Genomic DNA, 230,686 nt, shown 5'->3' with positions numbered 1-230,686 from the left:
GAAGTTACAACAACTGCCTCCCAACCGTAAAACCCTGCAATTACAAATGCAAGCAAATAGGCCATAACGGAAGAAACAAAAAGGAATTTGGAATACTTCGAAGTGAACATGAATCTTTCAGAGTGATTTATCGAATCTTCCTCTTCGTCCGCTTTCCTGTCAATATTATAAACCGCATAGGTTACAAGGAACATAATTGCAAGGGGTTCCCAGGTGATTGCCAGACCCTGTAGCACACATGATATATACGCCATTGCAACTCCTGCAAAAGCCAGATATATCGAACTGAAGATCAAAAAATCAAAAATTTGTTTTACTACTGTACTTCCATTTCCTGAATACTGTTTATATTCTCCCATAATGTAATAATGAGTCAAAGGGATTAACGTTAGTTCCTATGAAGAAGATTAATCGGATCGATTAACATTACTCATAAGAATATATGTATAGTTTTCAAATTATAGTACATGAATGAGGACAATATAATCCTGAGAGTTGCGTGGTCCCTTGCAACTCTCAGAATCTTTTCAAAAACGCCGGATGCAGGTATTATGATTTCAGAAGACAAGCCTTTGATATTGGTCGTAGACGATGAACCAGATGTCGTGGAATTGCTTGAAATATTCCTGGAAGATGATTATTCCACAATCGGAGCTCTGAATGCTACAGAGGGGTTGAAAAAAGCAAAGGAAAACAACCCTGATCTAATAATTCTTGATGTCATGATGCCAGATCTAAATGGTTTGGAAGCCTGCAAACTTCTTAAAAATGATAATTTAACCAGAACTATTCCAATTATGATATTTTCCGCACTTACTGATACGTCTGACAAGCGAAATGGAATGAATGCCGGGGCTAATGCATATCTTACAAAACCTATTAATCCAAAGGAACTTCTCAACACTGTTGCAGATCTAATTTTAAAAAAAAGTAAACATTCCACCTGCATGTTAAACGGAAAAGTTATCTGCTAACTGGATTAATAACCTTTAAATTCTTCTGCTCTTGAGCGGTAGTATTCGAATAGTCTTTTACCCCACTGGATGGCAACATCATCAAAACTAAAAAGATCCATGGTCGAATCGTAGGTAATACCATCATCCTTATACAGACCTATAGATAAGCGTTTATCAGTTACTGTAAACCCAAGCTTTATTTGTTCCTGCACCACAAAAATCTTGAAGTTTTCATTTTGGAGCAAACTGTTTATCTGTTCAGCATAGACCTGCTGGCCAAGTTCACCCAACACATCAGCAGTTACAATTAACTCTACAGGTATACCATCAAGTATTCTGGCAGCAAGTGAATCTGCATGGCCACTACTCATGATTGCAGAAACACCATATATCTCCCCTGCTTCTTTCACCATTTTTAAATAATTGTTATAGACATTGAAAATCTCTACGTTCGTATCACTGACTACCTCTGAATTATAGAGAAGTCCGATGTCTTTGAGAAGTTCATCCGGTATTCCGGAAAGATGATGAGTATAAAAGAATTCTTTATGCTTAAGTACAGTACCCATCGTTTTTACAGAATCAGAGACTTTAGAAGCAATAATTCTTCCAAGTGGAGTCAACCTGTATTCATGTTCGATTGATTCAATTAATTTGTTTGCTTCAAGAACTCTGATTTTGGGAAGTAATGCCTGAGAAGTGCTGCCAGTGACATCCCTTAAATCGCTAAGTGATTGACCTTTTGCTGAAAGAGAAAGAAGTATCTGAACCTGTAATCTCGATCTATAGATAGCCTGTACATCCTTCTGTACATCATCGTATATTTTGAGAACATCCATGCAAGCACACCTATTAGTAAGTATGAGAATACGTATTTAAAAATTTCATAGACTATTCTTTTACCTTATAGGCATATTATTTTGATGATTATTTTATTTTAGGATGTGATATTTATTGTGGTCAGCTGCATATCACAACCGATAATTAAAGAGAGTATCAACTATACAAGCATTAAATAAAAGAATATTGCGAAATACTTGTTACCGTGGCTCCAGAGAAAGGAGATCGTAGACTTTTTCCATATCAAGGTGAGTACGCAGTATATCAGCCAGATCCTCATAAGGATCTGATTCCATATCTTCCTCTTCAAACTCAAGCCCTTTTTTGCTCAGGATATAGGATATGAATGCTTTTCTGACATTCCTGTTTGCAAACAAACCATGAAGATAAGTCCCAATAACAGTACCATCGCTACCTATACAGCCATCGTCACCAAATAGAGGAGAGCTGGAGCTTGATTCACCCATATGGATTTCATAACCGTGGACATCTTCACCACAAATTGAATCAAAGAGAGGACTGCCACAATTGACTTCTTTTGTTACCTGCACAGTTGTCTTACGATATTCACCAAAGACCGTCTCGATGTCAAGCAGACCTAATCCTTCATAGACAGCATCTTTATCGCCTTCAATACCAGCATCCTTGATATTATTACCAAGCATCTGGTAGCCTCCACAGATTCCAATTACTGGAGCTTTGCCATGAAGGGCTTTGATTTGTGCTGACATACCGCTTGACTGCAGATCCAAAAGATCGCTAATTGTGTTTTTGGTACCCGGTATAATTACTGCGTCCGGAGTTCCAAGCTTTTCATCAAGGTCTACATACCTGACGTTTGCAACCCTTTCCAGCGGTTCAAAATCAGTGAAATTGGAAATGCGAGGAAGTCTTATAATAGCAATGTCCACGTCATAGAGTTTTTCAGAACTTGCCGTTTTGTCATCGATGGAAACTGAATCCTCTGAAGGAATGCCAAGTTTGGAATATGGAAAAACACCTAATACAGGAATGCCGGTTATTTTTTCAAGTTCTTCAATTCCGGGTTGGAGTATTGCTTCGTCACCACGGAACTTGTTTATTATAAAGCCTTTAACCTGCTTTTTGACATCTTCAGGAAGCAATGCAACTGTACCGTACAAACTTGCAAAAACACCTCCTCTTTCAATGTCACCAACAAGAACTATAGGAGCATTTGTGAGGCGTGCTGAACCTATATTCACAATATCACGATCATAAAGGTTGATCTCTGCGGCCCCACCGGCACCTTCCATGATTACAAGCTCATATTTATCCCCAAGCCTGTCAAGTGATCCCTGCAGGATTTCATGCATCTCATCGATGGAATCATAATAAGCGCCAGCACTTTTATCGGCAAATGGTTCACCAAGCACAATGACCTGAGACACCCGGTCACCTTTTGGTTTAAGCAGAACAGGATTCATATCTGCAGTCGGTTCCACACGTGCTGCCATGGCCTGGATAGCCTGCGCAATACCTATCTCTTTACCATCCTTTGTGATCCAGGAATTCAGGCTCATGTTCTGGGCTTTAAAGGGAGCAACTGTGTATTTTTCAGAAAAGATCCGGCAAAGGCCTGTAACTATTGCACTTTTGCCAACATGGGATGCTGTCCCGAGAATTAATAAATGTTTAGGAAATGTATCAGCCATCATTTACAACAACCTTTTATGTAGCAACGTTATTATGTACCTGCTATATCTAATTAACTCCAATAAAGTTTACTTGGGAAAACGATGCCAGAACTATTACATATAAGCGGCGGCCCGACAAAGCCTGAGATCATTGCAGTCTCATTATCTAAACTTAACTTGAGAGACGGTTGCAATTTCTATGATGTTGGATGTGGGACCGGAGCTGTATCCATTGAAGCGTCAAAAATAGCAAGAAACTTACGCGTAACAGCTATTGATGCACGGGAAAAGGCAATTGAAGTTGCCAAACAGAATTTTGAAAACTTCAAGATTGAAGGAGCAAAACTGATTCACGGAGAATCATCTGCTGCCCTTAAAGGAATTCCCGAAGATGAAACAATAGACTATGCATTTGTTGGCGGAACAAAAAATATTGATTCAATACTCGAAGCTCTTGTTGAAAAGAAGGCAAAGGCTTTTGTTATTAATGCCGTAAGGATCGAGACTGTTGTTCATGCAATGGAAAAAATGAAAGAACTTGGTGTTTTTGAAGAGCTGGTAAACGTATCAATTTCACGCAGTTATCCCATTACAGGGGAAACTATGCTAAAACCTGAAAATCCTGTGTTTATACTTGTTGGAAGAAATCATATCGAGAACGGTGATGAGAAATGTTGATAGGTGTCGGACTTGGGCCCGGAGCCCCGGATCTTCTTACTTTAAGAGCAGTGGAATTACTCAAAAACAGCGACAAGGTATATGTTCCAGGCAAAATGGCCGAAGAACTTGTTAAACCTTATGTGGAAGCAGAAATACTGGATTTCCCCATGCTTACTGATTATGATGTATTAAATGAAGTATGGAAAAAGAATGCAGAGCTTCTCGCAGATGAAGCCCTTAAAGGAGACGTTGTTTTCGGCCTTATCGGGGATCCAAATTTCTTTTCCACTTTCACACATTTAAAGCGTGTTATGAAGAAGTACTATCCTGATGTTGAAACTGCAACAGTACCCGGAATCAGTTCCATTACATCCTTTGCTTCAAGAACAGGATCAGAAGTTGATTCCAGCTTTGAAGTCACAGACGGATCTGATAAAAAGACCGCAATCAGACTCAAGGCAAAATCCCCAAAGGAAATTGCAGAAAATTTCAGCAAGGAAGGATACACTGACTTCATATTTGCAGAGAGACTGTTCTCTGAAAAGGAAAATATCATTTATGGAATTGAGAATTTCCCCGAAAAAGGAAATTATTTCAGCATTGTATGTGCCAGCAAAGAATAATCGGGAAGGATATTCATGGATAAGACAATTACTTTTGTAGGAGCAGGACCCGGAAACCCTAAACTCATAACCCTTCTCGGGAAAGAAAAGCTTGAAGAAGCAGACCTTGTAGTTTATGCCGGTTCACTGGTAAACCCGGAAGTTCTCAACTATTCAAATGGAGAGAAAATCGACAGTTATGGACTTACCCTTGACGAGATTACAAAGATAATGGCCGATGCTATCAACGAGGGTAAAAAAGTCGTAAGGTTGCACAGTGGAGATCCTTCATTGTACGGTTCAGTTATCGAACAGATGGAAGAACTGAAAAAATACGATATCGGAGTAGAAAGAGTCCCCGGAGTATCTTCAGTCTTTGCAGTTGCTGCTGCACTCGATACTCAGTTGACTCTTAATGGAGTTTCCGACTCCCTCATAATCACCCGTCCAGCCGGCAAAACCCTTGATAAGGATTGGATAAAAGAGCTTTCAGCCCATGGACAGACAATGGCCATTTTCCTTGGAACCCAGAAAATCGAGACCATCATGGAAACAGTCCAATGTCCAAAAGATACACCTGTAGCTGTTGTCTTCCATGCTTCCTGGGAAGATGAAACTGTGATATACGGTACCGTGGCTGATATTGCACAGAAAGTCAAGGATGCCGGAATCCAGAGATCCGCTATGATCATTATCGGTGGTGTTGTCGACCCGAAGAATTACAGGAGGTCACACCTATACGGAGTTCCACAGGAACCGCTGTAATTACGTTTGAACGCAACCTTGAAAATGCTAAAAAGGTTGCTTCACACATAGATGCTGAGATCCTGATCTACAAGAAAGGTATTTTCGAAGAAGTGTTTGCCAAATATAGTGGCATTGTCGCTATGTTTGCAACAGGAATTGTAGTTCGGGACATAGCACCCCTTTTAAACAACAAGTGGGAAGATCCGGCTGTTGTAGTCGTTGATTCTGCACTTAATTTTGCAATCCCGCTTCTTGGCGGGCATCATGGTGCCAATGAGCTTGTCAGGAAAATTGCGGAAATCGGCCCCATACCAGTAGTGACGACTGCAACAGAAGTTCATGGACGCAATTCCGTGGAAGGAATCGCCAGGAAACTTGGTTGTGACATCGTCAACAAGGAATCTACACTTGACGTGAACTGCGCACTCCTTGATCAGGATGTGGAAGTTCTCAGGCTTAAAGGACCTAAAATTGTTATTGTAGACAATGATGTGTCTGTGCTAAAAGCAGAAGATGCAGAGCAAAGGGAAAAAAAATGATTGTCGGAGTTGGAGCACGTCGCGGCGTGGATGCAAGCGAAGTAATAGAAGCAATTGAAACAGCTCTCAAGGAAATCGGAGCTACTTTGACTGACGTAAATGCACTGGCTTCCGCAAATATAAAAAAGGATGAAAAAGGACTTATTGAAGCTTCTGAAATACTTGGAATTCCAATTCATTTCATATCCCATGATGAAGTAAACAGCTGTGACGTACCTTCAGCATCCCAGGCCAGCAGGTTTGGTCTCAAGGGCGTGGCAGAGCCTAGTGCAATCATACTATCGGATGATAAAGAACTTATAATGAAGAAAAAAGCATACGGAAGGGTTACAATTGCAATCGCAAAATAAAGGTAAATTATACATTATCGGAATTGGACCTGGTTCTGTAGAACAGATGACAGTAGCTGCAAGGGATGCAGTACTTAACTCAGATTATGTCGTCGGTAACGGAACCTACCTTGATCAGATCAAGAGCCTGCTTGACGGACAGGAAATCATCCGCAGCCACATGGGCAAGGAAGTTGACCGGGCAAAGAAAGCTGTGGAACTTGCCACAGAAAATGTTGTTGCAATGGTCAGCGGCGGAGATGCAAACGTTTACGGTATGGCAGGACTTGTGCTCGAAGTAGCTGAACATCAGGATCTCGATGTCGACATCGAAGTACTTCCGGGAGTTACAGCAATTACAGCAGGTGCAAGTGTTCTCGGCGCACCTATTGTAAACGACTTTGCAGTCATCAGCCTCAGTGACCTTCTTACCCCGTGGGAACTCATTGAGAAAAGGCTCAAAGCAGCCTCTGAAGCTGACTTTATTATTGCACTATACAACCCAAAGAGCCGCCAGAGAAATTCAAACTTCAGAAGAGCTATTGAGATAATCAGTCAGCACAGGGATGGATCTGCTCCAGTAGGACTTGTCAAGAATGCACTCCGTGGTGACTCACAGGAATTCAAGGTCACAAGACTTGGAGAGGTTCTGGACTATGATGACTGGGTAGACATGAGGACTATGATCCTTGTTTCAACCAAAAACTCCAGAATTTGGGAGCAGGACGGCATCGAAAGAATTATCACTCCAAGGGGGTATCAAAATAAGTATGACTACTGATGCAAAAAAGCAACCTGATCTTGAAGACCTCATTGAATTTACGACTGAGATCAAGCCGGAACTTATTGATGCCTGCAAGGATTCAGGTGCCCGAACTGATGAGGCAAAGGCAATCTACATGACCAGCCGCAGGATTGCTGAGGAAGTTGTTGGTGATACTTCCCCAGAAGGCCGCATAAGAATGCGCTGTATGATTTCCACAGGCGATCCAGAAGTTGCCGACATCATGAGATTCAACAACAACCCTGTTGATGCAGGAGTTGAAGCAATTCGCAATGGAGCCCCGATTTTTGTCGATATCAACATGGTGAAAGCCGGAATTACAAAGAAGGGACACAACTGCCCCATTATCTGTGTACTCGATGAAGACAAGGATGCAGAAGTTGCACACAAGTATGGAATTACCCGTACTGCTGCAGGATTCCTGATGGCAAGAGATCGCCTTGAAGGAAGCATTGTAGCTATTGGAAATGCTCCATCTGCAGCTTTGGCAGTCTGCAGGATGATTGAACACGGCATCCGCCCGGCTCTTATTGTTGGAACTCCCGTAGGATTTGTAAACGCTGCAGAATCAAAGGAAGAAATCCGCAAACTTGACGTTCCATCAGTAACCTGCGAGGGAACACGCGGAGGAACCCCGATGGCAGTTGCTTCAGTTAATGAAATTATTGCAATTGCAAACGAAAAAGATCTTTGCGATTAAATTAAAAGCAGGGGACCATCAAGCAGCATCCATGCACCTGCTGCAATAAGTACCCCTCCTGATATTTTTCTTATTGGTGCATGATATTTTCCTATTTTTTTCATTCCAAGTGCAAAATGTGTTGAGTAGGCAATTGCCAACATTGGGATCGCAAATCCCAGATAATAAATCAGAAGCATTTGAATTCCGTAGAGGGCATCTGCTTCAAGAGCAACCGTGGCAAGAACTGCTCCCAGAATTGGTCCTATACAGGGAATCCAGAGTATTCCAAGAGACATACCTAAAAGGAATCCTCCAATAATTCCTTTTTCTCTGGTGGGAAGATAAGAAGAAAGACGGGATGCAACGGCAAATAGTTCGAAATTTGTAATCATTAAAACTCCAAGAGCCATGATCAAAAGTCCTGCAACTATTTTCAAGAATGGAATATAGGTTTGCAAAACCGATCCAAAAGCAGAAGTAATCAAGCCCATTGCAATGAATGTCACTCCAAGACCAGCCACAAGCGCAAGTGGTCGAAACTTTCCCGACTCCGCAGAATTTGCCAGAATTACTGGCAAGAGAGGTAACACACAAGGTGATACTATACTCACAATTCCTGCGAAAAAAACTGCAAAAGGAGTTACATCCACCATCAGATTACCCCTTAAGGATTTTCCAGACTAATAGAAGTGTTATTCCTGTAATCCACAGACATATCAAGAACACGGGAAAGAGTGTCAACACCTGATGGACCGAATCTGCTAGAAGCACTTCTCTCAGAGCTTACATTGCCGTAGTAATCCATATAGACATATTGACCATTTTCTTCCGCTACTATCACGCTAGTATCGGGAATTGCATATACTCCAAAAGTGCCTGCAAGGCGAGGATGGTCATCAACATCAATGTGTACGAAATAGACAGAGCCATCATACATTTTCTCAAGGTACTCTAGCACAGTATCCTGTTGCTGGCATGCCCCACATGATTCAGAACCAAATGTAATCAGAACAGGCTTTTCCTGCAATTTTGAGCTGATATCTTCCAGAATCACAGCTGAAGAGGAGTCATTTCCGTATTGTGGAAAAACACTCTGAGGAAAAACGTTGCAACCTGAAAAGGCAACTACCAGCACTGTAAGGAATAAGGGAATTAACCATGTTTTGCGTTCCACTTCAAACTACTCCAAAGAGAAATGAGAAGTATATCAATATAAATGTTATGGGGGTTTTGCACAAAACCGCACAAATTTACCCCCTCTTTTTGTTATCTCATCTAAACACATCATGAAAATCAAAATTACCGCTGCCTCGGATGTAACGACAAAAACAAGGCAGCAGGACATTTTATGATTATAGTGTACCGTTCGAAACTGACAGGAAGTTGCCTGCAGGATCCCTGAACCAGGCAATGTCCGGCATTTCTTTGGAACCGCTGCGAGCAATTCCTTTTTCATCTGTCTGCATCTCGCCCTCATACTGCTCAAATACGACGCCACGAGTTTTCAGTTCATCTACCGCTTTATCTATATCTTCAACTGAGAAGTTTAAAACAGTAAATGTTGCAGGCTGATGATCCTCTTTAGGATAGACATAAATTTTCATACCTCCTGCAAGGTTAATTGTCAGTCCCATGTATGGGTTTTCAGCAACTTCAAGACCAAGTGTTTCACCATAGAATGCTTTCGCTTTTTCCAGATCGTCAACTGAAAAACTACTGAATGCAGGTGCATCTTTGAACACGCCCATCTCCCCCTTCTTTACTCATTCCAGAGTAATCGCTTCAACCGGACATATCTCAACACAGTCTCCACAGTCTACACATGTATCAGGATCAACTTCTGCGAGATTATCTTTCATTGAAATAGCTTCAACCGGACAGGAATCAACACATGATTCACACCCAGTACAAATGTCTTTATCGACTATTGCTGGCATTTATACTCACTCCCTGAATCTCTTTTAGAGATTACATAGTGAAGTTTGCGAATCTGGGATAAATAGTTGTTGAGGATCAACGATACTTCAGAAAAAGAGATCAGTTGAATTTCCACTTCAGAAGAATTCCATCCCCAATAGTTTCCGAATCGAACAATTCAAGTTTTGGAAGCTGTGTATCGGAAAAACCATCTCCGTCGATAAGTGATGGTGCATTGGAGCCACCAATGAGAATATTGCCAATAAATGTATAGATTTCATCCACCAAATTATTGCTAACCAGACCCCAGTTAAGGATGGCACCACCCTCAACCATTAACCTGTTGATCCCCATTTCCTGCAGGACAGACATGAGGGAAACCAGATTTACTTTGCTTTCCCCGACCATTATAACAGTAGCTTTCTGGCGCAAAAGTTGTACTTTTTCAAATGGAGCAGCGTTGGAAACTGCAATTATCCGTAATCCTTCACCTTTGCGGAAAATATCTGCATCAAGCGGGATCCGGGCCTTGCTGTCAACCACAATCCGTGCAGGGTTTTCATCCAAACCCTTTGCTTTTCGGGATTTTCGGCGCTCTTCCGACTTCACAGTCAGGCTCGGATCATCCGTAAGAACAGTACCTATTCCAACCATCACACCATCGGAAGATGCCCGCAACTCGTCAACCCGATCAAAATCCACGTCACCGGATATCCGGACTTGTTTTCTCTCACGGGTTGAAAGTTTGCCGTCAGCGGAAATTGCAGCATTTATAAAAGTGAAAGGGCGATCCATTAAGAACCCTTCCTGAAATCAATTTTCGAGTAATGCCTTCAACAGATAGCGATCCCGAAGTAAACCAATGAATACACCATTTGCATTCAATACGGGAACCTGATCAACGTTATTTCTTTTCATCTTAAGGGCACATTCACTGACACTCATATTATTAGATGCTTCAATGATATCCTTGACCATGACTTCACTAACAGGTATTTCAGGTACTTTTATTTTTGAGACATTATAATAAATGCTAAGTGTGTCACGCATTGATTCCCAGGTCCATTCATCATCGTCAGAACCAGCGGAAAGATCAGAAACTTCCAATGTATCTTCGATGACACTGGCACTGATAATATCACGATCTGATATAATACCTACAAGATCAAGCGCTGAATCAATAACAGGTACTGCTTTTACATTTGCAAGTTCCATGTGACGAGCGACAACATGCAAGGGGGTGTCAGACCAAACAGGTCCCGTTCCACGCCTTTCAAGATAGTTGCTAATAGGCTCATCTATGTTTAATGAGGCCATGCTTCGTACAATATCAGCTACTGTGATCATACCGACCAGACGGCCATCATCAACAACTGGCAAACGCCTGAAACCAGCATCAAGAAGAATGCGGGCTGCTACCTTGATATTCTCATCAGGACTTACAACCTGCGGGTCACGTGTCATTAAAAGAGCAAGCTGTTCTTCTTCAGGATTACTAAGCAAATTACTCCTGCTGACAATACCAACAAGCTTGTTATCCTTAAGCACCGGAACACCGGATACCTGCTTTTCTTTAAGCATCGCAAGTACTTCATCACGTGAACCGGGCAGGGTAACAGAAGCTACATCTGTAACCATGATGTCTTTTATAAGTGTGTTTTCAGGCATAAAGAACCTCTTGAACCGTTATTTATTAGTCTTCAACAGGTGAATCACGTACAACTAAGACAGGTACTTTGGAAGTTCTGGTAACTTTCTCAGCTACACTTCCAAGAAGGAAGCGATCAAATCCGCTCTTGCCATGAGTACCCAGTACAATTAAATCAATGTCATTGTTTTCTGCAAATTCAATTATCTCGTGGCTTGGATGTCCTTCAAGCACTCGGGCTTCAACCTCGACATTACTTTCCTTTACCATGTCAGAAACAGTTCCAGTGATTTCACTGCCTTCTTTTTCAAGGAGTTCATACATCATTTCCCAGCCTCCATCCATTGGGATAGATTCAAAGGAAGCAGTATCAACCACATATGCCACGTATACTTTTGCTTCGCTAAGCCTTGCAAGCTCAATACCATAATTAATTGCTTTCCGGCTCTTCTCAGAACCATCTGTTGCAATCAGGATTTTCTTGTAGATTTCACTGCTCATCACTGACAACTCGCATGTAAATGATATTTAATTGATTACTGAAAGAATATCATCCGGGCGTGCCCTTCTGACAACACCTCCAATAATATCCCGTATCCCCTGAAGATTATTGGATGACCCGTTAAGCACAACAATATTAGTGCCAAATCCTTCTTTTATAGGGCCTATATCAGTAAACCCCAGGTTTGAAGCACCATTAAGTGTACACATCTTAAATACTTGTCTATCGTCTAACTTAAAAACTTTAGAGAGAAATTCCATTTCTGAGAACATGTTGACAGAATTTAGCATAACATTATCCGTACCAACTGAAACACTGATTCCTTCAGAAAGCATATCCTGTATTGGAGCCATTCCAACACCGGTAATGAAATTTGATCTCGGGCATACAGCAACAGGAATTGAAGCTGAAGACACTGCTTTAAGATCTGTTTTATCCGCCTGTGTCAAATGAATAAGCAAACCAGGATCAAGTGAAAGCGCATTTTCCAGATCAATTCTTGATTTCTCAGCTGCGTGTATTGCAAATATTTTGTGTTTTTTCCTGGCCAGCGAGGATGCCTGTTCAAGAATAGCCATATCCATGTCGTTAGCCCCACTCATCCCGAGTCCGTCAGCCTCACTTAACAAAATGGCAATTTCAGATTCCAGTGCATCGGGAGATGTATTGCAGCCAGATGGCCTGCCTAAAATGCGACTCCGGATATTAACATCCGCAAGTGCTTCTTTTATGGCAGCAACACCATTGACACCGCTTTCCCGGAAGTCTGCAAAAGCAGTTGTACCGGTAGCAAGCATATCCAGGATAGATAAACGCATAGAGGAAACGAGATGTTCAAAAGAAGTCTCGGACAAAATGCGATGTTTGAGGCCATCCGGTGGCTTGACAAGAGTATCAAGATCAGGTTTAACAACGAAATTTTCACATTGCCCAAGACATGGATCCTTGCAGACTGAATCACCTATATGAGTATGTGAATTAACAAATCCGGGAATCAGGATATTTTCAGAGTTGGTTTGCTCTTCTACCACTTCATGGATCACACCATCTTTTACACAGACATAACCCTGAAGAAGCGATAATTCCTCTCCATACAGAATCTTCCCATATATTACCTGCTCACAGGATTTAGAAGGCATACTGACAATTATATTTACTTCTAACTTTTAAATAGGTAATGATCAAGTGAGTCAAACTTTGCGTTTGAATACCTTTTAACCAACAATGCATAATTTGTTCTGAAGGAGGAACAAGATATCAGGATAGAAACAATAAAATATAGTTGGCTTATAGTTCCACCCTGTATTATTCACTAATAAAAGCCCCCTATTCAGGTGCACAACAATGAAAATAAGTAAACCAAGAGGCACAAGGGATTTCCTTCCGGAAGAAACCGCTCACAGAAGGCATGTTGAAAGTATAATGAGAAATGTGGTTACTCATTGGGGTTACCATGAAATAATTACTCCTACTTTTGAGCATCTTGATCTTTTCACTCTTAAATCCGGTGAAGGAATAATAGGGGAAATCTATAATTTTACAGACAAGGGAGACAGGGATTTATCACTCCGCCCCGAATTGACTGCGCCTGCCATGAGGATGTACGTCAACGGCATGCAGTCAAGGCCATTGCCACTAAAATTATTCTATTTTGAAAACTGTTTCCGATATGAGAGACCCCAAAAAGGAAGATTCAGGGAATTCTGGCAATTCGGAGTGGAAGTTATCGGAAGCAAAAGTCCTCATGCTGATGCAGAGGTTATTGCCCTGGCAGAAAAAATGGTAGAATCTGCAGGTATAAAAGGAGACATCCATGTTGGGCATCTTGGTGTAATACGCCATATCCTTCAAGAGCTGGACGGGGAAGAACAAACCAGGATTATGAGATTTGTGGATAAGAAGGATGACAAGGGACTCGATGACTACCTTGAATCAATAAATGCCACAGCCGAGCTTCGCGAACAACTTTTCGAGCTGGTGAGTATTTCGGGTGAAAATGCAATAGAAAAAGCGAGGGAAATTGTCGGAAGCCTGCCTGAACTTGATCGTTTCGAACTATTGCTTGATTTACTTGAGGGATATGGAGTAGATTTTTCAGTTGACTTTGGAATCGCACGGGGACTTGATTATTACACAGGAATGGTTTTTGAGATATATGCCGAAGGCCTGGGAGCCCAGAATCAGGTTTGTGGTGGAGGTTCCTACCAGCTCATTCAGTTGTTTGGCGGAGGTGACGTTCCATCCACCGGATTTGGAATAGGTTTTGACAGGATTATGGAAGTTTGCACCCTTGAACCAAAACCCATTCCCGGTGTTGTGGTTGTAGCAACAGATGACACAAGGATAGAAGCCATTGATATTGCAACCAAACTGAGAGAGTACGTACCAGTTTATCTTGACATTATGGAAAGGAATTTCCGCAACCAGTTATCCCATGCAAATAACGTAGAAGCGGATTATGTTGTGATTGTAGGTAAAAAGGAAGTTGAAGCAGGGAAGGTAACACTCAAGGAAATGGCTTCCGGTGAGCAGGGTTTAACTACTCTGGACGAAGCTCTTGAGCTCATTTTACGATAAAATAGCAAGATGGGAAAAGGGCACAAAGTATATATTCGATGTTGGGATAACTAGCTCCACTTCGCCATTGGGACAGCTATTCATGTTCCATCAAATAGCATTAATATCATTATCTAAGGAGTAAATTGTATGGCAAAAATGCACACCCGCAGCAAGGGTAACTCAGGGTCTACAAGGCCTGGACGCACAGAAGCTCCAGCTTGGTCCATGTACGACGCCGATGAAATTACAAATATCATTCTTGACTTATGGAAGCAGGGAAATTCCACAAGTGTAATTGGAATGATCCTCAGGGACAACTATGGCGTGCCAGATGTCAAAGTTGCCACCGGCAAGAAAATTACAGCTATTTTGGCTGAAAATGACACTGCCCCAAGGGTACCTGAAGACCTTTACAACCTCATTGTCAAAGCAATCAGGATGAGGAAACACATTTCAAAGAATCACAAGGACGTCCATAATGGTCGTGCACTGCACCTTACAGAAGCTAAGATCCGCAGACTTGTAAAATACTATCAGGCAAACAAGGTACTGCCTGCAGACTGGAAGTACAAACCAGAAACTGCAGAAATGCTTATTACAAGGTAATACGGCTATCAGCCGTATTTATCTTTCTTTTTTTATTTTGTCCATCAATTTATCCAGCGGTAGCTTCCCCAGATATTATACTGCAAATTCATAGCAACCTACAAAATTGGAATATCGCTTTACCTTCATGGAAAATGAATTTGTATTTAGCAACATATAAATTATTAGAAAGACCTGTATATCTCATGAAAGCTATTGTGCTGGCCGCAGGAGAGGGGCAAAGATGCAGACCGTTGACAGCTACCAGGTCAAAGGTTATGCTGCCAGTGGTAAATAGACCAATTCTTGAATATGTAATAGAAGCACTTGTAAAAAATGATATTAAAGACATTATTCTAATCGTAGGTTATGAAAAAGAAAGAATAATGGACTATTTTGAAGACGGTGTTGACTTCGGCGCCTCTATAAAGTACATTGAACAGGAGGTGCAGCTTGGAACTTCCCATGCAATTGAACAAGCACGCCCATACATTGAAAAAGGTATGAATTTCCTTGTACTCAACGGCGATAATATAATAGAATCCTCAACCATCAAGGATTTGCTTAATTCGTTTAAAGGGGAAGCAACCATTCTGACATCACAAAGAGACGATATCTCTGAATATGGTGTAGTTTTAACAAAGGGATCAAAAGTAACCAAAATAATTGAAAAACCAAAATCCCTTGTAAGTCACCTGGTCAATACTGGAATGTATGTATTTAATGAAAATATCTTCCCGGAAATCGAAAAAACAACCATATCCCAGCGTGGAGAATATGAAATTACTGACGCACTACAAAACATGATAGAAAAAGGGGAAGATGTACACACCGTCACAACAAAGCATTTGTGGATGGATTCAAGATATCCATGGGATCTTCTAAAATCTAATTCCAGCATGTTAAACCGTAAAGAAGAGCCCGTGAACCATGGGAAAGTGGAGGAAGGGGCTACGATAGTAGGAGAAGTCAGCGTCGGTGAAAACACAATTATTCGTGCCGGTTCATACATAGTAGGACCTGTAGCATTAGGACGAAATTGTGACATAGGACCTAATGCAGTTGTTTTACCAAGCACCAGCATTGGAAAAAATGTTTCAATTGAGCCTTTCACCACAATAAAAAACAGCATTATAATGGATAATGTCAGAATTGGACCCCATTCACACATATCTCATTCGGTAATTGCAAACAATACTTCACTTGGGCCATACTTTGCAACGGAAGCAAAAGATAACACAGGCATAAAACTCGGAAATGAGCTTGTTGATGCCGGTAAAATCGGCGCCATTGTAGGTGAAGACTGCGAAGCGGGGTTACGAGTGCTCACAAAAGCGGGGGCCATTATTTCGAAGGGATGTAGTATTGGCTCAGACACAACTATCAGGGAGCTATTACCTGAAAATTCAGTTGTTCTCTAATATTAGGGGGATAATATGTGCGGAATAGTTGGATACGTCGGAAAAAACCAGGCAATGGAAACACTGGTTAATTCCCTGAAAAAGCTTGAATACCGCGGATATGATTCCGCAGGCGTAAGTGTTCTTAACGGCAACATTACCACATACAAAACCGAAGGTTCTATTGATAAACTATCCGCAATCCTGCCATCGGAAATGGATGGAAAAATAGGAATTGCACATACCAGATGGGCAACCCACGGGGCACCAAGCACTACTAATGCTCACCCTCATGAATCCGGAGATTTTTCTGTTGTTCATAATGGCATTATTGAAAACTATCTGGAAATACGCGAAAAACTTGAACAAAATGGATATGAGTTTAAATCAGAAACTGATACCGAAGTCATTGTCCACTTAATTAATTTCAACTATAGCAATAATTCAGATAGCAGTTTTTATGATGCCGTCAGGGAAAGTTTGCAGGAACTTGAAGGCTCATATGCAGTTGCAATATTGTGCAAAGAATATCCGGACACCCTGATAGCTGCAAGAAAAGATAGCCCTCTTGTTCTGGGACTGGGAGACAGCGAGGTTTTTGTTTCATCTGACGTGACGGCCTTTCTGGATCACACTAAAAATGTGGTTTTTGTCGAAGATGGAGAAATTGTCAGTATCGACTCTTCCGGAGTGAACTATACAAATTTTGATGGTCAAAATATCCAGAAAGAAATTACCACAATTGACTGGGACGTTGAAGCTGCTGAAAAAGCCGGGTATGAGCATTTCATGCTTAAGGAAATTCACGAGCAGGTTTCTGCAATTCAGGATACATTCTCAGGGAAAATTTTTGAACTGGAAGGTAAAATCAAGCTCGATGAACTTAATCTGGATCCAAAGGATATAACAGAAATCGAAAGGATAGAAATCATTGCCTGTGGTACATCATGGAATGCCGGACTGCTTGCAAAATACCTTTTTGAAAAAATTGCCGGAGTTCATACCGATGTCAGTACTTCATCCGAATTCCGCTATGGAGATCCGGTTATGCGGAATGATGTTCTCACTATAGCAATCACCCAGTCCGGAGAAACTGCAGATACACTGGCAGCCATACGAAGTACAAACCAATACGGATGTAATTCAATTGCAATAACAAATGTCGTCGGAAGCACCATTACCCGTGAGACCGAGAACGTATTATACACAAGGGCAGGCCCTGAAATCGGAGTTGCGGCCACCAAAACATTTACTTCACAATTATTGACCTTATACCTGCTTGCCATTTATTTTGGAAGAATCAGATATCAGATAAGTGCGGAAGACAGCCGGGAACTTCTGGAAGCAATTAAAAGATTACCGGGTCAGATCCAGAAAGTCCTGGAACAACGCAATCAAATCAAGGAATGCGCAGTGGAGTACTCCGATGTAGCGGACTTTTTCTTCATTGGGAGATATCTCAATTATCCCATTGCCCTGGAAGGAGCTCTCAAACTCAAGGAAATTTCATACATCCATGCAGAAGGATATGCTGCCGGTGAGTTAAAACACGGCCCAATTGCTTTACTGACAAAAGATACACCCGTAGTCGCAATTGCTACCCATGGGAACACCTATGAGAAAATCCTGAGCAACATAAAGGAAGTAAAAGCGCGAAGTGCAAAGGTAATTGCCGTAGCTGATGAAGATGACAGGGAAATCAGGAAGTACGTGGACACTGTACTAAAAATCCCTAAAACCCACGAGCTGCTGTCACCCATACTTTCAGCAGTTGTGCTCCAGTTGCTCGCATATTATGTTGCCCTTGAAAGGGGTTGTGCTATTGACAAGCCGAGAAACCTTGCAAAAAGCGTAACAGTGGAATAACAGGTTGTTTTTATGAAATTATTTGGTTCATCAGGTATTCGCGGTCTTGCAAACCGGGAAGTAGGAGTTGATCTTGCCCTCAGAATTGGTGAGATTGTAGGAGCTGCCAATTCAAATGTAGTTATCGGCAGAGATCCCCGTATTTCAGCACTTATGATTGAAAAAGCTCTTGCTGCAGCATTATCATCTGCTGGCTGCAATGTGACACTTGCCGGTCTTGTAACTACCCCAACGCTTGCATTTGCATCCAGGGACTACGATTGCGGAATAATGGTCACTGCTTCCCACAACCCTTCAGAATATGTAGGGATAAAGTTGTGGAATCCCGACGGGATGGCGTTTGATTCAGCCCAGCAAACTGAAATCGAGAACAAATTCCCTGAACCCATGAATGAACGTGTAAAATGGAATGAGATAGGCGCCATTGAAGAAAAAAGTGGTTTTGTTGAACAACATTGCAGACAAATCCTGAAAAACACAAATTCCTCAAAGCTTCGAGTTGTATTGGATTGTGGATGCGGAGCAGGAAGTACCATTACGCCTTATTTATTACGCCGCATGGGATGCGAAGTTATTACTTTAAATTCCCAGCCAGACGGATATTTCCCCGCAAGAAACCCCGAACCTAATGAAAAAAACCTGTGGATGCTTCAAAAGGCGGTCAGGGAATTTGATGCTGATCTGGGAATTGCGCATGATGGGGACGCCGACAGGATGATGGCTGTCGATGATGAGGGAACATTTGTAACCGGTGATGAAATGCTCACTCTTTTTGCATTGCAGGAATGCGAGAAAAATGATACAATTGCAGTTCCCGTTGATACATCCATGATGCTGGATGATGCCTTACCTGAAGCAACTATTGTGAGGACACGCGTGGGAGATGTTTATGTTGCCGAGAGCATCAAGAAACACAACGCAAGCTTTGGCGGGGAACCGTCAGGAAGCTGGATATTCCCTGCAATTTCATATTGTCCCGACGGCATATATGCAGCCGGCAGGCTTGTGAACATGGCAGATGAAAACAGGCTTTCTGATTTAAGGAAATCACTTCCGCAATATCCAACTGTACGGGGAACCATTGCATGTGAAGATTCCAAAAAGGAAAATGTGATGATGAAACTGATTTCCAGCCTGAAAAGTATGGGTGAAGTTTCTGATATTGACGGGATACGTGTGGAACTGGAAGACGGATGGGTACTTGTCAGGCCCTCGGGAACCGAACCGAAAATCCGTATAACTGCCGAAGCGAGAAGCGGTGCTGAAACGATGTACAAAGAGATTGAACATATGGTCCAGGAGGCACTGCATTGAAAGCAGTCATCCTTGCAGCAGGACAGGGGACCCGTATGAGACCCCTGACTGATGACACTCCCAAAGTCATGTTGACTATTGCCAACCAACCCATTCTGGAACACATCATAATTGCTGCCTCCGAAGCAGGTATCAAAGATTTCCTTATTGTTACAGGGTATCGCGAGGATTTGATCAAAAGTCATTTTGGAAACGGGAGTGATCTGGGAGTAAACATTGATTACACTCACCAAAATGAACAAAGAGGAACAGCACACGCGATCGGATGTGCAGAAGGATATGTTGACGGTCGTTTTATTGTTTTGAACGGTGACATGCTGGTCAGTTCCTCACATATGCGCAAGCTTGTTGGAAGAAAGAATGAGGAAGCAGTTCTCACAGTGAAGAAAGTCGAAAATCCAAAAGATTTTGGTGTCATAAGCACTTCCGGGGATAAAGTAACAAGAATACTGGAAAAACCCGAAGAGCCACCGACCGATTTAGCAAACGCTGGGATTTATATTTTCAACTCGGATATCTTCAGCTACATTAAGCAAACAAAAGAATCTGTCCGGGGGGAACTGGAAATAACGGATACTCTCCAGAAACTCATTGACGAAGGTAAGGATGTAGGTTACGAATTGCTGGAAGATGAATGGCTTGACATTGGAAGACCCTGGGATTTACTTGATGCAAATGCATTTTTGCTATCCGGTTTGAAAGGTAGCATTGAAGGCACGGTTGAATCCTTTGCTACATTACAAGGCGAAGTTGTCGTAGGAGAAGGAACTACTGTAAGGAATGGAGCTTACATTATCGGGCCTGTGGTTATAGGAAAAAATTGTGATATCGGACCGAATTGTTTTATTCGTCCGGGTACTGCAATCGGTGACGATGTCCACGTCGGAAATGCCGTTGAAGTAAAAAACAGCATCATTATGGATGGCACTAAAATCGGTCATCTGACATATATTGGAGACAGTGTTATCGGCAGAAATTGCAATTTTGGAGCAGGGACAAAGGTTGCAAACCTGCGCCATGATGGCAAAAACATAAAATTGATGATAAAAGGTAAGCTGGTAGATTCGGGCAGGAGGAAACTCGGGGTCATTATGGGAGATGAAGTCCATACGGGAATCAACACCAGCATTAACGTGGGCTGTGTCATGAAAAAAGGAACCGGTACAAAACCCGGTGAATCAATACATTAATTCTTGAGGAATTTGGAGTGAGACACTCAACTGACCTGTTATTAATAAAAATCGCTTCAATTGCTGTGTTGATAGCTACTGTCGGAGATTTTTTAGTCACATTTGTTTTGGGTTTTTTCTACCCGAATTACAACCACCTCACATTAGTCATGAGTGAGCTTGGCACAGTACAAAGCCCGGTTGCAACCTGGATTAACCTTTGGTGGATTGTCTTCGGTGTTTTGATTATAGTGTTTGCATTTGGGTATAGAAAGGCTTTTCCTTCTGGAAAAAAATCAGTTCGAATTGTAACACTGCTTATATTATTATTTGGAATTGGCGCAGGGATTGGGGCGGGCCTATTCCCAATGGAACCCGGGGGCACAGAAACTACCCTCACAGGTAAATTACATGGTATTTGTGCTGGGACAGGATTTATTGCAATTATGTTTGTACCACTAGTCTCTTTAGGCATATTCCATCGAAGAAGTGCAACCAAAATGTACTGGTCGTCAATTGGCGCATTTCTATTTGGTTTGATATTCTTTTTCTTATTTGTAGTTTCAGAGAATAGTTCCTCCATTGATGGCATTTTAGGGTACACGGGACTTTGGCAAAGGTTATTTCTATTAAGTCAGTATGTTTATTTAGGCTTAATTTCAGCAATAATGATCCGTTATTCCATACATGCTAAAAAGGGCATCTGACATACATTGGAAACAATGATATCAGTTAAGAATTGTAAGTTTGGAGCATGACAATGTTGCAAACCTGTGTCATGATACTAAAAACATAAAAGTTATAACAAAGGGAAAGCTGGTTGATTCAGGCAAGAGAAAACCCGGAGAATCAATACTCCAATTTTGCGAGGAATTTTAAGTGGAAGGTATGGAACAAGTAGAAGAAATGGCAGCAAGGGTAGCAGAGGCGATAAAAAACAGTCAAAAGGTCCGGCTAATTTCCCACAATGATGCAGACGGCATCACCTCTGTCGCTATTATCTGCAGTGCATTGCTCCGGGAAGGAAAAATATTCCATACAACTATACTCGGCAGGCTGGATCAGGAAAGTATTGACGGGATTAAGCCGGATCTGTCAGACGATGAAATTGTAGTATTTTGTGATATGGGAAGTGGCCAGCCGGAAATCATTGGTTCCATTGACAACGATGTTGTGGTTATTGATCATCACATACCTGTAGGGGATTCACCTGCAAAAGCAGCAATTAACCCACATTACGCAGGCATTGATGGAGCAACACACATGTGTGCCGCGACTACTGCTTATATGGTTGCAAGAGCGCTGAATCCTGAAAATATTGATCTCGGGGGAATCGCAATCACAGGAGCTGTCGGTGACAAACAGCTTTTTGATGGTGCCAACGGGAAAATACTGGAAGAAATCATCGAAAATGGAGTTATTTCCATACGCAAAGGGCTCAAAATTGGGGATGGCGATATTGCTGAAGTCCTCATGAATTCCCCTGAACCTTACCTTGACATAACCGGCGATAGCGAGAAAATTGAGAATTTCATGGAAATTCTTGGGATTACCGGTAATCTCGAGAAACTGGATGAAGAGAGAACAAAAAAACTGACATCTGCAATTGCCATGAAGCTAACAAAACGCGCAAGTCCGGAAGCTATAGATGCAGCTATCGGGGATGTGTATCTTCTGAACAAAGAAATCGTGGAAAACGTATATGATCTGGTGGACATTGCAAACTGCTGCGGAAAAATGGATAAACCCGCGCTTGCACTTTCTGTTTGTATGGGAGATGAGAAGGCACTTCCTGAAGCTCTTCAGATAACAAAAGAGTACAAAAGCAGGCTCGTACACGTAATCAGGAATGCTGAATCCACCGTGCAGGAGAAATCAAGCATTCGCTACATCATAGGCAATGACATGGAAGCAACCGGGATAATTGCCGGTACACTGATACGCTACGCATATCCTGACAGGCCCTTTGTCACATTAAACAGGGTTGAAGAAATTGTCAAAGTTTCGGGAAGAGGAACAAGAGCACTGGTTAATCAGGGTCTTGATCTCGCAGTCTCCTTAAGAGAAGCGTCTGCAGCTGTAGGTGGAAACGGCGGCGGTCATAATATTGCATCCGGTGCTGCAATCCCCCGGGGAAAAGAAGAGGAATTCCTGAACATTGTAGATGAAATCACAACAAAGCAGCTTGGGGGAATGAATAACTGAAGATTTCAACTACCTTTGAGATTATTGATGAAAACAACAATGAGAAAATGGAAGCATTGTCTTTGGCATTACAACCGGACAATCTCCCAAACATGTCTACTGAAATAACTGAAGGGAAAATGAAAATCCAGATTGAGTCCGAAAAAATTACTTCATTGATAGCCGTTATGGACGATCTTCTTATGAATGCAAGGATTGCAGAGGAATTACTGGATAGTAACTCCAATGAGGAAAATAAAACATGAATTGCGTTTCACTGGAAGAGCTGGAAAAGCAAATCCCGACTTGCACAAGTTGTCCACTTCATGAAACAGCAACCCAAAAGGTTATTCGAAAGGGATCGGAAAATCCCAAAATCCTTTTTATTGGAGAAGCCCCTGGCAAAAATGAAGATGAAACTGGTGTTCCTTTTTGTGGCCGAGCCGGTAAAGTGCTTGATCAGATAATTGACTATATGAGACTTGATGAACAGGAATGGGCTGTAATCAATACCATAAAATGCCGCCCTCCAAACAATCGGAACCCCAATAAAAAAGAACTTCAAGCTTGCAGATCTTTCCTTGAAAATCAGATTGAGTTGCTTGACCCAAAAGTTATCATTTTACTGGGAAACACTGCAGAAACCGCATTCGTTGGGAAGGGAACACTTGGATGGGGAGAATGCAGGGAAATTGATGGAAGCAAAGTGCTTAAACTGTATCATCCTGCTGCGTTGATATATACCAGAAGCAGGATCCCGGAGCAGCATCAATTCATTGATGCCAATCGTAAGCTTTGGGAATAAAAAAATATTTCCAGATTTCCTGAAAACTCGTTTTTTTCACAATTCCGCAGAGCGTGTAATAATTGCGGATTTACTATAGGAAGTAATTTTCTCGTATATTTCCACCAGTGCAATTATTGAGATAAGAGTAAACACCCACAGGAAAATGCCTAGTGCTGCATAAGTTAAGAATTGAACCTGCAAAGCAGCTCCTGTCAGATCCACATTAATACCCACAAGTGGCAACAGGTGAATCATTTCAACTCCAGTGTACGTGAATACATGCCAAAGGAAATAGAAAGCTATAGTTAACAGAAATACAGTTGCCAGCTGATAACACACAGCAGGACTCTTGAAGTTAGATCTTTTTTGAATATTGTTACTGGAGTTCATGATATCAGTGAAACTTGTTTTGTACTATATAGATAGATGATTTGAATATATAAATATAATTTGAGATATTAATTATGAACAATATTAACCATGAACAATATTAATCGTGTAGATTTGCATATATTCATGAAAAATACTGATAAATACTTACCACACAATAAACGGCATGCTGAGACTTATTTTAAAAATTATGATTAAGCAAAGTAAAGAAATATTAAAATGGGAGAGGAAATCAGCACAATTACTCCCTTCACATTTGTTAATTGGTCATAGCCACTTAACTTTTCACATAATGGAGCATTGCAATTCCATTCACAACTGCAGTCTTTAGCATTTTTAACTTAATCTCAGGATTGTTGTCTTTGAAAAGAGGAATCCCTTCACCCAGGACACAGGGTATAATTGAAATGAAATATTCATCTATTAGGTCTTTCTTTACGAATTCATCAATGACCCCAGTCCCACCTATTAGCCAGATATCCTTACCATCCTTGTTTTTTAGTTCCCTTACGAGATCTTCAGCATTTTCAATTGTAAATTCAACGTATTCATTGTTGGATCTGCTTTCTGAAGTATAGACATATCCCTTGGTTCCTTTGTAGGGATATTCCCCAAAAGTAAGTATCTGGTCGTATGTCTTCCGCCCCATGATCACCGCATCAACAGATTCATAAAATTCATCATAACCAATATCAGCATTTGGTTCAGAACCATCACCATCAAGCCAATCAACATCCCCGTTTTTTCGGGCAATATACCCATCTAAGCTCATTGCGATGTATAAAATAATATTTCTACTCATCTTTGTTCACCCTCCATTTTGTTAAATCATATATTTTCGATTGACGTTCCACTACTCAAATCTGAGTTTCCTCTTCGAGACCCGCTGAGATTCGCGTCCATAAGTTAGAAAATAGTCTAAAGTCTTCGTCGCCCAATATTTCCTCGATTTTCCTAAAGAATTGTTGATCTGCGGAATCGAGAACATCAAGAACTTCGTATCCCATGGACGTAGTGCACAAATGGCAGGAACGCCTGTCCTTCATTGATTCCTGAACATCTACAAGCCCCATTTCCTGAAGCTTTTTGACCGCATTGCTTACAGCAGGTTTTGATACCCTTACACTAGCAGCCAATTCCGACATGGTAGGATTATCTAATATCCTGATCTGATTGAGATACAGGTACAGTCGTGCACTCAAATCCTTGTTATTATCAAATTTACCGTCGTTGACTATCTTATTGTAGTATATGCTAACGTTTTCGAAGGACAGTTGATCTGGCATAATAGTTAATTAACTTAATTAATTAAATAATTGTTGATACACTATTTGATTTGTGAATCCCAAAAAAGTATACGCATAGTATTCTATCCAAAAATACAAGCTACTTTGTGTTAATAAATCTGCTTCACCATAAGCAACACCCTTCTTTTTTCCCTTCCCACCTCGTATGTCTCTTCACCACAGAACTTGTATCCCCAATGCAAATAGATTTTTTGGGCAGCAATGTTACCATCCCATACACGCAACCACAGGGCAGTAAATCCATGTTCCTGACATATTGATTCACCACAGCCGGATAGAAGACTTCCAACACCTGCCCCTTTGTATTTATCCATAACATAAAGCCTTTTCAACTCTATCGCATTGTCAGATGACACACATTCAGGAATTTTGGAACAGATGAATTTTACATACCCACATAGTCCATCCTTTTTATGATCACAAAGAAAGTAAAATGCATTGGACTTCTCAATTTCATGTTCGATTTGTTCTCTTGAGAAAGCAATGTCAACATAGTCCTCAAGTTCCTCTTCCGGAAGAGTGATTTTGTATGCATCCACGAATGATTTTTTCCCGAATGTGGAAAGAAAGCTCACATGAGAGTCATTTGCCGGTATTAAATTGAACTGACTTATCATAATAACCACATGAAAAACCATCTTATGCCATGATTGCGACAATAGCAGACAGTATGCGCACATTGCCAGACTTATTGGAATTAAGATTCGTGAAAATAGGTCATTATCCCTGTTTTTGAGGCAAATTTTGCCATATATCTTTTGGAAAAAGGATACCAAGCAATTCAGTTGATTACAAAATTTTTCAAGTCTGGTTTGTTCTGTTCGATAAATGTACCAGAATCGTTAATATAAGCCGTTTCAAACCCTAAATTGTACAGTATTAGCAATAATTGGAGGCTTGAATTATGAAACAAAATTTAAAAATCACTGCAATCCTGCTTTTTGCAGGAATAATTGCAGTATTCGCTTCGGGGTGTGTGGACAACGGAGCTGTAGAAGAAATAATAACTAAAATAGAAAAAACAATCCGAAAAATCACATGCTCGGTTTAAAAAAAGATAGAAAGGGAAGATTTTCAGCATCTAAACCCATTCTTAATTCAGGTAATTATTGATTGTCTTGAAGAATTCATCAATATCTATTGGTTTTGAAATGCAGGCATCACAATCAATGGTGATATACTCTTCGTTATCCTGCCATTTCCATGATGGAAGAACAGACTTCCCTTTCATTGGATGAGCTGTTACTGCAATAACCGGTACATTTTGGGAGGTTTCGGATTTTTTTAGTTTTTCGAGGACTTCGAAACCATCCATTTCAGGCATCTGGATGTCCAGAAGTATTAAATCAAATTTTACTTCATTCGCCAGTTCCAGAGCCTGTAATCCGTTTTCAACCAATGAAAAGTTATGTCCTTCTTTTTCCAGCATAGCTGCAATAAGCTCCCTATTCAGGGGACTGTCATCAACAACTAAAATATTTGCCATTTTCGATTGCTCCTATACTACCCATATTAATTTTCTCCATAATATAATATGAACTTATTGGTATTTACTTTTCCAAAAAACAACTGCAGTATACATACATACAAAATAGATCAGAGTTGATCGTTTTCCTAGAAGCATCCCTTTGGCAATTAGGGGATTTCAGGATTCCTGTTACTATATAAATTAAATCAGAAATCATCTAGCAACTAAGGTGTGCAAGCAATCGAAATTAGAGAGATTTTCCTGAATCCCCCATTGAAAAATAAAAAGGTGGAAACTTTCAGACAACCTTTGTTTCGGAAACAAGGTCTACATAGTCGTCAAACCAAAGTGCTTTCGGATTTTTCCTGAAGACCATTAATTTCCCAATATCTTCACTGTTTGCTGCCTGATGGAACTTGAGATAGGTATGATCGTCATCTACCCCCATGACCGCGATTTTCCCAAGCATATGCGACATTGCAAAGGTGGCCTTTTTTGCCAGTCCGGAGCACTGCGCCTTTGCACGCTCAAATATCCGATATGATTCTTCAACCGGAACAACAAAATGACGGTTTCCAAGTGTTGGACGACATTGGAATACATAGTATGGCATGACACCATTAAATGAGAGTTTCTTGAAAAGTTTGGCAAGTGTATCCGGGTTATCATTGACACCACGAAGTATCGGGGTCTGGTTGACAATGGTGGCTCCTGATTCCTGCAGGATATTTATTGATTTCAGGACAACATCGCTCAACTCCCGGGGATGGTTGAACTGAGTTGCAATGTAAATGCGCTTATCTTTTGTGCTGTATTTGCTGATCATCTCAGGAAGAGATGGATCATTGAGAACTCGATGAGGATTGAATGTTAGCATTTTGGATCCAATTCTCACTATTTGGACATGATCAATTTCCCGAAGACTCTTCACAATGTCTTCAAGTTGTTTTGTCGGTAGTAGCAAAGGATCCCCGCCACTGAGGAGAACATTCGTAATTTCGGTATGGTTTGAAATATAGGATAAGGCGTCGGAAATATCACGATTTACTTCCCTGTTTTCATCCATAAAAAGCCGTTTTCTAAAACAATAGCGACAAAAGCCTCCACATATATCACTTACCAGCAGGAGGGCAGTAGGTTTGTATTTATGCTCCAGTCCGCGTACGACGGTATATTTGTTTTCTGCAGAAGCGTTTAGTTTCCCCCACCCTTCGAGTTCAGCCGGATCGGGAATAATTATACGACGAATTGGATCATTTGGATCATCCCAGTCGATTAGGGACATGTAATAGTCATTCGAACGAAAGGCAAACTTTGCCTCAACTTTTTTCAGCTCATTTCTTTCATTTTCATCAATTTCATCCAGATCATTAATTGTTGTAACATATTGGGGGGACGACATAATCAATCTGAGTATCCTATTAGTATAGACCCTATATATGTCTTGTTTGCGAAATTGCGGAAGTTTTGGATTTATAAATTCAAAAATATTTGGAATACGGCTGTTTTTGAAAGATGATTGTAGCATCGATTTGATGTGAGATCTAGAGTAAAAATATTCTTTTTGAGATTCCTCTTAATTGCAATTTTTATTTCGAGAGTTCTATCGGAGAAGTTTTTTGGATTAAATGAAAATAATAAGAAATTTTATCAACAATATCGGCTTGTGTTAATTTATGTCTGATCCAGCTTGGTTGCCTTCTGCAATAATGCAAACTGTAGGTGCATTATATGGAATCTTCATCGCCGTATTTGTATTAGCACTTCCAAGCTTGCATAAACACATTCTTGAAAACAAAGAAGGCTTAGAGGGAGACGATGAAACAAAGTTCGACAACACAATTTCTTTTTTTAAAATATTATTTATCATATTAGGCGTTCTTGTGATTTTTGTTGAACTCTACAATGGTATGATTCTTTATTTTATTTCAGATGATATTTTTGGTCACTTTCAGTACTTGTTACTGTTTTCGTACTTTACTTTGGCTGCAACTATTTTATACATAGTTGGCTTTTCCTACGCTGTAGTTGTTTTTTTGATCTCTCTAATAGAAAAAAAGCCAATATACCATTCTGGTGCTTTTTTAGATCGATTCTTCAAGTATAATTTTGTGGATATAGCAATTGCTTTAACTGTATTTTTTATACTACTGACTGTTTTTGTATACTCACACTATAAATTAAATAACCATATTGTGGCATCAATTATTATAGTGTTATTACTAGTTTCTGTTTCTTATTATGCACATAAAAAAGCAGAAAAAAGTAGCGATTGCGAAAAACAAAAGCATGGTGACTGATTATTTATGTCACAAACTAGTGTGCGAGGGGTTAAAAATCCACCTTCCTTCAAAAATCCGCAAATATAAATACAATCTTCACTTTTTCCACCTGAACCAAAACAAGCAATTTTGGCACATAATGCCAAAAACAAGATATATTATACTCCTGTAGTAACATTGACCCACCAAATGGAGTCTTTACATTCACATAACATCATTTCGAGGAATACATAATGGATTTGGAATTCAGGCTGAAAGCCGCATTCAAAACAAGCGCAGACCCTGCTCCCGGAAGGGAAGCCATTGAGAATTTTATCAATAATGATGCTGTCACCCTGCTTTCAAAAGGCGCCCCTGAAGGCGAGGAAGCAAAAATTGAGAATTTGGAAATCGGTAGTGACAGGATTGGAGTGACAATCACCTCCGGCAGGTATGTTCGTGCACACGATGCAATGATTCGCCTGCGCCGTCCTTTGGCTGCAAAACTCGGCAAGGAGTTCCATATCGGAATTCGCGGAATCGAAGTTGAGGATTTCAAAATTACAATGGAGTCCGAAAAAGACATCGGTAACCTGAAGATTCCCCACGTCAGCAGCATGGAATACAACGACGGGAAACTAATCCTCCATCTGGATGTAGGGGAAGCAGAGATGGAAAACCGTGTTCCTGACAGGATTCTTACCCTCATGGAAGACAAAATCCGTGAGAAAAGCTACGGTGCCAAGGGAGAACACTGGGACTTGCTCTGGCAGAGTGAGAAGAAAGAAATAATCTTCGCCGAAGATCCAACACAGGAAATGATGAAGCAGGGGTGGCTCAAGCGCGGAGCAAGCCGTGGACAGTGGATTCACGGACCTCAGTCAACCAAACTCTTCAGGACCTTCGAGAAAATTGTTCTTGAAGAATTACTCGAACCCCTCGACTACAGGGAAATGATCTTCCCGAAACTCATCCCCTGGGAAGTATGGAAACGCTCTGGCCATGCAAAAGGAGTCTATCCTGAAATTTACTATGTCTGCCCACCCAAAACAAGAGATCCCGAATACTGGGAAGAAGTAGCAGACCATTACAAAGTCACTCACGAAGTTCCAACCGAACTCATCAAGGAGAAGATCGGCGATCCTATCGGCGGCCTTTGCTATGCACAGTGCCCGCCCTTCTGGATGTTCATGCAGGGAGAAACCATCCCCACTGACGAATTCCCCATAAAGGTATTCGACAGGTCAGGAACATCCCACAGGTATGAAAGCGGCGGAATCCATGGTATGGAAAGGGTTGACGAATTCCACAGGATAGAAATCGTCTGGCTCGGAAACAAACAGCAGGCTATTGATACCGCAAAAGAGCTTCATGAAAGATACATGCACATCTTCAACGAAATACTGGATCTTGAATGGAGAAAGGCATGGGTTACTCCTTGGTTCATGGCACAGGAAGGCCTTGATGGAGTATCCGAGGAACGCGAAGCAGGAACCACTGATTATGAAGCACCTCTGCCCTACCGCGGCGAAGATGGGGAATGGCTGGAATTCCAGAACGTAAGTGTTAACGGAAACAAATACCCATCCGGCTTCAATGTCAAATCCCAGTCAGGAGAAGAACTCTGGTCAGGTTGTTCCGGTGTCGGTCTGGAACGCTGGACATCAGCATTTTTGGCACAGAAAGGACTCAATCCTGAGAACTGGCCTGAAGAGTTCAGGAAACGCTTTGGGGAAATGCCGGAAGGATTCAGTTTCCTCTGAAGAGGTAACCGATTCGTTTATATATGGACATGTACACTATAGGCAGGCCATTAACAACTTATACTTGATTACAGCTTGATTTACGAACTATCACACTCACACCGGAGGAAATTACTTGGCAAGGAAAGTACAGAGAAAACTGGACAAATGGAAAAACAAAGAATGGTTTACTATTGAAACACCTGAATTTATTGGAAGAAACGTCATCGGCGTAACCCCTGCAGATGATTCTGCAAAACTTGTGGGACGCGTAATTGAGACAACTGTCGGTGACATCACTAATGACTTTTCAAAACATAACATTAAACTGCGTCTTGCTGTGGACAATGTAAACGGCAACGTGGCAAACACAAGATTTATCGGCCACGAAATCACAACCGACTACCTGCGCTCTATTGTCAAGAGGCAGACCTCAAGGATTGACGCAAACCTTGAAGTAAAAAGCAAGGACGGACGCAAGCTTCGCATCAAGCCAATTGCATTCACGGTAAAGCGCGCCAGGACCAGCCAGATAAAAGGTATTCGTCAGGTCATGGAAGAAGCTGTTGAGAAGCGTGCTTCAGAACTTAACTTTGAGCAGCTTGTGGAAGAAATTGTCACCGGAAGGCTGGCAGCAAACATCTACAGGGCAGCAAAACTTATTTATCCGCTCAGAAGGGTGGAAATCAGGAAGACAGAAGTTATTCAGGTCCGCAACAAATCATATTCTGCGTCTCCAGCAGAAGAAGCTGAAGTGGCAGAAGCCTGAGTACTTTTCTTTTTTTATTTTCTGGAAAAATGTTGTAGCTGCTCACTTATGAGCAAAATAAGCTACAACATTCTTGCCTTTTACTGATTCAATTCTACAAAATCCGAATCGTTCAAACTGAACCATTTTTTCAGTCTGGGTAGAAATATCGGGTTCTCCATAACCATTTATGATTCCATCAGGTGAACGGACTTCCACATCAAGATGAGATTCTCCAACCCACTGGATTATGGGAAGACGGGACTTTTTAATTTCCTCAACCGAGTCGCCAATGTGCTTTGCAACAAGAGGATTAGTGGAGATCACTTCAACATTGAACAGATCCTTCAGACGAACCCTATCACCTTCCTTTAAACCAGCAGCATCATTGTCGCTTACATACACCTTTGATCCAACTTCAATTGTGCGGAAACCGCGGTCTTCAATGGGATGAAGCTGGGGTTTTGCAACACAGGTTTCGCAATCCTCGATTTGCATTTCCACGGGTTCCGGTACAAAGAAATACCTGTTGGCAATCGGATCAATCAGTTTTCTGTTCTCGGCATACAGGGAATCCATGCTGATACTGACATCGGTTTCACCTACACCCATTTCCACCATGAACTTGCGAACAGCTTCCGGCAGGATTCCACGCCTGCGAAGTGCCCGTAAGGTTGGAAGACGGGGATCATCCCATCCGGAATATTCGCCATCCTCGATTGCTTTCCTGAGTGAACTGGTACTGAACTTGCCGAATTCATGCATTTTTACACGGCCCCAGTGAGTGGTTTTGGGGTAAGTCCATCCAAAATAATCGTAGATATATGTCTGGCGTTTTTCACTGTCCATTAAGTCCTTACCACGAATAATGTGAGTCATACCAAGTTCATGATCTTCGATTGCACCTTCAAAATCAAGAAGTGGCCAGACCACATACTTATCCCCCACTTCTTTCCGGGGGTGAGGAGCCTTTACAATACGGAATGCTCCAAAATCACGAAGCGCCGGATCCTTGTGATGAATGTCAGTTTTTATCCTGAGGACAGCAGATTTCTCCTCATACTCACCTTCAAGCATTTTATGCCAGTGCTTTAGGTGTTCCTCTGGAGGTAATTCCCTGTGAGGACACGGGGTTGAAGCATCCTTGAATCTCTTGAATTCTTCGCCACTGCAGAAGCAAACATATGCTTTCCCCATATCGATGAGTTTTTTCGCATATTCATAGTAAAGCGGGATCCTATCAGAAGCGATAACCACCCTATCAGGTTCTGCTCCCAGCCACTCGCAATCGTCAAGATACCAGTCGTACGCTTCAAGCATGGGTCTTTTTGTTTGTGGATCAGTATCATCAAATCGTATAATGAATGTTCCACCATACATTTTCACATATTCTGAATTGATTACCATACCTCTGGCACTGCCAAGAGTTGCCGGCCCATTCGGATTTGGGGCAAATCTCATCACAACTTTCTGCCCTTCTTCAACGTCAAGAGGTTTGAGTCCCTTATCCGGCTCCTTCTTTGTGTTCAACTCCTCAATTAGTTCAGGAGCCAGTTCCTCAAGGCGAGCCTGCCACACTTCCGGAGTCCCTGCAGCTACTTCCTCCACAACCTTCTGGACAGCTGCTGTGACATCCTTTGCATGCTGCCTTAGATGGGCGCAAGTTCCCATCACTTTTCCCATCACGGCACCTGCCTGTGGTGGCTGCCCGTATTTTACGGCATTCTGGAAAGCAAACTTTTCTATTGTTTTTACATCATCTTCAGTAAGCGTCATTTGTATCTGCCTCAAATTCAGGAAATAAATTAAAGTTCAGCACCCAAATCTTGTATTTGAGATGCTTTGTCGATAATATCTGTTATCTGGCTTTCAAAGGAAACAAGGAAGTCATCTGCACCATCACCTACTACCGCACCATGGGTAGAGGGTTTGATTAAGCCTTCCTGCTCCAGCACTCTAAGCGAATATCTAACTTTGTGGGTTGGCATTTTTGTTTCTTCAGACAGTTTCAAGATGCCGATTGGACCGTCTTCTATGACCTTTTTTAGCACTACGAGATGTCTTTGCGTTAATTCCAGTTCCCGGTTTATCTGATCAAAAAGCATCACAACACCTCATTTCCAAGTATACCCACACCTTCAATTTCAACTTCTACCTTATCCCCTTTCTCAAGAGGTCCGACTCCAGGCGGCGTGCCTGTGGCAATCACATCCCCTTTTTCAAGTGTCATAACAGAGGAAATAAATTCAATTAGGAAAGGAATGTCAAATATGATGTTCGAAGTCCTTGAATCCTGTTTGATTGAGCCATTTACCCTGCAGGAAATTCCCACATCAGAAGGCTCAAAATCAGAGTTTTCCGCGATGAATGGACCCAGTGGAGCAAATGTATCAAAACTTTTAGCTCTTGTCCATTGCCCGTCTTTTTGCTGGAGATCGCGGGCAGTCACATCATTAAAACATGTGTATCCTGAAATGAATTCCTCAGCATTTTCAGCATGTACATTACGGCATTTTTCACCAATAACAACAGCCAATTCCGCTTCATAATCAACCCTCTGGCTGATAGAAGGATACACTATACCCTCTCCGTGCCCTATTACTGCAGAACTGGGTTTCATGAAAAGAAGTGGTTCATCGGGAATATCCATGTGAAGCTCTTTTGCATGATCCCTGTAATTCAGTCCGATACACACAATTTTTGAGGGGATAATCGGAGGAAGAACACTCAACGTGCTGATGTCGTAGGATTTTCCGTTTCCCACTATAGTGTTGCCTTCTACGGAAGCAGAAAATTGAGATTCTCCATCGCTAAATCTGCCGATCATGATATCACTTCCAGAAATGACTTAAAGCGCGCAATAGAAAGAGAGAAAATAACTATAAAGCATTTTGCTTCCTGCGTATCATGTGATTTATGCCTGGAATATGCATAAAAAATATGGGAAACATATTTGTGTTCAGAAACCAAATTATGTATGGGGTTAAGTGCATGGAATGTTTCAGTGAACCTGATGCAATGAGCTATGCTCTTTGCCGGGTCAAACAACTTCCTATATCTGAAAAGTACCGAAGAGAGATTATTCGGTGGATTGATACGTATCTCAATCCGGAACAGATTAAAGCTAAACTAACGGAATTTGGAGACTCACCTGAAGAATATTCAATAAAAGAGTACGCTGAAAAAGATCTGGAAGTGTCAATTCTTTTTGCATCCAGAGAAGACAGGCAAGATTCCGGGATGATTCTCTTTGAAAGCCAGTTGCTATTGCTTTTCAACCTGTTACTTCGCGATATTGAAGAAAAAATAGCATCATAAATTACTCAGTAATTGTGTTTGCCACCTGTAGGACCTCTGCCATATTTGCCGAACTCGGAATCTTCCAGAAGTTTCCCGTTAAGCACGGGACCGTCCCGACACACGCGAAGACCGGATTTATCCATGCAGCAGGCACCACATACACCAATGGCACACTTGAAATAGCGATGCATGCTGAATTCTGCCTTTGGGAGGAGATCCTTGTCCTGCAATATCTGGAAAACACGATACATCATAATTTCAGGTCCGCAGATGTGTATCCTGTCGTATTCCTCAAGATCAGTATCTAAAAGTAAATCAGTTACAAAGCCACATCTTCCTTCGGAACCATCATCTGTGGCTACAAGCAGATTTCCTGCGTCCATGAAACGTTTCTGGAAAAGAAGTTCATCACAATTGCGTGAACCAAGGAAAATATCAACATCTGCACCGACACGTTTAGCATCTTCTGCTAAAGGCGCCAGTGGAGCGGATCCGACTCCTCCTGCAATAATGAGTATTTTTTCATCCGGTGAAGGTAATGTAAAACCATTTCCGAAGGGACCCCGAAGTCCCATGAAATCACCTTCATAAAGCTCGAACATGCGGGAAGTGGCAGCTCCCACTTTCTGGACAGTCACACCGTTTTTATAGGAAATTCCCATGGGAACCTCATCAACACCATGCACCCAGACCATAGCGAACTGACCTGGAAGGGCTTCACTGAATTTGGTATCAAACAGGAAAGTACGTGTCGAAGGAGTTTCTTCGATTACTTCAATGATTTTTGAGTAAATAGGAATCATTAGATCCTCCGATGGGCAAGGCCCACAATTTCTTCCACTGAAGAATAGCTGGCTTCATCCAGGAAAGTATCAATACCACAGGCTATGTTTCCTAACACTTCAACTGAATTATAAACTGCTGAACCAACTTCCACAGCTGATGCACCTGCCATCATCATCTCAACAGCATTTTTCCAGTTCGAAACACCGCCCACTCCTATTATAGGAACATCGAGTGCTGCATAAAGATCATAAACACATTTAACTGCAACCGGCCTGATGGCATCACCCGAAAGTCCTCCAAAGCGGTTTCCAAGAACCGGATAGCCTGAATAAATATCGATTGCCATACCACGCACGGTATTTATTGCCACAATGGCTGCTGCACCACTGTCCACTGCTGCCTTGCCAACTGAAACAATATCAGTAACATTCGGCGTCAGCTTTACCCATACCGGAACATCAACCACATCGCAAACAGCTGCAGTGATTTCTCCGACTAAGCAGGAATCAACACCAATTGAAGCACCATAACCTTCTGCGTGAGGACAGCTCACATTGAGTTCAAAGGCTGCAGGTAATTCACCCATCAAACCTTCGGCAACCTCTACAAATTCCTCTGCATTGCCACCAAAAATGCTGGCGATAACAGGGACACCACTGTTTTCAACTGCTATACTGAGTTCTTCTGAAAATTCAGTATAAGATGGATTCGGGAGCCCCATAGCATTCAGGTATCCACAGTCAAGTTTTACCATTGAAGGATTCTTATGCCCTTCTTTGGCAACAGGGCCGATTGATTTGGTAACAACTCCACCTGCCCCGGATTGTGCTATCCGGTTCAAGGATGCTCCGGTTGTTCCCATAATGCCTGAAGCAAGAATTACAGGATTCTTCAGATTAACTCCGGCAATTTCCATTTTGCTCATCCCACTTTGGAAATACCCAGACGTTCCACAGCTTCATACACAAGATCCCTGCCACCAAGATCGGCAAGGTTTTTCCCGAGTTCAAGTGCATGTTCCCTGTAACCGTCAACCGGTATTTTCTCATCAATACGAATTGCACGATCCCCATCTAACGAGAGGACTTCCGCGCGAATGTGGATCTTTTTGCCGTTTTTAATAACTTTAGCAAAAGAACCAATTGGAACAATACAGCCACCCTCTACATCCCGAATGATAAGACGTTCTACTTCAGTAGCCAATCTGGACTCCGCATGATCTATTTTGCTACAAAGTTCTTCGGCTTCCTCTCCCACTCTGGTCACCACAGCAATGGTTCCCTGATTGGCTGAAGGACAAAAGTCTTCCGGGTCCAGAGGTTGGGCATTCATATCCCAGCCCATACGTTCCAGACCTGCTTTTGCAAGCAAGATGCCGTCATATTGGCCTTCATTGAGTTTCCTGATTCTTGTGTGAATGTTGCCCCTGAGATCCTTGATCTCCAGATCAGGACGATAGCGTAGCAATTGTGCCCTGCGGCGCATGGAAGTGGTTCCTATTACAGAGGCCTCTGGAAGCTCATCTATTTTCAATCCGTCCTTTGTAAGAAGCACATCATAAGGAGAATCACGTTTAAGCACTGCTGCCAATGCCAGTCCTTCCGGACGCTGGGTAGGGAGATCTTTCATGGAATGTACTGCGATATCGACTTCACCTGCAAACATACGGTCATCAAGTTCACGGACAAAAACACCTACACCGCCTACTTCGTGAAGAGGCCGGTCAGTAAATGTATCGCCTGTGCTTTTGATAATTTCTCTCTGGATATTCGTAGTAAATTCCTTGAGCAATGCTTCAACTCTGTCCGCCTGCGCGAGAGCAAGCCCGCTTCCCCTTGTTCCAAGAATCAAATTAATTCACCGTCTTATTGGAGGCACTGTTCATAAGCTTCAAATGTGTTTTCCAGATCTTCTTCAGTATGTGCGGTTGACAGGAAGTTTGTTTCAAACTGTGATGGAGGAAGGAATACGCCTGCATCCAGCATCTTGTGGAAGAACTGGAAATAGCCTTCCTTATCGCACTTCAAAACATCCTGATAGTTTAATGGTTTGTCACCGAAGAATATCTTGAACATTGAAGAAACACCTGAAACAGTATAATCGAGTTTTTTATCAGCTACAATCTCTGACAGGCGTGACCTCACCATATCACCAGTAGCATTGAGTTTTGAATGCACGTTTTCTTCCTTCATTAGATCAAGTGTTGCATGACCAGCAGCAACTGAAAGAGGATGACCGCTGAAGGTTCCAGCCTGATAAACGGAGCCTGAGGGTGAAATCATTTCGATGATTTCCCGCTTTCCTCCGAATACTCCGATAGGTAGACCGCCGCCGATGATCTTTCCAAGTGTGGTTAGATCAGGAGTCACACCATAGTACTCCTGCGCGCCACCCATTGCAAGCCTGAAACCTGTTATCACTTCATCGAAAATAAGTAAAACATCATTCTCTTCTGTAAGCTTGCGTACTTCCTGCAAATATCCTTCTTCTGGAAGCACAGGGCCTATATTACCCATTACAGGTTCAAGAATAACAGCAGCAATGTCATCACTGGAGGTGATTAAATCTGCCATTGCCTCAATGTCATTGAAAGGAGTCTGGAGAGTGTGCTTGGTGAAATCTTCCGGGATTCCAAGGGAATCTGGTTTTCCATGGGTTGACGCACCTGAACCGGCCTTTACAAGAACAGCATCATGAGCGCCATGGAATCCACCTTCAATCTTGATAAACTTGTTTTTCCCGGTAAAACCACGGGCAGCACGAATAGCACTCATTGTTGCTTCGGTTCCTGTGGAAACCAGACGCAACATATCAATACTCGGATAGATTGATGCAATTCTCTCCGCAAGACTGAACTCAATCTCTGTCGGTGTCCCGTAAATCCACCCCTTATCAAGCTGTTTTTCGATGGCTTCCCTTAATACCGGGTTTGCATGCCCGAGCATTGCGGGCCCGTATGCGAGACAGTAATCAATGTAGCTGTTCCCGTCAACATCCGTGATGTGACTGCCAGAAGCTTCTTTTGTGTAAAACGGATAAGGTTTGATAGCACGCACAGGACTGCTCACACCCCCGGGAAGGTACTTCCTAGCGGTTTCAAACATTTCTTTTGATTTTGAAAGATCAACCATAATTAAATCACCATTATTTCTGTAACATAGTTGCAAGTTCTTTTGCAAAATAAGTGAGAATCATATCTGCACCTGCACGCTTAATTGAAAGCAGGGATTCGTACATTGCCCTGTCCCCATCCAGCCATCCGTTGGCTGCAGCTGCTTTTATCATGGCATACTCACCACTGACATTGTAGGCAGCTGTAGGCATTCCGAATTCATCCTTTATCCTGCGGATAATATCAAGATAGGGCAGTGCCGGCTTGACCATAACAATGTCAGCACCTTCCATTATATCCAGTTCAACTTCACGAAGTGCTTCATCGGAGTTAGCTGGATCCATCTGGTAAGTAGAGCGATCCCCGAAGCTGTAACATGAGTCCGCTGCATCCCTGAAAGGACCGTAGAAGGATGAGCTATATTTTGCTGCGTAGGACATTATCGGAACATTTTCAAAATTTTCCTCGTCAAGGGAATTGCGAATTGCACCAATCATTCCGTCCATCATCCCTGAAGGAGCAACCATATCCGCACCAGCCCTTACATGACTCACTGCAATCTGGCCCAGTATAGGCAATGTTTCATCATTAATTACATCCTTGGATTTAGGATCAATTATTCCGCAGTGGCCGTGGGATGTGTATTCACACATGCAAACATCGGTAATCACCAGCAAGTCATCGCCCAAATCTTCCTTGATTTCCCGGGTTGCCTGCTGCACAATATCCTCATCACCATAGGCACAGCTTCCTATTTCATCTTTCTCGGAAGGAATACCAAAGATAATCACCCCGTTTATCCCGAGATCTGCAATTCTTTTCGCCTCATCCGCCACTTCTGAAAGCGGGAGACGCATAACACCTTCCATGGAAGGAACTTCCATAGCGGAATCGGTTGTTTCGTCCACGAAAATTGGATAAATAAGATCATCAACTGACAGGTTTGTTTCACGCACAAGATTGCGGATTTTACCGGATCTTAATCTTCTCATTCGAATATTGGGAAACATGCATCATCACTCCTATTACTGGCATTTATCCTTTTCATCATTTCCCTGATATGGTCTGATATCAAACAACTGTGACACTGAATCAAGGAATTCCTCATCATCAAATTCAGCTGCATGGCGGAGGGATTTGGTGGGCCCAGCAAGCAGTTTATTTGCAATGGCTCGTGTGAGATCGTCAAGTACGCTGAGCTCAATCTCACCCAGTGTATGATAAGCACCAAGACGGTTTATTGCCTTGTCAAGCTCTTTCTTTCTCAGGTCATAAACCTGGCTGTAAAGATCTGAAATCAGGGCATCTGCTTTCTGTTGTTTGTATTTTGAAAGCAAAAGTCCATATTCTTCATCAATAATAACTTCAACTTTCTTGGCTTCCTCAAGTCGCATCTGGAGATTGCGTTCATTGATTACACGCAGGCTGTCAATATTACGAAGAATGGCACCTGTCACGTTTTCCACATCAGGATCTATATCCCTTGGACTGGCAATATCGATGAGAAGCAGATCTTCCGAACGCTCCTCCATTGCCTCCTCAACAATACCCTTCTTTAATACATAGTGTGGAGCAGAAGTTGCACTGATAATTACATCAGACTGTCGTACATAATCGTGAAGTTGCTCAAAATGGACGGCTTCCCCACCCATTTCACCGGCAAGATCTGTTGCCTTTTCATAGGTTCGGTTTGCAAGGTAAACCACATTCATATCCTTGTGGGCAAGGGCACGGGTTACAAGTGTACCCATCTCACCTGTACCAATTACAAGAATATTGCGACCTTCGAGGCCATTGAGGATCTCTTCGGCAAGATCCACGGCAGCAGAAGCAATTGAAACTGCACCCCTATTGATCTTTGTCTCTGTGCGGGCGCGTTTGCCTACCTGAATTGCTTTGCTGAAAGCCGTCTCAAGCACTTTACCGATTGTTCCGGCATCCTTTGTAGCTACAAACATATCCTTGAGCTGACCGAGGATTTGGTCCTCTCCTATTATCATGGATTCGAGACCACAGGCGAGTCTCAACAAATGCCTGAGAGATTCATCATGATCGTAGAAGTCAACTATTTTCGAGGAAACACCCATCTCCTTTGCGAAATGGAAAAGGACACTGCTACCCTTTGGAGACACTACATATATCTCCACACGATTGCAGGTTTTGAGCACAGCGCACTCATGGACAAGGTCATGGGCATACAATTTAGTGAGCAGCTCTTCCAGCTCTCCTTCCCATGCATCTTCCATTTCTTCAACAGTTGCTTTTGAGTGGCTTATGACCAGACTTGAGATTTCTGTCAAGGGTTTCCTCCTTTGAGGTGAAAGGCACTTTAGTTGTCTTCAAAGTGCTCCAACATTATATTATATGCTATATTATACGCTTTTTCATAGGAAACAGCAAATGCATCCCATATTTCCCTGTTTTCAAGGATTTCCCAGAGAATAGTTTTTCGCCCTGATTCCTCGCTGATTCTTTCTTTGAGAATATCACGGCATTCATCCTGCAGTTTTGCCATTTGACCGTAGGCGGGTGTAATTACCTTTTCAAGTTCAAGACGAATGAATTTTGACAGAGCAGGGCTATTGCCCATAGTGGAGATTCCCAATAAAACCGGATCCTGCCTGATTACGGAAGGAATAATCAGATCCCCTGCAAGGTTAACAGAATTTACCAGCGCACCTGAGCGTTCTGCTATTTCTCCGATTTTTTCATTGAGCTCAGGATTGTTTGTTGCAGTGATAACAATAAATGAATCTTTGACAAAGTCCTCTATCTGGCTTATTGTGAGATCCGAAATGTCTGATTCAATTAGATCAATCTCATCAGAACACTTGTTCAGGTTTTCTGTAAAAGATGCACTAATAACAGTAACAGGAGCAAAATCCTTGAACAAAAGAGCTTTTCTTTCCCCGACCTTGCCTCCGCCAAAGATTAACACTTTTTTCGAAGACATATCTATGAAAAGTGGAAGATAGTTCCTTTCAGGCATCCATATCACCAGACTTATAGCCTTACACCAGTCTTCTTGAACTCACGTTCGCTGAAAAGCAGGGAATAATCATCAATACCAACAGCTTCAGAGATTTTTGTCGCTACTTCAATACATTCATCCCTGCTATATGAATGTACCATTGTAAACATATTATATGGCCAGTTGGGATATCTGGGCCTTTCATAGCAATGTGTGACTTCAGGGAAAGAAGCCATGATTTCACCCACCTTTTCAACACTTTCATCGGGAACATTCCAGACACACATGGCATTGGCATTAATTCCTATCTGCCGGTGTGCAATGGATGCACCAAAGCGACGGATAAAACCCTCCTTTTGCATTAATTCCAGCCTATCCACGACTTCCTGCTCGGAAATCCCAAGCTCTTCTGCTATGTCTGCAAAGGGAGAGGAAGAAAACGGAATTCCTTCCTGGGTTAGCTTGAGGATCATATATGAAAGCTCATCAATATTATCTGACATTGAATTTCACCCCGATTTTAAAAAGACGTTTTGTGGGCAAATCGAGCATTGGAAGATTTGTTTTGCTGTGAATATCTGCAAGAATACCGGCCAGGGTTTCCTTATCCTTAGCAGAAACAGTAAACCAGAGATTGTACTCTGCCGGCCTCAGGTAATTGTGAGAAACTTCAGGATAGCTGTTAACAATAGAAGCGACTTCATCAACACGTTCTTCGGGTACATTCATAGCAACCAGAGTGCTGGAGCCTCCAACTTTGCGTGTATTGATAACCGGACCAATGCGCCTGACGGCGCCTTCTTCATTAAGCCTCTTAAGCCTGTCAAGCAACTCGGATTCAGAAATAGAAAGCCTTTGGCTCAATATCCTGTATGGATGAACATCAAGAGGGAAACCCATCTGGATTTCATTGAGTATTTTTTTGTCCGTCTCGTCAAGTTCAATCATGATAAATGCCTACTGCTATCACTATACAAGGAAAGACAGACTTAGTGATGCAGTTATGAATTAAAAAGGTATGGTTTAGAAAAGTATACTGTAAACCTGATGAAAACGCTTAAAATGTTAAAGAGAACGCCATGAGATAATAGAAAAGTCCCTGGATATGAATTAAAATGATACCGATTTCAATGGGGTATATAGATACAATAGGGTTCCTCGGCAAGGTAATCACCCGTAGCAGCATAAGCACGGGCACGGCAACCACCGCAAACATTCCGATAGCTGCATTTTCCACACTTGCCTTTTAGTAGCTCGTAATCCCTCAGGGAATTAAACAGCTCGGATTCTTCCCATATTTTCCGGAAACCTTCCTCACGGATGTTTCCTGCAAGTGTCGGGAGATATCCGCAAGGTTGCACATCCCCGGTGCTGGAAACAAAACAGAAGCTAATTCCACCAAGGCATCCCCGGCTTAGTGCTTCATAACCGAAATTTTCGACATTTACTTCAAGACCTTCCTGTGAAGCACGCTGCCTCATAATACGGAAATAGTGTGGAGCACACGTCGCCTTTAGTTCCAGCCCGGCAGTTTTGCGCTGGTCATAGAACCAGCGGAGAACTTTTTCATACTCAACCGGAGGAATCTCCTCATCCACAAGGGATTCACCCCTACCTGTTGGTACAAGCAGGAATATGTGCAGGGCTTCTGCACCGATTTTCTGTGCAAGTTCCAGAATACCAGGAATCTGAGTGAGATTACGTTTTGTGATTGTGGTATTTATCTGAAATCCCAGCCCTTCTGCCTTAAGAGCCTCAATACCTCCCATTGCTTTATCAAATGCTCCGGGAACTCCGCGGAAGCCGTCATGAGTCTCAGCGGTTGAACCATCAATGCTAATACTGACTCTCTTAATTCCGGAATCTTTCATCTTTCTTGCTACTTCCCTGTCAACCAGGGTCCCATTGGTGGCAAGTACCACCCTCAACCCCTTTTCAGTTCCATATTTTGCAAGATCGTAGACATCGGCCCTGACAAGCGGTTCACCACCACTAAGTATCAAAATCGGAGAACCCATTGATGCTACTTCATCAATGAAGTTCAGGGCTTCTTCAGTGGATAATTCATTCTCTGCAGCACATTCTGTTGAAGAGCCTCTGCAATGCAAGCAGGAAAGATTGCACCCTGAAGTCAGTTCCCATGCAATGAGTCTTGGAGGTTTTACAGATGATGTCATGACGCTTGATGCCTCTTTTGGATTTGAGAGTATTGTTTCTGATGGAACACTATTAAGCATCAGATATAAATATGTCCGTAGTCACTTGTTCTAGGAAAGATCTAAAGGTACGTACGAATGGATGCACTATACATAGCTTTTTTAATTGTTTGGGCGACAATACTTTCTTATATTATCTCCCTAGTTCGGAAGCGTTCACAATTACGTAATGAAATGGAAAGGCTGACACTAAAATGAATCTCACAAAACGACAGCAAAAGACCGCAATTGCTCTTTTGGCAGTCGCCGTTTTTGCCGTAATCGGACTATGGGGAATAGATGCCGGGCAGCAGTATTATACGGTTACCCAGATCCTCGAGGAACAAGAAGAATACACCGGGAAAAATATCAATACAATGGGAACTATCAGCAACAATAGTTTGGTACTTGAACCCGGAAAAATCTCATTCCAGCTACAGGATACAGAAAATTCTTCGCAAATTATCAATGTTGAATATACCGGAGACCTACCTCCAAATCTTGAAGAGGGGAAAAGTATCAGCCTCAGTGGCAGACTGGATGAAGACGGAACAATTTATGCAAATCAGGTTGTAATGGGTTGTCCCTCCAAATACTCAGAATCATAATAAAATCGAGAGGTCAGGATGGATATTGAATCATGGGAGGAGTTCCGCCAGATAAACCAGGCAATTACCCGGTTTACTGATGGAATTGAAGATGGGATACACCTTAAGGGTGCAGTATCCCACATCTGTAATTCCGGCGGGAAAAAAATACGCCCTATAATGCTGATGCTCTCAACCGAAGTTTGTGGTGCAAAAATTGAAGAGAGCCTTGACGCAGCACTTGCTATAGAACTCATCCATTCCGCATCCCTTATACATGACGATCTCCTGGACATGGGAACAATTCGGAGAGGTGTGGAAACTGCCCATGAGAAATATGGCAATGGAGTCGCAATGCTGGCCGGGGACTATCTCATATCCAAATCAATCGAGCTTCTTGCACCTTATAAAAAAGAGGTTGTCGCCGAATTCGGGAAAGCGGGTATGCGGATGGCTGACGGAGAGGTCATTGACATCAAGGGTTTTTCAGAAAAAGAGTGCCATGAAGAGAAATATTTCAGATGCATCCGGAATAAGACAGCATCCCTTTTTGCAGCCAGTACTGCCATGGGAGCATACGTTGCCGGAGCTGATGAAGAAAAAGTAGATTACCTGCGAGAATACGGAGAACGCGTTGGCGTGGCCTACCAGATACTTGATGATCTGCTGGAATACAGGAAAATACCCACAGATAAGCATTCTGTCCAGCATTCAACCGGTCTTGTGGAAATTTACAACCAGAGCATGAACCCCGAGGATGCAACAAAGAAAGTTGAAGACCGGGTTCATGAAGAGGTTAATATAGCAAACGATTTACTGGAGAAATTCCCGGATTCTCCTGCAAGAGAAAAACTATTCCAGATTACCGAATATGCAACATTTTGCATGCTTCCCTAAGGAGATTTGAAGAGATGCGAGTCTATGAAAAACCTATGATCAAGGTTAATGCAGAACTTGAAAACGGTAAAGTAGTGCTTGACACAGAAGGTGCGCTTTCAACACTGGCAAAACCCATTATTTCAAGGATTAACCGTATTTTCAAAGAAGAAAAACCAATATACTTCGATGATGAGACACTCATTTTCTCTACCTGGGTTCCACCCATACCAGGCGAAGCTTTTAATCGCATGATTAGCGCGGAAATTGCAGCGATCATGAAAAAGCGTGTTCCAGACCAGTTTTCCATTGCAATTACTGATCGATGCCCAAATCGTTGCATACACTGTGGTGCAGATGGCTTTGTCACCGGCAAAGAACTTACTGCAGACCAGATTGTTGACACAATCGAGCAAGCTATTGATCTTGGATCATACCTGATCTCTTTTGATGGCGGGGAAACAATGGTCCGAAAGGACATTGTTGAGATGGTACAACGGGTTAACAGCCAAAAAACCATCAACACTTGTTTTACTTCAGGTTTCGGATTAACTCCTGAAAGGGCACAGGGTCTCAAGAATGCCGGAATGTATGCAATGAGAATCAGCATTGATAACCCCGAGGAAGCAGAACACGATCGCATACGCGGAAGAACGGGGGCATTTAAGGATGCAATTGCAGGAATTAAAAATTCACTTGATGCAGGCATGCTTACAGACATGTTTGTTGTTGTTTCACCTGACAATATTGATCAGCTTGAGGATTTTTACGGATTGGCAGAAAGCATGGGCATGCACGAAATGTCCATCTATGAAATTGTTGCAGTTGGCAAATGGCTCGAGCATGAAGACGAGGTTATTACCAGGCAAGATGTCAAACGTCTTGAGAAGTTCCAGAAAGACAAGAATCACCTTAAAAGCGGACCAAGGGTAACTGCCTTCCCTTATTTCATGGGACCGGACATGTTTGGTTGTTTTGCCGGCAGAAGATGGCTACACGTAACCCCTGCAGGAGAAGTTATTCCATGCGCATATACACCTCTTTCATTTGGGAATGTGAAGGAAGAAAGCCTGCAAGATATCTGGAAGCGTATGGGAAAACACACCGCATACAAATCAAATGCTGAATATTGCATGATGAGAGATCCTGCATTCCGGGAGCGCTATATACACACAATTCCCGAAGATGCAATTCTGCCACTCAGAGTTCAATAATTTCTTCTTTTTTTTGCAGTTTTGAGCATGACAAATAGTGAACATTTCAACAGCAAAAGAGCACTTACCGAATAGTTTATATGTGAGCTTGCTATAGGGGATGTGAAATCGTCCACTTATTGCAAATTACAAATTTAATGAGGATTCACATGGCCAAAGATAAAATCTTATCCGAAATAAAAGAAGCAGAGCAGAAAGCTGCCAAAATGGTAGAGGAAGGCCTGAAAAGCAAGGAGGAAAAGATTGCTGCGGCACGGTCTGAAGCAAAAGAGATTCTCAAACAGGCAGAAACAGATGCTGAAGAATCTGCTGCCAATTCAATTAAATCTGCACATGAAAGTCAGATTAAAGAGAACAAGCAGATTCTTGAGAATGGGAAAAATGATGCAGAAGATCTAAGCAAAAAAGCTGAGGCAAATATAGACAAAGCTGTAGGGAACCTTGTCGAGGAATTTGAGAGGGCAATCTATGCTTAAAGCAAAGCAAATGACACGCACCGTTGTCGTAGGCCATAAGGATGTCCTCGACAAAACGGTAGAGGTTTTGCACGACTCCAATATTTTCCACATTGAAGATTTCAATGAAACTGATTCCAGTTTCAAAATCGGAAAACCTTTTGAGAATGCAGGTGATGTTTCCAAGAAACTTGTTAAACTCAGGGCAATTTCAAACTTCCTTGGTATCAAATCAAAGGATATTCCAAAGCGCAATCCTGAAGACCTTTGGAGAGACCTTGACAACAAGCTTACAAATCTTGAAAACGAGCTCAATGCGAAAACAGAAGAAAAAGCAAAACTGGAAGCTAAATTGAAAGAACTGGAATCATTGCAGAAAGAGCTTGAACCTCTGGCAGCAATTCCGGTAAATCTTGAAAATTATAAGGGCTATGAAAACATCGCAGTATTTACAGGGTACGTTCGTGAAGACGTCAGATCTGCAATTTCTGCAAAAACAACTGATTTTGAACTTGAATATGATGCACAGAATAGCATCATAGCACTTTTCGTGAGGAAAGATAAGGAAAGTGCAGTTGCTGAAATACTCGCTGATTATGCTTTCAGGGAAATCCGCGTACCTGCCAGTGAAGGTAAGCCTTCAGAAGTTATCAGTGCTTCAGAAAAGGAAAAGGATAGCATCAACAAGGAAATAAGTTCCCTTGAAAAGGCTATCTCCAGTGTGAAAGAAAAATATGCAGATTTCATACTTGCCAGCGATGAACTCCTTTCAATTGAATCACAAAAATCAGAAGCACCGCTTCGAATGGCAACTTCTGAACACACATTCGTAATTGACGGGTGGGTTCCTGAGGAAGAATATTCCAAACTGGAAAACATTGTCAATGCGGCAACCAATGGCCGCGTATTCGTTTCTAAGCAGGAAGCCGAAAAGAAAGATGAAGACAAAACACCTGTTGAATACGAAAATCCAAAATTGACAAAACCATTTGAACTTATCATGGACCTTTATGCAAGGCCCAAATACAAAGAAATCGACCCAACCTTACTTATCTTCTTTACATTCCCATTATTCTACGGAATGATTCTCGGAGACATCGGGTATGCGTTGGTTCTTTTAGGAGTCGCATTTGCCGTCAAGAAATTTGTCAGGTTTGAAGCAATCAAGACTCTTATGAACATTCTTATTATCTGTCAGATATCAACGTTGTTCTTTGGCATACTTTATGCCGAGTTCTTTGGATTCGCGCTTGCAAGTCTGCATACGGATCATGGAACAGTACCCGGCTTGATAGCCGGTTTTGAAACAATCAATCTCTTTGCATCCCCAATCGGGAATGAGATGATTACATATCCACTTCATCGCACACACCTTGCAATGACATTGATTGCATTTACAACGCTGATTGGTGTTGCTCATATCAACTTCGGTTACATCCTTGGGTTAATCAACATTAACCGTGCCCACGGGTTCAAACATGCTATGCTTGAAAAAGGAAGCTGGCTTGTAATCGAGCTTGGTATCCTGGCAGTTGTCCTCGGATTCCTTGGATACTTCCCAGTAATTATTGGAGCACTTATTTTCCTGATTGGCTTCATTATGCTGGTCAAAGGAGAAGGAATCAAAGGACCTATCGAATTACCAAGTCTCTTGAGTAATTCACTGTCCTACACCCGTCTTATCGCTGTAGGACTTTCATCAATCTACATTGCATTTACTGTGAACCTCATTGCCTGGCAGATGATCTGGCCAAAGGGAGGCATCGCAGCAATTTTAGCAATAATAGTATTCATATTCGGCCACGCAGTAAACACAGTCCTGAGTATAATCGCCCCCGGATTACATGCTCTCAGGCTGCAGTATGTCGAATTCTTTACTAAATTCTATGAAGGCGGGGGAAGAAAATACGATCCATTCGGATATATAAGAAAATACACGGAGGAATAAGAGTATGGTAGGAGAAGAATTAACAATGATGGACCCAGCAGGACTGAAAGCAATTGGTGCAGGAATTGCTGTAGGATTGGCAGGAATCGGATCCGGAATTGCCGAAAAGGACATTGGTGCAGCAGCAGTTGGCGCAATGACCGAAAAAGAAGAGATGTTCGGTAAAGGATTGATCATGACTGTAATTCCTGAAACAATCGTAATTTTCGGGCTTGTAATTGCAGTATTGATTTGGTTCGTATAAGTCCAATTTAAGAGCATTGATTGCTCTTAAATTAATTTTTAGATGTGAGAGCATGGGACTCGAAACGGTAATAAAAGATATCATTGATGTCGCAGAGGCAAAGGTCTCCGAGACTAATGCAGGAGCTGAAGCTGAAGCATCCGAAATTATGGAAGCTGCACGCCAGTCTGCAAAAAAGATCATGGGTGACCGAATGGCCCAGGCAGAAAGTGATATCCAGCGTATGAAGAAGCAGGAAGTTTCCAGCGCAAACCTTGAAGTTAAAAGGACAATGCTCAATGCACGCAAAGATGTGCTTGAAAGAGTCTACGAGCAGGCGGTTGAAATAATATCTTCCATGCCTGAATCAAAGCAAGAAGACCTTCTTAAAGCAATTTTAGAAGCAAATGAATCCAGTGGTACCCGCATCTACTCCAACAAGGAGTCAGAAGAACTGGTAAAGAGGCTTTCATCACTTGAATATGCCGGCAACATTGACTGCGTTGGCGGAGTAATAATCGAGAACGAAGAAGCAACTGTAAGATTGGATTTCACATACGATATAATTCTTAAGCGTGTTTACGAGCAGAACTTAAGGCAAACCTCTGACATCCTGTTCGGGTGATATCACAATGAGGCTTTTTCAAAAATTCAGAAGAAAGACTGCCTCTACAAAAAGTAGTGGTAGCTCTAACTACGCTTATGTAACTGCGCGTGTACGTGCAATGAAAAGCAATCTCCTTCCAAAGGAGACATATCCAAGACTCCTTAACATGGATCTCAATGAAATTACCCGTTTTATTGAAGAAACCCAGTACAAACAGGATGTCGATGAACTTGCAAGAAGATTTGATGGCAATGATCTTATTGAGCATGCCCTTAATAGGAACCTTGCAGTCACATTTTCAAAATTGATAGATATTTCCGAAGGTGACCTTAATAACCTCATTTCCGAATATCTGAAAAATTATGATATTGGAAGCATTAAGACCATCCTTCGTGGAAAGTTCTACAACGCATCTATCGATGAAATAAAGGACAATATTGTCTCTGGCGGCCAATTCAAATATAAGTTCCTCTCTGAACTTGCTGAAAAAGAGTCTCATGAAGAAATCATTGAAGCACTCAGCAACAGTGAGTATTATCCAATTCTTAAGAATTATGATGGAACAAATCTTCCGGAAATTGAAAATCAGCTTGATAAGCTGTATTACCAGACATTGTTCCATTCAATTGGTGTCCCAAAATCCAGTGACCGTAAATTGTTCTCTAAATTTGTCAGGACTGAAATCGACATCAAGAACATAAAGACAATGTTCAGGATGAAGAAAGAGGGTATTGACGAAGAAGAGATTGAAAGTGTGCTTCTTGACGGTGGACTTTTGATCAGTGTTGATGAAATCAAAAAGATGGTTCCACTTCCATTTGAGGAACTAATCAATGCCATCGAAGGTTACCCATACTGGGATGCAATTTCTGATATTGTGTCACCGGAGATGAAATCGCTTACTGACGTGGAAACTAACCTTACAAAATACAGTGTCAAATCCACTTCCAGTTTTTCACATGAGTATCCACTATCCATTGTCCCCATTATGGATTATATGCTCAACAAGAGAATTGAAGTCAGTAACCTCCGGATGATCGTCAGAGGAAAAGCCGCCAACCTGAGTGAAGAAGTCATAAGGAATCAGTTGGTGATCTAAATGGAACTTGCAGTTGTAGGAGAAGACCAATTTGTCACCGGATTCAGGCTGGCAGGTATCAAGAAAGTTTATGAAATCAAGGATGATTCCGAACTTGAAGGAAAAGTCAATGAAATCATTGATGATTCCGATGTGGGCATCCTTGTAATGAATAGCGATGATTTTAATAAACTACCGGAAACCCTAAGAGAAAATCTTAGTGAGTCTGTAGAACCAACTTTGGTTACTCTTGGCGGAACAAGCCAGAGTTCGAACATAAGGGATAAGATAAAGCAAGCGGTAGGTGTAGATTTGTGGAAGTAAATGGTGAAATTTATCGTGTGGCAGGTCCTGTTGTCACCGTTACCGGAATCAAACCAAAGATGTATGATGTGGTTAAGGTCGGTCACGAAGGGCTGATGGGCGAAGTTATCAGGATTGAAGGAGACAAGGCAATTGTTCAGGTATATGAAGACACAGCCGGAATCAGACCCGGTGAACCTGTCGAAAATACCGGAATGTCCCTCTCCGTTGAACTTGGACCCGGATTGTTAGAAAGTATTTATGATGGTATCCAGAGACCTCTGCAGGTATTGCAGGAAAAGATGGGAGACTTCATTGAAAGAGGTGTCTCAGCAAACGGTCTTTCCAGGGATAAACAGTGGGATTTCAAGCCTACTGTGAAATCTGGAGATCAGGTGAAAGGAGGCGACATAATTGGTGTTGTTCAGGAAACAACCAACATCGAACACAAAATTATGGTCCCACCAAAAGTATCCGGCACTGTCGATGAAATCAAGGAAGGCAAGTTTACAGTTGACGAAACTATTTGTGTACTCTCCGACGGTACAGAGCTGTCCATGATGCAGAAATGGCCTGTAAGGGAACCAAGACCCGTCGGTAAAAAGATGACTCCAAGCAAGCCACTCATTACCGGTCAGAGGATCCTCGATGGAATGTTCCCTGTGGCAAAGGGGGGTACCGCTGCAATCCCGGGTCCATTCGGATCAGGAAAGACAGTTACCCAGCAGCAACTTGCCAAGTGGAGTGACACTGACATTGTAGTTTATATCGGATGCGGCGAACGTGGAAACGAGATGGCTGATGTTCTTAACGAGTTCCCTGAACTCGAAGATCCAAAGACCGGAAGACCACTCATGGAACGTACAGTTCTGATAGCCAACACATCCAACATGCCAGTAGCAGCTCGTGAAGCATCTGTATACACTGGTATCACTATTGCAGAATACTACCGTGATATGGGATACGATGTATCACTCATGGCAGACTCAACTTCCAGATGGGCAGAAGCAATGAGGGAAATCTCCTCAAGGCTTGAAGAAATGCCTGGTGAAGAAGGTTATCCTGCATACCTTTCCGCAAGGCTTGCAGAGTTCTATGAACGTGCAGGAGCAGTAAATTCCCTTGCAGGACTTGAAGGTTCAATCACTGTTATCGGTGCAGTATCACCTCCTGGTGGTGACTTCTCCGAACCTGTTACGCAGAACACACTTCGTATTGTGAAAGTGTTCTGGGCACTGGATGCAAAACTCTCCCAGAGGAGACACTTCCCGGCTATTAACTGGCTTAACAGTTACACCCTGTACAACCAGACTCTTGCAGACTGGTTCACAGAAAACGTAGGTGCAGACTGGAATGACCTCAGGGAAAACGCAATGGATGTTCTTCAGCAGGAAGCTGAACTTCAGGAAATCGTGCAGTTGGTCGGTTCCGACGCACTCCCAGAAGACCAGCAGCTTACCCTTGAAATCGCAAGAATGCTCAGGGAATACTTCCTTCAGCAGAACGCATTCCACCCTGTTGACACATTCTGTCCATTCGAGAAACAATACCAGCTTCTTAAGGCTGTTTCAAAGTTCGCAGACGTTGCAACCGAGAAACTCGAACAGGGCATCCAGATGAAGAAAATAATGGAAATGGAATCCAAGGACGAACTTGCTAAAGTCAAGTTCGAAGAAGACTTTGATGCAGCCCTCGAGGCAGTCATGACAAAGATGGATGACGAATTTGCACAGCTTGGAGGCAACTGAATATGACCAAAGAGTACAAAACCATTGTAGATATTGCAGGACCTCTTGTTTTCCTTGAGAAAACAGAAGCTGTAGGTTACAACGAACTGGTACAGATCAACCTCCCTGATGGAAGCACAAAACGTGGTCAGGTTCTTGACACATCTGCAGACATGGTAGTCGTGCAGGTATTCGAAGGAACCGGTGGACTGAACTCCGAATCCGGTGTTGTTTTCAGCGGAGAAACAATTAAACTGCCTGTATCCAAGGACATGCTTGGACGTATCCTTTCAGGATCCGGTGAACCACTAGATGGTGGCCCACGTGTTGTGCCTGAGAAGCGTGTGGATGTAAATGGTGCATCAATGAACCCATACTCAAGGATGCCACCAGAGGATTTCATCCAGACAGGTATTTCCACTATTGACGGTACAAACACCCTTGTGAGGGGTCAGAAACTTCCGATCTTCTCAGGATCAGGTTTGCCACACAACGAAATTGCATTGCAGATTGCAAGGCAGGCAAAAGTTCCAGGTTCCGATGAAGATTTCGCAGTAGTATTCGCTGCAATGGGTATCACCAACGAAGAAGCCCAGTACTTTATGGAAGACTTTGAGAAAACCGGCGCTCTTGAAAGGGCTGTTGTTTTCCTGAACCTTGCAGACGACCCTGCTGTCGAACGTATTATCACTCCAAGGATGGCTCTTACAGCTGCAGAGTACCTTGCATACGAACACGATATGCACGTACTCGTAATTCTGACAGATATCACAAACTACTGTGAAGCACTCCGTCAGATGGGTGCAGCCCGTGAAGAAGTGCCCGGTAGACGTGGTTACCCGGGTTATATGTACACTGACCTTGCATCCCTCTATGAGAGGGCAGGTGTTATCAAAGGAAAGAAGGGGTCCGTTACTCAGTTCTCAATCCTAACCATGCCTGGTGACGATATCACTCACCCAATTCCTGACCTTTCCGGTTACATTACCGAAGGACAGATTGTGGTTTCCCGTGAACTCCACAGGAAGGGTGTCTATCCACCAATCAATGTATTGCCATCACTTTCCCGTCTTATGAACTCCGGTATAGGAGACGGTAAGACAAGGGACGATCACAAAGCAGTGTCTGACCAGCTTTATGCAGGATATGCGGAAGGTCGTGACCTCCGTGGTCTTGTTGCTATTGTCGGTAAGGAATCACTTTCCGAAAAAGACCAGAAGATTCTGGAATTCGCAGACCTGTTCGAAGACCGCTTTGTCCGTCAGGGCAGGGATGAAGACAGGACTATCGAAGATACCCTTGAAGTATCATGGGAAATTCTTTCCGAGATGCCTGAATCATACCTTACCAGGATTGACAACAAGTACATTGACAAATATCACCCTGCACACAAGACTGAAGCAGAGTGAACAGGTGATTTACCATGGGCGCACAAGACGTTAAACCAACCCGATCCGAACTCATTGCCCTTAAGAAGAAGATCAAGCTCTCAGAAGGTGGCCACAAGCTCCTCAAGATGAAGAGAGACGGTCTGATTCTTGAGTTCTTTGACATACTCAGTCAGGCAAAGGACGTAAGGAACGAGCTGGACGCTGCCTATGATAATGCCACCGAGAAAATTGGCCTCGCTGAAGCCGTTGAAGGACGTGTGACAGTAAAATCAACTGCTTTCGCACTCAAAAATGAACCTGAAATCAGTCTGCGCAGCCACAACATCATGGGTGTTGTGGTACCAAAGATTGAATCATCAAAGGTTCATAAACCCCTCAACCAGCGTGGATACGGTATTCTCGGAACCAGCTCTTACATCGATGAAGCAGTCGAATCATACGAAATCCTTGTTGACAAGATTATTCTTGCAGCAGAAATTGAAACAACCATGAAGAAGCTGCTTGATGATATCGAAAAGACAAAAAGGCGTGTAAACGCTCTTGAGTTCAAGGTCATCCCTGAACTTTCAGAAGCTGTGGCATTCATCAGCCTGAGACTTGAGGAGATGGAAAGGGAAAACACTTTCCGTCTTAAGAGAATAAAGGCATAAGACCATGGGCAACGAAGAAACTGATCAACCATATAATCTGGTTGAAAAGTTCTTCCTGAAATTACTGGAACCCCAGAACAAAGCCAGGATACTCAGATGGGCCTGGCTAATATCCCTTGGGATGCTTGTACTGGGGTACCTTATTGTCTTTTATAAGGCATCCCCTTACATCAATTTTTAATCTTTTTCCAATCCGGATCTATACAAACTAAGGAGCTGGCAGCTTTTATCGCTGAGTAACTCTTAAATAAACAACTCCCCTATAATGAGTATATTATTAAACTTATTAAAAGGGTCAGCGATGGATGAACAAAACAGTGGAGTAAAGACTGAATCAGCTGATTTTGCTGATGCTCCGCCTTTTCCATGGGATGATACACCTCAAAAGGAAAAACCTACTCCTGAAAAAGAAATAGTCCAGCAACCTGTTGAAAAAACTGTTCCAGAACAACCTTTGCAGGAACCAGTCGTACAAATCTCTGAATCCAGTAAACAACAAGCAGGTCTTATGAGTGGCCTGAAAAGCTTTTTTGGAAAATTAACAAAGAAAAGGGATTTACTTCAGGAAATAGAAGGCATTGAAAATCCGAATGCTTCCATCAAAAATATTGAAGCTCAGGATATTGACCCAAATCCCGTACCTATAACTGAAAACACCAGTTTTCAAAATATCGTACACGTCCCTGAACCTACTCCGAACAACGAGTTACTGGAGTTGACATCACGCCTTGGTTCGATGGAGGAAGAACTCAACGATCTCAGGAATCGGACTGAAATCGAGGTCAAAGAGGAAGATAAAGACGAACAGGAAAGCGAACTCATTAAGGCTAAAATCAACGAAACATCGGATGCTGTTTCAGCGCTTCAGGAACAGATCAACCTTATTGAGGACAACGTAAAAAGCTTCGATGAAAACCGCATGGATATTTCTGAAAGTTTTGAAGGCGTCAAAAACCAAATTCAGGAGATCATGCAGCTGCAGGCAAATCAGGGCCAGGAAATCAAAAGTACAATTGAAGAAACGATTTCCCGTCATGAAAGTGCACTTGAGAATAATTCCCGGTTAATGGAAACTGAGATTAATGGCATAAAGGAATCACAGAAAGAAATCAAAACCGAAGTATCAGGTCTTTCCAGCACTATCGCCGGACTTATGGAAGACGTCGCCCATGTTAGCCAGCAGGGGAAGGCAAATTCTGACAAGATACAGAAACATGAAGATAACTTCAAAACTGAAATTGAAGCCCTGAAAGAACTTCTGGATGAGGAAGTGAAGAAAACCGGATCACAGGGTTTGGCCGGGGAAAGCGTACAACTCACAAAAATCGTGAAAAATTCCACAAACACCAAGCTGTGTATGGAATGGCTGGAATTCCTGATGGAACTTGTGGGAAGAAACAATCTTCCTGAAATCCTTGCATATTATGAAGAACTTGAGTGGATTAATGATGAAGTCAGGCTTGAACTTATGCGATATGCAGAAGGAATCGATTATTATGTTGAAAAACCTGACTGGAAACTTGCGCCTGATGATCACGTAAAATCCATATGGTTTATCGAGAAACTTGCCGGACTTAAAGTCGATAAAAACCAGCTTTCTGTAATAGAAAGAGACATAAAGAAAGTCAAAGGCGGCAATGAGATTTATGGAATATAATAACACATATATATTATGAACATTAAACAATTACTCACATGCCCTTCGACAATGACAGAGCCCAGATAGCAATCGATTATCTGGTTGGAATAACAATATTTTTACTTGCGGTTTTTTTTGTATTCCAGTACACATCAGGTCTGTTCACACCTTTTGAATCTGATTCCGATGAAATAACACTGGTTGCGGACCGTGCAGCAACTGCCATCGTCGAAAATGAGATGAGTGCTCAATCCATAACAACTCCCAACTTAGTGGATAAAAACAATGTTGATACATTCATAGCATTGCTAAATGTTGACTACAATGATACTGTGCATACACTTGGTTTAAGTGGCGGATTCTATTCTTATAATCTTAATGTTACCATTGAGAACAGCACTTCTACAATGTATGTCGCAGGCGAAAAACTTCCCTTTTATGGGAACATTGGCCAGACGAAGAGAATAGTTCTCCTGGAAGATACAAGCGCGGGAACAATCGAAGCAGCAATTGTATCGGTAAGAGTGTGGTGATTTCGATGGCATTCAAATTTAGAACTTTCTGGAAAAGCAAAGAGGCACAAATCAATACACTTGAAGGCATTATAGCAGCTACAATTATGATTGGGGTGCTTGTATTTGCCGTTCAGGCAACGTCTCTTACCCCACTTACATCATCTACTGCAAATGCCCATGTTGAAGCCCAGTTAAATTCAATTGGCCAGGACATTATGACTTCACTTGATCACTCAGCTTACAAACAGGATTCAAACTTAAAAAAGGCAGTTATAGGATGGAATGGTGATCAGTACGTCTGGAACTCCACGCACTATGTATCTACAGACGATGAAAATCTAACTTTAAGCGGATCGGTTCAGGAAATCCTTGAATTTACAGTGACAGAAAACGGAATTGCACACAACCTGCAATACACTTTCACCACTCTCGATGGGGATATCCGTACTGAATCCTATATTTATAATGGGGATCCATCTGACAACGCGGTTATCATCTCAAGAAAGGTACTGATATCCAATACGGATCTCACTAACGCTACAGCTTTTAGTTCTGATACCGGGATTCCTGATGTGGACGCTGCGACTGATTTTTACAACATAATTGATGTCAAGCTTACAATGTGGCGCATGTAAATTAAATGAGAGGGGGAATATGAAGAAGTTTGATGATTCAGGACAAATGTTGTTGCTTGCAGCATTCGCAATAGCATTCATGGTAGTTGTATCAACGATTATGTTGAATAACCTGATTTTTGCCAGCAATGTCGCATCTGAATCAGGTGATGAACTCAGTTCTTTCGAGATATCTAATATTGTGCAGCTTACAGATGAAGCAACAAAAGCCGCTTATTACAATGCTACAAATGGAGGACCATTTGATGATGCTTCATTTTCAAATTATATGAACACTTACCAGCAGGAAATGGCTACAGCGTATGCTTATCAGGGAATTTTATTCCACTTTGATAACAGCACTCTTAATGATGCATATTTCACGAAAAACGGATTGGAATCTGGAACTGAAGATTGGATATTAATTAACAATGTTGAAGAAGTAGCAAACTTCACGATAGAAATACCAGATCCAGGCAACCTCGGGAATACTTCAAATCAATTCGAGATACATGCTATCAACCAATCGGGATCATCTATCTGGTACATGAAAATACACAATGATACTACCAATGTCAACGTGACAACAATAGACTATGATGTATCATATCCTCTTGCTTACACTACAATTGACATTATTGGCAATCCAAACTTCAAGTTTGCAACCCGTACATTTAACCAAACCTATCGCATAGAATACATCAACGGAAGCAGCATTGTAGGACTATACTCAATAACCGGGAACTTAACCGGAAACGAAACGTTTGAATCGGAAAGGTACAAGGTCATTAACACAACAATAAGTATCGCATCCGGAAAAAACAAGATTAACGTATCTGTACCTGTAACTATACCATGAGAGGAGTGAATATGAAGAAGTTTTATCAGGATGATAGTGCGGTATCCATTGCTGTGGGATTCATTCTCACCTTTACCATTACAATCCTCACTTTTACAGCGATTATGAACTCATCCTACCTCATGATGGAGCAAACAGAAGAAAATGTCATGAGAGAAGAATTTGAGATCCATGGAAACAACATTGCACTCCAGCTTACGGAAATGGACGCCATGATACTCATTGCAGACAGTACAGGAGGTAGTGTTGAAGAGATGCAATCCGAATTACTCCTTCCGCTAACAATTGCCAGTGAATACTATACTGTGGAATTTTCAAACAGCACATCGATAATAATATTTGAATCAAAGGGCAGGGATCAAACCAGAAGTGAAGTGCCTTATAATCTTGAGAGTTCCAACATCGAATCAAAAACTATAACCAGTGCATCAGGCGATCATTACCTTCTTTATAACAGCACCAGTAACCTGATTGAAGTATATTGAGTGATGAGGATTATGAAGCAGATATCCAAAAATATAGAGGAAATACTCAACTCCGAGAAAGGAGTTTCCGAAGTAGTTGACTTCATGATCATACTAGGAATAATGCTTATTGCAATTTCCATAATCACTCTTTTCGGCCTACCTACACTCACCGATATTCAGGACAATGGTCACACTGAGAATATCAAACAAAGTCATATTGTCCTATCCGACAACATAAACAAGATTGTTTTCAGTAATGCACCGTCACAATCAGTGGAATTGAAAATGTATGGAGGCGGCGTTTGGGTCATGGGCGACAGTTCAATGAATGTGACCGTTCAGACATGGAACTCATCCAATAACAGTCTTGAGAATGAAAGCTTCACCAGGCAACTTCGTGAAATACGAAGTGAATTCGAAACAACTGTTATCTCTTACGAGAATACCGGAGCCTGGGCAAGATATGACAACCGTGGAACTGTGATGATCAAGGAACCAATGTTTACATTCTCAAATAATGTCATGTTTATACCTGCAGTTACATTTCCCGGCGGAACAAAGGGACTTTCTGGAGAAGGACTCATAAGAGTTGTTGCAGACGGAGGAACACCTTCCCTGTTTAGTTACTCAAATGTTTCCGCCGTTGATATCAAAATTGTCAGTAACTATTACGAAGGGTGGGAAAAATACCTGAACGAATCTTTTGATATGTATCTGGTAAGCAAGGATGATACAAACACAACAATCCTTATGCGAAATGACAATTTTTCGGAAAATATAGATGTCCATATCAAATACTCACCAATAACCGCAACTGTTGAGTAAGGAGAAAAAAAACATGGGAAAACTACGAAATTTTTTATCCTCCAAAAAGGCAGTTTCCTCTGTAATAGGAATTCTGCTCATGTTTTCACTCACTATTGTTTCAATGAGCGTTATTCTTCTTTTTGGAGTGCCTGCAATTAATGACATGCGGGATAATGCTCAGGCACAAAAAGTGGAAGAAGGATTTACAATTCTTGACTCCAGAACAAGTAAAGTTGCACTTGGTGAATCTCCACTACAGACCATAGGTGTCACCCTGATAGGCGGAGGGGTTTATGTTTCAGATGCCGATGATCCAGATAGCAGCAGTATAACTGTTCAGGTTATCAATACTACAAATCCCAGTATGACAGAAGAATTTAATGCCTCTCTTGGGAACCTCGAATATATAAAAGATGACAGGTACATCGCTTATGAAGGTGGAGGGGTCTGGTCAAAATACGAGAGAAACGGTGGCTCTGTGATGATTTCCCCACCTGAATTCCATTATAACGGAGAGACATTGACACTTCCGATTATGAAAATCAATGGAAATTCATCATCTTCCGGTTCTGGGGATGTCCGTATTGCAGTATCATCCGACAACAAGCCGGATCTTTTGTACCCAAACACTTCAGCTTCATCCTTACGGACTAACCCAATTACATCAGATAAAGTCGTAATCAAAATCAAAAGTGACTACTATGACGCATGGGCAAATTACGCTGCAACTCTGACCCAGACTACTGTTACGATTGACGATGATAACAAAACGGCTGTCGTGGAATTATACACAATTCCGCCAATGGGAACATTTGGACTTACCAGTGAAATAAAAATTGCTCCCCTAAACCCGGCAAATCCAGCTCCAATTAACGATTTCACATTCTATTTTGAAGCTGAAGACTCAAATGCCAATGGATTAAACCCGGATAATTATGATATAGCTGCAACTTCTGGAAGCCGGACGCTGACATATAATTTACAAAAGAAAGGAGGCGCCGACCAGTTAATTCTTACTGTCACTTATGAAGATACGGATATAAGCTCTGATGCAGAGGAATGGGTAAGTGTAGCAGAATATGAAGTATATGATAAGAAAAAAGATCAGTACTCTCACGTGGATTTTACAAATACCACATTTATGATGGAATACCAGGATCCAGATCCAGACTTTTCATGGCCAAGTGATACTATAACACCTGGTAATACATCTTTTTCCATAGATGACCTCACTCAGCATTATTTACAGCTCATGACAGAAGATGGATCAATAACTTTTAATCTCGATGGTGGAAAACAGGATCCCGTCGATTACTCAACATCTCTTGTCACGCTAGATTATGATAATGCACCTGGAATCATTACTTACCTGCATATTACAAAGAACGAACTTGACATCGCTATGGTAAATTGAAAATACAGCTTTCAAACGTTTTTTCTGTTTGGGGGGAGCATATTCACATCGACAATATTATTAAATGCTAATTGATATATATTATTGATATTATGGTTGCCGGGAGTATGCAAAAATTGAAAAACATGAAAACATCCTGTAAGGCAGTATCATCTGTTATCGGAGTGTTGCTCATGTTCTCACTCGGAGTTGTTGCCATGGGAATAACTTTGCTTTACGGAGTGCCCATAATCAACGATATGCAGGACAATGCACAGGTGCAAAAAATAGAGGAAGGTTTTACTATTCTGGATTCCCGAAGCAGCAAGGTCGCGCTTGGAGAGTCTCCCACCCAGACCATATCAACCACCCTTATCGGAGGAGGCATCACAGTTAAGGATGCCGCAGATCCGAATAGTAGCACTATTACTGTCCAGATTAGCAATAGCTCAAATAATTACTCCGAAGAGTTTTCCACGTCACTTGGAACTCTTGAATACATCAAAAATGACAGATATGTTGCATATGAAGGAGGCGGAGTCTGGTCAAAATATGAAAACAGCGGTGGCGCGGTGATGATTTCCCCACCTGAATTCCATTACAACGGAGAAACCCTGACACTGCCTATTATGAACATCAATGGAAATACATCCTCTGCTGGCTACGGTGATGTCCGCATTGCAGTCATTTCAGACAATAAACCTGAGATATTGTATCCCAATACTGTCGTTTCACCCAACAGGACAAATCCGATATCAGCAGAAGAAATAACAATGTATATCAAGAGTGATTATTACGACGGATGGGCCGATTACGCAGAATCCCTCACCTATACAAGTGCAACAGTCGACCACACAAATAAAACAGCAATCCTGAAATTCACTACAATCCCCCCAATGGGAACATTGCCCCTTACAAACCAAATAAAAATTCCCCCGCTAAATCAGGCAAATCAGGAACCTATTCAGGAATTTAGTTTCTATTTTGAAGCTTTAAACGATGAGGGACTTAGCCCAAAAAACTATCAATTGGAAACAATTTCCGGCAGCAGGACATTAACATACAAATTGCAGAAAACCAGCGATTTGCAACTTGATGTAATTTACAAGGATACGGATATAAGCTCCAAGGCGGAAGAATGGACAAGTAAAATAAATTATCCTATAAATGGCTCTCAGGAAGATGAGAATTCTACAGTGGATTTCACAAATGAAACTTTTGTGATGAGATACACTGCCAATGATCCGGATTTTTCATGGCCTGATGATACCATAACAAAATTTAATGAATCATTTTCCATCAATAATCTTACGCAGCATTATTTGAAACTGATGACAGAAAACGGGGCTATCACTTTTGATGTTGGCAGCGCCACACCTAAGGATCCCGTTGATTATTCAACATCAACTTACACATTGATCTATGATACCGGACCCGGAGCAATTACTTATCTGCATATCACAAAGAATGAACTCTTTGTTGATGTAAGTTAAAGAGAGAAAAAGTGCTTCAAATTTACCTCTTTTTCGTTCCTCAAGAGCACAGAAATTAGAAACTAAGCTAGCTTCCCTATTCTTTTACATAAGACATATATTAGATCAGTATTATATAATTGGTAATGAGATGTTCTGATGAAGAGGGACAAATTGCAATTGACTTCCTTTTTGGAATGTCATTCTTTGTAATAGCCTTGCTTTTTACCGTACAATTTGTTCCAACCCTATTCCTATCTGCTTCAGAAAGCCAGGAGGATTTAGGAATTGTTTCCCACAGGACGGCAAGTATTCTTGCAGAGGATCCTGGATGGTGGTCAAATAGCACCCATAAAGGAACTGATTGGGAAGCAAATATCAATTCCACCCAAAGAGTAGGATTAGCTGAAGACAGCAATCCGTTATCCCGGCAGACAGATACGCCAAATCTGCTGAACACGACAAAAGTCTTAAAAATGACAGAACTTGACGAGGGTAGCTTAACTACAATGCTTGGGTTGTATGAAAATCTCAATGGTGCCAGAATTAATTACAGTTACAATATCACAATCGCAAGATCCGGTACACCACTTGTTATAGATGCACAGGAAATTGCAATCGGGGAACCGATTCCTGAAAAAACTGCTGTACTTCGAACAAAGAGGATAGTCATGGTAAGTTCCCTTACTGCAGCAACCTTCGATTTCGATGAGTTACCCGCTCCAACAGCTCCCAATGAAAAAGTAATCATCAATGTAACCGGACCCATAGAAAGCAATGCAGTAATCCAGATAACAAATTTCAATATTTCAGGACCAAATCCCAAATTCGTAGGAATAACGGAAATTGCCCCTACAAACGCCCCACTCAACGAAGGCACTGACTTCACAATATACAAAAACGTGCAGGGAAGTCCGGATTATATAGCCACCTCTTCAAGTTCCCTTACACTTAACGCTACAGATACTCTGCGTCTGGATATCAGAAAGGATTACTTCACAAACAATACATATACGTTGGAAATTAACTTTAACCAGATGGATGTCACGTATGGAACTATTCCCCCAAGTTATAATGATCGCGCATCTCAGGTTTTCAAGCCAGCTGATCTGGAGGTGAGCATATGGAAATGAATGATGAGGGGCAATTGCATACTCTTGAAGGGTTAGCTGCTGCTATTCTCATTACGACAACTCTGTTGATGATAATCAATTTGTCCGTAATAGCCAATCCACAGTCCGAGATGCAGATTGATGTGCAGATGGAACGAAATGCAGTGGATGTACTGGCAGTTCTTGATATCCCCACTCCCGGGGTACTCTCACAAAACCTAACTGAATATGTAGCAGCATATAATTCCAGCATCCCGGTTAACATGAGTCATTCGGCTCTCCCTCAACTGGAAACTTACCTTTCAAATTCATTAACAAATACGATATACAATGTGGATATCGCATACGTTAATAATGAAAGCCTGATAGTTGCCCCGGTTATCATAAAAGGTGCACCCGGAGAAAACTCCATTGTAACACGTAGAATTGTTGTGCTTGATAACTCAACTGTTGTTGCCGCCGGGGGAACATGGAATCTCAGTGAAAACGAAATCAAAGTAGTAGAAGTGAGGCTGACAACATGGAAAGTCTGAAAAAGGATACAAGTGGACAATGGATCTTGCTTTCAGGACTTGTAATAGCCATCATGCTTGTAGTAGTTGCGACCCTCTTCAATCAGGTCAACATCACTGGATACTATGCATCCAATGCAGCCCTTGAGTTCCCAAAGGAAGATATTCGGGAACTATCAACACAGACACGACTCACGACAAGTCAGGCTTATGACAAGGCGGTAATAATAAACCAATCGTCAAACCAGACAATAGAGCAAATAACGACGTCATTAATCCAGAGCTATAATTCCCAGCTTTCCACAATTTATGCGTCCCATGGAAAAGCTGTAGATGTGGAAGTTGCGAATTTCACATATGGTCCTAATAATTCAACTGAAATCGTTAGTATATGGGTAGACATTACATATGACGACGGGACGACTTTCTATTCAGCAGAACCTGAAATTGTAGAGGTGAACCAATGAGAAAATTCATTGAAGATAAAAGTGGTGCCTCCGTAACCATGGGCTACATAATGCTGAGCACTATTTTCATATCCTTTTTTATAATAACTCACATGACTGCAGACGATATGCTGCTTGAAAGGCCAGCTGAAATAGTCATGGATAACAAATTCAGTGATGTAGGAAATATGATCGGCACGATGGTGACTGACGTATACCTCATTGCGCCTGAAAACGGAAGAATCGAAACGGAATACCTTACCCCGAACAAAATAGCAGGTGAAAACTATCTCATTTCGGCTGAAACTGCCAACGCAGATCAGGTAATAGGAGTTACTTCATCTTCTTCAGATAAGACCGTGAATGTCACATTAAGTGGCATTACAAACACCATCGGGATTAACGGTATAACGACCAGTAACAGCGATACACACAGGATCAGCTATGATTCGAGAAAATAAGATCACAGAAGATGAAAATGCAGTATCAGAAGTCGTAGGCTTCATTCTCATTTTCGGAATGGTTATCCTGGCTATAGGAATAATATATGCATTTGGATACCCAATGCTACAATCCAATATGGAAACCAGTGTCTTTGAGAGCTCAGAGCAAAGCTTCATTGTCATACAGAGTAACATGAAAGCCGTAGCCTTTGAGCAATCACCTGTGAAAACAACAAAAATGAAAATCCAGACTGCAACACTGGCATACTCAAATGAATCCTTCATTCAGATTGATTATAATGGAACCACCATTAAAAAAGCACTTGGAAGGATTGAATTAATTCAGGATGAAAAGAAAATTGTCTACGAATCAGGAGGCGTTTTCAAAAGATATGATAGGGATAGTCAGGTATTGGTGTCCAATCCCCACATATTTTCAACGGTTGCCGCCAGCGGTGAAAATGTAGTTTCTGTAGGAATCATATCCTTGTATGGAAACGCAGCTTCCAGCGGAGGAGGAGGCATTATCAGTCTTTCAATGGAGCATAATACTAGCCAGCTCACACAGATGAATGACAATGCGACATTGACCCTTACAGTAAACAGTTCACTTGCACCCCGCTGGGCTACACATCTGGAAGAAGAAGGTTTTACAATTACATCTTCATCAGATACAGAAGTAACAGCTCAAATGACTAACACAAATGTGATTATCGGGGAACATGTTGTTGATGTTGAAATAACCTGATACAGGTTATTTTTTCTTTTGCATTATGCAGAAAGCTTTAGGTTGCACATAATCTGAGATTTAACTCATCTCCAAATGTGAGTTTCTTCTTTTCGCAAAGCACCCATAGGCCGGAGAAGCATGGAATGTCTCATATTGGCATGTTCCATTGGAACATTGCTAGAACTTCAACTCAATGACCCACACAAGGTTCCACAAAGTAGCAAAAAAGTGTGTTTGGGCAGAAGTTTAACTTATTGTTATCTGCCCCAAAGGCCTCACAAAGATGGAAGAGTTATCTATCACAGTATTGTTTCCATTGTTTGCATATGCTCTCAAATGTGCCCAACCAGAATTGGTACTTGAAAAGGTAACGACTTCCGATCCACTGATTGTCATATTAGTAAATACAGGATCTCCATTCAAAACACCCAGATCGGTGTATATGTAAGCATCTGCAATTGCAGGATTTCCATCAACATATTCTACGCTTACCAGAATCGTGGTTTCATTATCAATTACAGTGACATCTGAAGCGGGCTTAATTGTAACTCCACCAAGACTCACATAGTCCACAGATGCCCCAAATCCAGAGGTACTAATGCCTCCACTGTGAGAAACAGTAACATTTATTGTGGTACCATTTATATCAGTGTAGCTCAAAACGGAAGTAGGCAGTATAAGAGGAGTGGAACCAGCACCCTTTACCTTAAGCTGGTACCATACACCCCATTTATCCCCGGCCCCCATTGTTGGAAGATCCCAATCAAGCATTGTTTTATTTCCACTTCCATTGATTGTTGGCTCAGCATTGCCCGTAGGGGGATAAGTTGGCAAATATGAAGATTGATTCACCGAAGCATTCCATGTGGTGGCATTGCTGCTGTTTGCCTGATATGTGGCTTTTGCAACAGAAAGACCTGTAATGTAGTTGTTTGGAACATGGATTGAAAGCTGGGGACCGTCAGCAGTGAAATTTGTTAATTTGCCGGCTATTCCCGTGAATATTGTTTCCAACACGGTGGAATTCGGAGCAAAGTAATACTCTCCACCTGTAATATTTGCAACCTGCTGCAACACAGGATCAACTTCTGATTCATTATCAGCAAATCCAACGGTATAGATTACAGTATTCTGCTGCCTGGCACGCTGTGCCTGTTCAAGTAAGGAGTGGGCACCAGCATTGTCAATTCCATCAGTCATCAGTATCATAGTGGTATTTCCACCAATACCTTCAAGCTCATTGTTGGCTTCATAGATACCCTCGTCTATCGCAGTCAGACCCTCACATGTCATAGTGTTAACAGCATTTTCAAGGTGGGAAATAGAATCATTCTGAAGCTCTGATGCAACCCATGCAGACCAGAGGTTCCACGTAAGTTGAGGGGTTGTAGCCTCAGAATTTGCATTGCTAAATATAAGATCAAAATTCTCATAGTCAGATCTGGAAGAAGTCTCAACTTCAACCGGAACATCCCATGAAGAACCATCCCATTCCTGGACATTTATGTCAGGTGCTGAGAAACCACCGTCATCTGAAGTCACAAGGAAAATCGAATTTGAAACTGGATCTGATTCAAGTTTTACCCATCTGACATCATTGGTAACGTTGGATGCCGCCAATTCAGAACTCCACGAAGAACCATTCCACGTTTTATATCTGGGAACTGCTGTGTCATTACTCCAGACAACCATACCATTTCCACTGTTATTTTCGAATGCCACATCAAATGAACGTATAGCATAAGTTGGGGAAGAACTTTCAATTTCCTGTGTTGATGACCAGGAACTACCATCCCATGTGGCCACCCTCACATCATTATCCAGATCACTCATAGCAACCAGGATGTCATCTGAATTGGGATCAGCAGCCATTTTTATCCAGTAGACCCTGTGGGAATCATCAAAGGAATACAGACTTGTGGCAGAACTCCATGAAGAGCCATCCCATATCTTATAATAAACAGCATTCCCATTCATGTTAGACCAGACTACAACAGCATTGCCGCTTTGCTGTTCATAAACTACATCATAACACTGGTAGGAAGTTGCGCGAGCATCATTGGTAATAAATTCAGAATCCACCCATGAGGAACCATCCCACACCTGTGCACGAATATCCCTTGAACTGTCAAGAGTTACCATGACAATTTCATCCGAATCCGGTGCAGATTCAAGGGAAAGCCAGTACAAACTTCCGGATCCCAGAGTACTGCTTGAAATATATTCCTCACTCGACCAGCTTCCATCCCATGTACTGTAACGAACCGAAGAATAAGCGTCATAAACTGCCAATGCTTCTCCTGAATTTCGCTCATAGGCGATATCGAATCCTCTTCTTTCATAGCTGTTAAGGTATCTGGAATGTTCTGTGACTGAACCCCAACCGTCTTCATACACCTGGAAATTCCCATCCAGGTTTTCATCGAGAGAACCCAGAATAAATTCACCGGATGAAGGAGATGCTTCCAGAACAAGGTGGGTTATATCTCCTCCGACATATTCTGCAGACTGCTCGGAAGACCAGCTACTCCCATCCCACGAACGATATCTTGGAACACTGTCACTGTTAGTGTCTGTATAAACAAGCATTGCTTTGTCCGAGAATAGTGGAATTGAGCTTACATTAATACTGAATGCCGAGTCATTTATGTCCCCTGATGTTTTCTCAATAACTAACCTGTAATCAGTGTTTGAGTCAAGTACTGAGGAAATGCTTAAAGGTGACAATGATCCTGAAGTAGAATTCAGCACATTGATTCCCTCATAGAGTTTTAGATCCATTCCTGAACCGTCATTCCATGTGAGATCGAATGCATAGTTAGCCCGGCTATCAACGGTAAAATAGCCAACCCATTGGCTTTCGTTGCGCAAGTATGCGGATTGATTAATAGTCGAATTCAAAGAGTCTTCACTATAAAGAACAAGACCTGCATCGTCACCTTTTGTTTCATCAAAGCTTGTAAGGAAAGCAGAAGAAGCAATTCTTGTTGCGCTTTTTTTGTCAATATATGAAGTTATGTTGAAAGAATCTGAAGACTCCGGAGATGAGACACGTATAGTCCAGTTACCTGTTTCAACAACCTCAGTATCATCATCAGGATAAACATAGGACAGGGGCATCAACCAGATATATTCAGAAATATCATCGTTTGAAGAATTTGGATAATAGCCAGTTGTGTCCGCACCTATTCCATAAGTTTCCCCATCAGGACTTATAAGCGAGAGAGCGAGGTCTTGTGATGCATTAGTCCAATCCAGCTGAATTTTAAGGTCGTTAAGGCTGTTATTTATAAAGAGCTCTTCTTCATAATAGTAGTAAGAAGTGTCAAAGTTAACTGTGTATGGAGTTGCGGATGTCGGAGACACTTCGTCAGGATATGATGCAATGAGTGCGCCGTTGCCTGTTATCCTTACGTTTCTTATAGAATTTGGGTAATTTGAAGGGTCATAGAATACTACAGTATTTGAACCACTGCTAACCCAGGATGTTATGTTATGCTTAAACGTCCTCCAACGATAATCCCCGGAAAAACCAATATTTACAGCAGAATTGCCATTAACCCGGAAATTGCATTCTCCAATATTGTCCATATCCCATGCATCAAAAACAAGCCAGTATGGACCGTTTGACTCATTTGTAGCTAAAGCAGAACCCTGTGCATCGTAACCATAAGGGGTAAATCCTTCTTCCCCATATTCAGTCGCAGTTACATCGTAATCTGAAATTTCCTGTGCAATTGAATTATAGACGTCTTCAAGCTCGGAACTTGTAGGCGCATTATAGTAAGTTCCTCCTGTTTCACTTGCAATGCGCTGCAGTGTGGGTTCATCAAGATAGTCCGGATCTCCCAGACCAATGGCATATATCGTAATATCATTTGCATTTGCAACGTCAACCGCATTACTTCCATCTGTGTCCGAACCTGCAGTTGCAACACCGTCAGTAAGAAGAACAACGACTTTGTTCGCAGAAGAACGGCTCTCATCAATCAGAATGTCATTTGCATCCGCAAGGGCGTCGCCAAGTGCCGTACCTCCGTCTGCCTCATTATCATCGATCACATATTTTATGAGATCCCTGTTATCTGAAGAATTCAGCAGAGTCAGATCAAGAGCCTTTGTGCTGCTGCTTGAAAAAGTAACAACACCAACCTGACTGTTTGATACCAGATTATCCAGAAATGTCTTTGCGGCAGTTAAGGCATCAGCAAGTGGTTGCTCCGGGGAAGAACCAAGATCATTCATGCTACCCGAACGATCAATCACAAGTACAACATCCAAGGGAGTACCGGCATAAGAGTCAGGATCCATACTTCCGGATCTGTCCAATACAAGCATTGCAGTTGCTGAGTCCCTTACTGTGGGAAGTTCACCTTCTACGGAAATCACTGTTGTTACATTTACAATATCCCCGGAGGTGATGCTGGTAGGGTTTGCAGTGACCCATGCAGTGATAAAGGGGCCATGATCTGTTGTCACATTGGCAGTTGTGTTAATGGAGCTGTTAAATACTGTGATGTTGCAGATACCCTCTTCTGTTTTACTCTCAAAAGTTGCAGAGATCCTTCCAGATGAATCAGTTGTCGCATTTAGTATACTACCGGACTGGTTGCCTACATAAAGGGTTCCAAGTGAAGTGTTTGTATTGTTCAATGTAAGGACAATATCCGGAAGCATATGACCCCACTCATCAAGTGCTGCTGCTACAATTGTTGCATTGTGATTTCCAGTATTGTTTTGTGTCAGCACTTTAGAAGGATAAATGTACATCTGCAAAGATGAAACACCACCTGAAATAAAGGATAGTTCCTTTGAACTGTTGATGCCGGTGAGACCGGTTTCATTCTTATAAGTAGCTGTTACTGAAACGTTTTCAATATAAGGAGTCGGACCCACCTTGGTGGTTGCTGTACCAAATTGGTTCAACGGAATTATTGTTGAACCTGAACCAAGACCCGTGAAATAAATTTGTTCATCTATTGGGCCTGAATCTGGCAATATGGGGTTTAAGAACTGATCAGCAGGCTGTGCTGTAAGCCTGTAATAATCTTCATTGTTTGCATAGCAACTGGAAGGAGTGTATGACATCAAGACTGATTGTGGGTGATCCGCCAGACCGTTGACTTCAAAACTTGATTTTAGACCTGTTCCGAAAACCGAAACATTGACAGTGTTGTCACCTGCTCTTTTATCTGTCCGGAAGACAGTATATGCCTGACCAATCACATTTGTAGCATTTGAAGCGGGGATTACATCAGCAGAATTGTAGGTATTGGGGCTGTTATAGGATGTATTTTCCGGAGAAGTTGCCTCGAAGTTTACAGTCGAACCTTCTACTGGATTGCCATAGATGTCATAAACTGTTGCCCAGATTGTTGAAGTCGTATTAACGGTATGTTCATCGTCGTAGGTCACACTGAGGCTATGTGGGTTTCCCGGAGAGTACTCGATGACTGTAGAATTTAAAACTACGTCAGAAGACACATTGAGAATAATACTGCAAGAGTAATTTGAATAAATATCCAGTGTTGCAAAACTATCTCCTGTAACCTGCGTTGTGTTTGAAACAACATCCTTACTGATATTGACTGTTAGTTGGTTGCCTGGAGATGTAGAGAAAATTGTGCTTGTTTCCCTGAGATTACCTTCTACGTCAAAGATTGTCATGTTCACAGAGAAATCAGCGGTAGTATTCACATTGTTGAATATATCATAAGCAGTGATGTTAACGATTGAACTGTTACCTACTACTAAAGAAGACGCGGAAACGTCCAGATTAATTGAAGAGAGAGTAGCCGGTAAGTATGTTACTGTGGTGTTATTTATCGTGCCATTGTGGTCTGCAGAAACATTGAAAAGACCTGATTGCGTGGAGTTCAGCCATACAAAAGCAACACCTGAAGAATTAGTTATGTTGCTTGGAGAAGAGAGAATACCCATGTCAGCAGAAAAATTAATGATTGAGTTGTTTATGGGAGTCAGGTTATCTTCCAGAAGAGTTGCTAAGACAAGAACATCCTCTCCTGCTGTTTGTTGAACAGGATCCACTGAAAGCTGCAGAGAAACTGCATAGGCTGAACCACATAGTGATAAGAATATAAGTACTACTAAGGCAATCGTTGCAAACTTCATAGCTACATCTCTCATACAAATTTTACATGGACATCTATGTAAAGGTTGTGCTCATAAGAGCAAATATATAAAAATAAAAAGGGAATCAGATGGCCTGTTCCCTTTCGGTGCCATCATCATCCTGTGAATGTGCTTCTTCAGGTTCGTTGATTTGTTTGGATTCTTCAACTTCCTCGAATTCAGCATCTTCTGTGATGTCGGTATATTCATCAGGGCGGGCTTCGAGCATACGCATGGTTGCAATTGTTTCTGCTATGGCCACAATTGGAAGCGTAATCAGGAAACCTACTACCACATAACCGCCAATGGCACTGATAATCCAGATTACAATTGCAAGGATCAGGGTATCTACAAAATTCGCCCTACCTATCTCAATACTTTCTTTAATGGCATCTACTCCACCATAGTCCCGGATTACCAGAAGTGGAAGTGCATAGATCAGGAGTACCATAAGCACGAGTCCAGGAATAAAGAGAAGCATAAATCCAATAGCCAGCAGAATAACGGCTACTATAGCAAATACCCAGCTCTTGACAAAGTAATTGAAACCTTCAAAAACATCTTTTATTTCAATCTCTTCTCCCCGAATACCCTTCAGAACCATATAGTATATACCGTAGAATAAAGGTGGAGCAGTTATAACCAGTATTGAACCTACCGATACTATCAAAGTTGCAATGATATAAGTGACAAAATCCTTTCTAAACACATTCCATGTGTCTGAAAATATCTGTTCATGATCCATAATAATACCTCTTGAAACATCCCCCTTTTCAGGAGGTCATATAGGATTATGGCATCGCCTATATAAAAAGATGTAAGAGTGAGTAGAAAAAGAATTAGATGAAAAAAGATTCCTGAAAACTGAGTTTACAGGAATTTTGTGGATTTTTCAGGCCTGGGCATTTTCACGACCAGGAAACGTAAAGGAGCTTTACCGGCATTTCTCACCAAATGCGGAATTCCTTTGGGAAATTCAATAAGAGTATCTTTTCCCACTTGTTCTTCTTCGTCCCCGACCTCAACTACTGCTTCACCTTCAAGGATATAAACGGCAGCGTCCACTGGAGTCACATGTTTTAACAGCTTCTGATCAGGATTAAGAGTTATATGGACCATCTGCCCGTGTTCCGAATTATATAAACTACGGACATCTACGCCATGAGGATTTGATTTGGCGTCTGCATTTTTGACTTCTGTTATTATCATTGTTTGAACTCTAACTTCCGGTTTTATTCAAACTCGGTGTTATTTTAATGTTTTTCGAAAAAACAAAAAAGAAAGGCTGCTTAAAGCAACCTTTCAAGATCTGCTTCGACTGTGGTGTTTGCACTGATGTTGAAGTTCTCAACAAGGACATTGAGGACATTCGGTGAAACAAACGCCGGGAGTTCCGGACCGAGTACGATGTTCTTGACACCGAGGCTGAGCAGTGCAAGAAGTACTGTACAAGCCTTCTGTTCATACCATGCAATGTTGTATGAAACCGGAAGTTCATTGACATCGTCCAGCCCGAAGGCTTCGGCGAGTTTCAGAGCGACAACAACCAGTGAGTATGAATCGTTACACTGGCCGGCATCCAGTACACGTGGGATACCACCTATGTCACCAAGATCCAGCTTGTTGTAGCGGTACTTGGCACAACCTGCAGTGAGGATCACCGCATCATCAGGGAGACTGTTTGCAAAGTCTGAGTAGTAGTCCCTTGATGAATGCCTGCCGTCACAACCTGCCATCACTATGAAGCGGGATATCTTACCTGCTTTGACTGCTTCAATTACCTTGTCTGCAACAGACAGCACTGCACTGTGAGCAAAGCCGCCCATTACTGCACCGGTTTCGAGTTCATCTGGCGCACTACACTGTTTTGCCTGTTTGATGATTGCAGAGAAGTCCTTGCTGCCATCAGCATTCTCTTCGATATGCTTTACGCCCTCAAAGCCAACCATTGAAGTTGTGTAAAGCCTGTCTTTGTATGATGCTTTAGGTGGCACCAGACAGTTGGTAGTCATGAGGATTGGGCCGTTAAAGCTCTCGAATTCATCCTTCTGTGCCCACCAGGAGCCACCGTAGTTGCCTACAAGGTGCTCGTATTTCTTGAGTTCAGGATATGCATGTGCAGGAAGCATTTCACCATGGGTGTAAACATCTATACCGGTGCCCTCAGTCTGCTCAAGAAGTTGTTTGATATCCTTGAGGTCGTGTCCACTGACAAGGATACCCGGGTTTTCCCCAACTCCAATGTTGATTGATGTTGGTTCAGGTGTGCCGTATGTGGATGTGTTTGCCTCATCAAGGAGAGCCATTGTAGTCACTGCAACTGAACCACATTCAAGGACAAGATCGACAAGTTCAGGAACACCTATGTCATCCCTTGTGGTTGCTACAAGTCCTTTCTCAATGAACTTGAAGATCTCTTCATCCTGGAATCCAAGTACGTAGGCATGATGAGCGTAGGCTGCCATACCTTTGATACCGTAAACCAGCAATTCCTTAAGGGAACGAATATCCTCATCTTCAATCCGGAGTATTCCGAAATTGTCACCGGCCATCAGTGGTTCTCTTGATACAGTTGCTTCTCCCGGAGCATTCTCAACAGTTACCTTACCTGAAAGCTTTGACAGGAGTTTCTTAATTCCTTTTTCAGACAATTCGTCCCGCAGCCCATCCCTTACTGCAACTGCTTCAGCGATTTTATTCTCGAAGTAGTCGGCCTCAAAGTTTACGTTAGTAACTGTAGCAAACAAACCTTCAAGAAGCAATTTGTCTGTTTCTGGTTTGGCGAATCCTTCTTCCCTTGCTTTCGAATTGTAGAAGGCAACACCTTTCAGGGCATAGATCAGCTTGTCCTGCAAATCTGCGACTTCCCCGGACTTTCCACAGGCACCACCGGTTGTACAACCTGTGCCTTTAGCAGCTTCTTCACATTGATAACAAAACATATTTTTCCTCCTAAGATGGTATCTTATTGATATTTGGTATTATTAGGATACTAGCTTATATACCATGAGGTTTCTAATAAGATACTATGAAGAATTGCACAATATACAATACAATGGATATTATCGGGAAAAGATGGACACTTTGTATCCTCCTTGAACTCTACAAGGGAGATAACAACGAAAAGCAATTCAATGAGCTTAAAGGAATGCTTGAGGGAATTACCCCAAAAATGCTTTCTACAAGGCTTAAGGAACTGGAAGAGCAGGGAATAGTAAACAAAAGCGTTGACAGTACCACCTTGCCGGCCAGATCATTTTACTCCCTTACTGAAAGCGGCATGGATTTTATTCGCATCATCCAGGATATAAAGCAATGGGCATTGGCATGGCAAATTGACAACCCCGAATGTGGAATGACCGAATGCAAGTATTGTGGCATTATTTCTAAATAAGTAAATAAAATATAATGTACAAGATCAGTTTATTAGAACCGCACACATCTGATTAATTAATCTCTTTTGGAGCGCATCATGGTAGAGTGATTGTTTACAGTGTTTTCGGAGGGAGTAAATTCCACTAAAATAATTGCTTTTAGCCCAAAATCATACGATATCAAATTCAGAAGGTTCAATAGATTTTACCGCACTAAAACCGGTTGTCTTCTTGAATGTCATTCTATGAACAAAATTGTTCATAGAATCCGATGGATCAAGCATTTCAAAATTTAGTCGTTCCAATGTTTTTCGTGGAATTGCGACACTAGAAATGGTTTTTTCTTCCACATGGCCACTTTGACTGTTCAAAAGATTTCCCAGACAATTTACTATGACCATTTCGAGGGGGAGTAAAGCAAAAATCTCTCTTGCAACACGCAATGTGCAGCTGCAAATGTAGTCTTGATATAACCCATAAAATTTTCCTTTCGGCATCTTCTTTACTGAAAGTTTTCCACTTTTTAATTGGCTTTTAACTTCCGAAGGTACTACATCTTCATCGTTCACATGTAAAGTTACTTCAAGTAAGGAATCGCTTATAACTTTAAATTCGAGTGATGAGCCAAGTTCACTAATATCACTAAAAGGATCTGTCTGCTTGATAGCATCCAAATAGGCTTCTTTGTCACCTAAAAGTATTCTATTAGAAAGTTCATGAATTGCAATCCAGTCTGCATAATTTTTTTCATATACTTGCAAACTCTCTTGATATTCCAACTCATCTGTTCGCCTTGCTTCTTCAATATTCTGCTCTAGTGTACCACGCTTAGACTCTAAGCGTTTAGACCCTACACTCTTCAACATCTTGTCAAAAAATCCAGGCTTAAACCCGTCCAATTCCGATTTAGCTAATTCTTCGTTTGTATGAGACTTTTCAGGGCTAGAAGGCGGTTGAGAAGATTGGATCGCACTCCAATCCCAAACATCACTGCATTCTTTATGAACAGAAAGTAATAGATCAATATAATTCTCGTATACGTTGACTTCATAGGCTACCCGTTCTATTTCCTGCATTTTCTCAAACTGTTTCCGCTGCCTATCTAGCTCACGTTGTCGCCTCTGAGCTTCACGCTCATAACTCCTATGTGCTGCATTTATTGAACGTACAGTCCCTTTCCACCCCATTTTATACCCTCCAACTGATCTTTTTTCGTTACCAGATTATTCTGCTTTTCTAACCCCAATCGCATGACTTCAGAAAATACTTATATACACATGATTTTCCTTTTAATAGATGTTGCCATTAATTTGACTTAAGAATTGTCGTCGAGATTTCAGGGTTTTGAAGATAGTTAAGAAATAATTAGCCCTTTTGCATAACAACTGCCCTACTATAGAAGATGCGAGGGTACTCTATTGGAGTAAAACCGGATTTAGTAGCATTACCTACAGTATTCTGAAAGGTTTTCTTCGTCACATGGATTTTGTATAGCGACGAAACCAATTATCCAGACTACCGGATTTTTCTACCGGGCAAACCCTGTTACCATCAGTCATCAAAATCACCTTAAGAAAGAATTGAGTCTAGATTTATTACCATTTGTAGGGTTATCTCAAGAATTATTTCCTCTCAAAAGATGACCCTGAGCAGGGATTCAAATTTGTATCACTAAACCGGAAAAGACTTCTGACTACTCAAAATAAAAATGAAAAAGGATTGGTTCATCAATCCTTTCTTCTCAAAAGCAGAGTCAATAGAAGCATTACTCCGGAAGTAAGCAAAATGCTGAATCCGGGAGTGGCCTCTGTAGGTGTAGCCTCTGCTTCAGGAACATCAGCCGGGTCTTCTGTTGTTGATGAAGCTGGACGCTGATCCCCAACTATCATCGGATCTCCGCTATAGCCAAGAGTTACAAAGTCCATTCCTCCTTCAAGGTGACAATCATCACATTGAAGTGCCTGTGAAGCGGGAGCAACTTCATGGTTTATGCTCTCATAAAGAGCAGTTTCAACAAATTCATATTCTCCGCTGTAGGGCATCCCTACATAATCCATGCCTGCTTCTGCAGCTTTGTTCCAGTCATAGGTTGCCCAGTAGGACTTCTCGCCTCCAAACAGATCTGGGATTATCAGGTAGTTGTACTGCGCATCACTGATCTGCTTAGCAACATGGATCTTGAAAGGATATATTTTTGAATCTGAATCTTCCCTGCTCCCAAGTGGTTCTTTGATTACGTCAACTTCATCAGGATCAAGTTCATCCCCAAGCCTATAGAGATCGAAACTTCCATTGAACCAGGCATAATCAGGCCTTACATCCATTGCCCAGACAAACTCACCTTTCTTTTTATCATATGTTGCTTTGCCGTATTCGTCAACTGGGATAGAATCTATGTCCTGACCAGCTTTTGACCAGTCCCAGAACATTTTTGTAGGGATCTCCCGTGCATAGGTTGGAATATGGCACGTCTGGCATGCAATTGAGTCAGAATGCGCATCAAGACGTTCTTTGTATTCACCAGCATGTGGTGTTTCAGTGTGGCAATCAGAGCATTCCACACGACATTCTGAACCCGGAGTACCTGCAAATCTTCCTGCAACGTTATGAGCAGTGGTTTCATGGCAGTTCTGGCAGCTAAAATCCAGACCACCCATATGTACATCCAGATCTGCAGAGGGTTCCAGAAGAGCCGAAGACATATCACCGTGCTTCACATTATCGCCACCGCCGCCAAAGAAGTGGCAGTTCCCACCGCACGTTTCCCTGCTGGGACTTCCGACACTCTGTGCAACAGCAACAAGATCCACGGACGGATCAACTGCTCCCGCACCTGTGGGAATCTTCGTGTAAGTCCCCGTAGTCTCATGGCATACAAGACAATCAAGGTTGGAAGCATTGGTAAAATCAAAGGTGTCATCCTCCCAACCATATCCTGCATGGCAGGATGTGCAACGTGGCTCATTGGAAGCAACAGCCACACAGAAGTTGTTAATTACAGTTCGTTTCCCGAGATCATAGAGATGTTCTTCCTCACATCCACATGCTGCACAGCTTGTCCACAGCCAGTGAGTGGAATTTAAGAGATCATTCGCTTGATTCACATGACACTCGATACATTCTTCAGTCACTTCCGGACCACTGTCATAAGGCCCCTCAAGAAAACTGTGAGTCATCGTTGCCGATGAAGCGGGAAAAACAGCCACTATGAGTAAAATCAAAAAGATTCCAGTAGCTAAGCATATTTTCATACAAGTCACCTGTTCCCAAACATTCGTTAATAAAAGTGGAAGATAATAGTATACAAGGAGTTTGTAGTACGGCAGGGAAAAATCCGTAACGGCGTTAACCGCAATCGAAAAACGACAAAATATAAAAAAAGAAGGAAGATAGAATTTGACATTTTCTTTTTGAAAAAAGAATTGAATACAAACGGGATAAAGGGAATTTCAGTGTCATCCACACAAAATTAAATCCGTAATAAGATTAAAAAGAAGAAGTAAAGGGGTTTTACCCCCTGATTTTAAGCCCTGGGTGGGATTCGAACCCACGACCTCGTCCTTACCAAGGACGCGCGATACCTCTATGCCACCAGGGCGTATGGTGGTTATTGCGACCCCAAAATAGGGAATATCAGATAATAAGTTTTCGGTCGTATTACAGGTTCCAGCGGCTGTCTACAGGGAAGCTTTCCTTTATCCACATAAGAGTCGCATTCTGGTACACAATCCGATAAGTACGCGAAAGAACCTTGTCACAGCCGAACAGTTCCTGACCATCCTCGAGCTGTATGGTCTCAAAATCCCTACGAGTCTCCATGCCATAGTTCCTCAGGATTTTACCAATGGGGATATCAGCACGCATCAGATCCTGCTTTACTTTTTCAGGCATCCTATCCAACGGAGACAGAGACAACGCATGTACATAAGGAGTACCACCGGCTACAAGCGTGACTGTACGATGGTTTACAGACACACCTTCATCTTCACCCAACAATTTAGCCATTTCAGCATCTGCTTCCACAAGATGCTGATCTTCAGTAACCACTGAAACCTCACTGCGGGCCATGATTTCAAGCAGGAATGTAACAGAGCCATCGGTACCGGCACAAACCCTCAAACATGTAGGAATCTCAAAGCCCTTAAGAGCTTCAAGAAAATCACGGTTCACAAATGTCAAAATTGATCAATACTTATTTTGAGACTGCTTTCTTTGCCTGCTTAAGACGCTCTTTAGCAGTGTAACCGGTTGCCTTGAACAGGAAATCCCTGAAGTGCTTGTTGGTATCAAGGATTGCGTCATCATCAAGTCCTTCAGTGTTAGAAACTGTATCCACAACAAGGAGCTTGCCATTCATCCAGACAGATAATTCGGACATCGCACCATAAGAAGTTGTCAATTTATCTCCATCACGAACAATCTCGGAAGGGAAGCTAGCCTGAAGTTCTTCATAAATCCTCTCAATATCAGGGGAATTGCCACGTTTTAATTTATACTCCTGCATGATTACCGATCTTACATGATATTTTGAATCAATAAATGTTCCGGTTAGCATAAATGTATGTAAAATGAGTTTTCTTACATGTAGCTGCACAGGAGAACTTTTTTTGGACATTTATGCAAAGTATATGTTCACATAACCCCTTTTTGACGACAAGGTATAAATAGCGAAAATACAATATAATTATTTAGTGAGCAAGGATTAAAAGCAGCTTTCATACCACCACCACCACGATTCTACTTTTACAAACTTGCTCATTCTTCTTTTCATGTCAATTATCGCACTGAATCGATTTTTTGCCCTTTTCACCGATAACAATAATTTTTGGTGCTGCCTGACATGCAATCTTAGCCAACTCCTCCATCTCATCCCACGAAGGAACCGGACCTGAAAAATCCTTAAAAGATAGATCAAAATCAGGATTACTCAAGAACTGGTACAGAAGAACTTCAGAGGAGCCCTCCAATACAGGCAGGATTTTGTCAAAATTGTCCCCTGTAACATAACCGGGAATTACACGAATCCAGATCCGAAGCCACTTTCTCTTTGCCAGTTCAAGAGACTTGGAAAGATTTGCAACATATTTTTCCACCCGTTCCTCTGACATTCCAGTCAACTCCATTAACGAAGCAATGTTATCCATCGGCGCCTTCAATTCCAGAACAAAGCCCTTCACATACGGCATTGCACGCTCCAGAACATCTGGCTTCATCCCATCCGATTTCAACACGATTTCAACGCCGAGGGTGCTCAGTTCTTCTATTAGAGAAAGTAGGTCTTTCTGGATGGTGGGTTCTGCACCTCCAAGGAAAACCTTTTGGGCACCGGACTCCCGGACATAGTCCAGAATATCATCAATCGAGTACTCTTCAAAGGGCTGGGTTATGTGTACACAGTATGGACATTTAAGGTTGCAACCAAAAAACTCCAGCTTGACTTCACCATTATTTTCAGATAATCCGATTAAACGCATTGTTTTACCCCTTGTTAAAAAAGATCAAAACCAATTAGACTAAACAAAACATTGTGCTGAACACAGATATAACCAGAGGATAAGCTATAAAAGCAGAAAAGGCAAATGTAGGGCAATCACGTCAACAATGGTGTAATCGCAATGTTAAAAAAGCTTACTCTGGAAGACCTCAAAAAAAGTAAAGATAAACAACAGGCAACCGAAGAAGGAGATAGCCTGGAAGGACTTTACGATCTCATAATCCCACCGGGAACACCATCATACATCATTTATGACATAGTCGAGGAATTCGATCTCGAACCCCTTGAACGCACAATTAATGTGAACATTGTGGAATGTGATGAAAGAGAAGTACTTGTACTCAGAGGAGAACTTGAAGCCGTTCAGGAAGCGGAAAAATACTTACATCAGGAACTTGGTGCATACGTGAATTCCGATTAATGTGATTTAATACCTGTAATAATATCCTTCTCAAAATCGAATACGCAGGCTTTTTTTCCCTCGTGTTCGATTTCAAGCTGTCGGGATGACGTGATTACTCCGACTTCGGCAGCGGTAATTCCCACATCTTCGAAGGCTTTGATGCATTCATCTTTTTTATCCTGTTTTACTGTCACTACATAACCCGTAGCAGGATATACTTTCAGCCATTGTGTCAGTGGCAGGGACTCAGGACAGGGGATTTTACTTATGTCAACCGTTGCGCCGACACCGCTGGTTTCACACAACATCCCGAGAGTACCAAGGGTTCCGGGGTTACTGATATCTTTTCCTGAAGTCACAAGTCCTGCTTCCCCGATATCCTTCATTATAAGGAAACGTGCCTTTACGGTTTCCGAATCCTTAAAGGAAGTCGTATCCCAGCTGTAAGGAGAGTTTTCCCCTACCTTGCCGTCAAGATCATAAGCTACAATAACCACATCTCCAGCTGATGCAGAATCACTTCGAATAAGGGAATCCTTGCGGGCAATTCCAATTATTGCAACTGCTAACGAATTGTATGGAGTATCCGGGTGCATGTGCCCCCCAACCATGGGAACACCAAATTTACGAATTCCTGCACGCATACCTTCAAGCATACCTTTTGAAACTCCTTCGTCACTTGAAGACATGACATTTACCATCGCAAGAGGTCTACCCCCCATTGCTGAAATATCATTTACATTAACAACAACAGAAGTATAGCCCGTCCACCAGGGACTTGCATCAACTATCCGTCCCCATATACCATCTGCTGCAAAAAGAATAACCTCGTCACCACCAATGTCGATTACCGCAGCGTCATCGCCCATATCCACGATCGTATCGGAATATTCAGACAGGACGTCCTCAAACATCCGGGCAATATCTGAAATAGGTTTCTTACGGACAACACCTTCAAAATTGCAAAGTTCATTGGCCAGTTTTTCAAGGTCCAAAGACAGCACCCACCAGCTTATTTTTCAGAGTCATTTTCCTCATGTTTGAGACTTTCAACTTTGATGAGGTTCCGCCTTTCCTCACTCATCTGGGACAAATCCTTGCCAATAAGGCCATAAGCATCGGAGCGACATTGCCTGCAATGGCGCATCTGCTGAACATAGGGTTCACAGGCATTCTGAACTGCTTTCCTTTCCTTCTCCGTAGGAGCAGTCAGGTCTGCAAATTTAGCCTGTGTAATGAGAGGCATGACATTCATGATGTATACACCCATCTCATTGAGTTTTTTAGCCACATCCACGATATGATCATCGTTAATGCCCGGAATCATAACAGTATTGATTTTAACAACAAGACCTGCATCCACGGCTTTTTTGATTCCCTCAAGCTGGTTTTTAAGAAGAATAGAAGCCGCTTCAATTCCCCTGTACACCTTGCCCTGATAGCTAACATGACCAATAATATGTGCACCTATTTCGGGATCGATTGTATTCATGGTGACTGTCAGTGTTTCTACACCAACTCTAAGAATATCCTCCATCCTTTCCGGAAGTGCAAGACCATTTGTGCTGAGACATAGTGTGATATCAGGGAACTCGTTTTTGATTAATTCAAGAGTCTCAAAGGTTTCATCGTTTGCAAGAGGATCTCCCGGACCTGCCACTGCGACTACTTTAATAAACGGATAATCCTTAAGAACCTGCCTTGTTTTTTCAAGAGCCTGTTGTGGGGAGAGTACCTCACTGGTTACCCCAGGCCTGCTTTCGTTCACGCAGTCAAATTTGCGTTCACAGTAGTTACACTGGATATTACATTTTGGAGCCACAGGCAAGTGAATCCTGCCGTATTTGTGCTGGGCACTTTTATCATAACATGGATGTTGAGAAATTTTCCGATGAATGTCATCAGCAAATTTATCCTCTTCACATTCTTCCAGCCCTTTAGCGCTTTCTTCAGGCAAAATAATCCTCCGAGTATTGGGACTTGAATTATTGGGACAGTTATAGATATAGGTTTTGGAGTGCTTCAGTCAAAGTCACTAATCTGACACCACTTGCCTTCCCCTTCCCACACCTTCACAGAAACCGGATATCCCAATGCTTCTGACAAACGGGCATGGATGGCCTCACACATATTTTCAGCGCTCGGGAATTCAAGAATATCATTTAGCAATCGGTGATCGAATTCCTTCAGGACTTCACGCACAGTTGTTTTAATTTCATAGAAATCCATGACCATACCGGTTTCCTTCTTTTCACCTTCAATCACAATTTCAGTCTTGTACGTGTGCCCATGCACTATCCCACAAGTCTCATGTCCCGGGAGATAGTGTGCACTGTCAATGTATTCAACGATTCCGAGTTTCATCTTAGTATTTGCATTTGTCATCATAAGCACCCCCACATCTTGTGAGTCTGGGGAATTATACGAGTATCAACCATATCCAGCAAGCTATGCTGGCAATCCAGCAAAAAGGATGGACTGGCGGCCATTTGCTCCTGAGTTACAGGTTGGAGTATTACGCAGCTAACAAAGCCATGAATTTCTTCAATAATTGAAATCAAGTCATCTACAGACGTTTTTGAAGTAACAACAACTTTGCAGAAGCAATCCCGAGAATCCGTATTTCGAAGATTGCGGAAGCATTCAATTGTGTTCTTTAAATGTGAATCAAATTCATCCCCGGGGAGGCCGGGATCAAGTTTTACATCACCGGAAACATAGCGAACTCTATCTTTTACTTTTCTAGCCATATCCGGCAGCGTCATATTACTTTCAAGGTAAAGCGGAACTTCAGTTGAAAGAGAGGAGATGAAATCAGCATGAAGGAGAGGTTCTCCACCTGTAAGGGATACTGAATGGATTTTATCATAAGATTCTATTAGTTGATCTACACGTGCAGGATCCATTGGATTATTTACATCCGAGAATGAAGCCACCTGACCGGGAGTTTCGTACTTGCAAACGGCAGGAGGTGTGACTGGAGTATCACAATAGTTGCAATTAAGATTGCAGCCTGAAAACCTCACAAACGCCTGCCGAACCCCTACATAGGGACCTTCACCCTGCACGGCACAGAAAACTTCAATCAGGGATGCTTCCTGAATCAAAATACCCCCAATTGCCTGGATTTTCTTAAGTCAGCTTCAATATCTTCCATTTCAAAAGCATACTTTTCAGAAACAATATCCAACAGGTTTATGGCCCGTTCTTCACTCATGCCAGCTTCTTTTAGATTGCCGTAGAAATCATGAGTTACATTTACACCGAAATGAATTTTCTGGGAAATAGCAGACGTACTTGCTATTGAAATCGACAGTTTTTTCCCGTTTACGAAAAGATCATCGCCATCCCGCCCTACTTCAATGCCTTCGTCCGCTAGCACTGAAGCAAAAATAGTGGTAAACAGGCGCTGTCTGGCATAAACGAGCTTGAGATCAGTGGAATCAAAGTGTTCCACGATGAAATGAAGCATATCAGGAGATTCAATTGATTCATTCTGCCTTAGATCTTCCAGATCAATCATATGATCAGGAACAACATCACATGCACCCCTGAAAGCAACTATGGAATCGGATTGGATTCCAAAGGCGGAATAAGCCCAGAGTGATGAAATCTGGCTACCGTCATAATCGATTTTCTCATCCATTATATAAGCTTCTATCATTTTGTACCCTCCGTTTCAACAAATAATGGATCGGTTACACCGATTTTTTCAAAAGCAAGAGAACGTCTTTTACAGCTTTCACAAACTCCGCAGGGAACAGGACCCGAATCGTAGCAACTCCAGCTCCACCTGAGAGGAGTATCGTTTTCAATAGATAATTTCACGATAGATTCTTTGTCCAGCCCCAACAAAGGAGCATAAACATTCACATCCTTAAGAGTTGAGTAAGTGAAAAAAGTGTTGGCAGCATCCACAAATTCCGGCGAGTTATCCGGGAAAGTTGCTGCCTCCTCGCCGTTAAAACCTGTGATTATAAATTCACAATCCATGCTTTCCGCAAAGCACGCAGCGATATTGAGCACCAAACCATTGCGATTCGGAACCCATACTGCTGACGCAGTATTTGTCGCAACCTCAGAGAAAAGATCCTCATCACTGGGTTTTGGTAATGATTCATCCATGTTCACAAGAGACGTATTAGTTATATCTGCCAGCCAATCAAGTTTAATGATTTTATGAGGGATACCGTAATAATCACATATTTTTTTGGAAAAAGAAGTTTCAATCACAGCAGACCGCTGGCCGTAGTCAAAGGTAAGTGCAATATCAATATCCATTTTTTTCTTTGACAATACAAGAGCGGCGACTGAATCCAGACCACTGCTCAAAAGACATATCCCTGACAAAATGAATCCTCCGATATTCCCCCAGTATTCTTCAGAGGTTATTTATAAGTATCGCAGCACAAAGCAACAAATAGGAAAATTAAGATAGGTAATATGAGGGACATGGCACAAATTTCAAATAAGGAAGCACTCGCATTCAGACTTCAGAAAATGTACTGGATGGAAGCGGAAATGGAGCAACTTGGACTATGGGAAGCACGAATTGAGTTGATGGGAGAGGATGCGGAAGCAATTGAACTCCTTTCAGCCGATTCAGAGAGACATCACGTGATTCTTGAAAAATGGCTTCAGAAAGCAAATATTGAAATTCCTACAAGCAAACCTGCAGGTCTGCCAAGCAAAAATTTTGATTTTGATGGAATGGACAGCCCTGAGATGTTCCGGAACATCATGAAATATGAAATTCTGGCAAGAGACACTTATATTGAAGTCAGAAAATCAAGGGAAGCGATCAAAGATCTCTTTATTGAAGAGAGTGTTCAGTCAGAATTTATTGAAGACATGGGAACACTGGCTAAAGAAGAAGAGCAGCATCGCAGGATATGTGAAGAAAGAATTGGCGGATTTAGGAAAATAACGGGAAGGAGCCTTTGATTCCCGTTATTTTGTCATCATTTTAAATTTCTTCTGCTGATGAAGAACAACATTCCCACAATCATTATTGGAATGGCAATTGTCGGGAATTCCGGAATTTCTTCATCCGGCGTCACATATATTGTGCCAATGTAGCTGTGACTTCCATTGGCATTGCTTGCAATCAGGTTTACTTCATGTGGCCCGAACGCATTGAATGTCCATACAGGGGAACTGGAATTAGAGTCTTCAACATTGTCGCCATCAAAGTCCCATGAAATGATGGTAGCATTGCTGGAATTATCCCAGAACTGAACGGAAAGGGGAGCAAGACCGCCGGTTACATTGGAAGTGAAGTGAGCCATCGGAAGAATCGGATCTTCCTCCTCAGGCCCTTCGACTTCAGTAACGTTGATGTAAGCAGCATAAACATCGGTGCCATTTCCATTGCTGGCAGTGAGGTTTACACTATGATTGCCGACCCCAAAGACCCAGAACGGAGAAGAGGTATTGGAATCTTCAACGTGATCACCATCAAAATCCCAGGAAATACTGGAAGCATTGCTGGAATTATCCCAGAACTGTACTGCAAGAGGAGCAAATCCACTGCTAACATTTGACTTGAAGTAAGCTACCGGAAGAATTGGATTCTCCTTCTCAGGTTCTTCAGCTTCTGTAACGTTGATGTAAGCAGCATAAACATCAGTGCCATTTCCATTGCTTGCAGTGAGGTTTACACTATGGTTGCCGACCCCAAATACCCAGAACGGAGAAGAGGTATTGGAATCTTCAACGTTGTCACCATCAAAATCCCAGGAAATGCCGGTAGTGTTGCTTGAATTATCCCAGAACTGAACGGAAAGGGGAGCAAGACCGCCGGTTGTATTGGAAGTGAAGTGAGCTATCGGAAGAATCGGATCTTCTTCGACAATCAATATCTTTCCACCGCCACCATCACCCGGACTTACACGAATTTTAAAACCATCGTCAAAGGTAGACGTATTCCATTCCTGAGGACCCTCCACCTGAGCTGGTTTAAACGCATCATTGCCGGAACTTGTGCCAACCGGCGCAGGATCATCTCCAAATGAAACTAATCCTGCAAAAAGAAATCCGAACAGCATAAACATTAGCATGAGAAATATAGCAGCTTTCATATCGCACCACCAAGCACGTCACATCTGATTTAAGCAGCTTTCATACCGTACCACCACAGTACGCCACACCTAGATTTATGCAGCATTCATATCGTACCACCACAGCACACGCCACATCTAGATTTAAGCAGCTTTCATATCGTGCCACCAAGCACGTTATGTACAAATTAAAATATAGCGTATTAGTATATAACTATTTCTATAGAACTATATAGTATTATAATCATTATGATGACTTTAATTTGACTGGAAAAATAAAAAAATATGAATTTAAGCCATCTATTCCAACCATAACGTAAAAATCGAAATATATCCAAAGCATACCACAAAGGCAAACTTGTGGCATGAATTGGATATTAATATCAGATCAGTCTTGCCTTCTCCTGAAAACAAAGAGAAGCGAAATTACTACCAGCATTGGGATTGCAACGGTCGGGAATTCGGGAATCTCTTCATTTACTCCCGTATAATGGCTTAGATCTTCATCTGAAACAACAGTATCCTCATAGCTGGCCGTCACATTTCCAAGATTCTCATAGGGGCCTGCAATCGCAAGTCCAGATGCTTCATAAACCCAGGATTCTCCGGGTTCAAGAACATTGTCACCATCATCTCCGGCAACTGGATTACTGTTAACAGACACCTTGTTATCAGTCACAACAACATTTGTGAGATTCACATTGCCGGCATTTGTTACAACATACTTCCATGTGACCTGTGTTCCAATCATGATACTGGGCCCGGGAGCCGCATCTGCATCATTGTTGTTAGTGAATTTTTCCAGATCTACCAATGGTCTTGGATCGTTGCCGTCAATACCGTAATAATAGCTGGAGTCACTATCGGAAATCGGTTGACTATCGTGAGAAGTCTCAGCAGTGACAGTGTTAGAATACAGGCCTTTTACAGAAATATTCTGGGCTGAAAGGCTGCTGTTGGATTTGCCGATACCAAGTTCTTCAATCGTGCCAATGTATCCCTCTTTATCATCTGTTACAATGACATCATAGAGGACAGCACCTCCAGTGTTAGTGACGGTATAGTTCCAGATAACAGTAGAACCTACCAGAATATCAGGCGCAAATGCAGGATTGACAACTTTCAGGCCATTTGTGCGCTTCTCAATATCAAGTGAAGCATCCTTAGTGTGGCCGAAGTAGTAACTTGAATCGGTATCAACAACCGGTTGGCTGTTATGTGTAGTCCTGGCAGTTGCAACATTTGAATACAGACCTAGAACGGAAACGTTACGGGCAAAGAGACTGCTGTTGGTTTCACCTATGCCAAGTTCAGCAATCGTACCAATATAGCCTTCTTGGCTGTCATTTACTACGATGTTGTAAAGGACAGCATTACCCGTGTTGGTAACTGTATAATTCCAGGTCACATTATTGCCCACCGGAACCAGTGGAGCAAAAGCAGGATCATTGACATCCTGCCCGTTAGTAAGTACTTCGAGATCAATTGATGCACTTGCAGCGTAACCGAGGTAGTGACTCAGATCATAATCAGTAACATTTGGACCGAATTCAGGTTCTGCAGTTACAGTTGCGTTGTTCTCATACTCACCAAGAACAGAAACGTTACGGGCAAAGAGACTGGTGTTGGATTCCCCGAGACCAAGTTCAGCAATGGTACCGATGTAACCTTCCTTGTCATCAACAACCTCAATGTTGTAAAGGACGGTATTACCGGTGTTACGAACAGTATAATTCCAGTAAACATCGTCACCAACCGGTATGAATGGAACCATAGTTGGATCACCACTATAGTCTGCATCATAGCCATTGGTGTATTTCTCAATGTCAACTGAAGCACGTTCATAGTAACCGAAATAGTGACTCAGATCATAATCAGTAACATTTGGACCGAATTCAGGTTCGGCAGTTACAGTTGCGTTGTTCTCATACTCACCAAGAACAGAAACGTTACGGGCAAAGAGACTGGTGTTGGATTCTCCGAGACCAAGTTCAGCAATGGTACCGATGTAACCTTCCTTGTCATCTACAACCTCAATGTTGTAAAGGACGGTATTACCGGTGTTACGAACGGTATAATTCCAGTAAACATCGTCACCAACCGGTATGAATGGAACCATAGTTGGATCACCACTATAGTCTGCATCATAGCCATTGGTGTATTTCTCAATGTCAACTGAAGCACGTTCATAATAGCCAAAGTAATGACTCAGATCGTAATCGGTGACATTTGGACCGAATTCAGGTTCGGCAGTGACAGTTGCATTGTTCTCATATTCACCAAGAACAGAAACGTTACGGGCAAAGAGACTGGTGTTGGATTCTCCGAGACCAAGTTCAGCAATGGTACCGATGTAACCTTCCTTGTCATCTACAACCTCAATGTTGTAAAGGACGGTATTACCAGTGTTACGAACGGTATAATTCCAGTAAACATCGTCACCAACCGGTATGAATGGAACCATGGTTGGATCACCACTATAGTCTGCGTCATAGCCATTGGTGTATTTCTCAATGTCAACTGAAGCACGTTCATAGTAACCGAAATAGTGACTTGGATCGGTATCATTCACAGGTTGACCGTCATAAGTAGTATTGGCTGTAGCAAGGTTGGAATACCAACCCTTTACTGAAACATTCTGAGCGGAGAGACTGTTATTGGATTCACCAACACCAAGTTCAGCAATGGTACCGATGTAACCTTCCTTGTCATCAGTTACAATAATGTCAGTCAATGGGATATTACCCTCGTTATAAACAGTATAATTCCACGTGACCGCATTGCCTACCGGTATGCTGGGAGCAAACGTGATGTCGTCCAGATCAGCATCATAACCATTGGTATATTTCTCCAAACGCAATGAGGCGTATTCAGCAACACCCAAATAGTGGCTTGAATCGCTATCTTTCAGAGTAGCAGATCCGTACATGGCACTTACATTTCCAAGGTTTGAATACTGGCCTTCCACTGAAACATTGGTTTCATTAAAGATGTAAGACTGTCCGGCATGCAGGAATGGAATAGACCCTATATAGCCTTCCTTGTCATCGGTTACCTGAATATTAATTAAAGCCACGTTTCCCGTATTTGTTACATTGTATTTCCAGACAACCGGGAAACCTACAGGAATACTTGGACCTGTACCTGTATCCGCATCAATATCGTTAGTTGTTTTCTCAATCTTGATAGCCGGATTTGGAACAGGATTGGTGCTGCCCAGGTAGTGACTTGGATCGTTATCAAGCACCCTCAATGGCCCAAGAATTGAACTGGAATCATAAATTCCACTGACATAGCCCGTATTTGAATACTGACCTTCTTCCGAAGTACCTGATTTATCCACTGTTTGTGACTGACCCGGGTGAAGGAAAGGAATAGTATCAACATAACCTTCTTGATCGTCGCCAACTTCCACGGCAAACAATGTCACATTACCTGTGTTCGTGACATTGTACTCCCAGACAACCAGAGAGCCCACTGGAACTACCGGACCGGCTCCTGTATCTGCATCAAATCCATTGGTAGTCTTTTCAATTCTAATCGATGGATCCATGTCGGGATTCGGACCGCCGAAGTAGTGACTTGGATCATTATCAAGTACCCTCAGAGGCCCAAGAATTGGACTGGAATCATAAATTCCACTGACATAACCCGTATTGGAATATTGACCTGCTTCTGAAACACTCCTTTTCTGGAGTGTTTTTGATTGTCCCGGATGAAGATACCGAATGGTTCCGATATATCCTTCTTCATTATCTCCAACTTCTACAGCAAAGAGTGTTACGTTTCCTGTATTCTTGACCTTATATTCCCAAACAACATTTGAACCCACGGAGATTGTTGGTCCAGGAGCCACATCTGCATCCTGGCCATTGGTATATTTCTCAATCACTATGGAAGGATCAGCATTTGGTTCCTCAGTACCGTAGTAGTGGCTTGGGTCTGTATCACCTACATATCCACGATAGTAACGGGCATAAGCACGACCAACATTGGAATACTGGCCTTCTTCGGCTTCACCAATCTTATCCAGTGTACGGGATTGACCTGGATACAAATACCGAATGGTTCCGATATACCTCTCCCTGCTGTCATAAACCCTGATGTAACGAAGCATCACATCACCGGTATTGGTGACTTTGTATTCCCAGACAACATCACTGCCAACCTGGATTTTCGGACCTGTACCTGTATCAGCATCATAACCATTAGTGGTCTTCTCAATATGGATAGATGGGTTGGCATCCCTTTCAACGCCGAGATAGTGGCTTGGGTCTGTATCACCTACGTATCCACGATAGTAACGGGCATAAGCGCGACCAACATTGGAATACTGGCCTTCTTCAGCTTCACCAATCTTATCCAGTGTACGGGATTGACCTGGATACAGATACCGAATGGTTCCGATATATCTCTCCCTGCTGTCATAAACCCTGATATAGCGAAGCATCACATCACCGGTATTGGTGACTTTGTATTCCCAGACAACATCACTACCAACCTGGATTTTCGGACCTGTACCTGTATCAGCATCATAACCATTAGTGGTCTTCTCAATATGGATAGACGGATTGGCATCCCTTTCAACGCCGAGATAGTGGCTTGGGTCTGTATCACCTACGTATCCACGATAGTAACGGGCATACGCTCGACCAACGTTGGAATACTGACCTTCTTCGGCCTCACCAATCTTATCCAGTGTACGGGATTGCCCCGGATGCAAGTAGCTGATATAGCCAATATAGCCTTCGTCACTATCACGAACTCTGATTCCGCGAAGGGTTACGTCACCGGTATTGGTGACTGTGTATTCCCAGACAACATCGCTCCCAACCTGGATTTTCGGACCTGTGCCCCTGTCGGCATCATAACCATTAGTGGTCTTCTCAAGATGGAGAGATGGGTTGGAGTCGACTTCTGTACCGTAATAGTGACTTGGGTCTGTATCACCCACGTATCCACGATAGTAACGGGCATACGCTCGACCAACATTGGAATACTGACCTTCTTCGGCCTCACCAATCTTATCCAGTGTACGGGATTGCCCCGGATGCAAGTAGCTGATATAGCCAATATAGCCTTCGTCACTATCACGAACTCTGATTCCGCGAAGAGTTACATCACCGGTATTGGTGACTGTGTATTCCCAGACAACATCACTACCAACCTGAATTTTCGGACCTGTGCCCCTGTCGGCATCATAACCGTTGGTAGTCTTCTCAATATGAAGCGCAGGATCAGCATCAAGATCAACACCAATGTAGTGACTCTGATCACTGTCACTTACACGACTGCCACGATAATATGTGTAGGCAGTTCCTTCATTGGAGTACCGACCTTCTTCAGCCTCACCAATCTTATCAAGAGTTCGGGACTGACCAGGATAAAGGTGCCTTATAGTGCCTATATAGCCCTCCTCGTCGTCAGATACCCGGATGTTAAACAAAGTCACATCACCGGTATTGGTGACTGTGTATTCCCAGACAACGTCACTGCCAATCTGGATTCTCGGACCTGTGCCCCTGTCAGCATCATAGCCATTGGTAGTTTTTTCAATACTGACAGAAGGATCTACATCCGGCCTGGGCCCTCCAAGATAATGGCTTGGATCACTGTCATTAACAATTGCAGACCCATACCTTGCACTTACATTACCAAGATTAGAGTACTGTCCTTCTTTGGAAACAATATCGTATTCATAAAGGGTCTTTGACTGGCCCGGAGCAAGGAATGGAAGATTGCCGACAAAACCTTCCTTGTCATCATTTACCTGTACATCAAAGAGAACTACATTACCGGTGTTTGTGATTGTATACTCCCAGACAACCCAACTGCCAACAGGAATAGTGGGGCCACTGCCTGCATCAGCATCATAGCCATTGGTGTGTTTTTCAATATTAACGGAAGGATCGGCATCCGGATCTGTTTCACCAAGATAATGTCCGGGATCTTCATCACTTACGATTGTATTGCCATACTCCGCAGTGACATTACCAATATTCGAATACTGGCCGGCCTCTGATACGCCAGTGGTATTCAGGGTAACAAAATCATCAACCCCAAGATATGGAATAACCCCGATAAAACCTTCTTTGTCATCGGTTACATTGACGTTGAACAGGGGAACATTACCGGTGTTTGTAACATTGTATTCCCAGGTAACGGTTGTACCTACCGGGATACTGGGCCCTGGTGCATTGTCTGCATCTATTCCAACAGTCAGTTTTGTAATATTAACGGAAGGATCGGCATCCGGATCTGTTTCACCATAATAATTACTTGGATCTTCATCAGACACTGTTTCATCAGCATAGCGGGCCGTAACATTCCCAAGATTTGAATACTGCCCTTCAATTGCATTTCCTGATGCATTAAATGTATGGGATTCACCCACGGAAAGATAGGAAATAGTACCGATGAAACCCTCTTTGTCATCAGTTACATTTACATTGAACAGCGGAACATTACCGATGTTTGTCACGGTATATTCCCAGATAAACGGCGAGCCAACAGGAATAGCTGGACCGGGAACCACATCTGCATCCTGACCAACTGTTGTTTTCTCAATGTCAATTGCCGGCTCGGCCTCATCCTCCACATCTCCGAAGTAGTTGCTAGGATCGCTATCGCTTACAAGCACTTCATCGTAGGTTGTATTTGCAGTAGCCAGGTTTGAATACTGGCCTTCAACTGCAATCCCGGATGCATTTAATGTGTGGGATGAACCGGGACTCAGATATGAAATTGTACCAATAGTACCCTCAAGATCGTCAACCACATTTATGTCTGCGAGAGGAACGTTGCCAGTGTTGGTTACAACGTATTCCCAAACAACAGGAGAGCCAACAGGGATTATCGGGCCGGGAGCATTATCTGCATCCTGTCCGATTGTTAACTTTTCAATTTCAATTGAAGGATAGGTTTCGGGCTCATAGCCACCATAGTAGTGACTTGGATCCTCGTCACTTACAATATCATCTTTATAGGTAGCAGTAACGGTGGCAAGATTTGCATACTGGCCATACATGGCATAGTCTGTAGCATTGTAAACCCATGTTTCCCCGGGTTCCAGAATACCATCATTGTCGTCGCCGCTTATAGGTCCGGGATTAATAGTAGTACGGTTATCAGTTACTGAAATGTTGGTCAGGTCGAAATCACCGGTATTGGTCACGTAGTATGTCCAATTAATAATTGTGACTTCGGGTTCAACAAAAATATAGGGACCAGGAGCAACATCTGCGTCATGAGAGTTTGTGTGTTTTTCGATATCTATTGAAGCAACTTCTACAGTTTTCTTTTTGTCGCCTTCGCTCACGCGAATTGTAAACCTGTCATTCGTAGAAGTGTTCCATTCCTGAGGCCCGAATATCTGACCCGGATCAAAGGAATCGTTTCCTGAAATTGTACCAATGTCTGCAGGGTCGTCACTCACCGAAACAAGCCCCGCAAATAGAAGGGCAATTAAAGCTAATATGCCTATATAAATAACAACAGTTCTCATACCGTACCACCGGATGATTTATATCAATCAATATATAGATTGTAAAGATATATAAATCCATCCACATCATTAGATCGGGGATGGATTGATAACATTGGGTATAAACAGCCTACTATTAAAACATTCTGAGAGATTGACCAAATCCTCTTTTTAAGGCTTCCTTATATACCAGATTGCCTGCTGCAACATCCTGTATGGCAAGTCCTGTGGAATCAAAAATAGTGATGCCACTATCCGAAATTCTTCCCTCCTTCAAACCAACAACAACTTCACCGATCTCACAACAAATCATCTTTTCGGAAATTATTCCTGAACTAAGAGGAACGTTTACTTCACCGGAATGGAACGCCTGTGTCTTATCATCAACTATAACCCTGCCATTTTTCAAAATCATCGGATCAAGTTCCTCTTTTCCCTGTGCATCCGCCCCGATGGCATTAATGTGTGTACCTTCAGAAATCCATTCTTCTTTGACAATCGGTTCCCTCGAAGGAGTTGTTGTCACCACTATATCGGCATTACACGCATCCTGAATTGTTGCTGAAATAATAACGTCGCATGACAAAAGTTCTCCCGCAAAAGAAGCAAAAGCACTTGCTGAAGCAATGCTTCTAGTATAAACTTTCACGCACTCAAGATCAAAGTTTTCGGACAAGGCCAGCAACTGGGCTTTTGCCTGATTACCACCCCCGACAAAACCGGCAATTTTTGAATCCTTTCGTGCAAGGTATTTTGCAGCAACTCCACCTGCCGCACCTGTACGCATATCAGTAAGATGAGTGGCATCCATGATTGCAAGCGGTGCACCAGTTTCTGTTGAATTAAGAACAAATACAGCCATTACAGTTGGCAAACCTTTTTCCCGGTTTTCAGGGTGCACATTTACAATTTTAACCCCTGCAATGTCGTCTTCTTCCAGAAACGCGGGCATTGTGCGCAAATCACCATTATGTTTGGGGAAATAAAGATAGGGTTTTGGAGGCATCTGGACTTTCTTTTTTCCATGTGCAAAAAATGCATTTTCCACTGCAGCCATCGCAGAAGGCATGTCAAGAGCCGCCTTCACATCATCCTGATTTAGCCAGAGAATTTCCAGTTGAACACCTCATAATGATATTGTACGACAGATATAAAAGATGTATTTAAGAAAATACAATGTGGTAACATGAGTGGACCGAAAGAAGAGCTGGAGATTCTTGCAATCGCAGCCAATGACTTTCGCTACCTTTTGAACAAAGGATATCCCAGAGCCGGAGCATTGAAGTTTGTGAGCGACCACTATCGGCTTTATTCAAAACAAAGGCATATCCTGAACAGGACAGTTATTATTCCCGACATTGTGGAAACCAGAAAAGCAAAGAAAATAGAGTGTGACCAAATATCCGGGAAACATCTTGCCATTGATGGATATAATGTACTTATTGCTATTGAAACTGCCATTGAGGGATACAAGCTATGGATTTCTGATGACGGATATGTAAGAGATACCAGAGGCAAATTTAACAATTTCAAAATGACAGACTCAACAATCCTTGCAATTGATGAACTCATAGGAATAATTAGTCATCATATGCCATCTAAAACAACTATCCTTCTTGACAGGCCCATGAGCAACAGCGGAAATCTTGCTGCCCTCCTCAGGGAAAAAATGGAAAAACATGAGATTAGCGGGGAAGCACTAACTTCCGAACATGTGGATTATGATCTCAAAAACATGCAGGCTGATATTATTGCAACTTCTGACGGAATCATTATAGACAACGTCCGGAAAGTAGTAGATATTCCTGCATGTTTTACAAAATCCCGGAATGTACACTTGAACAAAATACCTGCAACGTCAGGTTGATGTACGTTGAACACGGAGTGAAAACGTGAAAAAAATAGCTATTGCATGTGGAAACGAATTGGACTGGACTGCGAAAGCTTTCCTTGAATCATGCAAAAAAGCAAGTGTTGAAGGAGTTCACCTGAACCTCCTGAAGCTTAACATCGATCTGGGGGACATTGACAACCCTTTTTTCAAAAATATTGACGCAATGATAGTCAGGGATGTTGTTGCATCGGGTAATGACGGGCTATCATTCCGGTTTGACTGGATTAAGGAATTTGAGAAAGAAGGAATACCAGTCATCAATTCCACAGATTCAATTCAGAATGCTGCAAGTAAATTTCACACAACATTTCTTCTCAGGAAAAAACAAATCCCCATTCCTTCCACCCACATAATACAGGACATGGATGAAGCAATTGGCATTCTAAATGGAAAAAAGGAGATTGTAATCAAACCCCTCCATGGTTTTAAGGGACATGGAATTTTCAGGATTATGAAAAACGAAGTTATTTCAAATACCGGAGAGCGAGTCCCTGCAGAACCCATAAAATTTATCGGGAAATTAATAGAGGAAAGAGGATGCCTCTATATTCAGGAATTCGTTGAAAACCCCGGAAGAGATATCCGGGCATTTGTTGTCGGAGATGAAGTCATTGCTTCCATTTACCGCAGTGCTGCAAACGGGTGGATCAATAACCTCAGCCAGGGGGGCATTGCAAGTCGCTGCACTTTGAGCGAAGAGCAAAAAGAGTTATGTGTGAGAGCATCTGAAGCTGTTGGAACCACTTATGCAGGAGTGGATTTGATAGAAGGAAAAGACACTGATATGGTGCTGGAAGTCAATGCAACACCCTCAGGAGCAGGTATTTATAGAACATGGGATTTTTATCCAACTGATAGGATAATAAGACATGTCATTGAAAAGATGGTTTAAGCTTTTTTCAGGAGAACGTCAATGGACACATTTCAATATAAGCAGTGCATTGTTATAAGGGAGGATTTGAAGCTTTCCCGGGGGAAACTTGCGGTTCAGGTAGCACATGCTGCGGTATCATCTATGAGGGGTGCCACTGACAATGACGTGAAGAAGTGGATGCGTGAAGGACAAAAAAAAGTTGTCCTGAAAGCCCCCACTGAAAAAGATTTGTTCAGACTTAAAACCGAAGCGGAAATGCAGGGATTATCTGCTTCACTTATACGGGATGCAGGACTTACGGAAATCCCGCCTAACACAGTTACAGCCCTTGGTATCGGACCTGCAAAAGCCGATGACATAGACCGGGTAACAGGGGATCTCAAACTACTGTAAACGGACGAGGAATATGATCAGGAAAGCACTTCTGGTAATTATCATTCTGGCAACAGTGAGTTTAGCAGCTGTTACTCTTATTTTAACACCCACATTGGGAAATTATTTTGCTTTGATCATTGGAGATGATGGAGTCAATTATTCACCTGACCCCGGAGATCTGACTCCTCCGATAATCTCCGGCCACGAAAAAGCCTTTGAGAAGAAACCAGTTGCAAGAAGTACGATCCCGTCTGGCTATGAAATTGAAAGTAAGTATTTCTATGGAAAGTTCTACCAGAACAGTGATGAAGTAATCGAAATGCAAATTTCGAATCTCGGAGACAATGCGATTTTTGTATATGGATTTGGGCTTAAAGGTCCTAATGGAATTTCAAAATATGATAACGGGTATTTAATTGAAGCAGGCGATTCCGAGAAAATTGGCCTGGTAGCTTTTGAAGTCCCGGGGAAAGATCAGTTTTCTCTAACACCATACATTTACCTGATGGCACAAACCGAATCCAACAACTGGTATGATTACGGGTTGCAGGAGTTTAAAACACTTGAATTTGAAGCTGAAAGAGCTCCGGCAGAAGTCCAGAACCCTTACTATTCAAACCCCCCACATTATTTTAAGATGGTGAATGACAGAGTAAACGGTACCGATCCTCTTGTTCGGACAACTGCCGAATCAGCATCCAGCAAGTATTCCGGAGAATACAACATATACCAGCTATGCTCACTTTTTGATTATTTAGCCACAAATGTGGAATATGTAAGCGATCCAAATGAATCGGATTACTGGGCCACACCAGAGGAAACAATCTATGCAGGTACCGGCGACTGCGAGGATTACGCATTCCTTATGGCTTCAATGGTGGAATCAGTTGGTGGAAGCTCGAGGATTTATCTTACGGATGACCATGCATTTGCGGCGGCATATCTCGGGAAAACAAATGAAACCGATGAGTCCATCGAAGCGATTAGCGAATATTACAATTCTGCTCCTGTGTACTATTTTACGGACAGCTATGGATCATGGATTATACTTGATGCATCCTCGGGAATGTACGCCGGAGACCTGCCTGCTGGCGCCGCCCCGATTTCCACTGGATGGACTTTCCTTAACCAGACAAATGTTACGGTGATTGATGTATATCAGTAACAGTTTGCTGGAAAACGGGATAATAAGGATAGGTCACATGTATTTTGTGATGAGAAAAAGGTAAATTATAAATTTATTGAATGTGTTTTTTTTAATAAGGCTAATCTGCTTCGACGTCTCTAAACATAGAAACTAGCATAATTGGTGGATGCACTGCTATTACTGCTATTTTGCCAGTAGCAGTAAAGAGTAAAATGATAAGCAGAATTAACATTTCTATAACTCGAGAAGAGAGCTACTCTCTAAAAATGGACTTGGAAGATAGAGATGGGGAAAAAAATTACAGACATATTGTTTGCTTCCGACAAAAGGAAAAATACGCTTTTGATGCTGCAGGATGGTCCAAAGGAAATGGACACAATTCTGAAATCTCTTAACACCACAAGAGCTGCCCTACTCCCGCAGATGAAAGTGCTGAAAGATCGCAATCTCATATCAAAAAATGGCGATACATATAGCCTTACCACTATAGGAAAGCTGCTTGTTGAGGAAATGGACAAGTTCCTGAATACCGCAGAGATTTTTGCCGGAGAGAATACTTATCTTAATACGCATTGCATCGATTTTTTACCTGAATGCTTGTTAAAAAAGATACCAGAGCTGGGCGATTATAAAATAGTTGATATTCCTGCTGACAAGCTATTTGATTCTGACTGGGGCCTTGTTGCAAGCCCTAAAAAAACAGATTACTGGTTTGAGATTACTTCGACGTTACATCCTACATTTCATGATTGTTACATAAAAATAGCAGAGGGCATAACAGACGTATCCATTATCTTCAGCAGTGAAGTCTATGAGAGAGCTAAACTGGAATACTATGACGAACTAAAAGAACTGATAGAACTTGACTTCATATCACTATACGTTTGTTCCCAACATATGGATTTTGTCTCATTAACCATGAGCGGGGATTCAATTAAGTTTAATCTGCTGACAAATAAAGGCTATTTCGACAATAAGAGAATGATCTTTTCGGGGCCAGATGTTGTTGATTGGGGCAGAGAGCTGTTCAATTATTACATGAATTTTTCAAAACCAATCGTTGAAATTGTGTGAAACTCCCGATTAAAAGATCTATTCAAATGAGAAGGAGACACCGGCAATAAATCCGGTGTCTATAAAGTACCACTCCCCAACCCGTCTTAACAAACGATTACAATCATAGACCCCCCATGACTCACTCATTTGCTGTTATAAACAGATTGGGCACCACTTCTACTACATTTAAACCTACGGGTTTTTCGAATATAAACTAACTTACAATGAAATTCAGCTCCTGTCACAAATTTCAATGTCATTGAAATTTATAATATAGCTACAAGACAGAAAAACTAAAAAAGCAGGCAGGAATTAAATTTTATCTCATTCGGCAAGAGTCCGATTCCACACCACACCTCTTTTATACAAATTTACGCATCATTAAGTGGTATTTCAATATTTGGCTTAATTTAAGTTCTACTTTGGAAAACGAAAAAGTTTCGAAAAATAGATAATCGAAATCCATGCCAGCGGTGATAGATATTGTCAGTGATTGAAAACACACAGGAAAGCGAGGTTCCTGAACTTGAGAAGAAGACCGGAATCGATATTTATGCAACTCCTGCAAAAGGAATTGGAGGAAGACTGCGTCAGGTTCCCGAAGATTTCATTGTGAAAGAAATCACTGAAGAGTTTAAGGAAAATAAGGAAGGGAAGTACCTCATTCTTGAAATGACAAAAACAAACTGGGAAACCCACCACCTCATCAGGGATCTGTCCCGTGCACTTGGCATCAGCAGCAAGCGGATTGGAATTGGCGGAACTAAAGACAAAAGAGCTGTTACAACACAGAGAATAAGTATCTTCAACCTTTCAGAAAATGAAATTGACAATCTCAATATGAAGGATGTGGATTTTAGGATACTTGGCCGTTCCAACAAGGATGTGGGGTTGGGAGATCTTGTAGGGAACGAATTCAACATAACAATAAGGGATATTGATGTTGAAAAAGAAGAACTTGAATCCCGTATGAAGCTAATTACGGATACAATTCTGAAAATGAGAGGAGTTCCAAATTTCTACGGAATCCAGAGATTCGGTGCACGCAGGCCAATTACACATCTTGTTGGAGAATCAATTGTCCGGGGAAATCTCGAAAAGGCTGCGATGGATTATATTGCGAAAGCTTTTCCCGACGAACCGGAGGATACACAGGCAGTCAGGAAACAGGTTGAAGATACCCGTAACTTCGTAGAAGGGCTCAACAATTACCCGCTGCAACTGCGATACGAGAGAACCATGATGCATCACCTGCATGTAAATCCTGACGATTATGCCGGTGCATTTGAGACTCTTTCAATGAAGATGAGGAAATTGTTTGTTCACGCTTACCAGTCATATCTTTTCAATCGAATAATTTGCCTTCGCCTGAAGGAAGGACTTGAGCTGAATCAGGCCTATGTGGGAGATATTGTTTGCTTTAAAAATAAGCAGGGTTTGCCTGACAGCAGCAAACACGAATACGTAAATGACAATAATCTTGCAGGCATGAACAGGCTTCTGAAACACGGCAGGGCATTTGTCACTGCTTCACTTCCGGGGTTCAGGAGCGATTTCGCATCCGGCAAACCGGGAGAAATTGAAAGTTCTGTTTTGGAAGAGGAGAATGTACCTCTTGAAGGATTCAAAGTCCCTGACATGAAAAAGGTGGGTTCAACCGGCCAGAGACGGGAAATACTCCTGAAAGTAAAACCTGAATATTCCATCGATGCCGACGAACTAAATCCCGGAAAACTCAAGGCAAACTTACGTTTTTCCCTCCCGAAGGGCAGTTATGCAACCGTTGTCCTCAGGGAATACATGAAAACAGACCCGATTAAAATGGGATGAAGGAAATTATTCCTTCCCTTCCCGCATGGAATCCATAAATGCCTTAAAGGGTGGTGAAGGATTTCCCGGCCTAGATCTGAATTCCGGATGGAACTGTGATGCAAAGAAGAAACGGTGTTCCGGAATCTCTATGATTTCCATCCTGTTCTTGTTCTTGCCTGAAAAAATCATTCCCTTATTTTCAATCCTTTCTACGAAATTAGGATTGACTTCATACCTGTGCCTGTGCCTTTCAACAATGCTCAAGGAACCGTAAATCTTCTCTGCCAGAGAACCTTCACGCAGGACTGCTTCATAATCACCAAGGCGCATGGTAGCACCCATATCCACGACATCTTCCTGCTCTGGAAGGATGTCAATTACAGGATAAGGCGTATTTTCATCAAACTCCGTGCTGTTTGCACCATCCAGTCCCACAACATCTCTTGCAAATTCCACTACTGAAAGCTGCATCCCGAGGCATAAGCCAAGGAAAGGAATGTTGTTTTCCCTTGCATAACGAATTGCAAGGATTTTTCCCTCAACTCCCCTTTCGCCAAAGCCTCCGGGTATTAGAAGACCATCGTAGTCATCCAGCATTTTCACAGCATTGGGATCTTCATCAAATTTCTCGGAATTGACCCAATCCGCTTTCAAACAACAACCGCATTCAATTGCTGCATGCTTGAGGGATTCACTTATGCTAATATAAGAATCTTCAAGATGCGTGTACTTTCCAACCACTGCCACCTTGATTTCAGTTTTTGCAGTGTGCATTCTATCAACCATTTTTTCCCAGGAATCATCCATTGAAGTGGTTGAAAGGTTGAGTTTTGACATCAGGTACTCGGTAAGACCCTGATTTTCCATTAAGAGAGGCACTTCATAAATATCATCAGAATCATGAGCACTGATTACAGCTTCCACAGGAACATCACAGAAAAGGGAGATCTTTGAACGTGTGTCATCCAGCAAAGGCTCCTTGCATCTTGCCACAATCACATCCGGATATAGACCAAGCTCTCTCAACTCCTTAACCGAATGTTGTGTTGGCTTGGTTTTCTGATCCTTCTGGGCATCAAGGGTTACAAGAGTTACATGGATGAATGCAATGTCCTCTTCTGCCTCTTCACGATGCATTTGCCTTACTGCCTCGAGGAATGGCATGCTTTCGATGTCACCAACAGTACCGCCCACTTCGATTAAACAGATATCAGCACCGCTTTTGGCGGAAACTTTCCTGATACGATCCTTGATTTCGTTGGTAATATGAGGAATTATCTGCACAGTCTTTCCAAGATATTCACCACGCCTTTCCTTGGAAATTACAGACTGGTAGATTTTTCCGGTTGTGAGGTTATGGTCCCTTGTAAGTTCGGTATCAAGAAAACGCTCGTAATTGCCAAGATCAAGATCAACTTCCCCACCGTCTTTCAGGACATAGACCTCTCCATGCTGGAAGGGACTCATTGTGCCTGCATCAATGTTGATGTAGGGGTCAATCTTAATAGCGGTTACATTGTGACCGCGGTTTTTGAGGTTTCTTCCCACGGATGCCGTGGTAATGCCTTTTCCTAAACCACTCATCACACCGCCAGTAACTATAATGTATTTCATTCCATAACCTCATTTTTCATCTTCTAATAAATGGCAAACGGACAAACAAATAAACTGCAGCAACGGTAAAAATTATAGCTAAGAATACAGACGGATAAAATCCAAAGGATATACCATTTTCCCCTAAAATGGAAGGTATTGAACTTACAAAGAGATAGGCTGCAATTAAAGCGACAATTGCGGCCATTACAACAGTGAGTTTTCGCATGTCAATGGCCTGAAATGATTTCCCCATTAGTTCTGAAATTGGCTGACCTGTATTCGATCTGGATGCTACATAAGATGGTGGCTCAGAAACTGGTTCATCAAACTCTGCCCTGCTCACACCCATTTTGGGGTTTTCATTGCCGATGTTAATGGTAAAACTGTCTTTTTTCGAACCGTAGCCTACCATGACAAAAACATTGCCAGAGTTGAACATCTTACCATCATAGGGGATACGAACTACTACCGGCACATATTCTTCATGGGTTACATAGGGGTTGTCATCGAGAAAAGTCACATATTCTTCCAGATCAGGGTCCACTGAAAGGTTAACATGGGTTGGTGAGCCGTAGTTGATAATTACCAGCTCAAAACTATGCTCTCCACCCGGGGAGAGGGGAACATCAAGAACAGGGGTTTCAAACTCTATGGAATTGACACCAAGACGATTAATGTGTATCTGCTGCAAGTTTTGCACTCCTTAATCTCTTATGTCAGGAGGAAGCAAATTGGGGATGCCTCCGTTTATCGGATAGTATTCATCACACTTTCCGCAGTAGAGTGTACCTTCCACGACCTCATTATTTTCTTCTTTTTGTATGTTGAGGACAAGATCCCCTTTACATACAGGACATGCAAGGATATCTACCAATTCCTTTTTCATTTAGTCACCAGAGACAAATGTGTTGCTACTCATATCAAACTTTTGGTTTTTTCGATATTCAATGCTCAAATTTGATAAATAAATTAATCTATAAGTGTTAACCTCTATTGGATCATGCTGGACCTGCTGATAAGGGTGCTGGATTTTGCACTCCCTATTCTGTTCATGATATTCTTAGGCCTATTCGGAACCGGATTACTCATAGAGTTAGGGCTGATGCAAAAACTTACAGGGCTGACAAAACCCCTTATCAATCACACAAACCTTCCGGAAGAGTGCGGTTCTGCATTTGTCGTGTCCCTTGGGTCAACTTTTGCTGCAAACAGTATGGTTGTGAAGGTTAGGGACAACAACTGCATCAGCGACAAACAGGCCATGCTTTGTGCAATCCTCAACAGTACCCCGGCGTACATCCGAGAAATCCTGACATACCAGATCCCGATCATTCTTCCGGCACTGGGGTTTATCGTAGGCGGGTTCTACGTGGGCGTATTCATTCTCACAGCCATCATCAAGATTTCAGTTGTAATCATATTGAGCAAGATCTGGTTTGAGGATGGAAAGTGCACCCCTACAGAAGAAGCTGCTATTGAAAAACCACCATTAAGAAAAGCCCTGCATAACACCTTCCACAGGGAAAAAAAGCTGTTTACTAAAATTGCAACTATCTACCTTACAATGACAACCCTGGTTTTCTACCTCCGGGAACAGGGAGCATTCGAAGTATTCAGTGTCCTGCCACTTGCAGAGATATTCGGTATCCCACCAGAGAGCATCGTGCCCCTTACAACATACGTGGCAAGCCCTATTCTTGGCGTATCCCTGCTGGGACCCATGATTGGAGAAGGAAGCATCACTTACCTTCAAGCCATGATAGTGCTGATGCTGGGAAGTATGTTCATGCTCCCGTTATTTGCATTCCGTACAATACTTCCCCGCTATGTCGCTCTTTTCGGACCTAAGCTTGGTTCAAAAATCGTTGCCCTCTCAACCGGGATGAGCATGGTTGTTCGGTTTTCCATTCTTGTGGCGTTGCTTATGATTGCACGCTGAAATATGCAAAACCCTGAGAGAATAATGTCCGGGATTTAGAAAAAAGTAAACGCGTAAAATCCAAAAATCAACGATCTTTGTTTCTTGTCTGTGGAGTTTCGCGTGCCATTCCATCTTCAGGAATATTAGATTCATCCCAACCGACACCCGTTGTGTCTTCTCCATTCCAATTGTAGTTTTCATCTCCTGTAGCATCGGCAACAGTGCATCCAATTGACATTGTAATCACGAAAAGGGCGATCAATATAGATAGAATTGAAATTTTCATGCTATCACCTCTAAGTCTGATAGAGATCAGTTAAAGCTAACTATATATAAACAACACTGTGATTTTACAAATAAATTGGTGACCATCTTAAAAAATTGAAACATAATTGAAAGTAGAACGTGAGAGGAAACGCCAAAAATATAAAAAAAGAGAAAACGTGGGGGAAAAATTCCCCCGAAAAAGAATTAGTGGTGTTCTCCGAAGCACTCGTGCTTTTTAGCATGTGCTTCGTTGGAACCTTCAAGGCATTTCCTGCAGAGACGCTTTGTTTCTTTTTCATAGACCTTTGTAAAGGAAGGAATCTCGACATCTACCCCGTACAACTGGGCAGCGCTGCCGCAAAGGTCACAGGTTCCGAAAGAGTCTCCAGGCAACATGCAAACGGTTTCCTCGGATTCCTGTGCATGTTTATCATATACAGCTTTTGAGGAATCCAGACAGCGTTCACAAAGTCCTTTCCATTTGCCTACAGGGTAAGAGTGTTCGAATTTTGGTTCGAACACCTTTACAGGACATACGGTTGGAATGGATACTCCACATAGGTCACAATCTGCCATATCTTATACCTCCTTAGAGTGGCAGCAGGACCTCCGCTGCCTGCATAGCCATGTTTACGAATGGTTCCGGCCAGAAGCCAATTGCGAGTACTCCTGCAAGAGCAACAATGATTGCTAGCACGTATGGAGCAGGTTCAGGGAACCTTTCTCCGCTTTCAGCTGGCATGAAGTACATGTACTTGACAACCCTGGCGTAGTAGTACAATGAAATTGCACTGTTGAGAATTGCAATTACTGCGAGCCAGACGAGTCCTGCTTCAATTGTGGAAGAGAAGAGGACAAACTTGCTCATGAAACCTGCTGTTGGTGGTATACCTGCAAGAGCGAGCAGGAATATCATCAGACAGAATGCAGTAATCGGCATTGTCTTTCCAAGACCCTTGAAGCTGTCAAGGTGATCCGGAACTTCGGAATCCTTGTTCTTTGTCATAACCATGTACACAACAGCAGCCACAGCAATGAAAGCACCTCCTTTCATGAAACCGTGTGCAAGGGTGTAAAGGATACCACCTGTAAGAGCCATTGGGGTCAGGACCACAAGTGCCATGGAAATGTATCCCGCCTGTGCAAGTGAAGAGTATGCAAGCATACGTTTGACACTTGTCTGGGACAGGGCTACAATGTTACCATAGGTCATTGTAATTACTGCAAGGGCTGCAAAAGCCATTCTCCAGTCAGCCTGAAGTGCTATCAAAGCTACAATGAAAACCTTGAATGCAGCGATGATACCCATCTTCTTGGAACCGGCTGCCAGAAGTGCTGATACAACTGATGGTGCACCCTGGTATGTGTCAGGTGCCCACATGTGGAATGGAACAAGAGCAATCTTGAAACCAAATCCTGCAATCAGCAGTACGATGGCAAGAATTCCAATGCCGCTGTTGAGTAATACATCAATGTTTTCGGCAATTCCGGGGATTGATGTTGTAGCGGTTGCTCCGTAAACGAAGGAGATACCAAGCAACAGCAGAGCAGATGAGAGAGCACCCATAAGGATGTACTTCATTGCGCCTTCCACGGATCTTGCGTTCTTCTTTTCAAATCCTGCCAGTGCATAGGTAGATAGACTGGCAAGTTCGAATGAGACATATAGTGTAAGGAGATCGTTTGCAGATGCTACGAACATCATACCAAGCGTACCGAAGAGTACGAGGGTAAAGAAGACTTCTGCGTTGTCATTGCCTTCTGTGTATTTTACAGATGCAATACAGACAATCAGGGCAACTGCAAGGAATACCAACTTGAAGAACTGGGACAGTGCATCAACAACCAGAGCCTCTGCAAGCAGGGAACCTGTTGCTCCAAAGCTTACAAGGGTCAGGACAAGAGCCCCTAAACAACCTGCCACCGCAAGGTAGCCAAGAACATTCTTGGAAGTAGGACCCATGAAGAGACCGGCTATGAGCAAAACAAGGCCGGTAATTCCTATGATCATTTCAGGTGCAATTAACATCAAATCTGACATCTATTACACCCCCAGAACAGCCATAAGGCTGGCAATTTGATTCGAGTTCGTTAACATCATCTCAAACACCGGATTGGGGTTCAATCCGAAGTAAAGGACAAGTAGAGCAATGATTGCCATTGGAACCAGCTGGTACATGGCAATATCATTTACCTCTCCAAGTTTCTCGTTATAGACACCAAACATTGCCCTCTGCATTGCCCACAGGTGGTAGGCTGCAGTGATTACTATGGCAACAAGTGCGACAATAACGTATGTCGGGACACTTGCATAACTGAAAGCCAGTACGTTGACTTCAGCAACGAATCCTGTAAGACCCGGCAATCCAAGTGATGCCATGAATGTAAGCATCATGATTACGGTCAGTTTAGGCATCTTGCTTGCAAGTCCTCCGAGCTCATTGATAATCCTTGTACCGGTTGCAGTCTTGATTACTCCTACTGACATGAACATGAGAGCCATGATAAGTCCGTGGGAGAACTGCTGGAACATTGCACCGGAGATGGAATATGCAACAAATCCTGCACAACCAAGGGAAACAAATCCCATGTGGCTGATACTGGAATAGGCAATCATCCTCTTGAGATCCTGCTGTGAAAGTGCTACCAGCGCACCGTAAAGGATACTGACTGCACCGAGGAAACCAAGAATGGTAATCATCAGAGTCGGGTTGGATGTGTCCGGAAGGATTGGAAGGATCACACGGAACATTCCGTAACCTGCAATCTTCAACAGGATGAAGAGTACACTTCCTGCAATTGGTGCTTCAACATAAGCATCCGGCAACCAGGAGTGGAATGGAACTGAAGGCATCTTGACGATGAAACCAAACAGCAATGCAAGGAAAATTCCATCCTTGACCATTCCGCCCTCAATCATTGGGAACTGGTTGAGCAGATAAAGCATATCCATGTTTGGAACGCCATTCTGGAACCATGCACCAAAGTAGAGGCCGAATATACCGAGCAGCATCACAAGGGATGCAACGTGAGTGTAGATGAAGAATTTCATCGAAGCACTTGCTTTGTTGGGACCTCCCCATATGTTTACCATGAAGAAGAGAGGCACGAGTGTAAGCTCCCAGAATATGTAGAAGAGGAAGAAATCCAGGGATACGAACACACCAATGACAGCACCCTGCATAGCAAGGATAAGTCCGTAGAACCTGTTAGGTGCGGATCTTACGTCATCCCATGTGAAGATCAGAAGTAATGGAATGACAATTGCGTTGAGCAATATGAGAGGCATGGCAATACCATCCACACCAACATGGTAGCTGATACCAAGGGATGGAATCCAGTTGCTCATTTCCTCAAACTGCATTGCAGCTGTGCTGCTGTCAAATACGAAGTACGTGTAGAGAGTCAGGATCAGTGTAATCAGTGAGCCTGCAAGGGCTATTACACGGGCCTGTTCCCTGTTCTTTGTGAAGAAAGTGATTCCTGAGAATATCAGGGGAATCAAAATCAATAGTGAAAGTAACGGCAACATTAGATTACCTCCATGACGAGCTTAACAAGCACAACCAGGAGACTTACTCCCAGCACTACGGCTGTGGCGTAGTGACGTATATTTCCAGTTTGTACCTGCCTGAACGCCTCACCTGCTTCAAAGACTATGTCACTGAGCAGTTTGACTATCCAGTCGAATCCACGGTCCAGATAGTAGGTTGCCATTGAAATGCTCTCATAAACTATCTTTACTGCGAAGAATTCGGTGAGAATTTCGTTCTGGTAGTACCTGTTGTAAAGCAATTTGTACAACGGGTTTTCACGTGTTACGAATCTGCTCACGTCAATTGCTCTCTGGTAGTATATGAGATAAGCAAGTACCAGACCAATGGTTGCGACAATGATAGGCATCCATATAATCAGAAGTGGTTCATGACCGTGCTCTGCGGCAATGTGGTAGTTACCCAGTTCCGCCAGCGCGTGAATATCCACGTGTACGAAATTGTTGTGGAATGTTTCACTTACAAAGTGGGTAAAGGTTTTTGCTGAGATTGCTCCGAAGAAGAGAGCAAAGATACCCAGGATTGCCAGTGGCACTGTCATTGTTGCTGGTGATTCATGTCCACCGTAATCAGTACGTGGTTCACCTGCAAATGTCATGAATATCAGCCTGAAGATATAGAAAGATGTCAACAGGGCAGCGATGATTGCAAAGATGTATGGTAACCAGCTTCCGCCTTCTGCTCCGAAGAGGTAAGCAAATTCAATTATCGGGTCCTTACTGAAGAAACCGGTTGTACCGACAATTGTCTTTGGAATACCGAATCCTGCCAGAGCAAGGGATGCTGCAACCATTGTTGCTGCTGTAATAGGCATTACCTTAGCGACACCACCGAGCTGTCTCATGTCATGTGTACCGACTGCGTGAATTACACTGCCTGCACAAAGGAACAAGAGTGCCTTGAAGAAAGCGTGGCTGACAAGGTGGAAGATTGAAACACCAACTGCTTCTGCACCTATGACTGCACCCACACCAAGACCAAGCATCATGTAACCAAGCTGACTGACTGTGGAATAAGCGAGCACACGCTTGATGTCGTTCATCACAACACCCATTGTAGCTGCAAAGATTGCTGTGAAAGCACCAAGATAAGCTACTACTATAAGGGAGTCAGGAGCTGCGATAAACATTGGGAAGGTACGTGCTACAAGGTATACACCGGCAGTAACCATGGTTGCTGCGTGAATAAGTGCTGAAACTGTTGTAGGACCCTCCATTGCATCCGGAAGCCACACATGAAGCGGGAACTGACCGGATTTACCCACAGCACCACCGAAGAACAACAATGTGATGAGTGTAAGGTGACTTACCTCAAATCCAAGAATTGTTGAACTCATAGCGTTCAGTTCAGGGATGTAGTGGAACATTGTATCGAAGCGAAGCATGTAAAGCTGCTCAGGAATGGTGCCGTTGACAATTTTGAAAAGGTCAGTTGTCAGCAGGACAATACCTGCAAGGAACATCACGTCACCAATTCTTGTAGTCAGGAATGCCTTCTTTGCTGCTGATGCTGCGCTTGGCTTCTGGTACCAGAAACCGATTAGCAGGAATGAACACAGACCCACAAGTTCCCAGCTTATGAACAGCTGGAGAATGTTGTCAGAGAGTATAAGACTCAACATTGAGGCTGTGAACAGTGCAGTTTCTGCAAAGTACCTGGACTTTGCAGGTTCGTGGGACATGTAACCAACTGAATAGATATGAATCAGCAGACTGACAAATGTCACCATTGTAAGCATGACCGCTGCAAGCGGATCTATCAAAATACCCAGATTGAAAGCAGAGAACCACTGGTAGGATTGTGTCACTACCTCTTCGGGGTTCTGTAGCAGGTTTATTGTTATAATCAGGGAGATTACAAATGAAGCTGCTATTGCTGCGATGGGGATAATTGCACCGCCCTGTGGCAACTTCTTCCCAAGGAAGAAAGTCAATACGAAGGCGAGTGCTGGTAATACGGGGATCAGAAATGCAAAATCTCCAATAGGCATCGTTACCACCTCAACACGTTAAGATCGTCAAGATTGATTGAATCCCGCATCTTGTAAATGGACATCATTATTGCAAACCCAATGGCTGCTTCTGCTGCTGCCAGTGCAATCGCAAAGAGAGCGAAGACCTGTCCGGTCATATCATCGTTGTAACTTGAGAATGCCACAAGGTTGATATTTGCAGAGTTGAGCATGAGTTCCACGCACATAAGAATGCGGATACCGTTTTTCTGCGTCATGAAACCATAGAGACCTATGGAGAAAACAATCGCAGACAATGCAAGATAAAAGTTCAGAGGAATCATTGGTTATCCTCTCCTTTTGCCATGTAAATTGCGCCCATTAGTGAAGCCAGTAGCACAAAGGACATTATTTCAAATGGTGCTACGAAATCAGTGAACACAAGGGTACCAATGGCTTTGATATTACTTGGGTCGTCCACGTTCTGAGGTAGCTGATCTACTGTTACCCATGAAGTACCGTAAAGTGATACTAAAACGACTGCAAGGAACAATAAAGCGATACTTGCTCTTGCGAATGCCTTTACAATAACCTTCCAGGAAGGAACTTCCATGTGAGCTATTTGTATAAGGTATCTCCTGGGGCTAAACTGGTGTTTAAATGATTCCCAGATAGTAACTTTGTTATCTGCCATTATTCACCACCCCTGAGGGTTTTCTTTGTGAGCATCACTGCAAAGAGCAACAGAACACCGACTGCACCCACATAAACCAGAACCTGTACTACACCCAGGAACTGTGCGTTCAGGGTCACAAATATGCCGGCTACTGTGAACATTGCAAATACAAGTGCAAGTGCAGCCCTGACAATATCCCTTGCCAGAACTGTTGCAAGGGAGAAAAATATGATTACGACTGATATTATTGCAAAGACCAGTCCTTCACCTATTCCAATCATTATTCATCCTCCTCTCCAACTGGAACTTCCCTGGCCAGCATCTCCGGTGTGTACAGGAGCTCTTCGTGAGTCCAGCGTATTACACCTGTTGTGAAGACACCTGTGCTTGAAAGCGCATCCTGTGGACACTGGTCAATGCACAACCCACAGAAAAGGCAGTGGCCTATGTCTATTTCAGGGAACCATCTTGTCTTCTCGCTGTTCGGGCTTACTCTTGCCCTTACAATACGGATAGTATTGTTCGGACAGGTATTAGCGCAAATTCCACATCCTATGCACTTGCTTTTATCCAGTTTCTGCAATCCCCTGAATCTTTCAGGCATAACAGGGCGCTCTTCTGGATACATTCTGGTTACACGAGGTTTCCGGATGTTCTTTAATGCCTGTTTAATGTTTTGTAGAACCATCTTTTCACGCTCCCAGGTAAATTCCAAGTGCCATTGCCCATCCAAGGTTTAACAGGGATAGTGGCAGGAGTCTCTTCCAGCTCAATTCAACAACCTGGTCAATCCTGAACCTTGGAAGAGCCCATCTAAGCAGTACAATAAACATCAGGATTATTGTTGCTTTGGCTACAAGGAACATTGTTGGAAGGATTAAACCAAGCACAATGTTGTTGGTTACGAATCCAGGCAAGTTCCAGCCTCCAAGGAAAAGCAATGCAATCAGGAAGGAACCAAGAATCATGTGGAAATACTCAGAGAAGAAAGCAAGACCGAATCTCATTCCACTGTACTCTGTAAATACACCGGCCTGAAGTTCTTCTTCTGCTTCATTCTGATCGAATGGAAGACGTCCCATATCAGCCAGCATTGCGATGAAGAAAATCACAAAACCAAGTGGCTGGAGCACAGCAAACCAGATTGGGTTCTGAGCATTCACAATCTCTACAATATCGAGAGAGTTTGCCATTATGGCAACACTTACTATTGTGATACCAAGTGGAAGTTCGTATCCAATCATTCTTGCGAAGTTACGGAAAGTACCCATCATTGCGTACTTGTTGTTTTGTCCGTAACCTAATACGAAGATACCAATTACAGAAATTGCGGATACAGCTTCAATGTAAAGAACACTAATATCCATCTCAGTAACTACAAGGGCGTATTCGACGCCGTTTATGTAGATAGCACCTATCGGAATTGCCACGAGCATCAGGAAAATTGAACCCATGATGATAATAGGGGCACATACATAGAGTAGCTTGTCTACGTTTTTGGGAATGATATCTTCTTTGGTAAACAGTTTGATAGCGTCTGCAATCAACTGGAAAATACCCATCGGACCGACCCTGTTAGGACCGTATCTTTCCTGGATATCACCGGCGAGCTTACGCTCGATCCAGATAGCAGCCATACCTGCTCCGAAGAGCCCGCCAATCAATGCAAGACCGACAATTCCTCTAAGCCATGGAATAAGAGTTGCGTCTACCATTATTTCACCTGTCCGCCTCGCTTGTACATGCGTCCATACTTCCTGCAATACCCACAACATCAGCAAGCTGGGTGCCCTTGATAAGTGGTGGCAATGCCTGCATTGTTGGGTACACAGGACCTCTTATTTTCACACGGTATGGTTTATCAGATCCATCAGAAACCATATAGAATCCCATTTCTCCCCTAGGATCTTCAACCCTGTAGAAGACATCTCCAGGAGGGATTCTCATAATTGGGGTTCTCTTGCCATAAGGCAAGTCTTCATTGAATAATGGTCCTGCTGGCATCTGGTCGAGGGCCTGTTCTATAATATACATACTTTCACGGACTTCAGCAAAACGTACCTGAATACGTGCGAATATGTCACCAGCGGTTTCAGTGCATACCTTGAAATCAAGATCCTTGTATGCAAGGTATGGTTCGTCCTTCCTGATATCGAAAGGAACTCCGGTTGCACGTAAAGGCGGACCGGATACACCAAGATCTTTTGCAACGTCAGCGGTCAGTACACCGATTCCCACAGTACGCTTCTTGTAAATGATATCGGTTTCCATCTGGGCTTCCCATTCCTGGAGACCTTTTTCAACGTCTGCAAAGACCTTTTTGGCTTTTTCCCTGAAACCTTCAGGAAGGTCGTCACGTACACCACCAAATCTCAGGAAAGTGTGTGTTACACGGGCACCGGTTGTCATTTCAAGTAAGTCAAGTACACCTTCCCTTACACCGATTGGGTACATGAACATTGAAACAAAACCGAGGAAAGAACCGTATTCCGCATATCCGAGAAGGTGGCTCTGAATCCTTGAAAGTTCTTCAACAATAATCCTGATATACTGGGACCTTTCGGTTGGCTCAATTCCTGCAAGCCTTTCAACACAACCGACAAATGCTTCTTCGTTGGAAAGAGCAGCAAGGTAGCAAATCCTGTCAACAATTGGAATGCCCTGAAGATAGGTCTTGCTTTCCAGTATTTTTTCAATTCCTTTGTGGATGAAACCCAGTTCAACCTCGGAGTCCATCACAGTCTCACCTTTAAGCTTTACGTTAAGCCTGAAAGGTCCGGGCTGTGCGACATGCTGAGGTCCCATGTGGATAATCATCTCATCTGGACCGACATTAGTATCCATAATTATCACTCACACCAGGTTTTTAGCAGTCGTGTTCGGGAAACCTTCGTAATCCTTGCGAAGTGGCCAGTCTCCCAGTAATTCATCTGGGAGGACAAGGTTTCTCAGATCCGGGTGGTTCTTGTATTGCACACCGAACAGCTCATAAGTCTCTCTTTCATACCAGTTGGCATTCCAGTAAACAGGAATAATTGACTCAATTTCCGGATTATCCCTTGGTAATTTTGCCTTAAGGGTTAATACAACCGGATGATCGTAGGAACCGATGAGATATACTATCTCAATCTCGTTATCCTGAATCCTGTCAATAGCAGTTTCTGCACAGAGGTGACCAAACTGGAGTTCGTCCTTGAGGTACTGACAGACTTCTACAACATGCTCTGCCTCAGAATATGCGGAAACACGAATACCAGATTCGACTTTTGCTTCTGAAATGGCTTCCGGGAATTTTGTAGTCAGTGATTCGATTATCTTTTCAGCATCCATTGAAATCACCTTTTGTACTCCGTACCCCTGTCTTCCTTAGCTGCAATCTTTTTCTGGAGTTCAACGAAGCCCTGAATCAATGCTTCCGGCCTTGGGGGACAGCCCGGGATGTACACATCGATTGGGAAAATCTCGTCAATATTCTGTGCTGTGCTGTAGGATTCATAGAATGGACCGCCGCTTATTGAGCAGTCACCCATGCAGATAACCCATTTTGGAGAAGGCATCTGATCCCACAGTTTTTTGAGGGCAGGCAGGTATTTTTTGGTAACATAACCACTAATAATCATGACGTCTGCATGCCTTGGGGAGTTCCTTGGAATAATACCGAAACGGTCAGTATCCATTGGGGCCATACCTGTTACAATGATTTCCACACCACAGCAACCCATAGCCTGAGCCATAAACCAGAGAGAGTTTTTACGTCCCCAGTTAATGACATCCTGGATTTTGGTTGTTTTAAGGAACTCTGTGATTTCCCGGGAAGTTGTAGTAACTACACCTGGGATTTCTTCGGGGGTCACGTTTTCCATATTCACATCTTCCTCAGCAACTTGCTGCTCTTCCACGACGTTCTCCTGTGAATTTTCGTTTACTGGATCCATTTAAGGGCCCCCTTCTTCCACAGAAATACATAGCCGAATAGCAGAACAAAGATGAAAATCAGTATCTCAATAACTGCTAATGTTGTACTCACGCCGGTATCACCCTGATAAACCATTGCCCATGGATAGAGGAAAAGAATCTCAATATCAAAAAGGACAAAGGCAATAGCATACAGATAATATTCCACATTGAACTGGATCCGGGCAGGTCCCGTAGGGGTTGAACCGGATTCATAGGTAGAATACTTCTCAGCTCCCCTGCTTCTCGGACTGAGAAGTTTGACGATTAACATCGTCATCGGGGGCATCAGAAGTGATACAATGAGGAATACAGCAACCGGGATATAACTGTTGATAATATTGGTCTCAATAATTCCTGACACGCCAATCACCTGATAATAAATCCATGAATTACATGGACAGTAGCTACATTCCAGATTTGTTTAGCCAGTTTATATAATACCGGCTAGATCTGAATCTGAATCTTCTATAGGATCATTACATAAAAACATATTGTTTTCCTGCTCAATTACAAGTACAAATCGATAGCTACTTTAACCGAACAACATGCCGGAAATACAGTTTTAATTAATAAGAAAACAAGAAAAATGGAATTATAATTGACTGTGATCTGGAGATGAATTCCTGAATATGAATAATTCAACAAAACAAATTAGAAAAGAAGGGGAAATTGCCCCTTTCAAAATAACTAACTAAAATCAAACGATTTTCGGGGAATAATACTTCTTGATATCTGTCCCACATTTTGAACAGGAAATCAGAAGCCAATCTCCGAGTTCTTCTTTTGAGTATTCTTCGAAAATGGAAGATCCACAAGTTGGGCATACATAGTAGTCCTTGAAGTAGTAGTGGTAGAATGCATGATTCTCTTCAAGCCAGTCGAGAATAAGTTGCATTCGCTCAAAATAGCGCTTTTTTGCAGGAGCGTCCGCCTGTTCAAGCTCATTTGTTGCCCTCTCTGAAATTTCTTTCACAAGCTTCTTTGAACCACTTGTGATTTTCTTGTAGTCAGAGATGTATTTGGAAGTGTTTGACAAATACTTGAAATATTCCTCATGAGCCTGCGGCTTTGATGCATCAGCAACTGTACGAAGGAAGTATTCGCCCATAATATCCTCCATCACATCTGCACAAGAAGTACAGATGTTGTGGCCTTTATAGAGCTGGTAATCCTGCGGTTCCCCACAGATAACACATGTCTCCAATCAACATCCCTCCTTACTTGATAAGGACTGGTTTCATAGCTTCCCTGGTGAACATAATCGGGAAGATATTGAGTACACCCAGCAGATCGCCTTCACGGACTTTCCCTGTTTCCTGCCCAAGAATGTGAGCAAACCTGATATGCCGCTCCTTCTCAACAAGACAATTGCCTTCTTTTGAACCGACCTTTAGAACGGAGGCAACAGCATGGTATGTAAAGGCACAGGGAATGGCAAGAGTATCCGGGTCAAGAGTGACCTCCTTTACTTTGATCTTGCGGTACTCACCTGCTCGGATCTCAACGTCCTCATCAGAAACCATCATCTCCCATTTGGCACGGGTTGCGATAGTGAATTCGTAAGGAGCTGCTCTTACTTTCTTCGAAACAACCTCGCCATTCTGGCGGGAGACTACGTGTATATCTTTTGTAGACACAAAATCACCATATCAAATGTTAGCAGTTGTCATATAAAAATATTGTCACGATTTTTCATTAACAATGATCTGCTCAAATGTGTTACAACTCGAAGGTAGATATAAATATTAATAGGTAAGGTAAATGTTCAATATCCATAATAAGCTCCATCAAGAGCAGTGTCTTTTAACTCCACAGCGGCGAGGGAAACCAGGTGAAAATTACGGCAAGATGTGTAGGGTGCGGACAATGTACAACAGTATGTAACCAGGATGCAATTGAAATGGCAGGAGGTAAAGCCCTGATTACAGATGCTTGTACCAACTGTAAGATTTGCATGCTTTACTGCCCAATGAAAGCTATTGAGGACAAACAATGAAAGTTGCAATCATAGGAGCAGGATTGGGAGGACTGTTAACCGGTGCTTCTCTGGCAAAAGACGGTCATGAAGTAGACATTTTTGAGCGGCTACCGGTTTACGGCGGGAGGTTTACAAACATTGACTGCAAAGGTTTCCAGCTGTCCACAGGCGCACTTCACATGGTCCCACATGGTCCCGGAGGCCCTCTGGCAAGCCTGCTTAGGGACGTAGGGGCAGATGCAGAAATAGTACGCTGCAATCCAATGGCAGTAATCCGCGTACCTAAAAACCGCAAAGAAAAAGACTACAATGGCGGATTCAAGGACATCCCGTTCAACCAATTCGGAACACAATTTTCACTATGGCACAGGATTAAACTGTTTTTCCTTCTTGCATCCACAAAAAAGAATCCACCTACCGGAGTTTCATTTGAAGAATGGATTAATCATAATCTCAATGAAAACAATGCCCGCAAAATTGCAGACTCTTTCTGTGGCTGGGCACTCAGCCTGAGGAGCAAGGATGTTCCTGTGGAAGAAGCATTTTCTATTGTCAGGAATTTGTACAAATACGGAGGCACAGGCGTTCCAATCGGCGGATGCAAAGGCATATCAGATGCATTGGCAGATGTCATCAACCAAAACGGAGGACACATCCACCTCAAATCCGAAGTCGAGGAAATCCTTGTTGAAGACGGCGCTGCATCCGGCGTTATCGTGGGAGGAAAAGAATATCCTGCAGACCTAGTTATAAGCGACATTGGACATCCTCAGACTGCAAGCCTTTGCAAAAACAGTGATATTGATGCAGAATATACCAGAAATGTGGAGGACATCAAAGCCTCTGCAGGTGTCAAAATCTGTCTTGGGGCAAACGAGCCTCTTATCGGGCACAGTGGAGTTCTCCTTACACCACTCTGCCGCCGCATAAATGGGATTAACGAAGTCACAAATATAGATCCTGAACTTGCACCTCCCGGCAAACACCTTGTTATGGCACACCAAGCCGTAACATGGGATCGTATCGGGAACCTCGAAGAGGAAATTGAGATGGGATTAAAGGATCTGGAAGAATTGTTTGCAGGAAAGGATTACGAAGTCCTGCTCGTCCAGTCCTACCACAATGGCTGGCCTGTGAACAGGGCTGCATCTGGATCTGATCCCGGAAACAAGACCCCTGTTGAGAACCTTTATGTCGTGGGTGACGGTGCGAAGGGAGAAGGCGGCATTGAGATAGAAGGGATTGCCCTTGGCGTTATGAACACCTTGAGTCTAATCCAATAATGTCTCATCGTTTTTAAATATCAATAATAACCTCTCTTTATGGGGAGATATAATGAAATCCTTAAAATTCGCCATACTTATTGCTGCATTCTTCCTTCTAATCGGAACCGCAGGGGCAGTTACCACCTTTTCAGCCGACGGCAATGTAGACATAATTGACAACACGACTGATGACCTGTATCTTGCAGGCGGAGAAGTCAATGTCATAGGCGATGTCTACGGAGATGTCGTAGCTGCCGGTGGGGAAGTAACTATTGATGGCGATGTTTACGGAGACGTTATCCTTGCCGGAGGAAACGTTATTATTAACGGTGATGTCGAAGATGATGTCAGAGTCGCTGCGGGAAATGTTTTGATCGCCGGGAATATCGGCGATGATGTCGTTGCAGCTACAGGAAACTTTTTCCTTGCAACCCCTGCAACAATTGGAGGGGATCTACACCTTACCAGCGGAAAGGCATTCTTTTACGGAGACATTGAGGGAGATGTTTCCGGAGGTGTGGAAGAATTACTTCTCGGCGGAACAATAAACGGCACACTTGATCTGGACGTCAGATCTTACGAGATGTTGCCAGAGGCGACAATTGCAGGCGAGACCGATGCAGAGGTCGAGGAGATCACGTCACAAGACAGTGATGAAAGAGGATTCGGCACCCTGAACGCAGGACTCTGGATATTCCGTCTTGTAATGCTTCTGTTAACAGGACTATTCCTCGTGGGAGTGCTTCCCGAAAGAATGCATAGAATGGCAGACGAACTTCCTGAAAGAACACTTCAGAAAGCAGGAATCGGCCTTCTTGTTTTGATTGCCACAATTTTCGGAACTGTTTTCCTGCTAATTACAGTTATTGGAATTCCACTCGCATCAGTAGTCCTGCTATTGCTTGCTTTTGTACTCTATTCAGCCCGCACAATAGTTGCTCTATGGCTAGGAGAATTCATTCTTGCAAAAGTTCGCCCGGAAAGCGGGGCATACGCTTCAATGACTGTGGGAATAATTGTCCTGTTTGTACTCAGCAGCCTTCCGTTCATCGGATGGTGGGTTTTCTGGATTGCCACATTCATATCCATGGGAGCGATTTACTACCTAACACGGGACAAGTGGATTAAGCGAAAACAGGATGTTAGTCCAGAGGATGCGGAGCAAGAACAGTAATTCCGATTTGTTTCAGCATTCTTGAAAGGCTGAATAAAGGCAACCCGACCACATTGAAATAGTCGCCTTCAATGCGTTCTACGATAGCGGCTCCTTTACCCTGTATGGCAAATGCACCGGCTTTTCCAAGAGGTTCTCCCGATGCTACATAGCTGGCAATCTCGTCGTTAGACAATTTCCTAATGGAAACGACAGTTGAAACCGTATCCCGGAATTCTTTTCCAGCAGTTACATCAATCAAAAAAAGACCTGTAATAACGTGCACTTCCTGTCCACTAATTGATTCCAGAATTTGATATGCCTGCAAATCTGAATACGGTTTTCCGATAAGTTTACCCTTACACAAAACCATAGTATCTGCGGAAATTACAACACCATCGTCCAATTTCCCTGCAACATCGTACCCTTTCCGGACAGCATGATGCAATACAACGGATTCATGATCCGTATCCTCAATTTCAGGCTCCTCGTATGAAGACACAATTACCTCAAAGGAATCACCGATTAGCTGGGAAAGTAATTCCTTCCGACGAGGGGAACCTGAAGCGAGAATTATATGTTTCATGTGAATACGATAGTGCGGTAGGAATATAGGAATAATGGATGTCGTATGATTGTTAGGTACTAAATTGAAGCTAACTTAGGATTCCATTTCCCGATACTTGAACCGACGTTTTGCGTAACCCTTGTGTCCACAAACAATGTCTATGCAATCAACTTTTACGTAATCATCGCATTCCTTACATTCGGAATACAAGATATCAGCTCCTTTTTTAGGACATTTTTCTATCCACGCCTCAAGCACCATATGAAAACCTCACCTATTATAATGTGTATATCTGGAATGATAAAATTTCTCCCGGGGAATTTGCATTAAGCTTATGTACAAAAGCTGTTAATTCACATTTAATCCATGCCAGAGTATGTCACATTCGCACGAAACGTTTTCATCCCTGTGACAAATGTTTGCAGGAACAAATGTGGCTATTGCACATTCCGCAGGGAGCCGGATAGTCCGGAAGCACGTCTTATGACTGAGGAAGAAGTAAGGCCAATACTCCAAAGCGGCGTAGATGCCGGATGTACCGAAGCACTTTTTGTTTTTGGAGAATATGCTGAAGAGGTTCCCGAGTATCGGAAGATGCTTGCGGAACTTGGCTATGATTCCACGTTGGATTATGTTTACCGCCTGTGTGAAATGGCAATTGAAATCGGCATCATGCCACATACAAATGCAGGCATTCTCTCCTATCAGGAACTTGAAAAACTAAAGCCTGTAAACGCCAGCATGGGACTTATGCTTGAAACGCTGGCAAGCCTGAAGGCTCATGAAAATTCGCCAGGAAAAAAACCTGACATCCGAATACGCATGATTGAAGATGCGGGAAAATTGCAAATCCCATTTACTACAGGAATTCTTGTGGGAATTGGTGAAACAAAGGAAGACAGGATCGAATCCCTGCAAAAGATTGCAGAAATTCATGAGAAATACAGCCACATACAGGAAGTTATTATCCAGAATTTCATGCCAAAACCCGGTACTGAAATGGAAGGCAATCAGCCTCCCACAAAGGAAGAAATGATGGAAACAGTCCGTCTTGCAAGGGAAATCCTTCCTGAAGATGTGGAGGTTCAGGTTGCTCCTAACCTCATTGATCCTTACAGTCTTGTCAAATGCGGAGCAGGCGACCTGGGAGGAATATCCCCCACGACCATAGACTGGATTAATCCGGAAGCTGAGTGGCCGGACGTGGAAAAACTGCGGAAAATGCTAAAAAACATACCATTAAGGGAAAGATTGCCGATATACCCAAAATTCATAAAGAAAGAATGGCATGGAAAAACACTGGATAAACTCATAAGTTCTCTTGCAGATGATGAGGGCTACAGAGCTTAAAAGGAAGGAAAGTAATGGAAAAAACTATCCCCCAGGATATAATTGAGAGGGCAAAATTCGGCACTGCAACCAAAGAAGATGCCCTGAAACTGCTCGAAGTACCCCCCTTTGAGTTGTTCATTTTTGCCGACGAACTAAGAAAAAATGCTGTCGGTGATAATGTTACTTACGTTGTAAACCGCAATATCAATTTTACAGATAAATGCGTGGGAGACTGCGGCTTCTGCGCTTTCAAGCATCAGGAAAATTACTTCCTTGAAGTTGAGGATATCCTGAACAAAACAAGGGAAGCAAAAGAAACCGGTGCAACGGAAGTTTGTATCCAGGGAGGCTTACTCGAGAATCCGAACATTAGTTTTTACCAGAAAATTCTCAGTTCAATCAAGGCGAATTACCCGGAAATGCATATCCACGCATACTCCCCCATGGAAGTATACCATCTTTCAAGGGCAAGCGGGCTTTCCGTTGAGAACACATTGAAGCGTCTCAAAAACAGCGGGCTTGACACAATGCCGGGAACAGCTGCGGAAATCCTTTCGGACAGGGTACGGGGAATTATCTGCCCTTCCAAACTACCAACCCAGAAATGGGTTGAAGTTGTTACCACTGCCCACAATATTGGGATTCCCACTACTGCGACAATGATGTACGGACACGTGGAAACATGGGAAGAGCGTATTGAACATATTCTTACAATCAGGGATATTCAGCAAACAACAGGTGGATTTACCGAGTTTGTGCCCCTGCCTTTTATGCCCTATAATAACCCCATCGGGGAGAAAATGATAGCAAAGGGGCAATATGCAACCGGCGGTATTGCGGATCTTCAGATCTATGCGCTTTCAAGAATTCTCCTGAATACACAAATTCCTAACATACAGGCAAGCTGGGTAAAGCTCGGCAAGAAGCTGGCACAGGTTGCCCTTAACTGTGGAGCCAACGATCTTGGCGGAACATTGATGGAGGAAAAAATATCCAAATCCGCAGGAGCCACTAACGGGGAAAGTATGCCTGTCGAGGAGCTTGAATGGATTATCACCACTGCCGGCAGAAAGGCAGTCCAGAGAAACACATTCTATGAAATCCTGAGTGAAGACAAATGAGAGCGGTTATTCCTTACAAGAAGGAGAACGCCAAATCCCGGCTTTCAAATGTTATGACAAAGTCCCAGAGGGAAACGTTTGTTGAGCTCATGCTAAAGGATGTAATTGGAAGCCTGAGTGAAGCAGGAATAACAAAAATTGATATCCTTACTCCGCACCCCGAAGATGTTGATGAGGGACTTGAAGTATCCATAATAAAGGATGAAGCAGATCTTAACGAAGCTCTCAACCGGTATCTTAACAACCAGGATGAACCGGTTTTAATCATAATGGCGGATCTTCCTCTTGTACAACCTAAGCACATCCGTGAAATCATTTCAAGTGAGGAGGAGATTGTCATTGTTCCCGGCAAGGGAGGGGGTACCAATATCCTTTACATACAGAGACCCGATGTTTTCAGGGTCAAGTATTATAATTCCAGTTTCGAGAATCATTGTGATATCGCCTGCCAGCATGAGCTTACCCTTGCCAGATATGATTCCTTCATGGCAAGCACCGACATTGACGAACCTCATGATATCGTGGAACTGATATTACACGGGGAAGGGCTTGCAAAAGAATACGCAGAGACTAATTTTGGGAAAAAGAGAGGTGGGAAAGGACGGGTCAAAGCTCATCCCCTGCAACCTTCACTGAAGTTCCAATCCAATTGATATAGTTCTATTCCCCTTTTATCTCCCAATAAACAATTGCAGGTAAGTCATAGCTGTGGAGGCTTTTTACCGTATCCTTTATTTCTCCGAACTTGTCTTCGGTTGTCTTGATAAACATCACAACTTCAGACTCATGAGAAGTTTCACCCTCCCAGACAAATACAGATTGAATTGGATACATGTTAACACATGCTGCTAATTTCCTATCCACGAGTGCCGTTGCAATTGCCTCTCCTTCAGCAGAATCAGGAACTGTAACATAAACGATTATTGGTTTCATAGTATCCGGAAAAGATTTGGGGCAATATTTTATAAATCCTTAATGCATAAGAGGGCCAAGGAAGTTGACCTTCTGGTGTATGCAGATGCATTGCCAAAAAAATATATATAAATCCGAAATAGATTAGGATTTAGTTACACCTCACTTTTGGAGATTGGACCTGGTGATTAGATGAGCATTAGCGTGAATAGGTATAAATGCGGCTATTGTGGTGCATGTGTTGGGGTATGCCCTTCAGGATCACTTGAACTTGTAGAGACGTGGATAGAAGTTGATAATTGTTGCACCAGTTGTGGAATCTGTGCAAAGATCTGTCCGGTTGGAGCTATTGAGGTGAAACGTTGAAAGATTATTATGACATGGTTGTTGTCGGCGCCGGCCCTGGCGGATCAATGACCGCTAAATATGCAGCCGAACAAGGGCTGGGTGTTCTCCTCATTGAAAAGAGACAGGAAATCGGAGATCCGATTCGCTGTGCTGAAGGTGTGGCAAAAGTTACACTGAAAAAGCATATCGAACCTGATCCCAAATGGATCTGTGCAGATGTTACCGGATCCCGTATATTTTCACCGGATATGACAATGGTGGAAATGAATGAAGAGATGTCCGGCGGGGAAGTTGGATATGTGCTTGAAAGAAAAGTCTTTGATCGGGCACTTGCAGATGCAAGCGCAATAGCTGGCGCGGATGTCATGGTCAAGACAAGGGCTACCGGCTTAATTATCGAAAACGATACTGTTTGTGGCGTAAAAGTAATGCATCTTGGAGAAGAGAAAAACATCAGATGCAAGATCGTTATTGGTGCAGATGGAATGGAATCCAAAGTTGGTCGATGGGCCGGGATTAACACTGCATGTAAACCGTCAGACATCGAAACCTGCGCACAATTTCTTATCACAAATGCTGATATTGATCAGAATTTCTGCTATTTCTACCTCGGCAAGGAAGTTGCACCCGGAGGATATGTGTGGGCATTCCCGAAAGGCAATGGTACTGCAAACCTCGGAATAGGAATTCTTGGAAGCCGCTCCGGCAAGAAGAAAGCCATCGATTATCTTAATGAATTCAAGGAAAAGCATTTCCCCGAAAGCAGAATAATTGAAATGGTTTATGGCGGAGTACCTGTCAGCGGACCTATTGAAAGAACAATTGCAAACGGTCTCATGCTTGTGGGTGATGCGGCAAGACAGTCCGATCCGATAACCGGAGGCGGGATCATTAATGCAATGGATGCGGGCAAGATTGCTGCGGAAGTTGCAGTTGAAGCAATTAATAAAGGCGATTGCTCCATGGCCACCCTTCAGGAATATGAAAACAGATGGCGTGCAACCATCGGGGAAGATATCAGCTACACCCTGAAAGTGAAGGACACGTTTGTTAACTTCAGTGATGATGATCTTAATTCCCTTGCTCATTCTGTAGAAGGAATTGCAATCCACAAGATGACAGTCAAGGATCTCCTTAATGCCCTTTTCAAAGCAAACAAGAGATTACTCTGGAATCTTCGCGGACTTATCAAGGAAGCAAAGAAGAAGAATAGTAAATAATTATTCTTCTAATTCTCTTTTTATTTACTCCAGAAAGCCGGTGTGAAGAGCACAAGCACTGTGAAAACCTCGAGTCTTCCTATCCACATATCGGCAATCAGGATTAGTTTTCCAAACGCCGGGATAATGTCAAAATTTTGCATAGGACCAATGAGGGCAAACCCCGGCCCAATATTCCCCAATGTTGCGATGGAAGCACTCATTGAAGTTACAAAATCCAGTCCCATGAGGGATAGGAGAATTGAGCTTATGAAGAATATGAAGAAAAAGAATACCATGAAAGATATCGTTGCCTGCATTACATCATCTGGCACTACTTTATTATTAAATCGAACTGGTTTTACGGCCTTGGGGTGAATTACCCTGAAAAGCTCTTTTTGTGCGTATTTGAACAAAAGAAGGAATCTGACAGCTTTCACACCACCTGCTGTTGAACCCGCGCATCCCCCAATAAACATCAGGGAAAAAAGCACAATTTTTGCCGAGTCTGACCACTGATTAAAATCAACAGTCGCATAGCCGGTAGTTGTCATTATTGAAACTACATGGAATATACCATACCTTAGGGAATCAGATATTGAATATACTCCATTTGAAAACAACATGTATGCCAGAATTAGTGATGCTGATACAATTAAGAAGAAATAAAATTTGAATTCCTGATCTTTCAGGAGACTCTTTCGATCATTGTAGAGGGATTTATAATGAAGGGCAAAATTCGCACCTGCAAAGAACATGAAAAGTACAATGATACCTTCAACAACAGGACTCCCGAATGCACCCACACTTCCCCCGTAAGGAGAGAAACCACCGCATGCCATAGTGGTAAAAGTATGAGTAATAGCATCGTATGGTTCCAGTCCTGCAATTGCTAAAAAAGCAATTTCCAGAAGAGACATTACAACATAAACCATCCACAGGATTTTTGCCGTTTCCCTGATTCTTGGTTTTAACTGGTCTTCTTTAGGACCAGGGGCCTCAGCGCGGAAAAGTTGTCTTCCCGCTATTCCAAGTTTGGGAAGAATAGCAATGAAAAGCATAATAATTCCCATTCCACCCAGCCATTGGGTCATACTTCTCCAGAATAACAGACCCCGGCTGTGGCTTTCAATATCAGTAAAAACCGTAGCTCCGGTTGTTGTGAATCCGGACATGGATTCAAACAGAGCATTTAATGGCGAAAGACCTTCAAACACATAAGGAAGAGCGCCAAACACTGCTGCAAAGAGCCAGCCTAAAGCAACAATCAGGAAACCTTCACGTAAATCCCATTCATCATCTTCCCGCTCCAGAAAGAGAGTTAAACCCGATGCGGTTAATATTGTTATGGTAAGAGGAATTGCAAAAGTACTCAGTGACTCATGATAGTAAAATGATACAATCAGCGGGAGCGACATAAATGCTCCCAGAATCCACAGGATAGAACCCAATACACCAAGAACTACCTTAAACCTCAAATCAATCACTTCATTTGAAGAGTTTTTCGACATCATGCAAAGCAGATGGAAGAGAGAAAATCAGTACATGATCACCGGCATGTATAACATAGTCACCCCTGGGAACGTGTGTTTCATCCCCTTTCACAACCATGCTTACAATAGCTCCACGCGGGAATTGGACATTTTTTAGAGGTTCTCCCACAATCTTTGAATTTGAAGAGGCTGTGTACTCTATGATTTCAACCTTTTCACCTTCAAGTGTAGTGAGTGCTTCGATACCTGTACCCATAGTGAGCTTAAGAACTTCGTTCACAGTAGCTTCCCTTGGACTCGCAGCCCTGTCAACACCTACCATTTCAAAAAGGGGCACATAATCGTAATGATCAGCCCGTACAATTACTTTCTTTGCACCCAGTTGTTTTGCAAGGAGAGCGCAAAGCAGGTTTTTCTCATCACTGTCGGTAACGGAAATTACAACATCCATATCCCCAATACCTTCTTCCCTGAGAAGGTTGAGGTCGGTTCCATCCCCCCTCAATACAAGAATGGACGGAAGTTCTTCTGCAATGAATTCAGAGCGTTCTTTTTCCCTTTCTATGAGTTTAATTTTCAGACGTGTATGCTCGAGAAGCTTGGCCAGATAGAAGCCAACCACACCACCGCCAATAATCATAATACGGCTTTGTTTTCTTCCAATTTCACCAAAGAGTGCTGGAATTTCCACCATGGATTTAGATCTGCCCATGATGACCATGTGATCTCCTGCCCGGACCACATCATCGCCACGGGGAATTATTAAATCTGATTCACGAAACAGGGCACTTACAATACAACCACCCGGTAAATCGAGTTGATGGACCTTTTTGCCGACAATTTCGTTGTCTTTTTTAACAACAAATTCCATCATCATAACTTTGCCGTCAGCAAACAATTCCGTATCAATTGCCTCCGGAATAGAAAGAATATCAGCAACTTCTGATGCGAGAGATAACTCCGGACAAACCATCACATCAATACCCAGTTGGGTTCTTTTTGCTACAGGGCTGTCGATATAATCAGGATTACTTACCCTTGCCATTGTCTTGAAATTTGAAGCAGACTGCATTATCAACTTGGAAGCCATGCATGATACGATGTTGACCTCATCTAACCCTGTAACTGCTACAAGGAGATCAGTGTTCGGAAGAATTTTTCCGAGAATTGCGGCGTTTGCACCATTTCCGCGTATCACCTGCACATCCAGTTCATCTATTCTCAGGCAGGCATCTTCATCTTCATCAATGACAATAATATCGTTATTCTGGTACAGCGACTTGGCAATATGATAGCCAACTTCACCGGCACCAATGATAATGATTTTCATAAAAATTCCTCAATCCAGTCTTTGGACTCACGAGGATAATACAAACACTATTGTTAAAGTTTACCGTAGGAAAGCAGGCAGATAACGATTATTCATGATATTTGGGGATATTGCCACACAAAGAAAATCCAGAAGAAAAAAGACTAGATGGAACAAAGCCTAAAAATTCTAAGGGGAAGAACGACTCTTACCCCACATCAAATAGAAACGGCAGATTATTCAGTATGAGGATTGGATTTCGGACTTTCATCATCAGCTAGCAAAGAATCAAAGGCATCTTTTACTTTGTCAAAAACGCCTCCCCCTTTGTTGTTACCGGCATTACCGCCACTTAACTTATCGAATTCCATAAGGGCTTTTTTCTGCTCTTTTGTAAGTTTGGCAGGAGTTTCCACAATGACTTTCACAAGCTGGTCGCCCTGCCCGTGACCATGAAGATGTGGCATACCTTTTCCTTTCAGCCTGAGGACGGAATGCGTCTGAGTTCCTTCCTTAATATTCATTTTCACTTCGCCATGAAGTGTTGGAACCTTCACGCTTCCACCAAGAGCGGCCTGACCAAAGCTAATGGATTGTTCAAGGATAATGTCATCTCCGACCCTGTCAAACATCTCATGGGGTCTCACATGCAATACAACATAAAGATCCCCTGAAGGGGCACCGGGATCGCCATCTTCACCCTCACCGGTAACTTTCAGCCTCAGGCCGGTATCAGCGCCTTTGGGGATTTTAACTGCAATCTTCTTGGTTTTCCTTACTTTCCCTGAACCATGGCACTCCGGACATGGGGATTCAATAACCTTTCCCGTCCCATGACACTGATCACAGGTAGTGGTAGTCATAAAACGGCCAAATGGCGTATTTCTGGCATGGGTCATCTGACCGCTTCCACCACATTTGGAACAGGTAACTGCAGATGTTCCAGCTTTTGCACCGGTTCCTTCACATGACTCACAGTTTTTAGCACGTGGAACCTGAATAGGAACACTGTCGCCGAAAGCCGCCTGTTCAAGGGTAATCTCAAGATCGTAACGAAGATCCGAACCCCTCATGGGCCCGCGACGTGAACTTCTTTGGCTTCCAAATCCTCCGAAACCACCGAATCCGCCAAATCCTCCGCCAAAGATGTGCTCAAGGATATCCTCAAATCCACCGAAATCAGCATTCCTGAAAATGTCCTCAGTAGAATAGCGGCTGTCAATACCAGCATGACCAAACTGATCATACTGCGCCCTCTTTTCCTTATCTGAAAGTACAGCATACGCTTCAGAGATTTCCTTGAATTTCTCCTCAGCGTCGGGTTCTTTACTCTTATCAGGATGGTGAGTCATCGCAAGCTTACGGTAAGCTTTCTTGATCTCTGATTCCGAAGCGTCTTTTTGAACACCAAGGATTTCATAGTAGTCCCTTTGCGTAGACATAGCGGTTTACCTCAAACAGGGATAAAAATAAGGAATTACAGGGATAAAAAGTTCCCTGTAAAATTACTTCTCATCGTCTACTTCTTCAAAGTCTGCATCAACTACAGTTTCATCTGTGTCGGCAGCTCCTTCCGCAGATTCGGATTGACCGGACTCGGATGCCTGTGCTGCTTCAGCTTCCTGTTGTGCTTTCTGGTACATAGCCGCTGAAACTGCATACAATGCTTCCTGAAGAGCTTCGGTTTTGGTTTTTATGTCTTCCAGATCAGAGCCTTCAAGAGCAGTCTTGAGTTCTGCGGAAGTAGATTCAACCTTGGATTTCTGCTCCTCGGTTGCAACGTCGCCTGCTTCCTTGAGAACTTTCTCGGAAGAGCTTACAAGAGATTCAGCGTTGTTGCGTATATCAACTTCCTCTTTCTTAGCCTTGTCTTCTTCTGCGTGAGCTTCCGCATCTTTGACCATCTGGTCAATCTCTTCATCGGAGAGACCGCCTGGTTTCTGGATTGTAATGGATTGCTCCTTACCGGTTCCAAGGTCCTTTGCATTTACATTGAGGATACCATTGGAATCGATATCAAATGTAACTTCGATCTGTGGCATTCCGCGTGGTGCAGGTGGTATACCATCGAGGATAAAGCGACCCAAAGTCTTGTTTGCAGTCGCAATACCACGCTCACCCTGAAGAATATGGATTTCCACGGAAGTCTGGCTGTCAGCCGCAGTTGAGAAAATCTGGCTTTTCTTCGTTGGAATTGTAGTGTTACGCTCAATAAGCGGGGTTGCAACACCTCCAAGCGTCTCAATACCAAGAGTCAATGGAGTTACATCCAGAAGCAATACATCATGGACTTCGCCTCCAAGGACACCACCCTGAATAGCAGCACCGACAGCGACTGCTTCATCCGGATTGATATTCTTGTATGGGTCTTTCCCGATAACTTCTTTCACAGTCTTAAGGACAATTGGCATCCTTGTGGAACCGCCAATAAGTAGAACTTTCTCAATGTCAGCAGGACTCAACTTTGCATCGTTAAGTGCCTGTTTCATAGATGCAATTGTCTTGTCAATGAGATCAGAAGTCATATTTTCAAACTGGGCTCTAGTGATATCGAGATCAATGTGTTTAGGCTGACCGTTTGCATCAGCGGTAACGAATGGAAGGTTCACATTAGTGGTACCTACACCGGAAAGCTCAATCTTGGCTTTCTCTGCGGCATCTTTCAGACGCTGCAATGAAGCTTTGTCTTTTGAAAGATCAATGCCTTCCTCTTTCTTGAATTCGCTCACGATATGTTCGACAAGTCTGTTGTCAAAGTCATCTCCTCCAAGGTGTGTGTCACCGCTTGTTGAAAGAACTTCAAATACACCATCTCCAAGCTCAAGTATGGATACATCAAAGGTTCCGCCACCCAGATCATAAACAAGTATTTTATGTTCCCCATGCTCCTTATCAAGACCATATGCAAGGGATGCTGCAGTCGGTTCGTTGATAATACGAAGGACTTCAAGACCTGCAATCTTACCTGCGTCCTTGGTAGCCTGCCTCTGGGAGTCGTTAAAGTATGCAGGAACAGTGATGACAGCCTGAGTGATTGTCTCACCCAGATAGCTTTCGGCATCGTCCTTCAGTTTCCTGAGGATCATTGCGGAGACTTCCTGAGGAGTGTAATCCTTCTCATGCATTTTTACTTTGTAATCACCCTCACCAATATGACGTTTGATGGAGCTTACTGTGTTGTCCGGATTAGCGATCAGCTGCCTCTTTGCTAGCTGACCAACCAGCTTTTCCCCTTTCTTGGAAAAACCTACAACGGAAGGAGTAGTTCTGCCCCCTTCAGCATTTGGAATAACAGTAGGTTCCCCACCTTCAATTACTGCCATACATGAATTTGTAGTTCCCAAATCAATTCCAAGTATTTTACCCATATTAATTACCTCTCTGAAAAATGTTAATTTGATTATTGATATTTGTTATCTGTTATGTCTTTCGTCTCATTCCCGGAAGGAATTATTCCTTAAGATTTATCCTGTTCAGAAGGATTCCTGACAACAGTCACCATGGCTGGCCGAATCACCTTGGAGTTAAACTCATATCCGGTGCGGCAGACCTCTACAACCATATTGTCAGGATGTTGGTCACTTTCCACATGATGTGTTGCTTCATGTAAATGAGGATCGAAATCTTTCCCTTCACACTCAATTCTCTTCAAACCTTCCTTCTCAAGAATGGAAATGAGCTGTTTGTATACCATTTCCACGCCATTAACAACGGACTTGACATCTTCAGCATCCCTGAAAGAGAATAGCGCCCTTTCAAAGTTATCGCAGACTTCCAGAAGATCAAACATTATGTTTTCAACAGCAAACTTCCTGAAATCTTCCATTTCTTTTCTGCTTCGCTTTCTGAAATTGTCAAATTCAGCTTTCTGGCGCAGGACTTGCTCCTTTAATTCTAAAACCTCAGCGTCTTTCTCTTCAAGAAGAGCTTTGGTATCTTCAAGTTCATCCTTCACAGATGAGTCTGAAGACTTTTTTGAATCACTGGTTTGTTTCTTTCCTTTGGATTTGCCTGCCATTTACGAATATCTCCGCAAGCTCAGATAAGTAGTAACACAGGCTTTTTGATTGAAAGTACTTCTATAAAAAGCTTTCGCTTTTTTAGAGTTTACTGATAGCTAGAATCAGCCTGATAAGACAGGAATTTGACAATCAGCATACTGGCAATCATACAAACCGCAAGGGCAGACACAAGCTTTTCCCAACCCAGTGAAAGAAAAGCATCAGTAAAGGCAAAACTTATACCGCCAAAAAAGGAAAGCAATGCAAAGGTTGCTATCATAGATATAAATCCACCTCCTGCAAGAGAGCCAATCTGATCAGCACCCCTTCTCTCAAAGAACACTGATCCGATAATGAAAATTACTGCAAAAATGAGCAGTATCACAGCTATTGGAATCGGACTGGCTTTTGTAGAAGCCATTTGCATAATTCCCATTGCCATTCCGATCATAAAAATGGCCAGAGCAAAGGATACACCTAATGCCTGAAAAAATGGGTTATCTGATACTTCCATATCCATCCCTCTCGAGATAGAGTTTGTACTGATAGTATATATTATATTCCTTATCAAAAGCGAATAACCCATATATCTGATGACGGAATCTAATCATACATGAAAATTCTCATTTCAGAATATGCAACCAGCGTCGGTATGGGTGGAACCTACCTCATAGAAGGGAAATCCATGCTCAAATGCCTTGCATCTTCTTTTGAAAATGAGGGCCATGAAGTAATTTACACATCTGCAGATATCCCGATTGGCTGTGGAAAAATGAGTTCCTGTGAGCAAGGAAAGCTTGAGGAATCACTGGATAAATTATCAAGCCAGTGTGATGCTGCACTTGTCATTGCCCCGGATGACATTCTGGCCGACCTTACCGGAATTGTAGAAAAGAATACGGTCAACCTTGGATCAATCCCTGATTCCATAAGAAAATGCGCTGACAAGCTTGAATGCAGCCGGATACTTGAGAAAAACGGCATTCCTTCACCAAAAACTGTTTCCAGGCAAAGTGAGATGGATGCGAAAGCCAGATACGTTGTAAAACCAAGGTACGGGTGTGCTTCCGAAGACACTGTGATTGCCAGTGGTAGGGAATATCTCAAAGAAGGGCATATTGCAACTGAATACATAGATGGGGAGCACCTCAGCGTGAGTCTTGTTTGCTCTGACTCAATTCTTCCAATAACAATAAACAAACAGATCATTGAAACAGGGAATCAAAAAGACAACATAACTATTGATTACAGGGGAAGTGTTACCCCATACGAAACAAAACGTTCCGGCGAAGTCATCAATGCGGCCATTGAAGCCGCCAGGACACTGGGCTGCCGCGGATATACCGGAATAGACATTGTGCTTGCGGAAAAACCCTATGTTATTGATATCAATCCCCGACCTACAACCTCCCTGGTCGGAATTACCCAAATTTTAAAAACTGAAATTGCAGAACTCCTGCTACTTGCAGCGGATAATAATTTGCCGGAGACAGTAGCAGTGGAGGGAACTGTAGCTTTCACAAAAGAGGATCTGAAATGAAAATAATTGGAATTGACATTGGGGGAGCAAATACAAAAGTAGCATCTTCCGATGGAAAATTTGTTGATTTGCATTATGTGCCCCTCTGGAAAGAAACATCATTACCGGAAGTCCTGCGGACAATAGCAGAAACCCAAAAACCCGACAGGATTGCTGTTGTTATGACAGGGGAACTCGCAGATTGTTACGAAGACAAGGAAGCCGGAGTTAAAGGAATCGTAGATGCAGTGGAAAATAACTTTGACGGAGACATACAATACATGGGAGTTTCCGGAAATTTCAGCCGGGAAGTACCAAACCCACGTGACCTTGCAGCTGCTAACTGGGTCGCATCTGCAAAACTAATCGGCAAGGAAGTCGGCGATGCAATTTTCGTGGACATGGGAAGCACAACCTGCGATATTATTCCTATTAAGAAAGGAAAACCTGTTGCCCACACAACAGATACTGAAAGACTGGCTAATGGCGAACTGCTATACGAGGGCATCCTGCGAACTAATGCTGCAGCGGTTCTTGACAGGGTAGATATTAGCATAGGCAGTTGTCGTGTTTCCTCGGAACTGTTTGCAACTACTGCGGATGCCTACCTTGTACTTGGGAATATTGAAGAAAAAACCTACACAGCAGAAACCGCTGATGGTGAAGGAAAAAGCATTGAAGAAGCTTCACGCCGCTTGGCAAGGGTGGTATGTGCAGACCTAAAAGATATTTCATCAGAAGATGTTGAACAAATAGCTCTTGCAATTAAGGAGAAGCAGATCCAGGAAATCCAAAACGGAATCCGGGAGGTTGCAAGGCATCACCATCTTGACACAGTGGTCTGTGCAGGACTTGGAGAATTCCTGATAGCTGAGGCATGCGAGCTCATGGAAAGAGAATGTTTCTCCATAGCCCAGCGCTGGGGAAAAGAGATTTCAAAAGTATTCCCCGCTTATGCGGTCGCAAAACTGCTTGAGATGGAGCTGGAAGCTGAATGAGCAAAAAGGCCGTAATCAAAATCGGCGGAAGCCTCATTAAAGAAGCTGCACAGCTCATCGAACATATCGCTGACAATCGGAATTCATTTGGGAAACAAATAGTGTTTATTCCGGGAGGGGGAATTTTTGCCAACTTCATCCGGGAAGCGGATAACAGATTTAACCTGGATTTGGATTCGAGTCATTGGATGGCAATTCTCGCAATGGAACAATATGGATATTACCTTGCCGGAAAAACAGGAATCCCGACAATAACAGCTCTTGAAGACAATAAACATCAAATTGCCATTTTCCTCCCATACTCATTACTTGTTGAAAATGATCCTCTGCCACATTCATGGGACATAACGTCTGATACCATTGCAGCTTTTTTTGCAGAAATGGAAAAGGCGGAATTCATTAAAGTAACTGATGTTGACGGCGTATTGGTTCATCAACAAATTGTTGAGGAGATAGATACAACCAGACTTGCCAGCATGGGTGAGACATGTGCGGATCTGGCATTCCCCGGATTCCTGGAAAAACATAAGCTCGATTGCTTTGTCTTAAACGGAAAAATTCCAGACCGGCTGCTTGAGTACATTCAAGAAAAAAAGACTATTGGAACCCTCATCAAGGGGAATATTTAAATGCAATATTGATTATGTACTCAAACCATCGTACTTACCAGTTTGTTAACATCATTGTTAAAAGTTAAAAAGGAGACAGAGGATGAATAAAGTAGAAAGTTGTACCTCTTGTGGCATCAACCTTAAAGAGGAAGGATTTGCAAGGTTCCCCTGCCCAACATGCGGATCCGAACTTGGAAGATGCGTTAAGTGCAGAAAACAGAGTAACCCTTACACTTGCCCTAAATGTGGATTTGTTGGACCCTGAGGTATGAATTATGGGAGAAGTTGCAGCAACAATGAAGATTATGCCTGAAAGTGTTGATACCGATCTCGACGCAATAAAGGCCAAGATTGTAGAAGTATTACCAGAAGGCTCTGAACTCTATGGATCAGAAATTGAACCAGTTGCCTTTGGACTCAAAGCACTCAAAGTAGTAATTCTGGTTGGTGACCTTGAAGGTGGTACCGAACCAGTCGAGGAAGCTATCAACAACATTGATGGTGTTGAGAGCTTACAGGTCGTTGAACTCGGAAGGCCAGTCTAAGGCCTTCAAAAATCTTTTTTTCCTTTATTTTTGCAGGGCTTGTAGATCAGGGGAAGATCGTTACGTTCGCAACGTAAAGGCCGCGGGTTCAAATCCCGCCAAGTCCACTGAGGATTTAGTTATCTACCAGCCTGTGTATTTTTGTACCTGCCATTGATTCAGCTACTATTGAATCAATATCGAGTTTTTCATCTTCTTCTGCACCGATTGTGTAACGTGCACGAACTTCAGGATGCACAGGAACAGCACCACAACTTGCTGCTTTTCTTATGGAAATCTCATATGTTCCGATTTTCTTCGCCAGATCCATGATTTCAGTTTTGTCCAGACCAATAAGCGGGTGGTATATCGGGAAACCGAGACCATAGATTTCAGCGTACATGTTGTACGTAGTCTGGGAAGCCACCTGTCCCAGCGAAGAGCCGGTAATAATTCCCGAAGCTTTCTCTTTATTCATTACTTCAAACCCAAGCCTGTACATCATGCGCTTGCACATGATACATGTATTCTTGACATTGCATTTTTCACGAACTGCTTCAAGATATGGACCATTTGGAACCTCATAGAACTTCATTAGATGACCAGGTGCCCATTTTTGCAATGCACGAACACAATCCATTGTTCTCTCTTTACCTGCATCATTGGCAAAAGGTGCATTGTTTGCGTAAACCGGGATAATCTCAACGCCCCTGCGCATCATCATCCAGGCAGCTACCGGGGAATCAATTCCTCCGGAAATTAAAACAACCATTTTTCCCTGTGTTCCGAGAGGCAAACCTCCTACACCGTCTACGATTTCAGTGAAAACATAAGCTTTGGACTGGCGCATCTCAACGAAAATTTCCTTATCTGGGTCTGTAAGGTTTACGGATATGGATTTGCCCTGTGAATCAAGTTTTTCATAAACCGCATCGCCACAACTTATGCCAATATCCGATGAACGGAAATCGTGGTTTCCCGAGCGACGGGGACGAATGGCAAAAGATTCTCCATCCTGCACCATGTTTTCAGCAACTTTTGCGCATGTGGTTGCTGAGGCCTCAAGAGTTGCATCAACTGTGATTGCAGGAGAAGTGGAGACTATGCCAAATACATTCGCAACAACCTTAGCAGCATTCGAGTCAGATGATTCTACAAAAATACGACCCCATTCCCGACGGACCTCGGAATATTCAATTTTTTCCTGATCCAGCATTGCTTCAATATTGGAAACCAAAGTCTGTTCAAACCTTTTCCGAACGCCTGGACTCTTGAGAGCAAGCTCCCCGTATCTCACAATCACAGTGTTAAACATGGTATTGACTCATAGGCGGGATAAATAAAAACACTTTGGTATTGACAATAAAATAATATTTGAGACAATGCCAATTTTTGAAGTCTAATTGAGTAAACCGATTTTTCGCATTCCTATCCTTGACATTCAAATATAATGTAATACAATTAATGATATATTGAAATTTATCGAGGAGTTGGTTAACTGGCATCTCTGGGATTCTACAGGAAAATTCGAAGGTATCTGGAAATCTTTCGCGTATTCATAAAATACAACCTTTTTAGTCTCCTGTACAAAGAGATCCAGAGAAACTACGTTTCAAACAAAAATGTAACCTGCTACATTGATGTGGAAAACCAGAAGAATGCAATAAAGCTACGCCGGGCTTTCGAAGATTTGGGACCTACTTTTGTCAAGCTTGGACAAATAATGAGCAAACGACCTGACTTGCTCCCTCAGAGTTATATTCAGGAACTCTCCCGGCTTCAGGACAAGGTTAGGCCATCTGAATTTAGTGAAATGATTCGATCTTTTGAAGGATTCCAGTGTACAATCGGGGGCTCAGGTGCAAATCGTAATCAAACTACTGCAGTCGATGAGTCTTACATCAACAATTTCTTTGATAACTTCAACACAAAACCGATTGCCAGTGCGTCTGTAGCACAGGTTTACGAGGCAGTCCTCGATGGCCAGAAAGTTGCGGTAAAAGTAGCACGTCCGGGGTTGATCGACAAAATTAATGTTGACCTGTCAATAATAAATGATCTCAAACCCATCATAGTCAGGGTCGGAGGTTTCGGGAAGAACATAAATTTTGATGAATTTCTTGATGAATTCCGGGAACTACTAAACAAGGAACTTGATTTCAGGAATGAAGCCCGTAACCTTAAACGCTTTCATGAAGCATTCGCAGACTTCGATGAAGTACGTATCCCGGCAGTTCATGAAGACTATTGTACCGAAAGTGTCCTTGTGATGGAATACATGGAAGGGAAACTTGTAAAAGACCTACCTACCATGGACCGGGAAAAAAGATCACACTATGCCCATCTTATCAGTTCAAGTTACCTGAAGCAGGTTTACCTCGACGGCGTATATCATGCAGATCCACATGCTGGAAACATCCTTATTCAGGAAGACGGAGGAATTGCATACATAGATTTTGGCGCTGTCGGAATAATTGACGATGAATTAAGGCGCAATATGCTGAATCTTTTCTATGGGATATACAAGAAAAATGTTGATATCGCCTTTGAAGCATTCCTTAAAGTTGCGAATATAAACAAAAATGATATCAATACACGGAAGTTCAAACTTGATCTTGACGATCTGATTGCCAAGCAAAATTATTCCCTTGGGGAAAGGCAAAATGACAGTTACGCAAACCTTGCGTTGAAATATGATTTATCCCTGCCAAGCGATTTCTCCACACTTGAAAGGGCACTTGTCCTGATTGAGGGAGTGTGCCTTGAGCTTGATCCCAAATTCAGCATTATTGATGACGCAAGACCAATTATAACCAGGGTAATGATCCAGAGATATTCACCATTCAGGGCTGCAGAATATTTCCAGCTTGAAGGCGATAAGTATCTTGAAATCTTTAAGAATCTGCCACAGGGAATCAACGATGTTATTGAAACCATCAGGGGATACCGCATAGAGAAACTGGAAGAGAAAAGCCGGCAAATAAGGCGTGATAGGATTATGGATTCGGCGGCAAAATATGTTTTTGTTTCAATAATCCTGATAGCATCTGCGTATCTCGCAACACAGCCCGAAACTGGAATTGCAAATCTTGGGATTGCAGGCTTTATAGTAGCCCTTCTTCTCTTTGCACTACTGTTCCTTAAAAATCAATAATTCCTAAATTATTTATTTCCAAACCAACATAATATAATGTGCATGGGGATTAAAAAGGGGAATCACTTCGGTACCTTGTACGGTGGACCAAGGTATGATTTTTTTGCAGACATGCTCGGATTTGATCATAGATTCTATGAGAAAGCTGCAGCAGAATTACCACTTCAAAGAGGAATGAAACTACTTGATTTGGGATGTGGAACTGCATCCCTGACACTTGCAATTGCCCGGAAACTTGGGCATGAAGGAGAGTTTCATGGCCTGGATCTGTCCCCGAAACAATTGTCTTATGCACTTACAAAAACAAAAAAACGGCCTGAGTTTAGCTTTTATCGTGCAACTATGGACATCCTCCCATTCAAGGACAACACTTTTGATATGATTACTACAAGCGTGGCATTTTGCGAAACCTCGGCAGACGTTCGCAGGGGTGCCATCCATGAAGCCTCAAGGGTACTGAAGAAGAACGGGCTGTTTGTCCTGATTGATTGCGGAAAACCACGAATGGGGATGAGCAGCTTTATCCTCCTTCCCTTTTTTATGCTCAAGGAAAACCATGACAGCTGGAACAACACCTATGTGCAACTTTGCAGGGATTGCAACCTTGAATTTGTAAGCGATGCATACCTGAAATCTTACATTCAGTGCCAGATTTTCAGAAAAACTGAATGAAATTATAACTACGTTAAATATATATAATTTCCACCATTATTATATGTGAGGCAGCAGGATTAACCAGTATGGGTGATTGCTGCTTCGGGGAATATTCGAAATATTTTGGGGAGTATTTTATGAAAAGACTTAAACAATGTCCGAACTGCCATTCTGAGATGGTAGTCGATAAAAACGGTATTGAACACTGCAAATTCTGTAATTACTGGACATTTGAAGGTACCGCACGCCTTGAGCCACTAACTATATTTTCATAACAAGGTGACAGGATGCACGACCATAAATGTACAACTTGCAACGAAAAACTAAAAGTCATGAAAATCAGCACTAATATTCTCTACTATTGCAACAAGTGTAAAAACATGACTTCAAAAGAAGCATTTCAGTGAGAATAGTCTTTGTTCACACATCTTCTCATTTTTTTCATGTAAGAATAAAGACTCTCAACATCTTTTATTTCTTTTTTAACCATGGAAGACAGCCGGATTCGGAAATCCGTATCAACATCCAGGCCAAGATACCGTAAATCAGAAGATACTTTAGAACCCAATAGATCGCCCCTTCGATCCCAATCGGTCAAAATAATAACTTCCCTGCCCTCTCCAGCAAGCCTATCAGATAATTCAAGCACAGGAATAGTGGTAGAGGTCTCTATCTGACCCTGGATACCCAATTTTCTCAGGGAAATAACATCCCTTTTACCCTCCACAACAATTATTGAACCTTCCAACGAACGTGAAGACAAATCTTCAAGCAGTTCTTCAAGTTTTTCAAGGCGTCTTCTTACAGACGAAATGGAAGTAGTAGGAGTACAATGGTGTTTCCCATCAGAAAAGTAACGCATCTGTACCAGTTACTTCAGGGATAGTAAAAATAGCTTCTCCCATTATTTACACTCGCAAAGGATAAATAAGGAAAATTCAAGACTGTATTACATAAGGGTATATGGAGGGTTTTTTTGAAGTGCATGTTCTGCGGAGAAGAATGCATGGAGTATGAAATAGAAGGTGGAGTGGAAGAAAGCGTAAAGGAAGGCATAATTATTGGTAATTCCCACGTATGCGTCGACTGTCTTGAAGAGCTAAGGGATGCCCTTAAAATTACGAAACTGGAGCATTCTATTAGCGATGTCGAGTATGAAATATATGAGGAAACAATGAGCCAGTAATTTAACCTATCTGAGCAATGACACCTAACTATTACAATCCCGGGATTGAAACAATCAGTCGGGATGAGCTTGATGCTACTATTGAAGATAAGATCAGCTATACGATAAAGTATGCAGCTGAAAACTCGCCTTTTTACAGGAAGTGGTTTGAGCGCCACAATCTTTCACCTTCAAGTATAAAGAGCCATGAAGACCTGCTTGAGCTACCTATTGTATCAGGAGAGCTGATTAAAAATAACCAACCTCCAAAAACAAATAACTTCAATTTCCTTAGTTCCGAGTGGAACGATATATTCACTATTCATGAAACAAGTGGGACAAGCGGAACACCAAAATCATTTTTCTTTACCTGGCAGGACTGGATGCGTTATGCTGAGAAATATGCGAGGAGTTTTACATCGCAGGGAATTGGAAAAGGTGACCGGATGATAATGTGTGCTTCATATGGCATGAATATAGGCGCCAATACCATGACTCTTGCAGCACGTGATCTTTCTATGACAATAATTCCGGAAGGCAAATGCACCTTCCCCACCCGCATTATTGAAAACTATAAACCTACCGGAATTGTAGCCAGTGTTTTCAAACTCTTAAGGCTTGCCAGAAGACTTGAGCAGGAAGGAATTGATCCAAAAGAAACGAGCATCGAAAAACTCGTAGTTGGTGGCGAAGGTTTCGCTGACGAATCAAGGAAATACCTTGAGGAAATCTGGGATTGTCCGGTTTACAACACTTATGGAAGCACCGAGGGTACTATGTGTGGAGAGTGTGAGGCCAAGAACGGCTTGCACGTCCCCGAAGATCTTGTCCATTTAGATATTTATGATCCTGAAAAACAAGAGTATACCAAAGATGGAGAATGCGGGAGGATGATCCTTACAACGCTTCTCAGTCCGGGAGAAAAATGTGGTACTTTGCTAATAAACTACGATACCGAAGACGCTACAACAGTTCTCACCAGGAAAAAATGCGATTGTGGAAGGACACATATGCGCATCATGAATCCAGAACGTGAGGCTGAAACATTCTGGATAGCAAACAACCCGTTCAGCCGCGTTGACGTTGAAAGGGGAGTATTCCAGAGAGAAAACATGGAGTATCTTACAGGAGAATATGAGTCATTCCTTTATGGAAAAGGGAAAGATGTCACTTCCCTGAAAGTAGTTCTGGAGTGTCTTGACAAAGGAAACTGTGACAGGGAACTTGTTGGAGAAAATTTCCTCAAAGGCGCTTTTGAATACAAGCCCTCACTCCAAAAAATGTACGATAAAGGGAAACTAACTGTTGATCTGGATTTTGTCAAGTCCGGTGAAATACAGACTCGGAAAGCAAAAGGTCGTCCCATCAGAATTGCGGATTACCGCTAATTACCTGCGAATAGAAAATCCCGAAAACTCACCGGTTCCTTCAGACCATGAAATGTCCATATCTGTAACATTGGACATTGTTGGACCTGTTTTTAATTCATCAATGAAGAAAACAATTGTATCTCGATTACCTTCTACAACTGAAAAAACCCGTCCATCAGCCAAATTCATCACATATCCGGAAAGCCCGTGTTTTAAAGCCACTTCCTGAGTAAAAGCCCTGAAGTAAACACCCTGAACCCTGCCGGATACGTAGATTTCCGCCCGCTCCATATTATCCATATTTCTCCCTTCAGGATTTAATCACAAGAACTTAGGCCTTCTGGAAAGCAGTTGATCGAGTGGTAGTCTCTGGAAAGGCATGTCTGCGATTTCACTCCAGATTTTCTGGTTTAGCTCATCCACCGACATCTCAACTTTCATCGGTTTCTTGGGCTCGGATTCTGCCCTTACTGTAACGTTAAGATTGCCGCTTTCCATCTCATTGTCACCAACAACTACAACATATGGAATCCATTCCATTCCTGCATTCCTGATCTTCTTGCCGACAGATTCATCCCTGTCATCAATATCAGCACGGCAATCAAGCCTTGAAGCAACATCTTTCGCAAACTCAAGATGCTGGGTGCCAATTGGAATAATTCTGACCTGAGTAGGAGACAACCATGTCGGAAGTATTGGAACCTTGCCCTCGTCTGCATCCATAGCAGCCTTCTCAAGAAGTGAATAAATACAGCGCTCGATTGCACCGCTTGGTGAGCAATGAAGGATAATCGGTCTTGTGGCTTCACCGTTTGTATCAATGTAGTTGATGTCATAGCGTTCTGCATTTTCAACATCTATCTGGACGGTAGAAAGGGCACTTGCCTTGTTAATGGCGTCCACAAAATTGAATTCGAATTTCAGGACGAAGTAGAAGAAACGGGTGTCCCACATTTCAACCAGCACAGGTTTGTTTACCTTACGTGCAAGCTCAGTGATGAAATCACGGTTTTGCTCATAGAAATCACGGGTTAACCTGATGGCAACTTCGAAATCATCCACGCGGATACCAATGCGATTGAGAATATCAATGCACATGGAGTACTGTTCACCGAATTGTTCTACTGCAGCATCCATATCGGCACAAAGGGTGTGCATATCAGGCATTGTGAAAGCGCGGAGACGTCTCAGACCAACAAGTTCTCCTCTTTGCTCCTTCCTGAAGCTGTAGCGTGTTAGTTCAACCATTTTTAACGGTAAATTGCGATGGGAGATTGTCATGTCATGGTTCATCAAGAACTGCCCGAAACATGCTGCAAATCTTAAAAACATCTGGCGCTTATCAGACTCAATGGAATACTGCCGTGCAGGGAACCTGTCCAGATACTTTTTCAGGGTTGGATGGTTCATGTCATACATTAGCGGAGTCTCGACTTCCATGGCACCTGCCAGGGATGATTCATCAAGTACAAAACGCTCAAGCAGGGATTTCATGAGCCTTCCCTTTGGATAGTAGCGCATATTCCCAGAATCTGAGCCGGGTTCGTAATCGGCAAGCTCAAGCCTGCGCATCAATTCAACATGTGGAGGGGCTTTTTCAACCGTGCGGCTCTTGGACATCTCGTAGTCCACAAATTTGCCCAAGTTTGCGTGATCAGAAAGATCAAATTCTTTCATGTCATGCAGCTCACCATCAGGAGTCAGGACATGCCAGTAGGACTTGGCAGTACTTTCAGCTTTGAGTGCTTCGGAAACAATCTCCTGGACTTCTCCACACTCCGGGATCGGCTCTCCTTTTCCACCTTCTTCCGGATGAACGGTTCTGGAAAGCTCAGAAAGAGGATGGCCTTTGCAGCTGATACTGAAAGCCTTATACCATCCAAACGGCGCCCTTTTAACGTTAAAATCCACAGAAAGGCGTTTCTCTATTTCTTTCAGGACAGAAACAGCCACTTTGGGAGATGATAAGTCGGAACTAAGATGAGCATAAGGATAAACCATGATATTTTCTGCTTTTACCTGTGAAGCAGCCTCAGCTATTGAAGAAACGGCCTTTTCCACAACTGATGAAGGGGATTCTTCATCCCGGGATTCTACAGCAATAAATGCTGTAAGTGCCTCATCAAGCCTGCCGGTTTTGAATGACTCCTCAATCTCTTCAGCAACAGGCGTGCTTTTTTTCACTTCGTATTCGATATAATCAGAATGGATAAGCAAAAGCTTCATGAACTCACCTTATGAATTTGGTGAGTAGAATGAAATAATCCTTATTAACCTTTTTCAACGTCACAAAGGATTTATGCAGCCAACTCTTCTGTGAAAGCACCGTCATTATCTTCTTTCTCTTCTGATGCTATTGCTTCAGAAGTAGTATTCGTGTAAACACGGTAGGCTGCGATTAGTGCACCAAGAATTATGGGAGCCGCAAAGAACCCGGCAACTCCACCTACAAAACCACCGCCCAGGAATACAACCAAAAGGATGACTGGATGAATCTGGGATTTCAGGCTAACGAGATAAGGTCTCAGGAATAGTTCAGGTGGTGCATAGATAATGATACTTGAAACCATGAAGAACACAATTGCAGACTGCAAACCAAATTCAAAGTACCTGATAATTGAGAGCGCAACAAGAATCATGTATCCTGCAAAGAAAGGAATTACGGATGCAATAAAAACCAATGTCGCAAGAGCAAGTATATGAGACAATCCAAATGCATAAAAGACAACTATTGAAATGGTACTTACTGTCAGTGCAGCATAGGCATTTCCTATGAAGATGCCACCCAGAATTGTGTCCAATTCCTTGAGATATTGTATCATCAACTTCTTTAGTTCATCAGGAACAATTTTCATGAAGGACTGGTAAACCTCTTCACCATCCTGCAGAAGGAAATAGCAGACAAAAACTGCCACTATGAGATTTATCATGAACATTGCCAGCCCCTTGGCATAGGAAATAAATCCAAGTTGACCTATGAGCGACAAAATTGAGATGGAGGAACTCCAGATAGCTTCATTTACTCTTGCCGAATAGGCTTCAGGTACAATCTGCCTTACAATGTCAAACAAAATGCTGATAACTTCAGTCTGGTTTTCAATAACCCAGACCAATTGACGGAAAATCTCCACGACTCCTATTCCAATAATGATAACAAGTGGGGTCACAATGAACATTGTTGCAATAAATGCACCTATGTGATTCCATTTTTTGAGTTTGACATAAATTGGGCGGCATATATATGCAAATACAAGTCCGAGGACAATACCATCCCCGAGAGGAAGTAAAATCAATGCAAGTGCCAAAAATAAAATCAATAAAAGCAGGGCTATTATTATGTTCCATTTATTTGAAGCAAGTATGGCCAAACCATCTGGTTTTCGAAAGAGCATTGTAAACCCTGATACCCATTCTGTCGCATACTAATAAGCAGCAACATTATTAATATTTCACTATTCACCCGGACAATTCTGGATTCTACCAAAAATAACCATCATAAATCATTTGAAAACCATGCAACCGAGTTTTTTGATTCCCAGCCTATTAATCACTTGAAGGAGAAGCCCCATGCTTACTAAGCCCAATATTTGACCTTTGCACAAGAGAGTCAGTGATTGTGGTTTCAACGTTGTCACCATAGTGGAAATTGTAAACTATTGTACTATCGATAAGCTCTTTCACGTGTATTCTTTTCTCTATTTCATCAAGCATACCGTGATAGAAACCTGTAAGAGCTTCCTCTTTTTCGGCCCATGCTTTGAGAATCAAACGAGATTTTTGTTCTCCGCCAACAACTTCAATCTGTGCTGCATATTTCAGGTTTTTGACTCCCTCACCATAAAATCTTGTTACAGCACGATATAGATTTGGAGATTCAGTGATCTTCGGTTCAAGCATGTAGAGGTTCATGTCCTGAAAGATGTCGGAAGTAACTTCAAATAAGGCAAAAGCGGCCATATCAATCTCCCTTGTGCCTTCCTCTGTTTTTGTGAAATTAAGGAGAGTGGAACGCCATTCATTTTCACTGATTGGTTCGGGGTGCAGCATTGGACAGATGATACAAATGGATTTTTTCTCAATATTGATTTCGCACCTTTCTTTTGCCAAATAATCATAATAATTCAGTTTTCCTGATACATTACAATCCCCACATTCCCCTGTGGGCCTGATTTCAAACGTAACAGTCTTACTTTCTCCCGGCTCAAGCATTGATATCGATTTCTGCTTATCTTCAATAAGGAAAACATTTGGAACAAAAAGACTGACCTGAAGATCCCCTATTGGTTCGGTGGTTGGGTTTTCAACCCTTACCTTGTAAACGATTGTTGCACCCTTATAACTGAAAGCCGATTTTGTAATAATACCACCCTTATGGCTTTCTGATGCAGTAGTTGGAAGAGTAGGTGACGAACCATCCGGAAAGAAACCATGAATCCCGCCATCTGAATTCGGATTTTGATCCTGTTTTCTCTTTTGGTAAAAATAAAGGAAAGAGAGAATGCCTAAAAGCGCCAATATAGCTAGCGGAAGAACAAATGAAGAAGATTTCAGGGAATTTGAAGAGAGAGGATATTCTTCTACCGACCAGCCATCAAATGGTTCCACTAATATCAAATTGTATTCACCGAAATCCAATTTTACATATTCTTCTGAAATAGAAATTATTTTGATTTCAATGGGATCATAGCCAGTACGCCTCAGGGTAATTGTATCCGATTTAGCGAGAATTCTGTCAAACTCAGATTCATAGACCACCTGATTATCCCCATGCGTGGTGAAACTAAACATTTCGACATGAGCTTTTGGGACATTATTGTCCCAATTAATATCCGAAACAGTCGCAACATAGTATTTTCCCTGAATCAGTCCGAGGTAGGTTGAAGAACCTTCCTTAACAGTGAGATAGTTGCCTGCAGTACCCGGAGCCGCGGATAAACCTGTTAGCAAAATCAGCATCAAAAGAAGAGCAGCTGGCATTTTCCACATAGAAACTCCCCACATTGTTGGTAACTACTTCCAATGATTTAATAGTATAAAAATAGTTGTATTTATATTGCTCTATTCATCCTGCAGTCCGACACCAGACATGAAAACAACATTGGTTTCCAATGCTATACTTCCTACCTTTAATAGAATTACAATAAAATTATACCTAAAAAATCAGAGGGTGTAATATGGGAATAAGGAAGTCCGCCCAGGTAGCGATAATTGCAGTTTTTCTCTTACTGTTATTTCCGCTTGCGGCATCCGCCGATGATGGTGAACGATGCCAGAATTGCCACTCCGCAATCGGAGACTTTCCTGCCGTTGTAGATGATTGGGAACAAAGCAAACATGCAGAATCCGGCATAAGTTGCAGTGATTGTCATACTGCAGAACCAACCGATCCGGATGCTACAGAACATAACGGATTCTATATTTCTCCCGTAGTTTCACCCAACGACTGCGCAACCTGTCACGAAAAAGAAGTTGCAGAGAATGCGCAAAGTCTCCATGCCCTTGGAGCAAAATACTATGAAGTCGATTTCTATAACCAGAAATTGCCCTATCTTGAGAGTGAAATCACCCTTGACGGATACTCAACTGCAAGCCACAATGCAACTGTTAACGGTTGCCAGGGATGCCATGGCACCAATATGACAGGAAAAAGCACAGATGACCCTGCAGTCTGGCCAAACAATGGTATTGGAAGAATTAACCCCGATGGCAGTCTTGGATCATGTGCTTCCTGCCACACACGCCATAAATTCTCAGTTGAGGAAGCAAGAAAACCCGAATCCTGTGAACAATGTCACCTCGGGCCGGATCATCCCCAGACTGAAATTTACCTTGAGTCAAAGCATGGAGCAATCTACAACACCGAAGGCGATGAATGGAACTGGGATGCTGACGACTGGAAACCTGGAGAGGATTACAGAACACCAACCTGTGCTGCATGTCACATGTCAGGAACTGACGAACTCGATACAACTCACGATGTCGGAGCACGCCTTTCATGGGAACTTGAAACTCCTGTATCCAGAAAAACCGACAATGTGGCAAACATTCTCGGAACGCCTATCGGCGACGGCTCTACCTGGGAAGAGAAACGTGAGAGCATGCAATCAGTATGTCTTGAGTGTCACTCAGAAGACTGGGTTTTGAACTACTATGAAAACGGTGATGCTGCCGTAGAACTCTATAACAAGAAGTATGCGGATTCAAAGGCAATCGTTGATGAGCTCTATGAAGAAGGACTTCTAACCGAGCAGGCTTTCGATGAGCCAATCGAATTCAAGATCTACGAAGTATGGCACCATGAAGGCAGGCGTGCAAGAATGGGAGCATTCATGTTCGGACCTGACTTTGTCCAGTGGCACGGCTTCTATGAGCTACTAAAAGACAAAGCTGAGCTTGTAGAAATGGCTGAGCAGATTAGGTTAAATGCCGAGCTTCAGGAACAGCTGGGACTTGAAGACACAGGCACACAACCAAACGAAGAAACTGCTGCAACACCCGGATTCGGGATAACTCTTGCAATTGCAGGAATACTGGCTGGCTTGTTTATCTTCCTGAAATCGAAGAAATGAGAATAGCTATCAGGCGGGAGTCAAGACCTGCCTGAAACAATCTTTTTTATTAAATGTTCCCGGGATCTGGAAAACTCTCTCTTGAATAACGGATTACAACACATGAATCCGTACATTTACCGCAATGAGTACACGAGTCTCCCAATTCGATCTTCCCATCCTTTCCGACTGCAATCGCATCTACAGGACAGGCATGAATACAAACACCACAACCTGTGCATTTTGCAATTCTCAAAAGTTGTTTTGTTGCCCTATAGTATAGCTTTTCAACATCTTTTTTTGAGCGTCCGGTGATTTTTACATTTCCCGAACGGAAGAATTTGAGAGTAGCATCTTTTGTCTTGAGAAGACCAATCCCCAATTCCCCGGCAAATACAACATCACCAAGAACTTTCAAAACAGATGCCGCTTCATGCAGCGACACGCCGGAAACCGCAAGTTCCATGGAATAGCTGCCATCCTTGCACGGAGAATAACCAGAAGCAATGTCAATACTGAATTCATTCCCCACTTCGTCTGCTGACGTGGACATAGTCATTTTTTCAGCAAGCAACTGCATCTTCGCAGGAAGCTCTTTCCATCTCCAGAAACCGTAGTCAATATAGGAGTCGGACAGACCTTTTGATTTCGCCCATTCAAGCAGATGGTTGTACCACCGGGAGTAGAGGTCAGGATGAAGTTCCTTCAGACGCTTGAATTCACTTGCAAGGGAAGATGGACAGAGATAACATCCAACCCTCTCAAAACCCATATCGTAAAGAGGATTATACGGAAGTTTTTTCCAGTAAATGTATAACCAGACTTCAAAAGCCCTCCAGTTGCGCAACGGGAAAATATTAAGCTGACCCTGAACAAAGGGATTCATCTCGGTTGCCTTCGTTTTTGAACGGGAAAATGATTCGTATTTCCGTTTCCCGTCTATTGTCAGGCATAATTCGTTTTTCTGCCCGCATTTTTTCATCACAGCATTTGCAGGGCCCAGCTTACAGACCTTGCAGCACCATCTGAAATCCTTACCTGGCGGGCCAAACTTATCGACATTTTCCCAGAAAGCACCCTCTGCTTTTTCCTCTGTAAGGGATATTCCATATTGGTTGCAGAAATCATGTACGAATTTTTCAGTTTCCGGAAATTCAAGACCCGTGTTAACAAAAAAGGCTTCCAGTCTCTTTGTGGATAATGCATCCATAGCAAGGGAAAGTGCAACCAGACTATCTTTACCACCGCTAAAAGAGACGGTTACCGGAAGTTTACGGTATTTTTCTTTTCCTGCAACATCCCGGATGTCTCTGATAGCTTCGCTTTCAATTTTTTCAAGGTCGGGGAAATTGGCCTGAATAACTTTTTCCATTGAAGGAATTTTACGGTTTAATTCAAGTTTGCCCTTTACAAAACCTTTCACTTTCAGTACATGTGATGTTGAAGTTTCAAATTTTTCAGGGTCTTCAAGCGCGATTCCCACACCCACTTTTGAACCCATGAACAAAAGAACAGGAGAATTCTTGCGGAAATCATCGGAATAGGAGTCGATTGCCTCCAATCGGAGTTTCTTTCCGCCAACCCTCTTTTTTGTTGGATGTAGTTCAACATACCTTTTGGTGGTGAAATTTGAGATAATAGAAGCCCCTTCGGGAGTCGGTTCGAAAAAATAATCATTTTCGAGCAAGTCAAAATAGAGAAAACCAACGCGATAGCCATCCACTATTACCTCATCGTTACGATCATCACCCGGAACTTTGTTAAGCAGAATGACACGTTTCCAAAATGGGCTGCAGTTATAGTCACGCAACAACAAATCGCTGAGAACATCGCGTTCATAAGGGGAGCAAAAGCGCACATCTCCTGGCTGACCAAGTGGGACTTCGTCTCCAAAACCCTCGCATATATGACATTTTTTCCCGATCAGAGGAACATTGCAGGTCTTACACCAATAGATTACGTTCCCTGATTTCTCACCGGATTTCCTGGAGTGAGATGATTTTTTCTGCATCTTTCTCCCGTGAGAAGACCCGGAAGGCTTCGAAGATGCTGAAACAAGGGAGAATGAACTCCTCTTTGGTTGTTTGGCCATTATAAAAAAGAAAGTAAAGAAGGGATTTAATCCTTTGTGGATTTCCCTTCAACAAGATACTTGTTAATCGTTGCTGCAGCCTGTTTGCCGGCACCCATTGCGCTGATGACGGTAGCAGCACCGGTTACAGCGTCACCACCTGCACAGACACCTTCGACAGATGTCATCATGGTTTCCTCATTAACTATGATAGTACCCCAAGAGGAGGTTTCAAGACCTTCGGAACCTGCGAAAATGACAGGATTCGGGGAAGTGCCTATGGCCATTACCACGATATCTGCGTCAACAACATATTCACTGCCTTCAACTGCAACAGGACGCCTTCGGCCTGAATCATCAGGTTCTCCTAGCTCCATCTTGATGCACTCAACACCTACAACTTCATTGTTGTCTCCACCAAGAATACGGGTTGGGTTTGTTAAAAGCCTGAAAACAATGCCTTCTTCCTTTGCATGCTCGATTTCCTCACGGCGGGCAGGCATTTCATCGTCACTTCTGCGGTAGACAATTGAAACCTCGTCTGCGCCAAGCCTGAGAGCACTACGGGCAGCATCCATAGCGACATTACCGCCACCTACTACCACAACATGGTGTCCCTGCTTGATAGGCGTATCATAATCAGGGAACTTGTAGGCTTTCATGAGGTTGACCCTTGTGAGGAACTCGTTTGCTGAGTAAACACCATTGAGATTCTCACCTTCAATTCCCATGAATTTTGGAAGACCTGCACCTGTTCCGATAAAGACCGCATCAAATTCTTCTTTCAGGTCATCAAGGGTCTTTATCCTTCCAATTACGTAATCAACTTTAACATCGACGCCAAGATGCTTGATGTACTCAACTTCTTCCTTCACGATTGCCTTTGGGAGACGGAATTCCGGAATACCATAAACAAGCACTCCGCCGGTTTCATGGAGGGCCTCGAATATCGTCACTGCATGACCTGCTTTTGCAAGGTCGGCAGCTGCAGTTAAACCTGCTGGACCGGAACCTACAACCGCAACTTTTTTCCCGGTGGGGTCGGGTTTTTCAGGAATAGCAACTTCCTTTTCCCTTTCATAATCTGCGCAGTAGCGCTCAAGACGACCAATAGCTACAGGTTCACCTTTCTTGCCAAGTATGCAAAGCATCTCACACTGCTCTTCCTGTGGGCAGACACGACCGCAAACTGCGGGGAGAGCATTGGAATCTTTGAGAACCCTTACGGCTTCATCAAGCTTACCAAGTTTTATTTGTGATATGAATCCGGGAATGTCAATATTTACCGGACAGCCCTCTACACATTTTGGTTTCCTGCATTCGAGGCATCTGCCAGCTTCAAGAGCTGCTTCTTGAGCTGTGTATCCGAGAGCTACCTCATCAAAGTTCTTTATACGCTCTTCTGGTTTTTGCTCAGCCATTTTCTGTTTTACTGACATTTGCACTCCTCCTCACTGCATCTGCGTTCATAGTCTTCTGAGCATTCCTGTTCATCAGAGCGATAAAGGGATAAGCGACTCATTAAAAGATCAAAATCAACCTTTGAAGCATCAAATTCAGGACCGTCAACACATGCAAATTTGGTTTCCCCACCAACGGAAACACGACATCCGCCACACATTCCGGTTCCATCAATCATTATCGGGTTCAGGCTGACAAGGGTCTCAACACCATAGGGCTTGATAACACCTGCTGCAACCTTCATCATGATAGGAGGGCCAATAACAACAATCCTTGCAATATCCCTGCCACTGTCAAGAATTTCTTTTACAATATCGGTTACAAAGCCGTGATGGCCTTTACTTCCATCGTCAGTCGCAATGTACAGTTCATCGCTGTCAGCAGCCATCTCATCCTCGAGAATCAAAAGATCTGCACTGCGAGCACCTATAATTGAAATTACGTGATTCCCTGCTTCCCTGTAAGCCCTGGCCTGCGGATAGACAGGAGCAATACCTACACCACCCCCAACAAGGATAATGGTGCCCAGTTTTTCGACTTCAGATGGAGTTCCGAGAGGACCCACAAAGTCTTCAATTGATTCGCCTTCGGACATCTTTGAAAGCTGTTTTGTTGTTTTTCCCATTGTCTGGAAAATAATGGTTACATGTCCTTCATCCGGATCATAGTCCGCAATTGTAAGAGGAATGCGTTCCCCGCTTTCATCTATGCGAAGAATAATAAATTGCCCGGCCTTTGCAGCCTTTGCTACGTCCTGGGCCTCAATTTTCATGAGATATGTATTTGGAACAAGTTCACGCTTCTCGAGTATCCTGTAAGGCATTTGATCACATCTACCGATTTTGGAATAAAAGAATTACTAAGATTAATTACAGTCTGTTCGCTAATCTCAACCAATTCATGGTATTTGTAGCTTACCGTGAGAAGGAAAGCTAATTCCCAGAAGTTAGATAATAAGTTTACTTTCAATTTTTTAGCAGAGTATGGGCAAGAAAAAAACACGATTTTAAATGGAAGAAACACCTTTATTCAAGTAGCAGTAGAATATGCAACAACATTTATAATATACTACTAATAAATAATACAGGCACCACATAACTTTATGAGAGACATTCCCATGGACTCCGAAACTTTGTATGGCAAAGGCCTCGAACTGATGGAGAAAGAAAAATACAAAGAGGCTTCAGACAATTTTGACAAAGCTATAGAAATTGATCCAAAAAACACAGCTATATGGCTTAGCAAAGGGACTGTGCTTGGAATATTGAGAGAATATGAAGACTCATTAAGGGCATTCAGCAAAGCCATAGAGCTTGAGCCTGAAAATGCCAATGCATGGGGAAACAAAGGAATTGCATTGAGCAACCTTGGCCGATACGAAGAAGCACTACAGGCGTTTAACAGACTTATAGCCCTGAAGCCAGAAAATGCCAATGCATGGGGAAATAAGGGTTTTGCGCTGGAACATCTTGGAAGAGCCGAGGAAGCATTGCAGGCTTTCAATAAGGTCATTGCAATAGAGCCCAGAAATGCAGATGCATGGTTTAATAAAGGACTCACTCTGGCAAATCTCGAACGGTATGAAGAAGCCCTGAAAGCCCTGGATCAGGTAACTGGACTGCAACCCGGAAATGTCGATGCATGGGGAAACAAGGGAATTCTGCTGGAAAACATTGGGAAACATGAGGAAGCCCTGCAGGTTTTTAATAGAATTATCAGGATTGAACCCCAGAATGTGGCTGCATGGTTCAATAAAGGATTTACCCTTCTGAATCTGGAAAGGTACGAGCAGGCACTAACAGCTTACAACAAGGTCATTGAATTCGAGCCTGAAAACATAGCAGCATGGGGAAACAAAGGAGTTGTCCTGAGCAATCTGGAAAGATATGAAGATGAGTTGGAAGCCTATAACAGAGTAATCAGGATTGACCCGGAAAATTATGACGCTCTTGGCAATAAAGGGCTGGCACTCCAGAATTTGCAAAGGTACGATGAAGCCCTTGAAACATTCAACAAACTGGTAGAACTGCAACCTGAAAATGTTGAAAATTTGTTCAACAAAGGAGTTGTGCTTGAGAATCTGGAACGTTTTGAAGAAGAACTGGACGTCTTCGAAACAATTATTGAAATCGATTCGGAAAATGTACCGGCGTGGTTTAACAAGGGAATCGTGCTGAAAAACCTCGAAAGATATGATGAAGAAGTACGGGCTTTTGCGAGAGTTACTGAACTTGACCCTAAAAATGCAGATGCATGGGGAAATAAAGGTGTTGCACTAAGGACTCTCGGAAGACATGTTGAAGCTCTTGACGCTTTTAGTCGCGTTACTGAACTCCAGCCGAAAAACGGGACTGCTTGGTATAATAAAGGACTTACCCTGCTGCACCTCGGAAAATATGAAGAGGCTCTGCAGGCTTTCAACAGGCAAATTGAAATTGATCCAAAGAATGCGGATGCATGGGGAAATAAAGGCTATGTCCTGAAAAACCTGAAGAGGAATGAAGAGGCCTTAAAAGCATTTGACAAACTTACAGAAATGCAGCCGGGAAATGCAGATGCATGGGAAAATAAGGCATATGTTCTCGAAGATCTTGGGAGACATGAAGAAGCGGTCCTTGCTTTCGACAGGTTGATTGAAATACAACCGGAAAATGCGGATGCATGGGAAAATAAAGGACTGGCACTGGAAAACCTTGGAAGATACGAAGATGCACTAGAGGCTTTTGACAGGCTGATTCGATTACAACCGGAAAATGCGGATGCATGGGAAAGGAAAGGTTTGACGCTGGAAAACCTGGGAAAATATGCAGAAGCAGTGCAGGCATTTGACAGACTTCTTGAAATACAACCCGGGAATGACTGTGCATGGTTCAACAAAGGGGTTTCACTTGGAAGCCTTGGAGAACATGAAAAAGCATTGGAATCATTTGATAAGCTGCTGGAAATCTACCCTGATGATGTGCGGGCATGGGGAAATAAAGGAATTGCCCTGGGGAACCTTGAAAGGTATGATGATGCCCTTGTCGCATTTGAAAGGCTGACAGAGCTTGAGCCTAAAAACGAGAGAGCGTGGTTCAATAAAGGAATTGTCCTGAAAAACCTTGAACGCTACGATGACCAGCTGGAAGCTTTTGATCGAGTGATCCGGATTAACCCCTCAAATGAGGATGCATGGGAAAACAAAGCCATCGCTCTGAAAAAACTGGGAAGGGAAAAGGAAGAGCTGGAATCATTTGACAGATTATTGCAGATAAACCCCAACAACGAAAAAGCATGGGAGAACAAGGTCACACTCCTTGGTAATCAAGGTGATTACGAAGAGCAGCTAAAGGCAGTGAATAAGGTAATCCAGATTAACCCTGAGAATGAGAAGGCATGGGAAAACAAAGCCGAAGTACTGGGAACCCTGGGCAATCGTGAAGAAGCCCTGGTCACATACGAAAAGCTGCTGGAAATTAATCCTGTAAATGACGACGCATTGGAGAACAAAGTCACCCTGCTTGAAGATCTTGGCGACCATGAAAAAGCACTGGAGACAGCCGGAAAACTAATTGAGATTAAGCCTGAAAGCGAGAAGGCGTGGGAAAACAAAGCCTCTGCGCTCGGTGGGCTGGGCAAATACGAGGAATCGCTGGAAGCATTTGACAAATTGCTGGAGATTAATCCGAAAAATGCGAATGGATGGAGCAACAAGGCAAATGTTTTGCTAAACCTTGGAAAACAGGATGAAGCGTTGCTTGCATATGACAGGCAAATCGAAATCAAACCAGAAGATGAACAGGCCTGGGAAAATAAAGCTGCAACATTGGGAGATCTCAAGAGATACGATGAGGCATTGCAGGCATATGAGAGTGTTTTGCAGATAAATCCGGAAAACCAGCATGGGTGGGAGAGCAAAGCAGTTATCCTGAATAATCTTGAGAAATACCGGGATGCATTGCAAGCATATGAAAAAGTATTGCAGCTAAATTCCGGTAATGAAACCGCATGGAAGGAGAAGGCTTATCTCCTGAAAAGGCTGGGTGAGCAGGAACAAGCCCTGCAGGCATTTGAAAAACTTCTTGAATTCCAGCCGAATAACAGGAAGTTCTGGGAAGAGAAAGCAAGTGCATTGCAAGATCTCGGAAAGTATGAAAGATCACTGGAAGCATTTGATAAAATAATTGAAATCGAGCCTGAAAATGAAAACGCATGGGAAAACAAGGCCGCGATTTTGAAAAATCTGGATAAGGATGAGGAAGCGCTGGAGGCTTTTGACAAGGTTATTGAATTCCACCCTGAAAGCGAGAACTTGTGGGTAGATAAAGCCAGTCTTCTGGAAAAGTTGCAGAGGAATGAAGAAGCTCTTACTGCATATAACGAGCTTTTACAAATTAATCCGAATAATCAGAATGCATGGGAGAACAAGGCTTACCTGCTGAAAAAGCTTGAAAAATATGAAGATGCGCTGGAAGCTTATGAAAAGATCCTCGTGGAGAATGCGGAAAAGGGTAACCTCTGGGAAGATAAAGCATTCATATTAGGAAAACTGGAAAGATATGAAGATGCACTGCAGGCATATGATAAACTGCTGAAAATTGACCCTAATAACCAGAATGCATGGGAAAGTAAAGCTTCCATATTGAAAAACCTTGATCGTGATGAAGAATCTATAGAAGTGCTTGAGAAACTTATTGGATTCCATCCCGAGAAGGAAAGTCTGTGGAATGAAAAAGCTTCTGTGCTGGAAAAACTGGGCAGGCATGAAGAAGAACTGCAGGCATACAATTCACTTATAGGCATTAATCCGGAAAATCAGGAAGCATGGTCCAATAAGGCATTCCTGTTGAATGATCTTGAAAAGCACGAAGATGCATTAGCAGCTTTTAGCAAGCTCATTGAATTCCAGCCAGAAAATATAGAGGCCTGGGAAAATAAGGCAAACATACTGAAAAATCTGGAAAAACATGAGGAAGCACTGGAAGCATTTGAAAAGATTCTCAGTGCCAAACCCAAAGACAAGAACCTGTGGGAAGATAAGGCAAACATACTGGAGAAGCTTGAAAGGCACGAAGATGCACTGCAGGCTTATGACAAGCTGTTGAACCTTGATCCTGATAATGAAGGCACATGGGAAAATAAAGCTTCCATATTGAAAAACCTGGGCAAGCATAAGGAATCACTTGTTGCCCTTGGAAAGCTAATTGAATTCCACCCGAAAAAGGAAAGTCTCTGGGAGGACAAGGCATCAGCTTTGGAAGAGCTAAAACAGTTTGAAGAAGCTGTCAAAGCATATGATGAAGTTGTCCAGATAAATAATAAAAACCATCATGCATGGGAAAACAAGGCAACGCTATTACTCAATCTTAAAAAGCATGAAGAAGCCCTGCAAGCGTTTGACGTATTTTTGAAGTTGCAGCCAAAGAATGCAAAAGCCTGGGAAAACAAAGCCATTATCCTGCAACTTTTAGGAAAAGACAGTGAATCACTTGAAGCCTTTGACGAACTCAGCCGCCTCCAGCCAGATAACAGGCTCGCATGGGAAAATAAGTTTACGTTGCTGAGAAACCTTGGCAAAAATGAAGAAGCACTCGTAGCAATTAACAAACTCATTGAGCTAAATCCTGAAAACGAAAGTTCATGGGTTAGCAAGGCTACAATTTTAAACGAGCTGAAAAAATACAAGGAAGCAGTCACAGCTTACGATAAGATTCTGGAGATAAATCCGAAAAATGAATTTGCATGGTTTGATAAGGGAATTGTCCAGAGGAAACTGAATCAAAATAAGGAAGCATTGGAAGCATTTGAGAAAGTTACCGCACTAGCCCCTGAGAACGAAGAAGCATGGTTTAACAGCGCACTGGTTTTGCAGGATCTTAAGAAATCCAAAGAAGCTCTGGAAACATACGATAAAGTGCTGGAAATTAATCCGAAGAGGACTGAGGCCTGGTTTAACAAGGGTGTGCTGTACGAAGGGCTTAAAAACTTCGAAAATGCAATTCTCGCATACGATAAAGTCACAGATGACATACCTGATAATGAAATAGCCTGGATTAACAAGGCCAATTCACTAAACTCCCTTGGCAAACCGGAAAAAGCTATTCATGCTTATGACAGGGTGACGGAAATTAACCCTGAGAACGAAAAGGCATGGTATAATAAAGGAATTCTTTCAAGGGGCCTGGAAAAGTATGAGGAAGAATTACAGGCATTTACAAGAGTTCTCCAGATAAACCCAAAGAACAGCCAGGCATGGGAAAATAAAGCTTTTGTGGCGGGAAGCCTGGGAAAATTCAAAGAAGCACTGGAAGCTTATGAAAAAGTCATTGAAGCAAACCCCGGAAATCCGGACTTCTGGTTTAACAAGGGCATCATACTGGACAATCTGGATAAATATAAAGAAGCAGCAGAAGCTTTCACGAAGGTGACCGGTATCCAGCCAAAAAACCCTGACGCATGGTTCAACAGAGGACTCGCATTGGGTAATCTGGGTAGATTCAAGGAAGCCGTTGAAGCATTTGACAGGGTAACCAAAATTCAGCCTGAAAATGTTGATGCATGGTTCAATAAAGGACTGGCGATGGGCAACCAGAAGAAGACAAAGAAAGACTGGAAAGCTTCGCCAAAGTTATTGAAGCAATCATAAGGAAAAAGAGCACTGCTCTTTAACTTTTATTTTTAGAGAAGAGTTTTAGAAGACCCCGGAAGATTCCGGGGCTCTAAATTTTGGACGCCCGAACCGGGATTCGAACCCGGGTCGGAGCCTCGACAGGGCTCCATGATAGGCCTCTACACTATTCGGACAATGTTTCGGGCAATCCGTCTTTGTTTTAGTGTGAGCAGCACCTAAATATCAGTGTTGATATTTAAGCCTTATGCTGTTGAAAGAAGAATGATCCCGCCTCCCAGACTCGAACCGGGGACATCGCGGTGCCTGCGCGGAATGTGGAGAACCACATCGACCAAACTACAGCCGCGCACTCTACCACTGAGTTAAGGCGGGACTTTCACCAGCGAGACACTTTGATTGGTACAATCCTACTTAGCCTTTTCGGAGAAAGGGCCAAAAAAAGGGAACTCAGAAAGTATCCAGTTCCCCGTTAACCACCATTTCAGTGATTTTTGTTATGTTTGAAAGCCAATCATCTGCAACAGCTTCAGCTTCATCCTTAATTGCGGCAAAGTTTGCGCCATCTTCAGGAATTACCTGCAAACCGGCTACCAATGGCTGGTCAATTGGTTTGCCTATCTGGGAAAGAAGCTGTACATATACTTCCTCAATCTGCGGAACTTCCTGAACAATATCCCTTGCCATCTGGGTTGAAAGCAGGTTGTAAATCTTACCGATATGATTAATCGGATTCTTACCACTTGTAGCTTCCATACTCATAGGCCTGCCAGGGGTAATCAATCCGTTGCAGCGGTTTCCACGGCCGACTGAACCGTCATCACCCATTTCTGCGGAAGTACCTGTAACCGTCAGGAAAATAGATCCGCAATCATTGCAACCCGTGCTGCACTTGGTATCTGCAGCATTGATGCGAGCAGAAACGTTCCTGTCGGTGTGCTTCTGGGCCAGGTCAAGCACATACTCGGTCATTTCATCCTTGTAGTTAATGTATGCATCCATGTCATCAACATACCTGCCGACCATACCACAGCAAATTGTAAGAGTTATATCCTCACCATCACGAAGACCCATGACCTTGATGTCCTCACCTACAGCAGGCATTTTTTTCTTGAGATCTGTAAGAAGTTCCCTTTCGGTGTTGTAAACAATGCGTTCAAGATCGGAGAAAGGAGCATGACCAACACCAAAGGAGGTGTCGTTGGCAATAGGAACTTTTTCTCTTGCAAAAACATCCCTGAGATCTGAAGAACCAGTACCAAGCTTACAGTCTACAATCATATCCCTTTCCAGATCAAGGTTTGGGATCGTTTTCTTAAGGTAAGAACGAGCAGCTGAAAGTGCTACTGCTTCTGCGGGAATTTCAACACCGTCGAATTCCTTGGTTGCTCTTCCAACCAGCAGAGTATAGATTGGTTTTATGACTTCACCGCCACCAAACGCAGGCTTGGAGCGACCTGCTACAATCTGTGTTTCATCAGTGTTATGGTGCAGCACGGTTCCACATTTTTCAATGTATTCCTTACAAAGCGCACGGCTCACAGCTTCTGCAAGACCGTCTGAAATACTGTCAGGATGGCCGATACCCTTCCTTTCCACCAATTCTGTTTCCCTTTTTTCGACTGGCGTCTGTACGAGTTTTTCTACCTTTATATTCCGCATTATTCAGACCTCATAAAACACATCGTTAGAAGTATTAATCTAAAATTATCCTTAAGAAGATTAGTACACTATGAACAATCCGTCTATATTTAATAGTTACTATACTGCAAATTATTCATAACCAGCAGTTATAATCAGAACAGCTTGAATAAAACACCAACTATTATATATAGAAAAACCTTTTTTGGCGCGAAGTAAAATTGTTCCGCAAAAGAGGCACACAATGATACGTATCGCAATACCTAACAAGGGAAGGCTTCACGACCCCACAGTCCAGTTATTCAAAGAAGCCGGTCTCCCGGTTCTCGGCGGATCAAGCCGGAAACTCTTTGCAAAAACATCTGATCCTGAAATACAATTCCTGTTCGCACGAGCGGCGGATATTCCTGAATACGTGCAGGATGGAGCTGCTGATATTGGCGTCACAGGACTTGACTTGATTTCAGAAACCGAATCCAATGTTGAGATACTTCTTGATCTGAATTTCGGGAAGGCAAACCTGGTACTGGCAGTTCCAGAAGAATCCAGTATTGTAAGCCCTGAAGATCTTCAGGGAATGCGTGTTGCAACAGAATTCCCCAACATTACTAAAAACTATTTTGGAAACCTTGGAATTGAGATTGAAGTCATCAAAGTAAGCGGTGCCTGCGAGATGACACCCCATGTGGGAATAGCAGATGCAATTGTAGATATTTCCAGTTCAGGAACCACACTTGTTACAAATCACCTGAAACCAATTGCTGATGTGTTTAAGTCTTCGGTATACCTTATTGCCAATTCTGAAACAAAGGAAAACAACGAGAAAGTGCTCCACATAAAGACTGCTCTTGAGAGTGTATTGCACGCCAAGAACAAGAGATATCTCATGATGAATGTGCCTCATCAGAAACTTGATACCATCAAAGACATACTTCCCGGCCTTGCAGGCCCTACGGTCATGAAAGTGGAATCCAAGAGCGATACGCTGGCTGTCCACGCAGTTATTGATGCGGATGTTGTGTTTGCAACTGTAAGCAAGCTTAAGGAAGCAGGTGCCAGTGGAATTCTGGTTGTCCCGATTGAGAGATTAATTCCCTGAAGGTGTAATTTATGACATTTGAAGTGATGCCTGCAGTTGATATGAAAAATGGGAAGTGCGTCCAGTTGATACAGGGTCAGCCCGACAATGAAAGGATTTCCCTGGATGACCCTATAGCAGTAGCAAGAGATTGGATTCAGCAAGGTGCCAAAACCCTTCACCTGATTGATCTCGACGGCGCCATTGAAGGCGAACGTAAAAACAAGAATCTCATCGAAAAAATTGTTGCCCTTGCCCGCGAAGAAGGTGTATCAATTCAGGTTGGCGGAGGAATCCGCAGCTATGAAGATGCTGCAGAATTACTTGAAATTGGAGTGGACAGGGTTATCCTTGGAACTGCGGCCGTTGAAAATCCTGAACTTGTCGCAAGACTTGCCGGCGATTTTGGAAGTGAACATATCAATGTTGCACTGGATTCAAAGGAAGGAAAAGTATCCATCAAAGGCTGGACTGAACTTGCTGACCAAACCGCACCGGAACTTGGGAGAATTCTGGAAGAAAAAGGTGCGGGAAGCATTCTTTTTACAAATATTGACAGCGAAGGCCTTATGGAAGGGATAAATGCACAACCTACCATCGATCTGGTCAAATCTGTAAACATCCCGGTAATTGCATCCGGTGGCGTTACAACGCTTGAAGACATCAAGGAACTGAAGAAAACCGGGGCAATTGGCGTAGTAGTTGGAAGTGCACTTTACACAGACAAGTTCACACTGACAGAAGCAATAAATACCATCAGTGAAGAAGATTGATGGGATGAGCGATTATTATGCGAACTGCAGCAATATCCAGGAAGACCAGTGAAACCGAGATTTCACTTGAGATTAACCTCGACGGCGAAGGTAAAGCTGAAATTGACACCGGGATTGGTTTTTTCGACCACATGCTGGATGCTTTTACAAGGCATTCAGGGTTTGATCTTAAAGTCAAGGCCGAAGGAGACCTAATAGTCGATGGTCACCACCTCATAGAAGACGTCGGGATAGTACTGGGAAAAGCCCTCAATGAAGCTCTTGGCGATAAAAAGGGTATTGTTCGCTTTGGGGATGCCCGGGTTCCAATGGATGAAGCACTTGCAGAAGTTATTCTGGATATTGGAGGCAGGAGCTACCACGTAATGGATGCAAAATTCACATCACCAAGAGTTGGAGATTTCAGCACCCAAATGGTAGGACACTTTTTCGAGTCTATAACCAACAATGCCGGAATTACCATGCACTCAAGAGTGACAGGGCACAACGATCATCACATGATTGAAGCACTGTTCAAGGCATTTGCATATTCCATGAAGACTGCAACATTTATTGAAGGGGAAAGTGTCAAAAGCACAAAAGGCTGCCTTTGATCAATTCCCGAATTTTTCCCGGAGCCTGCCGTAAAACTGTTGTTCGGCCACGCCACCTGTTTTAAACAATTTTTCCACAATTAGCTCAGGTGTACTTTTTGCAATATGATTGTATTGAGGATTCCTGTTAACAACTAATTTCAAATCCGAATCCAGCCCTTCAGCCTCTATCCCATCAACTCGAATGGAGGTGGAAACATTTTCGAGAATCAATTCTGATAAGTGGGAAACAAATACCGCCGTGTTTTTCTGGTTTTCTGAAAGCATCTCAAGAATTCCGGCTATGATTTTTGCTGATGCACCCGGTTCGGTAATTGACTCAAGTTCATCAACCAGAACCATTTTTGGAGTGGCGTCATTAAGTGAAGAAAACATTTTCAAGGTAGTTTCAAAAGCCCCGGCATCAAGTGTTCCCTTCGATTTGCCAAAATAGTTTATTCCCTCCGTAAGACCGATTTCAAAATAACTTGCGGGAACCGGAAATCCCATGTGTGAAAGAATGGTGCACTGGGCAATCAGTTCAAGAAGGGAAGTTTTACCACCTGAATTTACGCCACTTAGCAGCACAACCGGGGATTTGTTTCCATCAGGATCAAGGGATGTTGATCCTACTGAATAATCAACTGCTTCAACATCGAAACCACGGTTTGCAAGGAACAGATTTTTAGCACCTCTGAATGCAATTCCATCTTCTATCAGCACAGGCATCTTCATGTCAAAGGCTCTGGAGAAACGTGCTATCGTAAACCCGACATCAAACTCCAGCAAGTTCCGCACCATTTTCCTTACTAAAGAACGGAATTCAAGAAGATCTCTTGCAAAAGAGCGCTTGAATTCCACCTGACGCTGGAAGAATTTCCTGTTTATTTCAGATTTAAATAATTCAAACCTAGAGTCATCTATCTCCAATGGATATGCAACTCGATCCGGGAAAATTCCATCTAATAAGAGAGATTCACTCGAATTTAATCCGAGACCCGCTACAATTGACTCCTTGGTAGACTTCAGGATTTGCATGTAGGAATCTTCCATCTCTTTGGAAAGAAGTTCATTCATAGAGATTTCACCTTTGATGATATCCACCATGTCTTTTCCACTAAGAGTTAGCTGGCTGTTTCCAAGAACAGAATCTATCTGCTGATTTGCAGTTTCAAGTGATCTTTTTACTGTAGCATCCATGTGTTCAGTAATTCCTGCCAGCCTGTCAACTTCCCTATCTGTCCCAATTGAAATATTGCCATCTGAATCTATACGGGAAATTAGGGCCTGCAAAGTATCGATATCTGGTAAGCAATCCATAAATGAAAGACCGGCGTCTCTGAGCATACGGGCAACTTCCGCTGCGTGATTTATCTCAGACATGTTGGAAACAAAATAAGCAATTAGACCCTCCGGAAAAACAAAAGATTCATCAACATCGTGCAAGCTGGAAATGAATTCAGGAGTTATTTCATCAGGGATACTAAACTCAAAAAACAGCTCCCCTACTGCCAGAACCTGTGAATAACCACTGGCAACATCAACGAATTCCCGTTCATTTTCAGCGAGTTGCACCGGAATATTAGCTCCAAAGCGTTCCTTTGCAAAAGAGAAATCTTTCGGGTTGGATACTACAATTACACGATCTCTTACACGTGGTAAATGAATATTTTCACGAAGCGGTTTTATTTCGGAAAGCAATTCACAAAGCTGATGGTTACCAACAATCCTGTCACAACTGGAGATATAACCTGAAATCATATCTCTGTTTTTTTCAATGAGGTCCTGTCTGCTCGCGGGATAAGGGATGAATATATTCATTTTGTCCCTTGCATAAGATGTGGATGCAAATGACTGGATTATCCCAATTAGTTTTTCATATATGTCTGTAATTTCGTTATTCTTCAGGAAAGCAGTTGAATCGATACCTTCTGCCTTTGCACGAACATCCTGAACAAGTGAAATAGCATATCGCCGTCCGATACCATCAATCTCGGAAATCCCCGCAATATCCGCACCCACGATGGCAGCCATTGCTTCCCTCTCGCTCCCGAAGTGAGAAATAAATCGCTGTGCCATCTTTTCCCCAATTCGAGGAATACTCTGCAAGCCTTCCATTAATTCTCACCCCGAATTGCCTGTGAAATCAGCAAGAGTGGTTTTGTTGATTCCTCTCTCTACACGATACCTGTCCTTTGCAGCCATCCTGCTTATACCTGAAGTGTAAGAAGGTTGCATCTTCTTTGCAAGTTTGTGATTTCTCCGGTTTTCAATCATCTGTGTGCAATAGTACATGTCCCACAAATCTTCAAGTTCTTCATCACGTTTTGATGAGCACAGATGTTCAATTTCAGATACCGGGAGAACATCAAAGTGCCTGTAACCAAGGTATTCGCCATTTGCAATGTATGCTGTATCATTCTGGATTACTGCTACCGGATAATCCGGATTTCGTCTCCCGAGCCACTTACAAAAGAGATCACTAATGGCATGTTGGGGATTAATTTCAGTCAGAAGCAGATTCTCAAAGACTTCGGTTCTTCCGAACATGCAAAGTGAATGATAGCTTTTTGTCACTTCCCTCATGTAATTGTAGTATTTCTTACCTATACGGGATTGCTTATTGTAAAGAATGTCAATATTACCATTGCACCCTGCCAGAAAACGAACAAATTCAGCCGGATCGGCCGAAGAATGCCTGAGTACGCGATCAATGTACTTCACCGGTGATGAATCGGCTTTCGAAAATTTGTGCCATTTGCTGCTAAAAAGCTTTTTCATAAGTTTTGGCATTTCATCATAGCACACGTCTTCTGCATGCAATATGTTTTCAGTTCCGTCTTTTTTTATGAAACGGAGTTTGCTCTCAATTTCTTCCGAATTCCACCCACAAACAAGCTCAGCATCCGGATGCTCCAGAAGATATAACGAAGCCCGCAAGGCACTACCCACAATCGGGAAAAAAGTTATTATCAACTGCATGCCCCCAAAAAGTCACTAAGGGAAGCCTGTGACTTGCCATGGATCCTGATAAACGGCCGGGCTCTTCCCACAACAACTCCCATTCTTGTGAGTTCCTTTTCTTCAAACAATGGTCTTGAATGAAGAATCCGATCCGCGCTTATGGGACCGATACCTGGAACCCGGATGAGATCGGAAAATGATGCTGAGTTTACATCAACGGGAAACATGTCCCGATTTGCCTTTGCAAGTTCAAGTTTTGGATCTGAATTGGAAAGAAAACCATTTTCATCATAGACCATGTCGAAGTCATCCGCTTTTATCCCATACTCCTTCAGGAGGAAAGAAACCTGATAGAGTCGTTGCTCCCTCCATTGTGGAGAAGGGGTGTTCCCAAAAAGTGGTGTGTCGGGAACCGGATCAAAGCTCATGAAATAAGGGCGGCGAAGAGAATAGTTTTCCATGAAATCACTTACTGTATTCACAATTTCAGAATCAGGTTCATTTACAGCGCCAACAACAAACTGCGTGTCATTAGCACCCACTATCCTATTGGTTCCCCGGAATTCCCTGCGCTTCTTCTGGATGATTTTGTCTGTCCAGTTTAGCCTCTGCAAGACATCATTCTGGTAATCGAAATTTGGACAAATTTCCGAATAGTTGGATTTGTTTGTGGTTTCGGCATTTACTCCGAACTTGTTGGCAACTTCAGCTATCTGTTCAAGCAAATATTTCGGAGTTCCGGGCATTAATCTCAGATGTATATAGCCATTGAAGCCCTGTTGCCTCATGAGAGTAGCGACTTCAAGCTGTTTTTGGGAAGTGAGTTCGGGTTCTCCTATCACACCGGAAGAAAGGAATAGCCCTTCAATAGCATTCTTCCTGTAAAGGGACCAGGTGATTTTGGTTATTTCCTCCGGCGAAAGAGACACCCGCGTTACATCCCTCTCACAACGATTAGGACAATAAGTGCATTCCCCGGAACAGTAATTTGTGAGCAATGTTTTGTAGAGCTGGATACACCTGCCATCGGGACCAAAAGCATGACAGACAGCACTCTGGTTGCAACTATCGTATTTGGTCCCGGAGGAAAGAAATTGCATTCTTTCCGTAAGAGTAAAATGATGTCCGGAGGGCTGTTCATTCATCACTTACCTGTAAGCATGCTCCACATATAACCAAAAAGTAAGCACCCTGAAAGTATTCAATCGTGAATAATTCACTTTTTAACGTGGATATCTAGCTTAATTTTAGTTATCGGTTCCAGCTTTTTCCACTCTACAGTAATATCGTCTTCAAGTTTATATTTCCTGACAGCCGTATTTCCAAGCTGACCGTTAATCTCGTAGAGATAGAAACCCTCGTCCCCATCCGTGGAAACAATCATCTCCCGTTCACCTTTCTGTTTTACTTCCACCGAAGCCACGTTTGTCAAAGCATCAAGGAGAGTCGCACCTTTTTCCACTTCAATTTTTTTAGTCGGAGCAAAACAGTCTACAGCCGTTAAAATTCTGGATTTGTTTGGGGAAAGAACATGGGATTTCCCAAATATCTTCCTTTCAACCAGTTCAGCTTTTTCAAGAACCTTAACGTGTTTAGCTGCGACAGGAACAGAGATCTCCAGAACCCTTGCAAGTTCCGATATGTGCATTTCTTTTTCGGCCAGAAGTTTCAGCATTTTTAGGCGTGTATCGCTTCCCAAAGCAGTAAAAACACTGTTAAATGATTGTTCCATGTATCTCACATAAAAGTATTGATTTTCAGATTTGCATCCGGTTTTTAGTTAATACCCATTTGCTGGAGGACTCGGATGCTCTCCATCACATCTGCTTCACATCTGTTCTCAACAATCTTGATAGAGCTATTTTTGAGCAACAGGGATTGCAGGGAAGCATAATCTATCTCTCCTGCCCCAATTGGATGATGATCGTCCCCTTCACCGTTGTTATCATGAAGGTGGAAATGGGATATCTCCATTTCAAGGAAATCTGAGAGATTGCCCATTGTATTTGCATGGCCAACATCAAGAGTAAAGAAATTGTTTCCAATATCAAGCCCGGGTTCCCGAAATAAAAAACACTCCCACATCGGCATGTTTTCCACACAAATCTTCACACCTGTCTCCGAATAAATCTGCTCCAGTAGAGAAACAGATTTGCTGAATGCTTTGAGAGCAAGCTCCCTGTCATGTGGAAATGCAACATATCCGGGATGAACAACCATTATTTTGCTATCCAGTTTTACGCAGATTTCCGCCATTTCAGTAAGAATCTCAATTGATGCTTTCCTGATTGGTTCCCTTATACTGGCCAGATTCAAATCGGAAGTCGGTGCATGAACAGTGTATTCCAGATCATAGGAGAAAGCCACCTCGTTTTCATTTAAGAGGTCATGTTGTCCTTCAGAAAAGATTTCTGCACACGGAGCAATGTTTTCTATTCTGGACAACGCTTCCGAAAGAGGCAGATCATGATACGCAAACGAAGAAACTCCAATCATCTTGATTCACCACAACTTTACCTGATTAACTGGGTTTGCCGTATAAATACCTATCCCCGCGAAGCCTTCTTACACGAAATGTTTTTAGGTTTTAGTTGTTCAATTCCAGAAAACGCAAAAACGAAGCCGCAGAAAAAGTATCCCCAAGTCCAACCGTAACTACCGGTTTTTCAGCTATCAATGTTGGAATTGCACAGACTTCATAAGCATCATAGGTACCACGGATGCCTGCAGACTCCTTTACGCCACCAATAAGAGTGGTAATCTCGCGTATTTCCTTAACCCCATACTCACTCCGTTCCAGAGATGCAGAAGCTTTTTCCACAAACTCTCGCGATTCAAGCTTTCCGGAAGAGGCAAATGCAGCAGCCGTTTTTATCCCGAAATCGAGTGATTCAATACATGAGAATACCTGCTTCTCATCCCTTGATACGGAAAAAACAAGATCTCGTGTATGAATAATCAATGTTGGAAGTTTTTCGGAAACATCCATGCACCTGCATGCAGCTTCCAGAAGGGCTTTCATGTTCATTTCCCGGACACCGGGAACCGGGGAATCAATCGTTGCTACAAGATCTGCGAGTTCGTCTTCGTTCATTCCGATGCTGTCGACAATGCGGGCAAGATGAGTAAATACTTCAACCTCAATATCAACAGATGCAAAGTGGCCAAGTTCCGCATGAATTGGCATGGAACTGTTCTTTTCTTTCCATCCTGTAATTTGTAAAAGAGCTGGTTTCAATTTATCAGAAAAGGAAGTTCCATCTTCATAGAAAGGCTGCAACATGTGAAATCCCGAGACTATAGCACCATTCATTTCCATGATATGTTCATCTGAGTATTCATGGAAAAAGGGAGAGATTTCCAGCTCTGCGTTCACATCATCAAATGTTGCGATGAACCTGTTTTCTCTTGGGACTTCGATGCGTTTTCCGTTAAAGGAAAAACTATCCCCCTTTTTGAAATCAAATACAAAATGAATCGGCTCATTTTCCGGATTAGACTGATAATCGCCATTTTCAGGGAAAAGAATCGAATGCTTTGCAAAGAGATTTTTTTGACTTTCCGGCAGGATGACAATATTAGGAACAATATGATCCACACCCAAAGCAGCAAACACATTTGACATGATTGCCATATTCCCACCCATACGTATATGGGAATCCGGAAGAAAACGCTCCCTCAATAGATTCAGAACTTCAGGAGAATGAACAAACCACTCGCCGCCATGACCGGATTTCATGTAAAATATAAGCCCTGCAAGCAGATCTTCGAGTTCGTGGATTACCCCGGGAGGATTCTGGATTTTTTCCTCTACCAATTTAGTATCAGCCGATGCCAGCAGAATCTCCACCTCTGCTCCAGAGATTGGATAGACCGCATCAATGTTGGCATTATAACCACAGAGGACTTTCATGATCTACACCCGGATTACATTTTTGAGAGCATTGCAACAAATGCACTTGCCGAAATTGCATCACCAATACCAACTGTACCTACCGGGTCTTCAACTACTTTTGTGGGATTCACAAGCACATCGTGATGAGGTGTACGAATACAGCCATCCCGGAACTCATCCATACTGCATACACCCTGCCTTACCAGATACGTACCCAGCTTTTCGATTTCATCCATCCCTTTTTGTGAAATCCGGACATCAAGTCCAAACTCAATATCATCGAAATGTTTGATGTCGCCCATTATAGCCCTTGAAGCTGCAGCACAGGACGAGAAAAGAAGACATTCAAGGTGATCTTCCGGAGTAACCGGACAGTCAGTTGAAGCCACACATATGTAGTATCCAAGAGAATGAATGTGTATCCTCTCAAGCTTAAGACCATGCAAAAGCCTGACAGCGCCTTCATAGAGAGAAATAATTGCATTCTCACCTTTACTTATTACTGAATATGCAAGTTCTTCATGCCCCAGCACATTAAGAGCATTGGCAACTTCCACAGTGTCAAGTCCAAGAGAGTGGACATGACTTTTCACAATATCATTAAGAATTGCAGAACGGATTGTCTTATTCTGTATGGACGTAAATTCCACGTGTATTCTTACATCAGGATTACATGCTTTCAGGCTTTCAATTAAGTCAACAGAGTTCTTAACATGGTCCTTGTACGTAGTTCCGTCTTCATAATCTTCTTTTATCATCTGGTAGCCGGAAAGAATAGCACCATCCACATGCCCGCAGAAATCCGTCAGATGAGAGTAAACTTCATCACTAATATCAATGCGAATCCACGGTGGCCGGGATGAAATTATCAACCGGTTATTTCTTGGAACTATGAACTGTTCTTCGCCAAAATTTACCTTGAGATCTTTGGGGAACTCAATAATCCAGTTAACCTTGGATTTGTATTCTGGATTGTAGGCCTTTGTAGGGTGCAGCAATTCAAGTTTTCCATCCCTTACAATCGGATGGACCAGATTATCAGATTCAACAAAATAATTTGCCTGCTCCCTTGAAAGCCAGGGAATATAGGCTATGACCCGTTTCATATCCATGCTTGCAAGCAGATTGGAAATTATCCCTGCCTGTCCGCCCATTCGTGCACTATCAAAAACAAAGTTGTCGGTTAACCACTCATGTATATCAGTGGAATATGTCGGAACCTCGGCTGCCTTGCCATCTCTCATTGCAATTAAAAGGCGTGCCAGAAAATCATAGGGGGTGTCTATCTGACGAGGATAGGAATAGATCTTCTCCTGTACTTTTTCAATATCCAGATTCTTTAGCAGCCGTTCAATATCGCCGCTGTGGATGTGTTTGATGGCATCTATATTACTATTATAGGCAACAAAAACACCCCTTACATTGGAAATACTGGAACTTATGGATTCATAAGCCTTTGCGTATCGCTCTTCCCACTCATCTGCGTCCATTAAATACCAAAACCCCTAAACTCTCAGGTAGTATATTCGGCATTTATCTTTATATAATCATATGTAAAGTCACAACCCCATGCAGTTGCGGAATGGAATCCCATACCGAGATCCACTGAAATAATTATGTCTTCGGATTCCATGATTTTTTCCAGTGAGCTGAGTACATTTTCGTCGTCAACCACTCTACCCTGAACCACAAGAGGCACTTCGGTAGTCCCATCAGAAAATGACAGGGACATGTATTTTTCTTCCATGGATGCACCTGAATACCCGGCTGCCGCCACAATACGCCCCCAATTCGGATCCCGCCCAAAGATAGCGGTTTTTACCAGAGGTGAACGCAGGATACTTTTTACCGCAAGCCTTGCATCATCTTCTGTTGTAGCACCGTTTACATGTGCCTCAATGAAGTGTGAAGCACCTTCACCATCACGGGCAATCATTTTTGCCAGTTCTTTCATGACATACTCAAGGCCTTCCTGGAAATCCTCATACCTCGGCTCAATCGAAGATTTGCCTGTTGCCGTAAGGAGAACCATGTCATTCGTACTGGTATCTCCATCCACTACAACCATGTTGAAACTAACGGAATTCGCAAGTTTCAGAGCGTCCCGAAGCTCCCTCATATCCAGAACAGCATCAGTGTAAATGAAAGAAAGCATTGTACCCATGTTGGGTTCAATCATTCCTGCCCCCTTAGCAATACCTCCGATACGTATTCCTGAATCCAGCTCAATGGCAATTTCCTTCGGGAATGTATCGGTGGTCATAATGGAGCGGGCTGTTGCTGCAGACCCTTCAGCCTTATCCGTAAGATTGTCAGCTACTTCCTGAACATGACCCTTTATCCAGTCCATATCCATTTTCCTGCCAATTACACCGGTGGAAGCTACTGCTACGTGGGCTTCATCCACTCCAAGAACATCGGCTGCAAGAGAGGCCATGTCCATTGCGTCCTCCTGCCCCTTACTGCCAGTGAATGCATTGGCATTGCCGCTATTAACGATGGTAGCGGAAAGTTGACCCTTTTCATATATGATATCGCGAGTTAACCGAACGGGAGCTGCCATAATCCGATTCCTGGTGAACACACCGGCTGCTGGCCCTTCTGCTGCGATAATTGCAAGACCCATCTTGCCGTCTTTTATGCCAGTTGCACGGACACCTTTTACGGCACAGATTCCACCATCTATTACTTTCATTATCCACCTTAGATTAGATATTTCCCAGTCCGCGGATGATATCTCCACGTGTAACAATACCTACCAATACGCCATTTTCAAGTACTGGAAGACGGGTAATTTTGTGTTTGGCCATTAATGTGGAAGCATCCTCAATGGAATTTCCCGGGGAAACCGAATACACGTCTTTTTCCATGAGTTTCTTGACTGGCATTGCACCTACATCAGATAGCATGCGCTTTGTTTCTTCCCAGCTTATAAGTTCACGTATCGGAACTTCGATTATTTCAAACGGACTTGGCAACCAGAGATCACTGTGTTCCGGGATTTCCAGCAATTTCAGGAGATCAAACTCCGAAATCATGCCAACCACCTTATCACCGTCTACCACCGGCATGCCGCTGATATTATTATCCTTGAGCATCCGGGCAACCTTGCTCACTTCATCATCCGGCGAACAATAAATTACATCAGAAATCATTACCTCTTTAACATCCATGTTTCTCACCTCTAATTTACGGAGCAAGACCTGCATTCCAGATCCCGGCAGTTTCTTCAAAGCCACACATCAAATTCATGTTTTGGATTGCCTGGCCTGAAGCACCTTTCACAAGATTGTCAATTACTGAAATAACTACGATACGGTTGTTGTGTTCGTCAACTTCAAAACCTATATGGCAGAAGTTTGAACCACGTACACTTCCCAGTGACGGGATTCCGTCAATTACCCGCACAAAAGGACTGTTCTCATAGAACTTTTCGTATATGTTTTTTACATCTTCCGCAGACAAAGACTGGCGGGTAAACAGGTGTGCAGTGGTCAGGATACCCCTTATTGCAGGAACCACATGTGGAGTGAAACTCAAATCGAATTCACCACCTAGAGCGGTTAATTCCTGCTTCACCTCTGCCCGATGCCTGTGATTAGTCAGTTTGTAAGGCTGCACGTTCTCAGCCATGTTGGGATAATGTGACACAGGGGTCGGATTAATCCCTGCACCGGTTACACCTGACTTGGAATCAAATATAGCCATATCAAGCAAACCTTCATGAGCCAGGGGAGCTGCTGATAAAGTCGCACCTGTGGGGTAACAACCGGGATTTGCAACAAACTTCTCATTTTTCACTTCAGGGTGAAGCTCAGGAAGACCGAATATCACATCTCTTGGGTCTTTGTGTGCAATTCCATAAACCTGCTCAAAAACATCTGCAGGAAGGCGATAGTCAGCACTTAAGTCTACAATTTTAAGATCGCTGTCAATTAATTCAGGAACAACATCCATTGCTGTTCCGTGAGGTACTGCAAGAAATGCTGCATCACATTGTTCCTTTACAGCGGATGCATCAAAATCAGTGAATTTGAGATCCATCAGACCATCAAGGTTTTTGTGTACTGTGGATACGGACTCGCCCGCAAGCCGCCGGGACGTAGCCATGGTAACATTCATATCAGGATGATTGAGAAGAAGGCGCATCAGCTCTCCCCCGGTATAGCCGGAAGCACCGATTATCGCCACATTAGCCTTATCTTTCATAAACCCTATGTATTTCCCTACTACTAATTAAGCTTGTTATTAATTCTTAAACGAGGTCAGAGCACATGAAAGGAACAATCTATCTTGCAGGTCCACTGTTCTCAGAAGCTGAAAGGGAATTCAACAGGAAGCTCGCAGGAATGCTAAGGAATGCAGGATATGAAGTGTTCCTCCCTCAGGAAGATTCCGCAGACAATTCAAAGAGTCGGGAAAAACTGGATAATGCCACTCTTTTTAAGAAAAACGTAGAAGGAATTGACAAATCCGACCTCGTTGTTGCTATCCTTGATGGAGGCAGTGACGTTGATTCCGGAACTGCATGGGAAATCGGATATGCATGGGCAAGAGGTATTCCCATTGTCGGCCTACGAACGGATTTTCGTACCCTCGGTATCGAAGGAATTGTTAACCTGATGATCGAAGAATGTGCCGTGGGAATTTGTATAAATGTGGAAGAGCTTGTTCTTTTCCTTGAACAAAGGTAATGAGCAGCTCAAAACTGTTTTTCCACAACTTCACCGGCAGGTGTTTTCTCTGAAAAAATCTGTCCTTCAAACCAATATACTTCAGCACCTGTAAGCCATGCATCTGGCGAAAGACCTGCTTTCAGACATGTGTGACTGAGGAAATCCACAGCATCAAAGTTATTTTCAGGAGCAACCTGTGGAAGAAGCAAACCCTGATAAAACCCCTGTTTTACAATAAGACCGTGTTTGCCTATCTCAATAAGCTGTGGAAGTTCCTGCGGAGAGGCTGCAATTTTTTCCGGAGGGGTTAAAATTGAAACTTCAATTGTTATTGAAGGCAATTCATCCGAAATCACTTCCGGAAAACGCGGGTCATGGGTTGCTGCTGAAATCGCGGAATCAACTAACGCATCCTGAAGGATAGAATCTGGATACGGATGACCTATGCAACCTCTAAGATCATCTTTTTTGTTAAGTGTTACAAAGACACCTCTAAGTTCCTGGAAAATCGGAGGAAGGTTTTCGTCCTCCGGATTCAGTCGATTCCCGGTCTTAAGATACTCTTCAATTGTTTTCCTTGCAAGTGCTATTGCAAGCTCACCTTCTTTTGCGTCCAGCATGAAATACTCCCCGTTTATTTCTTATTCTGGTGTGATTGTGCGGCTTTGTAAAGAGCCTCGATTGCAGGTAATTTATCCCCGGCAAGATAGTCAATGCACGATCCTCCGCCAGTGCTCACGTGAGAGAAGCGATCTTCAAATCCCATCTGGCGAACTTCAGCAGAAATGTGTCCACCGCCGGCAACCGAGTAGTCCGCTTCTGTTGCAGCCTTGATAATTTCATAAGTACCCAATTCAAAGCCGTCAAGTTCCGAAACTCCTGCAGGGCCGTTGAGAACTACGGTTTTTGCAGCGCTTATTTCAGATGAATAAGCCACAATAGTCTCCAGACCTATATCGTTTATTGGAAGCCCCGAATCACCAACATCTTCAATCTGGACTTCAATGCGTTTGCCACCGTCATTGAGTGCAACATCCTTTGGCATCCCAATTTTCCCGTTGAACCTGTCAAGCAGGGATTTTGCCACTTCAATCTGATCCGCATAGCCCTGAGCCTTTATGAAATCCATGTTTCTGTTGCCGATATTTATTCCAGAAGCTGCAAGCATTACATTTGCAACAACACCGGTGACAAGGACCCGATCAGCCCCACCGTTTGAAAGGACATGCGCCGCAACCCTCAGAGAGTCATCTACCTTAGCCCCTCCAAGCACAAATATGCAGGGATTTCCGCCTTCCCTGATACTCCTGTTTAACGCTTCAATTTCTTTTTCAACAACCCTTCCTGCACCCGTGGGAACCAAATCGGTGAATCCCATAAGGGACAGGTGTGAACGGTGTGATACTGCAAAAGCATCGTTGAGGAAAACATCAATGTGAGGCAGTAGTTTTTTTACCATATGAGTTTCAGAGTGCTCTTCTGAAGATCGAGAGATAGTTTCCTCGGAGTAAAACCTCACATTTTCAAGTAAGATTATGTCACCGTTTTCCATGGAATCTATTCTTGAGCGTGCGTGGCTTCCGAAAATATCATCGACATATTCCACATGTTTGCCGAGATAGCGGGATAACTTCTCTGCATGCGGTGCCATGGTAGTAAAGTCGCTCTTTCCCGCCCTGCTCTGGTGGGCAAGAAGAACCACTTTTGCATTAGAAAGATCCTTAATTGTCGGGATGTGACTGACGATACGCATATCATCCAGTATATTCCCTTCAGGATCCATAGGCGTATTGATGTCCACCCTTACAAAAACAGTCTTATCGTCAACATCAAGATCATCAATCGTGAGATATTCCTTTGTTGTCACGGTATTCATCACCAATACAAACCAATTATGATATCCTTACGGGCTAGAATCTACGTGTATCTATATAGTTATTCCTCTCCAAGACCCATGGATGAAATTATGGAATCGATATCCACATTATCTTCAACTAGTTCCACAATTCTCGAAAGCTTGGTCTTTTGCCCTATTCGGGTATGACCAATCAATGCTTCCATCCTTTCAATGGTTGACATTGTGTCCCCCCTGACAAGAACTATCGGGACACCTGCCTCATCGGCACTTCCAAGCACAGCTTCACTGGGTCTGAGATTGCCGGTGAGAACAAGAGCTTTCACACCTGCCTCAATTGCTGCCATCTGTACATCAGAGCGGTCTCCTCCCGTTATAACCACACTATTTGGACTACGTCTGAAGTACTTAATTGCAGAATTTACTTCCATTGCACCTACTAGATAATGATCAATGAGTTCACCAAGATTTTCAGATCCTGAAAGCACATCCCCATGTAAATCTTCCACTATTTCGGAAATAGTTATTGAGCGCAATGTCCTGTCTTTCGGGATTATGCCATGAACTTCAATCTCTTTGCGCTTCAGGAAAGGAACAACCAGTTCTTTAACCTGTTTGAGATCGTTTTCTTCCACTTCATTCAGGATGACACCGGCAAGCATCCATGGTTCAGGAATGAGTTTGATGTCGCAGAGAATCCTGTCAACAGCCTGTATGGAATCATATCGTGTTATAAGGAGAATTCTGGTATCCAGTAGCGAAGCAACATGGGGGTCCGAAAGATTGTACATCATACCACCGCCGATACCGCCACTGCCTTCAATTACAACCGCATCTTTCCCTTCTGCGATTTGGGAATATGAATGAAGTATTTTATCCTCAAGCTTGCCATCTTCATCGTGAAGTGCATCTTCAATCAGGTTTTCTGTCAGCATTACAGGAGTCATATACTGGCGATCATCGGTTAGACCCAGAATCTGGAGAGCTTGCTCGGAGTCCTCATCTGAAAGTGTACCATCAACATCCACAAGCAAATTTCCAACTGGTTTCATGTACCCGACTGAAAATCCTTTGTTTTTGAGAATTACAGCGAGACCTATACACAGTGAACTTTTCCCGGAATACTGTTCAGAAGAACTTACAAGAATTGAACCCATTAATTACCCTCCGCTAAATTATCTACCTGCTTCATATGTCAGCCCCCTTGCTCTCAATTGTCCCACGCATATCCATGGCAACACAGCCTTGCCCCTCAGGCAATACCATAAGGGGATTTATCTCAAATTCAAGCAATTCAGGATTTTCGTAAACCAGCTGGGACACACGACAAAGTGCATCCGCAACTGCATCAATGTCATAAGGACGCTCACCGCGTACACCTGTGAGCAACGGGTATGTCTTGATGGAAGCCATCATGGAATGAGCCTCCTTTTTGCTCAGAGGAGCAAGATGGAATGCAACATCCTTGAGCACTTCCACATATGTTCCTCCAAGTCCGAACATCACCAACGGCCCGAACTGGACGTCACGGTTCATGCCGATAATAACCTCAATTCCACCGGTGATCATTTTCTGCACCTGAACCCCATGAATCCTTGCAGAAGGCATGTAACGCCGGGCATCTGAAACCATTGTGTGATAGGCACGTTCCACTTCTCCAGCATCATTCAGGTTAAGTCGAACCCCGCCAACATCTGTTTTGTGGGAAATGTCCGGGGATAATATTTTCATGACTACAGGGTACCCCATTTCCTCTGCCTGATTAACCGCCTCTTTTGCATTGGAAGCCGATGCAGTCGGAATTACCGGAATTCCATAGGAGCGCAGCAGATCAAACGATTCAAGACCGAGTATTCTTCTGTCTTCCCAGGCTGCCTGATTGAATACTTTGGAAACTGCGGACTTGTCCACTTCAACTGATTCAGGATTGTCATAGACATGGTTTTTGATATCCGAATAATCACAAAGAGCCCTCATGCTGGAAACTGCCTTTTCGGGGAACTGGTATCCGGGATAACCGTTGTTATCAAGAATTGATAATCCCTCCCTTACACGTGTTCCGCCAACAAAGCTGCATAAAACCGGTTTTTCAGGAGATAGCTCGGTTACCGTTTTGGCAATATTTTCCACATCAGTCATTGCCTGAGGGGAGGTCAGGACAATAACTCCATGCACATTTGGATCTGAAATCAAAGTCTTGAGAGCAAAACCGTAGAGCTCCACACTTGCGTCTCCCAGAACATCCACAGGGTTGTAAAGACTTGCTGCTGCAGGCAATTCCACCCTCAGTTTTTCAATCGTTTCCTCATCAAATGAAGCAAGAGAAAGCCCTTCTGTAAGACAAGCATCTGCTGCAAGTATTCCCAATCCTCCCGCATTGGTAAGGATTGCGATATTGCGCCCAGCTGGTAAAGGCTGAGATGAAAAGGCACGCATGTAATCAAACATTTCTTCCATGGAAGTTGCACGAAGGACTCCGCTGCTTGAAAATGCCGCATTGTAAGCCTGATCTGAACCTGCCAGCGTCCCTGTGTGTGATGAAACGGCTCTCGAACCCGCCGAAGTTCTTCCTGATTTTACAATTACTATCGGCTTTTTTGCTGAAACTTCCCGGGCAATTTTAACAAATTCAGGTCCGTTTTTTACACCTTCAAGATATGCTGCAACAACTTTGGTATCCGGGTCGTCTGCAAACTCAAGGAGAAAATCATTCTCACCAAGATCTGCTTTGTTGCCGAGACTTACAAATCTGGAAAAACCCACCCCTTTTTCTTCCGCCCAATCAAGGGCTGAAGTACAAATTGCGCCGGATTGTGACATGAGGGCAATATTTCCCGGATTTGCCATTGATGCGGCAAAAGTGGCGTTAAGTCCTGCAAGGGGGTTGATGATTCCAAGACAGTTTGGCCCTACCATTTTCATACCGTATTTGTTTGCAATTTCAACACATTGCCTTTCAAGTTTGGAACCTTCGATTCCTGCTTCCTTGAAGCCGGCTGAGATTACAACAACATAACTGACTCCTGATTCCCCGCATTTTTCCATCACAGCAGGAACCGCTTTTGCGGGCACAACAACTACCGCAAGGTCCACTTTGTCGGGAATTGCATCAATGGAGGGAAAACACTGGAGATCATGGATATCAGAAACCGTAGGATTCACCGGATAGATTTTTCCCTTAAAGTCAAGCATGAGGTTATCCAGTACCGCACGACCCACTTTCCCCTTCGTACGTGATGCACCAATTACCGCCACCGAAAGTGGATTAAAAAGCTTGTCAAGCATGAGTATACCCGTATATTTAGTCCATTGAATAGAAGTTTCAATGATAGATAAATTTGTAGGGCACGGGTAAAACCCAAAAGCTAATAATGAGAGAAATTGTATGCAGTTGCAGGTGATTATATGAAAATTCTTGGAATATCCGGCAGCCCAAAATCCGGTGGAAACACCGAAAACATGATCGAAGAAGCCCTGAAAATCGCACAGGGAAGGGGATTTGAAACTGACCATGTTTACATTTCTAAAAACGAGATAAAACCGTGTACAGCATGTGGAAGCTGTTATGAAAAAGATGAATGTGTAATCAAAGACGGCATGACCGATGTCTATGATAAGCTTGTGGAAGCAGACGCGATTATCGCTGCATCCCCGGTTTATTTCGGCAGCCCAACCGCCCAGATCAAAGCCCTGTTTGACAGGAGTGTAGTGCACAGGCGACACAATTTCAGACTTGCAAACAAAATCGGAGCTGCAATGGCAGTTGGAGGTTCAAGAAACGGCGGTCAGGAAAAGACAGTTCAGGTAATACAGGACTGGATGCATATCCATGGTATGATCATTGTCGGCGATGGTGGCCACTTCGGAGGTATTACCCGCAAGGCTTCCACAGATGATGAAGAAGGCATGAAAACCGTCATCGACACTGCAAACAAGGTTTGCGACGTCCTCGATTTAATGAAAAAATAAATTGGCCTTGTAGAAAACTTATACTTCACATATGAACCACAGAGTTCACAGAGAACACAGAGAGGGAGAAAATCCTCTGTGAGCTCTGTGTTCTCTGTGGTTACATTTGTATTCCTGTGAGGATTTCTACAGAGCCAATAAATTGTTCAAAGAGGCCTGCCGATAAAGTATCCGGGCGTGGCCTCCGTAATTTCCACCATTATTCTCTGGCCTTCGGATACCCCTTCTTCCTGAGGGATTACAACAGGCAGGTAGGCATCCGTGCGGGCCATGAACCCTTTTACTTTGGCTTTCTTGGAGACAAAGACTTCCCCTTTCCAGCCCACCATTTTCTCCTTTGATTCCAGTTTGATGGAATCACACAATTCATGAAGCCTGCCGGATCTTTCCACGACTATTCTTGAATCAATGTTGCGGAAATCCCATGCCTTGGTGTGTGGTCGGGGAGTGTAACGGGAAATATTTACTTTATCCGGCCTGATTTGTTTTACCCATTCTTCAGTTAACGCAGCATCCTCGTCGAATTCTCCCGGGAATCCCACAATGATATCCGTGAAAATAGTGCTTTCCGGGAAAGCATCCCTGAAACGTCTGATGATTACGTTTGCTTCTTCAATTGTATGATGCCGGTTCATCCTTTGAAGGACTTTGTCAGAGGCCGACTGGATTGGAAGATGAAGTAACTTGTAGATTTTCGGATTGGAGAAACCTTCAATCATCTCATCCAGAATCGGATAGGCCGAAAAGGGATTCATCATCCCTACACGAACCCGGAAATCTCCTTCAATTGCAGAAATTTGCTTTAGCAAATCCCCGATGTTAGTCCCGATGTCGTTCCCATATTGGGCAGCATCCTGTGACGTTAACCAGATTTCCCTGCAGCCTTCTGCAATTGCCTGCCGGATATCCTCGACAATCGCTTCAGGTTCAAAGGATTTCAGCGGCCCTCTGGCAAGTGTCACAATACAGTAAGAACAGCTATTGTCACAACCCTGTGAGATCTGACAGATATGAATTGATGAATGGAACCGCTTGCGAGGGATATTCAAAAAGCCTTCCGGAGCAGAAGTTGAAACCCTTAGCCCTTTTTCGCCAGATTCAATCCGCTCAAGTACGCTGCAAACATCGGCAATTGAGTTGATTCCCATGATGTGGACATCGGGATTGCTTTCAAGAATATCTTCCAGTTGCACTTCCGGCATACAGCCGGTTACTACAACTTCTTTGCCTTCAAACCCCCATTGTTTGATTTTATGGAGAATCTTCTGCTCGGTGGTGTATTTCACAGTACAGGTATTGCAGACTACAACCTCAGCATCCGCTTCATTGCTCAGAGAATATCCCTTTTCAAGAATGCTGGATGCCATTATTTCGGATGAGGACTGATTGGCCGCACATCCGAAGGTTGCAAGATATACTTTCACTGAAATGCTCACTCCGTGAGTTCAAAATTACAAACGCAGGGGGGTCTCGTCCTTGTCCCCGATGTAAATTGTATCCGTGAATTTGACAACCCCGGAGGAGCCCATGGAAATACTGTGAACCCTGGCATCACCTTTGCCGAAAAGGTTTGCGCCTTTGAGGAGATTCCCTGTGGTTACACCGGTTGCAGCAAAGATTACATCCTTGCCTGGAACGAGTTTTTCAGTGTCCAGGATCTCGTTCATGTTTTCCATGGTAATTCCCATCTTGTTGAGACGAGGCATCTTTTCCTCGTATTCCGCATCAATTTCTTCCTGTGATTTGCCATTGGCAACTGTCGGGAGAACCAGACGTGCGAGCACTTTTCCGCCAAGAATCTTAATGGCTGATGCCGTAAGGACAGCTTCGCCTGAGCCGCCTGCACCCATTACCACGTGGATACCTGAACCTCTTATTGCCGTGGCAACACCTGGCATCAAATCACCATCCTGAACAAGGTTGACACGGGCGCCGGCTTTGCGGATTTCCTCGATCTTTGCCTTGTGGCGATCCCTTTCAAGTATAACAACTACAAGTTCCTCGATACTGCGATCAAGTGCATGGGCTACGATTTCAAGATTCTGTTTTACGGGCGCATCCAGATCAATCTGTTCATCGGGGTGATCAAGTTCATACTTGACAACCTCAGGCCCCACTACAATCTTGTCCATGTATACATCCGGGCCGTGGAATAATCCACCGGGTTCGGCCATCGACATTACGGAAATGGAACCTGGAATTCCGTCTGCAGTCAGGTTGGTTCCTTCCAGCGGATCAACTGCAATATCTACTTCAATATCACTTTCCCCGGTTCCAACCTCTTCCCCGATGTACAGCATGGGAGCTTCGTCACGTTCCCCTTCCCCAATTTTGATGGTGCCTTTGATATCAAGGCAGTTGAGCATTCTCCTCATGGCTTCCACTGAAACGTGGTCTGCATAATTCTTGTCACCACGTCCTATCTGGTGTGCAGCTGCAATAGCCGCAGCCTCGGTTACATGTATAAGGTGAGGAAGAACTTCATTCTCAATCGGGCCTGCGCTTTTCATCATGTTTTCTGCTGTCTTGGGGTGGGGCATGATATCATCTCGATTATTTCTTATGCGGTAATAATGTGGGATAAGTTAAGTTTTTTCCGTTGGGAACCTTGTCAAAGATAGAAAATCAAGAATTGTTGGGTTATGCATTTTAACAATAGGATAGTTATGTTTTATTCGAGTTGCTCATACACGTATTGATAAGCAGGACGAAGTAGCACTTTTTTCCCATCAACTTCCAAAAAGATATTTCCTTCCAATAAGGTCTCAATCTTTCTTTTTATAAAACTCTCCATTTCTTGATCAAAAGAATGAATTAATGACTTCGAGCTGATTCTCTTATTTTCAGCAACCTTTCGTATTAATAAAACCGTATTTTCGATCTCTGTGTCCCTATTAAAATATGGATATAGATTACTGATGTAATAAAAAATAAATTTGAAACTCAAATACATCAAAAATAAGAACAAGAGTATTGAAAAAAATGTTCTAAAATCATTCTCCCACAATGAAATAGGATCTACTAGCAAGATTACCTTAGCAAGTAGCAAAACCAAAAAAGCATGAGATGAAGCCTTTATGTATCCATAAAGTTGGATTAAATCCATATATTCAGATATATAGGCATCAAAAAGAGCTGGCGTACACTGAATGATAATCCTATGCAAACCACCTACAAAAAAAGCAAATAACCAAAAAAAGACGTAATAAATATGCAAATTAATAGTATGTAACAACAATGGAAGAGCAAGAGATACAACGAATACTTCGGATATTAACTAAAAAACAGTTATTTTGTTCAATACAAAATAATTTCGATACAACTTTGAAAGAGATTTGTATTTTGTGATATGCAAAACTATCGCTGCTGCAACAAAAGGATATATGAAAGCTTTTGGTGAAAAATGACTCAGAAAATTGCTCTCATTCTCAAAAATAAACAATAAAAATGCTAAAACTAGAGTTATTAAGAGAGATTTAAAAACTACATCGTTTCCCATCTTGGTTTCTGCATCAAAAATATTGCCTATATTAAAAATTCCAATCATTTAAATTGTTAAATGGGTTGAAAGAATAAATTATTTCTGTGCAAAATTAATTTTTTGACATAACGTCCTGCGAATCAACCTTACATATTTAGCAGTAATTAGGGACAATCAGATTTTTCACTTCAGCACATCAACCAAAGCAACTCTCTCAAGCACAAGATCCGGGAGTCTTGCATCCCCCACTGCAATAATCTCAGCCTCATGGATTTCGAAGTGATCTATCAAAACATCCCTTTTCTCCGGCCTGAATTCAATCACTGATGAGATTTCAACAAAATCGCGAAGTACATCCGAGGTTTGTAAGACTGCTTCCTCCAGTTCCCCCAGAACCACGAAAGCCACGTGGTTTTCACCTTCTGAAAGACCCAACGAGAATGCTTCGGCTATCTGGCGTTTCCCGGAAGCATATCGCATCATTTCGACTCCGAGGTCACGGGCTACGTTTTGCTGCTCCTCAAAAGCCCGCATGGCCTTGCGCATTGCCAGATCGATATGGGATAATCCCACAAGCTTGCTTGCATCCATTGCCTGGATTATAACTTCGTTTGAGGATGCAAGAGAGCGAATCTCACTCAAGAATTCCTGCAAATCTTCTACGAAAAGGATACCTTCAACAATCTCTCTTTCCATGGCAAAAGTTACTGATTCGCATTTAAATAATAAATATGACGGTAAAGAGTCTCGAAACCAAAGAAAAAAGACTGCACAAATAGCTTTAATAATAAGTACATAGTAGAACGGGATAAGCTCGGAGAGTAATTTATTCACATTATTTACTTATAAGGAACCAAAAGAAGATCCTTACAACTAACAGAGGGACATTTATGGAAGATTATAACCCGCAGAAAGTAGAGGCAAAATGGCAAAAAATATGGTCTGAAAGCAGGGTTTTTGAACCCGAACCTGATGACCGGGAAAAATATTTCATTACCATACCATACCCCTACTTAAACGGGAATCTTCATGCAGGCCACACACGTACCTTCACAATCGGCGATGTTGTAGCAAGACACAAAAGGATGCAGGGTTACAATGTCCTCTACCCAATGGGTTTCCACGTAACCGGAACTCCTATTGTAGGTCTTGCGGAACTTGTTCAAAACAAAGACCCCCAGACAATGGATGTCTACACAAGGTTCCACAGGATCCCTGAAGATGTACTTCCAACACTTGATAATCCCGAGAAAATCGTGGAATATTTCAGTGTTGAAGCCGAAAAAGCAATGCGCTCAATCGGATATTCCATTGACTGGAGACGCAAATTCACTACAACCGACGATTCATACAAGAAATTCATCGAGTGGCAGTACAATTTGCTCCATGAGAAAAACCTTATCGTGAAAGGTTCACACCCGGTTAAGTGGTGTCCAAACGATGACAATCCGGTTGAAGATCACGATATCCTCAAAGGAGAGGAAGCAACAATTGTCGATTACACATTAATCAAATTCTCCTACGACGGAGTCATTCTGCCCTGTGCAACCCTTCGTCCTGAAACCACATTCGGTGTAACAAACCTCTGGATTAACCCGGATGTCGAATATGTAAAGGCAAGGGTCAAAAGCGGCGATCTTGATGAAGTCTGGATGGTGAGCAAGGATGCTTATTTCAAACTTACCTTCACTGACAGGGAAGTTGAGTTCATTGAAGATGTCGACGCAAAGGATTTCATTGGCATCAAAGTAACAAACCCGCTTACAAAAGACGATGTAATTACCCTCCCGGCATCATTTGTCAGGGGAGACAACGGAAGCGGAGTTGTTATGAGTGTACCCGCACACGCACCATACGACTACCTCGCACTGAAAGATCTATACGATGCTGACCTCTCCACCTATGGAATAGCCGAAAGTCTGAGGGACATAAAACTTATTTCACTCATACAGGTTCCCGAATTCGGCGAGTTCCCCGCAGTTGAAGCAGCGGAGGAATATGGTGTTGTGGATCAGGATGATCCAAAAGCCGAGGATGCTACCAAAGTTGTATACCGCAGGGAATTCCACGGTGGTGTCCTGAAGGAAATCACCGGGAAATACTCCGGCATGCCTGTTTCAAAGATCAAGGATGTTCTGACACGTGATCTGGTAAGTGACGGAGTCGGTGAAATATTCTATGAATTCAGCGAACCGGTAACATGCCGTTGCGGTACCCCTTGTGTTGTGAACATGGTGAAAGGACAGTGGTTCCTTAATTACTCTGACCCAGAGTGGAAAGACAAAGTCTATCGCTGCATTGAAAACATGGATATCATTCCCGAAGACCTCAGGGTTGAGTTCAATAACAAGGTAGACTGGCTCAAGGACAAGGCATGCGCCAGAAAGAAAGGGCTTGGTACAAGATTGCCTTTTGATCAGGACTGGCTCATCGAATCCCTTGGTGATTCCACCATTTACATGTCATATTATGTTGTTGCAAAGTTCCTTGCAAACGGCATAACCACCGAGCAGCTCGTACCTGAACTTTTCGATTATATACTGCTCGACAAAGGAACCGTCGCAGATGCCTCTGAGAAGAGTGGAATTGATTCCACCACAATCGAGGAAATAAAGAAGGACTTTGAGTACTGGTATCCGGTTGATCTCAGATCTTCAGGAAAGGATCTCATTCCAAACCACCTGTTGTTCTTCCTCTTCCACCACGTTGCAATATTCGATGAAGACAAATGGCCCCGCTCAATAGCCATCAATGGATTTGTATCCCTAGAAGGCCAGAAGATGAGTAAGTCAAAGGGACCACTTCTTACGCTCAGGGAAGCTGTTGATCATTATGGAGCGGACATTTCCAGGATGTATATCCTTTCAAGTGCTGAGCAGACACAGGATGCGGACTGGAAGAATGAAGGCATCGAAACTGCCCGTCGCCAGATTGACAGGTTCTACAGTTTTGTAAAGGATGTCAGCGAATCCGGAGTATGTCTTGGTGATGTAAATGATTATACCACCGTTGACAAGTGGATGCTGAGTCGCCTGCAGTATCGTATACAGCAGACAAACGAAGCTCTGAAGAGTATTCGTACAAGACAGGCATTGCAGAACGCTTTCTTCCTGCTGCTCAACGATGTCAAGTGGTACCAGCGCAGGGGCGGTGAAAACATGCTTTACTGTATCCTTGATACCTGGGCAAGACTGATGGCACCGTTCACACCTCACCTCTGTGAAGAAATCTGGGCAGAAATGGGACACGAAATCGATGATCCGATATCCCTTGCTCCATACCCCGAATATGACGAGTCACTTGTGGACAACAATGCGGAAGCTGCTGAAGAGCTCATAGACAGCACACTTTCCGATGTTGAAGAGATTACAAAAGTTACCGGAATGACTCCTTCAAAAGTCATACTTTATACTGCAGCCTCATGGAAGACAGAAGCTTTCAACAAGGCACTCGCAATGCACTCAGAAGGAAACCTGAATCCTGGAGTGCTTATCAAGGAACTCATGCAGAATCCTGAAATGAAGCGTTATGGAAAGGAAATCCCGAAATTTGCAAAGAAGCTTGTTGAGGATGTCAAGGCCATGAATGACGAAAAATTCAGGATAATGTCAGGATTTACCCTAACTGAGAAAGAAGCGCTTGATGAGGCAAACACATTCTTTGAGAAAGAGCTTGGATGTAAGGTGGAAGTCTTCAACGAAGGAGAGAAACCATACGATCCTGAAAATAAGGCACGCTTTGCAGCACCTTTCAGACCTGCAATTTACATTGAATAAGGGAAGCAATTCCCTTATTTTGCTTCGTTATTTTACAGATAAGAGTCAAGCCTTGTAGGCACCAGACCATGAAGATCTACTGTAGCTCTGGAGATTTCAACGAGTGCTGGAAATGCTTCAAGAGCTAATTCTTCGTTTCCTCCGTCTAAGTTGTAAGCAGGATCAGACTTGGGAATTGAAATTTTATTAATAGATTTGCGCAGTCCTTTTGCCTCTGAGTCAGGTACCTGCTTTACAATTCCGGAAGGATTGGACAATGAAGTTTTTATCTGGTTTTCAGTTATTCCCAGAAGCTTTAGCTCTTCCTTAAATATTGGACGTTCAAAGAGGTTAGTTACTAAAAAGACAGCTACATTAAACCGTTCTTTTGATTCAATTTTATTGAGAGAATCCTGCAAAAGTGAATAGATATCTTTCTCACCTTTTTCTGACTCTTCAAGGAGTTTATAAGTCTTGGAAGGAGGAACTTCAATTTCGGCCAGTTTTCCAACGTCACGAAGTGCCCTGAGATACCCTGTGATTACGAGGCGGTGCTCCTCCATATCCATCTCTTTCAGATCTCTTGTGATGTGGCTGATAGACAATTGCTTGCCACCCTCTAGAAGACCAAGAATAGTATCACAAAGAGCATCGGACATATTACTTTAATTGGTAACAGAACTGAATAAACTTATCGGTGCTTTGTTAGATTGAAAGGTTTATTAAGCTTAAAACCAATTACTCTAGGCAAAATATACGAACTGCTCATTTTAAATCCCCCACCCCCTAACCGAGGTATTGGTAATGCCAAGGCGTACCCGAATAATAAATGACCCATCAGAACTAGTCCCCCTCCTTCAGACGTTCCAGTCGAAGGAACACAAACAGGTATTTAACGCATTGACTGCCGAGTGGATGACTAAATCCCAGCTCGATGAAGTAATGGGTTTTGACGTGGAAGAAAGTCTGAATATACTGAAAAGATGCGGATTACTGGAAATCCAGTGGAGAATGCCAAAACCTGGTGAAAAACCCGAAAAAGAATACCATTCATCTTACTCCAAGGCACAGGCAAACTTCCAGTGTTCATTTGAAGACCTGAGTGAAATAATTACCCTGACGTTTACCCCTTATGAGGAAATCAAGGATTTGATCAGAGATCTTGAACGTGAAGTTGAAAACGGCAACCATTCAATGAGTTCATTAACAAGATCACTTAACAGGAGCCCCCTGTATGTCAGATCACTTGCAAGGCGTTCAGACAGGTTAACCGTTATGGGTCAAAGGCTCAAAATGAACGAGGAAGATAAATGATTGACATTCTTCAGAGTAAAAGTGGTATCACCAAATTCCAGATACTTATTGAAGTTGCCGCACACCAGCCAAATGTAAGGCAAAAGGAAATAGCCGAGAAAATAGGAGTAACTCCTCAGGCGGTTTCCGAATATATTAAAGATCTCACCGCTGATGGATACATTTACTCCGATGGAAGGGTAAGGTACAGGATAACGAAAAAAGGTGTAGAGTGGGTTCTGGAAAACGCTTCAGACATGAAGAAATATGCTAATTTTGTCATGAGCGATATAATCAGTCATGTATCCACATGGACTGCTATCGCAGATGAAAAACTGGAAAAGGGCAACGAAGTATTTCTTCACATGAGAAAAGGACTCCTCTACGTCAGCAAAACCGATGAGGTAGATGCAAGAGGCATTACTATCTCAGCAGTTGAAAAGGGAGAAGACGTAGGCGTAACAAACCTTACCGGAATGATAGACCTTGAGACTTCTGCCATAACCGTTTGTAAAATCCCCCGTAGTGAGCGTGACGGATCACGCAATGTGGATCTTACACGTCTCAAGACCCTTACAAGCTCAAAGGATTACATTGCCGCCATTGGGGTTGAATCCCTTATCGCATTGCGTAAGATTGATGTCGAGCCGGATGTGCGCTATGGTGCCAAGGAATCTATTGTGGAAGCTGCATATCACGGTGTATCATCCATCATCGTGGCCATTGATGAAGAAGTTCCACCAATTATGAGCCGCCTGGAGATGGAAAATCTCGAGTATGAGCTTGTAGATCTTAGCCTTCACTGAGGCAATTCATGAAAATACTTGTTCTTTCAGACACACATCTGAAATCCGGCACTATTCCAGATTGTGTGAACAGGCATATGAAAGACCATGACATGATAATTCATGCTGGTGATTTTGCTTCGTTTGAAGCCTACAAGGCATTTGAAAACACCGGAAAATTAAAAGCCGTTTATGGGAATACCGATCCTTACGAAGTTAGAAAAACACTTTCAAAAACCCTCAAATTTGAGGTAGAAGGTATCAGGATTGGAGTTGTCCATGAAGGCGCCCTCTCAGTTAACGACACAACTGCAATCAGATACAAAGCACTCGAAATGGGTGTTGACATCCTTATTTTCGGACATATACACCATCCGGTATACGAAGAAAGTGATGTTGTTCTTTTGTGCCCTGGATCACCCACAAATCCCCGAATGTCAGATCCTATGATGGCAGAACTAAACATTGAAAATGGAAAACTGAAAGTTAGCTTTATTGAAGTTGAAGGTTCCAGCTGCGGGTATGTTGCTTTTTCACGAGATCTCAATCGGGAAAAATAAAATTCAGTTCTTGCCGTTAATAGTTTCTATTTTAAACCTCACGTTCATGCCCTTGAGGCTTAGGTGTACTTTATCACCGAATTTCACAATTTCATCCAACTCAACACTGTTTCCCCAATCAAAAACGTAATCATAGTTTCCTGAAACCGGCTTGAATCCTAGTGACATCAATCTTCTGCTAACCTCTGAAGGATTCGCACCTTCACTGCTAAACCAAACCAAAAGATATGTTTTCATGATATCGTCAACTCCTTCATATCCTTAATTAAGCAGTCATTTTGGAAAAAGCCAAAGGGATATGGAATACATATCCCACCTTATAAAACTCAGGATTTAAGGGACTTCAATGCTTCCAAAACCATGTTAGAATAATATTTGGCATCAGTACTATAATGTTCTTTTGCCCTGCTAACGTATTCATCATTGCTATCAAGCGATTCAATACGTTTCATGGTCCGGAGTGCAGCGTCAAGAACCCAGAGATCGCGGGTTTGGTCATCCACAATGTTAATGGATTCCGGACGAACAGAAGTTAGTACATCACCATCAGGTGTTGTAAAAGTACTTGGTTTCCCTACAACTGAAACAAATGCAGGCGTTTCACATTCTGCCAGGATGCGAGCAGCATCAGGCTGGTACTGGCCTGCATAGATCAGGAAAGACCCTGTAGGATCTGAAACTCTGCCCCTCCAGTATTCAGATTCAGTACCTATGTTTTCTGTTTCAAGCAATGTTCCAACAAGGAAAAGACGATTGACTTTTGCTCCTGTAGGAGTGAGCAGGTACTGTGGGGAATATACATCGTCCCCATCCCTGAATGACAGATCAGAATTGCGGAATTCCTGAGCAAAAACCCTTTTGGAAACTTCACGTGTGTAACCTGCCATTTACTCCACCTCCAACTCGCTTATAAGTTCATCTACAATCGACATATCAAGATCTGAAACCGGTTTTACCGTATCAGCCAGCAAATATCTCTCTGTGGGAGAGCCATCAACGCTGTAATATTTCCCAACAAGTTCTGCCCTCATACGGGTTAAAACAACACTCTGATCAAGCTCATCTGCTGCAAGACTTATGGCCTCTTCCAGGCTTAAACCAACCATTTGTTCGGACAAATCTCTTCCGATTAATACGTCCTGAACACGGGCGCCATCATCAAGAATTGCCTTTATTCGTAAGTCATAGTTGCCTTCCACTTTGCCATGATCCATACAGGCGCCTTTTGTCAGGGCGCGATTGCATTCCGGACAACGTTTAATTAAACCGGAACCTTCCTGGATACCCACCATTGCAGCGGTGAAAGAAGTCGGTCCGATTTCAATATCCTCGGAAAGAGGTTCAATGCTGCTGGTTCGATTTAACCCAACCTCAAAGCGACCATTCCATTCACTCACCACAAGATTGTTAAAACGATAAGATTTGCCTTCTTCAAGATCTGGAAGCGTGTCACGAGCCCATTTAATGAATTTTACACTGCCGGATTCATCCCCGATAATTCCAACCTGGGAAATTGATTCGTTAGTATTATCCCATATCTGTATGACCTTTGCAGAGATATTCACCCATTGCCCGGCTTCACTGATTTCCCCGATGGTAACATCAGTTGTTGGTGATGAAGAAGAGACTTCTACATCTTCTGAAATTGCTTCAACACTTGTGGTCTTATTGAGGGTTATTTCAAAACGCCCATTCCACTCATTGGTTACAACATTATTGAGCTGGTATGATTTGCCTTCTTCAAGATCTGGAAGCGAGTCACGAGCCCATTTAATGAACTTTACACTGCCGGTCTCATCCCCGATAAGACCAACCTGGGAAATAGATTCGTTAGTATTATCCCATAATTGCAGAACTTTTACACGGAGATTCAGCCACTGGCCCGAACCGGTTATGTCACCCACTTGAGACGGTTCAGAGGTGCGTTTCTTGAAAAGTTGCTCTTTTCCCACACCATGTTCCTTTGAGAAATAGTTAATTACGGTTCTACGCGCCTCGTCTTCCGGCACTTTGAACTTAGTAAGCAGTTTGTCCAGACGCTCTTCAATTTGCTCAGCCGGAATCGAAATTCCAAGCTGCTCAAAGCTATCCTGAATCTCTTTAACAATTCTTTCCATACTAATTACCTCAGACCTCCAGTTTTCTCTCATTTTGGGGAGGCAAAAGGCAGTATGACTTTAGAGGATATATACCTGTTTAAAGCTGTCTGAAAGTAATATATTTTTTACCTTTCAAACATTTGTGATATCTGCTGAGCAGCACCACCTTCCCCAATGACCGTGACAATGTCATCATACTCAAGAACTATGTTGCCGTTAGCAATAAAGGACTGCTCGCCTCTCCTAACCATGAGCAGAAGACTATTTTCAGGAAGCTTTAGTTCTTTTATAGACTTGCCGGAAACTTTTGGATTGCTTACGCGCACTTCAAGAATATCAGCACCTTCTCCCACTTCACACATGGAAAACATGTGAGGTCTTCCTACCATATTATCCAGTACAAGGGCAGTTGTCATAGCAGGACTCATTGAGCGTATACCGAGATCCCAGAAGGCGTGGAGATTTTCTATATTGTTGACCCTTGCAACAATTTGATCTTCCTTAAAACCAAACTTGGTTTTTGCAATCTGAGCCACAAGAAGGTTTGTATTATCCTGATCTGTCGTAGCAACAACATATTTGGCATTTTCGATGCCTGCTTCTTTCAGGACTTTAACATCCTCAGCATCACCATGAATTGCCCTGATATCAGATTTTATCAATTTTGAACAGTTTTCCTCAGAGGAGTCTACAACAATAACATTCTCCCCTCTTTTCTCAAACCTCTCAGCAAGGATTGCTCCTACTTCTCCTCCACCTATGACAAGTATTTCCATTGGGATCACTCCTAAAAATTTAGCTACTCTTTTAGATAAAAATCCAGTTGTTACAACTGTAATTATAACAGCTAAAAATACAAGCCCTACCAGGAATTCGCCGCCAATAATACCCATATTATTGAGCTTTATCGTAAAATAAGTAGCTATAGAAGCCGGGACAATACCTCTTGGGCCAGTAAATGAAATGAACAATTTATCGTTCAGAGACAATTTTGATTTAAAAGTAGAAATGAATACAGCTATTGGGCGGATGAAAAACATTAGAAGGAACACAATAGCAAAACCTTTGAAACCAATATTAGCCACATCTTCAAATCTCAACATTGATGCCAGTATCAAAAAAATGAAAGACAATAAAATGATAACAATATCTGCTTTAAACTCTTTTATTACAGGTTTATTAGGAACATTAGAACTTCCCACATATATACCAAAAATAGCTACTGCCATAATGCCTGATTCGTTGCCGAAAATTTCTGCGATTACAAAAGTTGCAAGTACCATTGTTATGGTAACGATCCTGGTCGTTTGATCACTGATAAGAGATTCCATTGACAAAAATCTACTTAGAAGGAAACCACTGGAAACTCCAAATAAAACACCTATAAAAATTCTGAAAATGATGAAGGAAACTACTTCAAAACCCGACAACTGGGAAACAATCCATTCAAAAATAAGTGCTGCAAGTATAACGCTACCTGCATCATTTAAAACACCCTCTAATTCAAGAACCTTACTAACTTTGTGGTTAGGACGAACCTGTTTGACCATAGGGGTTATAACAGTAGGACCTGTCGCTGAGATTAAAGCACCAAAAAGGGCTGCTAATGCAAGTGGAACACCTAACAATACGTGCGTGACAAAAGTCGTCAAAATAAATGTAATCAATACTCCTACAGATATAAGTCGTAAAACACTTTGCTGGACTGTCCTGATATGCCTCAAATCAATGTGCAACCCGCCATCAAAAACAATTATAGCCACAGAAAGTGATACAATAACTGTTAGGCCATCACCAAAAACATTTGGATCCAGCATGTTCAATATTTCTGGGCCGGCAATAATTCCTTCTAGAAGGAGAAATACAATAATCGGGATATGAAATGATTTACTTAAGGTATAAGCCATCAAACTCAATAAAAGCAAAAGAACAATTATTTCCATAAAATATAATGATGTAACCATTGTTTCATCCATACCCTGTAAAAAAGAGATTATGCTTGATGTTGGCCGAATTCCCTGTGATATTCACAAATAAACTATTCCTTGAAATAGGTTTCTTAAATATTGCTTGTTTAGAGCTTTTTTCTTATCCAATAAGTCAAGCCTTCTCTAGATATAGGTTTAGCTGTCCTCACAATTAGCACTGGACTGGCAGAATGTTTGGTTATCTTTTGAGACAATTTTCCAAGTAACGAAACCTTGAATCGTTGACCTGAATCTCCAATTATTAATAAATCTCCATTATTTCCAAATTCCAATATGCCATCAGCAATTGAAAATCGTTCTATGAATTCATACGTGACAAAAACCCTGTCATCATCTCCGATTATCTTGTTGAGATCTGCAATTAATTTGCTTTTGTCAATGGGTTCCTTCTCTGGGTGGGCGATATTGACAACTTGAATTGAAGCTCCTGTACTTATAGCCAGCTTTTTGGCTAAATAAACACCATAACTAGAATTGTCTTTGCCATCATAGGTTACCACAATTCTCTTTATCTTCTCAGGAAGATAACCTTTCAAAAGGATAATATGACTTTTTGAGAATGAAAGTACTTCATTTGTCACATCTCCAAGAGAATAACTGAATCTATTATGTCCATGCCATCCCATGACGATAATATCCACATTTTCCATATTAGCCTGCTCAACTATTGAATTTGAAACACTGTGATCAAAGGCAATAATAAATTCTCTTTTGTGACCAGAAAGAGCAGGGAACTGCTCAAACTCTTCCTGCAATAGATGCTTTATTTCTTTACCACGTTTATGATATGCTTCTTGAGCTGCATTCAAGCTTGTCTGCTGTGGAACCTTTGCTACGTGAAGACCAATTATATCATCCCCAAGCCAATCTGCCAAATTTAAAAGGTCCCTTTCATGTCGAGGATTAGAAATTGGAACTAAAACTTTTATCATAGATTCGGGAATAATGGAAGGAGCTGAAACCCGGTCTTCCAGCATGTCGAACAAACTGTATCCAGGAGCTGCGGTCCCTTTACAATAAAATGTATACCAAAATAATCCTACAAATACAACAAATAAAACAAAAAACAGAGGCAACAACCCAAGTAAAGGCAAGAGGATTAAGCTGCCAAAAATACCAAAAATCTGTGTTAGAGGGAAAAAAGGGTCCCTGAAAGCAGGCTCATATCCTTCCAAGTGTCTTTTTCTCAGGATAATCACTGATATATTAATCAAAACAAATATCAATATATTAAAAGTACTTCCAAGTTTTGCAAGCTGCTCTACATCAAATAACAACAAGAGAAGAATCATTACTACTCCAGTGGTCAAAATCGCACGAGAGGGAGTCTCAAATTTTTTGTGAATTGCCATGAACCATTGAGGTACTAATGAATCTCTACCCATTGCAAAGGGAAATCTTGAAGATGACAATATAGCAGCATTTGCTGTCGAAAGTGTAGCAAGAATACCAGCAATTCCAATAGCCACCTTCCCAAGATTACCAGCCATCAAATCAGCTACATCGACAAGGGGTGTGTTTGTGTTTACTGATTCTTCTAGGTTCAAAGTCCCATTGATAACAACCATAACACCAACATAAATCAGGGTTACAACCGCCACTGATGAAATAAATGCCCTTGGAAGATTTTTGGAAGGGTTTTTCACCTCTTCGGAAATTGCCGCAAGTTGAGTTATGCCTAAAAATGATATGAAAATAAGCCCCGTGGTAGCAAGAATAGAGCTGTAGCCAAAGGGAACTACAGGAGTGAATTTTTCCATATCAAGTATAAAAATGCCTTTGATGATAAATAAGCCAAGTATTAGCAATAAAAAAACAACGATAATATTCTGTAATGTGCCACTGCTCTTGGCACCCCTGTAATTGATAAAAAGAAGAATTAAACCCGTTGCAACTGCTACAAAATAGATCGGAAGGTTATAAAATACCTGAAAATAATCGGCAAGACCAATTAGAGCAAACGAACCTTTAAACATTAAAGCTAACCAGGCCCCAAAACCAACAACTACACCAAATCCAGCTCCCATTGCTCTACTAATAAAATGATAACTGCCTCCGGCCCGGGGCATGCCGGTTGCAAGTTCAGCCATGCTTATAGCTGTAGCCATTGAAATAACTCCGCCTAACAAAAAAGAGATTATTGCAGCAGGTCCGGCATTAGCTGTCGCAATTGCAGGAAGGATAAAAATTCCTGCACCAATCATGGTTCCAGTCCCTATTGCAAATGTAGCAAAAAAACCAAGACTGCGCCCCAATCTCTCTTTGGTCTCAATTGTAGCCATTATATCCTCATTAAAACAAGATGTAGCGCATTTTTAACTGTTTATAAAATATTAATTTTCAGAATTGCAACAAAGAAATCTGTAGACTTATAGTGAATCCCCTACAAACCAAGATTATAACCAATACTAAAAAGGGTTTTAATTATAAAATAGTTATGAAATATATATAACAAAAAGTCAACAACTATTTTTCAAAAAAAGAAAAGTGATGCCTGCTAAAAAGCAGGCAAGTGAAATTAGGTTTACTGGGTAGTTTCCCTGAATTTCTGGCAGCTGTTGATTTCGATGTCAAGAACTTTCTCGATGTTCATCTTGGCAGCGATACCCTTTGCACAGCCTGGGACAGAGGTAATGATACCAATGTCGAGTTCTTCACGAACTTCTCTCATGACGTGCTCGTTGGCAAGATCTGCTACGTCAACACCGATCTTCTTAGAAACGTAATCCTTAGCTTCGCCAATGCGCATGCTGCTGTCGAACTGCATCCTGGCAACAAGGTCACCAGCTGCGCGCATACCGGTAAGACCGGATGCCATGATGTGTGCAATCGGCATACCGAGTGGGTCGCCGACTCCGATCTATATACCGTCAACGCCGGCAATCTCTACCATTGCCTTGCTTGCACGGGTTACTGCATCGATTGGTGGAGTCTCATACATTGGGATACCACCGACACCCATACCCATATCAACGTGACATGGAATGTTGGCTGCCTCGACTGCTGCTTTTGTAAAGGTTACTGCACGTGCAAGGTTCCATGCGGCGGATTTGCTTGTGTTGGTGTTGCAGACAGGACCGAACACGTTTGCACCAGCTTCTTCTGCGAGTGGGACCTGCTCATGTGGCCAGAGACCTGCAAGAACATTACCTTCGTATTCGAGTTCTCCGTGCATACCAAGGGTACATTCACCAGCCATACCGGCTTCGATGTAGATACCAGGGAATTCTTCCCTGAGTGCCTTGATTGCGTAGAGGGATGCGTAGAAGTCACCATCACCAGCTGCGCCGATTGTGTCAAAGTTGACACCGTCACAACCAACAGCCTGGAGACGCTGCATGACCCATGTGATGTCACGGGTTGCATGGTCGCCTGCTTTCTCGATGGATTCACGGGCTTCTGCTATTTTGAATGCTTTCATGAGGTCGCCTGGGTTCTCGAAAGGACCATCAGGGGTGTAGTAAAGACCAAGGTTTGGCATTGCACCGTAGAGCAGAGGAATTACCATGTTCATCTGGCAAACTTCCATTGTCTGCTGTTCCTGTGCAATAACAGGTTTGACGGGTTTGTAACTGTAGTCAATGTGACCAAGTTCCATTGTGTCTGCACCAAAGGCTCTCTCGTGCATCTGACAGCCGACAAGACGGCTGGATGGGATACCAACACCACTGTTACCCTGGTCACCATCAATCCTGATGGAACCAATGTCGTGGGTCATTGGAACTTCTTTGCCTGGCTCGACACCTACAATCCTGTTAGGGTTGATAATAATGGACAGCATCTTGTCCATTTCGTCATCGGTAAGTGCTGGAACTTCTGCAAGGTCTGCTGCGTCAGCGCTACCTTCCTGGATGTCAGCGAGGATGTCTTCCTTTGTCATGAAGATCTTTTCACCGTCACCCATCCTGAGCATGTATTCTGTTGCCATTTCAAATCACCTATTAAAAGGATTAGAGCAATTCTTTAGCTTTGTTGACAGCTTCGGTTGCATTTTCTGCATAGCAGTCAGCACCGATCTTCTTTGCCCATGCGTTGGTTGCTGGTGCGCCACCGACCATGACCTTGACATTGTCACGCATACCTGCTTCCTTAAGAGCCTCGATAACTTCTTTCTGGCCCTGAAGGGTGGTGGTCATAAGTGCAGAAATACCGACCATGTTAGCGTTAACTTCCTTTGCCTTGTCAATGAAATCTTTGACAGGAGCGTCACGACCAATGTCGTGGACTTCAAAGCCTGCAGCCTGAAGCATTGTTGATACGATAGATTTTCCGATGTCGTGAACGTCACCTTCGACGGTACCGTTGACGATTACACCAAGCTTCTCACTACCGGAAGATTCTCCCATTTCATCCTGAAGTTCGTCGACACCAGCCTGCATGGCTTCTGCAGCCATCATGACGTGTGGAAGGAATAATTTACCCCTCTCAAAAAGTGTACCAACTTCGTTCATACCAGCAGCCAGACCGTTCTCAATGATGTCTGGTGCAGCGATAGTACCGCGTGCTTTTGCAACAGCTGCTAAAACAGCGTCCTTTTTGCAGCTGACGATTGCATCAGCCAATTCTTTGTATAATTCTTCGTTTGCCGTAGTTACAACCTCCTTTTCAAGAATGTTGATTCTATAGGGAAACTATAGAAAAAATGTAATTAAATGATGGATATTGATGGCAACATCCACCATCAGTATCCATTAAAGCCTCTAATCTCTATATATATTTTGTCGTTACTTTAGAATTGAGACACGAAAGAACGTGCCTGCCAGAGCGCAAGTAATCCCAAAATAATTACTGCGATCATCCAAGTATATTCTGCTGCAGGGAAAGGAGCAGCGTACAGATCATACACGCCTTCTCCATAGTATGCATTGTTCAAAGTTGCAATATCAGTTATCATTCCCATACTTCATACCTCCATCAGACATACTCCAGACATGCATCGGATGCACGAGTCTTTCCAAAGTCTGTTATCACGTATTTATGCAAAAGGAAACCTTTCTTGTATCCCCCTTCTTCGTCAACTTTGGTTTCAACTGATTTCAGCATGCCACCGGAAGCCAGCTCAAGGATATCAAAGTTGATGGAATCCCTCTGGAAATTGCCCTGCATATTGTATTCGTCCTGAATGGTCTTTACAATCTCGCTGTGCCAATGTTCCTGTTCATCAAGGAACAATTGAAGGATCCTGAACTTTATTGGTTGATCTCCAGCCATTTTAGTCACCTCTCAGAGATTCGATTTCACCGGCTTCTTCAAAGAACATGATGAAACTACCGGTAATACAAAGAGCTGCTCCTACCCAGATCGTCCACTCCGGTACACTGCCGAAGAAGAGGTAGATAAAGATAACAGCACAAAGACCATACAGATTTGCTACACCCTGTCCACGTCCTACACCAATCAGTGGGAAAGACTTGTACCAGGAAACGTAACAGAAACCGAATGTGATACCTGCGAAAGCAAGAACCAGAATTGCCATTGGGTTAAGCGCTTCGATTGCATAGGAGAACATAGGGATACCCATAGCCACAACAACGATTGGTATGAGAATTACCCAGTAGATAAGGTTCTCACCAAGGAACCTGAGTGTAATACCCACGTCAGGCTCTGCAATATCCAAACCCTTACCTGCAATTGCACCTTCAACACCCCAGCCAACAGCAGCCATAAGACCACCGATATATCCTACCCAGGCAATACTGCCTGCGCTAAGTTCTGTGAGTGCGCCACCTACGAAGATGGTAATACCACCAATCATGATGACGAAGATACCGACTGCTGCCCTCTTGGTAATTTTCTCACCATACCAGAGATATGCGAGAATAGAACCAGTTACAGGGTACAACAATGCTGCGACTGCTCCAAAAGCAGGACCTACAAAGCCGATCGCAATAAATGAACCCAGAATTGCAATAGGACCACCAAAGATAGATGCTGCAAAGAACCATTTGCTGCATGGGTGGAAGGCCTTAAGGGTTCTCTTCATTTCGCCGAATTTACCAAGCACACCGTTCCAGACAAGCAATGCAAGGATAACGGTCAATGCATTGAAAGCTGAAATCAATAAAGCTGTTACTACTGTAGCTGCACTTGCACCATTTGATGCATCAATGTTTACCCACATTGAGTCAAAAGGTGGGAGTGCCCAAATGATTGTACCTGGGATATACCAGAGACCCCAAAGTACTGCACAGAAGAAAGCCCACATATAACCTTTGTTAACTTTCCTCTTAAGTTCTAATTTTCTTAATTCCTGAACATCCAAAGAATATTCCTCCTCCAGTTCATTTCCTCAATTTACAAGAATTTATAGTTGAAACAAATACAATTTGTTTTTAGAGATGTTGTATAGATATTAGAGGCGTATATAAACCATCATTTCGGGTTGTAACAACAACCAGCTGAAATAATGAAATGGGAGATGTATCCCTGAGGATACATCCCTGTAAGACAAACTTATTCGAGAGCTGCCTTACATTTGACGATTACATCTGCGGAGTTCTCACCGTAGATGTCTGCGCCGATCTTGTCTGCCCAGTCCTGGGTGACAGGTGCACCGCCGACCATGGTCATGACCTTGTCGCGTACGCCAGCTTCCTTGAGCTGTTCTTCGACCTGGGTCTGGAGAACCATTGTGGTGGTCATGAGTGCAGAGGAACCGACAATGTCAGCACCGTCTTTAGCAGCCTGTACATAGTCTGCAATAGCGACGTCCCTTCCGAGGTCGACAACTTTGAAACCTGCGATCTTGAGCATGGTTGCAACGATGTCCTTACCGATGGTGTGAATGTCACCTTCGATTGTACCGATTGCGATTGTGCCCTTGTTTTCGGTTTCTGCTGCTGCTTTCTCGAGTTCAGGGGTGAGTACTTCGACACCTGCGCTCATTGCTTCGGATGCGGCGATAACGTGTGGCAGGAAGAGTGTGCCCTGCTCAAACTGGTCACCGATTTCGTTCATACCTGCAGTGTAACCATCCTGAATGAGTGATACAGGATCAAGACCTGCGGAAATGCATTCTTCTGCGACTTCAACAACTGCTTCGTCGTCGAAATCCATAACTGCGGCTTTTCCTTTCTCGTTTAATTCTTCTTGAGTAACCATTTTTAGAACTCCTGAAATATTGTAATTACATTGAAGCCCTGACTTCTTCGTCAGCTCTGTCTACGACAGCCTTCATGTCCTTGAGGATGTCAGCATCGATTGGCTTGACTTCGTGGTTCTTGAATACGTCAACAACAACTTCGTGTGCAGCTGTTGCGATGTCCTTGGAACCTGCAGCTTCCCAGTCACCGAACATCATTCTGTCGATGAGCTTTGGATCGGATACAACACCGATGTATTCCCTGGTCTGCTTGTGTGCAAGGAAGTTGTTTCCAATACCTACTTTCTGGATGGACTCGACACCAAGGGTGAGATCGTTGACAGGGATACCGCGCATTGCGGACTTTGTCATCTCAATGATATCGTTGTCAATTACCAACTGTTCAAGTGAGAAGGTCATACCGAGCTCGAGCATACCTGCACCGTACAGGGAGTTACATCCTGCAAATGCTGGAAGGAGTGTGGTCATTGTCTTCTCGTGGCCAGCCTGTCCGTCTGGGACCTTGGCATCTGCCTATGAACCTGCTACGAATGATGGAAGACCGTAGAACTGTGCGAGTTTACCGACTGCTGCACTGATCAAACCAAGTTCTGGTGCACCGACTGGAGCAGTACCCCTCTTCAGGTCGAAGGTTGTGGTTGAGCTACCATAGAGTACTTTTGTACCTGGTACGGTGAGCTGTGCGAGTACGATACCTGCGAGTACTTCTGCGTTGTGTGTAACGAGGGTACCTGCACGGAATACAGGTGATGAACCACCGGACATTGCCATACTCAGGACGTTTACTGGGATACCAAAGCGTGCACCCTTAATGATGACCTGACATGCGTTGACACTGAGTTCAAGTGGGCTGGTTGGGCAGAGAAGGATAGACATGGTTGGTCTCTTCTGTGCCATTTCTTCGTCGCCACCATAGTAAGCTACGATAAGGTCTCTGTAGTACTGGACACTTTCCTCGACAGGGTCGATGTGGTGGAAGTGTTTGGTTGTGTTCATCATAGGTGTGAGTGTTTCGTGAACATCCTGTGCACCCTTGCCTGCCCAGTCCCTTGCGGAAACTGCGAGGGAGTAGTAGTCAATATTGTCTGCCCAGTCACAGAGTTTTGCGGTTGCTGCAACATCTTCTTCAACTGAATCTACGGTCTTGAATACGCCAGGTGCCTCATAGTTGCACATCTTGACACCAGTACCGAAACAGGTCCAGTTTACTTTTCCTTTGTGGGACTGTTTTACATCCTGCTTCTTGTCACGTGCGTGGAGATAGAAGCTTGATGGGCAGTCACGAAGAGCCCTGTTTACAAGGTATTCAGGGATTTTGACAACCTGTGTTTTCTCATCAACGTCACAGCCAGCATCCTTGAAGATCTGCCTTGCTTCTGCGTCGGAAACCTGCATACCTGGGTTCTGGAAGACCTCCATTGTGGCGTAGTGTATTGCTCTTAAATCGTCCTGTGAGAACAAGTTAAGCTCGACACCGTCCAGAGGACTCTGTCCTGGATAGTAGTGTTCTTTCATTTTCCTTTCACTCCTAATTTTTAGTGTGTAACAAAGGGGAACCATATTCGCATGATTCGGGGGCCATACCATGTAGGAAACCGCCCGGACATGCTGGCAATTTGCAACAGGCCGACAATGAAATATTTGGCCCATATACAGACTTACAACCTCCTCATAAGTGTAACAAACTTGAAATTGCCAAACTTGTAAAGTTGTAAGTTCCACCTTTATTGCAAGCTATCAATAGCCTGTTTTAGTTACCACTATATATATTTGTCGAACTTGCGGTATCCGCATTTCAAGTAGAAATTAACACAAAAAGGACATTTATTGCAAGTTCATTTCACATCTGCTCACAAATATATGCAATAAACAAATTCATTTGTGATTCCGAATGCTTTTTGCCGTAGTCACTGCGGAGAAAAGCAACATCAATAGACGAATGAACAGGTTAGATTATAAAGAGATAAACATAGATCAAGGTAAATTGTTCACTTTTTTTTATGTCACACATGTACAAAACAAAATCAGGAAATGAAGGCAAAATACATACATCGTAAAAAACATGACTGATATTGTCAATTAAAAGATTCCAAAAAATCGCCCAATTGCAAAAACCTTAAATAATATATGTCCGGTCAATTGCCGCTCCCAGAAGAACCGGCGCACCGGAGAATAAAAAACCAATCCCGTTGGAAATCTCCACCCCAATGAGAAGGAGAAATCCAAAGGGATAAAAATTGTAAATTCAAAAGTCGTTACTTAAGACTGATCTTCACGTAGTGGATTGCATTAACAGGACAAATCGCAACGCACCTGTGACAACTGGTTCCAAGACACCTTTCACTGTTATAATTGGCATACCTGACACCATCCTTTTCCACAATCTTAATGGCATCTTCCGGACATTCTGCCTCACATTTGTGGCACAAAATACAGTCCGGTGCCTTTTCCTCAATGGTAATACCAATGTCATCAAGGATTTTGAGACCGTCTTTACCAACATCATCAATATCCTTTGAAACACGCTTTTCAATAACCACAGCTTCACATATCTCCGGAAGTGTTGGAAGATTATACATTTCAAGCATCTGGTTATACGTTTCCATAGGCATGCCCTGCGTCCAGTAGGAGAGTTCACACAGGTAGAATTTGGAAAAGACATCACTGGTTGCCATCATAAGGTGATCAGCTGTTATCTGATGAGCTATCTCTATTACTTCATCAAGCTTTGATTCATCAAGAACAAGCTCCCTTGCAAGGGAGAGAGAAGTATTTCCGAATTGCACGATATTCTTAGCAAAATTCGGACAGGACCCCAGCTTTCTTGCCTTGTCGGCATCCACATAAGCCCCGGTAGCCCCTGACATATACATATACTCAAGATCCTTATAGGGAACTCCTGCTTCAACGAGAAGTGTCAGATGAGCTGCCCGTATTGCACCAATAGCTTTTCCAGCCTCTTCAATATCTTTTGTTGTTATTTCAACACCCTTTGCAAGAATCAGCTTACCATCCGGAAGTTCAGGAATTTTCCCAAAACAGCAGGAAACACCGCTGCATACACCATACTTGATTGCAACAGCCAAAGCAGAAACCACTCCGGTACCGGTAACACCTTTTGCCACCAGATCTGATTCCTCTATGATTTCACCAGAGATAGGATCTATGAGGTGAGCTCTCCGGGGAACCATATCATCATCGAGAATAGTTATTCTCCAATAGTCACCTTCGACATTGACATCTGAAATTGCACCAGGGCTGGCAAGCATACCAGAACTTATACCCTGACCTTCAATAGCAGGACCAGCAGCAGCACTTCCAGTTATAATTTTGCCACCTATTTTCAAAGCCATTTCTGCATTGGTACCGTAATCAGTTACCATTGCAGGAGCATCCTGATCTATGAAATCAGTCTTTATCATCATAGCAAGAGCATCTGCCCCGATTTCGTGTTTAATTGCAGGAGGAACAGTAATAGTACAGTTTGGAAGATCGATTGTATCCTTGAAAAGCTCATTTGCTTCGAAAACCCTGGCATCGCGGGTAACGTTATGAACACCAAGTTTCTTCTGTTTGCTTTCACCTGCATAGGCAAGATCCCGGATCTCAATATTCTGGAATAGTGAAAGCTGGATTGGATTACCACAAACAGCAAGTCTTTCGATTTCAGCATTGTCAATATTAAAGAGTTCAATAATTTCCTTTACGGTATCAAGAATAATCTGATGCGCAATTTCAGGCCCTACCTGAATAGCAAAATCCAGATGATCCATGACGTTTCCGCCAGGAAGAGGATGCCGCATAGTAATAGCTGTCTTTATCGTTTCCTTGGACTCAAGATCAATCAATTGGGCCCTGAATCCACTTGTACCCAAATCAAGAGCAATTCCATACAATTAAAGTCACCTCACTTAAGCACTAGGCTTTATTCGAATCCTAATAACAATAAAATGTCCTAAATAGATATAAGGTTTTGTGTACAGAGCGCAAAACCGCCGCCCTGCATTTCATTTTTGAAATTAAGTATCATTTATGATATCAAAACCGAGCAGGAAAGTCCCTGATCCACATTCATTTGACTGACAGATACGTTCTTTAAGGAATTCATCTGTAGGAGGAGAGGGCGATGCCAGATGGGCACTGGAAATCTCAGGGAGACACTCCACTTCAGTACACTTCTTCGGCGGCAGAACCACAACCAGAGGTTCACATTTTCCACCCATTGAAGAGAGAGCACATTTATTGTAGATTACAATATTACCCATGACAAGAGCGTCATTTGATTCTGCATATTCTTTGAGCTTATCTTCATCATCAGTATCTTCACCAACAACTTCCCCGTCCTGCATGAGAATTACATTAGGTGCCGGAGGCCATTCGTAATCCATGTCAGTGGTAAATACCAGCAGGACATCAGACTTGAGTACCTCTTTTACTCCTTTGTTATCTCCCCTTCCAAGGCCCATCAAAGTCATTTCATCAGCCTTGGCTTCCATTTCACTAATGGTACGTCTGTCTTCATCCGATAAAACTTCACAATGCCCAATGCCTTTTATCTTGGATAATTCTTCAATTACTTGATTAATGATATTCTCTTTTTCCAAATTAATCCCTCATCCTTGTTTTTGATGGTTGCCAGTAATCATGTTCAGAATATAAAGGAACTATTTTCCCTCAATATTTAAGAATATCGAAATGCACGGGCAATAATTGGTTGTGCAGGCGCTTAACAAAACCGTTATATAGTTTCTCGGGAAATCTAGGTATTAAGAAAACAGGAAGGATATTCATGGTAGATATAAAAGTAAATTCAAACATATGTGGCTATAAGCATAAGATACATGGCGAAAAAAAAGGAAAAGAGATTTCAATTGATATTAAAACCGGATGCAACAAAATTGCGGAGATATCCCATCTGGATGTTCCCATGATGCAGATATTTGACATCCGAGATAATTATGTTACTGGAAAAGCGCATGATGCAAAGGCTTGTGGATCCTGCATTGTTCCAAGTGGGATTCTTCATGCATGCAGCATAGAAGCAGGTTTCATCTCAGATACGCTGGCAAAAAAATCCGGAAATGTAAGTATTGAATTTCCAGATTCTGAAGAGTCCTGAATGTCTAATTCAGGGATTTTCATTTTTTAACCATCATATTGGTAGCGCCGAAATAGCAAACAAATCCGGCAAATCTATTTATCCGGACTGCCTGTAAAATAAATAAAAGATAAAGAGTTGTTTTGATGCAGATTATACCATATGCACCCATAGAAAGAGTCATCAGGAAAGCAGGCGCAGACAGGGTCAGTGAAAGTGCCGGGGAAGCCCTTGCCGAAATACTGGAAGAGCAGGGCATGAAGATTTCAAAAGAGGCAATCAAGCTGGCAAACCATGCCGGAAGAAAGACCGTGAAGGCAGAAGACATCCTGCTGGCTTATGAAATGATGCAATCGCACGATTAAGCCAAGCTCAGATTCCTGCAATACTTATACCTGCTACTGTCAGTGAAGTTACAATAATTCCTGCGATGAGAACACCAAGGAAAATAGCTGGCAGTGCCCATTTAAAGCGAATACCGAATACAAATGCAGCCGCACAACCGGTCCATGCCCCGGTTACCGGCAGAGGAACTGCCACAAAAAGTGTCAGTGCCAGAATCCCAAATTTTTCAAATCTGTCGGTGTGATTTTTTCTCGTCCTGTTGAAGAGCCAGTCAAAAAACATGTCCATATACTTAAACCGCCTCAGGTAGTTTGAAACCGGTTCAAGAAAAAGCAAAAGAGGGATAACGGGAAGCATATTCCCGATTACCGCAAGAACGTATGCATCAAAAGGTTCAATCCCGTAAACACCGATTGCAAGAGGGATAGCACCCCTGAGTTCTGAAATCGGCAGGGCTGCCAAAAAAATTGTTGAAATCCATGGCGGTACGGAAGAAAGAAAATCAACCAGTGATTCTTCAATGGCCATAAAGAAAATTACTCCGCATTCGAATATGAAAGTCGTGCAAGAAGCGCATCAAGCTGTATTCGCTCATCCGCACCCTCGGTCAGCCGGAAGTCAGTTTCACCAAGAGTATCCATTATATGAACGAGTTTTTTGGACGGAATATCCATTTCAATGAGTGATCTGTAGACCTGCCCAACAACATCCTCTCCTGAAAGACCTCTTTCCACCATAAGTTTATCCAGCATTTTTCGGGCCTGAAGGAAGTTCCCTGAAAGGGCAGTTTCAAGAAGTTCAACTATCTCCTCGGGATGAGCGGTAGCAGTTATCCTGTAAATGCCATCGGAATGTATGACAGTATCAAACATTGAAGCAGCCTGAAGAGCATTAATGGCTTTTCTCATATCCCCACCTGAAACATACATTATTGCTTCAAGACCATCTTCTGCAATATCCAGCCCCTCCTGTTTGGCAATATATATGCACCTCTCGCGGACAGCATCGCCGGAAAGTGGACGGAACCTGTAAACAGCACACCTAGATTGTATCGGTTCAATTATGCGGGAAGAATAGTTGCATGAGAGAATAAACCTGCAGTTGCTTGTGTATCGCTCCATCGTCCTGCGAAGAGCAGACTGTGCATCTGATGTTAACGCATCAGCTTCATCAAGGAAAATGATCTTAAAATCCGCACCTCCTATAGGAGAGGTTTTTGCGAAGTTCTTGATTTTGGTTCGCACCACATCAATACCACGCTCATCTGATGCATTTAATTCCGTGAAATTTTCATTCCAGTCCTCACCAAAAAGTTCCTTTGCGATAGAAACGGCGGTTGCGGTTTTTCCTACTCCGGGAGGACCTGAAAACAAAAGATGGGGGAGATTCTGAGTTGATACATAGGACTTTAATCTTTCAATTGCTTCGGTTTGCCCCACAACATCGGCAAGTTTTTGAGGACGGTATTTTTCGATCCAGATCTCTTCTTTTATAGAAACTCCTCCCGCAGAATATGAAAGAGATGAACTGATAATGTCAATATGGTTTTTAAGCCTTATGAAAAAAGGAAGTAATCAGGATTCCTGATATACTTCTTTGTAGGCAATCTTGCCGGATATCGGAAGCCTGAATTTAGAACCTCTCCATGCCATGACAATCAGTACAAGGTAGAGGAACATCGAAAAGAACCCGAGGAAATCGGCAAACAGCCACCCTACAAAGGGAACCCATCCAACTGCATAGACTATGAGAGTCAGTGGAAGGAAGGTGAGAATGGACTGCATTGCATGGAACTGGACAAAGCGATTATTCTTTTCAATTAAAAGGAAAAGAATTCCTGTAATCCAGAAACCTACATAGCAAAGTACTGCTACCAGATTTTCGTTTAAACCAAGGGATGTTTGATAATTTTGCTGTTCCATTACAATCACCTCATTTCAATACAGTTTTGTGGACACTTGTCAACACATGCGCCACAAGCAGTACATTTTTCCTGATCGATTTCAGCAAGGAATTTTGTTACGTGTATGGCATCTTCAGGGCAGGCCTTTTCACAAAGCTTGCAGCCAATGCAACCAAATGTACAAACCGCCTTGACAAGTTTTCCTTTATCATGGGAAAGGCACTGGACGTGTACTTTTTCAGCCTCTTTTGCAAAGATAAGTATGTCGTTGGGACAGGCTTCAATACACAAACCGCAGCTTTTACACAGGCTTTTCTTGACATGTGGAAGTTTATCGTCACCGATATAAATTGCATCAAAGGGACATGCACGAACACATGCACCACGACCCATACAGCCAAAACTACATCCTTTCTCTCCATCGGAAAGCATCATAACAGCCTTACAGTCTTCCATCCCAACATAGTCAAACCTGTTGACACAGTTAACGCCGCCCTGACAGCGAACATAGGGATATTCAGCCTCACCTGCGGAAACATCCTGTCCCATGATGCTACCGATCTGCTGGGCCACATCAAAACCACCAACCGGACAACCGGTGAGAGGTGCACTATCTTCCACAACATGCTCTGCAAAATCAGCACATCCGGCATAACCGCATGCACCACAGTTAGCACCCGGAAGGATCTCAAGAACTTCATCCACCAATGGGTTAGTCTCTACATGGAATTTCTTGGATGCCACAATCAGCATAATACCGATAGCAAGACCAAGCCCTCCAAGGACTGCCATTGACTGGACTAGCAACGTTGTTAGGCTCATAAGGGGATCACCTTGAAGTAGTTAACAAATGCCATCGCAAGCATGGATGCTATAATAAACGCTTGTGGGAGACCCTTCATAGAAGAGGGGACATGAACAAGTGTCACCCGTTCACGAATACCTGACATCATTAACATTACGATTGTATAACCAACACCGGCAGCGATACCGAAAACTACACTTTGCAGGAAGGAATATTCTGCACTCACATTGAGAAGGACGACTCCAAGCACGGCACAGTTTGTGGTAATCAATGGAAGATAAATACCGAGTGAACGATACAGTGAAGGTATGTTTTTGCGTACAACGAATTCAACAAGCTGGACAAGAGCTGCAATCACCACAATGAAGCTGATAAGTCTCAGGAACACCAAGTCAAGTGGTACAAGAACATATGTATAAAGCAGGAAGGAAACCACTGAAGCAAGAGTCATTACAAAAATAACTGCTCCGGACATTCCAGCCGCACTTTTTGTGTCCTTTGTAACACCTACAAAAGAACAAAGTCCAAGGAACTGTATCAAAAGGAAGTTCCTGATGAAAACACCATCCATAAATATGGAAAACAGGGAAGCGTCAGCAGCCATTTTTATTCACCTCTCTCCAGTTTTTTAGCCTTGCGATAATTTACCATCGCCATGAGAATACCGATTGTCAGGAATGCTCCGGGAGATAGGATCATGTATGTAGCCGGGTTCATCATCGGAACTGTGAAAAGAAGATACCCGAAAACTTCTACCTGCCCTGTACCGAAAATTTCCCTGATTCCACCAATGAGTACAAGAACCAGAAGGAAACCTGTGGCAATACCCAACGCGTCAATGAGGGAATAGAAAACACCATTCCTGTTTGCGTAAGCTTCTGCACGGCCTATAATAATACAGTTAACCACAATCAGGGGAATAAACACACCCAATGCAGTGAACAATGCGGGAGTATATGCTTCCATCACCATTTCCACAATGGATACGAAAGTCGCTATTATCAAAATGAAAATTGGGAGTCGCACCGAAGCTGGAATTTGTTTCCTCAGTGCAGAAACCATAACATTTGAACAGATCAATACGAATGCAGTACCTGCAGCCATTCCCAGAGCATTCTCAACTGAGGTGGTTACTGCAAGAGTTGGACATAGACCAAGCACAAGAGCAAAAATTGGGTTGTCTTTTGTGATACCGCGAATATATTCATTAAAAACATCACTCATTGTAATCACCTCAGGATTCCTGCTCCTTGACAGAATCTATACCTGCTTTTAGTGCATCTACCACCGCTTGCGATGAAATTGACGCGCCGGTGATGGCATCAATTTTTCCGCCATCTTTTGAAAGGGCCATATCAGCAAGAGGAACTCCAAGGAATTGATCCCTGAAATCAGTTTCCACTATTTTTGCACCCAGACCCGGAGTCTCGGAATGTTTCATCACCTGTACACCTGCTACTGTGGAAAATGACGGATCTATTCCACCAGCAATTCTTATTTGACCCTGTGAACCAGGGAAATCCTGGAAGAAAGCATATCCCACCAGATTACCCGAGGAATCAAGCGCCCTATAGTAAAGAACAGGAAGTTCTCCTTCTTCATCAGGAACAGTGCCATACACTTCCTCAAATTCAGTGGCCTGTGGGAAAATCTCGGCCAATGCCATTTTTTGCTGTTCTATTGCATTTATCTTAAGTTGCTCCTGGGTAGGCACAAAAGTGATCCCAAGCAACGCCGCAGCCACAAGGCTAACAAGCACGAGTTTTGCAAGAATTACTGCAATATCCTTTCCGGATTCACTCATCCATATACACCCCCAGCTTCTCAAAGGGTATTTTATCCATTATCGTACGATACTTGCGCTGGAAGAAAGATTCCTCAGCATAAGAGCTTGGCATTGTGTTATTATCAATAAATGCTGCCACGCTGTTTGCGAGGAAAAGACCGTAGAAAGTTGCGTAAATGTAATTGTCAAAGTGTCCATAGACAACTGTAAGAACACCGCAAAGAACACCATAAATCACTCTTCCGTTCTTTGTTACAGGAGAGGACGGGGTATCTGTTGCAAGGAAAAGGACACCAAAAATGAATGCACCTGTGATAACATAGGAGAGACTGTCACCCACAATCACTGCCAGCACAATTGTTGTCAGGAAGTAAAATACCGGGATCCTCCATTCCATATAGCGGCGATAAATCAGGAAAACACCACCAATAAGAGCAATAGGTGATGCGCCGATAAGATGACCGGCACCTGTTTCAAGCACAAGGTCGGAAAAACCACCGAGCATAGGGAATGAAACTGGCTGCATCAATGACCACCAGGCCAGACTCAGGAAAACCCAAGCTGCGAGAACCGGATTGAATATTGAGGAACCAAGTCCTCCAAATGCGTGTTTTGCAATTGCAACACCAAAAGCGGAGCCAATTATTGGCATCCAGATAGGTACTTCCGGAGGCACAACAAGGGCTACCATAAGACCAATTAATGCTGCATGCCCGTTGTTAATTTCCAGTGGCTGACCTAATGCTTTCTGAATGATTGCTTCGGTGGCTACTGCAGCTGCAACGCTTGCAATAATCAATGCCAGGGCATACAAGCCGAAGAGATAAACAGCTACAAGACTGACAGGAACCAGTGCAAGTATTTTTGCGAATGTAATCTTCCTGAAAGTTATATCCTGCTTTCTGTGAGGCGGAGCTGAAATTGTAAATGTCATAATTACACACTCCCGCAAGAGCAGCCTAATTCAAGGTTTGATGATTCCTTTGGAGCTGTATCATCATACGCTTTTTCAATAGCTTCTTTTGCATAGCGTATCAGTTGTAAAATCGGGATCTTTGTGGGACAGGCTGCGGAACAGCGACCGCATTCAATGCAATTGCTAACATACATCTGGTTGCTTTCATCAAAACGCCCCTGATCGGCCAGTGTAGCAAGCCTTGAAGGAATCAGATCAACCGGACAAACATCAACACACCTTGCACAGTGTACGCACACAAGTGGTTCATCCCGGAGTACTTCACCCTTATCCTGAACAGTAATTGATAACGTTGTCTTGGTTACAGGAACTTCATCCACATACTGGGCCACACCGGTTATAGCACCGTTGGCAATGAGCTTACCCGGCTCGCCTTTATAGCCACCGCAAGCCTCGATTACATCCTTGAAAGGCGTCCCTATTTTTACAAGGATCTTCTGGGGTTTGTTTACCTTACCTGTTACCGAAATAACTGTCTCAATGTAGGGCCTTCCTTCATGGACGACATCGTAGAAAGCCTTTGCAGACTGAACACTGCATATAGCAACTCCTGTGGAAGCAGGTTTACAATTGAAAGGCACCCTTCTTCCTGTAACATTATAAGTAAACAAATCCAGGATGCTCTTGCCGTAAATACGATTCTGCGACAAAACCACAATGTCGGATTGCTGATCTTTGAAGTAGTAGCTTGCCCGCCTCTTACCTACAAGAGGGGATACGCTTATTCTTTTTCCTTCAAAGACAAGGCCATCAAAAGCACTGATGGATTCACTGTTGTCATTGCGAAGAACAATCGCACCTTTGGATGCACCGGAAGCTTTCATGAGAAGTTTCAGAGATTCAAGGATCTGAAGCGCATAATCACGAGGCTCTTTGTAATCTCCCCATATCCACTCTGCTGAAGTAGCGTTAACCAGAACGGTGTCAATGGTGCAACCGTCACCCGGTTTTAGAACCAGATGTGTGGGTACCCCATAATTTTCTACGATTCCAGCGTCCTTGATAATAGAAATCAAATCTCCACCTGTAGCATCCTGAGGAGTAAAATCAACACATTCATTTTCCTCGCCGGGCTGGATGATAACACTCATTACTTTTGTGCCTGAAGGCATGGGAGCTTCTTCAATGGAAACTACTTCTCCACAAATGCTTGAATGGACAGACGCACAAAAATCTGATGTGCATTCTCCAATTTTCTGGCCTTCTTTAACCATGTCACCTTTGCTCACGAGAGCCTCACAGACGGTACCATTATGCTGCTTGAGTGGGATTATCACTTTTTCAGGGACATTTTCCATAACTGATATTTCTGCCAAGTATCTCAACTCCTTAGAAGGCAGGTTCCCTTTCTACTTCAGGTGGTTTTTCACCCGGTGTTGTTGCTTCAATTACCGGTACAGAAAAGTCTGTTGGCGGATTGGTTTCTGCCGGGTCACGATCATATCCGAGCATTGCCCAGTCGATGACAGGCGTTACTTCATGGCAGTATTCGCAATCCGGCCTTTCCACAAAGTGGATGTTTTGTAATTCAGGAGATGCGGATGCACCATGGCAGTCATCGCACTCAAGAGGATCTGCCATACCTGCTTCTGAGCCGGAAATGCCGTGTCCGAGCCTGTAATAAAGATCAACCTGCCTGAGAATGGCATTTGGATAATCAGCCATACCGTCACCGTTTCCGTCATAAGAGCGCATTTCTTCTGATGTTACATCACCATCTGCGTTAGCATCAGCAGCCATTACATCATCATTTGGAATCGGATTACCTTCTAATGAACTTGTGTTCGGGGAAGCAAGTATTTCTTCCTCAAGGCCTGCATCCCACCAGGCACCATTAATTATGTTGAATGGGGCAAGCATTGAGTTTTCAGCCCGGTCTTCTCCCACATTAAGACCTTCGGAAGCTCCGTCAGTCCATGCGAGTGTTGGGGCAAAATCAGACTCATGGTAAGTGTCAACTCGTTCACCGTTTGACCAGTCAAAAGATTCAATTGGCATTCCTGCCGGAATGTCGCCACCGGGAAGAAGTGGAATGTGGCAGGCAGCGCAATCGAGGAATTCAAGATGGAAGTCAGTAGTTCCACCGTGTGTAATACCTGCATGGCATGATTCATCCACACAACTCTTTACAGACAATACGTCTTCATGAGCAGATGATTCTTCTTCATGGCCAGCATCGGATTCCAGTAATTCTATTGGTGCTCCGGCAATTTCATGTTCATGTGCTTCATGGCATTCCACGCATTCAACTTCAGCGTGCACATCAAATTCTTCATAATCTTCAGCTCCCCACATTACGGGGGTAACCTGTGCATCTTTAATATGACAATTGTTGATACAGGATGATTTTTCAGGTGCAGCATTTACGGTATCGTGGAAAATTAACAAAATTGGAGCAGGGGTTAAAACATCAAGGGCATAGGTACCAAGACGCACACCATCCTGCTGGACGACAACACGGGCATCCTCCATTGCTGCATTGTTGGCATTTGCGTAATTGCCGTTTGCCAATTCAAGAGCCCTGGCGTCTGCATCATAAAGATCATATTGCTCGTGGCATATCATACAGTCAATTCCGACGCCGTATTCTTCAAGGATTCCACCACCTGGATGATAACGACCGAATTCCTGCACCCAGGCTTCTTCACCTTCTGATTCCACCTGGAAATTGGTTAAGGGTTCCCATTCAGGGACTCTCTGGATATGAGTGGACTCTCCCACTTCATCATAATCCGCAAAAGGAGTACCAACATGACATCCTCCACAACTGGAATCCGACCACTCGCCTTCTGTCATATAGTGATGGGCAAGTGCCTCGTTACCGCTGTAGCCAAGATATATGTTGATGCCTGCAAACGCAAAAACAACCAATGCGACCGCAACAAGAATACCTCTAAGCTTCGCCATAAAAATCACACATCTTTATAATTCATAAATTCCCGGGACACATAATCTGTAAACGTTAAATATGTTATCACTGGAGGGATTGTTATTTTTGGGGGTTTTATAATCCTGCAAACCAGTGAAGGTAACAATTCTGTTATCCATAGTTGTTACTGATTGCCAAACTGACTGATTTACTGTATTTATATCTTTCGAGAAAGTGCGTTAGACCAGCCCTGTAAGGCGGTAATATATCATGAATGATAATTTAGTTAATTCCCGGATCTCAAACCAAGGGTTGTTTTTCAAAAGAGTGCAATCTCAATGTCAGGAAGAAAACAAAAAAGATCACTACAGATGTGATAATGAAAGTATTCGTTCCTATGAATTCATATACTACTCCCCCCATCACAAGCCCGAAAATGCTGGCAAGGCTCGCAAAACTGCTGGCAAATCCCTGCACTGAGCCCTGATACCTATCCCCTGCAATTTTAGAAAGGATTGAAAGTACGGAAGGCCACATCAGCCCGTTCCCGGCAGCAAAAAATACCGCTGAAAGGTAGGTCATAAAGAGAGTTCCCGGAAGAAGGAGAAGAAAGCATATTCCAAGCAGGAGACTGCCGATGGTGGCAAGAGTTGCATCAGAATATACTTTTACTGCTCTTACAAGTACAGGACCCTGTACAAAAATCATGAGAACACCCAGAAATGAAAAGTAAATCCCCATATCTGCAACACCCCACTCAAGTTGTTCAACGGCATGCAGCGGGAAAGCAGTATAGAACACATTAAACCCAAGAAATATGAAAAAATAGAGGACTAGCATATACGGTACGTGTGTCAGGCTGAGTACGTCTGAAAATTTTATTTTTACAGGCCCGTGTGTTTCAGGACATTTCTTTATTTCCTGTCCGAAGGGTTTACTTATATTATCTGCCTCATGATCTTCCCAAATAGCACATTTCCTTGATTCCGGAACAAAACGAATAATTGCAATCGTCCCCGCTACTGAAATTAATACGGCTGCCAAAACCGGGATTGCCTCCCCGTAAACTGTGAGACTCAAAAACCCAGCAAGTGCCGGCCCGATGATAAAACCCAGATTTGAAGAAATGGACATTTTTCCGTAGTTCTTATTCCGATCCTCTTCACTTGAAATGTCAGCAAGATAGGCATTTGCAACTGACACGTTGCCGCCAGTCAGACCATCAAATCCTCTTGCAATGAAGAGAAATACCAATGGCAGCGTAATTGCGAAGGCTCCAAAAAACGAAGAATCTACATTGAGGAGTTCATTTACAGGCAAAAAGAGTGCTACAAGAAAGATTATCCATGAAACAAGAGTCCCGATTTGGCTCAGCAGAAGGATTTTTTTCCTCCCGTAAATATCTGACCATCTACCAAGAATTGGAGCACCGATAAGCTGGAAAGCCGGATACATAGCACCCATGAGACCATAGATAATGGCATTGCCCCCAAACCTCGCTACGAGAAATACAAGGAAAGGAATAACAATACTGAAACCAAGGGTACCAATGAAATTAACAAAAAGGATTGGAAAAAGCGATGTACTCTTTGCAGACTCTTCCGGCGACCCCATGAATAATACATATTGTTCAGGTTTGATAGGCTTTTCCCGGAATAATCATTGCTGGAATAAAAATTAATTCCAGTAAATATTGACATGCCATATCCTGAAATATACCTCATGAGACATGACTTTGTTTTTTTATGTTCCAGGAATTTACAGGCCCATACTTAGTTCTCACACTTAGATTTGAGATAATATTCTACGGCAGTAATAAGCGCATCTTTGGTGTGGGGCTCTCCAGTCGTTCTCTTGAGAGTAGTAAGCTGCTGTTCAGTCATTATCGTTTGTGCATGCACAATTTTCACATAAGTATTCATGATCTTAACCCTGATTTAAGCATATGAGTTAGTTGTTTAGCGCACTTCAATCCCCTCATCTTTACAGGAAAACTATGATCTCGCTGATAATATATCAAACTATTTGTTTTATTAATATACTTCTATTGTAATTTTTATTGTTGTTCCTGCCCAAACTCCGCAAACCTTAATATTGATGGAAACCCACCAGCGGACATGGACACAAAGATTGTAACAGTATTCATAATCCTGATACTCGCATCGATTGCCTTTGTGGGATTTGATTCAGATAGCGGAACCCCTGTAAAAATGGAAACTTACAGCCAGACAAGGGAAGCTTTGGGAACTACTATTACAATTGCCGCTGTCGGAGCAGACGAAGAACAGGCATATGAAGCTATAGACAAAGCTTTTGTGAGGATTTCAGAAATCGAAAGCCTTATGAGTACCTATGAAAGCCAGAGTCAGGTGTCCACCCTCAATCAGGACAAAACAATTGAGAATGTAGATCCTTCCTTTGTTTTTGTTTTAGAAGAGGCTATTTACTACAGCGAAATAACCGACGGAGCATTTGACGTTACAATCAAACCTGTACTCGACCTCTGGGCGAGCAAATTCGGAGAAGGCAGACCAAATCAGCCACCTACACAGGAAGAACTTGATACTATCCTGCCACTTGTGAACTCTTCTGCAATAACCATCAATGAAACATCCATTTCAATTGAAGAAGGTATGCAAATCACCCTCGGAGGAATAGCAAAAGGGTATGCTGTGGATGAAGCTGCAAGAGTTCTTATGGATGAAGGATTCAAAAGTGGATTTGTGAATGCAGGAGGAGACGGATTTTTCTTTGGGACAAAACCTGATGGTGAAACCTGGATTATAGGATTGCAGGACCCGGAGAAAAAAGCCGAACCTGTCACATTGATGTCCGTCTCAGGAAAAGCAGTAACCACAAGCGGGAATTATGAGCGGTACTTCAACGATTCCGCCAGAGTATCACATATTGCAGATCCACGAACTGGATATACAGTTTCAAACCTCATCAGCTCAACCATAATCGCCGACTCAGCCATTGAGGCAGATGCACTGGCAACTTCCGTGTTTGTGCTGGGTGAGGAAGATGGGCTGGAGTTAATAGAAAGTCTTGAAGGAGTCGAATGCCTGATAATTACTCCTGATAAAAGAATTGTGAAATCTGAAGGCTTTGAAGCCTACGAAATCCAGTGATATTAAAGCAGAACTTCATGAAGGGTCTCATAAATAGGCCCTTTAGGTGTCAATGTACTTTTCTTAAGTTTGAAACTACTTACTTCAAACTCACCGAAATGTTCATCCCCATATTCCTGCAGGAAACGTCTCAGACCTTCTTTTTCTTCACCTTTCAGGAATTTCACCCTTCCAATGGTTGCATGCGAAGTATACTCACGGTTGTCTTTTTTAAACCTCATACCATCAAGAGCGTTCTCTACCTGTAAATGAAGATTATTAAACTGACCTTCCAGTCCCAACCAGATAACCCTTGGCTTTGAAGAAGATGGGAAGACACCTACCTTCTCCATAGTACACATAAAAGGGGACAACTCCACAGTTTCCAGCTTCTCTATGATAACAGGAATCTGAGACTGTTTCACATCACCTAAAAACTTGAGAGTCACATGAACGTTGGAAGAATGCACTGCTTTGATTCCTTTTATAGAACCTAACTCAGAGAGAATCCTCTCAATTCCTTTCCGGAGATCTTCCGGGATATCAACTGCCACAAAAGTCCTGATCAAAATAATCACTTCCCCTACTACCCTAAAGGAACATGAACAATATCTAACTGACGACCCTTCACTATTTTAATGAATAAACAGTATATTTAATAAACATATAAACCATAATATCACAAAAAAAACGGGGGATGGAATGGAATCCGCTGAAGAACTTATAGAAAGCACCTTGAAACTGGCTGAAAAAAATAATGCAGCTGCAGTCCTGATTTCAGGAAAGCTACCATTCCCAATTGAAACCGATATTCCGGTTTACCAGCTCCCGGGCAATACAGATACATTTATTGAAGGTTTCATCCCCCCGGAAAGCGGAAGTCTTCACTCCATGGAAAAAAACCTTTGCAGAGAGGCTAAATCATATGTTTCCGATATTGAAAAGGCTGCTTCTATAGAACATGTCATCGGAAAAATGAAGAGAGGGATCGTTGTTGGAATTTCCATATCCGAAGAATCTGTGGCCATCATATTCCATGATTTCTCGAAGAGTGTGCTGCTTAATGCAATGCAGGAATGTGAAGAAAGAATTTCACCGGAAGTTATGAGAGCAGCGTTTCGGCTATGTCTTGAAATATCTGAAGCCGGCCGCGAAGGAAGACAGGTAGGTACGGCGTTTTTAATTGGAGATCATGAAGAGGTCATGCAGCGATCCCACCAGATGATCCTTAACCCGTATTCGGGCCATCCGGATGATGAAAAAAGCATTCTTGAAGAAAAAAACTGGGAATCTGTAAAAGAGTTTTCACTTCTTGATGGCGTTTTCATAGTATCTGAAGAGGGAGTAATCCTCAATGCAGGACGTTATCTGGATGTTGATGCAAAGGACCTCGACATTAACAAAGGATTTGGCGGCCGACATGTTTCCGCTGCCGCCATGACACGCGATACAGTAGCAATAGCTTTAACTGTTTCAGAATCCGGCGGGACTGTCAGGCTATTCATGGATGGAAAGGAGAGGGTTTCCATCGAATCTACCGACAGGCTTCTAAAAAATAATTAAATCTTGAACCTGAGGATTGCTGCAATGCCTCCGAGGGCATCCAGTTTTTGTCCTGGTTCAAATCCTGTACTGAATACCACAAGTTTTCCTTTGGAATATTCCACATTCCGGATGAACTTGTCAATATTACCTTCTTCTTCCCTGTCCTGACGCAGGTACTCATCGGCAACAAGCAACGTCTCAATTGCACCATAATCCTGTGCCTTTCGCACTTCTTCCATCCCGTATGCGGCTTTGCCATCAACAGAGATTTCCTTCAGAAGCTCATCCATCAGGGAGGCTTCCCTTGAAAGACGGGATTGTTCTACTATCCTGTCAACAGCACCTCTTCGCAATACTTCCTGAAACCCGGACATTCCGATGGACGATGTATCCTCAGTAATAATTCCTGCTGCTATTTCCGGTTCTTTGGTTTTAACATAATTGAGAAAATCTTCTTTTGTAAAACCCGGACCTGCAAGTACAATTGACTCTTCCCCTGTAAGCGGATACTTCAATTTCTCAAGAAGCAATTCAAAGAAATCATCCCGGAGAGAACCTTCACCCTTCCCGGAGGACTGCCGGACATGAGTGTATAACTCCACGCCGTAATGCCGCACAAAACCGATGTCTGCATCCCCCTCTTCTACTGCAACAATTATCACTTTCGGGCGTTTAGCTGCGGCTTCTGCTTCCTCGATCCTTTCAAGCTGATCCCCTTTCCACACTTTGATAACAGAAAGATCAGTTCCTTCCTCAATATTCAAAGTATGATAAGCACCCACATCCATACCATGCTCTATAGGGCCATGTAGCCTCAGCCGGTTTGAAAATTTGTGAAATTCAAGACTCTCAACCAGAATTCCAAGGCGAACTGTTTTTTTCTCCGATTTTTCAGGTCGCAGCTTGTCAGTAGCAGAATCGGCTTTCCTCTTGGTAAGGGCAAACACCACGTCTCCGGGCTCAATAATATACTTCAGGTGCCAGAGATCATCCAGAGTCTGTGGAACAAGAGCTATCTCACCTTCATTGCCCTTGAGATTCTTTTTAAGGATTCGCATCGGTTTACCTCATACTACCATTATTTCAATTCAGATCCACCAGGCGGAAGCATCATAGCAATTTTATCAGGTGAAGCAATCTGTTTCACAAAATGCACATCCTGCAGTTTTTCCACGTACATCCTGTAGATCTTTTTGGCAAGATCATTCTGGTTGAATTTCCCGGGAACAATCTCAATTACGTGTTCAGCCCGGGCTTGAACAGCCGATAGCGGACCACCAATTACACGGGTTTCCTTCCCAAGTTCAAGTCCTACAGCAGCACTTACAGGAACATCCCGCATGTAATTGCGATCTCCCCGAATTACAAATGAACCCTTCTTAAGATACTCCCCTGATTCAGGAGTCTTGGTTACCTGCTCTGGCAAAATCCAGTAGCAATCTCCTGCGAACTGACCAGCTTTCCAGATGCTGGAGTTTGAGACTACAAACCGGGCTACTTCATCAAGTGTTGACTGGGGAACTTCCTTGCCTTCGGTTTTTATGACTGTCATTGGGGCACCCGGTGCCTGAGTATGGAAAACAATATCCCTTTTTTCCATGTATTTCTTGACGATATCCTCGTTTGTGGTAGCATCTCGTCCCGCAACCACAAAGAAACCGTCTGATGAAACAAACCAACGGAACCTGTCATACCAGTGCTTCTTGACAAAGGCCTTTCTCTTGGCAGCCTCTTTCTTGCTGTCCCGCTTTTTCATCTGCTTACGGGTTTGCTCAATTGCTTCAAGGGCACCTTTGCGTTTCTTTTCAAGTTTCTTGACTTTTTCATAGTAAACAAGAGCATTCTGAGGCACCGTTTTTCGCACATCGATATTTGCCTTTGCACCATTGAGATTCATGGTAACGACACCTCTGGAAGAATCAATATTGACAACTGCCCTTGCAGCCTCGGATTCTTCTTTTGCGCCATCAAGAATCTTGCGAATATCCTGCCACGAATAGCCTTTTTCACGTGCTGAGGACAGGACACCAAGCAGTCCTTCAATATCCTGATAATATTCGTAAATGCGTTCAGCGATTTCGGTTAACGTATCAATTTCTTTACCGAACTTACTGATTGCATCTTCCTGTTGCTGGAGGCGACGAGCAAGAACATCCACTTTTTCTTTCTTGACGGATTCTTTTTGCTCAGCAAAAGTGGCAGCTGAATGTTTCCCGAAAAACTCATCCAGTGCCTTGTTAAATGATTCGTAGCACTCAGTTTCTGCTCCTGAATACTGCTGGAGTTCAAAGGGGATTACGTTGATATCCACGAGATTCCCATTTTGTTCTCCTCTGACAATACATGGTTTCAATTCGCCTTCAGTAAGTGGCTTGAATACCTCTTTTAAACCTTCAATCAATGACTCAATTTCTGCTTCATTAAGAGATATTGCTTCCCGGGTTTTATCGATACCGCAGCGCAGACAGACTTCTTCGGCATACACTCCACCAAGATTAAACCTGCTGGCGATTGTACGCACAACATCGGCATTTGAGGACTGGAGGATCGCAAATAATTGTTCACCATCGATGTCCAAAGGACTTGCCTGAGCCTCAGGATACTGGTAAATCTCCCCACGCCTTATACGCCTGCCTTTGAATGTGACGGGCTTCATGGGGAGGATAATACGACGTTCGTTGTCAAGTAAAACCACATTTCCCTGCCCGAAAAGCTCGACAACCAGAATGGTGGTTTCCCCACCTCTTATAATATGTATTTCCACAATCCTGTCGAAATCATACTGGTTGATGGAAAGAATCCGGCCACCCATGATGTGCTTTCGTAAAAGCATTGGGAAAGCCTGCGGAGTCGTTGGGCTTGGCCTTACGTACTGACTTAGATGGAGCCGTTTTCCTAATTCAATTACAAGATTTTGGCGCCCTCTCTTAAACATGTTTAAGGCAATACGCAATTCTCCCTCTGCCGGCTGGTAAATTTTCCCGATTTTAGCGTCTACCAGTGTATTGGAAGGATTGTTAAATTCACTAATTAGTGCAGCAACATCCGCACTCGTCATTTCTTCTTTCATATCCGATACTAATAAAGGGGAAGGTGCTAAAAAGGTTTGTCCAATAGCTTATATAAACCAAAGATGAAATAAATTAGAGCCCTCTAAGGCTGGAAGGATTATCATTCATGGATCTCAGGACAAAAAAATTTCTTAAAAATAAATTCAGGGATTACTACCAAACGGCAACTTTAGACCTGCCTTCAGAACTCCCTTCCCGCGAATGGGGCTTTATTTCTTATGATAGCATGCCCGAGACCATTATGTACAGACATAAGGCATTCGGCGCACCGGGAGAGGTTCGTGACTACCTCGTATCGATGCAGCCAGCTCATGTTTATCATTCCGTCGCATATTACCAGTATCCTGATGCACCTTCCATGAAAGAGAAAAACTGGCTTGGAGCAGACCTTATTTTTGACCTTGATGCGGATCACCTTCCCGGAGCACCCCAATCATATGCTGAGATGCTGGAAATGGTGAAAACAGAATCATTAAGACTTCTGGATTTTCTCACAGATGACTTTGGTTTCCCGGAAGATAGCATTACTGCCGTGTTTTCAGGAGGCAGAGGATACCATTTCCACATTGAAGATAAAAGTGTTCGGGAACTGGAAAGTCCCCAGAGAAGGGAAATTGTCGACTATGTTGCAGGAAAAGGGATAGATGTAAAATATCTTTATAAGAGAAAATACCTTGATGGCGATTCGGGAACTGGTACTACAACATTTAGAGATAAAACTGAGATAACTAGCAGACATGCATTGAAAAATCCAAAAATCGGATGGAGTAAAAGGATTACTGAATACGTTGCCAGCTACCTTGAAGAAGAAATGAAAAAGGAAAAGAAAGATCGATTCCAAGAATTAAAGAAGATAGAAGGATTTGGAAAGAAAGCAATTTCAAGATTAGAGAAAATTTCCGATGAACCCGAACTTTTAGAATATTTCAAGGAAACTGGAAGGTTTGATTTTGGAACTGCTGGCAATCAGCGAGGAATGATTACAAAATTAGTTGAAGTTGCAATTGAAGAAAAACGCATTCACCTTTTCAATCCGGCACAGGTTGACGAACCGGTTACAGCAGATATTAAAAGACTTATACGATTGCCCGGATCCCTTCATGGCGGTTCCGGGATGAGGGTTGTAACGCTCGGGCTTGATGAGATAGAGAACTTTGAACCCCTTTCCGATGCGGTTGTATTTTCAGAAAGGGCGGTAACAATAAAAGTTATGAAACCATTTGGGGTACAAATGAAAGGCATTGACCTGCAGGTAGAAGAAGGAGTGCAGCAGGTTCCTGAGTATGCCGCAATTTACCTGATGTGTAGAGGTGTTGCAGAATATGGATCGAAATGAGTTCAAAGGATTTTCGCGACAGGAGAACAGTTCATCCCTGAACTCTTTACCACCTGATTTTTACAACAAGGTTAATGGATACATCCATGAGCTTGAGGATGAAATCAAGAAGATCAATAACCCGCGATCCGTTGAATCAAAGATACTGGAAGACGAACTGCAGACTGCACTTAATGATGTGGAAACTATTTTCATCCGCAGGATCCGGAAAATCACTTCCCGGGCCACATCCAACGCTTTCCTGGAAGTTTCTTCCAGCGAGGATATGAGTAAACTCCTGCCTTCGGAAAAAAAGGTCTATGAAGCAACCCTTTCTGCGATACAAACCGCAAGGGAAGAATTGATTGATCCGATATTCAAGCCAAACCCTGCACTCGATGAAAACAAAGTGGAGAAAGATGGCTCTCAAGACAACCTAATCCAGAAGCAGGAAACCCTTGAAGAAGCGATTGAGCGGCCGGAAGAAAGCGAACAGACAGGCAAAAAGGATATAAATGAAGAGTACTGTCTTGTCCGAATACTGAAGGACCTGCCTACGTTCAAAGCAGCAGATAATAACAATTACACGCTTGCCGCAGAGGACATCGTTGTATTGCCAAGTCTTAACGCAAACGGATTGGTAAAACGCGGCGCAGCAATCCCTATTGAAGGAAGACGAATCAAGTTAAAAGATGTGAGATTATGAAGATTCCAAAGAGGTTCAGGACACATTGCCCGCACTGTAAAAAACACACGGAGCACGTTGCAGAGAAAGTAAAGAAGGGCAAAGAGTCAATGATGACACGTATCAGAAGGCAGAAGAAGAGACAAACCGGTATTGGAAACAGTGGTAAATTCTCCAAGGTGCCCAGTGGTGACAAGCCCACAAAGAGAATTGCACTCAGATACCGCTGCACCGTGTGCAACAAAGCACATCAGAGGCCATGCTTCAGAGCCAAGAAATTCGATTTTAAGGAGTGAAACCACAATGGCAAACCCAAAAAGCAGATTCCTTAAGGTAAAATGCAATGACTGTTCCAACGAGCAGGTAATCTTCGGAAGCGCAAGCAGGAAGGTAAACTGTGTCGTCTGTGGCAGAACCCTTGCAGAACCTACCGGTGGTAAATCCACTATTACAACCCATATACTTGAAGTACTCGAGTAAAGTGATTCCAGATGGATAGCAATAAATGGCCGGAAGTCGGTGAATTTGTCGTTTGTGAAGTCAAGAACGTAACCGACTTTGGCGCCTATACAGCCCTTGAGGAATATGACGGCAAAGAAGGATTCATCCACATATCCGAAATAAAGGCAGGATGGGTCAAGTACGTCAGGGATCACGTAAGGGAAGGACAGAAAATCGTTTGTAAGGTTCTCAATGTGGACACCTCCAGACGTCACATTGACCTTTCCCTGAAAGACGTGAATGATCACCAGAAAAGGGCTAAAATCCAGGATTGGAAGAATGAACAGAAGGCTACCAAATGGCTTCAGTTCGTTGCAGAGGAATCAAAACTCGATGAGAAAAAGCTGCAAAAACTTGAAGATACTCTTTTAGATGAATTTGGCAGCAATTACACAGCTTTCGAAGAAGCTGCAATCCAGGGCGAAGAAGCATTTGAAGATGTTAAGATCAGCAAGAAAATTGCTGCAACTATCGTTAAGCTTGCCCAGGAAAATATCAAACTTCCATATGTTGAAATTGCCGGCTATGTGGATCTTACCAACAGTGCTCCAAACGGCATTGAACTCATTAAGATGGCTCTTGAAGAGGCAAATGAAATCGACATGGAAGGTGTCAGGTTAAACATTACTTACACAGGTGCACCAAGATACCGCATAAGAGTTATTGCTCCGGATTACAAGACTGCAGAAGCTGTCCTCAAGGACTCAGCTGACACAGCCATCGCCAAGATTGAACAACTCGGCGGCAAAGGTGCTTTCCACCGTCACATCGAAGCCACCAGGTCGTGATGACTGTTGGGCCATTCGATCAGGAAATGCTGCGATTGCGGCAGGTATTCCCTCAGGGATAAATGTCCCGTTTGTGAGGGGATTACAACTGATCCAAGGCCTGCAAGGCTTTCCCCGAAAGATCCATACGGCAAATATCGCAGAATTAGCAAATGGGAAGGTAGGACATGCAAAGCACAAAAGTGAACCAGCTGAAGAAAGATGTTAAACTGGATAATCCCATCCTGCTGGTTGGACTTCCCGGTGTCGGCCACGTGGGAAAACTTGTTGTAGATCATATTGTAGAAACATTCGAAGCTGAAAAGCTTGTGGAGATTTTTTCGCCTTCATTCCCACCACAGGTACTGGTGGACGAGAAAAGTACCGTCCGTCTTGTAAGTAATTCTTTTTATACATGTAAAGCAGGGAACCATGACCTTCTTTTATTGGCAGGTGACCAGCAAAGTGCAACCACAGAAGGCCATTACGAACTCTGTGACCTCTACCTTGATATAGCCGAGGAATACGGCGTTTCAAAAATCTATACCCTTGGAGGATTCCCTACAGGGCAATTGGAGCACAAAGATGAGGTAATGGGAGCCGTCAACAATGTGGGACTTGTGGAAGACCTTGAAAAGCATGGAGTCATTTTCAAGGAAAATGAACCCGGTGGTGGAATTGTTGGTGTTTCCGGACTTATGCTTGGTTTGAGCCAGTTCCGCGATATAGATGCAGCCTGTCTTATGGGGCTGACATCAGGTTACATGGTAGACCCGAAGAGTGCACAATCCCTGATAAAAGTACTCAGCAGCATGCTTGAAATCGAAATTGATGTCAACGAACTGGAAAAGCGTGCAAGGGAAATGGAGAAAATTGTTGCAAACCTGATGGACCAAAAACAACAGCAACAACAGATGCTCCCCGACACGACCCCGGATGAAGATCTGAGGTACATCGGATAATCGCAATGATCATTAACGCAGATCTACACCTTCACTCAAAGTATTCAATGGCATGCTCCAACAGGATGGAGCTGCCCGTTATGGCTACGGAAGCTGCGAAAAAGGGCATAAACCTTGTCGCAACAGGGGATTGTATCCACCCTAAGTGGCTTGCGGAGATTAAGAAATACTCTTCTGATGATACAACTATTGAGATTGATGGCACTTCGTTTGTCCTGACCACAGAAATCGAGGACAAGAGAAGAGTTCACCACCTGCTCATTTTACCTTCCATTTCAAAAGCCGAAGAGCTTGCGGAACGAATTGCTCCATATAGCAACCTTGAGATTGACGGTCGCCCCACGGTCCGGCTCGACGGCGAGGAGATTGCGGAGATTGCCCATGATGTTGGCGCATTGTTCGGCCCTTGCCATGCATTTACCCCGTGGACTGCTATGTATGCCTACCATGACAGTCTGGAAAGTTGTTACGGAGATCTGACTGACAAAGTTGCTTTCCTTGAACTCGGGTTGAGTGCGGATAGTGATTATGCTGACAGGATTGCGGAGTTGCAGGATCTGACTTTCCTTTCCAATTCGGATGCACATTCCCCGTGGTCCAATAAACTGGCAAGGGAGTTCAACAGGTTCGAAGTTCCTGATCTTACTTTTGAAGGACTGGAGAAGGCAATCCTCCGGAAAGAGGGATACAAGTGCGTGCTTAATGTAGGATTCTATCCTCAGGAAGGCAAGTACAATGAGTCCGCCTGCATCAAGTGCTTCCGCCATTATACATTCGAGGAATGCGAGGAGATTGACTGGAAGTGCAGGGTTTGCGGAGGACAGATCAAGAAAGGCGTGTACGACAGGGTGAACGAGCTTGCGGATTACGATGAGCCACATCATCCGGATCACAGGCCGCCGTATCTCCACACCTTACCACTGGCAGAAATTATCATGATGGCACTGGGACATTCCAGCATCAATACGAAGGGTGTCAGCACAGCCTGGAATGCTTTAATTGAGAAATTCGGCAGCGAGACCACTGCCATGCTGGACGCAGACCTCGAAGAGCTGGATTTCGTGGATAGTCGCGTTGTTGACGGCATCCGGGCATTCCGGGAGGAAAAGGTCATCATCCATCCCGGGGGCGGAGGGAAATACGGCTGGCTGGAACTTCCCGGTCAGAAGAAGAAATCCAAACCGCAGAAAAAGGCAGAAAAGGAAGTTTCAAAGAAGCAGCAGAAAAGCCTTTTTGACTTCTGACAAACTCTTCGATACATTTTTAAGCCATAACGCCATCAAATCAAAACGTGCCGGGGTGGCAGAGCGGACTAATCCAACGGCTAACCACAAATTTGCCGCGGAGTCTATACGCGGCAGGCTCGAGACCTGTTTCCCCTCACGGGGTGCTTGGGTTCGAATCCCAACCCCGGCGCTTTTTTTACGTTTGAATTTGATAGGTTTTGCTCACGTGTGATTCAACGATTAAAAAAAAGAAAGGCGTTTTTTAATTCAATAAGTCGGTAAACTAGCCAAAGAAGAAAGGTTACTCTACCTTTGTGTATTCAGTCTTGTAGCATTTAGGACAGGGAGGTAGTTTGTCGGTATCATTCTCAAGCACTACTTCTTTCTTACAGAAAGTGCACATGTAGGTGCCTTTCCCGGGGGTATCGCCAGTATGGTATATCATATAGTTACTCCTAAGGATGCCGATTTAAGAAATCGATTATTTCTTGCCAATCCTTACAAATCACTTTACAGGCGATAGTATATTAATTGTTCGTTTTGTAGCGAACAAATGTACCCTTTCGGATACTCAAAAATCAGTCAAGCTTCCCGTAATGATTCTCCCACGAATCGGCTCGTTTCAGGAATTCCCCGTAACCTTCCCTGCGAATAAAATCAATGGACTGCCTGCACTTCCCGCGGGAATAGCCCTTCGTGTACCATTCCTGAATAATATCACAGGTTTCCCAGTCCGAACAGTCGGCACAGGTTTCATAACCGTGATCCCTGAAGCAGCACAGCTTCATCTTGCATTTGGCACGGTTTATGTCACGCTCCCCTGTATCGTAGCCGAGCTTACAGCCTTTGCAATTGCTGCTTTTGAATTCGCGGCAGGTTTTGCAGTAGGCACCACAGCAACCTATTTCGAGTTTTGTCATGGCTGATTCTTCTATGTAAGGAATTATAAAATGTAGAATGGAATAGAAAATAAAGTAATATTACACTATTACTTTAACAAATGCAACAAATTTCCTCTTTGAGTTTTATGTAGGGTTCTAATAAAAGTTCCAATTCTGAAAAGGAGGAAGCAATTCGCCCTTTAAGAACACCTGAAAGCATCGGGTTATCAGAATTATCCATGAAAGTTCTAGAATCTGTTTTTAATCCAATGCATTCTTTGCCATAAGCAAATCCAAGACCTATTTCCACACATGCCCCTTCATCTGGAACTCTACCATCCATTATGAAAACAATGATATCTGCTTTTTTAATCTCATCCAAATCCTTTGAAAAAATCATCTTTCCAGCTTTTTCCTTGTCAAGAGATTCACTAATCAATTCAGATAATTCATATCCATCTCTTTGTGGAAGAAATGTATGAAACCCAATGTTGGCTAAAAACTCATCTAATTTAAGGTTGAATTCTAGTTCGGCCTCTGAAAAAAGTGGCCCTGCAATATAAATATTATATGTCAAGTTAACGCCCTCTGTACTTTAATTTATCTCTACTAGGAATCGTAGCATTTGTGAAAACATACTCAAAATATCTATCAGTCATTCCTGCCAAATAATCACGAACTATTTCTGCTGGTTGAGCATTTGCAAGATAAGCTTTAGAGATCCAATCTAGATTAATCATATGCTCGTAAACTAGAGATTTTTTGTTTTCTTTTTCGATATCATTCAAAAAGTGATCGAAAAGATATGAATACATGTATTCTATTTTTGGAACTTGTTCTTTCAATTTTGGATGGTAATAAATATTCTCATAATTGAAATCTTTGAATTCTTTTAC

At 42.8% G+C, this 230,686-nt stretch carries 237 protein-coding genes, 5 tRNA genes and 2 pseudogenes (2 of these 244 running past the window's edge); 104 read left to right on the top strand and 140 right to left on the bottom strand.

Annotated features, from left to right (window positions below):
* Window positions 1–254, bottom strand: the start of a protein-coding gene (locus J2755_RS10060; protein WP_209682959.1) for a UbiA family prenyltransferase. 544 nt of this gene lie to the left of the window's left edge; 254 of the gene's 798 nt are visible here — the first part of the coding sequence; it begins with the start codon at window positions 252–254; its stop codon lies beyond the left edge, outside the window.
* A 213-nt stretch (window positions 255–467) separates the two neighbouring features.
* Here J2755_RS10060 and J2755_RS10055 point away from each other — a divergent pair, with 213 nt between their 5' ends.
* Window positions 468–974 carry a response regulator transcription factor gene (locus tag J2755_RS10055; RefSeq protein WP_209682955.1) on the top strand — a complete coding sequence of 169 codons (507 nt, stop codon included), beginning with the start codon at window positions 468–470 and terminating at the stop codon, window positions 972–974.
* 5 nt (window positions 975–979) lie between these two features.
* Here the strand turns inward: J2755_RS10055 and J2755_RS10050 are convergent, their stop codons facing one another.
* Both J2755_RS10050 and J2755_RS10045 read right to left on the bottom strand, forming a co-directional pair.
* Window positions 980–1,795, bottom strand: a complete 816-nt coding sequence (locus J2755_RS10050) for a helix-turn-helix transcriptional regulator (RefSeq protein ID WP_209682952.1) — start codon at window positions 1,793–1,795, stop codon at window positions 980–982.
* 201 nt (window positions 1,796–1,996) lie between these two features.
* Entirely contained in the window at window positions 1,997–3,472 is a 1,476-nt protein-coding gene (locus J2755_RS10045; RefSeq protein WP_209682948.1) for a cobyric acid synthase, read from the bottom strand.
* A gap of 81 nt (window positions 3,473–3,553) precedes the next feature.
* Between J2755_RS10045 and cbiT the strand changes: the two genes are divergently transcribed.
* From cbiT to J2755_RS10010, 7 genes are all read left to right on the top strand, one after another.
* Window positions 3,554–4,129, top strand: a complete 576-nt coding sequence (gene cbiT, locus J2755_RS10040) for a precorrin-6Y C5,15-methyltransferase (decarboxylating) subunit CbiT (protein ID WP_209682944.1) — start codon at window positions 3,554–3,556, stop codon at window positions 4,127–4,129.
* Complete coding sequence (locus tag J2755_RS10035; protein WP_209682940.1) at window positions 4,123–4,734, top strand: cobalt-factor II C(20)-methyltransferase; 612 nt, start codon at window positions 4,123–4,125, stop codon at window positions 4,732–4,734. The genes cbiT and J2755_RS10035 overlap by 7 nt, the downstream gene beginning before the upstream one ends.
* A 15-nt stretch (window positions 4,735–4,749) precedes the next feature.
* Window positions 4,750–5,478 (top strand): cobalt-precorrin-4/precorrin-4 C(11)-methyltransferase, encoded by a 729-nt coding sequence (locus J2755_RS10030; RefSeq protein WP_209682936.1) that lies wholly within the window; start codon window positions 4,750–4,752, stop codon window positions 5,476–5,478.
* A gap of 92 nt (window positions 5,479–5,570) precedes the next feature.
* The gene (locus tag J2755_RS10025; protein WP_342591077.1) at window positions 5,571–5,999 is read left to right on the top strand and encodes a cobalamin biosynthesis protein CbiG; all 429 of its coding nucleotides are present in this window, start codon (window positions 5,571–5,573) and stop codon (window positions 5,997–5,999) included.
* Window positions 5,996–6,349 carry a cobalamin biosynthesis protein gene (locus tag J2755_RS10020; RefSeq protein WP_209682933.1) on the top strand — a complete coding sequence of 118 codons (354 nt, stop codon included), beginning with the start codon at window positions 5,996–5,998 and terminating at the stop codon, window positions 6,347–6,349. Before J2755_RS10025 ends, J2755_RS10020 begins: the two co-directional genes overlap by 4 nt.
* A complete protein-coding gene (gene cobJ / locus J2755_RS10015) occupies window positions 6,333–7,109 on the top strand; it encodes a precorrin-3B C(17)-methyltransferase (RefSeq protein ID WP_209682930.1) in 777 nt (258 codons plus the stop codon). Before J2755_RS10020 ends, cobJ begins: the two co-directional genes overlap by 17 nt.
* Window positions 7,099–7,812 carry a precorrin-8X methylmutase gene (locus tag J2755_RS10010; RefSeq protein WP_209682928.1) on the top strand — a complete coding sequence of 238 codons (714 nt, stop codon included), beginning with the start codon at window positions 7,099–7,101 and terminating at the stop codon, window positions 7,810–7,812. The genes cobJ and J2755_RS10010 overlap by 11 nt, the downstream gene beginning before the upstream one ends.
* Here the strand turns inward: J2755_RS10010 and J2755_RS10005 are convergent.
* From J2755_RS10005 to J2755_RS09970, 8 genes are all read right to left on the bottom strand, one after another.
* Entirely contained in the window at window positions 7,809–8,447 is a 639-nt protein-coding gene (locus J2755_RS10005) for a cytochrome c biogenesis CcdA family protein (protein ID WP_209682922.1), read from the bottom strand. The two genes, J2755_RS10010 and J2755_RS10005, sit on opposite strands and share 4 nt — an antisense overlap.
* An 11-nt stretch (window positions 8,448–8,458) precedes the next feature.
* Entirely contained in the window at window positions 8,459–8,968 is a 510-nt protein-coding gene (locus J2755_RS10000) for a thioredoxin family protein (RefSeq protein ID WP_209682917.1), read from the bottom strand.
* A 178-nt stretch (window positions 8,969–9,146) separates the two neighbouring features.
* Window positions 9,147–9,536 (bottom strand): VOC family protein, encoded by a 390-nt coding sequence (locus J2755_RS09995; protein ID WP_209682914.1) that lies wholly within the window; start codon window positions 9,534–9,536, stop codon window positions 9,147–9,149.
* Window positions 9,537–9,557: 21 nt separating this feature from the next.
* Complete coding sequence (locus J2755_RS09990; protein WP_209682912.1) at window positions 9,558–9,731, bottom strand: indolepyruvate ferredoxin oxidoreductase subunit alpha; 174 nt, start codon at window positions 9,729–9,731, stop codon at window positions 9,558–9,560.
* A 100-nt stretch (window positions 9,732–9,831) separates the two neighbouring features.
* A complete protein-coding gene (locus J2755_RS09985; protein ID WP_209682908.1) occupies window positions 9,832–10,506 on the bottom strand; it encodes a 2,5-diamino-6-(ribosylamino)-4(3H)-pyrimidinone 5'-phosphate reductase in 675 nt (224 codons plus the stop codon).
* An 18-nt stretch (window positions 10,507–10,524) separates the two neighbouring features.
* Window positions 10,525–11,379 carry a CBS domain-containing protein gene (locus tag J2755_RS09980; RefSeq protein ID WP_209682905.1) on the bottom strand — a complete coding sequence of 285 codons (855 nt, stop codon included), beginning with the start codon at window positions 11,377–11,379 and terminating at the stop codon, window positions 10,525–10,527.
* A gap of 25 nt (window positions 11,380–11,404) precedes the next feature.
* Window positions 11,405–11,860, bottom strand: coding sequence for a universal stress protein (locus J2755_RS09975; protein ID WP_209682889.1), 456 nt, complete (start codon window positions 11,858–11,860; stop codon window positions 11,405–11,407).
* 27 nt (window positions 11,861–11,887) lie between these two features.
* Window positions 11,888–13,000 carry an amidohydrolase family protein gene (locus tag J2755_RS09970; RefSeq protein ID WP_209682886.1) on the bottom strand — a complete coding sequence of 371 codons (1,113 nt, stop codon included), beginning with the start codon at window positions 12,998–13,000 and terminating at the stop codon, window positions 11,888–11,890.
* A 205-nt stretch (window positions 13,001–13,205) separates the two neighbouring features.
* Here J2755_RS09970 and hisS point away from each other — a divergent pair, with 205 nt between their 5' ends.
* The 10 genes from hisS to J2755_RS09920 all read left to right on the top strand — a co-directional run bounded on the left by hisS (window position 13,206) and on the right by J2755_RS09920 (window position 23,743).
* On the top strand, window positions 13,206–14,438 hold the full coding sequence (gene hisS / locus J2755_RS09965) for a histidine--tRNA ligase (RefSeq protein ID WP_209682883.1): 1,233 nt from the start codon (window positions 13,206–13,208) through the stop codon (window positions 14,436–14,438).
* Window positions 14,439–14,567: 129 nt separating this feature from the next.
* Entirely contained in the window at window positions 14,568–15,026 is a 459-nt protein-coding gene (locus J2755_RS09960) for a 30S ribosomal protein S15 (protein ID WP_209682880.1), read from the top strand.
* Window positions 15,027–15,211: 185 nt separating this feature from the next.
* Window positions 15,212–16,426: a bifunctional sugar-1-phosphate nucleotidylyltransferase/acetyltransferase gene (gene glmU, locus J2755_RS09955; protein ID WP_209682877.1), complete on the top strand. Its 1,215-nt coding sequence runs from the start codon at window positions 15,212–15,214 to the stop codon at window positions 16,424–16,426.
* 15 nt (window positions 16,427–16,441) lie between these two features.
* Window positions 16,442–18,271, top strand: coding sequence for a glutamine--fructose-6-phosphate transaminase (isomerizing) (gene glmS, locus J2755_RS09950; RefSeq protein ID WP_209682872.1), 1,830 nt, complete (start codon window positions 16,442–16,444; stop codon window positions 18,269–18,271).
* 12 nt (window positions 18,272–18,283) lie between these two features.
* Entirely contained in the window at window positions 18,284–19,585 is a 1,302-nt protein-coding gene (gene glmM, locus J2755_RS09945) for a phosphoglucosamine mutase (RefSeq protein WP_209682869.1), read from the top strand.
* Window positions 19,582–20,775: a bifunctional sugar-1-phosphate nucleotidylyltransferase/acetyltransferase gene (gene glmU, locus J2755_RS09940; protein ID WP_209682866.1), complete on the top strand. Its 1,194-nt coding sequence runs from the start codon at window positions 19,582–19,584 to the stop codon at window positions 20,773–20,775. The genes glmM and glmU (J2755_RS09940) overlap by 4 nt, the downstream gene beginning before the upstream one ends.
* A 17-nt stretch (window positions 20,776–20,792) precedes the next feature.
* The gene (locus J2755_RS09935) at window positions 20,793–21,461 is read left to right on the top strand and encodes a DUF998 domain-containing protein (RefSeq protein ID WP_209682863.1); all 669 of its coding nucleotides are present in this window, start codon (window positions 20,793–20,795) and stop codon (window positions 21,459–21,461) included.
* A gap of 181 nt (window positions 21,462–21,642) precedes the next feature.
* Entirely contained in the window at window positions 21,643–22,959 is a 1,317-nt protein-coding gene (locus J2755_RS09930) for a single-stranded-DNA-specific exonuclease RecJ (protein ID WP_245312891.1), read from the top strand.
* On the top strand, window positions 22,956–23,204 hold the full coding sequence (locus J2755_RS09925; RefSeq protein ID WP_209683392.1) for a KEOPS complex subunit Pcc1: 249 nt from the start codon (window positions 22,956–22,958) through the stop codon (window positions 23,202–23,204). The genes J2755_RS09930 and J2755_RS09925 overlap by 4 nt, the downstream gene beginning before the upstream one ends.
* On the top strand, window positions 23,201–23,743 hold the full coding sequence (locus tag J2755_RS09920) for a uracil-DNA glycosylase (protein ID WP_209682860.1): 543 nt from the start codon (window positions 23,201–23,203) through the stop codon (window positions 23,741–23,743). Before J2755_RS09925 ends, J2755_RS09920 begins: the two co-directional genes overlap by 4 nt.
* A 36-nt stretch (window positions 23,744–23,779) precedes the next feature.
* On the opposite strand, the gene J2755_RS09915 is transcribed toward J2755_RS09920, so the two are convergent.
* The 4 genes from J2755_RS09915 to J2755_RS09900 all read right to left on the bottom strand — a co-directional run bounded on the left by J2755_RS09915 (window position 23,780) and on the right by J2755_RS09900 (window position 26,039).
* Window positions 23,780–23,980, bottom strand: coding sequence for a hypothetical protein (locus J2755_RS09915; protein WP_209682857.1), 201 nt, complete (start codon window positions 23,978–23,980; stop codon window positions 23,780–23,782).
* 412 nt (window positions 23,981–24,392) lie between these two features.
* Window positions 24,393–24,917: a dihydrofolate reductase family protein gene (locus tag J2755_RS09910; protein ID WP_209682854.1), complete on the bottom strand. Its 525-nt coding sequence runs from the start codon at window positions 24,915–24,917 to the stop codon at window positions 24,393–24,395.
* Between the two features lie 55 nt (window positions 24,918–24,972).
* Window positions 24,973–25,401 carry a MarR family winged helix-turn-helix transcriptional regulator gene (locus tag J2755_RS09905; RefSeq protein ID WP_209682851.1) on the bottom strand — a complete coding sequence of 143 codons (429 nt, stop codon included), beginning with the start codon at window positions 25,399–25,401 and terminating at the stop codon, window positions 24,973–24,975.
* A 110-nt stretch (window positions 25,402–25,511) separates the two neighbouring features.
* Window positions 25,512–26,039, bottom strand: coding sequence for a GNAT family N-acetyltransferase (locus J2755_RS09900; protein WP_209682848.1), 528 nt, complete (start codon window positions 26,037–26,039; stop codon window positions 25,512–25,514).
* Window positions 26,040–26,326: 287 nt separating this feature from the next.
* Here J2755_RS09900 and J2755_RS09895 point away from each other — a divergent pair, with 287 nt between their 5' ends.
* On the top strand, window positions 26,327–26,473 hold the full coding sequence (locus tag J2755_RS09895; protein WP_209682845.1) for a hypothetical protein: 147 nt from the start codon (window positions 26,327–26,329) through the stop codon (window positions 26,471–26,473).
* Between the two features lie 42 nt (window positions 26,474–26,515).
* Here the strand turns inward: J2755_RS09895 and J2755_RS09890 are convergent, their stop codons facing one another.
* Together J2755_RS09890 and J2755_RS09885 are read right to left on the bottom strand one after the other, a co-directional pair.
* Window positions 26,516–26,908 carry a response regulator gene (locus J2755_RS09890; RefSeq protein ID WP_209682843.1) on the bottom strand — a complete coding sequence of 131 codons (393 nt, stop codon included), beginning with the start codon at window positions 26,906–26,908 and terminating at the stop codon, window positions 26,516–26,518.
* A 280-nt stretch (window positions 26,909–27,188) separates the two neighbouring features.
* Window positions 27,189–28,292, bottom strand: coding sequence for a KamA family radical SAM protein (locus tag J2755_RS09885; RefSeq protein ID WP_209682841.1), 1,104 nt, complete (start codon window positions 28,290–28,292; stop codon window positions 27,189–27,191).
* 274 nt (window positions 28,293–28,566) lie between these two features.
* Here J2755_RS09885 and J2755_RS09880 point away from each other — a divergent pair, with 274 nt between their 5' ends.
* From J2755_RS09880 to J2755_RS09870, 3 genes are all read left to right on the top strand, one after another.
* Complete coding sequence (locus tag J2755_RS09880) at window positions 28,567–29,190, top strand: hypothetical protein (protein ID WP_209682838.1); 624 nt, start codon at window positions 28,567–28,569, stop codon at window positions 29,188–29,190.
* 215 nt (window positions 29,191–29,405) lie between these two features.
* A complete protein-coding gene (locus tag J2755_RS09875; RefSeq protein WP_209682835.1) occupies window positions 29,406–30,914 on the top strand; it encodes a serine--tRNA ligase in 1,509 nt (502 codons plus the stop codon).
* Between the two features lie 115 nt (window positions 30,915–31,029).
* Window positions 31,030–31,662, top strand: coding sequence for a 30S ribosomal protein S3ae (locus tag J2755_RS09870; protein WP_209682832.1), 633 nt, complete (start codon window positions 31,030–31,032; stop codon window positions 31,660–31,662).
* A 42-nt stretch (window positions 31,663–31,704) separates the two neighbouring features.
* On the opposite strand, the gene J2755_RS09865 is transcribed toward J2755_RS09870, so the two are convergent.
* Genes J2755_RS09865 through J2755_RS09855 form a run of 3 tightly spaced genes read right to left on the bottom strand, consistent with a single transcriptional unit; the run spans window position 31,705 to window position 34,468 of the window.
* The gene (locus J2755_RS09865) at window positions 31,705–33,417 is read right to left on the bottom strand and encodes a glutamate--tRNA ligase (protein WP_209682829.1); all 1,713 of its coding nucleotides are present in this window, start codon (window positions 33,415–33,417) and stop codon (window positions 31,705–31,707) included.
* A gap of 29 nt (window positions 33,418–33,446) precedes the next feature.
* Window positions 33,447–33,746: a hypothetical protein gene (locus J2755_RS09860; protein ID WP_209682826.1), complete on the bottom strand. Its 300-nt coding sequence runs from the start codon at window positions 33,744–33,746 to the stop codon at window positions 33,447–33,449.
* Complete coding sequence (locus J2755_RS09855) at window positions 33,746–34,468, bottom strand: fumarylacetoacetate hydrolase family protein (protein WP_209682823.1); 723 nt, start codon at window positions 34,466–34,468, stop codon at window positions 33,746–33,748. The genes J2755_RS09860 and J2755_RS09855 overlap by 1 nt, the downstream gene beginning before the upstream one ends.
* Window positions 34,469–34,632: 164 nt before the next feature.
* Between J2755_RS09855 and J2755_RS09850 the strand changes: the two genes are divergently transcribed.
* Window positions 34,633–34,959: a hypothetical protein gene (locus tag J2755_RS09850; RefSeq protein ID WP_209682821.1), complete on the top strand. Its 327-nt coding sequence runs from the start codon at window positions 34,633–34,635 to the stop codon at window positions 34,957–34,959.
* Between the two features lie 5 nt (window positions 34,960–34,964).
* On the opposite strand, the gene J2755_RS09845 is transcribed toward J2755_RS09850, so the two are convergent.
* From J2755_RS09845 to ahbD, 10 genes are all read right to left on the bottom strand, one after another.
* Window positions 34,965–35,744 (bottom strand): dihydroorotate dehydrogenase electron transfer subunit, encoded by a 780-nt coding sequence (locus J2755_RS09845; RefSeq protein WP_209682818.1) that lies wholly within the window; start codon window positions 35,742–35,744, stop codon window positions 34,965–34,967.
* Window positions 35,744–36,643 carry a dihydroorotate dehydrogenase gene (locus J2755_RS09840; RefSeq protein WP_209682815.1) on the bottom strand — a complete coding sequence of 300 codons (900 nt, stop codon included), beginning with the start codon at window positions 36,641–36,643 and terminating at the stop codon, window positions 35,744–35,746. The genes J2755_RS09845 and J2755_RS09840 overlap by 1 nt, the downstream gene beginning before the upstream one ends.
* Window positions 36,644–36,648: 5 nt before the next feature.
* Window positions 36,649–37,578 carry a hydroxymethylbilane synthase gene (gene hemC, locus J2755_RS09835; protein WP_209682812.1) on the bottom strand — a complete coding sequence of 310 codons (930 nt, stop codon included), beginning with the start codon at window positions 37,576–37,578 and terminating at the stop codon, window positions 36,649–36,651.
* A 14-nt stretch (window positions 37,579–37,592) separates the two neighbouring features.
* On the bottom strand, window positions 37,593–38,858 hold the full coding sequence (gene hemL / locus J2755_RS09830; RefSeq protein WP_209682809.1) for a glutamate-1-semialdehyde 2,1-aminomutase: 1,266 nt from the start codon (window positions 38,856–38,858) through the stop codon (window positions 37,593–37,595).
* A gap of 13 nt (window positions 38,859–38,871) precedes the next feature.
* On the bottom strand, window positions 38,872–39,849 hold the full coding sequence (gene hemB, locus J2755_RS09825; RefSeq protein WP_209682806.1) for a porphobilinogen synthase: 978 nt from the start codon (window positions 39,847–39,849) through the stop codon (window positions 38,872–38,874).
* A 15-nt stretch (window positions 39,850–39,864) separates the two neighbouring features.
* Entirely contained in the window at window positions 39,865–41,139 is a 1,275-nt protein-coding gene (gene hemA / locus J2755_RS09820) for a glutamyl-tRNA reductase (RefSeq protein ID WP_209682804.1), read from the bottom strand.
* A 29-nt stretch (window positions 41,140–41,168) separates the two neighbouring features.
* The gene (locus J2755_RS09815; protein ID WP_209682802.1) at window positions 41,169–41,828 is read right to left on the bottom strand and encodes a precorrin-2 dehydrogenase/sirohydrochlorin ferrochelatase family protein; all 660 of its coding nucleotides are present in this window, start codon (window positions 41,826–41,828) and stop codon (window positions 41,169–41,171) included.
* Window positions 41,829–41,842: 14 nt separating this feature from the next.
* Window positions 41,843–42,313, bottom strand: coding sequence for a siroheme decarboxylase subunit beta (ahbB, locus tag J2755_RS09810; RefSeq protein ID WP_209682799.1), 471 nt, complete (start codon window positions 42,311–42,313; stop codon window positions 41,843–41,845).
* On the bottom strand, window positions 42,303–42,758 hold the full coding sequence (gene ahbA, locus J2755_RS09805; protein ID WP_209682795.1) for a siroheme decarboxylase subunit alpha: 456 nt from the start codon (window positions 42,756–42,758) through the stop codon (window positions 42,303–42,305). The genes ahbB and ahbA overlap by 11 nt, the downstream gene beginning before the upstream one ends.
* A gap of 179 nt (window positions 42,759–42,937) precedes the next feature.
* Window positions 42,938–43,987 carry a heme b synthase gene (gene ahbD, locus J2755_RS09800; protein WP_209683389.1) on the bottom strand — a complete coding sequence of 350 codons (1,050 nt, stop codon included), beginning with the start codon at window positions 43,985–43,987 and terminating at the stop codon, window positions 42,938–42,940.
* A 117-nt stretch (window positions 43,988–44,104) separates the two neighbouring features.
* On the opposite strand from ahbD, the gene J2755_RS11605 reads away from it, so the two are divergent.
* The 27 genes from J2755_RS11605 to J2755_RS09665 all read left to right on the top strand — a co-directional run bounded on the left by J2755_RS11605 (window position 44,105) and on the right by J2755_RS09665 (window position 66,091).
* The gene (locus J2755_RS11605; protein WP_209682791.1) at window positions 44,105–44,224 is read left to right on the top strand and encodes a CcmD family protein; all 120 of its coding nucleotides are present in this window, start codon (window positions 44,105–44,107) and stop codon (window positions 44,222–44,224) included.
* A complete protein-coding gene (locus J2755_RS09790; RefSeq protein ID WP_209682787.1) occupies window positions 44,221–44,613 on the top strand; it encodes a cytochrome c maturation protein CcmE domain-containing protein in 393 nt (130 codons plus the stop codon). Before J2755_RS11605 ends, J2755_RS09790 begins: the two co-directional genes overlap by 4 nt.
* An 18-nt stretch (window positions 44,614–44,631) precedes the next feature.
* Window positions 44,632–45,489, top strand: coding sequence for a polyprenyl synthetase family protein (locus J2755_RS09785; RefSeq protein ID WP_209682782.1), 858 nt, complete (start codon window positions 44,632–44,634; stop codon window positions 45,487–45,489).
* A gap of 14 nt (window positions 45,490–45,503) precedes the next feature.
* Complete coding sequence (locus tag J2755_RS09780; protein WP_209682779.1) at window positions 45,504–46,682, top strand: radical SAM protein; 1,179 nt, start codon at window positions 45,504–45,506, stop codon at window positions 46,680–46,682.
* Window positions 46,683–46,831: 149 nt separating this feature from the next.
* Window positions 46,832–47,158: an ATP synthase archaeal subunit H gene (gene ahaH / locus J2755_RS09775; RefSeq protein WP_209682777.1), complete on the top strand. Its 327-nt coding sequence runs from the start codon at window positions 46,832–46,834 to the stop codon at window positions 47,156–47,158.
* Complete coding sequence (locus J2755_RS09770; RefSeq protein WP_209682774.1) at window positions 47,151–49,085, top strand: V-type ATP synthase subunit I; 1,935 nt, start codon at window positions 47,151–47,153, stop codon at window positions 49,083–49,085. Before ahaH ends, J2755_RS09770 begins: the two co-directional genes overlap by 8 nt.
* Before the next feature lie 4 nt (window positions 49,086–49,089).
* Entirely contained in the window at window positions 49,090–49,329 is a 240-nt protein-coding gene (locus tag J2755_RS09765) for a V-type ATP synthase subunit K (RefSeq protein ID WP_209682770.1), read from the top strand.
* Window positions 49,330–49,381: 52 nt separating this feature from the next.
* The gene (locus J2755_RS09760) at window positions 49,382–49,933 is read left to right on the top strand and encodes a V-type ATP synthase subunit E (RefSeq protein WP_209682766.1); all 552 of its coding nucleotides are present in this window, start codon (window positions 49,382–49,384) and stop codon (window positions 49,931–49,933) included.
* A 7-nt stretch (window positions 49,934–49,940) separates the two neighbouring features.
* Entirely contained in the window at window positions 49,941–51,014 is a 1,074-nt protein-coding gene (locus J2755_RS09755) for a V-type ATP synthase subunit C (protein WP_209682762.1), read from the top strand.
* On the top strand, window positions 51,015–51,317 hold the full coding sequence (locus tag J2755_RS09750; protein ID WP_209682759.1) for a V-type ATP synthase subunit F: 303 nt from the start codon (window positions 51,015–51,017) through the stop codon (window positions 51,315–51,317).
* Complete coding sequence (locus tag J2755_RS09745; protein ID WP_209682756.1) at window positions 51,308–53,044, top strand: ATP synthase subunit A; 1,737 nt, start codon at window positions 51,308–51,310, stop codon at window positions 53,042–53,044. Before J2755_RS09750 ends, J2755_RS09745 begins: the two co-directional genes overlap by 10 nt.
* A gap of 2 nt (window positions 53,045–53,046) precedes the next feature.
* Window positions 53,047–54,432, top strand: a complete 1,386-nt coding sequence (locus tag J2755_RS09740; protein ID WP_209682753.1) for an ATP synthase subunit B — start codon at window positions 53,047–53,049, stop codon at window positions 54,430–54,432.
* A gap of 14 nt (window positions 54,433–54,446) precedes the next feature.
* Window positions 54,447–55,064: a V-type ATP synthase subunit D gene (locus tag J2755_RS09735; RefSeq protein ID WP_209682749.1), complete on the top strand. Its 618-nt coding sequence runs from the start codon at window positions 54,447–54,449 to the stop codon at window positions 55,062–55,064.
* Window positions 55,065–55,068: 4 nt separating this feature from the next.
* A complete protein-coding gene (locus tag J2755_RS09730; RefSeq protein ID WP_209682746.1) occupies window positions 55,069–55,245 on the top strand; it encodes a hypothetical protein in 177 nt (58 codons plus the stop codon).
* Window positions 55,246–55,365: 120 nt separating this feature from the next.
* Entirely contained in the window at window positions 55,366–56,721 is a 1,356-nt protein-coding gene (locus J2755_RS09725; protein WP_209682741.1) for a FlaD/FlaE family flagellar protein, read from the top strand.
* 38 nt (window positions 56,722–56,759) lie between these two features.
* Window positions 56,760–57,236 carry a DUF7287 family protein gene (locus J2755_RS09720; protein ID WP_209682737.1) on the top strand — a complete coding sequence of 159 codons (477 nt, stop codon included), beginning with the start codon at window positions 56,760–56,762 and terminating at the stop codon, window positions 57,234–57,236.
* A 5-nt stretch (window positions 57,237–57,241) separates the two neighbouring features.
* On the top strand, window positions 57,242–57,853 hold the full coding sequence (locus J2755_RS09715) for a DUF7288 family protein (RefSeq protein WP_245312888.1): 612 nt from the start codon (window positions 57,242–57,244) through the stop codon (window positions 57,851–57,853).
* 19 nt (window positions 57,854–57,872) lie between these two features.
* Window positions 57,873–58,691, top strand: coding sequence for a hypothetical protein (locus tag J2755_RS09710; RefSeq protein WP_209682733.1), 819 nt, complete (start codon window positions 57,873–57,875; stop codon window positions 58,689–58,691).
* 11 nt (window positions 58,692–58,702) lie between these two features.
* Complete coding sequence (locus J2755_RS09705; RefSeq protein ID WP_209682730.1) at window positions 58,703–59,176, top strand: DUF7266 family protein; 474 nt, start codon at window positions 58,703–58,705, stop codon at window positions 59,174–59,176.
* A 12-nt stretch (window positions 59,177–59,188) separates the two neighbouring features.
* Complete coding sequence (locus J2755_RS09700) at window positions 59,189–59,983, top strand: DUF7289 family protein (protein WP_209682726.1); 795 nt, start codon at window positions 59,189–59,191, stop codon at window positions 59,981–59,983.
* A gap of 13 nt (window positions 59,984–59,996) precedes the next feature.
* On the top strand, window positions 59,997–61,379 hold the full coding sequence (locus tag J2755_RS09695) for a DUF7289 family protein (protein ID WP_209682721.1): 1,383 nt from the start codon (window positions 59,997–59,999) through the stop codon (window positions 61,377–61,379).
* Between the two features lie 92 nt (window positions 61,380–61,471).
* Window positions 61,472–62,851, top strand: coding sequence for a DUF7289 family protein (locus J2755_RS09690; protein WP_449288783.1), 1,380 nt, complete (start codon window positions 61,472–61,474; stop codon window positions 62,849–62,851).
* A gap of 125 nt (window positions 62,852–62,976) precedes the next feature.
* Window positions 62,977–63,963: a DUF7287 family protein gene (locus J2755_RS09685; RefSeq protein WP_209682712.1), complete on the top strand. Its 987-nt coding sequence runs from the start codon at window positions 62,977–62,979 to the stop codon at window positions 63,961–63,963.
* The gene (locus tag J2755_RS09680; RefSeq protein ID WP_209682709.1) at window positions 63,954–64,475 is read left to right on the top strand and encodes a DUF7288 family protein; all 522 of its coding nucleotides are present in this window, start codon (window positions 63,954–63,956) and stop codon (window positions 64,473–64,475) included. Before J2755_RS09685 ends, J2755_RS09680 begins: the two co-directional genes overlap by 10 nt.
* Window positions 64,463–64,921, top strand: a complete 459-nt coding sequence (locus tag J2755_RS09675; protein WP_209682706.1) for a DUF7261 family protein — start codon at window positions 64,463–64,465, stop codon at window positions 64,919–64,921. Before J2755_RS09680 ends, J2755_RS09675 begins: the two co-directional genes overlap by 13 nt.
* Window positions 64,918–65,361, top strand: a complete 444-nt coding sequence (locus J2755_RS09670) for a hypothetical protein (protein ID WP_209682703.1) — start codon at window positions 64,918–64,920, stop codon at window positions 65,359–65,361. The genes J2755_RS09675 and J2755_RS09670 overlap by 4 nt, the downstream gene beginning before the upstream one ends.
* On the top strand, window positions 65,345–66,091 hold the full coding sequence (locus J2755_RS09665) for a DUF7289 family protein (protein WP_209682699.1): 747 nt from the start codon (window positions 65,345–65,347) through the stop codon (window positions 66,089–66,091). Before J2755_RS09670 ends, J2755_RS09665 begins: the two co-directional genes overlap by 17 nt.
* 228 nt (window positions 66,092–66,319) lie before the next feature.
* Here the strand turns inward: J2755_RS09665 and J2755_RS09660 are convergent, their stop codons facing one another.
* From J2755_RS09660 to hcp, 4 genes are all read right to left on the bottom strand, one after another.
* A complete protein-coding gene (locus tag J2755_RS09660; RefSeq protein WP_209682696.1) occupies window positions 66,320–72,220 on the bottom strand; it encodes a VWA domain-containing protein in 5,901 nt (1,966 codons plus the stop codon).
* Window positions 72,221–72,290: 70 nt separating this feature from the next.
* Window positions 72,291–72,950, bottom strand: coding sequence for a glycerophosphoryl diester phosphodiesterase membrane domain-containing protein (locus J2755_RS09655; RefSeq protein ID WP_209682693.1), 660 nt, complete (start codon window positions 72,948–72,950; stop codon window positions 72,291–72,293).
* A gap of 125 nt (window positions 72,951–73,075) precedes the next feature.
* The gene (locus J2755_RS09650) at window positions 73,076–73,414 is read right to left on the bottom strand and encodes a cupin domain-containing protein (protein WP_209682690.1); all 339 of its coding nucleotides are present in this window, start codon (window positions 73,412–73,414) and stop codon (window positions 73,076–73,078) included.
* A gap of 80 nt (window positions 73,415–73,494) precedes the next feature.
* Entirely contained in the window at window positions 73,495–75,147 is a 1,653-nt protein-coding gene (gene hcp, locus J2755_RS09645) for a hydroxylamine reductase (protein WP_209682685.1), read from the bottom strand.
* 86 nt (window positions 75,148–75,233) lie between these two features.
* Between hcp and J2755_RS09640 the strand changes: the two genes are divergently transcribed.
* The gene (locus J2755_RS09640; RefSeq protein WP_209682682.1) at window positions 75,234–75,599 is read left to right on the top strand and encodes a winged helix-turn-helix transcriptional regulator; all 366 of its coding nucleotides are present in this window, start codon (window positions 75,234–75,236) and stop codon (window positions 75,597–75,599) included.
* A 150-nt stretch (window positions 75,600–75,749) separates the two neighbouring features.
* On the opposite strand, the gene J2755_RS09635 is transcribed toward J2755_RS09640, so the two are convergent.
* The 6 genes from J2755_RS09635 to J2755_RS09610 form a co-directional block, all read right to left on the bottom strand.
* A complete protein-coding gene (locus J2755_RS09635) occupies window positions 75,750–76,766 on the bottom strand; it encodes a hypothetical protein (protein ID WP_209682679.1) in 1,017 nt (338 codons plus the stop codon).
* A gap of 540 nt (window positions 76,767–77,306) precedes the next feature.
* Window positions 77,307–78,830, bottom strand: a complete 1,524-nt coding sequence (locus tag J2755_RS09630) for a tetrathionate reductase family octaheme c-type cytochrome (protein WP_209682677.1) — start codon at window positions 78,828–78,830, stop codon at window positions 77,307–77,309.
* 275 nt (window positions 78,831–79,105) lie between these two features.
* Window positions 79,106–79,177: transfer RNA gene (locus J2755_RS09625), tRNA-Thr, on the bottom strand.
* A 59-nt stretch (window positions 79,178–79,236) separates the two neighbouring features.
* Window positions 79,237–79,749, bottom strand: a complete 513-nt coding sequence (locus tag J2755_RS09620) for a chorismate--pyruvate lyase family protein (protein ID WP_209683383.1) — start codon at window positions 79,747–79,749, stop codon at window positions 79,237–79,239.
* Between the two features lie 22 nt (window positions 79,750–79,771).
* Window positions 79,772–80,194 carry a DUF5611 family protein gene (locus J2755_RS09615; protein WP_342591076.1) on the bottom strand — a complete coding sequence of 141 codons (423 nt, stop codon included), beginning with the start codon at window positions 80,192–80,194 and terminating at the stop codon, window positions 79,772–79,774.
* Window positions 80,195–80,351: 157 nt separating this feature from the next.
* Window positions 80,352–81,053, bottom strand: coding sequence for a radical SAM protein (locus J2755_RS09610; protein ID WP_209682674.1), 702 nt, complete (start codon window positions 81,051–81,053; stop codon window positions 80,352–80,354).
* A gap of 141 nt (window positions 81,054–81,194) precedes the next feature.
* Between J2755_RS09610 and J2755_RS09605 the strand changes: the two genes are divergently transcribed.
* A complete protein-coding gene (locus J2755_RS09605; protein WP_209682671.1) occupies window positions 81,195–81,494 on the top strand; it encodes a hypothetical protein in 300 nt (99 codons plus the stop codon).
* Here J2755_RS09605 and J2755_RS09600 read toward each other — a convergent pair.
* The 6 genes from J2755_RS09600 to queC form a co-directional block, all read right to left on the bottom strand.
* Window positions 81,491–82,471, bottom strand: coding sequence for a methanogenesis marker 2 protein (locus J2755_RS09600; protein WP_209682668.1), 981 nt, complete (start codon window positions 82,469–82,471; stop codon window positions 81,491–81,493). The two genes, J2755_RS09605 and J2755_RS09600, sit on opposite strands and share 4 nt — an antisense overlap.
* 17 nt (window positions 82,472–82,488) lie before the next feature.
* A complete protein-coding gene (gene nifB, locus J2755_RS09595) occupies window positions 82,489–83,433 on the bottom strand; it encodes a nitrogenase cofactor biosynthesis protein NifB (RefSeq protein ID WP_209682665.1) in 945 nt (314 codons plus the stop codon).
* Between the two features lie 65 nt (window positions 83,434–83,498).
* Complete coding sequence (gene queD, locus J2755_RS09590) at window positions 83,499–83,864, bottom strand: 6-carboxytetrahydropterin synthase QueD (protein WP_245312880.1); 366 nt, start codon at window positions 83,862–83,864, stop codon at window positions 83,499–83,501.
* A complete protein-coding gene (locus tag J2755_RS09585; RefSeq protein ID WP_245312879.1) occupies window positions 83,861–84,583 on the bottom strand; it encodes a 7-carboxy-7-deazaguanine synthase QueE in 723 nt (240 codons plus the stop codon). The genes queD and J2755_RS09585 overlap by 4 nt, the downstream gene beginning before the upstream one ends.
* On the bottom strand, window positions 84,580–85,137 hold the full coding sequence (locus J2755_RS09580; RefSeq protein ID WP_209683363.1) for a DUF366 family protein: 558 nt from the start codon (window positions 85,135–85,137) through the stop codon (window positions 84,580–84,582). Before J2755_RS09580 ends, J2755_RS09585 begins: the two co-directional genes overlap by 4 nt.
* Entirely contained in the window at window positions 85,137–85,826 is a 690-nt protein-coding gene (gene queC / locus J2755_RS09575) for a 7-cyano-7-deazaguanine synthase QueC (RefSeq protein ID WP_209682660.1), read from the bottom strand. The genes J2755_RS09580 and queC overlap by 1 nt, the downstream gene beginning before the upstream one ends.
* A gap of 102 nt (window positions 85,827–85,928) precedes the next feature.
* Here queC and J2755_RS09570 point away from each other — a divergent pair, with 102 nt between their 5' ends.
* Window positions 85,929–86,420, top strand: coding sequence for a hypothetical protein (locus J2755_RS09570; RefSeq protein ID WP_209682657.1), 492 nt, complete (start codon window positions 85,929–85,931; stop codon window positions 86,418–86,420).
* Window positions 86,421–86,437: 17 nt separating this feature from the next.
* Here the strand turns inward: J2755_RS09570 and J2755_RS09565 are convergent, their stop codons facing one another.
* The 3 genes from J2755_RS09565 to ala all read right to left on the bottom strand — a co-directional run bounded on the left by J2755_RS09565 (window position 86,438) and on the right by ala (window position 96,135).
* Window positions 86,438–87,556: a PEF-CTERM sorting domain-containing protein gene (locus J2755_RS09565; protein WP_209682653.1), complete on the bottom strand. Its 1,119-nt coding sequence runs from the start codon at window positions 87,554–87,556 to the stop codon at window positions 86,438–86,440.
* A gap of 367 nt (window positions 87,557–87,923) precedes the next feature.
* Window positions 87,924–95,039, bottom strand: a complete 7,116-nt coding sequence (locus J2755_RS09560) for a DUF7507 domain-containing protein (protein WP_209682650.1) — start codon at window positions 95,037–95,039, stop codon at window positions 87,924–87,926.
* Between the two features lie 115 nt (window positions 95,040–95,154).
* Window positions 95,155–96,135, bottom strand: a complete 981-nt coding sequence (gene ala, locus J2755_RS09555; protein WP_209683360.1) for an alanine dehydrogenase — start codon at window positions 96,133–96,135, stop codon at window positions 95,155–95,157.
* Between the two features lie 69 nt (window positions 96,136–96,204).
* Between ala and J2755_RS09550 the strand changes: the two genes are divergently transcribed.
* From J2755_RS09550 to truD, 6 genes are all read left to right on the top strand, one after another.
* Window positions 96,205–96,885, top strand: a complete 681-nt coding sequence (locus tag J2755_RS09550) for a DUF434 domain-containing protein (RefSeq protein ID WP_209682646.1) — start codon at window positions 96,205–96,207, stop codon at window positions 96,883–96,885.
* A gap of 25 nt (window positions 96,886–96,910) precedes the next feature.
* Entirely contained in the window at window positions 96,911–97,804 is an 894-nt protein-coding gene (gene mptN, locus J2755_RS09545; RefSeq protein ID WP_209682642.1) for a tetrahydromethanopterin:alpha-L-glutamate ligase, read from the top strand.
* Between the two features lie 21 nt (window positions 97,805–97,825).
* Window positions 97,826–98,179 carry a peptidyl-tRNA hydrolase Pth2 gene (pth2, locus tag J2755_RS09540; RefSeq protein WP_209682637.1) on the top strand — a complete coding sequence of 118 codons (354 nt, stop codon included), beginning with the start codon at window positions 97,826–97,828 and terminating at the stop codon, window positions 98,177–98,179.
* 13 nt (window positions 98,180–98,192) lie between these two features.
* Window positions 98,193–99,326, top strand: a complete 1,134-nt coding sequence (locus J2755_RS09535; protein ID WP_209682617.1) for a transglutaminase-like domain-containing protein — start codon at window positions 98,193–98,195, stop codon at window positions 99,324–99,326.
* A gap of 267 nt (window positions 99,327–99,593) precedes the next feature.
* Entirely contained in the window at window positions 99,594–100,382 is a 789-nt protein-coding gene (locus J2755_RS09530; RefSeq protein WP_209682614.1) for a helix-turn-helix transcriptional regulator, read from the top strand.
* A 465-nt stretch (window positions 100,383–100,847) separates the two neighbouring features.
* Window positions 100,848–102,194 carry a tRNA pseudouridine(13) synthase TruD gene (gene truD, locus J2755_RS09525; protein WP_245312875.1) on the top strand — a complete coding sequence of 449 codons (1,347 nt, stop codon included), beginning with the start codon at window positions 100,848–100,850 and terminating at the stop codon, window positions 102,192–102,194.
* A gap of 6 nt (window positions 102,195–102,200) precedes the next feature.
* Here the strand turns inward: truD and pyrG are convergent, their stop codons facing one another.
* The 3 genes from pyrG to J2755_RS09510 are packed head-to-tail and all read right to left on the bottom strand — an operon-like array spanning window position 102,201 to window position 104,658.
* Window positions 102,201–103,790: a glutamine hydrolyzing CTP synthase gene (gene pyrG / locus J2755_RS09520; protein ID WP_209682610.1), complete on the bottom strand. Its 1,590-nt coding sequence runs from the start codon at window positions 103,788–103,790 to the stop codon at window positions 102,201–102,203.
* Between the two features lie 16 nt (window positions 103,791–103,806).
* On the bottom strand, window positions 103,807–104,463 hold the full coding sequence (locus tag J2755_RS09515) for a DUF7524 family protein (RefSeq protein WP_209682607.1): 657 nt from the start codon (window positions 104,461–104,463) through the stop codon (window positions 103,807–103,809).
* Between the two features lie 12 nt (window positions 104,464–104,475).
* Entirely contained in the window at window positions 104,476–104,658 is a 183-nt protein-coding gene (locus tag J2755_RS09510; RefSeq protein ID WP_209682591.1) for a methytransferase partner Trm112, read from the bottom strand.
* Window positions 104,659–104,772: 114 nt separating this feature from the next.
* On the opposite strand from J2755_RS09510, the gene J2755_RS09505 reads away from it, so the two are divergent.
* Complete coding sequence (locus tag J2755_RS09505; protein WP_209682588.1) at window positions 104,773–105,711, top strand: nucleoside recognition protein; 939 nt, start codon at window positions 104,773–104,775, stop codon at window positions 105,709–105,711.
* A 67-nt stretch (window positions 105,712–105,778) separates the two neighbouring features.
* Here the strand turns inward: J2755_RS09505 and J2755_RS09500 are convergent, their stop codons facing one another.
* The 16 genes from J2755_RS09500 to J2755_RS09425 form a co-directional block, all read right to left on the bottom strand.
* Window positions 105,779–105,931: a hypothetical protein gene (locus tag J2755_RS09500; RefSeq protein WP_209682585.1), complete on the bottom strand. Its 153-nt coding sequence runs from the start codon at window positions 105,929–105,931 to the stop codon at window positions 105,779–105,781.
* A gap of 233 nt (window positions 105,932–106,164) precedes the next feature.
* The gene (fpoO, locus tag J2755_RS09495) at window positions 106,165–106,536 is read right to left on the bottom strand and encodes a F420H2 dehydrogenase subunit FpoO (RefSeq protein ID WP_209682582.1); all 372 of its coding nucleotides are present in this window, start codon (window positions 106,534–106,536) and stop codon (window positions 106,165–106,167) included.
* A gap of 13 nt (window positions 106,537–106,549) precedes the next feature.
* Window positions 106,550–108,001: a F(420)H(2) dehydrogenase subunit N gene (fpoN, locus tag J2755_RS09490; RefSeq protein WP_209682577.1), complete on the bottom strand. Its 1,452-nt coding sequence runs from the start codon at window positions 107,999–108,001 to the stop codon at window positions 106,550–106,552.
* 3 nt (window positions 108,002–108,004) lie between these two features.
* Window positions 108,005–109,492, bottom strand: coding sequence for a F(420)H(2) dehydrogenase subunit M (gene fpoM, locus J2755_RS09485; RefSeq protein WP_209682575.1), 1,488 nt, complete (start codon window positions 109,490–109,492; stop codon window positions 108,005–108,007).
* Window positions 109,492–111,504 (bottom strand): F420H2 dehydrogenase subunit FpoL, encoded by a 2,013-nt coding sequence (gene fpoL, locus J2755_RS09480; protein WP_209682572.1) that lies wholly within the window; start codon window positions 111,502–111,504, stop codon window positions 109,492–109,494. Before fpoL ends, fpoM begins: the two co-directional genes overlap by 1 nt.
* Window positions 111,505–111,506: 2 nt before the next feature.
* Complete coding sequence (fpoK, locus tag J2755_RS09475) at window positions 111,507–111,809, bottom strand: F420H2 dehydrogenase subunit FpoK (RefSeq protein WP_209682569.1); 303 nt, start codon at window positions 111,807–111,809, stop codon at window positions 111,507–111,509.
* A complete protein-coding gene (fpoJ, locus tag J2755_RS11485) occupies window positions 111,806–112,159 on the bottom strand; it encodes a F420H2 dehydrogenase subunit FpoJ (protein ID WP_280954403.1) in 354 nt (117 codons plus the stop codon). The genes fpoK and fpoJ overlap by 4 nt, the downstream gene beginning before the upstream one ends.
* Window positions 112,159–112,422, bottom strand: a complete 264-nt coding sequence (locus J2755_RS11480) for an NADH-quinone oxidoreductase subunit J (RefSeq protein ID WP_209682566.1) — start codon at window positions 112,420–112,422, stop codon at window positions 112,159–112,161. The genes fpoJ and J2755_RS11480 overlap by 1 nt, the downstream gene beginning before the upstream one ends.
* Complete coding sequence (fpoI, locus tag J2755_RS09460) at window positions 112,422–112,829, bottom strand: F420H2 dehydrogenase subunit FpoI (protein WP_209682563.1); 408 nt, start codon at window positions 112,827–112,829, stop codon at window positions 112,422–112,424. Before fpoI ends, J2755_RS11480 begins: the two co-directional genes overlap by 1 nt.
* 4 nt (window positions 112,830–112,833) lie before the next feature.
* Window positions 112,834–113,856 carry a F420H2 dehydrogenase subunit FpoH gene (gene fpoH / locus J2755_RS09455; protein WP_209682559.1) on the bottom strand — a complete coding sequence of 341 codons (1,023 nt, stop codon included), beginning with the start codon at window positions 113,854–113,856 and terminating at the stop codon, window positions 112,834–112,836.
* Between the two features lie 4 nt (window positions 113,857–113,860).
* Entirely contained in the window at window positions 113,861–114,985 is a 1,125-nt protein-coding gene (fpoD, locus tag J2755_RS09450; protein ID WP_209682556.1) for a F420H2 dehydrogenase subunit FpoD, read from the bottom strand.
* 9 nt (window positions 114,986–114,994) lie between these two features.
* Window positions 114,995–115,471 carry a F420H2 dehydrogenase subunit FpoC gene (gene fpoC / locus J2755_RS09445; RefSeq protein WP_209682552.1) on the bottom strand — a complete coding sequence of 159 codons (477 nt, stop codon included), beginning with the start codon at window positions 115,469–115,471 and terminating at the stop codon, window positions 114,995–114,997.
* A gap of 5 nt (window positions 115,472–115,476) precedes the next feature.
* Window positions 115,477–116,076 carry a F(420)H(2) dehydrogenase subunit B gene (gene fpoB / locus J2755_RS09440; RefSeq protein ID WP_209682549.1) on the bottom strand — a complete coding sequence of 200 codons (600 nt, stop codon included), beginning with the start codon at window positions 116,074–116,076 and terminating at the stop codon, window positions 115,477–115,479.
* Window positions 116,064–116,459, bottom strand: a complete 396-nt coding sequence (gene fpoA, locus J2755_RS09435; protein WP_342591075.1) for a F420H2 dehydrogenase subunit FpoA — start codon at window positions 116,457–116,459, stop codon at window positions 116,064–116,066. Before fpoA ends, fpoB begins: the two co-directional genes overlap by 13 nt.
* Window positions 116,460–116,795: 336 nt before the next feature.
* Window positions 116,796–117,302, bottom strand: a complete 507-nt coding sequence (locus J2755_RS09430; protein WP_209682546.1) for a hypothetical protein — start codon at window positions 117,300–117,302, stop codon at window positions 116,796–116,798.
* A gap of 13 nt (window positions 117,303–117,315) precedes the next feature.
* Complete coding sequence (locus tag J2755_RS09425; RefSeq protein WP_209682543.1) at window positions 117,316–117,735, bottom strand: DUF22 domain-containing protein; 420 nt, start codon at window positions 117,733–117,735, stop codon at window positions 117,316–117,318.
* Window positions 117,736–117,929: 194 nt separating this feature from the next.
* Here J2755_RS09425 and J2755_RS09420 point away from each other — a divergent pair, with 194 nt between their 5' ends.
* Genes J2755_RS09420 through J2755_RS09410 form a run of 3 tightly spaced genes read left to right on the top strand, consistent with a single transcriptional unit; the run spans window position 117,930 to window position 120,515 of the window.
* Window positions 117,930–118,094, top strand: coding sequence for a 4Fe-4S binding protein (locus tag J2755_RS09420; RefSeq protein WP_209682539.1), 165 nt, complete (start codon window positions 117,930–117,932; stop codon window positions 118,092–118,094).
* Window positions 118,091–119,359, top strand: a complete 1,269-nt coding sequence (locus J2755_RS09415) for a phytoene desaturase family protein (RefSeq protein ID WP_209682535.1) — start codon at window positions 118,091–118,093, stop codon at window positions 119,357–119,359. The genes J2755_RS09420 and J2755_RS09415 overlap by 4 nt, the downstream gene beginning before the upstream one ends.
* Window positions 119,360–119,411: 52 nt before the next feature.
* A complete protein-coding gene (locus J2755_RS09410; RefSeq protein WP_209682531.1) occupies window positions 119,412–120,515 on the top strand; it encodes a polymer-forming cytoskeletal protein in 1,104 nt (367 codons plus the stop codon).
* Here the strand turns inward: J2755_RS09410 and J2755_RS09405 are convergent.
* Together J2755_RS09405 and J2755_RS09400 are read right to left on the bottom strand one after the other, a co-directional pair.
* On the bottom strand, window positions 120,484–121,080 hold the full coding sequence (locus tag J2755_RS09405; RefSeq protein ID WP_209682528.1) for a Maf family nucleotide pyrophosphatase: 597 nt from the start codon (window positions 121,078–121,080) through the stop codon (window positions 120,484–120,486). The two genes, J2755_RS09410 and J2755_RS09405, sit on opposite strands and share 32 nt — an antisense overlap.
* Window positions 121,081–121,155: 75 nt before the next feature.
* Entirely contained in the window at window positions 121,156–121,323 is a 168-nt protein-coding gene (locus tag J2755_RS09400; RefSeq protein ID WP_209682525.1) for a hypothetical protein, read from the bottom strand.
* Between the two features lie 105 nt (window positions 121,324–121,428).
* Between J2755_RS09400 and cofG the strand changes: the two genes are divergently transcribed.
* Genes cofG through cofC form a run of 3 tightly spaced genes read left to right on the top strand, consistent with a single transcriptional unit; the run spans window position 121,429 to window position 124,168 of the window.
* Window positions 121,429–122,412, top strand: a complete 984-nt coding sequence (gene cofG, locus J2755_RS09395; RefSeq protein WP_209682522.1) for a 7,8-didemethyl-8-hydroxy-5-deazariboflavin synthase subunit CofG — start codon at window positions 121,429–121,431, stop codon at window positions 122,410–122,412.
* 14 nt (window positions 122,413–122,426) lie between these two features.
* Window positions 122,427–123,515 carry a 5-amino-6-(D-ribitylamino)uracil--L-tyrosine 4-hydroxyphenyl transferase CofH gene (gene cofH / locus J2755_RS09390; RefSeq protein ID WP_209682518.1) on the top strand — a complete coding sequence of 363 codons (1,089 nt, stop codon included), beginning with the start codon at window positions 122,427–122,429 and terminating at the stop codon, window positions 123,513–123,515.
* Entirely contained in the window at window positions 123,512–124,168 is a 657-nt protein-coding gene (gene cofC, locus J2755_RS09385; protein WP_209682515.1) for a 2-phospho-L-lactate guanylyltransferase, read from the top strand. The genes cofH and cofC overlap by 4 nt, the downstream gene beginning before the upstream one ends.
* Before the next feature lie 7 nt (window positions 124,169–124,175).
* Here cofC and cutA read toward each other — a convergent pair whose 3' ends face one another.
* Window positions 124,176–124,448 (bottom strand): divalent-cation tolerance protein CutA, encoded by a 273-nt coding sequence (gene cutA / locus J2755_RS09380; protein WP_209682511.1) that lies wholly within the window; start codon window positions 124,446–124,448, stop codon window positions 124,176–124,178.
* A 171-nt stretch (window positions 124,449–124,619) separates the two neighbouring features.
* Here cutA and J2755_RS09375 point away from each other — a divergent pair, with 171 nt between their 5' ends.
* The gene (locus J2755_RS09375; RefSeq protein ID WP_209682506.1) at window positions 124,620–124,793 is read left to right on the top strand and encodes a 4Fe-4S binding protein; all 174 of its coding nucleotides are present in this window, start codon (window positions 124,620–124,622) and stop codon (window positions 124,791–124,793) included.
* On the top strand, window positions 124,790–125,995 hold the full coding sequence (locus J2755_RS09370) for an NAD(P)/FAD-dependent oxidoreductase (RefSeq protein ID WP_209682501.1): 1,206 nt from the start codon (window positions 124,790–124,792) through the stop codon (window positions 125,993–125,995). Before J2755_RS09375 ends, J2755_RS09370 begins: the two co-directional genes overlap by 4 nt.
* Window positions 125,996–126,015: 20 nt before the next feature.
* On the opposite strand, the gene J2755_RS09365 is transcribed toward J2755_RS09370, so the two are convergent.
* The 6 genes from J2755_RS09365 to J2755_RS09340 all read right to left on the bottom strand — a co-directional run bounded on the left by J2755_RS09365 (window position 126,016) and on the right by J2755_RS09340 (window position 133,291).
* Window positions 126,016–127,452, bottom strand: a complete 1,437-nt coding sequence (locus J2755_RS09365; RefSeq protein ID WP_209683348.1) for a TrkH family potassium uptake protein — start codon at window positions 127,450–127,452, stop codon at window positions 126,016–126,018.
* Window positions 127,453–127,462: 10 nt separating this feature from the next.
* Window positions 127,463–128,797: a Trk system potassium transporter TrkA gene (gene trkA, locus J2755_RS09360; protein WP_209682496.1), complete on the bottom strand. Its 1,335-nt coding sequence runs from the start codon at window positions 128,795–128,797 to the stop codon at window positions 127,463–127,465.
* A 215-nt stretch (window positions 128,798–129,012) separates the two neighbouring features.
* The gene (gene dnaJ / locus J2755_RS09355) at window positions 129,013–130,218 is read right to left on the bottom strand and encodes a molecular chaperone DnaJ (protein ID WP_209682491.1); all 1,206 of its coding nucleotides are present in this window, start codon (window positions 130,216–130,218) and stop codon (window positions 129,013–129,015) included.
* A gap of 63 nt (window positions 130,219–130,281) precedes the next feature.
* Entirely contained in the window at window positions 130,282–132,144 is a 1,863-nt protein-coding gene (dnaK, locus tag J2755_RS09350; RefSeq protein WP_209682487.1) for a molecular chaperone DnaK, read from the bottom strand.
* Between the two features lie 89 nt (window positions 132,145–132,233).
* Window positions 132,234–132,794 carry a nucleotide exchange factor GrpE gene (grpE, locus tag J2755_RS09345; RefSeq protein WP_209682484.1) on the bottom strand — a complete coding sequence of 187 codons (561 nt, stop codon included), beginning with the start codon at window positions 132,792–132,794 and terminating at the stop codon, window positions 132,234–132,236.
* A gap of 89 nt (window positions 132,795–132,883) precedes the next feature.
* A complete protein-coding gene (locus J2755_RS09340) occupies window positions 132,884–133,291 on the bottom strand; it encodes a heat-shock protein (protein ID WP_342591074.1) in 408 nt (135 codons plus the stop codon).
* A 99-nt stretch (window positions 133,292–133,390) separates the two neighbouring features.
* On the opposite strand from J2755_RS09340, the gene J2755_RS09335 reads away from it, so the two are divergent.
* The 6 genes from J2755_RS09335 to J2755_RS09310 all read left to right on the top strand — a co-directional run bounded on the left by J2755_RS09335 (window position 133,391) and on the right by J2755_RS09310 (window position 136,557).
* Entirely contained in the window at window positions 133,391–134,317 is a 927-nt protein-coding gene (locus J2755_RS09335) for an ATP-grasp domain-containing protein (RefSeq protein ID WP_209682476.1), read from the top strand.
* Window positions 134,314–135,294 (top strand): hydantoinase/oxoprolinase family protein, encoded by a 981-nt coding sequence (locus tag J2755_RS09330; RefSeq protein ID WP_209682473.1) that lies wholly within the window; start codon window positions 134,314–134,316, stop codon window positions 135,292–135,294. The genes J2755_RS09335 and J2755_RS09330 overlap by 4 nt, the downstream gene beginning before the upstream one ends.
* Window positions 135,291–135,923, top strand: a complete 633-nt coding sequence (locus J2755_RS09325) for an amino acid kinase family protein (protein ID WP_209682470.1) — start codon at window positions 135,291–135,293, stop codon at window positions 135,921–135,923. The genes J2755_RS09330 and J2755_RS09325 overlap by 4 nt, the downstream gene beginning before the upstream one ends.
* Window positions 135,924–136,005: 82 nt before the next feature.
* Window positions 136,006–136,170, top strand: coding sequence for an HVO_2753 family zinc finger protein (locus J2755_RS09320; protein ID WP_209682467.1), 165 nt, complete (start codon window positions 136,006–136,008; stop codon window positions 136,168–136,170).
* A gap of 10 nt (window positions 136,171–136,180) precedes the next feature.
* Window positions 136,181–136,450, top strand: a complete 270-nt coding sequence (locus tag J2755_RS09315; protein WP_209682463.1) for an elongation factor 1-beta — start codon at window positions 136,181–136,183, stop codon at window positions 136,448–136,450.
* 35 nt (window positions 136,451–136,485) lie between these two features.
* Window positions 136,486–136,557, top strand: a tRNA-Ala gene (locus J2755_RS09310).
* Window positions 136,558–136,565: 8 nt separating this feature from the next.
* On the opposite strand, the gene thiI is transcribed toward J2755_RS09310, so the two are convergent.
* A complete protein-coding gene (thiI, locus tag J2755_RS09305; RefSeq protein WP_209682460.1) occupies window positions 136,566–137,744 on the bottom strand; it encodes a tRNA uracil 4-sulfurtransferase ThiI in 1,179 nt (392 codons plus the stop codon).
* 327 nt (window positions 137,745–138,071) lie between these two features.
* On the opposite strand from thiI, the gene J2755_RS09300 reads away from it, so the two are divergent.
* The 4 genes from J2755_RS09300 to J2755_RS11600 all read left to right on the top strand — a co-directional run bounded on the left by J2755_RS09300 (window position 138,072) and on the right by J2755_RS11600 (window position 140,644).
* A complete protein-coding gene (locus J2755_RS09300) occupies window positions 138,072–139,583 on the top strand; it encodes an ABC1 kinase family protein (RefSeq protein ID WP_342591073.1) in 1,512 nt (503 codons plus the stop codon).
* Window positions 139,584–139,625: 42 nt separating this feature from the next.
* Window positions 139,626–140,255 carry a class I SAM-dependent methyltransferase gene (locus J2755_RS09295; protein WP_209682455.1) on the top strand — a complete coding sequence of 210 codons (630 nt, stop codon included), beginning with the start codon at window positions 139,626–139,628 and terminating at the stop codon, window positions 140,253–140,255.
* A gap of 119 nt (window positions 140,256–140,374) precedes the next feature.
* Complete coding sequence (locus tag J2755_RS09290) at window positions 140,375–140,512, top strand: hypothetical protein (RefSeq protein WP_209682452.1); 138 nt, start codon at window positions 140,375–140,377, stop codon at window positions 140,510–140,512.
* 12 nt (window positions 140,513–140,524) lie between these two features.
* Entirely contained in the window at window positions 140,525–140,644 is a 120-nt protein-coding gene (locus J2755_RS11600; RefSeq protein WP_209682448.1) for a YfgJ family double zinc ribbon protein, read from the top strand.
* Here J2755_RS11600 and J2755_RS09280 read toward each other — a convergent pair.
* On the bottom strand, window positions 140,638–141,099 hold the full coding sequence (locus J2755_RS09280; protein WP_209682445.1) for a toprim domain-containing protein: 462 nt from the start codon (window positions 141,097–141,099) through the stop codon (window positions 140,638–140,640). The genes J2755_RS11600 and J2755_RS09280 overlap by 7 nt on opposite strands.
* A gap of 144 nt (window positions 141,100–141,243) precedes the next feature.
* Here J2755_RS09280 and J2755_RS09275 point away from each other — a divergent pair, with 144 nt between their 5' ends.
* Both J2755_RS09275 and ftsA read left to right on the top strand, forming a co-directional pair.
* Complete coding sequence (locus tag J2755_RS09275; RefSeq protein WP_209682441.1) at window positions 141,244–141,423, top strand: hypothetical protein; 180 nt, start codon at window positions 141,244–141,246, stop codon at window positions 141,421–141,423.
* Window positions 141,424–141,440: 17 nt separating this feature from the next.
* Window positions 141,441–142,790: a coenzyme F390 synthetase gene (ftsA, locus tag J2755_RS09270; protein WP_209682439.1), complete on the top strand. Its 1,350-nt coding sequence runs from the start codon at window positions 141,441–141,443 to the stop codon at window positions 142,788–142,790.
* Here ftsA and J2755_RS09265 read toward each other — a convergent pair whose 3' ends face one another.
* The 4 genes from J2755_RS09265 to J2755_RS09250 all read right to left on the bottom strand — a co-directional run bounded on the left by J2755_RS09265 (window position 142,791) and on the right by J2755_RS09250 (window position 147,758).
* On the bottom strand, window positions 142,791–143,072 hold the full coding sequence (locus tag J2755_RS09265) for an acylphosphatase (RefSeq protein ID WP_209682434.1): 282 nt from the start codon (window positions 143,070–143,072) through the stop codon (window positions 142,791–142,793). It lies immediately after the preceding gene.
* 21 nt (window positions 143,073–143,093) lie between these two features.
* Window positions 143,094–144,998 (bottom strand): threonine--tRNA ligase, encoded by a 1,905-nt coding sequence (locus J2755_RS09260; protein ID WP_209682429.1) that lies wholly within the window; start codon window positions 144,996–144,998, stop codon window positions 143,094–143,096.
* A gap of 71 nt (window positions 144,999–145,069) precedes the next feature.
* Window positions 145,070–146,164 carry an AI-2E family transporter gene (locus tag J2755_RS09255; RefSeq protein ID WP_209682426.1) on the bottom strand — a complete coding sequence of 365 codons (1,095 nt, stop codon included), beginning with the start codon at window positions 146,162–146,164 and terminating at the stop codon, window positions 145,070–145,072.
* 151 nt (window positions 146,165–146,315) lie between these two features.
* Window positions 146,316–147,758 (bottom strand): hypothetical protein, encoded by a 1,443-nt coding sequence (locus tag J2755_RS09250; protein ID WP_209682422.1) that lies wholly within the window; start codon window positions 147,756–147,758, stop codon window positions 146,316–146,318.
* Between the two features lie 188 nt (window positions 147,759–147,946).
* On the opposite strand from J2755_RS09250, the gene J2755_RS09245 reads away from it, so the two are divergent.
* Entirely contained in the window at window positions 147,947–149,341 is a 1,395-nt protein-coding gene (locus tag J2755_RS09245; protein WP_209682410.1) for a multiheme c-type cytochrome, read from the top strand.
* A 49-nt stretch (window positions 149,342–149,390) separates the two neighbouring features.
* Here the strand turns inward: J2755_RS09245 and J2755_RS09240 are convergent, their stop codons facing one another.
* Genes J2755_RS09240 through J2755_RS09230 form a run of 3 tightly spaced genes read right to left on the bottom strand, consistent with a single transcriptional unit; the run spans window position 149,391 to window position 153,675 of the window.
* Window positions 149,391–151,412 carry a phosphoadenosine phosphosulfate reductase domain-containing protein gene (locus J2755_RS09240; RefSeq protein ID WP_209682405.1) on the bottom strand — a complete coding sequence of 674 codons (2,022 nt, stop codon included), beginning with the start codon at window positions 151,410–151,412 and terminating at the stop codon, window positions 149,391–149,393.
* Window positions 151,413–151,438: 26 nt separating this feature from the next.
* Window positions 151,439–152,830 carry an NADPH-dependent glutamate synthase gene (gltA, locus tag J2755_RS09235; RefSeq protein WP_209682392.1) on the bottom strand — a complete coding sequence of 464 codons (1,392 nt, stop codon included), beginning with the start codon at window positions 152,828–152,830 and terminating at the stop codon, window positions 151,439–151,441.
* Window positions 152,821–153,675 (bottom strand): sulfide/dihydroorotate dehydrogenase-like FAD/NAD-binding protein, encoded by an 855-nt coding sequence (locus J2755_RS09230; protein ID WP_209682389.1) that lies wholly within the window; start codon window positions 153,673–153,675, stop codon window positions 152,821–152,823. The genes gltA and J2755_RS09230 overlap by 10 nt, the downstream gene beginning before the upstream one ends.
* 294 nt (window positions 153,676–153,969) lie before the next feature.
* On the opposite strand from J2755_RS09230, the gene J2755_RS09225 reads away from it, so the two are divergent.
* Complete coding sequence (locus J2755_RS09225; protein ID WP_209682385.1) at window positions 153,970–159,477, top strand: tetratricopeptide repeat protein; 5,508 nt, start codon at window positions 153,970–153,972, stop codon at window positions 159,475–159,477.
* A gap of 85 nt (window positions 159,478–159,562) precedes the next feature.
* On the opposite strand, the gene J2755_RS09220 is transcribed toward J2755_RS09225, so the two are convergent.
* From J2755_RS09220 to J2755_RS09210, 3 genes are all read right to left on the bottom strand, one after another.
* Window positions 159,563–159,635: transfer RNA gene (locus J2755_RS09220), tRNA-Asp, on the bottom strand.
* A gap of 92 nt (window positions 159,636–159,727) precedes the next feature.
* Window positions 159,728–159,834: transfer RNA gene (locus J2755_RS09215), tRNA-Tyr, on the bottom strand.
* A gap of 75 nt (window positions 159,835–159,909) precedes the next feature.
* On the bottom strand, window positions 159,910–161,124 hold the full coding sequence (locus J2755_RS09210; RefSeq protein WP_209683343.1) for a methionine adenosyltransferase: 1,215 nt from the start codon (window positions 161,122–161,124) through the stop codon (window positions 159,910–159,912).
* Window positions 161,125–161,344: 220 nt separating this feature from the next.
* Between J2755_RS09210 and hisG the strand changes: the two genes are divergently transcribed.
* Genes hisG through hisB form a run of 3 tightly spaced genes read left to right on the top strand, consistent with a single transcriptional unit; the run spans window position 161,345 to window position 163,544 of the window.
* Window positions 161,345–162,199 carry an ATP phosphoribosyltransferase gene (hisG, locus tag J2755_RS09205; RefSeq protein WP_209682374.1) on the top strand — a complete coding sequence of 285 codons (855 nt, stop codon included), beginning with the start codon at window positions 161,345–161,347 and terminating at the stop codon, window positions 162,197–162,199.
* 11 nt (window positions 162,200–162,210) lie between these two features.
* The gene (gene hisA, locus J2755_RS09200; RefSeq protein ID WP_209682371.1) at window positions 162,211–162,951 is read left to right on the top strand and encodes a 1-(5-phosphoribosyl)-5-[(5-phosphoribosylamino)methylideneamino]imidazole-4-carboxamide isomerase; all 741 of its coding nucleotides are present in this window, start codon (window positions 162,211–162,213) and stop codon (window positions 162,949–162,951) included.
* A 17-nt stretch (window positions 162,952–162,968) separates the two neighbouring features.
* Window positions 162,969–163,544, top strand: a complete 576-nt coding sequence (hisB, locus tag J2755_RS09195) for an imidazoleglycerol-phosphate dehydratase HisB (protein WP_209682368.1) — start codon at window positions 162,969–162,971, stop codon at window positions 163,542–163,544.
* On the opposite strand, the gene J2755_RS09190 is transcribed toward hisB, so the two are convergent.
* From J2755_RS09190 to argC, 10 genes are all read right to left on the bottom strand, one after another.
* A complete protein-coding gene (locus tag J2755_RS09190; protein WP_209682363.1) occupies window positions 163,545–165,641 on the bottom strand; it encodes a MutS-related protein in 2,097 nt (698 codons plus the stop codon).
* A 6-nt stretch (window positions 165,642–165,647) separates the two neighbouring features.
* Entirely contained in the window at window positions 165,648–166,499 is an 852-nt protein-coding gene (locus tag J2755_RS09185; protein ID WP_209682359.1) for a DUF4130 domain-containing protein, read from the bottom strand.
* Window positions 166,496–167,632 (bottom strand): radical SAM protein, encoded by a 1,137-nt coding sequence (locus J2755_RS09180; protein ID WP_245312869.1) that lies wholly within the window; start codon window positions 167,630–167,632, stop codon window positions 166,496–166,498. The genes J2755_RS09185 and J2755_RS09180 overlap by 4 nt, the downstream gene beginning before the upstream one ends.
* 71 nt (window positions 167,633–167,703) lie before the next feature.
* A complete protein-coding gene (locus J2755_RS09175) occupies window positions 167,704–168,219 on the bottom strand; it encodes an ArsR family transcriptional regulator (protein ID WP_209682356.1) in 516 nt (171 codons plus the stop codon).
* A 44-nt stretch (window positions 168,220–168,263) separates the two neighbouring features.
* Complete coding sequence (locus J2755_RS09170; protein WP_209682352.1) at window positions 168,264–168,983, bottom strand: sugar phosphate isomerase/epimerase family protein; 720 nt, start codon at window positions 168,981–168,983, stop codon at window positions 168,264–168,266.
* Between the two features lie 91 nt (window positions 168,984–169,074).
* The gene (locus tag J2755_RS09165; RefSeq protein ID WP_209682349.1) at window positions 169,075–170,400 is read right to left on the bottom strand and encodes an ADP-dependent glucokinase/phosphofructokinase; all 1,326 of its coding nucleotides are present in this window, start codon (window positions 170,398–170,400) and stop codon (window positions 169,075–169,077) included.
* A gap of 14 nt (window positions 170,401–170,414) precedes the next feature.
* On the bottom strand, window positions 170,415–171,872 hold the full coding sequence (pfkC, locus tag J2755_RS09160) for an ADP-specific phosphofructokinase (protein ID WP_209682346.1): 1,458 nt from the start codon (window positions 171,870–171,872) through the stop codon (window positions 170,415–170,417).
* A gap of 23 nt (window positions 171,873–171,895) precedes the next feature.
* Window positions 171,896–173,077 (bottom strand): bifunctional ornithine acetyltransferase/N-acetylglutamate synthase, encoded by a 1,182-nt coding sequence (gene argJ / locus J2755_RS09155; RefSeq protein ID WP_209682343.1) that lies wholly within the window; start codon window positions 173,075–173,077, stop codon window positions 171,896–171,898.
* Between the two features lie 13 nt (window positions 173,078–173,090).
* Entirely contained in the window at window positions 173,091–173,555 is a 465-nt protein-coding gene (locus J2755_RS09150) for a CBS domain-containing protein (protein WP_209682338.1), read from the bottom strand.
* A 16-nt stretch (window positions 173,556–173,571) separates the two neighbouring features.
* On the bottom strand, window positions 173,572–174,591 hold the full coding sequence (gene argC / locus J2755_RS09145) for an N-acetyl-gamma-glutamyl-phosphate reductase (RefSeq protein WP_209682335.1): 1,020 nt from the start codon (window positions 174,589–174,591) through the stop codon (window positions 173,572–173,574).
* A gap of 65 nt (window positions 174,592–174,656) precedes the next feature.
* Here argC and J2755_RS09140 point away from each other — a divergent pair, with 65 nt between their 5' ends.
* Window positions 174,657–175,076, top strand: a complete 420-nt coding sequence (locus tag J2755_RS09140) for a nucleoside 2-deoxyribosyltransferase (protein WP_209682332.1) — start codon at window positions 174,657–174,659, stop codon at window positions 175,074–175,076.
* Between the two features lie 8 nt (window positions 175,077–175,084).
* Here J2755_RS09140 and J2755_RS09135 read toward each other — a convergent pair whose 3' ends face one another.
* From J2755_RS09135 to acs, 4 genes are read right to left on the bottom strand one after another with little or no spacing between them, the layout of a single operon-like run.
* On the bottom strand, window positions 175,085–175,678 hold the full coding sequence (locus tag J2755_RS09135) for a TIGR00296 family protein (protein ID WP_209682329.1): 594 nt from the start codon (window positions 175,676–175,678) through the stop codon (window positions 175,085–175,087).
* A gap of 14 nt (window positions 175,679–175,692) precedes the next feature.
* A complete protein-coding gene (locus tag J2755_RS09130; protein WP_209682326.1) occupies window positions 175,693–176,937 on the bottom strand; it encodes a phosphoglycerate kinase in 1,245 nt (414 codons plus the stop codon).
* 56 nt (window positions 176,938–176,993) lie between these two features.
* On the bottom strand, window positions 176,994–178,070 hold the full coding sequence (locus J2755_RS09125) for a phosphotransacetylase family protein (RefSeq protein WP_209682323.1): 1,077 nt from the start codon (window positions 178,068–178,070) through the stop codon (window positions 176,994–176,996).
* A 31-nt stretch (window positions 178,071–178,101) separates the two neighbouring features.
* Window positions 178,102–180,198: an acetate--CoA ligase alpha subunit gene (gene acs / locus J2755_RS09120; RefSeq protein WP_209682318.1), complete on the bottom strand. Its 2,097-nt coding sequence runs from the start codon at window positions 180,196–180,198 to the stop codon at window positions 178,102–178,104.
* 120 nt (window positions 180,199–180,318) lie between these two features.
* Here acs and J2755_RS09115 point away from each other — a divergent pair, with 120 nt between their 5' ends.
* Window positions 180,319–180,882, top strand: a complete 564-nt coding sequence (locus J2755_RS09115; protein ID WP_209682315.1) for a flavodoxin family protein — start codon at window positions 180,319–180,321, stop codon at window positions 180,880–180,882.
* A 146-nt stretch (window positions 180,883–181,028) separates the two neighbouring features.
* Here J2755_RS09115 and J2755_RS09110 read toward each other — a convergent pair whose 3' ends face one another.
* The 3 genes from J2755_RS09110 to cgi121 all read right to left on the bottom strand — a co-directional run bounded on the left by J2755_RS09110 (window position 181,029) and on the right by cgi121 (window position 185,059).
* Window positions 181,029–182,306: a tRNA (N(6)-L-threonylcarbamoyladenosine(37)-C(2))-methylthiotransferase gene (locus J2755_RS09110; RefSeq protein ID WP_209682312.1), complete on the bottom strand. Its 1,278-nt coding sequence runs from the start codon at window positions 182,304–182,306 to the stop codon at window positions 181,029–181,031.
* 27 nt (window positions 182,307–182,333) lie between these two features.
* A complete protein-coding gene (glpX, locus tag J2755_RS09105) occupies window positions 182,334–183,422 on the bottom strand; it encodes a class II fructose-bisphosphatase (RefSeq protein ID WP_209682298.1) in 1,089 nt (362 codons plus the stop codon).
* Between the two features lie 1,124 nt (window positions 183,423–184,546).
* Window positions 184,547–185,059 (bottom strand): KEOPS complex subunit Cgi121, encoded by a 513-nt coding sequence (cgi121, locus tag J2755_RS09100; RefSeq protein WP_209682296.1) that lies wholly within the window; start codon window positions 185,057–185,059, stop codon window positions 184,547–184,549.
* Window positions 185,060–185,253: 194 nt separating this feature from the next.
* Here cgi121 and leuS point away from each other — a divergent pair, with 194 nt between their 5' ends.
* Complete coding sequence (gene leuS, locus J2755_RS09095; protein WP_209682294.1) at window positions 185,254–188,139, top strand: leucine--tRNA ligase; 2,886 nt, start codon at window positions 185,254–185,256, stop codon at window positions 188,137–188,139.
* A 32-nt stretch (window positions 188,140–188,171) separates the two neighbouring features.
* On the opposite strand, the gene J2755_RS09090 is transcribed toward leuS, so the two are convergent.
* Window positions 188,172–188,777, bottom strand: a complete 606-nt coding sequence (locus tag J2755_RS09090; RefSeq protein ID WP_209682291.1) for a hypothetical protein — start codon at window positions 188,775–188,777, stop codon at window positions 188,172–188,174.
* Window positions 188,778–188,922: 145 nt separating this feature from the next.
* Between J2755_RS09090 and J2755_RS09085 the strand changes: the two genes are divergently transcribed.
* The 3 genes from J2755_RS09085 to J2755_RS09075 are packed head-to-tail and all read left to right on the top strand — an operon-like array spanning window position 188,923 to window position 190,756.
* Window positions 188,923–189,432 carry an ArsR family transcriptional regulator gene (locus J2755_RS09085; protein ID WP_209682288.1) on the top strand — a complete coding sequence of 170 codons (510 nt, stop codon included), beginning with the start codon at window positions 188,923–188,925 and terminating at the stop codon, window positions 189,430–189,432.
* Window positions 189,429–190,217, top strand: a complete 789-nt coding sequence (locus tag J2755_RS09080) for a DUF7839 domain-containing protein (protein ID WP_209682285.1) — start codon at window positions 189,429–189,431, stop codon at window positions 190,215–190,217. Before J2755_RS09085 ends, J2755_RS09080 begins: the two co-directional genes overlap by 4 nt.
* An 8-nt stretch (window positions 190,218–190,225) precedes the next feature.
* On the top strand, window positions 190,226–190,756 hold the full coding sequence (locus tag J2755_RS09075; protein WP_209682281.1) for a metallophosphoesterase: 531 nt from the start codon (window positions 190,226–190,228) through the stop codon (window positions 190,754–190,756).
* Window positions 190,757–190,759: 3 nt separating this feature from the next.
* Here the strand turns inward: J2755_RS09075 and J2755_RS09070 are convergent, their stop codons facing one another.
* From J2755_RS09070 to J2755_RS09005, 14 genes and pseudogenes are all read right to left on the bottom strand, one after another.
* Window positions 190,760–190,993 (bottom strand): hypothetical protein, encoded by a 234-nt coding sequence (locus J2755_RS09070; protein WP_209682277.1) that lies wholly within the window; start codon window positions 190,991–190,993, stop codon window positions 190,760–190,762.
* Window positions 190,994–191,082: 89 nt separating this feature from the next.
* A complete protein-coding gene (locus tag J2755_RS09065; protein ID WP_209682275.1) occupies window positions 191,083–191,643 on the bottom strand; it encodes an RPA family protein in 561 nt (186 codons plus the stop codon).
* Window positions 191,644–192,873, bottom strand: coding sequence for a replication protein A (locus tag J2755_RS09060; RefSeq protein WP_209682270.1), 1,230 nt, complete (start codon window positions 192,871–192,873; stop codon window positions 191,644–191,646).
* A gap of 107 nt (window positions 192,874–192,980) precedes the next feature.
* Window positions 192,981–194,762 carry a cation:proton antiporter domain-containing protein gene (locus tag J2755_RS09055; RefSeq protein ID WP_394357567.1) on the bottom strand — a complete coding sequence of 594 codons (1,782 nt, stop codon included), beginning with the start codon at window positions 194,760–194,762 and terminating at the stop codon, window positions 192,981–192,983.
* Between the two features lie 167 nt (window positions 194,763–194,929).
* Complete coding sequence (locus tag J2755_RS09050) at window positions 194,930–197,125, bottom strand: amino acid permease (protein WP_209682265.1); 2,196 nt, start codon at window positions 197,123–197,125, stop codon at window positions 194,930–194,932.
* Window positions 197,126–197,367: 242 nt separating this feature from the next.
* Window positions 197,368–198,771, bottom strand: a pseudogene (gene mtbB, locus J2755_RS09045) ([dimethylamine--corrinoid protein] Co-methyltransferase).
* Between the two features lie 22 nt (window positions 198,772–198,793).
* On the bottom strand, window positions 198,794–199,405 hold the full coding sequence (gene mtbC, locus J2755_RS09040; RefSeq protein WP_209682262.1) for a dimethylamine corrinoid protein MtbC: 612 nt from the start codon (window positions 199,403–199,405) through the stop codon (window positions 198,794–198,796).
* 167 nt (window positions 199,406–199,572) lie between these two features.
* A complete protein-coding gene (locus J2755_RS09035; RefSeq protein ID WP_209683431.1) occupies window positions 199,573–199,743 on the bottom strand; it encodes a hypothetical protein in 171 nt (56 codons plus the stop codon).
* Between the two features lie 14 nt (window positions 199,744–199,757).
* The gene (locus J2755_RS09030) at window positions 199,758–200,054 is read right to left on the bottom strand and encodes a hypothetical protein (RefSeq protein ID WP_209682259.1); all 297 of its coding nucleotides are present in this window, start codon (window positions 200,052–200,054) and stop codon (window positions 199,758–199,760) included.
* Between the two features lies 1 nt (window position 200,055).
* Window positions 200,056–201,105, bottom strand: coding sequence for a DMT family transporter (locus J2755_RS09025; protein ID WP_209682257.1), 1,050 nt, complete (start codon window positions 201,103–201,105; stop codon window positions 200,056–200,058).
* 191 nt (window positions 201,106–201,296) lie between these two features.
* On the bottom strand, window positions 201,297–201,944 hold the full coding sequence (locus J2755_RS09020) for a cobalamin B12-binding domain-containing protein (RefSeq protein WP_209682252.1): 648 nt from the start codon (window positions 201,942–201,944) through the stop codon (window positions 201,297–201,299).
* 25 nt (window positions 201,945–201,969) lie between these two features.
* Window positions 201,970–203,460, bottom strand: a pseudogene (gene mttB / locus J2755_RS09015) ([trimethylamine--corrinoid protein] Co-methyltransferase).
* 740 nt (window positions 203,461–204,200) lie between these two features.
* Entirely contained in the window at window positions 204,201–205,841 is a 1,641-nt protein-coding gene (locus tag J2755_RS09010; protein WP_209682247.1) for a methylamine methyltransferase corrinoid protein reductive activase, read from the bottom strand.
* Between the two features lie 123 nt (window positions 205,842–205,964).
* A complete protein-coding gene (locus J2755_RS09005; RefSeq protein WP_209682245.1) occupies window positions 205,965–206,549 on the bottom strand; it encodes a hypothetical protein in 585 nt (194 codons plus the stop codon).
* A gap of 185 nt (window positions 206,550–206,734) precedes the next feature.
* On the opposite strand from J2755_RS09005, the gene J2755_RS09000 reads away from it, so the two are divergent.
* On the top strand, window positions 206,735–207,064 hold the full coding sequence (locus tag J2755_RS09000) for a DUF6951 family protein (RefSeq protein ID WP_209682243.1): 330 nt from the start codon (window positions 206,735–206,737) through the stop codon (window positions 207,062–207,064).
* 125 nt (window positions 207,065–207,189) lie between these two features.
* Window positions 207,190–207,408 (top strand): histone family protein, encoded by a 219-nt coding sequence (locus J2755_RS08995; RefSeq protein WP_209682240.1) that lies wholly within the window; start codon window positions 207,190–207,192, stop codon window positions 207,406–207,408.
* A gap of 7 nt (window positions 207,409–207,415) precedes the next feature.
* Here J2755_RS08995 and J2755_RS08990 read toward each other — a convergent pair whose 3' ends face one another.
* The 12 genes from J2755_RS08990 to J2755_RS08935 all read right to left on the bottom strand — a co-directional run bounded on the left by J2755_RS08990 (window position 207,416) and on the right by J2755_RS08935 (window position 217,649).
* Window positions 207,416–207,916, bottom strand: a complete 501-nt coding sequence (locus J2755_RS08990) for a COG2426 family protein (protein WP_209682238.1) — start codon at window positions 207,914–207,916, stop codon at window positions 207,416–207,418.
* An 8-nt stretch (window positions 207,917–207,924) separates the two neighbouring features.
* Window positions 207,925–208,881: a replication factor C small subunit gene (locus tag J2755_RS08985; RefSeq protein ID WP_209683333.1), complete on the bottom strand. Its 957-nt coding sequence runs from the start codon at window positions 208,879–208,881 to the stop codon at window positions 207,925–207,927.
* Between the two features lie 81 nt (window positions 208,882–208,962).
* On the bottom strand, window positions 208,963–209,310 hold the full coding sequence (locus J2755_RS08980; RefSeq protein WP_209682234.1) for a DUF4870 domain-containing protein: 348 nt from the start codon (window positions 209,308–209,310) through the stop codon (window positions 208,963–208,965).
* Between the two features lie 5 nt (window positions 209,311–209,315).
* Window positions 209,316–210,113, bottom strand: a complete 798-nt coding sequence (rnfB, locus tag J2755_RS08975) for an Rnf electron transport complex subunit RnfB (RefSeq protein ID WP_209682231.1) — start codon at window positions 210,111–210,113, stop codon at window positions 209,316–209,318.
* The gene (gene rnfA / locus J2755_RS08970; protein ID WP_209682226.1) at window positions 210,110–210,700 is read right to left on the bottom strand and encodes an Rnf electron transport complex subunit RnfA; all 591 of its coding nucleotides are present in this window, start codon (window positions 210,698–210,700) and stop codon (window positions 210,110–210,112) included. The genes rnfB and rnfA overlap by 4 nt, the downstream gene beginning before the upstream one ends.
* 2 nt (window positions 210,701–210,702) lie before the next feature.
* Window positions 210,703–211,320, bottom strand: a complete 618-nt coding sequence (rnfE, locus tag J2755_RS08965; protein ID WP_209682223.1) for an Rnf electron transport complex subunit RnfE — start codon at window positions 211,318–211,320, stop codon at window positions 210,703–210,705.
* A 10-nt stretch (window positions 211,321–211,330) separates the two neighbouring features.
* Window positions 211,331–211,900 (bottom strand): Rnf electron transport complex subunit RnfG, encoded by a 570-nt coding sequence (gene rnfG, locus J2755_RS08960; RefSeq protein ID WP_209682220.1) that lies wholly within the window; start codon window positions 211,898–211,900, stop codon window positions 211,331–211,333.
* Window positions 211,893–212,816 carry an Rnf electron transport complex subunit RnfD gene (gene rnfD / locus J2755_RS08955; protein ID WP_209682216.1) on the bottom strand — a complete coding sequence of 308 codons (924 nt, stop codon included), beginning with the start codon at window positions 212,814–212,816 and terminating at the stop codon, window positions 211,893–211,895. Before rnfD ends, rnfG begins: the two co-directional genes overlap by 8 nt.
* 2 nt (window positions 212,817–212,818) lie before the next feature.
* A complete protein-coding gene (gene rnfC, locus J2755_RS08950; RefSeq protein WP_245312866.1) occupies window positions 212,819–214,174 on the bottom strand; it encodes an Rnf electron transport complex subunit RnfC in 1,356 nt (451 codons plus the stop codon).
* Window positions 214,175–214,187: 13 nt separating this feature from the next.
* Window positions 214,188–215,765, bottom strand: coding sequence for a methanogenesis multiheme c-type cytochrome (mmcA, locus tag J2755_RS08945; protein WP_209682213.1), 1,578 nt, complete (start codon window positions 215,763–215,765; stop codon window positions 214,188–214,190).
* A 262-nt stretch (window positions 215,766–216,027) separates the two neighbouring features.
* Window positions 216,028–217,341, bottom strand: coding sequence for an MFS transporter (locus J2755_RS08940; RefSeq protein WP_209682209.1), 1,314 nt, complete (start codon window positions 217,339–217,341; stop codon window positions 216,028–216,030).
* A 158-nt stretch (window positions 217,342–217,499) separates the two neighbouring features.
* Entirely contained in the window at window positions 217,500–217,649 is a 150-nt protein-coding gene (locus J2755_RS08935; RefSeq protein WP_209682204.1) for a DUF5371 family protein, read from the bottom strand.
* Window positions 217,650–217,844: 195 nt separating this feature from the next.
* Here J2755_RS08935 and J2755_RS08930 point away from each other — a divergent pair, with 195 nt between their 5' ends.
* Window positions 217,845–218,858 (top strand): FAD:protein FMN transferase, encoded by a 1,014-nt coding sequence (locus tag J2755_RS08930; protein ID WP_209682202.1) that lies wholly within the window; start codon window positions 217,845–217,847, stop codon window positions 218,856–218,858.
* Between the two features lie 2 nt (window positions 218,859–218,860).
* Here J2755_RS08930 and thpR read toward each other — a convergent pair whose 3' ends face one another.
* Window positions 218,861–219,406: an RNA 2',3'-cyclic phosphodiesterase gene (thpR, locus tag J2755_RS08925; protein WP_209682198.1), complete on the bottom strand. Its 546-nt coding sequence runs from the start codon at window positions 219,404–219,406 to the stop codon at window positions 218,861–218,863.
* Between the two features lie 133 nt (window positions 219,407–219,539).
* Here thpR and J2755_RS08920 point away from each other — a divergent pair, with 133 nt between their 5' ends.
* Window positions 219,540–220,400: a DNA integrity scanning protein DisA nucleotide-binding domain protein gene (locus J2755_RS08920; RefSeq protein ID WP_209682196.1), complete on the top strand. Its 861-nt coding sequence runs from the start codon at window positions 219,540–219,542 to the stop codon at window positions 220,398–220,400.
* Here the strand turns inward: J2755_RS08920 and J2755_RS08915 are convergent.
* The gene (locus J2755_RS08915; protein ID WP_209682194.1) at window positions 220,397–221,440 is read right to left on the bottom strand and encodes an mRNA surveillance protein pelota; all 1,044 of its coding nucleotides are present in this window, start codon (window positions 221,438–221,440) and stop codon (window positions 220,397–220,399) included. The two genes, J2755_RS08920 and J2755_RS08915, sit on opposite strands and share 4 nt — an antisense overlap.
* Before the next feature lie 20 nt (window positions 221,441–221,460).
* Window positions 221,461–223,452, bottom strand: coding sequence for a ribosome rescue protein RqcH (rqcH, locus tag J2755_RS08910; protein ID WP_209682192.1), 1,992 nt, complete (start codon window positions 223,450–223,452; stop codon window positions 221,461–221,463).
* Window positions 223,453–223,559: 107 nt separating this feature from the next.
* Between rqcH and priS the strand changes: the two genes are divergently transcribed.
* The 9 genes from priS (at window position 223,560) to J2755_RS08865 (ending at window position 229,099) form a co-directional block, all read left to right on the top strand.
* Window positions 223,560–224,789, top strand: a complete 1,230-nt coding sequence (gene priS, locus J2755_RS08905; protein WP_209682190.1) for a DNA primase catalytic subunit PriS — start codon at window positions 223,560–223,562, stop codon at window positions 224,787–224,789.
* Window positions 224,776–225,474, top strand: coding sequence for a hypothetical protein (locus tag J2755_RS08900; protein WP_209682174.1), 699 nt, complete (start codon window positions 224,776–224,778; stop codon window positions 225,472–225,474). The genes priS and J2755_RS08900 overlap by 14 nt, the downstream gene beginning before the upstream one ends.
* Window positions 225,471–225,749 carry a 50S ribosomal protein L44e gene (locus tag J2755_RS08895; RefSeq protein WP_209682171.1) on the top strand — a complete coding sequence of 93 codons (279 nt, stop codon included), beginning with the start codon at window positions 225,471–225,473 and terminating at the stop codon, window positions 225,747–225,749. Before J2755_RS08900 ends, J2755_RS08895 begins: the two co-directional genes overlap by 4 nt.
* 7 nt (window positions 225,750–225,756) lie before the next feature.
* Window positions 225,757–225,933: a 30S ribosomal protein S27e gene (locus tag J2755_RS08890; RefSeq protein WP_209682166.1), complete on the top strand. Its 177-nt coding sequence runs from the start codon at window positions 225,757–225,759 to the stop codon at window positions 225,931–225,933.
* Window positions 225,934–225,944: 11 nt separating this feature from the next.
* A complete protein-coding gene (locus J2755_RS08885; RefSeq protein ID WP_209682164.1) occupies window positions 225,945–226,742 on the top strand; it encodes a translation initiation factor IF-2 subunit alpha in 798 nt (265 codons plus the stop codon).
* A gap of 6 nt (window positions 226,743–226,748) precedes the next feature.
* Window positions 226,749–226,928 (top strand): nucleolar RNA-binding Nop10p family protein, encoded by a 180-nt coding sequence (locus J2755_RS08880; RefSeq protein WP_209682162.1) that lies wholly within the window; start codon window positions 226,749–226,751, stop codon window positions 226,926–226,928.
* Entirely contained in the window at window positions 226,910–227,683 is a 774-nt protein-coding gene (locus J2755_RS08875; RefSeq protein ID WP_209682159.1) for a proteasome assembly chaperone family protein, read from the top strand. Before J2755_RS08880 ends, J2755_RS08875 begins: the two co-directional genes overlap by 19 nt.
* A gap of 5 nt (window positions 227,684–227,688) precedes the next feature.
* Complete coding sequence (locus J2755_RS08870; RefSeq protein WP_209682157.1) at window positions 227,689–228,927, top strand: TIGR00375 family protein; 1,239 nt, start codon at window positions 227,689–227,691, stop codon at window positions 228,925–228,927.
* Window positions 228,928–228,976: 49 nt separating this feature from the next.
* Window positions 228,977–229,099, top strand: a tRNA-Ser gene (locus J2755_RS08865).
* Window positions 229,100–229,210: 111 nt separating this feature from the next.
* On the opposite strand, the gene J2755_RS08860 is transcribed toward J2755_RS08865, so the two are convergent.
* From J2755_RS08860 to J2755_RS08845, 4 genes are all read right to left on the bottom strand, one after another.
* A complete protein-coding gene (locus J2755_RS08860) occupies window positions 229,211–229,354 on the bottom strand; it encodes a zinc ribbon-containing protein (protein ID WP_209682154.1) in 144 nt (47 codons plus the stop codon).
* Between the two features lie 133 nt (window positions 229,355–229,487).
* The gene (locus J2755_RS08855) at window positions 229,488–229,829 is read right to left on the bottom strand and encodes a DUF3795 domain-containing protein (protein ID WP_209682153.1); all 342 of its coding nucleotides are present in this window, start codon (window positions 229,827–229,829) and stop codon (window positions 229,488–229,490) included.
* Between the two features lie 73 nt (window positions 229,830–229,902).
* Complete coding sequence (locus tag J2755_RS08850) at window positions 229,903–230,367, bottom strand: nucleoside 2-deoxyribosyltransferase (RefSeq protein ID WP_209682152.1); 465 nt, start codon at window positions 230,365–230,367, stop codon at window positions 229,903–229,905.
* 1 nt (window position 230,368) lies between these two features.
* On the bottom strand, window positions 230,369–230,686 hold the 3' end of the coding sequence (locus J2755_RS08845; RefSeq protein ID WP_209682151.1) for a deoxyguanosinetriphosphate triphosphohydrolase family protein. The gene runs 894 nt beyond the window's last position; only the last 318 of its 1,212 coding nucleotides appear in the window; its start codon lies off the right edge, out of view; the stop codon is at window positions 230,369–230,371.

Source organism: Methanohalophilus levihalophilus (assembly GCF_017874375.1).
GTDB classification, from domain to species: Archaea; Halobacteriota; Methanosarcinia; order Methanosarcinales; family Methanosarcinaceae; genus Methanohalophilus; species Methanohalophilus levihalophilus.
The sequence above is the reverse complement of the archived record's forward strand: the minus strand, read 5'-3'. Positions and strand labels throughout refer to the sequence as shown.

Bases quoted from the DNA above. Each gene is read 5' to 3' on its own strand.
- J2755_RS09250 (WP_209682422.1), bottom strand. From the start codon at position 147,758: ATGTGGAAAATGCCAGCTGCTCTTCTTTTGATGCTGATTTTGCTAACA.
- J2755_RS09400 (WP_209682525.1), bottom strand. From the start codon at position 121,323: ATGGTGCTTGAGGCGTGGATAGAAAAATGTCCTAAAAAAGGAGCTGAT.
- J2755_RS09330 (WP_209682473.1), top strand. From the start codon at position 134,314: ATGAAAATAATTGGAATTGACATTGGGGGAGCAAATACAAAAGTAGCA.
- J2755_RS09295 (WP_209682455.1), top strand. From the start codon at position 139,626: ATGGGGATTAAAAAGGGGAATCACTTCGGTACCTTGTACGGTGGACCA.
- J2755_RS09035 (WP_209683431.1), bottom strand. From the start codon at position 199,743: ATGGGAATGATAACTGATATTGCAACTTTGAACAATGCATACTATGGA.
- J2755_RS09510 (WP_209682591.1), bottom strand. From the start codon at position 104,658: ATGAAAAAGGAATTGGTAGATATCCTTGCATGTCCTGTATGTAAAGGG.
- J2755_RS09315 (WP_209682463.1), top strand. From the start codon at position 136,181: ATGGGAGAAGTTGCAGCAACAATGAAGATTATGCCTGAAAGTGTTGAT.
- J2755_RS09530 (WP_209682614.1), top strand. From the start codon at position 99,594: ATGGGGAAAAAAATTACAGACATATTGTTTGCTTCCGACAAAAGGAAA.
- J2755_RS09265 (WP_209682434.1), bottom strand. From the start codon at position 143,072: ATGGATAATATGGAGCGGGCGGAAATCTACGTATCCGGCAGGGTTCAG.
- queD (WP_245312880.1), bottom strand. From the start codon at position 83,864: ATGATGACAAATGCAAATACTAAGATGAAACTCGGAATCGTTGAATAC.
- fpoJ (WP_280954403.1), bottom strand. From the start codon at position 112,159: ATGGCAGATAACAAAGTTACTATCTGGGAATCATTTAAACACCAGTTT.
- J2755_RS09840 (WP_209682815.1), bottom strand. From the start codon at position 36,643: ATGGAAATTGCCGGAGTTAATCTGAAGAATCCTGTAATTCTTGCTTCA.
- dnaJ (WP_209682491.1), bottom strand. From the start codon at position 130,218: ATGTCTACGCAAAGGGACTACTATGAAATCCTTGGTGTTCAAAAAGAC.
- hisG (WP_209682374.1), top strand. From the start codon at position 161,345: ATGATACGTATCGCAATACCTAACAAGGGAAGGCTTCACGACCCCACA.
- pyrG (WP_209682610.1), bottom strand. From the start codon at position 103,790: ATGAAATACATTATAGTTACTGGCGGTGTGATGAGTGGTTTAGGAAAA.
- J2755_RS09140 (WP_209682332.1), top strand. From the start codon at position 174,657: ATGAAAGGAACAATCTATCTTGCAGGTCCACTGTTCTCAGAAGCTGAA.
- J2755_RS09960 (WP_209682880.1), top strand. From the start codon at position 14,568: ATGGCAAAAATGCACACCCGCAGCAAGGGTAACTCAGGGTCTACAAGG.
- glmS (WP_209682872.1), top strand. From the start codon at position 16,442: ATGTGCGGAATAGTTGGATACGTCGGAAAAAACCAGGCAATGGAAACA.
- J2755_RS09665 (WP_209682699.1), top strand. From the start codon at position 65,345: ATGATTCGAGAAAATAAGATCACAGAAGATGAAAATGCAGTATCAGAA.
- J2755_RS08885 (WP_209682164.1), top strand. From the start codon at position 225,945: ATGGATAGCAATAAATGGCCGGAAGTCGGTGAATTTGTCGTTTGTGAA.
- J2755_RS09875 (WP_209682835.1), top strand. From the start codon at position 29,406: ATGGATTTGGAATTCAGGCTGAAAGCCGCATTCAAAACAAGCGCAGAC.
- ahaH (WP_209682777.1), top strand. From the start codon at position 46,832: ATGGCCAAAGATAAAATCTTATCCGAAATAAAAGAAGCAGAGCAGAAA.
- hemL (WP_209682809.1), bottom strand. From the start codon at position 38,858: ATGGTTGATCTTTCAAAATCAAAAGAAATGTTTGAAACCGCTAGGAAG.
- J2755_RS09075 (WP_209682281.1), top strand. From the start codon at position 190,226: ATGAAAATACTTGTTCTTTCAGACACACATCTGAAATCCGGCACTATT.
- J2755_RS09570 (WP_209682657.1), top strand. From the start codon at position 85,929: ATGGCACAAATTTCAAATAAGGAAGCACTCGCATTCAGACTTCAGAAA.
- J2755_RS10010 (WP_209682928.1), top strand. From the start codon at position 7,099: ATGACTACTGATGCAAAAAAGCAACCTGATCTTGAAGACCTCATTGAA.
- J2755_RS09640 (WP_209682682.1), top strand. From the start codon at position 75,234: ATGAAGAATTGCACAATATACAATACAATGGATATTATCGGGAAAAGA.
- fpoO (WP_209682582.1), bottom strand. From the start codon at position 106,536: ATGGCAGATTGTGACCTATGTGGAGTATCCATTCCAACCGTATGTCCT.
- J2755_RS08995 (WP_209682240.1), top strand. From the start codon at position 207,190: ATGCAGATTATACCATATGCACCCATAGAAAGAGTCATCAGGAAAGCA.
- J2755_RS09090 (WP_209682291.1), bottom strand. From the start codon at position 188,777: ATGTCCGATGCTCTTTGTGATACTATTCTTGGTCTTCTAGAGGGTGGC.
- J2755_RS08900 (WP_209682174.1), top strand. From the start codon at position 224,776: ATGGATCGAAATGAGTTCAAAGGATTTTCGCGACAGGAGAACAGTTCA.
- cbiT (WP_209682944.1), top strand. From the start codon at position 3,554: ATGCCAGAACTATTACATATAAGCGGCGGCCCGACAAAGCCTGAGATC.
- J2755_RS09635 (WP_209682679.1), bottom strand. From the start codon at position 76,766: ATGGGGTGGAAAGGGACTGTACGTTCAATAAATGCAGCACATAGGAGT.
- J2755_RS09320 (WP_209682467.1), top strand. From the start codon at position 136,006: ATGAATAAAGTAGAAAGTTGTACCTCTTGTGGCATCAACCTTAAAGAG.
- J2755_RS09340 (WP_342591074.1), bottom strand. From the start codon at position 133,291: ATGGAAGTATCAGATAACCCATTTTTTCAGGCATTAGGTGTATCCTTT.
- J2755_RS09060 (WP_209682270.1), bottom strand. From the start codon at position 192,873: ATGGAAAGAATTGTTAAAGAGATTCAGGATAGCTTTGAGCAGCTTGGA.
- J2755_RS08940 (WP_209682209.1), bottom strand. From the start codon at position 217,341: ATGGGGTCGCCGGAAGAGTCTGCAAAGAGTACATCGCTTTTTCCAATC.
- J2755_RS09190 (WP_209682363.1), bottom strand. From the start codon at position 165,641: ATGGAAGGCTTGCAGAGTATTCCTCGAATTGGGGAAAAGATGGCACAG.
- argJ (WP_209682343.1), bottom strand. From the start codon at position 173,077: ATGAAAGTAATAGATGGTGGAATCTGTGCCGTAAAAGGTGTCCGTGCA.
- cofH (WP_209682518.1), top strand. From the start codon at position 122,427: ATGGAAAAAACTATCCCCCAGGATATAATTGAGAGGGCAAAATTCGGC.
- J2755_RS09260 (WP_209682429.1), bottom strand. From the start codon at position 144,998: ATGAAGCTTTTGCTTATCCATTCTGATTATATCGAATACGAAGTGAAA.
- J2755_RS09765 (WP_209682770.1), top strand. From the start codon at position 49,090: ATGGTAGGAGAAGAATTAACAATGATGGACCCAGCAGGACTGAAAGCA.
- J2755_RS09180 (WP_245312869.1), bottom strand. From the start codon at position 167,632: ATGAATGAACAGCCCTCCGGACATCATTTTACTCTTACGGAAAGAATG.
- priS (WP_209682190.1), top strand. From the start codon at position 223,560: ATGGATCTCAGGACAAAAAAATTTCTTAAAAATAAATTCAGGGATTAC.
- fpoD (WP_209682556.1), bottom strand. From the start codon at position 114,985: ATGGATACTAATGTCGGTCCAGATGAGATGATTATCCACATGGGACCT.
- J2755_RS09685 (WP_209682712.1), top strand. From the start codon at position 62,977: ATGAGATGTTCTGATGAAGAGGGACAAATTGCAATTGACTTCCTTTTT.
- J2755_RS09855 (WP_209682823.1), bottom strand. From the start codon at position 34,468: ATGATCGGCAGATTTAGCGATGGAGAATCTCAATTTTCTGCTTCCGTA.
- J2755_RS09245 (WP_209682410.1), top strand. From the start codon at position 147,947: ATGGGAATAAGGAAGTCCGCCCAGGTAGCGATAATTGCAGTTTTTCTC.
- J2755_RS09660 (WP_209682696.1), bottom strand. From the start codon at position 72,220: ATGAGAGATGTAGCTATGAAGTTTGCAACGATTGCCTTAGTAGTACTT.
- J2755_RS10050 (WP_209682952.1), bottom strand. From the start codon at position 1,795: ATGGATGTTCTCAAAATATACGATGATGTACAGAAGGATGTACAGGCT.
- J2755_RS09675 (WP_209682706.1), top strand. From the start codon at position 64,463: ATGGAAAGTCTGAAAAAGGATACAAGTGGACAATGGATCTTGCTTTCA.
- J2755_RS09630 (WP_209682677.1), bottom strand. From the start codon at position 78,830: ATGAAAATATGCTTAGCTACTGGAATCTTTTTGATTTTACTCATAGTG.
- J2755_RS08875 (WP_209682159.1), top strand. From the start codon at position 226,910: ATGCAAAGCACAAAAGTGAACCAGCTGAAGAAAGATGTTAAACTGGAT.
- J2755_RS09850 (WP_209682821.1), top strand. From the start codon at position 34,633: ATGGAATGTTTCAGTGAACCTGATGCAATGAGCTATGCTCTTTGCCGG.
- J2755_RS10030 (WP_209682936.1), top strand. From the start codon at position 4,750: ATGGATAAGACAATTACTTTTGTAGGAGCAGGACCCGGAAACCCTAAA.
- mmcA (WP_209682213.1), bottom strand. From the start codon at position 215,765: ATGGCGAAGCTTAGAGGTATTCTTGTTGCGGTCGCATTGGTTGTTTTT.
- J2755_RS09410 (WP_209682531.1), top strand. From the start codon at position 119,412: ATGAAATCCTTAAAATTCGCCATACTTATTGCTGCATTCTTCCTTCTA.
- J2755_RS09505 (WP_209682588.1), top strand. From the start codon at position 104,773: ATGCTGGACCTGCTGATAAGGGTGCTGGATTTTGCACTCCCTATTCTG.
- J2755_RS11600 (WP_209682448.1), top strand. From the start codon at position 140,525: ATGCACGACCATAAATGTACAACTTGCAACGAAAAACTAAAAGTCATG.
- cgi121 (WP_209682296.1), bottom strand. From the start codon at position 185,059: ATGGAAAGAGAGATTGTTGAAGGTATCCTTTTCGTAGAAGATTTGCAG.
- J2755_RS08895 (WP_209682171.1), top strand. From the start codon at position 225,471: ATGAAGATTCCAAAGAGGTTCAGGACACATTGCCCGCACTGTAAAAAA.
- J2755_RS09985 (WP_209682908.1), bottom strand. From the start codon at position 10,506: ATGGATCGCCCTTTCACTTTTATAAATGCTGCAATTTCCGCTGACGGC.
- J2755_RS09565 (WP_209682653.1), bottom strand. From the start codon at position 87,556: ATGAAAGCTGCTATATTTCTCATGCTAATGTTTATGCTGTTCGGATTT.
- J2755_RS09910 (WP_209682854.1), bottom strand. From the start codon at position 24,917: ATGAGTAGAAATATTATTTTATACATCGCAATGAGCTTAGATGGGTAT.
- J2755_RS09900 (WP_209682848.1), bottom strand. From the start codon at position 26,039: ATGATAAGTCAGTTCAATTTAATACCGGCAAATGACTCTCATGTGAGC.
- pfkC (WP_209682346.1), bottom strand. From the start codon at position 171,872: ATGGACGCAGATGAGTGGGAAGAGCGATACGCAAAGGCTTATGAATCC.
- J2755_RS09990 (WP_209682912.1), bottom strand. From the start codon at position 9,731: ATGCCAGCAATAGTCGATAAAGACATTTGTACTGGGTGTGAATCATGT.
- J2755_RS10005 (WP_209682922.1), bottom strand. From the start codon at position 8,447: ATGGTGGATGTAACTCCTTTTGCAGTTTTTTTCGCAGGAATTGTGAGT.
- J2755_RS08860 (WP_209682154.1), bottom strand. From the start codon at position 229,354: ATGATATACCATACTGGCGATACCCCCGGGAAAGGCACCTACATGTGC.
- hisB (WP_209682368.1), top strand. From the start codon at position 162,969: ATGCGAACTGCAGCAATATCCAGGAAGACCAGTGAAACCGAGATTTCA.
- J2755_RS09325 (WP_209682470.1), top strand. From the start codon at position 135,291: ATGAGCAAAAAGGCCGTAATCAAAATCGGCGGAAGCCTCATTAAAGAA.
- J2755_RS09135 (WP_209682329.1), bottom strand. From the start codon at position 175,678: ATGCTGGACGCAAAAGAAGGTGAGCTTGCAATAGCACTTGCAAGGAAA.
- ftsA (WP_209682439.1), top strand. From the start codon at position 141,441: ATGACACCTAACTATTACAATCCCGGGATTGAAACAATCAGTCGGGAT.
- J2755_RS09125 (WP_209682323.1), bottom strand. From the start codon at position 178,070: ATGGGTTCAATTCTTGTAAGTTCTTCTGAACAGTATTCCGGGAAAAGT.
- J2755_RS10035 (WP_209682940.1), top strand. From the start codon at position 4,123: ATGTTGATAGGTGTCGGACTTGGGCCCGGAGCCCCGGATCTTCTTACT.
- J2755_RS09615 (WP_342591076.1), bottom strand. From the start codon at position 80,194: ATGTCCAAAAAAAGTTCTCCTGTGCAGCTACATGTAAGAAAACTCATT.
- J2755_RS09000 (WP_209682243.1), top strand. From the start codon at position 206,735: ATGGTAGATATAAAAGTAAATTCAAACATATGTGGCTATAAGCATAAG.
- J2755_RS09165 (WP_209682349.1), bottom strand. From the start codon at position 170,400: ATGAAAGTCCTCTGTGGTTATAATGCCAACATTGATGCGGTCTATCCA.
- J2755_RS09030 (WP_209682259.1), bottom strand. From the start codon at position 200,054: ATGGCTGGAGATCAACCAATAAAGTTCAGGATCCTTCAATTGTTCCTT.
- J2755_RS09970 (WP_209682886.1), bottom strand. From the start codon at position 13,000: ATGCCTTCTAAATCCTGTGAGCAGGTAATATATGGGAAGATTCTGTAT.
- fpoN (WP_209682577.1), bottom strand. From the start codon at position 108,001: ATGTCAGATTTGATGTTAATTGCACCTGAAATGATCATAGGAATTACC.
- fpoC (WP_209682552.1), bottom strand. From the start codon at position 115,471: ATGGATGCTGAAAAGATAATCGAATCACTGACTACAAAATTCCCGGAA.
- J2755_RS08915 (WP_209682194.1), bottom strand. From the start codon at position 221,440: ATGCGAATCCTTAAAAAGAATCTCAAGGGCAATGAAGGTGAGATAGCT.
- cofG (WP_209682522.1), top strand. From the start codon at position 121,429: ATGCCAGAGTATGTCACATTCGCACGAAACGTTTTCATCCCTGTGACA.
- pth2 (WP_209682637.1), top strand. From the start codon at position 97,826: ATGGACACATTTCAATATAAGCAGTGCATTGTTATAAGGGAGGATTTG.
- thiI (WP_209682460.1), bottom strand. From the start codon at position 137,744: ATGTTTAACACTGTGATTGTGAGATACGGGGAGCTTGCTCTCAAGAGT.
- J2755_RS09845 (WP_209682818.1), bottom strand. From the start codon at position 35,744: ATGATTCCTATTTACTCAAAAATCATTGAAGTAATCGAAGAAACTCCT.
- J2755_RS09790 (WP_209682787.1), top strand. From the start codon at position 44,221: ATGAATCTCACAAAACGACAGCAAAAGACCGCAATTGCTCTTTTGGCA.
- J2755_RS09240 (WP_209682405.1), bottom strand. From the start codon at position 151,412: ATGGCCAAACAACCAAAGAGGAGTTCATTCTCCCTTGTTTCAGCATCT.
- J2755_RS09290 (WP_209682452.1), top strand. From the start codon at position 140,375: ATGAAAAGACTTAAACAATGTCCGAACTGCCATTCTGAGATGGTAGTC.
- J2755_RS09085 (WP_209682288.1), top strand. From the start codon at position 188,923: ATGCCAAGGCGTACCCGAATAATAAATGACCCATCAGAACTAGTCCCC.
- J2755_RS08980 (WP_209682234.1), bottom strand. From the start codon at position 209,310: ATGGAACAGCAAAATTATCAAACATCCCTTGGTTTAAACGAAAATCTG.
- hcp (WP_209682685.1), bottom strand. From the start codon at position 75,147: ATGTTTTGTTATCAATGTGAAGAAGCTGCTAAAGGCACAGGTTGTACA.
- J2755_RS10055 (WP_209682955.1), top strand. From the start codon at position 468: ATGAATGAGGACAATATAATCCTGAGAGTTGCGTGGTCCCTTGCAACT.
- J2755_RS09650 (WP_209682690.1), bottom strand. From the start codon at position 73,414: ATGATAATAACAGAAGTCAAAAATGCAGACGCCAAATCAAATCCTCAT.
- J2755_RS09710 (WP_209682733.1), top strand. From the start codon at position 57,873: ATGAAGAAGTTTGATGATTCAGGACAAATGTTGTTGCTTGCAGCATTC.
- J2755_RS09405 (WP_209682528.1), bottom strand. From the start codon at position 121,080: ATGAAACATATAATTCTCGCTTCAGGTTCCCCTCGTCGGAAGGAATTA.
- J2755_RS09700 (WP_209682726.1), top strand. From the start codon at position 59,189: ATGAAGCAGATATCCAAAAATATAGAGGAAATACTCAACTCCGAGAAA.
- J2755_RS09230 (WP_209682389.1), bottom strand. From the start codon at position 153,675: ATGCCTTACAGGATACTCGAGAAGCGTGAACTTGTTCCAAATACATAT.
- J2755_RS09720 (WP_209682737.1), top strand. From the start codon at position 56,760: ATGCCCTTCGACAATGACAGAGCCCAGATAGCAATCGATTATCTGGTT.
- J2755_RS09680 (WP_209682709.1), top strand. From the start codon at position 63,954: ATGGAAATGAATGATGAGGGGCAATTGCATACTCTTGAAGGGTTAGCT.
- J2755_RS11480 (WP_209682566.1), bottom strand. From the start codon at position 112,422: ATGATTGGAATAGGTGAAGGACTGGTCTTTGCAATAATATCAGTCGTA.
- J2755_RS09920 (WP_209682860.1), top strand. From the start codon at position 23,201: ATGAATTGCGTTTCACTGGAAGAGCTGGAAAAGCAAATCCCGACTTGC.
- hemB (WP_209682806.1), bottom strand. From the start codon at position 39,849: ATGTTTCCCAATATTCGAATGAGAAGATTAAGATCCGGTAAAATCCGC.
- J2755_RS09690 (WP_449288783.1), top strand. From the start codon at position 61,472: ATGGTTGCCGGGAGTATGCAAAAATTGAAAAACATGAAAACATCCTGT.
- J2755_RS09170 (WP_209682352.1), bottom strand. From the start codon at position 168,983: ATGATTGGAGTTTCTTCGTTTGCGTATCATGATCTGCCTCTTTCGGAA.
- rnfE (WP_209682223.1), bottom strand. From the start codon at position 211,320: ATGAGTGATGTTTTTAATGAATATATTCGCGGTATCACAAAAGACAAC.
- J2755_RS09605 (WP_209682671.1), top strand. From the start codon at position 81,195: ATGTTAAAAAAGCTTACTCTGGAAGACCTCAAAAAAAGTAAAGATAAA.
- J2755_RS09860 (WP_209682826.1), bottom strand. From the start codon at position 33,746: ATGCTTTTTGATCAGATAAACCGGGAACTGGAATTAACGCAAAGACAT.
- J2755_RS09255 (WP_209682426.1), bottom strand. From the start codon at position 146,164: ATGCTCTTTCGAAAACCAGATGGTTTGGCCATACTTGCTTCAAATAAA.
- J2755_RS09770 (WP_209682774.1), top strand. From the start codon at position 47,151: ATGCTTAAAGCAAAGCAAATGACACGCACCGTTGTCGTAGGCCATAAG.
- J2755_RS09070 (WP_209682277.1), bottom strand. From the start codon at position 190,993: ATGAAAACATATCTTTTGGTTTGGTTTAGCAGTGAAGGTGCGAATCCT.
- grpE (WP_209682484.1), bottom strand. From the start codon at position 132,794: ATGGCAGGCAAATCCAAAGGAAAGAAACAAACCAGTGATTCAAAAAAG.
- J2755_RS09500 (WP_209682585.1), bottom strand. From the start codon at position 105,931: ATGTCAATTGGATGCACTGTTGCCGATGCTACAGGAGATGAAAACTAC.
- J2755_RS09915 (WP_209682857.1), bottom strand. From the start codon at position 23,980: ATGATTCACCTGTTGCCACTTGTGGGTATTAATGTGGATCTGACAGGA.
- J2755_RS09610 (WP_209682674.1), bottom strand. From the start codon at position 81,053: ATGCGTTTAATCGGATTATCTGAAAATAATGGTGAAGTCAAGCTGGAG.
- J2755_RS09890 (WP_209682843.1), bottom strand. From the start codon at position 26,908: ATGGCAAATATTTTAGTTGTTGATGACAGTCCCCTGAATAGGGAGCTT.
- J2755_RS09115 (WP_209682315.1), top strand. From the start codon at position 180,319: ATGAAAATTCTTGGAATATCCGGCAGCCCAAAATCCGGTGGAAACACC.
- J2755_RS09550 (WP_209682646.1), top strand. From the start codon at position 96,205: ATGAGTGGACCGAAAGAAGAGCTGGAGATTCTTGCAATCGCAGCCAAT.
- J2755_RS09895 (WP_209682845.1), top strand. From the start codon at position 26,327: ATGAAACAAAATTTAAAAATCACTGCAATCCTGCTTTTTGCAGGAATA.
- rnfD (WP_209682216.1), bottom strand. From the start codon at position 212,816: ATGACATTTACAATTTCAGCTCCGCCTCACAGAAAGCAGGATATAACT.
- dnaK (WP_209682487.1), bottom strand. From the start codon at position 132,144: ATGGGTAAAATACTTGGAATTGATTTGGGAACTACAAATTCATGTATG.
- cutA (WP_209682511.1), bottom strand. From the start codon at position 124,448: ATGAAACCAATAATCGTTTATGTTACAGTTCCTGATTCTGCTGAAGGA.
- J2755_RS09735 (WP_209682749.1), top strand. From the start codon at position 54,447: ATGGGCGCACAAGACGTTAAACCAACCCGATCCGAACTCATTGCCCTT.
- ahbD (WP_209683389.1), bottom strand. From the start codon at position 43,987: ATGACATCATCTGTAAAACCTCCAAGACTCATTGCATGGGAACTGACT.
- glmU (WP_209682877.1), top strand. From the start codon at position 15,212: ATGAAAGCTATTGTGCTGGCCGCAGGAGAGGGGCAAAGATGCAGACCG.
- fpoB (WP_209682549.1), bottom strand. From the start codon at position 116,076: ATGGATCCAGTAAACGAAAATTCACAGGAGAACGTCGTGGAAGAGCAG.
- J2755_RS09535 (WP_209682617.1), top strand. From the start codon at position 98,193: ATGATCAGGAAAGCACTTCTGGTAATTATCATTCTGGCAACAGTGAGT.
- J2755_RS09975 (WP_209682889.1), bottom strand. From the start codon at position 11,860: ATGAGCAGTGAAATCTACAAGAAAATCCTGATTGCAACAGATGGTTCT.
- ahbA (WP_209682795.1), bottom strand. From the start codon at position 42,758: ATGATTGAACTTGACGAGACGGACAAAAAAATACTCAATGAAATCCAG.
- ahbB (WP_209682799.1), bottom strand. From the start codon at position 42,313: ATGTCAGATAATATTGATGAGCTTTCATATATGATCCTCAAGCTAACC.
- fpoK (WP_209682569.1), bottom strand. From the start codon at position 111,809: ATGATTCCTCTGAACTTTTATCTTGCATTGTCTGCGATTGTTTTCTCC.
- J2755_RS09760 (WP_209682766.1), top strand. From the start codon at position 49,382: ATGGGACTCGAAACGGTAATAAAAGATATCATTGATGTCGCAGAGGCA.
- glpX (WP_209682298.1), bottom strand. From the start codon at position 183,422: ATGCCCCACCCCAAGACAGCAGAAAACATGATGAAAAGCGCAGGCCCG.
- J2755_RS09055 (WP_394357567.1), bottom strand. From the start codon at position 194,762: ATGGCTTATACCTTAAGTAAATCATTTCATATCCCGATTATTGTATTT.
- J2755_RS09815 (WP_209682802.1), bottom strand. From the start codon at position 41,828: ATGCCTGAAAGGAACTATCTTCCACTTTTCATAGATATGTCTTCGAAA.
- J2755_RS09780 (WP_209682779.1), top strand. From the start codon at position 45,504: ATGCGAGTCTATGAAAAACCTATGATCAAGGTTAATGCAGAACTTGAA.
- J2755_RS08870 (WP_209682157.1), top strand. From the start codon at position 227,689: ATGATCATTAACGCAGATCTACACCTTCACTCAAAGTATTCAATGGCA.
- J2755_RS09415 (WP_209682535.1), top strand. From the start codon at position 118,091: ATGAAAGTTGCAATCATAGGAGCAGGATTGGGAGGACTGTTAACCGGT.
- argC (WP_209682335.1), bottom strand. From the start codon at position 174,591: ATGAAAGATAAGGCTAATGTGGCGATAATCGGTGCTTCCGGCTATACC.
- J2755_RS09880 (WP_209682838.1), top strand. From the start codon at position 28,567: ATGTCTGATCCAGCTTGGTTGCCTTCTGCAATAATGCAAACTGTAGGT.
- fpoL (WP_209682572.1), bottom strand. From the start codon at position 111,504: ATGCCTATTGGAGATTTTGCATTTCTGATCCCCGTATTACCAGCACTC.
- J2755_RS09225 (WP_209682385.1), top strand. From the start codon at position 153,970: ATGGACTCCGAAACTTTGTATGGCAAAGGCCTCGAACTGATGGAGAAA.
- J2755_RS09930 (WP_245312891.1), top strand. From the start codon at position 21,643: ATGGAACAAGTAGAAGAAATGGCAGCAAGGGTAGCAGAGGCGATAAAA.
- J2755_RS08920 (WP_209682196.1), top strand. From the start codon at position 219,540: ATGGAATCCGCTGAAGAACTTATAGAAAGCACCTTGAAACTGGCTGAA.
- trkA (WP_209682496.1), bottom strand. From the start codon at position 128,797: ATGAAAATCATTATCATTGGTGCCGGTGAAGTTGGCTATCATATTGCC.
- hisA (WP_209682371.1), top strand. From the start codon at position 162,211: ATGACATTTGAAGTGATGCCTGCAGTTGATATGAAAAATGGGAAGTGC.
- J2755_RS09275 (WP_209682441.1), top strand. From the start codon at position 141,244: ATGGAGTATGAAATAGAAGGTGGAGTGGAAGAAAGCGTAAAGGAAGGC.
- J2755_RS09280 (WP_209682445.1), bottom strand. From the start codon at position 141,099: ATGCGTTACTTTTCTGATGGGAAACACCATTGTACTCCTACTACTTCC.
- fpoH (WP_209682559.1), bottom strand. From the start codon at position 113,856: ATGGTAGACGCAACTCTTATTCCATGGCTTAGAGGAATTGTCGGTCTT.
- J2755_RS08890 (WP_209682166.1), top strand. From the start codon at position 225,757: ATGGCAAACCCAAAAAGCAGATTCCTTAAGGTAAAATGCAATGACTGT.
- J2755_RS09785 (WP_209682782.1), top strand. From the start codon at position 44,632: ATGGATATTGAATCATGGGAGGAGTTCCGCCAGATAAACCAGGCAATT.
- J2755_RS09730 (WP_209682746.1), top strand. From the start codon at position 55,069: ATGGGCAACGAAGAAACTGATCAACCATATAATCTGGTTGAAAAGTTC.
- J2755_RS09715 (WP_245312888.1), top strand. From the start codon at position 57,242: ATGGCATTCAAATTTAGAACTTTCTGGAAAAGCAAAGAGGCACAAATC.
- J2755_RS09695 (WP_209682721.1), top strand. From the start codon at position 59,997: ATGGGAAAACTACGAAATTTTTTATCCTCCAAAAAGGCAGTTTCCTCT.
- J2755_RS09150 (WP_209682338.1), bottom strand. From the start codon at position 173,555: ATGGATGTTAAAGAGGTAATGATTTCTGATGTAATTTATTGTTCGCCG.
- J2755_RS09335 (WP_209682476.1), top strand. From the start codon at position 133,391: ATGAAAATTCTCATTTCAGAATATGCAACCAGCGTCGGTATGGGTGGA.
- fpoI (WP_209682563.1), bottom strand. From the start codon at position 112,829: ATGGTTCTACAAAACATTAAACAGGCATTAAAGAACATCCGGAAACCT.
- J2755_RS09750 (WP_209682759.1), top strand. From the start codon at position 51,015: ATGGAACTTGCAGTTGTAGGAGAAGACCAATTTGTCACCGGATTCAGG.
- J2755_RS11605 (WP_209682791.1), top strand. From the start codon at position 44,105: ATGGATGCACTATACATAGCTTTTTTAATTGTTTGGGCGACAATACTT.
- rqcH (WP_209682192.1), bottom strand. From the start codon at position 223,452: ATGAAAGAAGAAATGACGAGTGCGGATGTTGCTGCACTAATTAGTGAA.
- rnfB (WP_209682231.1), bottom strand. From the start codon at position 210,113: ATGAGCCTAACAACGTTGCTAGTCCAGTCAATGGCAGTCCTTGGAGGG.
- cofC (WP_209682515.1), top strand. From the start codon at position 123,512: ATGAGAGCGGTTATTCCTTACAAGAAGGAGAACGCCAAATCCCGGCTT.
- J2755_RS09020 (WP_209682252.1), bottom strand. From the start codon at position 201,944: ATGGTTACTCAAGAAGAATTAAACGAGAAAGGAAAAGCCGCAGTTATG.
- fpoM (WP_209682575.1), bottom strand. From the start codon at position 109,492: ATGTTGCCGTTACTTTCACTATTGATTTTGATTCCCCTGATATTCTCA.
- J2755_RS09905 (WP_209682851.1), bottom strand. From the start codon at position 25,401: ATGCCAGATCAACTGTCCTTCGAAAACGTTAGCATATACTACAATAAG.
- rnfG (WP_209682220.1), bottom strand. From the start codon at position 211,900: ATGAGTGAATCCGGAAAGGATATTGCAGTAATTCTTGCAAAACTCGTG.
- J2755_RS10020 (WP_209682933.1), top strand. From the start codon at position 5,996: ATGATTGTCGGAGTTGGAGCACGTCGCGGCGTGGATGCAAGCGAAGTA.
- J2755_RS09885 (WP_209682841.1), bottom strand. From the start codon at position 28,292: ATGTCGTCCCCCCAATATGTTACAACAATTAATGATCTGGATGAAATT.
- J2755_RS08990 (WP_209682238.1), bottom strand. From the start codon at position 207,916: ATGGCCATTGAAGAATCACTGGTTGATTTTCTTTCTTCCGTACCGCCA.
- gltA (WP_209682392.1), bottom strand. From the start codon at position 152,830: ATGTCAGTAAAACAGAAAATGGCTGAGCAAAAACCAGAAGAGCGTATA.
- J2755_RS09050 (WP_209682265.1), bottom strand. From the start codon at position 197,125: ATGGCTACAATTGAGACCAAAGAGAGATTGGGGCGCAGTCTTGGTTTT.
- J2755_RS09705 (WP_209682730.1), top strand. From the start codon at position 58,703: ATGAAGAAGTTTTATCAGGATGATAGTGCGGTATCCATTGCTGTGGGA.
- J2755_RS09980 (WP_209682905.1), bottom strand. From the start codon at position 11,379: ATGCCTGAAAACACACTTATAAAAGACATCATGGTTACAGATGTAGCT.
- hisS (WP_209682883.1), top strand. From the start codon at position 13,206: ATGAAAATAAGTAAACCAAGAGGCACAAGGGATTTCCTTCCGGAAGAA.
- J2755_RS09725 (WP_209682741.1), top strand. From the start codon at position 55,366: ATGGATGAACAAAACAGTGGAGTAAAGACTGAATCAGCTGATTTTGCT.
- J2755_RS08930 (WP_209682202.1), top strand. From the start codon at position 217,845: ATGGACACAAAGATTGTAACAGTATTCATAATCCTGATACTCGCATCG.
- glmM (WP_209682869.1), top strand. From the start codon at position 18,284: ATGAAATTATTTGGTTCATCAGGTATTCGCGGTCTTGCAAACCGGGAA.
- J2755_RS09740 (WP_209682753.1), top strand. From the start codon at position 53,047: ATGACCAAAGAGTACAAAACCATTGTAGATATTGCAGGACCTCTTGTT.
- J2755_RS09655 (WP_209682693.1), bottom strand. From the start codon at position 72,950: ATGGATCATGAACAGATATTTTCAGACACATGGAATGTGTTTAGAAAG.
- leuS (WP_209682294.1), top strand. From the start codon at position 185,254: ATGGAAGATTATAACCCGCAGAAAGTAGAGGCAAAATGGCAAAAAATA.
- rnfA (WP_209682226.1), bottom strand. From the start codon at position 210,700: ATGGCTGCTGACGCTTCCCTGTTTTCCATATTTATGGATGGTGTTTTC.
- J2755_RS10045 (WP_209682948.1), bottom strand. From the start codon at position 3,472: ATGATGGCTGATACATTTCCTAAACATTTATTAATTCTCGGGACAGCA.
- J2755_RS09065 (WP_209682275.1), bottom strand. From the start codon at position 191,643: ATGGCAGGTTACACACGTGAAGTTTCCAAAAGGGTTTTTGCTCAGGAA.
- J2755_RS08935 (WP_209682204.1), bottom strand. From the start codon at position 217,649: ATGAATACTTATGTGAAAATTGTGCATGCACAAACGATAATGACTGAA.
- J2755_RS09560 (WP_209682650.1), bottom strand. From the start codon at position 95,039: ATGAGAACTGTTGTTATTTATATAGGCATATTAGCTTTAATTGCCCTT.
- J2755_RS09865 (WP_209682829.1), bottom strand. From the start codon at position 33,417: ATGACGCTTACTGAAGATGATGTAAAAACAATAGAAAAGTTTGCTTTC.
- J2755_RS09755 (WP_209682762.1), top strand. From the start codon at position 49,941: ATGAGGCTTTTTCAAAAATTCAGAAGAAAGACTGCCTCTACAAAAAGT.
- J2755_RS09175 (WP_209682356.1), bottom strand. From the start codon at position 168,219: ATGGAACAATCATTTAACAGTGTTTTTACTGCTTTGGGAAGCGATACA.
- J2755_RS09670 (WP_209682703.1), top strand. From the start codon at position 64,918: ATGAGAAAATTCATTGAAGATAAAAGTGGTGCCTCCGTAACCATGGGC.
- acs (WP_209682318.1), bottom strand. From the start codon at position 180,198: ATGCTTGACAAGCTTTTTAATCCACTTTCGGTGGCGGTAATTGGTGCA.
- J2755_RS08855 (WP_209682153.1), bottom strand. From the start codon at position 229,829: ATGACAAAACTCGAAATAGGTTGCTGTGGTGCCTACTGCAAAACCTGC.
- J2755_RS09375 (WP_209682506.1), top strand. From the start codon at position 124,620: ATGAGCATTAGCGTGAATAGGTATAAATGCGGCTATTGTGGTGCATGT.
- J2755_RS09080 (WP_209682285.1), top strand. From the start codon at position 189,429: ATGATTGACATTCTTCAGAGTAAAAGTGGTATCACCAAATTCCAGATA.